Annotated in this window: 217 protein-coding genes and 3 tRNA genes (2 of these 220 running past the window's edge); 141 read left to right on the top strand and 79 right to left on the bottom strand. The window is 62.9% G+C overall.

Going from position 1 to position 224,817, the window contains the following annotated elements; translation table 11 throughout:
• The 3 genes from AC54AG_RS18235 to sugE all read right to left on the bottom strand — a co-directional run.
• A protein-coding gene (locus AC54AG_RS18235) for an iron-containing alcohol dehydrogenase (RefSeq protein ID WP_496631179.1) crosses the window boundary here: on the bottom strand, positions 1–835 show its 5' portion. Its footprint begins 323 nt before the window's first position; 835 of the gene's 1,158 nt are visible here — the first part of the coding sequence; its start codon is at positions 833–835; its stop codon lies off the left edge, out of view.
• A gap of 85 nt (positions 836–920) precedes the next feature.
• The gene (locus AC54AG_RS18230) at positions 921–1,280 is read right to left on the bottom strand and encodes an NADH-quinone oxidoreductase subunit A (RefSeq protein ID WP_456129608.1); all 360 of its coding nucleotides are present in this window, start codon (positions 1,278–1,280) and stop codon (positions 921–923) included.
• Between the two features lie 11 nt (positions 1,281–1,291).
• Positions 1,292–1,612, bottom strand: a complete 321-nt coding sequence (gene sugE, locus AC54AG_RS18225) for a quaternary ammonium compound efflux SMR transporter SugE (RefSeq protein ID WP_456129607.1) — start codon at positions 1,610–1,612, stop codon at positions 1,292–1,294.
• A gap of 328 nt (positions 1,613–1,940) precedes the next feature.
• Between sugE and mnmG the strand changes: the two genes are divergently transcribed.
• The 13 genes from mnmG to AC54AG_RS18160 all read left to right on the top strand — a co-directional run bounded on the left by mnmG (position 1,941) and on the right by AC54AG_RS18160 (position 13,770).
• On the top strand, positions 1,941–3,878 hold the full coding sequence (gene mnmG, locus AC54AG_RS18220) for a tRNA uridine-5-carboxymethylaminomethyl(34) synthesis enzyme MnmG (protein ID WP_319992001.1): 1,938 nt from the start codon (positions 1,941–1,943) through the stop codon (positions 3,876–3,878).
• Positions 3,875–4,519 (top strand): 16S rRNA (guanine(527)-N(7))-methyltransferase RsmG, encoded by a 645-nt coding sequence (gene rsmG / locus AC54AG_RS18215; protein ID WP_496631176.1) that lies wholly within the window; start codon positions 3,875–3,877, stop codon positions 4,517–4,519. Before mnmG ends, rsmG begins: the two co-directional genes overlap by 4 nt.
• A 158-nt stretch (positions 4,520–4,677) precedes the next feature.
• Positions 4,678–5,448, top strand: a complete 771-nt coding sequence (locus tag AC54AG_RS18210) for a ParA family protein (protein WP_034752687.1) — start codon at positions 4,678–4,680, stop codon at positions 5,446–5,448.
• Between the two features lie 64 nt (positions 5,449–5,512).
• Positions 5,513–6,400, top strand: a complete 888-nt coding sequence (locus tag AC54AG_RS18205; protein ID WP_034752690.1) for a ParB/RepB/Spo0J family partition protein — start codon at positions 5,513–5,515, stop codon at positions 6,398–6,400.
• 270 nt (positions 6,401–6,670) lie between these two features.
• On the top strand, positions 6,671–7,039 hold the full coding sequence (locus AC54AG_RS18200; protein WP_034752692.1) for an ATP synthase subunit I: 369 nt from the start codon (positions 6,671–6,673) through the stop codon (positions 7,037–7,039).
• Between the two features lie 51 nt (positions 7,040–7,090).
• Positions 7,091–7,900 (top strand): F0F1 ATP synthase subunit A, encoded by an 810-nt coding sequence (atpB, locus tag AC54AG_RS18195; RefSeq protein ID WP_046681851.1) that lies wholly within the window; start codon positions 7,091–7,093, stop codon positions 7,898–7,900.
• Between the two features lie 59 nt (positions 7,901–7,959).
• Complete coding sequence (gene atpE / locus AC54AG_RS18190; protein ID WP_034752695.1) at positions 7,960–8,238, top strand: F0F1 ATP synthase subunit C; 279 nt, start codon at positions 7,960–7,962, stop codon at positions 8,236–8,238.
• A 43-nt stretch (positions 8,239–8,281) separates the two neighbouring features.
• The gene (locus AC54AG_RS18185; RefSeq protein ID WP_034752697.1) at positions 8,282–8,752 is read left to right on the top strand and encodes a F0F1 ATP synthase subunit B; all 471 of its coding nucleotides are present in this window, start codon (positions 8,282–8,284) and stop codon (positions 8,750–8,752) included.
• Positions 8,753–8,754: 2 nt separating this feature from the next.
• Positions 8,755–9,300, top strand: a complete 546-nt coding sequence (locus tag AC54AG_RS18180) for a F0F1 ATP synthase subunit delta (protein WP_034752699.1) — start codon at positions 8,755–8,757, stop codon at positions 9,298–9,300.
• 78 nt (positions 9,301–9,378) lie between these two features.
• The gene (gene atpA, locus AC54AG_RS18175) at positions 9,379–10,920 is read left to right on the top strand and encodes a F0F1 ATP synthase subunit alpha (protein ID WP_034752701.1); all 1,542 of its coding nucleotides are present in this window, start codon (positions 9,379–9,381) and stop codon (positions 10,918–10,920) included.
• A 62-nt stretch (positions 10,921–10,982) separates the two neighbouring features.
• Positions 10,983–11,858 carry a F0F1 ATP synthase subunit gamma gene (gene atpG / locus AC54AG_RS18170; RefSeq protein ID WP_072456005.1) on the top strand — a complete coding sequence of 292 codons (876 nt, stop codon included), beginning with the start codon at positions 10,983–10,985 and terminating at the stop codon, positions 11,856–11,858.
• Positions 11,859–11,887: 29 nt separating this feature from the next.
• Complete coding sequence (atpD, locus tag AC54AG_RS18165) at positions 11,888–13,288, top strand: F0F1 ATP synthase subunit beta (protein ID WP_034752705.1); 1,401 nt, start codon at positions 11,888–11,890, stop codon at positions 13,286–13,288.
• A 62-nt stretch (positions 13,289–13,350) separates the two neighbouring features.
• On the top strand, positions 13,351–13,770 hold the full coding sequence (locus tag AC54AG_RS18160; RefSeq protein ID WP_034752707.1) for a F0F1 ATP synthase subunit epsilon: 420 nt from the start codon (positions 13,351–13,353) through the stop codon (positions 13,768–13,770).
• Between the two features lie 69 nt (positions 13,771–13,839).
• On the opposite strand, the gene rsgA is transcribed toward AC54AG_RS18160, so the two are convergent.
• The 7 genes from rsgA to AC54AG_RS18125 form a co-directional block, all read right to left on the bottom strand.
• Entirely contained in the window at positions 13,840–14,904 is a 1,065-nt protein-coding gene (rsgA, locus tag AC54AG_RS18155; protein ID WP_496631172.1) for a ribosome small subunit-dependent GTPase A, read from the bottom strand.
• 275 nt (positions 14,905–15,179) lie between these two features.
• Positions 15,180–15,734 (bottom strand): hypothetical protein, encoded by a 555-nt coding sequence (locus tag AC54AG_RS18150; protein ID WP_034752711.1) that lies wholly within the window; start codon positions 15,732–15,734, stop codon positions 15,180–15,182.
• Between the two features lie 63 nt (positions 15,735–15,797).
• Positions 15,798–16,169 (bottom strand): adenosylmethionine decarboxylase, encoded by a 372-nt coding sequence (speD, locus tag AC54AG_RS18145; RefSeq protein WP_496631170.1) that lies wholly within the window; start codon positions 16,167–16,169, stop codon positions 15,798–15,800.
• Between the two features lie 2 nt (positions 16,170–16,171).
• On the bottom strand, positions 16,172–16,342 hold the full coding sequence (locus tag AC54AG_RS18140) for a hypothetical protein (RefSeq protein WP_157814714.1): 171 nt from the start codon (positions 16,340–16,342) through the stop codon (positions 16,172–16,174).
• Positions 16,339–17,802, bottom strand: a complete 1,464-nt coding sequence (locus AC54AG_RS18135) for a DUF4178 domain-containing protein (protein WP_496631168.1) — start codon at positions 17,800–17,802, stop codon at positions 16,339–16,341. Before AC54AG_RS18135 ends, AC54AG_RS18140 begins: the two co-directional genes overlap by 4 nt.
• A gap of 21 nt (positions 17,803–17,823) precedes the next feature.
• The gene (locus tag AC54AG_RS18130; RefSeq protein WP_152251544.1) at positions 17,824–18,858 is read right to left on the bottom strand and encodes an SPFH domain-containing protein; all 1,035 of its coding nucleotides are present in this window, start codon (positions 18,856–18,858) and stop codon (positions 17,824–17,826) included.
• A gap of 31 nt (positions 18,859–18,889) precedes the next feature.
• Positions 18,890–19,276: a DUF350 domain-containing protein gene (locus AC54AG_RS18125; RefSeq protein WP_034752720.1), complete on the bottom strand. Its 387-nt coding sequence runs from the start codon at positions 19,274–19,276 to the stop codon at positions 18,890–18,892.
• 60 nt (positions 19,277–19,336) lie between these two features.
• On the opposite strand from AC54AG_RS18125, the gene AC54AG_RS18120 reads away from it, so the two are divergent.
• Both AC54AG_RS18120 and AC54AG_RS18115 read left to right on the top strand, forming a co-directional pair.
• A complete protein-coding gene (locus tag AC54AG_RS18120; RefSeq protein WP_413774550.1) occupies positions 19,337–20,848 on the top strand; it encodes a polyamine aminopropyltransferase in 1,512 nt (503 codons plus the stop codon).
• Positions 20,848–22,479: an NAD(P)-binding protein gene (locus AC54AG_RS18115; RefSeq protein WP_496631166.1), complete on the top strand. Its 1,632-nt coding sequence runs from the start codon at positions 20,848–20,850 to the stop codon at positions 22,477–22,479. The genes AC54AG_RS18120 and AC54AG_RS18115 overlap by 1 nt, the downstream gene beginning before the upstream one ends.
• A 68-nt stretch (positions 22,480–22,547) precedes the next feature.
• Here AC54AG_RS18115 and mmsB read toward each other — a convergent pair whose 3' ends face one another.
• From mmsB to chvE, 3 genes are all read right to left on the bottom strand, one after another.
• Complete coding sequence (mmsB, locus tag AC54AG_RS18110) at positions 22,548–23,765, bottom strand: multiple monosaccharide ABC transporter permease (RefSeq protein WP_496631165.1); 1,218 nt, start codon at positions 23,763–23,765, stop codon at positions 22,548–22,550.
• Positions 23,755–25,296, bottom strand: a complete 1,542-nt coding sequence (gene mmsA / locus AC54AG_RS18105; protein WP_319992010.1) for a multiple monosaccharide ABC transporter ATP-binding protein — start codon at positions 25,294–25,296, stop codon at positions 23,755–23,757. Before mmsA ends, mmsB begins: the two co-directional genes overlap by 11 nt.
• Before the next feature lie 113 nt (positions 25,297–25,409).
• A complete protein-coding gene (gene chvE / locus AC54AG_RS18100) occupies positions 25,410–26,432 on the bottom strand; it encodes a multiple monosaccharide ABC transporter substrate-binding protein (protein ID WP_223278970.1) in 1,023 nt (340 codons plus the stop codon).
• 429 nt (positions 26,433–26,861) lie between these two features.
• On the opposite strand from chvE, the gene AC54AG_RS18095 reads away from it, so the two are divergent.
• The 15 genes from AC54AG_RS18095 to gabD all read left to right on the top strand — a co-directional run bounded on the left by AC54AG_RS18095 (position 26,862) and on the right by gabD (position 44,152).
• Positions 26,862–28,022 carry a fumarylacetoacetate hydrolase family protein gene (locus AC54AG_RS18095; protein ID WP_496631163.1) on the top strand — a complete coding sequence of 387 codons (1,161 nt, stop codon included), beginning with the start codon at positions 26,862–26,864 and terminating at the stop codon, positions 28,020–28,022.
• A gap of 27 nt (positions 28,023–28,049) precedes the next feature.
• Positions 28,050–28,817 (top strand): D-xylose 1-dehydrogenase, encoded by a 768-nt coding sequence (gene xylB, locus AC54AG_RS18090; protein WP_496631162.1) that lies wholly within the window; start codon positions 28,050–28,052, stop codon positions 28,815–28,817.
• A complete protein-coding gene (locus AC54AG_RS18085) occupies positions 28,814–30,601 on the top strand; it encodes an IlvD/Edd family dehydratase (RefSeq protein ID WP_496631161.1) in 1,788 nt (595 codons plus the stop codon). The genes xylB and AC54AG_RS18085 overlap by 4 nt, the downstream gene beginning before the upstream one ends.
• Positions 30,602–30,741: 140 nt before the next feature.
• Positions 30,742–31,716: a D-xylose ABC transporter substrate-binding protein gene (xylF, locus tag AC54AG_RS18080; protein WP_099377905.1), complete on the top strand. Its 975-nt coding sequence runs from the start codon at positions 30,742–30,744 to the stop codon at positions 31,714–31,716.
• A 197-nt stretch (positions 31,717–31,913) separates the two neighbouring features.
• Complete coding sequence (xylG, locus tag AC54AG_RS18075) at positions 31,914–33,485, top strand: D-xylose ABC transporter ATP-binding protein (protein WP_319992014.1); 1,572 nt, start codon at positions 31,914–31,916, stop codon at positions 33,483–33,485.
• The gene (locus AC54AG_RS18070; RefSeq protein WP_034783811.1) at positions 33,482–34,624 is read left to right on the top strand and encodes a sugar ABC transporter permease; all 1,143 of its coding nucleotides are present in this window, start codon (positions 33,482–33,484) and stop codon (positions 34,622–34,624) included. Before xylG ends, AC54AG_RS18070 begins: the two co-directional genes overlap by 4 nt.
• Positions 34,625–34,781: 157 nt before the next feature.
• Entirely contained in the window at positions 34,782–35,981 is a 1,200-nt protein-coding gene (locus tag AC54AG_RS18065) for a XylR family transcriptional regulator (protein ID WP_436482191.1), read from the top strand.
• Positions 35,978–36,745 (top strand): aldose epimerase family protein, encoded by a 768-nt coding sequence (locus tag AC54AG_RS18060; RefSeq protein ID WP_456129594.1) that lies wholly within the window; start codon positions 35,978–35,980, stop codon positions 36,743–36,745. Before AC54AG_RS18065 ends, AC54AG_RS18060 begins: the two co-directional genes overlap by 4 nt.
• 84 nt (positions 36,746–36,829) lie before the next feature.
• Positions 36,830–37,843 carry a 2-dehydro-3-deoxygalactonokinase gene (locus tag AC54AG_RS18055; protein ID WP_072455984.1) on the top strand — a complete coding sequence of 338 codons (1,014 nt, stop codon included), beginning with the start codon at positions 36,830–36,832 and terminating at the stop codon, positions 37,841–37,843.
• Entirely contained in the window at positions 37,840–39,570 is a 1,731-nt protein-coding gene (gene araD, locus AC54AG_RS18050; RefSeq protein ID WP_058049351.1) for an L-arabinonate dehydratase, read from the top strand. Before AC54AG_RS18055 ends, araD begins: the two co-directional genes overlap by 4 nt.
• 142 nt (positions 39,571–39,712) lie before the next feature.
• Positions 39,713–40,609 carry an SMP-30/gluconolactonase/LRE family protein gene (locus AC54AG_RS18045; protein WP_496631160.1) on the top strand — a complete coding sequence of 299 codons (897 nt, stop codon included), beginning with the start codon at positions 39,713–39,715 and terminating at the stop codon, positions 40,607–40,609.
• Positions 40,610–40,624: 15 nt separating this feature from the next.
• Entirely contained in the window at positions 40,625–41,278 is a 654-nt protein-coding gene (locus tag AC54AG_RS18040; RefSeq protein WP_496631158.1) for a bifunctional 2-keto-4-hydroxyglutarate aldolase/2-keto-3-deoxy-6-phosphogluconate aldolase, read from the top strand.
• Positions 41,279–41,343: 65 nt separating this feature from the next.
• The gene (locus tag AC54AG_RS18035) at positions 41,344–41,766 is read left to right on the top strand and encodes a CoA-binding protein (protein ID WP_496631156.1); all 423 of its coding nucleotides are present in this window, start codon (positions 41,344–41,346) and stop codon (positions 41,764–41,766) included.
• Entirely contained in the window at positions 41,763–42,605 is an 843-nt protein-coding gene (locus AC54AG_RS18030) for a PPK2 family polyphosphate kinase (RefSeq protein ID WP_070303250.1), read from the top strand. The genes AC54AG_RS18035 and AC54AG_RS18030 overlap by 4 nt, the downstream gene beginning before the upstream one ends.
• Positions 42,606–42,697: 92 nt before the next feature.
• Entirely contained in the window at positions 42,698–44,152 is a 1,455-nt protein-coding gene (gene gabD / locus AC54AG_RS18025) for an NADP-dependent succinate-semialdehyde dehydrogenase (RefSeq protein WP_496631155.1), read from the top strand.
• 131 nt (positions 44,153–44,283) lie between these two features.
• Here gabD and AC54AG_RS18020 read toward each other — a convergent pair whose 3' ends face one another.
• Positions 44,284–45,423, bottom strand: coding sequence for an extracellular catalytic domain type 2 short-chain-length polyhydroxyalkanoate depolymerase (locus tag AC54AG_RS18020; protein ID WP_496631153.1), 1,140 nt, complete (start codon positions 45,421–45,423; stop codon positions 44,284–44,286).
• 181 nt (positions 45,424–45,604) lie between these two features.
• On the opposite strand from AC54AG_RS18020, the gene AC54AG_RS18015 reads away from it, so the two are divergent.
• Complete coding sequence (locus tag AC54AG_RS18015; protein WP_496631151.1) at positions 45,605–46,198, top strand: glutathione peroxidase; 594 nt, start codon at positions 45,605–45,607, stop codon at positions 46,196–46,198.
• Positions 46,199–46,311: 113 nt separating this feature from the next.
• Entirely contained in the window at positions 46,312–46,674 is a 363-nt protein-coding gene (locus AC54AG_RS18010; protein WP_496631150.1) for a DUF1428 domain-containing protein, read from the top strand.
• Here AC54AG_RS18010 and pabB read toward each other — a convergent pair.
• The 3 genes from pabB to AC54AG_RS17995 all read right to left on the bottom strand — a co-directional run bounded on the left by pabB (position 46,667) and on the right by AC54AG_RS17995 (position 49,939).
• Positions 46,667–48,505: an aminodeoxychorismate synthase component I gene (pabB, locus tag AC54AG_RS18005; protein ID WP_496631149.1), complete on the bottom strand. Its 1,839-nt coding sequence runs from the start codon at positions 48,503–48,505 to the stop codon at positions 46,667–46,669. The genes AC54AG_RS18010 and pabB overlap by 8 nt on opposite strands.
• Positions 48,506–48,526: 21 nt before the next feature.
• On the bottom strand, positions 48,527–49,102 hold the full coding sequence (slmA, locus tag AC54AG_RS18000) for a nucleoid occlusion factor SlmA (protein WP_496631147.1): 576 nt from the start codon (positions 49,100–49,102) through the stop codon (positions 48,527–48,529).
• A 102-nt stretch (positions 49,103–49,204) separates the two neighbouring features.
• The gene (locus AC54AG_RS17995) at positions 49,205–49,939 is read right to left on the bottom strand and encodes a pyrimidine 5'-nucleotidase (protein ID WP_082127501.1); all 735 of its coding nucleotides are present in this window, start codon (positions 49,937–49,939) and stop codon (positions 49,205–49,207) included.
• Positions 49,940–50,029: 90 nt separating this feature from the next.
• On the opposite strand from AC54AG_RS17995, the gene AC54AG_RS17990 reads away from it, so the two are divergent.
• Positions 50,030–50,899 (top strand): TraB/GumN family protein, encoded by an 870-nt coding sequence (locus tag AC54AG_RS17990; RefSeq protein ID WP_496631146.1) that lies wholly within the window; start codon positions 50,030–50,032, stop codon positions 50,897–50,899.
• Between the two features lie 143 nt (positions 50,900–51,042).
• On the opposite strand, the gene AC54AG_RS17985 is transcribed toward AC54AG_RS17990, so the two are convergent.
• Both AC54AG_RS17985 and argB read right to left on the bottom strand, forming a co-directional pair.
• A tRNA-Thr gene (locus AC54AG_RS17985) sits at positions 51,043–51,117 on the bottom strand.
• Positions 51,118–51,157: 40 nt separating this feature from the next.
• Positions 51,158–52,051: an acetylglutamate kinase gene (argB, locus tag AC54AG_RS17980; protein WP_010393729.1), complete on the bottom strand. Its 894-nt coding sequence runs from the start codon at positions 52,049–52,051 to the stop codon at positions 51,158–51,160.
• 231 nt (positions 52,052–52,282) lie between these two features.
• Here argB and AC54AG_RS17975 point away from each other — a divergent pair, with 231 nt between their 5' ends.
• From AC54AG_RS17975 to AC54AG_RS17965, 3 genes are all read left to right on the top strand, one after another.
• A complete protein-coding gene (locus tag AC54AG_RS17975) occupies positions 52,283–52,483 on the top strand; it encodes a cysteine-rich CWC family protein (RefSeq protein ID WP_496631145.1) in 201 nt (66 codons plus the stop codon).
• A 95-nt stretch (positions 52,484–52,578) separates the two neighbouring features.
• Positions 52,579–55,626, top strand: coding sequence for a response regulator (locus AC54AG_RS17970; RefSeq protein ID WP_496631144.1), 3,048 nt, complete (start codon positions 52,579–52,581; stop codon positions 55,624–55,626).
• A 31-nt stretch (positions 55,627–55,657) separates the two neighbouring features.
• On the top strand, positions 55,658–56,809 hold the full coding sequence (locus AC54AG_RS17965) for a response regulator (protein ID WP_496631142.1): 1,152 nt from the start codon (positions 55,658–55,660) through the stop codon (positions 56,807–56,809).
• On the opposite strand, the gene AC54AG_RS17960 is transcribed toward AC54AG_RS17965, so the two are convergent.
• Together AC54AG_RS17960 and AC54AG_RS17955 are read right to left on the bottom strand one after the other, a co-directional pair.
• The gene (locus AC54AG_RS17960; RefSeq protein ID WP_496631141.1) at positions 56,802–58,079 is read right to left on the bottom strand and encodes an extracellular catalytic domain type 1 short-chain-length polyhydroxyalkanoate depolymerase; all 1,278 of its coding nucleotides are present in this window, start codon (positions 58,077–58,079) and stop codon (positions 56,802–56,804) included. The genes AC54AG_RS17965 and AC54AG_RS17960 overlap by 8 nt on opposite strands.
• Positions 58,080–58,133: 54 nt before the next feature.
• Positions 58,134–58,547 (bottom strand): ribbon-helix-helix domain-containing protein, encoded by a 414-nt coding sequence (locus AC54AG_RS17955; RefSeq protein ID WP_034752801.1) that lies wholly within the window; start codon positions 58,545–58,547, stop codon positions 58,134–58,136.
• Positions 58,548–58,825: 278 nt separating this feature from the next.
• Between AC54AG_RS17955 and AC54AG_RS17950 the strand changes: the two genes are divergently transcribed.
• From AC54AG_RS17950 to AC54AG_RS17940, 3 genes are all read left to right on the top strand, one after another.
• A complete protein-coding gene (locus tag AC54AG_RS17950) occupies positions 58,826–59,059 on the top strand; it encodes a DUF1289 domain-containing protein (protein WP_223278955.1) in 234 nt (77 codons plus the stop codon).
• A gap of 7 nt (positions 59,060–59,066) precedes the next feature.
• The gene (locus tag AC54AG_RS17945; RefSeq protein ID WP_456129582.1) at positions 59,067–59,990 is read left to right on the top strand and encodes an MBL fold metallo-hydrolase; all 924 of its coding nucleotides are present in this window, start codon (positions 59,067–59,069) and stop codon (positions 59,988–59,990) included.
• A 98-nt stretch (positions 59,991–60,088) separates the two neighbouring features.
• Entirely contained in the window at positions 60,089–61,042 is a 954-nt protein-coding gene (locus AC54AG_RS17940) for an NAD(P)H-dependent flavin oxidoreductase (RefSeq protein WP_034752807.1), read from the top strand.
• Between the two features lie 144 nt (positions 61,043–61,186).
• Here the strand turns inward: AC54AG_RS17940 and AC54AG_RS17935 are convergent, their stop codons facing one another.
• The 9 genes from AC54AG_RS17935 to AC54AG_RS17895 form a co-directional block, all read right to left on the bottom strand.
• Complete coding sequence (locus AC54AG_RS17935) at positions 61,187–61,768, bottom strand: hypoxanthine-guanine phosphoribosyltransferase (protein WP_058049341.1); 582 nt, start codon at positions 61,766–61,768, stop codon at positions 61,187–61,189.
• Positions 61,769–61,844: 76 nt separating this feature from the next.
• The gene (locus AC54AG_RS17930) at positions 61,845–63,101 is read right to left on the bottom strand and encodes a phenylacetate--CoA ligase family protein (protein WP_331778222.1); all 1,257 of its coding nucleotides are present in this window, start codon (positions 63,099–63,101) and stop codon (positions 61,845–61,847) included.
• Entirely contained in the window at positions 63,098–63,457 is a 360-nt protein-coding gene (locus tag AC54AG_RS17925) for an MmcQ/YjbR family DNA-binding protein (protein ID WP_496631137.1), read from the bottom strand. The genes AC54AG_RS17930 and AC54AG_RS17925 overlap by 4 nt, the downstream gene beginning before the upstream one ends.
• A 16-nt stretch (positions 63,458–63,473) precedes the next feature.
• The gene (locus AC54AG_RS17920) at positions 63,474–64,301 is read right to left on the bottom strand and encodes an ABC transporter ATP-binding protein (protein ID WP_046681884.1); all 828 of its coding nucleotides are present in this window, start codon (positions 64,299–64,301) and stop codon (positions 63,474–63,476) included.
• Positions 64,302–64,426: 125 nt separating this feature from the next.
• Positions 64,427–65,746 carry an ABC transporter substrate-binding protein gene (locus tag AC54AG_RS17915; protein WP_496631136.1) on the bottom strand — a complete coding sequence of 440 codons (1,320 nt, stop codon included), beginning with the start codon at positions 65,744–65,746 and terminating at the stop codon, positions 64,427–64,429.
• A 58-nt stretch (positions 65,747–65,804) separates the two neighbouring features.
• A complete protein-coding gene (locus tag AC54AG_RS17910) occupies positions 65,805–66,863 on the bottom strand; it encodes a branched-chain amino acid ABC transporter permease (RefSeq protein WP_034752817.1) in 1,059 nt (352 codons plus the stop codon).
• 84 nt (positions 66,864–66,947) lie between these two features.
• On the bottom strand, positions 66,948–67,844 hold the full coding sequence (locus AC54AG_RS17905) for a branched-chain amino acid ABC transporter permease (RefSeq protein ID WP_175444594.1): 897 nt from the start codon (positions 67,842–67,844) through the stop codon (positions 66,948–66,950).
• Positions 67,845–67,863: 19 nt separating this feature from the next.
• On the bottom strand, positions 67,864–68,679 hold the full coding sequence (locus AC54AG_RS17900; protein ID WP_034753577.1) for an ABC transporter ATP-binding protein: 816 nt from the start codon (positions 68,677–68,679) through the stop codon (positions 67,864–67,866).
• Between the two features lie 14 nt (positions 68,680–68,693).
• Positions 68,694–70,625, bottom strand: coding sequence for an AMP-binding protein (locus AC54AG_RS17895; RefSeq protein ID WP_072455960.1), 1,932 nt, complete (start codon positions 70,623–70,625; stop codon positions 68,694–68,696).
• Positions 70,626–70,805: 180 nt separating this feature from the next.
• Between AC54AG_RS17895 and AC54AG_RS17890 the strand changes: the two genes are divergently transcribed.
• Genes AC54AG_RS17890 through AC54AG_RS17860 form a run of 7 tightly spaced genes read left to right on the top strand, consistent with a single transcriptional unit; the run spans position 70,806 to position 76,497 of the window.
• Positions 70,806–71,504, top strand: a complete 699-nt coding sequence (locus AC54AG_RS17890; protein WP_338680340.1) for a Crp/Fnr family transcriptional regulator — start codon at positions 70,806–70,808, stop codon at positions 71,502–71,504.
• The gene (locus AC54AG_RS17885; protein WP_338680342.1) at positions 71,491–72,210 is read left to right on the top strand and encodes a hypothetical protein; all 720 of its coding nucleotides are present in this window, start codon (positions 71,491–71,493) and stop codon (positions 72,208–72,210) included. Before AC54AG_RS17890 ends, AC54AG_RS17885 begins: the two co-directional genes overlap by 14 nt.
• A 30-nt stretch (positions 72,211–72,240) precedes the next feature.
• The gene (locus tag AC54AG_RS17880) at positions 72,241–74,052 is read left to right on the top strand and encodes an aminopeptidase P family protein (protein WP_496631134.1); all 1,812 of its coding nucleotides are present in this window, start codon (positions 72,241–72,243) and stop codon (positions 74,050–74,052) included.
• A complete protein-coding gene (locus AC54AG_RS17875; protein ID WP_034752831.1) occupies positions 74,052–74,300 on the top strand; it encodes a hypothetical protein in 249 nt (82 codons plus the stop codon). Before AC54AG_RS17880 ends, AC54AG_RS17875 begins: the two co-directional genes overlap by 1 nt.
• Positions 74,301–75,041, top strand: coding sequence for an MgtC/SapB family protein (locus tag AC54AG_RS17870; RefSeq protein ID WP_034752834.1), 741 nt, complete (start codon positions 74,301–74,303; stop codon positions 75,039–75,041). It begins immediately after the preceding gene.
• A gap of 16 nt (positions 75,042–75,057) precedes the next feature.
• Positions 75,058–75,645, top strand: coding sequence for a DUF924 family protein (locus AC54AG_RS17865; protein ID WP_080698608.1), 588 nt, complete (start codon positions 75,058–75,060; stop codon positions 75,643–75,645).
• A gap of 9 nt (positions 75,646–75,654) precedes the next feature.
• Positions 75,655–76,497, top strand: coding sequence for a Rossmann-like and DUF2520 domain-containing protein (locus tag AC54AG_RS17860; protein WP_496631133.1), 843 nt, complete (start codon positions 75,655–75,657; stop codon positions 76,495–76,497).
• A gap of 1 nt (position 76,498) precedes the next feature.
• Here AC54AG_RS17860 and AC54AG_RS17855 read toward each other — a convergent pair whose 3' ends face one another.
• Positions 76,499–77,953 (bottom strand): sensor domain-containing diguanylate cyclase, encoded by a 1,455-nt coding sequence (locus tag AC54AG_RS17855; RefSeq protein ID WP_496631132.1) that lies wholly within the window; start codon positions 77,951–77,953, stop codon positions 76,499–76,501.
• A gap of 265 nt (positions 77,954–78,218) precedes the next feature.
• Here AC54AG_RS17855 and AC54AG_RS17850 point away from each other — a divergent pair, with 265 nt between their 5' ends.
• Entirely contained in the window at positions 78,219–78,581 is a 363-nt protein-coding gene (locus AC54AG_RS17850) for a hypothetical protein (RefSeq protein WP_034752842.1), read from the top strand.
• A gap of 15 nt (positions 78,582–78,596) precedes the next feature.
• Here the strand turns inward: AC54AG_RS17850 and AC54AG_RS17845 are convergent, their stop codons facing one another.
• Positions 78,597–79,178 (bottom strand): putative pterin-binding protein, encoded by a 582-nt coding sequence (locus AC54AG_RS17845; protein ID WP_338680346.1) that lies wholly within the window; start codon positions 79,176–79,178, stop codon positions 78,597–78,599.
• Between the two features lie 235 nt (positions 79,179–79,413).
• Between AC54AG_RS17845 and AC54AG_RS17840 the strand changes: the two genes are divergently transcribed.
• Positions 79,414–79,995, top strand: coding sequence for a porin family protein (locus tag AC54AG_RS17840; RefSeq protein ID WP_034752848.1), 582 nt, complete (start codon positions 79,414–79,416; stop codon positions 79,993–79,995).
• Between the two features lie 71 nt (positions 79,996–80,066).
• On the opposite strand, the gene ettA is transcribed toward AC54AG_RS17840, so the two are convergent.
• Positions 80,067–81,734 (bottom strand): energy-dependent translational throttle protein EttA, encoded by a 1,668-nt coding sequence (gene ettA / locus AC54AG_RS17835; protein ID WP_034752850.1) that lies wholly within the window; start codon positions 81,732–81,734, stop codon positions 80,067–80,069.
• 87 nt (positions 81,735–81,821) lie between these two features.
• Positions 81,822–82,706 (bottom strand): EamA family transporter RarD, encoded by an 885-nt coding sequence (gene rarD, locus AC54AG_RS17830; protein ID WP_496631131.1) that lies wholly within the window; start codon positions 82,704–82,706, stop codon positions 81,822–81,824.
• Positions 82,707–82,944: 238 nt separating this feature from the next.
• Between rarD and AC54AG_RS17825 the strand changes: the two genes are divergently transcribed.
• Entirely contained in the window at positions 82,945–84,822 is a 1,878-nt protein-coding gene (locus AC54AG_RS17825) for a potassium transporter Kup (RefSeq protein WP_496631278.1), read from the top strand.
• A 169-nt stretch (positions 84,823–84,991) separates the two neighbouring features.
• Positions 84,992–85,453 (top strand): FKBP-type peptidyl-prolyl cis-trans isomerase, encoded by a 462-nt coding sequence (locus tag AC54AG_RS17820; RefSeq protein WP_034752853.1) that lies wholly within the window; start codon positions 84,992–84,994, stop codon positions 85,451–85,453.
• A 67-nt stretch (positions 85,454–85,520) separates the two neighbouring features.
• On the opposite strand, the gene AC54AG_RS17815 is transcribed toward AC54AG_RS17820, so the two are convergent.
• The 3 genes from AC54AG_RS17815 to AC54AG_RS17805 are packed head-to-tail and all read right to left on the bottom strand — an operon-like array spanning position 85,521 to position 87,614.
• Positions 85,521–86,198 carry a Dph6-related ATP pyrophosphatase gene (locus AC54AG_RS17815; protein ID WP_319992036.1) on the bottom strand — a complete coding sequence of 226 codons (678 nt, stop codon included), beginning with the start codon at positions 86,196–86,198 and terminating at the stop codon, positions 85,521–85,523.
• The gene (locus tag AC54AG_RS17810) at positions 86,195–86,665 is read right to left on the bottom strand and encodes a GNAT family N-acetyltransferase (protein WP_219328556.1); all 471 of its coding nucleotides are present in this window, start codon (positions 86,663–86,665) and stop codon (positions 86,195–86,197) included. Before AC54AG_RS17810 ends, AC54AG_RS17815 begins: the two co-directional genes overlap by 4 nt.
• Positions 86,666–86,705: 40 nt before the next feature.
• A complete protein-coding gene (locus tag AC54AG_RS17805; protein WP_496631130.1) occupies positions 86,706–87,614 on the bottom strand; it encodes a LysR family transcriptional regulator in 909 nt (302 codons plus the stop codon).
• Between the two features lie 120 nt (positions 87,615–87,734).
• Here AC54AG_RS17805 and AC54AG_RS17800 point away from each other — a divergent pair, with 120 nt between their 5' ends.
• On the top strand, positions 87,735–88,568 hold the full coding sequence (locus AC54AG_RS17800; RefSeq protein WP_496631129.1) for a type 1 glutamine amidotransferase domain-containing protein: 834 nt from the start codon (positions 87,735–87,737) through the stop codon (positions 88,566–88,568).
• A 62-nt stretch (positions 88,569–88,630) separates the two neighbouring features.
• Here AC54AG_RS17800 and AC54AG_RS17795 read toward each other — a convergent pair whose 3' ends face one another.
• Positions 88,631–89,056: an organic hydroperoxide resistance protein gene (locus AC54AG_RS17795; protein WP_034752862.1), complete on the bottom strand. Its 426-nt coding sequence runs from the start codon at positions 89,054–89,056 to the stop codon at positions 88,631–88,633.
• Positions 89,057–89,340: 284 nt separating this feature from the next.
• Here AC54AG_RS17795 and AC54AG_RS17790 point away from each other — a divergent pair, with 284 nt between their 5' ends.
• Entirely contained in the window at positions 89,341–90,606 is a 1,266-nt protein-coding gene (locus AC54AG_RS17790) for a histidine kinase (protein ID WP_496631128.1), read from the top strand.
• Complete coding sequence (locus AC54AG_RS17785) at positions 90,593–91,375, top strand: LytR/AlgR family response regulator transcription factor (protein ID WP_496631127.1); 783 nt, start codon at positions 90,593–90,595, stop codon at positions 91,373–91,375. The genes AC54AG_RS17790 and AC54AG_RS17785 overlap by 14 nt, the downstream gene beginning before the upstream one ends.
• A gap of 81 nt (positions 91,376–91,456) precedes the next feature.
• Here AC54AG_RS17785 and AC54AG_RS17780 read toward each other — a convergent pair whose 3' ends face one another.
• The 7 genes from AC54AG_RS17780 to AC54AG_RS17750 form a co-directional block, all read right to left on the bottom strand.
• Positions 91,457–92,500 (bottom strand): histone deacetylase family protein, encoded by a 1,044-nt coding sequence (locus AC54AG_RS17780; RefSeq protein WP_070304450.1) that lies wholly within the window; start codon positions 92,498–92,500, stop codon positions 91,457–91,459.
• A gap of 28 nt (positions 92,501–92,528) precedes the next feature.
• Entirely contained in the window at positions 92,529–94,130 is a 1,602-nt protein-coding gene (gene gshA, locus AC54AG_RS17775) for a glutamate--cysteine ligase (protein ID WP_496631126.1), read from the bottom strand.
• A 216-nt stretch (positions 94,131–94,346) separates the two neighbouring features.
• The gene (prmC, locus tag AC54AG_RS17770; protein WP_496631125.1) at positions 94,347–95,177 is read right to left on the bottom strand and encodes a peptide chain release factor N(5)-glutamine methyltransferase; all 831 of its coding nucleotides are present in this window, start codon (positions 95,175–95,177) and stop codon (positions 94,347–94,349) included.
• Positions 95,178–95,188: 11 nt separating this feature from the next.
• Positions 95,189–95,659: a disulfide bond formation protein B gene (locus AC54AG_RS17765; RefSeq protein ID WP_034753580.1), complete on the bottom strand. Its 471-nt coding sequence runs from the start codon at positions 95,657–95,659 to the stop codon at positions 95,189–95,191.
• 184 nt (positions 95,660–95,843) lie between these two features.
• The gene (gene prfA, locus AC54AG_RS17760) at positions 95,844–96,920 is read right to left on the bottom strand and encodes a peptide chain release factor 1 (protein WP_034752877.1); all 1,077 of its coding nucleotides are present in this window, start codon (positions 96,918–96,920) and stop codon (positions 95,844–95,846) included.
• A gap of 96 nt (positions 96,921–97,016) precedes the next feature.
• A complete protein-coding gene (gene hemA, locus AC54AG_RS17755; protein ID WP_338680358.1) occupies positions 97,017–98,291 on the bottom strand; it encodes a glutamyl-tRNA reductase in 1,275 nt (424 codons plus the stop codon).
• Between the two features lie 80 nt (positions 98,292–98,371).
• Positions 98,372–99,061 carry a response regulator transcription factor gene (locus AC54AG_RS17750; RefSeq protein WP_034752882.1) on the bottom strand — a complete coding sequence of 230 codons (690 nt, stop codon included), beginning with the start codon at positions 99,059–99,061 and terminating at the stop codon, positions 98,372–98,374.
• A gap of 168 nt (positions 99,062–99,229) precedes the next feature.
• Here AC54AG_RS17750 and AC54AG_RS17745 point away from each other — a divergent pair, with 168 nt between their 5' ends.
• Positions 99,230–99,733, top strand: a complete 504-nt coding sequence (locus AC54AG_RS17745; protein ID WP_070304453.1) for a hypothetical protein — start codon at positions 99,230–99,232, stop codon at positions 99,731–99,733.
• A 3-nt stretch (positions 99,734–99,736) separates the two neighbouring features.
• Here AC54AG_RS17745 and minE read toward each other — a convergent pair whose 3' ends face one another.
• The 4 genes from minE to metE form a co-directional block, all read right to left on the bottom strand.
• The gene (gene minE / locus AC54AG_RS17740) at positions 99,737–99,988 is read right to left on the bottom strand and encodes a cell division topological specificity factor MinE (RefSeq protein ID WP_034752886.1); all 252 of its coding nucleotides are present in this window, start codon (positions 99,986–99,988) and stop codon (positions 99,737–99,739) included.
• 1 nt (position 99,989) lies between these two features.
• Positions 99,990–100,805 (bottom strand): septum site-determining protein MinD, encoded by an 816-nt coding sequence (gene minD, locus AC54AG_RS17735; protein ID WP_034752889.1) that lies wholly within the window; start codon positions 100,803–100,805, stop codon positions 99,990–99,992.
• Between the two features lie 37 nt (positions 100,806–100,842).
• A complete protein-coding gene (gene minC, locus AC54AG_RS17730) occupies positions 100,843–101,592 on the bottom strand; it encodes a septum site-determining protein MinC (RefSeq protein ID WP_086137425.1) in 750 nt (249 codons plus the stop codon).
• Between the two features lie 224 nt (positions 101,593–101,816).
• Positions 101,817–104,138 carry a 5-methyltetrahydropteroyltriglutamate--homocysteine S-methyltransferase gene (gene metE, locus AC54AG_RS17725; protein WP_496631124.1) on the bottom strand — a complete coding sequence of 774 codons (2,322 nt, stop codon included), beginning with the start codon at positions 104,136–104,138 and terminating at the stop codon, positions 101,817–101,819.
• Positions 104,139–104,256: 118 nt separating this feature from the next.
• On the opposite strand from metE, the gene AC54AG_RS17720 reads away from it, so the two are divergent.
• The 5 genes from AC54AG_RS17720 (at position 104,257) to AC54AG_RS17700 (ending at position 109,666) form a co-directional block, all read left to right on the top strand.
• A complete protein-coding gene (locus AC54AG_RS17720) occupies positions 104,257–105,165 on the top strand; it encodes a LysR family transcriptional regulator (RefSeq protein WP_219328547.1) in 909 nt (302 codons plus the stop codon).
• A 129-nt stretch (positions 105,166–105,294) separates the two neighbouring features.
• Positions 105,295–105,780: a TIGR01841 family phasin gene (phaP, locus tag AC54AG_RS17715; protein ID WP_051991330.1), complete on the top strand. Its 486-nt coding sequence runs from the start codon at positions 105,295–105,297 to the stop codon at positions 105,778–105,780.
• A gap of 213 nt (positions 105,781–105,993) precedes the next feature.
• Positions 105,994–107,172, top strand: a complete 1,179-nt coding sequence (locus tag AC54AG_RS17710; RefSeq protein WP_034752893.1) for an acetyl-CoA C-acetyltransferase — start codon at positions 105,994–105,996, stop codon at positions 107,170–107,172.
• A gap of 211 nt (positions 107,173–107,383) precedes the next feature.
• The gene (gene phbB / locus AC54AG_RS17705) at positions 107,384–108,124 is read left to right on the top strand and encodes an acetoacetyl-CoA reductase (RefSeq protein WP_034752894.1); all 741 of its coding nucleotides are present in this window, start codon (positions 107,384–107,386) and stop codon (positions 108,122–108,124) included.
• 117 nt (positions 108,125–108,241) lie between these two features.
• Positions 108,242–109,666 (top strand): hypothetical protein, encoded by a 1,425-nt coding sequence (locus tag AC54AG_RS17700; protein WP_496631123.1) that lies wholly within the window; start codon positions 108,242–108,244, stop codon positions 109,664–109,666.
• On the opposite strand, the gene AC54AG_RS17695 is transcribed toward AC54AG_RS17700, so the two are convergent.
• Positions 109,603–110,223 carry a LysE family translocator gene (locus tag AC54AG_RS17695; protein WP_230516964.1) on the bottom strand — a complete coding sequence of 207 codons (621 nt, stop codon included), beginning with the start codon at positions 110,221–110,223 and terminating at the stop codon, positions 109,603–109,605. The two genes, AC54AG_RS17700 and AC54AG_RS17695, sit on opposite strands and share 64 nt — an antisense overlap.
• A 152-nt stretch (positions 110,224–110,375) precedes the next feature.
• Between AC54AG_RS17695 and AC54AG_RS17690 the strand changes: the two genes are divergently transcribed.
• The 4 genes from AC54AG_RS17690 to AC54AG_RS17675 all read left to right on the top strand — a co-directional run bounded on the left by AC54AG_RS17690 (position 110,376) and on the right by AC54AG_RS17675 (position 112,945).
• A complete protein-coding gene (locus AC54AG_RS17690; protein WP_034752896.1) occupies positions 110,376–110,858 on the top strand; it encodes an Lrp/AsnC family transcriptional regulator in 483 nt (160 codons plus the stop codon).
• A gap of 78 nt (positions 110,859–110,936) precedes the next feature.
• Positions 110,937–111,893, top strand: coding sequence for a prolyl aminopeptidase (gene pip / locus AC54AG_RS17685; protein WP_496631122.1), 957 nt, complete (start codon positions 110,937–110,939; stop codon positions 111,891–111,893).
• A gap of 112 nt (positions 111,894–112,005) precedes the next feature.
• Positions 112,006–112,446 (top strand): DUF2721 domain-containing protein, encoded by a 441-nt coding sequence (locus AC54AG_RS17680; protein WP_034752898.1) that lies wholly within the window; start codon positions 112,006–112,008, stop codon positions 112,444–112,446.
• Between the two features lie 43 nt (positions 112,447–112,489).
• Positions 112,490–112,945 carry a hypothetical protein gene (locus tag AC54AG_RS17675; RefSeq protein WP_034752899.1) on the top strand — a complete coding sequence of 152 codons (456 nt, stop codon included), beginning with the start codon at positions 112,490–112,492 and terminating at the stop codon, positions 112,943–112,945.
• 1 nt (position 112,946) lies between these two features.
• Here AC54AG_RS17675 and AC54AG_RS17670 read toward each other — a convergent pair whose 3' ends face one another.
• Entirely contained in the window at positions 112,947–113,528 is a 582-nt protein-coding gene (locus AC54AG_RS17670; RefSeq protein WP_254671738.1) for an SRPBCC family protein, read from the bottom strand.
• A gap of 160 nt (positions 113,529–113,688) precedes the next feature.
• Between AC54AG_RS17670 and AC54AG_RS17665 the strand changes: the two genes are divergently transcribed.
• The gene (locus tag AC54AG_RS17665) at positions 113,689–115,734 is read left to right on the top strand and encodes a 2,4-dienoyl-CoA reductase FMN-binding domain-containing protein (protein WP_496631121.1); all 2,046 of its coding nucleotides are present in this window, start codon (positions 113,689–113,691) and stop codon (positions 115,732–115,734) included.
• Positions 115,735–115,791: 57 nt separating this feature from the next.
• Here the strand turns inward: AC54AG_RS17665 and AC54AG_RS17660 are convergent, their stop codons facing one another.
• From AC54AG_RS17660 to AC54AG_RS17650, 3 genes are all read right to left on the bottom strand, one after another.
• The gene (locus tag AC54AG_RS17660) at positions 115,792–117,504 is read right to left on the bottom strand and encodes a cation:proton antiporter domain-containing protein (RefSeq protein WP_496631120.1); all 1,713 of its coding nucleotides are present in this window, start codon (positions 117,502–117,504) and stop codon (positions 115,792–115,794) included.
• Between the two features lie 210 nt (positions 117,505–117,714).
• Positions 117,715–118,836 (bottom strand): beta-ketoacyl-ACP synthase III, encoded by a 1,122-nt coding sequence (locus tag AC54AG_RS17655; protein ID WP_496631119.1) that lies wholly within the window; start codon positions 118,834–118,836, stop codon positions 117,715–117,717.
• A gap of 197 nt (positions 118,837–119,033) precedes the next feature.
• On the bottom strand, positions 119,034–120,476 hold the full coding sequence (locus AC54AG_RS17650) for a S41 family peptidase (RefSeq protein ID WP_070304461.1): 1,443 nt from the start codon (positions 120,474–120,476) through the stop codon (positions 119,034–119,036).
• Between the two features lie 367 nt (positions 120,477–120,843).
• Between AC54AG_RS17650 and AC54AG_RS17645 the strand changes: the two genes are divergently transcribed.
• The 3 genes from AC54AG_RS17645 to AC54AG_RS17635 all read left to right on the top strand — a co-directional run bounded on the left by AC54AG_RS17645 (position 120,844) and on the right by AC54AG_RS17635 (position 125,572).
• Positions 120,844–121,065: a hypothetical protein gene (locus tag AC54AG_RS17645; RefSeq protein ID WP_456148198.1), complete on the top strand. Its 222-nt coding sequence runs from the start codon at positions 120,844–120,846 to the stop codon at positions 121,063–121,065.
• 174 nt (positions 121,066–121,239) lie between these two features.
• Entirely contained in the window at positions 121,240–123,315 is a 2,076-nt protein-coding gene (locus AC54AG_RS17640) for a M13 family metallopeptidase (protein ID WP_496631118.1), read from the top strand.
• 181 nt (positions 123,316–123,496) lie between these two features.
• Positions 123,497–125,572 (top strand): M13 family metallopeptidase, encoded by a 2,076-nt coding sequence (locus tag AC54AG_RS17635; RefSeq protein WP_070304464.1) that lies wholly within the window; start codon positions 123,497–123,499, stop codon positions 125,570–125,572.
• Between the two features lie 182 nt (positions 125,573–125,754).
• On the opposite strand, the gene AC54AG_RS17630 is transcribed toward AC54AG_RS17635, so the two are convergent.
• Positions 125,755–126,315 carry a c-type cytochrome gene (locus AC54AG_RS17630; RefSeq protein WP_070304465.1) on the bottom strand — a complete coding sequence of 187 codons (561 nt, stop codon included), beginning with the start codon at positions 126,313–126,315 and terminating at the stop codon, positions 125,755–125,757.
• Positions 126,316–126,514: 199 nt separating this feature from the next.
• Here AC54AG_RS17630 and AC54AG_RS17625 point away from each other — a divergent pair.
• The 18 genes from AC54AG_RS17625 (at position 126,515) to AC54AG_RS17540 (ending at position 148,729) form a co-directional block, all read left to right on the top strand.
• A tRNA-Arg gene (locus tag AC54AG_RS17625) sits at positions 126,515–126,590 on the top strand.
• 61 nt (positions 126,591–126,651) lie between these two features.
• A complete protein-coding gene (locus tag AC54AG_RS17620; RefSeq protein WP_496631116.1) occupies positions 126,652–127,224 on the top strand; it encodes a helix-turn-helix domain-containing protein in 573 nt (190 codons plus the stop codon).
• Positions 127,225–127,675: 451 nt separating this feature from the next.
• The gene (locus tag AC54AG_RS17615) at positions 127,676–130,333 is read left to right on the top strand and encodes a TonB-dependent receptor (protein WP_496631115.1); all 2,658 of its coding nucleotides are present in this window, start codon (positions 127,676–127,678) and stop codon (positions 130,331–130,333) included.
• Between the two features lie 108 nt (positions 130,334–130,441).
• Complete coding sequence (locus AC54AG_RS17610; RefSeq protein WP_070304467.1) at positions 130,442–131,794, top strand: MFS transporter; 1,353 nt, start codon at positions 130,442–130,444, stop codon at positions 131,792–131,794.
• A 24-nt stretch (positions 131,795–131,818) separates the two neighbouring features.
• Positions 131,819–132,766, top strand: coding sequence for a glycoside hydrolase family 43 protein (locus tag AC54AG_RS17605; protein ID WP_319992049.1), 948 nt, complete (start codon positions 131,819–131,821; stop codon positions 132,764–132,766).
• A 17-nt stretch (positions 132,767–132,783) separates the two neighbouring features.
• Positions 132,784–133,854, top strand: coding sequence for an aldose epimerase family protein (locus AC54AG_RS17600; protein ID WP_496631112.1), 1,071 nt, complete (start codon positions 132,784–132,786; stop codon positions 133,852–133,854).
• A gap of 200 nt (positions 133,855–134,054) precedes the next feature.
• Complete coding sequence (locus AC54AG_RS17595) at positions 134,055–135,797, top strand: IlvD/Edd family dehydratase (RefSeq protein WP_034752921.1); 1,743 nt, start codon at positions 134,055–134,057, stop codon at positions 135,795–135,797.
• Positions 135,798–135,809: 12 nt separating this feature from the next.
• Complete coding sequence (gene araD1, locus AC54AG_RS17590; RefSeq protein WP_496631110.1) at positions 135,810–136,802, top strand: AraD1 family protein; 993 nt, start codon at positions 135,810–135,812, stop codon at positions 136,800–136,802.
• A complete protein-coding gene (locus AC54AG_RS17585) occupies positions 136,799–138,376 on the top strand; it encodes an aldehyde dehydrogenase (NADP(+)) (RefSeq protein ID WP_496631108.1) in 1,578 nt (525 codons plus the stop codon). The genes araD1 and AC54AG_RS17585 overlap by 4 nt, the downstream gene beginning before the upstream one ends.
• A 34-nt stretch (positions 138,377–138,410) precedes the next feature.
• Positions 138,411–139,178, top strand: coding sequence for an SDR family NAD(P)-dependent oxidoreductase (locus AC54AG_RS17580; RefSeq protein WP_034752926.1), 768 nt, complete (start codon positions 138,411–138,413; stop codon positions 139,176–139,178).
• Positions 139,179–139,336: 158 nt separating this feature from the next.
• On the top strand, positions 139,337–140,887 hold the full coding sequence (locus AC54AG_RS17575; RefSeq protein WP_319992052.1) for an alpha-N-arabinofuranosidase: 1,551 nt from the start codon (positions 139,337–139,339) through the stop codon (positions 140,885–140,887).
• A gap of 69 nt (positions 140,888–140,956) precedes the next feature.
• A complete protein-coding gene (locus tag AC54AG_RS17570) occupies positions 140,957–141,991 on the top strand; it encodes an arabinan endo-1,5-alpha-L-arabinosidase (protein ID WP_496631106.1) in 1,035 nt (344 codons plus the stop codon).
• Between the two features lie 160 nt (positions 141,992–142,151).
• Positions 142,152–143,114, top strand: a complete 963-nt coding sequence (locus AC54AG_RS17565; RefSeq protein WP_034752929.1) for an ABC transporter substrate-binding protein — start codon at positions 142,152–142,154, stop codon at positions 143,112–143,114.
• 9 nt (positions 143,115–143,123) lie between these two features.
• Entirely contained in the window at positions 143,124–144,665 is a 1,542-nt protein-coding gene (locus AC54AG_RS17560; protein WP_338680388.1) for a sugar ABC transporter ATP-binding protein, read from the top strand.
• Positions 144,662–145,744, top strand: coding sequence for an ABC transporter permease (locus AC54AG_RS17555; protein WP_496631103.1), 1,083 nt, complete (start codon positions 144,662–144,664; stop codon positions 145,742–145,744). Before AC54AG_RS17560 ends, AC54AG_RS17555 begins: the two co-directional genes overlap by 4 nt.
• A complete protein-coding gene (gene yjfF / locus AC54AG_RS17550) occupies positions 145,741–146,715 on the top strand; it encodes a galactofuranose ABC transporter, permease protein YjfF (RefSeq protein WP_035823670.1) in 975 nt (324 codons plus the stop codon). The genes AC54AG_RS17555 and yjfF overlap by 4 nt, the downstream gene beginning before the upstream one ends.
• Positions 146,716–146,719: 4 nt before the next feature.
• Positions 146,720–147,694 (top strand): glycoside hydrolase family 43 protein, encoded by a 975-nt coding sequence (locus tag AC54AG_RS17545; RefSeq protein WP_496631101.1) that lies wholly within the window; start codon positions 146,720–146,722, stop codon positions 147,692–147,694.
• A 93-nt stretch (positions 147,695–147,787) separates the two neighbouring features.
• Entirely contained in the window at positions 147,788–148,729 is a 942-nt protein-coding gene (locus AC54AG_RS17540) for a LysR family transcriptional regulator (RefSeq protein WP_034752932.1), read from the top strand.
• Positions 148,730–148,841: 112 nt separating this feature from the next.
• On the opposite strand, the gene AC54AG_RS17535 is transcribed toward AC54AG_RS17540, so the two are convergent.
• From AC54AG_RS17535 to AC54AG_RS17520, 4 genes are all read right to left on the bottom strand, one after another.
• A complete protein-coding gene (locus AC54AG_RS17535; RefSeq protein WP_496631099.1) occupies positions 148,842–150,107 on the bottom strand; it encodes a DUF6445 family protein in 1,266 nt (421 codons plus the stop codon).
• Between the two features lie 54 nt (positions 150,108–150,161).
• Positions 150,162–150,893, bottom strand: a complete 732-nt coding sequence (locus AC54AG_RS17530; protein WP_496631097.1) for a hypothetical protein — start codon at positions 150,891–150,893, stop codon at positions 150,162–150,164.
• 33 nt (positions 150,894–150,926) lie between these two features.
• On the bottom strand, positions 150,927–151,736 hold the full coding sequence (locus AC54AG_RS17525) for a hypothetical protein (protein WP_496631096.1): 810 nt from the start codon (positions 151,734–151,736) through the stop codon (positions 150,927–150,929).
• Positions 151,737–151,811: 75 nt separating this feature from the next.
• Positions 151,812–153,206 (bottom strand): caspase family protein, encoded by a 1,395-nt coding sequence (locus AC54AG_RS17520; RefSeq protein ID WP_496631095.1) that lies wholly within the window; start codon positions 153,204–153,206, stop codon positions 151,812–151,814.
• Between the two features lie 175 nt (positions 153,207–153,381).
• On the opposite strand from AC54AG_RS17520, the gene AC54AG_RS17515 reads away from it, so the two are divergent.
• From AC54AG_RS17515 to AC54AG_RS17450, 14 genes are all read left to right on the top strand, one after another.
• Positions 153,382–154,146 carry a hypothetical protein gene (locus tag AC54AG_RS17515; protein WP_496631094.1) on the top strand — a complete coding sequence of 255 codons (765 nt, stop codon included), beginning with the start codon at positions 153,382–153,384 and terminating at the stop codon, positions 154,144–154,146.
• On the top strand, positions 154,143–155,168 hold the full coding sequence (locus AC54AG_RS17510) for a hypothetical protein (protein WP_331778249.1): 1,026 nt from the start codon (positions 154,143–154,145) through the stop codon (positions 155,166–155,168). The genes AC54AG_RS17515 and AC54AG_RS17510 overlap by 4 nt, the downstream gene beginning before the upstream one ends.
• Before the next feature lie 27 nt (positions 155,169–155,195).
• A complete protein-coding gene (locus tag AC54AG_RS17505; protein ID WP_496631093.1) occupies positions 155,196–156,053 on the top strand; it encodes a hypothetical protein in 858 nt (285 codons plus the stop codon).
• A 1-nt stretch (position 156,054) separates the two neighbouring features.
• On the top strand, positions 156,055–157,695 hold the full coding sequence (locus tag AC54AG_RS17500) for a hypothetical protein (protein ID WP_496631092.1): 1,641 nt from the start codon (positions 156,055–156,057) through the stop codon (positions 157,693–157,695).
• On the top strand, positions 157,670–158,581 hold the full coding sequence (locus AC54AG_RS17495) for a glycerophosphodiester phosphodiesterase (RefSeq protein WP_338680400.1): 912 nt from the start codon (positions 157,670–157,672) through the stop codon (positions 158,579–158,581). The genes AC54AG_RS17500 and AC54AG_RS17495 overlap by 26 nt, the downstream gene beginning before the upstream one ends.
• 31 nt (positions 158,582–158,612) lie before the next feature.
• On the top strand, positions 158,613–159,191 hold the full coding sequence (locus AC54AG_RS17490; protein ID WP_496631090.1) for a hypothetical protein: 579 nt from the start codon (positions 158,613–158,615) through the stop codon (positions 159,189–159,191).
• A gap of 126 nt (positions 159,192–159,317) precedes the next feature.
• A complete protein-coding gene (locus tag AC54AG_RS17485) occupies positions 159,318–160,343 on the top strand; it encodes a LacI family DNA-binding transcriptional regulator (RefSeq protein ID WP_496631089.1) in 1,026 nt (341 codons plus the stop codon).
• Positions 160,343–161,830 (top strand): sugar ABC transporter ATP-binding protein, encoded by a 1,488-nt coding sequence (locus AC54AG_RS17480; RefSeq protein ID WP_496631087.1) that lies wholly within the window; start codon positions 160,343–160,345, stop codon positions 161,828–161,830. Before AC54AG_RS17485 ends, AC54AG_RS17480 begins: the two co-directional genes overlap by 1 nt.
• Positions 161,811–162,818 carry an ABC transporter permease gene (locus AC54AG_RS17475; RefSeq protein ID WP_058049290.1) on the top strand — a complete coding sequence of 336 codons (1,008 nt, stop codon included), beginning with the start codon at positions 161,811–161,813 and terminating at the stop codon, positions 162,816–162,818. Before AC54AG_RS17480 ends, AC54AG_RS17475 begins: the two co-directional genes overlap by 20 nt.
• 97 nt (positions 162,819–162,915) lie before the next feature.
• Complete coding sequence (locus AC54AG_RS17470) at positions 162,916–163,851, top strand: substrate-binding domain-containing protein (RefSeq protein ID WP_254798620.1); 936 nt, start codon at positions 162,916–162,918, stop codon at positions 163,849–163,851.
• 93 nt (positions 163,852–163,944) lie between these two features.
• Entirely contained in the window at positions 163,945–164,997 is a 1,053-nt protein-coding gene (locus AC54AG_RS17465) for a sugar phosphate isomerase/epimerase family protein (RefSeq protein WP_496631084.1), read from the top strand.
• Between the two features lie 9 nt (positions 164,998–165,006).
• Positions 165,007–166,158, top strand: a complete 1,152-nt coding sequence (locus AC54AG_RS17460) for a Gfo/Idh/MocA family protein (protein ID WP_496631083.1) — start codon at positions 165,007–165,009, stop codon at positions 166,156–166,158.
• A 9-nt stretch (positions 166,159–166,167) separates the two neighbouring features.
• Complete coding sequence (locus AC54AG_RS17455; RefSeq protein WP_034752954.1) at positions 166,168–166,458, top strand: 2Fe-2S iron-sulfur cluster-binding protein; 291 nt, start codon at positions 166,168–166,170, stop codon at positions 166,456–166,458.
• 116 nt (positions 166,459–166,574) lie between these two features.
• Positions 166,575–168,254: an outer membrane protein assembly factor BamB family protein gene (locus AC54AG_RS17450; protein WP_496631081.1), complete on the top strand. Its 1,680-nt coding sequence runs from the start codon at positions 166,575–166,577 to the stop codon at positions 168,252–168,254.
• An 18-nt stretch (positions 168,255–168,272) separates the two neighbouring features.
• On the opposite strand, the gene AC54AG_RS17445 is transcribed toward AC54AG_RS17450, so the two are convergent.
• Complete coding sequence (locus tag AC54AG_RS17445; RefSeq protein WP_496631080.1) at positions 168,273–168,584, bottom strand: hypothetical protein; 312 nt, start codon at positions 168,582–168,584, stop codon at positions 168,273–168,275.
• A 92-nt stretch (positions 168,585–168,676) separates the two neighbouring features.
• Here AC54AG_RS17445 and AC54AG_RS17440 point away from each other — a divergent pair, with 92 nt between their 5' ends.
• Both AC54AG_RS17440 and AC54AG_RS17435 read left to right on the top strand, forming a co-directional pair.
• Entirely contained in the window at positions 168,677–168,946 is a 270-nt protein-coding gene (locus AC54AG_RS17440) for a MoaD/ThiS family protein (RefSeq protein ID WP_496631078.1), read from the top strand.
• Positions 168,947–168,960: 14 nt separating this feature from the next.
• Complete coding sequence (locus tag AC54AG_RS17435) at positions 168,961–170,058, top strand: exo-alpha-sialidase (RefSeq protein WP_496631076.1); 1,098 nt, start codon at positions 168,961–168,963, stop codon at positions 170,056–170,058.
• Here AC54AG_RS17435 and AC54AG_RS17430 read toward each other — a convergent pair.
• Positions 170,031–170,654 carry a TetR/AcrR family transcriptional regulator gene (locus AC54AG_RS17430; protein ID WP_496631075.1) on the bottom strand — a complete coding sequence of 208 codons (624 nt, stop codon included), beginning with the start codon at positions 170,652–170,654 and terminating at the stop codon, positions 170,031–170,033. The two genes, AC54AG_RS17435 and AC54AG_RS17430, sit on opposite strands and share 28 nt — an antisense overlap.
• A gap of 169 nt (positions 170,655–170,823) precedes the next feature.
• Between AC54AG_RS17430 and AC54AG_RS17425 the strand changes: the two genes are divergently transcribed.
• Positions 170,824–171,867, top strand: coding sequence for an MBL fold metallo-hydrolase (locus AC54AG_RS17425; RefSeq protein WP_072455865.1), 1,044 nt, complete (start codon positions 170,824–170,826; stop codon positions 171,865–171,867).
• Between the two features lie 7 nt (positions 171,868–171,874).
• On the opposite strand, the gene AC54AG_RS17420 is transcribed toward AC54AG_RS17425, so the two are convergent.
• A complete protein-coding gene (locus tag AC54AG_RS17420) occupies positions 171,875–172,207 on the bottom strand; it encodes a hypothetical protein (protein WP_034753595.1) in 333 nt (110 codons plus the stop codon).
• A gap of 443 nt (positions 172,208–172,650) precedes the next feature.
• Between AC54AG_RS17420 and AC54AG_RS17415 the strand changes: the two genes are divergently transcribed.
• Positions 172,651–173,661, top strand: coding sequence for a substrate-binding domain-containing protein (locus AC54AG_RS17415; RefSeq protein WP_034752966.1), 1,011 nt, complete (start codon positions 172,651–172,653; stop codon positions 173,659–173,661).
• A gap of 32 nt (positions 173,662–173,693) precedes the next feature.
• On the opposite strand, the gene AC54AG_RS17410 is transcribed toward AC54AG_RS17415, so the two are convergent.
• Together AC54AG_RS17410 and AC54AG_RS17405 are read right to left on the bottom strand one after the other, a co-directional pair.
• Entirely contained in the window at positions 173,694–177,290 is a 3,597-nt protein-coding gene (locus AC54AG_RS17410) for an indolepyruvate ferredoxin oxidoreductase family protein (RefSeq protein ID WP_496631072.1), read from the bottom strand.
• A 194-nt stretch (positions 177,291–177,484) separates the two neighbouring features.
• Entirely contained in the window at positions 177,485–178,426 is a 942-nt protein-coding gene (locus AC54AG_RS17405; RefSeq protein ID WP_034752970.1) for a LysR substrate-binding domain-containing protein, read from the bottom strand.
• A gap of 138 nt (positions 178,427–178,564) precedes the next feature.
• Between AC54AG_RS17405 and AC54AG_RS17400 the strand changes: the two genes are divergently transcribed.
• Positions 178,565–179,791, top strand: coding sequence for an HD-GYP domain-containing protein (locus tag AC54AG_RS17400; protein ID WP_034752972.1), 1,227 nt, complete (start codon positions 178,565–178,567; stop codon positions 179,789–179,791).
• Here AC54AG_RS17400 and AC54AG_RS17395 read toward each other — a convergent pair.
• Positions 179,788–180,834: a GGDEF domain-containing protein gene (locus tag AC54AG_RS17395; RefSeq protein ID WP_496631071.1), complete on the bottom strand. Its 1,047-nt coding sequence runs from the start codon at positions 180,832–180,834 to the stop codon at positions 179,788–179,790. The two genes, AC54AG_RS17400 and AC54AG_RS17395, sit on opposite strands and share 4 nt — an antisense overlap.
• Before the next feature lie 481 nt (positions 180,835–181,315).
• Between AC54AG_RS17395 and AC54AG_RS17390 the strand changes: the two genes are divergently transcribed.
• The 14 genes from AC54AG_RS17390 (at position 181,316) to AC54AG_RS17325 (ending at position 194,328) form a co-directional block, all read left to right on the top strand.
• Positions 181,316–181,498, top strand: a complete 183-nt coding sequence (locus AC54AG_RS17390) for a Flp family type IVb pilin (RefSeq protein WP_034752975.1) — start codon at positions 181,316–181,318, stop codon at positions 181,496–181,498.
• 53 nt (positions 181,499–181,551) lie between these two features.
• Complete coding sequence (locus tag AC54AG_RS17385; RefSeq protein ID WP_496631070.1) at positions 181,552–182,085, top strand: A24 family peptidase; 534 nt, start codon at positions 181,552–181,554, stop codon at positions 182,083–182,085.
• Between the two features lie 93 nt (positions 182,086–182,178).
• The gene (locus AC54AG_RS17380; RefSeq protein WP_072455856.1) at positions 182,179–183,552 is read left to right on the top strand and encodes an ATP-binding protein; all 1,374 of its coding nucleotides are present in this window, start codon (positions 182,179–182,181) and stop codon (positions 183,550–183,552) included.
• The gene (gene cpaB / locus AC54AG_RS17375) at positions 183,549–184,409 is read left to right on the top strand and encodes a Flp pilus assembly protein CpaB (RefSeq protein ID WP_034752978.1); all 861 of its coding nucleotides are present in this window, start codon (positions 183,549–183,551) and stop codon (positions 184,407–184,409) included. Before AC54AG_RS17380 ends, cpaB begins: the two co-directional genes overlap by 4 nt.
• An 18-nt stretch (positions 184,410–184,427) precedes the next feature.
• Entirely contained in the window at positions 184,428–185,858 is a 1,431-nt protein-coding gene (locus AC54AG_RS17370; RefSeq protein WP_496631068.1) for a type II and III secretion system protein family protein, read from the top strand.
• Positions 185,859–185,874: 16 nt separating this feature from the next.
• Positions 185,875–186,177, top strand: coding sequence for a hypothetical protein (locus tag AC54AG_RS17365; RefSeq protein WP_319992076.1), 303 nt, complete (start codon positions 185,875–185,877; stop codon positions 186,175–186,177).
• Positions 186,167–187,594 carry a pilus assembly protein TadG-related protein gene (locus AC54AG_RS17360; RefSeq protein ID WP_496631067.1) on the top strand — a complete coding sequence of 476 codons (1,428 nt, stop codon included), beginning with the start codon at positions 186,167–186,169 and terminating at the stop codon, positions 187,592–187,594. Before AC54AG_RS17365 ends, AC54AG_RS17360 begins: the two co-directional genes overlap by 11 nt.
• On the top strand, positions 187,591–188,073 hold the full coding sequence (locus AC54AG_RS17355; RefSeq protein ID WP_070304501.1) for a TadE/TadG family type IV pilus assembly protein: 483 nt from the start codon (positions 187,591–187,593) through the stop codon (positions 188,071–188,073). The genes AC54AG_RS17360 and AC54AG_RS17355 overlap by 4 nt, the downstream gene beginning before the upstream one ends.
• A complete protein-coding gene (locus tag AC54AG_RS17350; protein WP_496631065.1) occupies positions 188,063–188,671 on the top strand; it encodes a TadE/TadG family type IV pilus assembly protein in 609 nt (202 codons plus the stop codon). Before AC54AG_RS17355 ends, AC54AG_RS17350 begins: the two co-directional genes overlap by 11 nt.
• A gap of 55 nt (positions 188,672–188,726) precedes the next feature.
• Positions 188,727–189,896 carry a CpaE/TadZ family protein gene (locus tag AC54AG_RS17345; protein ID WP_034752983.1) on the top strand — a complete coding sequence of 390 codons (1,170 nt, stop codon included), beginning with the start codon at positions 188,727–188,729 and terminating at the stop codon, positions 189,894–189,896.
• Positions 189,897–189,953: 57 nt separating this feature from the next.
• Complete coding sequence (locus AC54AG_RS17340; protein ID WP_080698639.1) at positions 189,954–191,300, top strand: TadA family conjugal transfer-associated ATPase; 1,347 nt, start codon at positions 189,954–189,956, stop codon at positions 191,298–191,300.
• A 10-nt stretch (positions 191,301–191,310) separates the two neighbouring features.
• Complete coding sequence (locus AC54AG_RS17335; protein ID WP_496631063.1) at positions 191,311–192,288, top strand: type II secretion system F family protein; 978 nt, start codon at positions 191,311–191,313, stop codon at positions 192,286–192,288.
• Positions 192,289–192,301: 13 nt separating this feature from the next.
• The gene (locus tag AC54AG_RS17330; RefSeq protein WP_034752990.1) at positions 192,302–193,240 is read left to right on the top strand and encodes a type II secretion system F family protein; all 939 of its coding nucleotides are present in this window, start codon (positions 192,302–192,304) and stop codon (positions 193,238–193,240) included.
• Between the two features lie 11 nt (positions 193,241–193,251).
• The gene (locus AC54AG_RS17325; RefSeq protein WP_496631061.1) at positions 193,252–194,328 is read left to right on the top strand and encodes a LytR C-terminal domain-containing protein; all 1,077 of its coding nucleotides are present in this window, start codon (positions 193,252–193,254) and stop codon (positions 194,326–194,328) included.
• A gap of 64 nt (positions 194,329–194,392) precedes the next feature.
• Here the strand turns inward: AC54AG_RS17325 and AC54AG_RS17320 are convergent, their stop codons facing one another.
• On the bottom strand, positions 194,393–195,385 hold the full coding sequence (locus AC54AG_RS17320) for an EDSAP-1 family PEP-CTERM protein (RefSeq protein WP_072455836.1): 993 nt from the start codon (positions 195,383–195,385) through the stop codon (positions 194,393–194,395).
• A 190-nt stretch (positions 195,386–195,575) separates the two neighbouring features.
• Positions 195,576–195,950 carry a hypothetical protein gene (locus tag AC54AG_RS17315; protein WP_219328501.1) on the bottom strand — a complete coding sequence of 125 codons (375 nt, stop codon included), beginning with the start codon at positions 195,948–195,950 and terminating at the stop codon, positions 195,576–195,578.
• Positions 195,951–196,110: 160 nt separating this feature from the next.
• Here AC54AG_RS17315 and AC54AG_RS17310 point away from each other — a divergent pair, with 160 nt between their 5' ends.
• Entirely contained in the window at positions 196,111–196,422 is a 312-nt protein-coding gene (locus AC54AG_RS17310) for a hypothetical protein (RefSeq protein ID WP_070304507.1), read from the top strand.
• 27 nt (positions 196,423–196,449) lie between these two features.
• Here AC54AG_RS17310 and AC54AG_RS17305 read toward each other — a convergent pair whose 3' ends face one another.
• Positions 196,450–196,656 (bottom strand): dodecin, encoded by a 207-nt coding sequence (locus AC54AG_RS17305; protein WP_034753599.1) that lies wholly within the window; start codon positions 196,654–196,656, stop codon positions 196,450–196,452.
• Positions 196,657–196,906: 250 nt separating this feature from the next.
• On the opposite strand from AC54AG_RS17305, the gene AC54AG_RS17300 reads away from it, so the two are divergent.
• Positions 196,907–197,515: a hypothetical protein gene (locus AC54AG_RS17300; protein WP_139143477.1), complete on the top strand. Its 609-nt coding sequence runs from the start codon at positions 196,907–196,909 to the stop codon at positions 197,513–197,515.
• A gap of 158 nt (positions 197,516–197,673) precedes the next feature.
• Here the strand turns inward: AC54AG_RS17300 and AC54AG_RS17295 are convergent.
• From AC54AG_RS17295 to petA, 6 genes are all read right to left on the bottom strand, one after another.
• A tRNA-Thr gene (locus tag AC54AG_RS17295) sits at positions 197,674–197,749 on the bottom strand.
• Between the two features lie 26 nt (positions 197,750–197,775).
• Positions 197,776–198,288, bottom strand: coding sequence for a ClpXP protease specificity-enhancing factor (locus tag AC54AG_RS17290; protein ID WP_128140997.1), 513 nt, complete (start codon positions 198,286–198,288; stop codon positions 197,776–197,778).
• Positions 198,289–198,393: 105 nt separating this feature from the next.
• Entirely contained in the window at positions 198,394–199,005 is a 612-nt protein-coding gene (locus AC54AG_RS17285; protein ID WP_010394154.1) for a glutathione S-transferase N-terminal domain-containing protein, read from the bottom strand.
• 120 nt (positions 199,006–199,125) lie between these two features.
• A complete protein-coding gene (locus tag AC54AG_RS17280) occupies positions 199,126–199,890 on the bottom strand; it encodes a cytochrome c1 (protein WP_034753006.1) in 765 nt (254 codons plus the stop codon).
• Positions 199,891–199,926: 36 nt separating this feature from the next.
• Complete coding sequence (locus AC54AG_RS17275) at positions 199,927–201,339, bottom strand: cytochrome b (protein WP_034753602.1); 1,413 nt, start codon at positions 201,337–201,339, stop codon at positions 199,927–199,929.
• A 2-nt stretch (positions 201,340–201,341) separates the two neighbouring features.
• On the bottom strand, positions 201,342–201,950 hold the full coding sequence (petA, locus tag AC54AG_RS17270) for a ubiquinol-cytochrome c reductase iron-sulfur subunit (RefSeq protein WP_034753009.1): 609 nt from the start codon (positions 201,948–201,950) through the stop codon (positions 201,342–201,344).
• A 412-nt stretch (positions 201,951–202,362) separates the two neighbouring features.
• On the opposite strand from petA, the gene mscL reads away from it, so the two are divergent.
• The 4 genes from mscL to AC54AG_RS17250 are packed head-to-tail and all read left to right on the top strand — an operon-like array spanning position 202,363 to position 205,088.
• A complete protein-coding gene (gene mscL / locus AC54AG_RS17265; RefSeq protein ID WP_496631059.1) occupies positions 202,363–202,812 on the top strand; it encodes a large conductance mechanosensitive channel protein MscL in 450 nt (149 codons plus the stop codon).
• Between the two features lie 41 nt (positions 202,813–202,853).
• Positions 202,854–204,014 carry a Do family serine endopeptidase gene (locus AC54AG_RS17260; protein WP_072455825.1) on the top strand — a complete coding sequence of 387 codons (1,161 nt, stop codon included), beginning with the start codon at positions 202,854–202,856 and terminating at the stop codon, positions 204,012–204,014.
• Positions 204,015–204,035: 21 nt separating this feature from the next.
• Positions 204,036–204,728 (top strand): DUF2461 domain-containing protein, encoded by a 693-nt coding sequence (locus AC54AG_RS17255; protein ID WP_070304509.1) that lies wholly within the window; start codon positions 204,036–204,038, stop codon positions 204,726–204,728.
• Positions 204,729–204,743: 15 nt separating this feature from the next.
• Positions 204,744–205,088, top strand: a complete 345-nt coding sequence (locus AC54AG_RS17250) for a cupin domain-containing protein (RefSeq protein WP_223278961.1) — start codon at positions 204,744–204,746, stop codon at positions 205,086–205,088.
• Positions 205,089–205,096: 8 nt separating this feature from the next.
• On the opposite strand, the gene AC54AG_RS17245 is transcribed toward AC54AG_RS17250, so the two are convergent.
• The 5 genes from AC54AG_RS17245 to AC54AG_RS17225 form a co-directional block, all read right to left on the bottom strand.
• Complete coding sequence (locus tag AC54AG_RS17245) at positions 205,097–206,137, bottom strand: NAD(P)H-dependent glycerol-3-phosphate dehydrogenase (protein ID WP_496631058.1); 1,041 nt, start codon at positions 206,135–206,137, stop codon at positions 205,097–205,099.
• 36 nt (positions 206,138–206,173) lie between these two features.
• Positions 206,174–206,635: an SH3 domain-containing protein gene (locus tag AC54AG_RS17240; RefSeq protein WP_051991348.1), complete on the bottom strand. Its 462-nt coding sequence runs from the start codon at positions 206,633–206,635 to the stop codon at positions 206,174–206,176.
• A gap of 84 nt (positions 206,636–206,719) precedes the next feature.
• Entirely contained in the window at positions 206,720–207,196 is a 477-nt protein-coding gene (gene secB, locus AC54AG_RS17235) for a protein-export chaperone SecB (protein WP_034753023.1), read from the bottom strand.
• A gap of 160 nt (positions 207,197–207,356) precedes the next feature.
• The gene (gene grxC, locus AC54AG_RS17230; protein ID WP_034753025.1) at positions 207,357–207,623 is read right to left on the bottom strand and encodes a glutaredoxin 3; all 267 of its coding nucleotides are present in this window, start codon (positions 207,621–207,623) and stop codon (positions 207,357–207,359) included.
• A gap of 25 nt (positions 207,624–207,648) precedes the next feature.
• A complete protein-coding gene (locus AC54AG_RS17225; RefSeq protein WP_034753027.1) occupies positions 207,649–208,065 on the bottom strand; it encodes a rhodanese-like domain-containing protein in 417 nt (138 codons plus the stop codon).
• Positions 208,066–208,171: 106 nt separating this feature from the next.
• Between AC54AG_RS17225 and gpmA the strand changes: the two genes are divergently transcribed.
• From gpmA to AC54AG_RS17140, 17 genes are all read left to right on the top strand, one after another.
• On the top strand, positions 208,172–208,918 hold the full coding sequence (gpmA, locus tag AC54AG_RS17220; RefSeq protein WP_034753030.1) for a 2,3-diphosphoglycerate-dependent phosphoglycerate mutase: 747 nt from the start codon (positions 208,172–208,174) through the stop codon (positions 208,916–208,918).
• A 76-nt stretch (positions 208,919–208,994) separates the two neighbouring features.
• Positions 208,995–210,452: a murein hydrolase activator EnvC family protein gene (locus AC54AG_RS17215; protein ID WP_496631277.1), complete on the top strand. Its 1,458-nt coding sequence runs from the start codon at positions 208,995–208,997 to the stop codon at positions 210,450–210,452.
• 47 nt (positions 210,453–210,499) lie between these two features.
• Entirely contained in the window at positions 210,500–211,993 is a 1,494-nt protein-coding gene (locus AC54AG_RS17210; protein WP_034753035.1) for a S41 family peptidase, read from the top strand.
• 84 nt (positions 211,994–212,077) lie between these two features.
• Positions 212,078–212,839 (top strand): HesA/MoeB/ThiF family protein, encoded by a 762-nt coding sequence (locus AC54AG_RS17205; protein WP_338680468.1) that lies wholly within the window; start codon positions 212,078–212,080, stop codon positions 212,837–212,839.
• Between the two features lie 93 nt (positions 212,840–212,932).
• Positions 212,933–213,385 carry a type II secretion system major pseudopilin GspG gene (gene gspG, locus AC54AG_RS17200; protein ID WP_058051125.1) on the top strand — a complete coding sequence of 151 codons (453 nt, stop codon included), beginning with the start codon at positions 212,933–212,935 and terminating at the stop codon, positions 213,383–213,385.
• A gap of 12 nt (positions 213,386–213,397) precedes the next feature.
• On the top strand, positions 213,398–213,892 hold the full coding sequence (locus AC54AG_RS17195) for a GspH/FimT family pseudopilin (protein ID WP_496631053.1): 495 nt from the start codon (positions 213,398–213,400) through the stop codon (positions 213,890–213,892).
• Positions 213,889–214,272 carry a type II secretion system minor pseudopilin GspI gene (gene gspI, locus AC54AG_RS17190; RefSeq protein ID WP_070304515.1) on the top strand — a complete coding sequence of 128 codons (384 nt, stop codon included), beginning with the start codon at positions 213,889–213,891 and terminating at the stop codon, positions 214,270–214,272. Before AC54AG_RS17195 ends, gspI begins: the two co-directional genes overlap by 4 nt.
• Entirely contained in the window at positions 214,272–214,895 is a 624-nt protein-coding gene (locus AC54AG_RS17185; protein WP_331778267.1) for a PulJ/GspJ family protein, read from the top strand. The genes gspI and AC54AG_RS17185 overlap by 1 nt, the downstream gene beginning before the upstream one ends.
• Positions 214,892–215,869, top strand: a complete 978-nt coding sequence (gene gspK, locus AC54AG_RS17180; protein WP_331778268.1) for a type II secretion system minor pseudopilin GspK — start codon at positions 214,892–214,894, stop codon at positions 215,867–215,869. Before AC54AG_RS17185 ends, gspK begins: the two co-directional genes overlap by 4 nt.
• 19 nt (positions 215,870–215,888) lie before the next feature.
• Positions 215,889–217,118, top strand: coding sequence for a type II secretion system protein GspL (gene gspL / locus AC54AG_RS17175; RefSeq protein ID WP_331778269.1), 1,230 nt, complete (start codon positions 215,889–215,891; stop codon positions 217,116–217,118).
• The gene (locus AC54AG_RS17170) at positions 217,115–217,648 is read left to right on the top strand and encodes a type II secretion system protein M (RefSeq protein ID WP_072455811.1); all 534 of its coding nucleotides are present in this window, start codon (positions 217,115–217,117) and stop codon (positions 217,646–217,648) included. The genes gspL and AC54AG_RS17170 overlap by 4 nt, the downstream gene beginning before the upstream one ends.
• On the top strand, positions 217,645–218,421 hold the full coding sequence (locus AC54AG_RS17165; protein WP_034753051.1) for a type II secretion system protein N: 777 nt from the start codon (positions 217,645–217,647) through the stop codon (positions 218,419–218,421). The genes AC54AG_RS17170 and AC54AG_RS17165 overlap by 4 nt, the downstream gene beginning before the upstream one ends.
• Positions 218,418–220,664 (top strand): type II secretion system secretin GspD, encoded by a 2,247-nt coding sequence (gspD, locus tag AC54AG_RS17160; RefSeq protein ID WP_496631051.1) that lies wholly within the window; start codon positions 218,418–218,420, stop codon positions 220,662–220,664. Before AC54AG_RS17165 ends, gspD begins: the two co-directional genes overlap by 4 nt.
• 10 nt (positions 220,665–220,674) lie before the next feature.
• Positions 220,675–222,096: a type II secretion system ATPase GspE gene (gene gspE / locus AC54AG_RS17155; protein ID WP_100428779.1), complete on the top strand. Its 1,422-nt coding sequence runs from the start codon at positions 220,675–220,677 to the stop codon at positions 222,094–222,096.
• 10 nt (positions 222,097–222,106) lie between these two features.
• A complete protein-coding gene (gene gspF / locus AC54AG_RS17150) occupies positions 222,107–223,327 on the top strand; it encodes a type II secretion system inner membrane protein GspF (RefSeq protein ID WP_034753056.1) in 1,221 nt (406 codons plus the stop codon).
• Positions 223,328–223,343: 16 nt separating this feature from the next.
• Positions 223,344–223,910, top strand: a complete 567-nt coding sequence (locus AC54AG_RS17145) for a type II secretion system protein N (protein ID WP_080698615.1) — start codon at positions 223,344–223,346, stop codon at positions 223,908–223,910.
• 68 nt (positions 223,911–223,978) lie between these two features.
• Positions 223,979–224,817: the beginning of a patatin-like phospholipase family protein gene (locus AC54AG_RS17140; RefSeq protein WP_496631049.1), read on the top strand. 1,420 nt of this gene lie beyond the right edge of the window; only the first 839 of its 2,259 coding nucleotides appear in the window; it begins with the start codon at positions 223,979–223,981; the stop codon falls past the right edge of the window.

Here is a 224,817-nt window from a genome sequence, read left to right as displayed (position 1 = left end):
GTGGCACGTGGAACAGTCCCCCGATGGGATAGGCGAGCGCATGCACGGCGGCGACGGGCGCGTTGGCAAACGCCTGGCCGGCCAGCATGGCGCCCAGCAGCATGGCTTGGCGCGCCGGCACGTTGGCGCCATCGCGGCAGGCGGTAAGCAGATTGCTGGACAGCAGCGACAGCGCCTGGGTGGCCAGCATGTCGGACAAGGGATTTTTCTGCAGGCGGCTGGTGTACGCTTCGATCGCATGCACCATGGCGTCGATGCCCGTGGCGGCCGTCACGGCGGGCGGCAAACCCAGGGTCAGGCTGGCGTCGAGGATGGCCAGGTCCGCATACAGTTGCGGCGCGACCACGCCCATCTTGCTGGTGGCGCCCGTGGTGACGATGGCGATATGCGTCACTTCCGAGCCCGTGCCGGCCGTGGTCGGCAATTGCACGAGGGGCAGGCGCGGGCCGTGAACATTGCCGATGCCATACAGTTGCGCCAATTCCTGGTGGCCTGGCGCCAGTACGGCGATCAGCTTGGCCACGTCCAGCGAGCTGCCGCCACCGAGGCCGATAATCAGTTCCACGTGAAACATCTGAGCCTGGGCCACACCGGCCAGCACGACGGCTTCGGGCGGATCGGCTTGCACGTCGGAAAAGACGTGGACTTCGATGCCGGCCGACTGCAAGCTGTGCAAGGGAGCATCGGCCAGGCCCGTGCGCAAAAAGCCCGCATCGGTGACGAGCAGGGCGCGGCGCACGCTGGGGAAGTGGTGGGCGATGTGCGTGCCCAGTTGGGCGGCGGCGCCCGGTTCAACGATCAGATGGGGCACGGTGCGAAACTGGAAGGCGGACATGCAGACTCCTGACAGTGAGGACAGAAGCCAAGCTTACTCCGCTTTCCAGCCCCGCGCCTGTTTCACGTGGAACCAGATCCGTCGCTTACTCCCAGTCCAGCGCGCCTTTCTTCCACTCGTAGACTAGTCCGATGGTCAGCACGGCGAGAAAGCCCATGACGGCCCGGAAACCGACCAGGCCCAGTTCGTTGACATTGGCCGCCCACGGCATCAGGAAGATCACCTCGATATCGAACAGGATGAACAGGATGGCGACCAGATAGAAGCGGACGTCGAATTTCATGCGGGCGTCGCCGAATGCCTCGAAGCCGCATTCGTACGGCGACAGTTTTTGTGCATCCGGTTTGTGCGGACCGAGCGCGCGCCCCAGCAGCATGGGCACGATGCCGACGAGGATACCGATCAGAATGAACAGGAGGACGGGAAAATAGTTTTCGAGGAGCATGGGAATTCCTCTCAGTGGCTCGATGACAGTTTCATCAGCACGATGCCGCACACGATGAGGACGGCGGCGCACACGCGCATGGTGTTGACTTGCTCGCCCAGAAAAACGATGCCGATGATAAAGGCGCCGACGGCGCCGATGCCCGTCCAGATCGTATAGGCCGTGCCCAGGGGCAGGGTGCGCATGGCCAGCGACAGCAAGCCGAAGCTGGCGATCATCATGACGATGGTAATGACGGAGGGAGCGAGTTTGGTGAAACCCTCGGAGAGTTTCATCGAATATGCCCACACGACTTCAAACATGCCGGCAATAAGTAACAGTATCCAGGCCATGGCGGCTCCTTATACAGAGCGGGCCGTCCCGGTGTGTTCCCATGATGGGGGAGGCCGTCCTCCTGGATGATCGTCACGATGGCCACAGGCGTGGCCACGGATGCGAACGATGCGGCAATTGTAGCAAACATTGCCGGACGCTGCAGCCCCAGCGCGGGCCCTGTCCTGGCACCGCCGCGTGTTCCACGTGAAACAAAAATCACCGTTGACTTGCCCGTGCTGAGTAAAAATTAAGCAAAAATTGGCCCGTGCAAGGTTGCGCTTGCAAAAAGACTCTATAATCGGAGCTCTCTTCCCGCATTTTTACTTGCACTGTTACCTATTTATCATGTTATTTCCTACAGAATTCGACGTCATCGTTGTCGGCGGTGGTCACGCCGGTACCGAGGCGGCCCTCGCTTCCGCCCGCATGGGGCAGAAGACGCTATTGCTCACGCATAATATTGAGACTCTGGGCCAGATGTCGTGCAACCCCTCCATCGGTGGCATCGGCAAGGGCCATCTGGTCAAGGAAGTCGATGCCATGGGCGGCGCGATGGCGATCGCCACCGACGAATCCGGCATCCAGTTCCGCATCCTGAATTCCTCGAAAGGCCCGGCAGTTCGCGCCACGCGCGCCCAGGCCGACCGTATTTTGTACAAGGCCGCCATCCGCACGCGCCTGGAAAACCAGCCGAATCTGTGGCTGTTCCAGCAAGCCGTCGATGACCTGATCGTCGAAGGCGACCGGGTCGTCGGCGCCGTGACGCAGATTGGCTTGAAGTTTCTTGCGCGCGCCGTCGTGCTGACGGCCGGTACTTTCCTCGACGGCAAGATCCACGTGGGCTTGAATAATTATTCGGCTGGCCGCGCCGGCGACCCGCCCGCCATCTCGCTGTCGGCCCGCCTGAAAGAGCTGAAACTGCCGCAGGGCCGTTTGAAAACGGGGACGCCGCCGCGCATCGATGGCCGTACGATCGACTTTTCCGTCATGCAAGAACAGGCGGGCGACCTCGATCCCGTGCCTGTGTTCTCCGTGATGGGGAACACGGCCATGCACCCGCGCCAGGTGCCGTGCTGGGTCACGCACACGAATAGCCAGACGCATGACATCATCCGCGCCGGCCTGGACCGCAGCCCCATGTACACGGGCGTGATCGAAGGCGTCGGCCCCCGTTATTGCCCCTCGATCGAAGACAAGATCCACCGTTTCTCGGGCAAGGAATCGCACCAGATCTTCCTCGAGCCGGAAGGCTTGACGACGCATGAGTTTTATCCGAACGGTATCTCCACGAGCCTGCCGTTCGACGTGCAGATCGCCCTGGTGCAATCGATGAAGGGCATGGAAAACGCCCATATCCTGCGTCCCGGCTACGCCATCGAATACGATTATTTCGACCCGCGCGGCTTGAAAGCGTCGCTGGAAACGAAGGCCGTCGCCGGCCTGTTCTTCGCAGGCCAGATCAACGGCACCACCGGCTACGAAGAAGCGGCCGCGCAAGGCATGCTGGCGGGCCTGAATGCGGCCTTGCTGACGCAGGACAAGGAAGCCTGGGTACCGGGCCGCTCCGAGGCCTATCTGGGCGTGCTGGTCGACGATCTGATCACCCAGGGCGTGCAGGAACCGTACCGCATGTTCACCAGCCGCGCCGAGTACCGTTTGAGCCTGCGCGAAGACAATGCCGACATGCGGTTGACGGAAATCGGCCGCGCTTTGGGCTGCGTCGGCGACGCCCAATGGCAAGCGTTCGAGACCAAGCGCGAAGCGGTGGCGCTGGAACTGCAGCGCCTGCGTTCCACGTGGGTCAATCCGCGCATCCTGGCGGCCGCCGAATCGGAACGCATCGTGGGCCAGGCCATCGAGCGCGAGTACTCGCTGGCGGACCTGCTGTGCCGCCCGAACGTCGCCTACGATACCCTGATGAGCATGACGGGCATGGAAGGCCAGGCCCTGGCCGGCCCCGGCGTGATGGATCCCGCCGTGCGCGAACAGGTGGAAATCCAGCTCAAATATGCGGGCTACATCGAGCGCCAGAGCAAGGAAATCGAGCGCCACGAACACTATGAAAACCTGGCCTTGCCGGAAGGTTTCAATTATCTCGATATCGGCGCACTGTCGGTCGAAGTGCGGCAAAAACTCGACAAGCAGCGCCCGGAAACCCTGGGCCAGGCATCGCGCATTTCGGGCGTGACGCCGGCGGCCATTTCGCTGCTGCTGGTGCACCTGAAAAAGCGCGGCTTTGGCGCCGCGCACACCACCACTTTAAAGGACGAGGTTGTTGAATGAAGCAGTTTGACCGGGCCGCATTGGCCCCTATTTTGAATGAAGGCATCGCCGCGCTGGGGCTGGACCTGAGCGCGGATCAGACGGAAAAACTGCTCGATTACCTGGCCTTGCTGGCCAAATGGAATAGCGTGTACAACCTGACGTCGGTGCGCGATCCTATGCAGATGCTGACCCTGCACGTGCTCGATTCGCTGGCCGCCGTGCCGGCGTTCGCGGATGCAAAGAATGTGCTCGACGTGGGCGCCGGCGGTGGCTTGCCGGGCATGGTCCTGGCCATCGCGCGGCCCGATATCAAGGTGTCGATGATCGATACCGTGCATAAAAAGACGGCTTTTTTGACGCAAGTGAAGGCCGAACTGGGCTTGAGCAACGTTAGCGTGTACACGAAACGGGTGGAACAGCTGGAAGTGCAGCAGAAATTCGACGTGATCACCTCGCGTGCCTTTGCCGACCTGTCCGACTTCGTCAACTGGTCGAACCACGTACTGGCCGAGGGCGGGCAATACATCGCCTTGAAAGGGGTGGCACCACCAGACGAGAGAGAGCGATTGCCGGCGGACTGGAAAGTGACGGAATTACGAGCAATCCAGGTGCCAGGGCTAAATGCAGAGCGTCATCTGGTCTTTATAGCAAGAATTTAAAAGTCAAAAAATAAATGAGATAAACAGTTTATACGGTATAAATAATATAAACCGTATAAACGATTTATATCGTATAAATGAAATAAACAGTATAAATCGTTTCGGCCGAATGCCGGGGCGCGTGATGAAGTTTGCATCTCTTTACAACTAGAAGATACATGGCCAAAATTTTTTGTGTAGCAAATCAAAAGGGTGGTGTTGGTAAAACCACAACAAGCGTCAACCTCTCCGCCGGTCTGGCCAAGTTGAACCAGCGTGTGCTGCTGGTCGACCTCGACCCGCAGGGCAATGCGACCATGGGTGCCGGCATCAACAAGGCCGGCCTGAAGGCGTCGACCTATGAAGTGATGCTGGGCGAGTCCGATGTCAAGACGGCACGCCAGCGTTCGGAAGCGGGGCGCTTCGATGTCTTGCCGTCGAACCGCGAGCTGGCCGGCGCGGAAGTGGAGATGGTCGAGCTCGACAACCGCGAACGCCGCCTCAAGGATGCGCTGGCCGAAGTGGACGGCGAATACGATTTCATCCTGGTAGATTGCCCACCGGCATTATCGATGCTGACCCTGAACGGCCTGTGCGCCGCGCATGGCGTGATCATCCCGATGCAGTGCGAGTACTACGCGCTGGAAGGCTTGTCCGACCTGGTCAACACCATCAAGAAGGTGCACGCCAATCTGAACCCGGACTTGAAGATCATCGGCCTGCTGCGCGTGATGTTCGATCCACGCATGACATTATCGCAACAAGTGTCGGCCCAGCTGGAACAGCACTTCGGCGACAAGGTGTTCAATACCATCATCCCGCGCAACGTGCGCCTGGCCGAAGCGCCGTCGTACGGTTTGCCCGGCGTGACCTTCGACCCGAGCTCGAAAGGTGCGCAGGCGTATATCGCCTTCGGCGCCGAGATGGTCGAACGCATCAAACATATGTAAACAAGGGGCGAGCGTCTGCACGATACGGTGTGAGCGCTTACTCTGAAAACACGATTAGGACAGTATGGCTACGAAAAAATTAAAAGGACTGGGCCGCGGACTCGACGCCCTGTTGGGCGGCGGCGGTGGCGACTTCGCCAGTCCGGACACGAATCAACCGTCGAACTTGCCCGTGTCGCAAATGCAAGCGGGCAAATACCAGCCGCGCACGCGCATGGACGAGGGGGCCTTGAACGAACTGGCCGCCTCGATCAAGGCGCAAGGGCTGATGCAGCCGATCCTGGTGCGCCCGATCGGGCAAGACACCTTGAGCGGACTTGTCAAATATGAAATCATCGCCGGCGAACGCCGTTTCCGCGCCTCGCAACTGGCCGGCCTGACGGAAGTGCCGGTGCTGGTGCGCGATGTGGACGACCTGGCCGCCGCGGCCATGGCGCTGATCGAGAATATCCAGCGCGAAGACCTCAATCCCCTGGAAGAAGCGCAGGGCATTCACCGCCTGATCGCCGACTTCAGTTTTACGCATGAGCAAGCGGCCACTGCGCTGGGACGCTCGCGCAGCGCCGTGTCGAACCTGTTGCGTTTGATGAACCTGGCCGCTCCCGTGCAAACCATGCTGATGGCCGGCGATATCGACATGGGTCATGCGCGCGCGCTGCTGGCCGTCGATGCGGCCAGCCAGATCACCCTGGCGAACCAGGTCGTGGCCAAGCGCCTGTCCGTGCGCGAGACGGAAAAGCTCGTCACGCGCACGGTCGAGGAAGCGGCCAACCCGGTCGAGCCGCGGCAAAAGGAAAAGTCCGGCGACATCGCGCGCCTGGAAGAAGAGCTGTCCGATGCACTGGCCACGCCCGTGGTGTTCAAGATGGGCAACAAGGGCCGTGGCCAATTGGTGATTGATTTTGCCGATCTTGACGTACTGGATGGTTTGTTGACCCGCTTGCGTGGTTAAATAGCAAGCTGCAAAGACAGGGGCCATGCGGGTGTGGACAATCGGGCCATGCTTTCCGGATGCACCACGTGATTCCTTGATAACACGGCTGGGAGCGGCCAGACAAGCGGCTTTGCCATATAGTGGTGCAAATGGCGGCGAATAGTCGGTAAAGCGTCAGTTTCACGCAGCAATTGCCCTGCTGCGGTGCAGCAACGTTTGACTCTATAGATCAAAGCCAACTATAATCCCGTGTCTTTGCGTGTGTAGATTTTTCTGGGAACTTGGCAATTGAGTGATTCACAACAAAGTATTGCCAAGCCAGTCTACAAAGTAGTTGCCTTGCAGCTAGCAATCGCTATCAGTTTTGCCACGGTCACCCTGTTTTTCGGTGGCAGTGTCAGAGGCTGGTCCGCCGCATACGGCGGCGCTATCGCAGTCATCGGTAGCCTGGTGTATGCCCTGTTGGTGGTTCGCGGTTCTAGCGACGCCAATAAGGCATTCCGGGCGCATTTGCGCGCAGAAGTGGTGAAAATATTTATCACAGCGGTGCTGTTTATATTGGCACTGGTGTTGTTTCAGTCGGCCGCCTGGTTATGGCTGATCTTGGGTTTCGCGGTGGCAACCTTAGCATACTGGTTTTCATTGCTCGCTGTTTAATCATTGGTTTTGGGGCCTGTTGAGCTCTGAAACGACAAATCTAAATTCATTATGACCACAGAACACGCTATTGAAGCGGGCCATGCTGCCCCGGCCAACGCCACAGAATACATCAGTCACCATCTGGCCCACCTGAGAAGTGCCGACGGCATGATCAATCTGGATACGTTCTGGATTTCGGCCATTCTGGGCTTTGTTTTCCTGGCTGTTTTCTATATGGCGTCGCGCCGCGCGACGGCTGGTGTCCCCGGCAAGTTGCAAAACTTCGTCGAAATGGTCATGGAAATCGTCAATGACACTATTAATGGGGCCTTCCACGCGAAAAGCAAGGTCATCGCGCCGCTGGCCATCACAATTTTTGTGTGGGTCTGGTTGCTGAACGCGATGGACTTCCTGCCGGTTGACCTGTTGCCGAAGATTCTGAGCTGGTTTGGCGTGCATAAACTGCGCGCCGTGCCGACCGCCGACGTCAACCACACCTTCGCCATGTCGCTGTCGGTCGTGCTGTGCGTGATCGCCTTCTCGATCAAGGCCAAGGGCCTGGGCGGCTGGATCAAGGAACTGTTCACGGCACCGTTCCACGCGAGCGGCCTGATCGGCACGATCGCCCTGGCACCTGTCAATTTCTTGCTGCAAATGGTTGAGCTGGTTGCAAAACTGATCTCCCTGTCGCTGCGACTGTTCGGCAATATGTATGCCGGCGAACTGATTTTCATCTTGATCGCGTTGTTGCCTTGGTGGGCACAGTGGGCGTTGGGTGGTCCATGGGCAATTTTCCATATCTTGATTGTAACTTTGCAAGCTTTTGTGTTTATGGCGTTGACGGTTGTGTATCTGAGCCTTGCGGTTGAGAAACATTAATCATTAACTTTATATTTTGTTTTTTTAGTATCTTTCGTTTTTAAATTTAGGAGAATTTTATGCAAGCTCTGATCGCACAAGTACAAAGCATGACCGTTCTGGCAGCAGCAATCATCATCGGCCTGGCCGCAATCGGCACCGCTCTGGGCTTCGCTATCTTGGGTGGCAAATTCCTGGAAGCTTCGGCACGTCAACCAGAACTGATGCCACAACTGCAAACCAAACTGTTCGTTATCGCTGGTCTGCTGGATGCTATTTCGATGATCGGCGTTGGTGTTGCTCTGCTGTACACGTTCGCTAACCCGTTCCTGTCCGCTCTGACGGCTGTTGCTCAGTAATTCGCTCCAACCCTAGGAGAAACTTTTAGTTAGGAGCAAAGGTATGGACATCAATATGTCGCTCATCGGCCAGATGATCACCTTCGCGGTGTTGGTCTGGTTCTCGATGAAGTTCGTATTTCCAGCGCTGAACAATGCGCTGGATGAGCGTGCCAAACGAATCGCGGATGGATTGGCTGCGGCCGATCAAGGTCAAGCTTCGATGGCAGTCGCTGAAAAGCGTGCGCAAGAGGCATTGAACAGTGCACGTGAAGAAGCGTCGCAACGCGTTGCGGACGCTGAAAAGCGCGCGCAGCTGGTTGCTGAAGAGATCAAGCAAAATGCACAAGCTGAAGCTGCGCGTATCATTGCGCAAGCCCAGTCGGACGCCGAACAGCAACTGTCGAAAGCACGCGAACAATTGCGCGCTCAGGTGGCTGACCTGGCTGTCAAGGGTGCCGAGCAGATCTTGAAGCGTGAAGTTAACGCTACGGCTCACGCCGAAATGTTGCAGCGTCTTGCTGTCGAGCTGTAATCATGGCAGAACTCGCAACCGTCGCCCGTCCCTACGCGGAAGCTTTGTTCCGCGTAGCCCAAGCTGGTAAGGAGTCAAGCAACCTCGCGGCGTGGTCCGAGCTGGTGTCCGAACTGGCACAGATCGGTAGCCACCCCGAGGTACAGGCGTACGCGCGCAATCCGAAAGTTTCGGAAAGCGACGTCGCCGCCACCATCCTGTCGTTGTTGAAATCGCCGCTCAATGAGGAAGTGAAAAACTTCGTCACGATGTTGATCGAAAATGGCCGCATCAGCCTGCTGCCGGAAATCGGCGCGCAATTCCATGCCTTGAAAAATGGCCTGGAAGGTGCGGCTGACGCCGAGATCACGAGCGCTTTCGATCTGAGCGAAGGCCAAACGGCCGAGCTGGTCGCAACGCTGGAAAAGAAATTCAGTCGTAAGCTCAACCCTGCCGTCACAGTGGATCCATCGCTGCTCGGCGGCGTGCGCGTGGTCGTTGGCGACCAGGTGCTCGATACCTCGGTGCGCGCCAAGTTGCAGCAACTGCACGCTGCACTGGTGTCGTAAGACACGCGCTTCGGCAGGCCAGCTTAGACAGACCCTTACCCCTCGCGCAAGCTGAGAGAAACACTTTTAGGAGTTAGTATGCAACTCAACCCATCTGAAATCAGCGAGTTGATCAAGAGCCGGATCCAAGGTCTTGACGGCGGCGCTGAAGTGCGTAATCAAGGCACGGTTATTTCCGTCGCCGACGGTATCTGCCGCATCCACGGTTTGTCGGACGTGATGCAAGGCGAGATGCTGGAATTCCCAGGCAACACGTTTGGCCTGGCAATGAATCTGGAACGCGACTCCGTCGGTTCCGTGATTCTGGGTGCCTACGAGCACATCTCCGAAGGCGACACGGTGAAATGCACCGGCCGCATTCTGGAAGTGCCAGTCGGTCCTGAGCTGCTCGGCCGCGTTGTCAACGCGCTGGGTCAGCCGATCGACGGCAAAGGCGCCATCGAAACCAAACTGACGGCCGCGATTGAAAAAATCGCACCGGGCGTGATCGCCCGTGAGTCCGTTTCGCAACCGATGCAAACCGGCCTGAAGTCGATCGATGCGATGGTTCCAGTTGGCCGCGGCCAGCGCGAACTGATCATCGGCGACCGTCAAACCGGCAAGTCGGCTGTGGCGATTGATGCGATCATCAATCAAAAAGGCCAGGGCATGAAGTGTATCTACGTCGCGATTGGCCAAAAAGCCTCGTCGATCAAGAACATCGTGCGCTCGCTGGAACAGCACGGCGCGATGGAATACACCATCGTTGTCGCCGCTTCCGCTTCGGAATCGGCCGCCATGCAATACATCTCGCCGTACTCCGGTTGCGCCATGGGCGAATACTTCCGTGACCGCGGTGAAGATGCACTGATCGTCTACGATGATCTGTCCAAACAAGCTGTTGCATACCGTCAAATCTCGCTGCTGCTGCGCCGTCCACCAGGTCGCGAAGCGTACCCAGGCGACGTGTTCTACCTGCACAGCCGTCTGCTGGAACGCGCAGCACGCGTGAACGCCGATTACGTCGAGAAGTTCACCGACGGCGCCGTCAAAGGCAAGACCGGTTCCCTGACGGCACTGCCGATCATTGAAACGCAAGCTGGCGACGTGTCCGCATTCGTTCCAACCAACGTGATTTCGATTACCGACGGTCAGATCTTCCTGGAAACCTCGCTGTTCAACGCCGGTATCCGTCCTGCAATTAACGCCGGTATTTCCGTATCGCGCGTCGGTGGCGCCGCCCAGACCAAGGTCATCAAAAACCTGTCCGGCGGTATCCGTACCGACTTGGCGCAGTACCGTGAACTGGCCGCGTTTGCGCAGTTCGCTTCGGACCTCGATGAATCGACCCGCAAGCAGCTGGACCGTGGTGCCCGCGTAACGGAATTGCTCAAGCAAGCCCAATACTCGCCACTGTCGATCTCGCTGATGGCCGTATCGCTGTTCTCGGTGAACAAAGGCTTCATGGACGACGTGCCAGTCAAGCAAGTGCTGTCGTTCGAAGCTGGTGTCCACGCTTACATGAAGACCAAGCAAGCTGCTCTGCTGGCCAAGATCGAAGAAACCAAGCAACTCGACAAAGACAGCGAAGCAACTCTGTCGGCGGCCATTGCTGATTTCAAGAAATCCGGCGCATATTAAGCGGCCAGGCGGCGCCCACCTCGAGTGAGGCGCCGCCCTACGCGCAGAAGGAGTAAGGACTCATGGCATCAAGCAAAGAGATACGAGGCAAGATCAAGAGCGTAGAGAATACGAAGAAGATCACCAAGGCGATGGAAATGGTCGCCGCGTCCAAAATGCGCAAGGCGCAAGACCGGATGCGGGCCGCTCGTCCCTACAGTGACAAGATTCGGAATATCGCCGCCAATCTGGCGACCGCCAATCCGGAATACACGCACCCGTTCCTGGCAGCTGCCCAGGGTACGCAAGCGAAGGCAGTGGGTTTCATCGTTGTCACGACCGACAAAGGTCTGTGCGGCGGCATGAATACCAACATCCTGCGCCAGGTGACGTCGAAGTCGCGCGAGCTGGAAGCAGCTGGCAACCGGGTTGAAGCAGTTGCCATCGGTAACAAGGGTTTGGGTTTTTTGAATCGCATCGGCGTCAAGATCGTCGCCTCTGCCATTCAGACCGGTGATACGCCCCACCTGGACAAACTGATCGGACCCGTCAAGGTCATGCTCGAAGAGTTCCAGGCAGGCAAGATCGATGCAGTGTACCTGTGCTACACCAAATTCATCAACACGATGAAACAGGAACCAGTCGTGGAGCAATTGCTGCCCCTGACGGCCGACAAGATGGTCGCCGACAAGAGCGCACACTCGTGGGATTACATCTACGAGCCGGATGCACAAAGCATCATCGACGAATTGCTGGAGCGCTATGTAGAAGCGCTGGTGTACCAGGCAGTCGCGGAGAATCTGGCGTCCGAGCAATCGGCACGGATGGTCGCGATGAAAGCTGCAAGCGACAACGCGGGTAGTGTGATCGGCGAATTGAAGCTGATCTACAACAAGACCCGCCAAGCTGCGATTACCAAAGAACTCTCCGAAATCGTCGCCGGTGCGGCTGCGGTTTAAACGAATTTAACTATATTGAAGGAACGAACATGGCTGATGGCAAAATCGTTCAGTGTATCGGCGCTGTGGTGGACGTTGAGTTTCCCCGCAACGCGATGCCTAAGGTATTTGATGCCTTGAAGATGGCAGGCTCGGAACTGACCCTGGAAGTACAACAGCAGTTGGGCGACGGCATTGTCCGTACCATTGCACTCGGCTCGTCCGATGGCCTGCGTCGCGGCATGATGATCCAGAACACCGGCAAACCTATCATGGTGCCAGTCGGTAAAGCAACCCTGGGTCGCATCATGGACGTGCTGGGCAACCCGATCGACGAATGCGGCCCCGTGTCGCACGAGCAGATCGCGTCGATCCACCGCACCGCTCCTGCATACGACGAACTGTCGCCATCGCAAGAACTGCTGGAAACCGGCATCAAGGTGATCGACCTGGTTTGCCCGTTTGCAAAAGGCGGTAAAGTTGGTCTGTTCGGCGGCGCTGGCGTAGGCAAGACCGTGAACATGATGGAACTGATTAACAACATCGCCAAGGCGCACAGCGGCGTGTCCGTGTTCGCCGGTGTTGGTGAGCGTACTCGTGAAGGTAACGACTTCTACCACGAGATGGCTGACGCGAAAGTGGTCGATCTGGAAAACCCGGAGAATTCCAAAGTCGCGATGGTCTACGGTCAGATGAATGAACCGCCAGGTAACCGTCTGCGCGTTGCGCTGACCGGCCTGACGATCGCTGAATCGTTCCGTGATGAAGGCAAAGACGTTCTGTTCTTCGTCGACAACATCTACCGCTTTACGCTGGCTGGTACCGAAGTCTCGGCACTGCTGGGCCGTATGCCGTCGGCTGTGGGTTACCAACCGACCCTGGCTGAAGAAATGGGCCGTCTGCAAGAGCGTATTACGTCGACCAAGACCGGTTCGATCACCTCGATCCAGGCCGTCTACGTTCCAGCCGATGATTACACCGATCCGTCGCCTGCTACCACGTTTGCTCACTTGGATTCGACCGTTGCGCTGTCGCGTGACATCGCTTCCCTGGGTATCTACCCAGCCGTGGACCCACTGGATTCGACCTCGCGTCAGCTGGATCCGTTGATCGTTGGTCAAGAGCACTATGACACCGCGCGTGCCGTGCAAACGACCCTGCAACGCTACAAGGAATTGCGCGACATTATCGCGATTCTGGGTATGGACGAGCTGGCACCGGAAGACAAACTGCTGGTCGCCCGCGCACGTAAGATGCAGCGTTTCCTGTCGCAGCCTTTCCACGTCGCTGAAGTCTTTACCGGCGCACCTGGTAAATACGTTTCGCTCAAAGACACGATCAAGGGCTTCAAAATGATCGCTTCGGGCGAACTCGATCACCTGCCGGAACAAGCGTTCTACATGGTCGGCACGATCGAAGAAGCAATCGAAAAAGCCAAGAAACTTAACTAAGTTAAGTCTGGGCCTAACCCCGCCCCTCAGAAGGCGGGGTTCTTCAACCCGATAGGACACACATGGCACACACAATTCACGTTGACGTGGTTTCCGCTGAAGAACTGATTTTTTCAGGCGAAGCAGAATTCGTCGCGTTGCCGGGTGAACAGGGCGAGCTGGGTATCTACCCACGCCACACGCCTTTGATTACCCGCATCCGTCCGGGCGCGGTCCGCATCAAGGTAGTCGGCCAGGCTGAAGAAGAGTTCGTCTTCGTTGCCGGCGGCCTGCTGGAAGTGCAACCGGATACCGTGACTGTCCTGGCCGATACCGCGATCCGCGGTCACGACCTCGACGAAGCGAAAGCGCTGGAAGCGAAGAAGTTGGCGGAAGAAAATATCCACAACAAGGATTCGGGCATCGACTACGCGCAAGCGCAAGCCGAGCTGGCCAGCGCAATTGCGCAACTGGCAGCGATCCAGAAGCTGCGCAAGATGTAATCACTGCGCCGCGCAAGAAAGGCAGCCTTCGGGCTGCCTTTTTTTTCAGCAAACGAATTTCAGTAAAAATTAGCGGCGTTTGTCCTTGCCCCTTTCCAGTCCCGCCTTCAATACCGTCTTCCACTTGGCGCGCGCGGCGATGCGCTCGAGCGGCGTTTCCTCGCTGCGCCGGGCGTCGCGCAGCAGCTTGTGATAATTGCGCAGGCGGTCCCCATCGACGGCGCCACGCACGGCACAACCGGGTTCGCTCGCATGCCGGCAATCGCGGAACTGGCACGCCGCCGCCAGCGCCGCGATGTCGTCAAAGGTAGCGGCCAGCGTTTCCGCATCGGCATCGGCGCGCCAGCTGCGCAGCCCCGGCGTGTCGATGATGCAGGCCCCGCTGGCACACAGGTGCAGGGAGCGCGCCGTCGTCGTGTGGCGCCCGCGCCCGTCGCCATGGCGCACGCCGTTGGTTACCTGCTCCACCGCGCACAAGGTATTGGTCAGGCTGGACTTGCCGGCACCCGATGAACCGAGCAGCACCAGGGTCTGGCCTGCACCCAACCAGGGTTCCAGGATGGCCACGTCATACGCATGGCGCGTATCGATGGCAAACAGGGGCACGTGTGGCGGCAGACGGTGCTTGAGCTGCGCCAGCTTGCCCGCCACGTCGTCGGCCACGTCGGCCTTGCTCAGCACCACCACGGGCGTTACTTGCGCTGCCAGCACGATGGACAGATAGCGCTCCAGGCGGCGCGGATTGAAATCCTCGTCCAGTCCCATCACCAGCAGGGCCGTATCGACATTGCTGGCAAGCAGTTGGCGCCGGCCGTCATTGCCGCGCCGCGCGATCTGCGTGACTGGGGATAAGTGCGCCGTTATCCACAGCGTGCCGTGACCATCGGCTTCGGCGGCGACGCAGTCGCCCACCGTGAGGATGGTGTCCTGTGCCTGCAGTTCGTGCAGCAGGCGCGGCAGGATCTGCGCCGGCTGTTCCAGGATGCCGTCGTGCACGCCGATGCTGTCGCGGTGCACGGCGCAAACGCGCATCAGCTGCGCGGCGGGGGAAGAGATGTCGAGCTGGGTGGCTGCGCTGGCGATGGCCTGCTGCAGCCCGATAAGGCGTAGTTGTGCAAAATCGAATGCGATCATGGTAGCGTTATTCCAGATTCTGTCGTCCGCGTGCGGACGTGTAGCCTGCGCGTGCAGGCACCGCCAGTCGCGATGACTGGCACGAAAGAAGGGGAACGTCGGCTACGCGATCAGCGTATGGGGAAGTGCGGGCTAAAAATCTTAGCGGGGAAAAACGGTGATCAGGCAGCCGACAGCACGGCAGTATCCGAATGGCGCATGTTGTCTACTCCTGTTGTGTGATGGAAAACACCAGTGTGCCAGCGGCCTGCGCCGCCGTCAACAGAGGGTGTGGCTTAGCTGCACATGCCGTAAGCCTGGCGCTCGGGGAAATAGCGGTACGTAAACGTGCGCACCGGATAGCGCTTGCCGCCGACGAGCATGTCGGGCATCGACAGATCGAAGCGCTGCGGCAGCTGGCGCGGCAGTTGCAATCGCAAGCGCCATTGCGTTTCCTTGCTGTTGCCGACGGCGGAAAACATGATGGGCAGCTGCTCGATGACGTCGACGATCTCCGCCTTCTGGTTCATGCCGCGCTGGTAAATGGTGAGTATCTTGGCTTGCGCGAAGGGCGGCTGTTTCGGTTCTTCCAGCAGGAAGGACAGGCGCGTAAAACTGGCTTGCGTACCGACGGGCAAAGTAAAAATCAGCGCCAGCTCCGTGCCGCCTTCCTTCAGGGTGACGGGCGGCGTGGCGTAGATGCTGATACCGCGCGGCAGCTCGAAACGCGAGCCCTCCGTCCACGTCTTGCACTCGGGCGTGGTGGCCTGGTACAGGCTGGGCGCCGTGTAGTCATCGCAGGCGGAAACCAGCAGCAGCAGGGGCAAGGCAAGGAGGGCGGAACGGCGCATGGGAGTCACGGTTGGGGAATGAGCCGACAGTGTAAGCGATCCCCACGCGATCCACCAGCGACGCTAGGAATGCCCGGGCGGCGCACGGCGTATGGATTGCAGCTGGCAATGCGCGGCCTGCAGCGCATCCTTGATGATGTCGAGCGCCAGCTGCGGCCGCGCCGCACCGCACATGAAGATGTCGACGGCGGCAAAGCCGACCTCGGGCCAGGTATGCAGCGAGATGTGCGATTCGGCCAGCAGCAGCACGCCCGTGACGCCCTGACCCGGGCCAAAGCTGTGGAAATGGCCGTGCAGCACTTGCGCGCCGGCCGCGATGGCGGCGTCGCGCAGCAGGCGCTCGAGCTCGGCGCCGTCGCGCAGAGGCTCCGGCGCGATGCCCGACAGGTCGGCCAGCAGATGGGTGCCCAGGGGCAGATGCGGTGTGGACGCCATGCTTATTTGTGGCTGCCGCCGCTGGAGCCGCCGCCATAGCTGCCGCCGCCGCTGCCCGTGCGCGAACTCCAGCTGCTGCCGCTGCTGCTGCCGGCCACCTTGAACATGCGGACCCAGTTGGCGGCCGTGACACTGAAGGTCACCATCAGGGCATAGATCACGTATTTACTCATGGGGGATTCTTTGCATTCTTGTCGAGAAAAGCGGCAGGCAGGAACAGCGCCAGGCAGCCCAGCAAACTCCACATCAAGGTACTGGAGAATGAGACGAACATCGGGATCGCATTCAGCACCAGCACGATGACGATGAAGACCTTGGCGATGCCGCGGTGGCTCAGCTGGATATTCCGCACCCGGTCGCCGCCATGGAAGGCGGCGCCGAACCAGGCGGCCATCTGGTCGTAGGCGACGGGCACGGAGCGCGACCAGGTCATCTCCTCGCCGGTGATCTCCGCCGCCAGTTTGGTCTGTCCCTGCTCGAATTCATGCACATGCGTGCTGTCGCCGACGGCCACCTTCCAGTTGAAGGCGCCCGCCGCATACACGACCTGCGAGCCGTAGTCATACAGTTTGCGATAGGTGGCGCCATCGAGCGTGCAGGTATCGGCGTCCAGCGATGCCCAGTTGGGCCAGTTCGGCAGCACGTTCGAGCGCGACCAGCCATCGTCCGTCTCCACCAGCCAGAAGAAGCCGGCGCGCGCGTTGTACAGCAGGTATTCGTTCCACTCGCTGCCTTCGTCGTCGGCGCGGCGCATCATGCCAATCACCGTGAAGTCCACATTGCTGATTTTCGCGCTGGCACCCAGTTCCAGGGAGATGTCGGCGTTGTCGTGCACTTGCTTGCCGATGGCCAGCACCTGCGCTTCCGGGCCGCTGGCGTCGAGCTGCGCGTGGCAGGCGGGGCACACCAGCTGCGCCGCCGCACCGGGCACATAGTGGATGCCGCTGCCGCAGGACGGGCAGTCGAGCGCATCGAGCTTGCCGCGGTACTTGCCGGCGCTCTTGGCAATGGCGTCGTCGTCGCGCAGCAGCTGGCACTGCAAGCCATCCAGGGTGACGGCGACGCCCTGGTAGACGACCGGTTGCGGGCCATCCGTGTAGTCGAGCGTGACAAAGCTGGCGTAGTTGCGGAAGTCCGCTACCTGGATGCGCCAGCCGGCGCCCACCTTGAACGGCAATTCGCCCTGGCCGGCGATGCATTCGGCGTTGCGGATCTCGGCCGCCGTGTACGGCTCGCCGCAGATCGTGTAGCGCTTGCCCGGCGCCAGCTCGCCAAAGACGGGTAAGGTATCTTGCGTGCTGCGCTCGCGCGTCAAGGTGTACAGGCCGGACGAATCACCCAGCCATGCCGTGCTTGTATCGTCGAACAGCAGATACCACTCGTTCCACGTGCCGGCGCTGTAGCGCTGCTGGATGCGGCCGACGACGGTGAAGTGCACGCCATCGTGCACGCCGGCCGTGCCGATCTGGATCGGCGTATAGTCTTCCAGGACGGCCGACATCTTGCCCATGTCCCTGACGGAATCGGCGTCCTTGAGGATGGTGCTGTGGCAGTACTCGCACACGGCGAGCACGGAAGCGTGCGAGCGGAAGCGGACTTCCGCGCCGCAGCTGGGACAGGAAACAGTTTGCATGCAGTCGTATTTCGCTAATATTTAGCCGATCAGTTTTTTCAGCAGTTCAGCCTTGGCGCCATCGTAGTCGGCCGGCGAAATGAGACCCTTGTCGAGCAGGCCCTTGAGTTTTTCCAGGCGCGCCTCGATCGGTTCTTCCGCGGGGGCAGGCGGCGCCGCCGGCGCCGGTGCCGGCTGCTGCAGCGCACCGCCCATGCTTTGCGCCATCACCTGGCCGATCGACAGCCCGGCGCCCAGCCCCGCACCGATGCCGGCCATGCCGCCTTCGTTCTGCGCCGCCAGCGGGATCGCGTTGGCCACCTGGAATTTCGTGTAGCCGCTCATCTTGTCGGCGCCCAGGCCGCCCTTCATGCCGGCCGAGATGCGCTCGTCGAGCGCCGCCTGCAATTCCTCGGGCAGGCTGATGCTGGCCACGTTGAATTCATCGAGGCCCACGCCATAGCGGGCAAACGCCTGCGCCAGGCCATCCTTGACTTCCTGCGCCATCAGCGCCTGGTTGGCCGCCATGTCGAGGAAGGGGACGTTCGCGCCGCCCAGCGAGCTGGCCATGCTCGACATCAGAATGCCGCGCAACTGGTCTTCCACCTCGTCGCGCGTATAGACTTCGCGCGTACCGCTGATCTCGGTGAAGAAGGTGCGGGCGTCGGCGATGCGGTACGAGTACATGCCGAAGGCGCGCACGCGGATCATGTCGAAATCCTTGTCGCGGATGGTGATCGGCTGCGGCGTGCCCCACTTGCGGCCAGTCTGCACGCGCGTGCTGAAGTAATACACGTCCGACTTGAATGGCGAGTCGAACAGCTTGTCCCAGTTTTTCAGGTTGGTCAGCAGCGGCAAGGTTTGCGTCGTCAGCTTGTGCGTGCCGGGACCGAAGACGTCGGCGATCTTGCCTTCATTGACGAAGACGGCGACCTGCGATTCGCGCACATTCAGGATGGCGCCGTTCTGGATCTCGAAATCCTGCATGGGGAAGCGCCAGGCCAGCACGCCTTCCGTCTCTTCGTTCCACTGCAGTACGTCGATAAACTGCTTCTTGATAAAGCTGCCGAGGCTCATGATGAATGTCCTTGAAAAAGATAAAGCGGTGTCAGGAAATGCAGGCGGCGTTGATGGCGCCGATCGACAGGGCAATGGCGCCCAGCAGGCCGCCGAAAGCGCTGTTGTTCGATTCGATCTGGTCTTTCGACATGCGCAGCAAACGCGTGGTCACCACATAGGCGAGCAATTGCACCACCATGGCGCCGAAGGCCCAGGCAAAGAATTGCTGGTAGTCGGCCGTGTGCATCAGGGACGAGGCGATGGTGGCGGAAAAGCCCAGCAGCGCGCCGCCCAGCGACAGGGCCGCCGCGTGGTTGCCCTGGCGGATCAGCAGCACTTCGTTATACGGCGTGACGCGCGTGTAGATGATAAAAAAGGCAATCAGCAGCGCGGCGGCCAGTATAAGATGGATCAGATAGTTTAGGATGGCGGGCACGGCTTTCCTCGCAATGAGTATTTGATAACGTCAACGCATATTAGAACAAAAAAAAGTCCAATGAACAAAAAGATTCTGATTTTGTCCGTCTTCGTGGTCGCTTCCTGCGGCCTCGCGTATGAACTGATCGCTGGCGCCATGTCCAGCTACCTGCTCGGCGACTCCATCCTGCAGTTTTCCACCATCATCGGCTGCTACCTGTTTGCCATGGGCGTAGGCGCGCACTTTTCCAAGTACGTGAAGGACGACGACGTGCTCTCGCGCTTCGTCGACATCGAACTGGCCGTGGGCCTGATCGGCGGCCTGTCGGCCGCCATCCTGTTCATGACGTTTTCGTGGATGGCGGCGCCATTTCGCACCTTATTGTATGTGATGGTGTTCCTGATCGGCGCACTGGTCGGCATGGAAGTGCCGCTGGTGATGCGCGCCCTGAACACGCGCCAGACGGAATTTTCCGAACTGGTCAGCCGCGTGCTCACCTTCGATTACCTTGGCGCGCTGGCCGTTTCCCTGCTGTTCCCGCTGGTGCTGTCGCCGTATCTGGGCCTGGTGCGCACGGGCTTTTTGTTCGGCATGCTCAACGTGGGCGTGGGCCTGTGGAGCATCTATGTCTTCCGCGCGGAACTGAAGAACCTCACGGGGCGCTTGCTGCGCGCCTGCGCCGTGATGCTGCTGCTGATCGCCGGCTTTGCCATGTCTGACCGCATGGTGGCCTGGGGAGAACATGGCCTGTTCGGCGACCAGATCGTGTATTCCACCACCACGCCCTACCAGCGCCTGGTGATCACGCGCTGGAAGGACGATACGCGGCTGTACATCAATGGCAATTTGCAGTTTTCCTCGCGCGACGAGTACCGCTACCACGAGGCGCTCGTGCATCCGGTGCTGGAAGCCTTGCCGTGGGCGCGCCGCGTGCTGGTGCTGGGCGGCGGCGATGGCCTGGCCCTGCGTGAAATCCTCCGTTATCCACAGATCGAACACGTCACCGTGGTCGACCTCGACCCCGCCATGACGGCCGCGTTTACCACGCGCCCGGAACTGGCGAAGCTGAATAACAATTCGTTCTCGGACAAGCGCGTCACCGTCGTCAATGCCGATGCCGCCGTCTGGCTGCGCAACAACGGCGACATGTTCGATGCGGCCATCGTCGATTTCCCCGACCCATCCAGCTTCGCGCTCGGCAAACTGTATTCGGTGCCATTTTACGACCTGGTGAAAAAGCACCTGGCCGCCAAGGGCTTGATGGTGGTGCAATCGACGTCGCCGTTCTTTGCGCCGCACGCCTACTGGACCATCAATTCGACCCTGCGCGAAGTGGGCATGCGCACCTGGCCCTACCACGCCTACGTGCCCTCGTTCGGCGAATGGGGTTTTATCCTCGCCTCGCCGCAACTCGACTACACACCGCCGACGAAATACCGCCTGCCCATGCGCTACCTGAATGCGGACACGACGCGCGAGATGTTCATCTTCCCGCCCGACATGCAGCCGCTGCCGATGGCGCCGAACCGCCTGAACACCCAGTCGCTCGTGCATGAATTCGAGCAGGACTGGAACCGGGTGATCCGCTGATGCAGCGCCGTTCCTTCATGCTGTGGGCCGCCGGCGGCACGGCGGCGGCCGCCGCTGGCATCGGCAGCATCGCCGCCTATCTGCGCTGGCAGGAAATCACGTCCAGGGTGCTGTACCCGGGCCGCAGCGAGGGCCACTATTTGCGTGAGCTGCTGCGCGAGCGCAAGGCGCTGCCGCCACCTTCACGCATCTTGCGCACCGACGTGGCCATCCTCGGCTCGGGCATCGCCGGCCTGACGGCCGCCTGGCGGCTGAATAAACTGGGGCACAAGGATTTCCTCATGGTCGATGGCCCGCAGCCGTATGGCAACGCGGCCGGCGGCCACTTCGGCGATCTCGCTTATCCCACGGGGGGCCATTACCTGCCGCTGCCGTCGCCCGAATCGACGCATGTGCGCGAGATATTGTTCGACCTGGGTATCATCGAGCGCGATCCGCAGGCGGAAAAGCCCACTTACGACGAGCGCTACATCCTGCATGCGCCGGAAGAGCGCTTGCTGTTCAACGGCCAGTGGCAGGATGGCTTCATTCCCACCGAAGGCATCTCTGCCGAAGAACTGGCGCAGCACGAGCGCTTCTTTGCCGACGTGCGGCGCCTGCGCCAGGCGCATGGCAACGACGGCAAGCGCGTCTTCGTTTTTCCTACCGTGGAATCGTCGCAAGACCCGGCCTGGCAGGCGCTCGATACCATCACCTTAAAACAGTGGATGGAGCGCGAGGGATACACCTCGCCCACCTTGCACTGGTATCTGAATTACTGCTGCCGCGACGACTACGGCACGCGCTACGACCAGGTCTCGGCCTGGGCCGGCCTGCATTACTATTGCAGCCGCTGGGGTCAGGCGGCCAACGCGGGCAATGGCGCCTGGCTGACCTGGCCGGGCGGCATGCAGCCGGTCGCCACGGCCATGGAGCAGGCCTCAGGTGTCCAACGCCATGCGGGTACGGTGGTTTCCCTCACGACGACGGCCAGCGGCGTGGAGGCGCTGTGCCTGGAGCTGGTCGATGGCCAGCCGCGCACCTACTTGGTCAAGGCGCGCAAGGCCATCTGCGCCATGCCGCTGTATGTCGCGGCGCGCGTGGTGGACAACATCGCCGCCTATGGCTTCGACGCGAAACGCGACACGCCCGCGTATGCGCCGTGGATGGTGGCCAATTTCCTGCTCAAGCGTTTTCCTGACGAACTGCCGCACGCACCGCTGTGCTGGGACAACGTCGTGTACCAGGAGCCTGGCCTCGGCTATGTCGTCTCCACGCACCAGGACATCCGCGTGCGCCCGCCCGAGAAAACCGTTTTCAGCGCCTACGTGGCCTTATCTGACCGCACACCGCAGCAAGCGCGCAAGTGGCTCGATACGGCTAGCCCCGAAGAATTGCTGGCGCTGGCCAGCGTCGATTTGAAGACGGCGTACGGGCGCGATTTCGCCAGCTGCGTCGAACGCGTCGACATCACCGTGCGCGGCCACGCCATGGCCGCACCGTTGCCGGGATTTCGCAGCAATGCGGGGCTCAAAGCCTTGCGCGAACACGATGGGGCGATCCTGTTCGCGCATGCCGATCTGTCGGGCTTTTCCGTATTTGAAGAGGCCGCGTGGTGGGGCGACAGGGCGGCGCAGCTGGCGATCACATAAATGAAAAAGGCCGGCGCAAGCGCCGGCCAGAGCCCCCTAAGGCTCGAACCTGTGCTTCCTTGTTCTTCTCATTTATTTTTATTAATGACGTCGATGAACACGGCCGCCAGCAGCACCAGGCCCTTGATCACCTGCTGGTAGTCGATACCGATGCCCATGATGGACATGCCGTTGTTCATCACGCCCATGATGAAGGCGCCGATGACGGCGCCCATCACCTTGCCCACGCCGCCCGAAGCCGAGGCGCCGCCGATGAAGCAGGCGGCGATCACGTCCAGTTCGAAGCCCGTGCCCGCCTTTGGCGTGGCCGTGTTCAGGCGCGCCGCGAAGATCAGGCCGGCCAGCGCGGCCAGCATGCCCATGTTGACGAAGGTGTAGAAGCTGACCCGTTCCGTCTTGATGCCGGACAGGCGCGCCGCCTTCTCGTTGCCGCCCACGGCATACACGCGGCGGCCCAGCACGGTGCGGTTGGTAATGAAGGTGTAGGCGACGATGAGCAGCGACATCACGGCCAGCACGTTGGGAAAGCCGCGGTACGACGCCAGCAGATAGCTGAAATACACCATCACGGCGGCGAAGACCGCGTTTTTCAGCAGGAAGAAGGCGCGCGGCTCGTTTTCCATGCCGTGCTTCAGTTGCCTGGCGCGGCTGCGCAGCGAGGTGAAGATCAGCGCCGCGGCGGCGATCACGCCCAGCAGCAGTGACAGGCCGCGCAGGTTTTCGCCGCCGAACGGGTCGGGCAGGAAGCCCGAGCTGAGCATCTGGAAGCCTTCAGGGAAGGGACCGACCGACTGGCCTGCCAGCAGCGCCAGGGTCAAGCCTTTGAAGACCAGCATGCCGGCCAGGGTGACGATGAAGGACGGGATCTTGAAGAAGGCGACGAAATAGCCTTGCGCGCCGCCGATGACGGCGCCGGCCAGCAGACAGAGGATGCTGGCGGCGACAAAATTCATGTTGTAGTTGACGATCAGGACGGCCGCCAGCGCGCCGACGAAGCCGACCACCGAGCCGACGGACAAATCGATATGGCCGGCCACGATGACCATCAGCATGCCCAGCGCCATGATGACGATGTAGCTGTTTTGCAGCACCAGGTTGGTCAGGTTCAGCGGCTGCATCAGGGTGCCGTCGGTCATGTACTGGAAAAAGCCCATGATGACGATCAGCGAAAGCAGCATGCCGTAGTCGCGCATATTGTTCTTCAAAAAGCCGGCATAGCTTTTCGCTTGCGGCGCGGCCGCTGGCGCTGCTGCTGCCGGCGCGCCTGCTGTCAGTTTATTGTCCATTGTTTTCTCCGTGTGTAACGATCGCGCGCATGATTCGCTCCTGCGATGCTTCTGCCGCGCTCAATTCTGCCGCAAAGCGGCCTTCGTTCATGACATAGATCCGGTCGCACATGCCCAGCAATTCCGGCATTTCCGACGAGATCATGATGATGCATTTGCCTTCGGCGGCCAGGTCGCTGATGATGCTGTAGATCTCGTATTTGGCGCCCACGTCGATGCCGCGGCTCGGTTCATCGAGGATCAGCACGTCGGGGCGCGAAAACAGCCACTTCGCCAGTACCACTTTCTGCTGGTTGCCGCCGGACAGATTGACCACCTTCTGCGCCACGCTAGAGCAACGTGTCTTGAGCTTGCGGCGGAACTCCTCGGCCACGCTGAATTCACGCTGCTCGTCGATCACCATGTGCTTGGAAATCGCATCGAGGTTGGCCAGGCTGGTGTTCTTCTGGATGTCTTCCTCGAGGATCAGGCCCAGGCCCTTGCGGTCTTCCGTGACATACGCGAGGCCATGTGCGATCGCCTTGCCGATGGTGCTGACGTCGATTTCCTGCCCATTCTTGAGCACCGTGCCGCTGATGCGCTGGCCGTAGGCGCGGCCGAAAATGCTCATCGCCAGTTCCGTGCGCCCGGAGCCCATCAGGCCGGCGATGCCGATGATCTCTCCCTTTTTCGCATGCATGTTGATGCCTTTGATGACGGGGCGGTCGGCATGCTCGGGGTGGAAGACGCGCCAGTCGCGCACTTCGAAAATGGTCTCGCCTATCGTCGGCGTGCGCGGCGGATAGCGGTCGGCCATTTCGCGTCCGACCATTTTTTCGATGATGCGGTCTTCGCTGACGGGTTCGATGCGGCAGTCGAAACTGTCGACCGTGTTCCCGTCGCGCAGCACCGTGATGGCATCGGCGACCCTTGAAATTTCATTGAGCTTGTGCGAGATCAGGATCGAGGCGATGCCCTGGGCTTTCAGGCCCAGCAGCAGGTCGAGCAGTGCCGCGCTGTCGCTTTCGTTCAGGCTGGCCGTCGGCTCGTCGAGGATCAAGAGCTTGACGTCCTTGCATAGCGCCTTGGCGATCTCGATCAGCTGCTGCTTGCCCACGCCCAGGTTGGTGATCAGGGTGTCAGGTGACTCTTTCAAGCCGACTTTGTGCAGCAGTTCGCGCGTCTTGCCTTGCGCGTATTCCCAGTCGATGACGCCCATGCTGGACGGTTCGTTGCCGAGGAAGATATTTTCGGCGATCGACAGCTGGGGCACGAGCGCCAGTTCCTGGTGGATGATGATGATACCGATTTCTTCGCTGTCCTTGATGCCGCGGAAGTGCCGCGTCTGGCCCAGGTAATCGATGTCGCCCGTATAGCTGCCATGGCCGTAGACGCCACTGAGCACTTTCATCAGGGTCGATTTGCCGGCGCCGTTTTCGCCGACGATGGCGTGGATCTCGCCGCTGCGTACCCGCAGGTTGACATTGTCGAGCGCAACGACGCCCGGGAATGTTTTGCGTATCCCGCGCATTTCCAGGATAGTGTTCGTCATATAACCTCTCTGGCACGGCCGCGCTGGTCGGCATCGGTCGTGCTGCAGTCTTGTTCTTGATAGTGCGTGAAGCGAAAGGCCCGGCAGGGCCGGGCCTTCAGTACCTTGGATGCTTATTTCACTTGCGCTTCCGTGTAGTAGCCGCTGCCGGTGACGAGCACCTGCTTCCAGTTCGCCTTGTCGACGGTGACCGGTTTCAACAGGTAGGACGGCACGACTTTCACGCCGTTGTTATAGGTCTTCGTATCATTGACGGTCGGCGTCTTGCCGCTCATCATCGCGTCGACCATGTTGGCCGTGACCTTGGCCAGTTCGCGCGTGTCCTTGAACACGGTCGATGCCTGTTCGCCGCGGATGATCGATTTCACCGACGGGATTTCCGCATCCTGGCCCGTCACGACGGGGAACGGCTGCTTCGGCGTGCCGTAGCCGACGCCCTTGAGCGAGGACAGGATGCCGATGCTCAAGCCGTCATATGGCGACAGCACGGCGTCGACGCGCGCATTGCCGTAGTAGGCGCTGAGCAGGTTGTCCATGCGGGCTTGCGCCACGGCGCCATCCCAGCGCAGGGTGGCGACCTTTTCCATGCCCATCTGCTTCGAGCGCACCACCAGCTTGCCGCTGTCGATGTAGGGTTTGAGCACCGACAGTGCTCCGTTGTAGAAGAAGTGCGCGTTGTTGTCGTCGGCCGAGCCGCCGAACAGTTCGATATTGAACGGGCCCTTGCCTTCCTTGAGTTTCAGCGCCGATTCGATGTAGCCCGCTTGCAGCACGCCGACCTGGAAGTTGTCGAAGGTGGCGTAGTAATCGATGTTTTTCGTGCCGCGGATCAAACGGTCATACGAGATGACCTTGATGCCCTTGTCGGCCGCTTTTTGCAGCACGTTCGACAGGGTGGTGCCGTCGATGGCGGCGATCACCAGCACCTTGGCGCCCTTGGTGATCATGTTTTCCACCTGCGCCAGCTGGTTCGGGATATCGTCGTCGGCAAACTGCAAGTCCGTCTTGTAGCCGCGCTCCTTGAATACCTTGACCATGTTGTCGCCGTCGGCGATCCAGCGCATGGACGATTTGGTTGGCATCGAGATGCCGATTGCGCCCTTGTCTGCGGCGCTTGCCACGGGCATTACCGCCATGCCGGAGATGGCCAGCGCCAGGCTCGCGGTCAGCATTTTCATTGTTGTTTTCATTTCAGGTCTCCACCGTCTTCGATAGTTGAATGTGCCAGGGCCGTCGTCCAGTGGGCGGGCTCCGTGCGAATGGCCGATTGCAGGCCACGGCTGATACTAGTTTGTCCATCCATCCCTCACCAATCACTTTTTTCGCATTGGTGATATCCAAAACGATATCGATGGGTCAATTGATGCAATGCGCCATGGCGCGCCTTCCCGCCTGCGCACAGGGCGGAAACCGGGGCCGCGCGGCGGCTTTTTTTGGTGCACTGCAATACCAATAATCATCATTCAATTTGGTGATTTTCGTAATTGCGGCGACACAGGGCGGCGCGCAGAATCGGTCCGAACTTGAACACCGGCCATCCCGTCACGACCTTTTGAAAGCTTGCCATGCAGCCGATTTCCCCCGCCTCTTTGTTGCCCGCCGACCTGGCGCAGGCCCTCCTTGTCGGCCGCATCTGGCGTGACGGCCCCTGCGTCGTCGCCGTGCGCGGCGGCGAAGTGGTCGACATCACGCAGACGGTGGCGACGGTGGCCGAGCTGTTCGAACGCAGCGATGCGCTCGATATCGTCCGCCATGCGCCCGGCATCGCGCTCGGACCCGTGCAGTCGCTGCTGAAGCAGGCGCTGGCCGCGCCGGCCGGCGAGCCGCTGCTGCTGGCGCCGTGCGATCTGCAGGCCGTCAAGGCATGCGGCGTGACTTTCGCCGTCAGCCTGCTCGAACGGGTCATCGAGGAACAGGCGGGCGGCGACGCGGCGCGCGCGGCGAGCCTGCGCACCGCCCTGCAAATGACATTGGGCGGCGACCTGTCGGCACTGAAGCCTGGCTCGGACGCGGCGCAGCGTTTGAAACAGCAGCTGCAACAGCGCGGCGCCTGGTCGCAATACATGGAAGTGGGCATCGGCCCCGATGCGGAAGTGTTTACCAAGGCGCAGCCGATGTCGTCGGTGGGCTGCGGCGCGCAGGTGGGCTTGCTGCCATCGTCCGCCTGGAACAACCCGGAGCCCGAGATCGTCCTGGCCGTCAACAGCCGTGGCGAGGTGCTGGGGGCGACCTTGGGCAACGACGTCAACCTGCGCGACATCGAAGGGCGCAGCGCCCTCTTGCTGGGCAAGGCCAAGGATAACAACGGCTCCTGCGCCATCGGCCCCTTCATCCGCCTGTTCGACGAGCACTTCACGCTCGACACCGTGCGCGAGGCGGAAGTGTCGCTGCTGATCGAAGGCGCGGACGACGGCTTTGTGCTCGAAGGCGCCAGCTTCATGCGCGAAATCAGCCGCGACCCGCTCGACCTGGTGCGCCAGACGGCAGGCCAGTACCACCAGTATCCGGACGGCTTCATGCTGTTCCTGGGAACCATGTTCTCGCCCGTGAAGGACCGCGGCGCGCAGGGCGGCGGCTTTACGCACCACCTGGGCGACCGGGTGACGATTGCCAGCGCTGCGCTGGGCGCGCTGGTCAACGAAGTGCAGCGCTGCGATGCGATTGCCCCCTGGACGTTCGGCGTGCGCGCGCTGTACCAGAACCTGGCCCAGCGCGGCTTGCTTTGATCCGATTATTTTAAAAAGAGAGACACCATGCAGCATGCAATTTATTCCAGCCTGGCCGGCAAGCGCGTCGTCATCACGGGCGGCGGCACCGGCATCGGCGTGGCCATCGTCGAGGCGTTCGCGCGCCAGGGCGCCCACGTCACCTTTCTCGATATCGCCCGCGAGGCGTCGCTGGCGCTGCAGGACAAGCTGGCCCACCTGCCGCAGCCGCCCGTTTTCCGCTATTGCGACCTGACGGACCTGGGTGCCCTGGCCGCCACCTTCGCCGAGATCGCACACAGCGCGGGCGCCACGGATATCCTCGTCAACAATGCGGCCAATGACGACCGCCACGAACTGCAGGACGTCACGCCCGCCTACTGGGACGAGCGCATGGCCGTCAACCTGCGCCACCAGTATTTCTGCGCCCAGGCCGTGGCGCCCGCCATGCGCGCCAAGGGCAGCGGCGTGATCCTCAACCTGGGGTCGATTTCCTGGCACCTGGCGCAAGCGCGCCTGTCGATCTACATGACGGCCAAAGCCGGCATCGAGGGCCTGACCCGCGGCCTGGCGCGCGACCTGGGCGTCGACGGCATCCGCGTCAACTGCATCATTCCTGGCGCCGTGCGCACGCCGCGCCAGGAAAAGCTGTGGCATACGCCGGAAGCGGAAGCCTTGATCCTGCAGGGCCAATGCCTGCAGCTGCGCGTGGAGCCGGAAGACGTGGCGGCGCTGGCGCTGTTTCTCGCGTCGGACAACGCGGCCAAGTGCGCGGGACGCGAATACTACGTCGACGCAGGCTGGTACGGCGCATGAGCACCGCAGGCAAACACCAGGCGCGGCGCTTCCGTTCGCAGGACTGGTTCGACAATCCCGACCACATCGACATGACGGCGCTGTACCTCGAGCGCTTCATGAACTACGGCATCACGGCCGAAGAACTGCGTTCGGGCCGGCCCATCATCGGCATTGCGCAAAGCGGCAGCGACATCAGTCCCTGCAACCGCATCCACCTGGAACTGGCCCAGCGCGTGCGCGACGGCATCCGCGACGCGGGCGGCATCCCGATGGAATTCCCGCTGCACCCGATTTTTGAAAATTGCCGCCGTCCCACGGCCGCGCTGGACCGCAACCTCGCGTATCTGGGCCTGGTGGAGATTTTGCACGGCTACCCGATCGACGCCGTGGTGCTGACGACGGGCTGCGACAAGACCACGCCGGCGCAATTGATGGCCGCCGCCACGGTGGACATTCCTGCCATCGTGCTGTCGGGCGGCCCCATGCTCGACGGCTGGATGGACGGCGAACTGGTGGGTTCCGGCGCCGCCATCTGGAAGGGCCGCCGCCAGCTGTCGGCCGGCTTGATCGACAACGACAAATTCCTGCAGATCGCCGCCGCCTCGGCGCCATCGGCCGGCCACTGCAACACCATGGGCACGGCATCGACCATGAATGCGCTGGCCGAGGCGCTGGGCATGTCGCTCACGGGCTGCTCGGCCATCCCCGCGCCGTACCGCGAGCGGGGCCAGATCGCCTATGAAACGGGGCGCCGCATCGTCGCCATGGCGCATGACGACGTGCGCCCGTCGAGCATCCTCACGCGCGAGGCGTTCCTGGACGCGATCATCGTCAACGCGGCCATCGGCGGCTCGACCAACGCCCAGCCGCACCTGATGGCCATGGCGCGCCATGCGGGCGTGGAATTGAACTCGAGCGACTGGATGGAACACGGCTACGACGTGCCGCTGCTGTTGAACATGCAGCCGGCCGGGAAGTATTTGGGCGAGCGCTTCCACCGCGCCGGCGGCGTGCCGGCCGTGATGTGGGAGCTGCAGCAGGCGGGCTTGCTGCATGCGGACCGTTTGACGGTCACGGGCCAGACGATGGCGGCGAACCTGGCTGGCCGCGAAAGCGCGGACCGCGAGATGATCCGCCCGTTTGCCGCGCCGCTGAAGGAAAAGGCCGGTTTCATGGCCTTGCAGGGCAACCTGTTCGACTTCGCCATCATGAAGACCAGCGTGATCTCGCCCGCTTTCCGCGAGCGTTACCTGTCGCGTCCCGGCAGCGAAGGCGTGTTCGAGGCGCGCGCCATCGTCTTCGATGGTTCAAGCGACTATCACGCGCGCATCAACGACCCTGCGCTCAACATCGACGACAGCTGCATGCTGGTCATGCGCGGCGCAGGTCCCGTGGGCTGGCCCGGTTCGGCCGAAGTGGTCAACATGCAACCGCCCGACGCCTTGCTCAAGGCCGGCATTCTGAACCTGCCGACCCTGGGCGATGGACGCCAGTCGGGTACGTCGGATAGTCCTTCGATCCTGAACGCGTCGCCGGAAAGCGCCGTGGGCGGTGGCCTGGCGCTGCTGCGTACGGGCGACATCATCCGCGTGGACTTGCACGGTGGCCAGTGCGACATGCTGGTCGATGCGGCTGAACTGGCGCGCCGCGCCAAAGAGCTGCCGCCGCCCGTCAACGACAGCGCCACGCCATGGCAGGAAATCTACCGCGCCAGCGTGGGCCAGCTGGAAACGGGCGCCTGCATGGAGCTGGCGCTGAAATACCGCGCCGTGGGCCAGACCCTGCCGCGCCATAACCATTGATGTAGGTCGGCTTAGCGCTCCGCGCGTAAGCCGACACCACCACAGACATAAAATTTTTCAGCAGTACCCGCAGTTAAAAAACGTTGTTAATAACATCCACTAGGAGACACACAATGAACAAGATCATCAGCGCAGCCATCATGACCGCCATGCTGGCATTGAGCAGCAGCGCCGCCCTGGCTGACGCCAAAAACCCGAAAATCGGCTTTTCCATCGACGATTTGCGCGTGGAACGCTGGACGCGCGACCGCGATTTCTTCATCGCCGCCGCCGAAAAGCAGGGCGCCAAGGTCTTCGTGCAATCGGCCGACGCCAGCGAGCAGCGCCAGATTTCGCAGATCGAAAACCTGATCTCGCGCGGCGTGGACGTGCTGGTGATCGTACCGTTCAACGCGACGGTCCTCAACAACACCGTCAAGGAAGCGAAAAAGGCCGGCATCAAGGTGCTGTCGTATGACCGCCTGATCCTGAACGCCGATATCGACGCGTACATCTCGTTCGACAATGAGAAAGTGGGCGAGATGCAGGCCGAAGGCGTGACCAAGCTGCAGCCGAAGGGCAATTACTACCTGCTGGGCGGCTCGCCGACCGACAACAACGCCAAGATGCTGCGCGAAGGCCAGATGAAGGTATTGAAACCGTTCATCGACAAGGGCGACATCAAGATCGTCGGCCAGCAGTGGGTGAAGGACTGGAGCGCCACCGAAGCGTTGTCCATCGTGGAAAACGCGCTGACGGCCAACGGCAACAAGATCGACGCCATCGTCGCCTCGAACGACGGCACGGCAGGCGGCGCCATCCAGGCCCTGGCTGCGCAAAAACTGGCCGGCAAGGTGCCGGTCTCGGGCCAGGACGCCGATCTGGCGGCCGTGAAACGCGTCATCGCCGGCACGCAGTCGATGACCGTCTACAAACCGTTGAAAACCATCGCTGCGGAAGCGGCCAAGCTGGCCGTGCAACTGGCGCGCAATGAAAAGCCGGCTTACAACTCCAGCTATGACAACGGCCTGAAAAAGGTCAGCACGGTGCTGCTGAAACCAACGCCGCTGACCAAGGCGAATGTGAACATTCTCGTTGATGACGGTTTCTATACCAAGGCGCAGCTGGGTAATTGATCACCCGCTTGATGTCGGCTTGCGCGCTGCGCGCTAAGCCGACCTACGATTGCCCGCATCGGCCGTTATCCGACAATCGCCGGCTCCGGAAACGCCGGTGGTGGTGTCGTCCGTCCGCATCGACCGTAGGTCGGATTAGCGGCGCCATGGGCGCCGCGTAATCCGACATTTCCCCCGTATCCGCAACGAGAGTGAGCATGTCCGACTATCTGCTTGAAATGAAAGGCATCGTCAAACAGTTTGGCGGTGTCCGCGCGCTTGACGGCATCGACCTGCAGGTGCGGGCCGGCGAGTGCATCGGCTTGTGCGGCGAGAATGGCGCCGGCAAGTCGACCCTGATGAAGGTGCTGTCCGGCGTCTACCCGCACGGCACCTGGGATGGCGAGATCCTGTGGGATGGCCAGCCCCTGCGCGCGCAATCGATCCGCGACACGGAAGACGCGGGCATCATCATCATCCACCAGGAGCTGATGCTGGTGCCGCAGCTGTCCGTGGCCGAGAATATCTTCATGGGCCGCGAGCTGACCCTGCCCGGCGGGCGCATGCACTACGCGGCCATGTACAAGCGCGCCGACGAGCTGCTGCGCGAACTGAAAATTCCCGAACTGAACGTGGCGCAGCCCGTGATGAATTACGGCGGCGGCCACCAGCAGCTGGTGGAAATCGCCAAGGCGCTCAACAAGAATGCGCGCTTGCTGATCCTCGACGAGCCGTCGTCGTCGCTGACGGCATCGGAAATTGCCGTGCTGCTCGATATCCTGCGCGCGCTGAAGGCCAAGGGCGTCACCTGCATCTACATTTCGCACAAGCTCGATGAAGTGGCGGCCATCTGCGACACTATCGTCGTCATCCGCGACGGCAAGCATATCGCCACCACGCCGATGGCGCAGATGAACGTCGAGAGCATCATCGCGCAAATGGTGGGCCGTGAAATGAGCCAGCTGTATCCGCAGCGTGCGCAGCCGGCACCTATCGGCGAAGTGCTGTTCGAGGCGCGCCACGTGACCTGCATCGACGCCGACAACCCGCAGCGCAAGCGGGTCGACGATGTGTCGTTCACCCTGCGCAAGGGCGAGATCCTCGGCATCGCCGGCCTGGTGGGAGCGGGGCGCACGGAGCTCGTCTCGGCCCTGTTCGGCGCCTACCAGGGGCCGTGCCAGGCCGAAGTGTGGCTCGATGGCCGCAAGATCGATACCCGTTCGCCGCAAAAGGCCATCGCCATGGGCCTGGCCATGGTGCCGGAAGACCGCAAGCACCACGGCATCGTGCCCGACCTCGACGTGGGGCAGAACATCACCCTGGCCGTGCTGGAGGAATTCACGCGCGCCACGCGCATCGACGGCGAGGCGGAGTTGACGGCCGTGCGCGGCGAGATCGCGAAGCTGGAACTGAAGGCGGCCAGCCCGTCGCTGTCCATCACGAGCCTGTCGGGCGGCAACCAGCAAAAGGCCGTGCTGGCCAAGATGCTGCTGACGCGCCCGCGCGTGCTGATTCTCGACGAGCCCACGCGCGGCGTCGACGTGGGCGCCAAATATGAAATCTACAAATTGATGCTGGCGCTGGCCGACCAGGGCGTGGCCATCATCATGGTCTCGTCGGAACTGGCCGAAGTGCTGGGCGTGTCCGACCGCGTGCTGGTGATGGGCGAAGGCCGCCTGCGCGGCGACTTTATCAACGATGGCCTGAGCCAGGAAACCGTGCTGGCGGCCGCGCTCGACCAGCGCCCGGCGCCCGCCGCCAACACCGCAAACAAGGAACCCGCAGCATGAAACCGCACAGTATCAAACAGCTGTTCACCCAATACAAAATGCTGGCCCTCCTGATCGCCGTGGCGCTGATCTGGGCCTTCTTTTCGTGGAAGACGGAGGGCAGTTTCCTCACGCCGCGCAACCTGTCTAACCTGCTGCGCCAGATGTCCGTCACCGGCATCCTCGCCTGCGGCATGGTGCTGGTGATTATCGCCGGCGAGATCGATTTGTCGATCGGCTCCCTGCTGGGGCTGCTCGGCGGCATCGCCGCCGTGCTGGACGTCACGCAGCACTGGCCGCTGGCCTTGAACCTGGCGGCCGTACTCGGCTGCGGCCTGGTGATCGGTTTGCTCAATGGCTACCTGACGGCGTACCGGGGCATCCCGTCCTTCATCGTCGGGCTGGGCGGCATGCTGGCGTACCGCGGCATCCTGCTGGGCATCACGGGCGGTATCACGATCGCGCCCGTCTCCGAGCCGATGGTCTATCTGGGGCAGGGCTACCTGCCTGCGGTGCCCGGCATCGTGCTGGGCATCGGCCTGTTCCTGCTGGCCGCCTTCCTGACGTGGCGCGCGCGCGCCAGCCGCGCGCAGCATGGCTTGCCGCAGACGGCGCCCTGGGCCGACGGCTTGCGCCTGGCCGTCATCGGCGCCGTGCTGTATGCCTTCGTGCAAACCCTGAACGGCTATGAAGGCATCCCGCTGCCCGTGCTGTTGCTGCTGGCCTTGCTGGGACTGTTCAGCTACATCACGAGCCAGACCGTGTTTGGCCGCCGCATCTACGCCGTCGGCAGCAATATGGAAGCGACGCGCCTGTCCGGCATCAACGTGAAAGCCGTCAAGCTGTGGATCTTCGGCATCATGGGCCTGATGTGCGCGCTGGCTGGCCTGATCAATACGGGCCGACTGGCGGCAGGTTCGCCATCGGCCGGCACCTTCAGCGAACTCGACGCGATCGCCGCCTGCTTCATCGGTGGCACCTCGATGCGCGGCGGCTCGGGCACCGTGTACGGCGCCCTGATCGGCGCGCTGGTGATGGCCAGCCTCGATAACGGCATGTCCATGCTGGACGTGGACACCTACTGGCAGATGATCGTGAAAGGCAGTATCCTCACCCTCGCCGTGTGGGTCGATGTTAGCACGCGCGCCGGACGTCGCTAGCGGGGAACCTCGACAAACCTACTGCGCGTCCCACTATCGCCTCTGCGTTGCTCAGCGTACCTCCGTACGCTTGCGCTACTCAAGGCGATATTGGACCGCTCGCTACGGTTTTTCGAGGCCCCGAAAGGCCTGGCTGCCACATGGAGGAGACACCAGCATGAAATTGCCGACCGCGCACCGGATCGCGCTGCTGTTTAACGGGAATAAAATCTACGACCGCGATATCATCGCGGGCATCGCCGCCTACCTGAACACGACGCGCGTGTCGTGGGACCTGTTCCTGGAAGAGGATTTTCGCTGCCGCCTGCCCGGCATCGAACGCTGGCAGGGCGACGGCATCATCGCCGATTTCGACGATCCCGCCGTCTGCGAAGCGCTGGCCCACAGCCGCCTGCCCGTGGTGGCCGTGGGCGGCTCGTATGCGCGCGCCGAGGATTACCCGGCCGGCATCCCGTACGTGGCGACCGATAATTTCAAGATCGTCAAGCTGGCCTATGAACACCTGGTGGAAGCGGGCCTGACGCGTTTTGCCTGTTTCAGCCTGCCCGAGGCCGATGTCAACCGCTGGGCGCAGGAGCGCGAAACGGCGTTTTGCGCCTTGATGGAGCGCGACCACATGCGCGCCGACGTGTACCGGGGTGTCGCCACCAGCGCACCGTCGTGGGACGAAGCGGTGGAACAGCAGATCGCCTGGCTCAACAGCCTGGAAAAACCCGTCGGCATCATCGCCGTCAGCGATGCACGCGCGCGCCAGCTGCTGCAAGCGTGCATGCACGCGGGCATCGCCGTGCCGGAGCAGGTGGCTTTGATCGGCATCGACAACGACCCGCTGGCGCGCATGCTCACGCGTATTCCATTGAGTTCCGTCATCCAGGGCACGGAGGAAATGGGCCGCACGGCCGCGCATCTGCTGCACCAGATGTTGAATGGCGCGCGCCTGTCCGGCACGCGCATCCTCGTACCGCCGGCCGGCCTGAACGTGCTCGCTTCCACGCGCCACCAGCCTTTCCAGCACCCGCAGGTGATGCAGGCACGCCATTTCATCCGCCAGTACGCTTGCCAGGGCATCAAGACGGAGCAGGTGGCCGATTACGTAGGCGTGTCGCGTTCCTCGCTCGAAGCGCACTTCCGCCACGAACTGGGGCGCAGCGTGCACGATGAAATCCTGCATTTCAAGCTCGATGCGGCCAAGACCCTGCTGGCGCGCGGACCCGGGCAGGTGGCCGAGGTGGCCGTGCGTTGCGGCTTTACCACGGTGCAGTACATGCATGCCGTCTTCAAGCGCGAACTCGGTTGCACGCCGCGCGAATTCCAGCAGCGCAGCCGGCCGCCGCCAGCCCCCGGGCAGGCGCCATGATGCATCTGCTGCGCAATGCACGCGGCATGCGCGTGGCCATCGATGCACACGATGCCAGTGTACGGGCCTGGTGGGCGCCCGACCGCTATGGCCGCCTGGCCGACGTGCTGGGCGCCACGCCCCTTGCGGCACGCTCGTCCACGGCCTGGCAGTGCGCGCCGCCGGACGACGGCCACTTGCTGCTGCACCTGGCGCATGACGGCCTGTCGGTGCGCCTGGCCTACCGGCTCGACGAGGATGGCAGCCTGCACCTCGACTGCGTCGCCACGGCCGAGACGGTTTCCCGTTTTGCGCTGGCCGCGCCCCTGTTCAATCTGCAGGGCGGCCGCGCCGCCGTGGGCGACCATGTGCTGCGCCTGGCCGCCGACCGCTACTGGCCCGGCGGGCATTCGTGCAGCGCTCCGCTCGATGTGGCGGGCAGCGCCTTCGACTTCCGCCAGCCGGCGCCGCTCGCTTCGCGCCTAGCCTGGCCCGCGCTCGTGCACTTGCCGGGATTCCGGCATGACTTTTACTGGACGGGCAGCGGCCAGCTGCGCGAGGCGGCGCGGGTTGCCGACCCCGCTTCCGGCCGGGTCCTGCGTTTTTCCAGCACCCAGGACAGTTGCCATTTGTATTCCGATGCGCGCTGTTTTTCCCTGCTGGCGCAGGGTGTGCAATTGCAGCCGGGACAGGTCAGGCGCTTCAATCTTGCCTACCGTTTGGGCGTGCAGGATATCGATGCGTTTGACATATCCGAACCGGTATCAATGATGTCAAATAAGTGATTGGTCAGATATGCGGGGCAGTTCTACCATGAGGTAGTTTTTCCCTCATTCATTTTTGTCCTGACCGACGCTGCGAACCTGCCCATGAACATACTCACCATCGATGCCGGCACCACCAATACGCGTACCTTGCTGTGGCGCGCAGGCGCCGTCGTCGCTCAGGCGCAGCTGGAAACGGGCGTGCGCAATACCGCCATCGATGGCCATAACGGTGCGCTGAAACAGGCGCTGCGCGACACCATCGCCAGCGTGCTGGCCAGCGCCGGCATCGCGCCGTCCGACGTGGACCTGGCGCTGGCCTCGGGCATGATTACCTCGCCCATGGGTGTGCGGGAAGTGCCGCATTTGCCGGCGCCCGCCGGCCTGGCCCAGCTGGCGCAAGGCATGCAGGCGGTGGACTTGCCCGACGTGCTGCCCCAGCCCCTGTGGCTGATTCCCGGCGTGCGCAACCAGCATGGCGCCGTCGGCCTGCATAACGTCGAAGCGATGGACATGATGCGCGGCGAAGAGACGGAAGTCGTCGCGCTGCTCGAGCGCCTGCAATTGCGGGGCGCGGCGACCCTGATCATGCCCGGTTCGCATACCAAGCTGATCAGTGTTGACGAGCAGCGCCGCATCCTCGGCTGCAGCACCACCATCGCGGGCGAACTGCTGCAGGCGATCACGCAGCACACCCTGATCAAGCAATCGGTCGATGGCGGTTTTGCGCAGACTCTGGTACCGAAAATGCTGCTGGCCGGCGCGGCGGCGGCGCAAAAAACGGGGCTGGCGCGCGCCTGCTTCAGCGTGCGCACCCTGGGCCAGTTCAGCGCCATCGAATGCAATGAGCGGGCCAATTTCCTGATGGGCGCCGTCCTCAGCGGCGACCTGCTGGCGCTGCGCAACAGCACTGCCATCCAGATGCGGCCCGATACGCCGCTCGTCATTACCGGCAAGCCCATGCTGCGCCAGGCGCTCGGGCTGCTGATCGAAGAACACGGATTTTTTTATGGCAAGCGCATCATCGTCGACGACCAGCAGCAAGCTAATCTGGCCGGTCACGGTGCGCTGCTGATCGCCGCCGCGCGCGGCTTGATTTCCCCGCAGGAGACAGTATGAGCAGCAACAAGAACAAGCGCCCCTTGCGTTCGCAATCGTGGTTTGGTGGCGACGACAAGGACAGTTTTATTCACCGCAGCTGGATGAAGAACCAGGGCTATCCGAGCGACGCCTTCGATGGCCGTCCCGTCATCGGCATCTGCAATACCTGGTCCGAGCTGACGCCCTGCAATGGCCACTTCCGCGACCTGGCCGAGATGGTCAAGCGCGGCGTGCTTGAGGCGGGCGGCTTCCCCGTCGAATTTCCCGTCATGTCGCTGGGCGAGACGAATCTGCGCCCGACGGCCATGCTGTTCCGTAACCTGGCCAGCATGGATGTCGAGGAATCGATCCGCGCCAACCCGATCGACGGCGTGGTGCTGCTGACGGGCTGCGACAAGACCACTCCGGCCCTGCTGATGGGCGCGGCCAGCGTGGATTTGCCCACCATCGTGCTGTCGGGCGGCCCCATGTTGAACGGCAACTACCGCGGCAAGCCGATCGGTTCGGGCACGGACGTGTGGAAGTTTTCCGAGGATGTGCGCGCCGGACGCATGACCTCGGCGGAATTCAAGCAGGCCGAATCGTGCATGTCGCGTTCCGCCGGCCACTGCATGACCATGGGCACGGCATCGACCATGGCCAGCATGGTCGAAGCGCTGGGCGTGACCCTGCCCGGCAACGCGGCCATTCCCGCCGTCGATGCGCGCCGCAAGCTGCAGGCGCAGCTGACGGGCCGGCGCATCGTCGACATGGTGCATGAAGACCTGAAACTGTCGCAGATCCTCACGCGCGAAGCGTTTGAAAACGCCATCATGGTCAACGGCGCCATCGGCGGCTCGACCAATGCCGTGATCCATTTGCTGGCCATTGCCGGGCGCATCGGCGTGGACATGCGCCTGGGCGACTGGGACCGCCTGGGCCGCGACATTCCCTGCCTGCTGAACCTGATGCCGTCGGGCCAGTACCTGATGGAAGATTTTTACTACGCGGGCGGCCTGCCCGTGATCATCCGCGACCTGCTGGGCAAATTGCATGGCGAGGCGCTCACCGTCACGGGCGCCACCATGGCCGTCAACGTGGCCGAAGCGGAAAATTTCAATCCCGAGGTGATCACGCCGCTGGCGCAGCCATTCAAGGACGAAGGCGGCATCGCCGTCCTGCATGGCAACCTGGCCCCGCGCGGCGCCGTCATCAAGCCATCCGCCGCCTCGCCCGAGCTGATGCAGCACCGTGGCCGCGCCGTCGTCTTCAACAGCATCGAGCACTACAAAAAGCGCGTCGACGATCCCGCGCTCGATATCGATGCCAGCTGCGTGATGGTGCTGCAAAATTGCGGCCCGCAGGGCTATCCGGGCATGGCCGAAGTGGGCAATATGGGACTGCCGAAAAAACTGCTGGAGCAGGGCGTGCGCGACATGGTGCGCATCTCGGACGCGCGCATGAGCGGCACGGCCTACGGCACGGTGGTGCTGCACGTGGCGCCGGAAGCGGCCGTGGGCGGGCCGCTGGCCCTGGTGCGCGATGGCGACATGATCGAACTGGACGTGGCGGGACGCCGTTTGCACCTGGACGTCGACGAAGCGGAGCTGGCGCGGCGGCGCGCCGAGTGGAGCGCGCCGCCGCCGGCCATGAAGGGCGGTTATCAGTCGATGTATATCAAGCACGTGACGCAGGCCGACGAAGGCGCGGATCTGGACTTCCTCGTCGGCTGCCGGGGTTCCGCAGTTCCGCGCGAGTCTCATTGATAACGCACGATCAAACCTGCTGCGCGTCGTCATTTGCGGCCTCGATGCTCACTGTGCTCAAGCACAGTTGCGCGTCTCGGCCACAACTGACTTCCGCTCGCGACAGTTTTATCATGCGTTATACAGAGTTAAAGGAAAAAAAATGATGGGAACACAGGCGCAATTACTGGTCGATGCGCAAAACTTCCTGGGCGAGGGCGTGCGCTGGTGCGAACGCAGCGGCCGCGTTTTCTGGACGAATATCGAAGGCTGCCAGCTGCATGCGCTGGTGCTGGCCACGGGCGAGCGCCAGAGCTGGGCCATGCCCGAGCGCCTGGCGTGCTTCGCGCTGACGGACAGCGACGAGGTGCTGTTGCTGGGACTGGCCTCCGGGCTGGCGTGGTTTGACGCGCGCAGCGGTGCCGTCACGCGCTTGCACACGGTGGAGGGCGACTTGCCCATGACGCGCCTGAACGATGGCCGCTGCGACCGTCAGGGACGCTTTGTCTTCGGCACGCTCGATGAACGCCCGTGCCGCGATGCCATCGGTAGCTTTTACCGCCTCAACCTGGACTTGACCCTGGAGCGCCTGCCGCTGCCGCAGATCGCCATCTCGAACAGCATCTGCTTCAGCGTCGATGGCACGGCCATGTATTTCTGCGACTCGATGAAGAGGGCGATCTACCGCTGGGACGATTACCTGGGCGGCGACGCGAGCCGGGTGCGCGTGTTTGCCGTGCTCGACCCGGGACCGGGCGCCGCCGATGGCGCCACCATCGATGCGGATGACTACCTGTGGAGCGCGCAGTGGGGCGCCGGCAGGGTCTTGCGCTTCGCACCGGACGGCAGCGTCGAGCGCAAGGTCAGCCTGCCCGTCTCGCAGCCCAGCTGCGTGAGCCTGGGCGGCCCGCGCTACGACGAATTGTTCGTCACGACGGCGCAGGAGAACTTGACCCCGGCCCAGCTGGCGGGCGAACCGCTGGCCGGCGGATTGTTTCATGCGCGCCAGGTGGGCGTGCGCGGTTTGCCGGAAGTGCGCTTTGGCGCCCTGCCGGCCTGACAGGAGAGAGAGCATATGCAAAAACACACGGTTTTCAATGGCATCCTCGAACGGGGCATGGTCGGCATCGTGCGCGCCGATACGCCCGATGCGGCGCTGCAGATCGCCGAGGCGTGCATCGCCGGCGGCATCACGGCGCTGGAGGTGGCGTTCACCACGCCCGATACCCTGGGCGTGCTGCGCACCTTGCGCGAACGCCATGGCCCTGACGTGCTGCTGGGCGCGGGCACCGTACTCGATACGGAGACGGCGCGCGCCGCCATCCTGGCCGGCGCCCAGTTCATCATTTCGCCCAGCGTCAACGTGGACACCATCGCGCTATGCCAGCGCTACCAGGTGCTGTCCATGCCGGGCGCGATGACGCCGACGGAAATCGTCACGGCCTTGCAGGCGGGCGCCGACATCGTCAAGGTCTTCCCCGCCGAGATGTTCGGCCCCGCCTACATCAAGGCCCTGCGCGCGCCTCTGCCGCAAGCGCCATTGATGCCGACGGGCGGCGTGACGGTGGAGAACCTGCATGAATGGTTTGCCAGCGGCGCCGTGGCCGTGGGCATCGGCAGCAGCCTCAGTGGCCCTGGCGCCACGGGCGATTACGCGGCCGTGACGGCGCGCGCGCAGGCCTTCGTGGCGAAGATGGCGTTCATACGCACGGCTAAGTCTTCTGGCTAGCTCCCGGCGGGACGGGAATCTGCTACGCTAGGCGGGCAATGTCGCACGCCCAACTATGACCAGATATGTCCAACATCGCCCGCATCCTGCAAGACAGCCGCATCATCGCCATCGTCGGCATGTCCGACAAGCCTGAACGCGCCAGCCATGAAGTGGCCGACTACCTGCTGCGCCATGGCTACCGCGTCTTGCCCGTCAATCCGGCCCTGGCCGGGCGCGACGTGCTGGGCCAGCGCGCCTACGCCAATCTGACGGAGGCGGCCGCTGCCGTCGTACCGGCGCGCATCGACATCGTCGACTGCTTCCGCAAGTCAGAAGATATCCTGCCCATCGCCGAGGAGGCCATCGCCGTCAAGGCCGGCTGTCTGTGGCTGCAGCTCGACATCGTCAACGAGCAGGCGGCGCAGCTGGCGCGGGCGGCGGGCCTGGACGTGGTGATGGATCACTGCACAAAAATCGAGCACCGCAAGCTGGCGGTGGCGGCATGAAGGCGCGCACGCAATTTCGCGCCGGCAAGGGCTTCGAGCTGAACGAGGATTTCGCCGGCAAGCGCCTGCTGGGCGCCGCCACCAAGGCGGCGAACAAGAAGCTGACGCCGGCCCAGTGCAAGGCCATGGACCGCGAGGAAACCGTGGCGCTGACGGCGCAGATCGCCGAGTGCCAGAGCATGCTGTACGCGCAGCACAAAAAGAAGGTGCTGCTGGTCCTGCAGGGCATGGATACGTCGGGCAAGGATGGCACGGTCAAGGCCATCTTCAGCAACATCAACCCGATGGGTATCCGCGCCATCGCGTTCAAGGGCCCCACCGATATCGAACTGGCGCACGATTACCTGTGGCGCGTGCACCAGCACGTGCCCGTGAAGGGCGAGATCGCCATCTTCAACCGCAGCCATTACGAAGATGTGCTGATCACGCGCGTGCAGGACATGATCGACAAGGCCGAATGCCAGCGCCGCTACGCGCAGATCCGCGATTTCGAGCGCATGCTGAGCGAAACGGGCACCGTCATCCTGAAAATCTTCCTGCACATCTCGAAGGATGAGCAACGGGGACGGCTGCAGGAGCGGCTCGATGATCCCGACCGCCAGTGGAAGTTCGACCCCAACGATATCGCCCAGCGCAAGAAGTGGGATGCCTACCAGCGCGCCTATGAAACGGCGATCCGCGAGACGGATGCCGACCACGCGCCGTGGTATGTGGTGCCATCGAACTCCAAGACGCAGCGCAATCTCGTGGTCGCGTCCCTGCTGCTGGAAACCCTGCAGGGCATGAAGCTGGAATACCCGGCGCCGGACCCGAAACTGTCGTCCTTCAAGGTCGAGTAGAGGTCAGGCCAATTCAGCGCCGCGCCTGCGAAATCGGCCGCGCTGTGGCATAGTATCCCTCGTCGATAATTCAAACCAGACCGGAGATCCATATGCTGCAGTTGAAAGATCCTACCTTGTTGCGTCACCAGGCTTACGTGAATGGAGCCTGGGTCGATGCCGATGGTGGCCAGACGATTAACGTGAACAATCCCGCCACGGGCGAGCATATCGGTACGGTGCCTCTGATGGGCGCAGCCGAGACGCGCCGCGCCATCGAGGCGGCCAATGCCGCCTGGCCTGCCTGGCGCAAGAAGACGGCCAAGGAACGCGCGGCCGTGCTGCGCCGCTGGCATGACCTGATCCTGGAAAACGCCGACGACCTGGCGCTGATCATGACCACCGAGCAGGGCAAGCCCCTGCCGGAAGCGAAGGGCGAAGTGCAGTTCGGCGCCTCGTTCATCGAGTGGTTTGCGGAAGAAGGCAAGCGCGTCGCGGGCGACACCCTGCAGTCGCCATGGCCGGACCGCCGCCTGGTCGTCACCAAGGAGCCGATCGGCGTGTGCGCCGCCATCACGCCATGGAACTTCCCCGCCGCCATGATCACGCGCAAGGTCGGTCCGGCCCTGGCCGCCGGCTGCCCGATGGTCTTGAAACCGGCGGAAGCGACGCCGTTTTCCGCGCTGGCGCTGGCCGTGCTGGCCGAGCGCGCGGGCGTGCCTGCGGGCGTGTTCAGCATCGTCACGGGTGCGCCGAAAGACATCGGCGGCGAAATGACGTCGAACCCCATCGTGCGCAAGCTGACGTTTACGGGCTCGACCCAGGTGGGCCGCTTGCTGGCCGAGCAGTGCGCGCCGACGATCAAGAAACTGTCGCTGGAACTGGGCGGCAATGCGCCGTTCATCGTCTTCGACGACGCCGACCTGGATGCGGCAGTGGAAGGCGCCATCGCTTCGAAATACCGCAACGCGGGCCAGACCTGCGTCTGCGCCAACCGCCTGTACGTGCAGGACAGCGTGTATGAAGCGTTTGCCGAAAAGCTGGTGGCGGCAGTGGCCAAGCTGAAGGTGGGCAATGGCATCGAGGCCGGTGTCACGCAAGGCCCGCTGATCGACGCCAAGGCCGTGGCCAAGGTGGAAGAACACGTGGCCGACGCGCTGGGCAAGGGCGGTCGCCTGCTGGCAGGCGGCAAGCGTCATGCGCTGGGCAATGGCTTCTTCGAGCCGACCATCATCGCCGACGTGACAAACGACATGCGCGTGGCCACCGAGGAAACCTTCGGCCCGCTGGCACCCCTGTTCCGCTTCAAGACGGATGATGAAGTGATCGCCCTGGCGAACAACACGGAATTCGGCCTGGCCGCCTACTTCTATTCGCGCGACATCGGCCGCATCTGGCGTGTGGCCGAAGGCCTGGAAACGGGCATGGTTGGCGTCAACACGGGCCTGATCTCGAACGAGATCGCGCCCTTCGGCGGCGTCAAGCAATCGGGCCTGGGGCGTGAAGGGTCGACCTACGGTATTGAAGATTACTTGGTCATCAAGTACATCTGCATGGGCGGTATCTAGAATGCTTGATTAAATCTACTGCGCGGCGCGCTTTCCGGCCTGCGATGCTCGCTGTACTAAAGTACAGCTGCGCTTCTTAGCCAGAAATCGTTGCCGCTCGCTACGATTTTCTCAAGCATCCGTGACGTCCGTTATCGATGGCTGTTGCGAGCCGATCCTAACCGGTCCAGCATGCCCTTGACCGCTTCCATCTGCGTGCCGCTCTTGCGGTAGAAATCCGGGTCGATCGGATTGATGCTGGTGTAGCCCCAGAAATCCCAGCAGCCCTTCGGGTTGTACGGATAGACGGGGCTCGGTTCGGCCTGCGGATATAGCACGATGATCTTGTTGGCGTCCGCCACCTGGTTGTAGCCGGTGCTGGTATAGAACCGGTCGCCGATCGCCTGCGTCGTTTGCAGGCAGCCATGGAACACCACGTGCACGCGGCAGCTCTCGCTGTTGCAGGCTTTCGGGATGTAGGCGTAGCCCGTATTGTTCATGCTCGAGTACGCGTTCTGGATGAAGCTGCGCTGGTTGAAGGCGATCAGCTTGCCCGTCAGGGCAGTCGCCGACGGCTGCAGGTCCGGGTACAGGTGTTGCAGGATGTCGCGCGCCTGCGCATAGTCGCAGTCGTTGATGAACGGCGACTCCGTCACGGCGCAAGGCTTGTCGGCGTTGCTGTCGGTGAGGATGGCGTGGCCCGCGCCTAGCGTGTCGACGAAGCGGATCTGCGCCGCCGGCGTACCGGCCAGTTGATAGAATTTCCCCACCTGCTCCACCACCGGCCGCGTCACGGTCTGGTCTTTCGTTCCGCTGAACAGATATACGCGCTGGCGTTTCAGGTTGGCCGTGTCGTCGATGAGACGCTCGCGCGCAAAATCGTTCGCCGCGCGCAGCAATTCGCTGGCGACAGGCGGCGCCACCTGCGCGCTGCCGGGATTCATGCAGGTGCTCAAGGCATTCGTCAGGTAGGGAATGTAGGGGAAGCGGCCCGGCTGGCCCGAGCAGAAATACGGGCCGCCCGCGATGATGCCGGCGCCCGCCACCGTGGCCGAGTAGGCGACGGCAAACTGCGCCGCCATGAAGCCGCCCGAGGACAGGCCGGACACCGTGGTCTGGCTCAGGTCGGCCTGGTAGGCGGGCAGGGCGGGGGCGTCCTTGGTCGCGGCGGGCTTGACGGCTTTGGTCGTCGTGGCAGCGTGCGCGCTGGCTGGCGCCAGGATGAGCAGGCTGGCGGCCAGCAGGGCGGCGGTTAGTGTGGTCAGGTGCGCGGTCAGGTGCGGGAAGGGCATGGCAGCTCCACAAGGCAGGGAAAGGGACAGGAAGGCCGAGCATAGGTAAAAAAACTGTGCGCTGGGCAAGTACTGCACCGTCGTTGATGTCGCTCAAGCCATCGCTGTTGTTGTCCGTCTTGTACGCGCGCGCGGCGTTTGACATAGAATGGTTTTTTTCCGTTCAACCATGGTGCCCTTCATGTCCAAGACCCTTGCCCAGCTGTTCGCACTGACCACCCTTGCCGCCGGCGTCAGCCTGGCCATGCCGGCCCATGCCGCCGACACCGCGCCAGCTGCTGCCGCGCCAGCCGCCTGCCCGGCCATTCTCAAGCAGACCTTCAACCGCCTGCAGGATGAAGCGCCGCAAAACCTGTGCCAGTATGCGGGCAAGGTCGTGCTGGTGGTCAATACGGCCAGCTATTGCGGTTTTACCAATCAATACGAAGGGCTCGAGGCGCTGTACGCCAAGTATGGCAGCAAGGGCCTGGTGGTGCTGGGTTTCCCGTCGAACGATTTCGGCAAGCAGGAGCCCGGTAACAGCAAGGAAATCGCCGATTTCTGCTACAACACCTATGGCGTGAAGTTCCCCATGTTTTCGAAGTCTGTGGTTTCCGGCCCTGCGCCGAATCCGCTGTACGTGGACCTGATCAAGCAGACGGGCAAGACCCCGGCCTGGAATTTCCACAAATACCTGATCGACCGCCACGGTAAAGTGGTGGAAAGCTTCCCCAGCAAGGTGACGCCGGACGACAAGAAACTCGTGGGCGCGGTGGAAAAAGCGCTGGCGCTGTAAGTTGCCGTTACACAAGCAGGCTTGAACGCCTGCTTTTTTAATGCCGCGCTTGTCCTCTTGGCATCATTGTCCTAAGCTGGTTGTTCGCGTTTGTCACAACAAAGGAGAACATCATGGCGTATGTCGATGGATTTGTCGTACCCGTACCGAAAGCCAAGCTCGATGACTATCTGGCCATGTCGCGCAGTTGCGGCGCCGTCTGGCGAGAGTACGGCGCGCTGGAATTTCGCGAATGCGTAGGCGACGATGTCAAGCCGGGCAAGCTGACCTCGTTCCCGCAGGCGGTGGACTTGCAGGATGGCGAAGTGGTGGTGTTTTCCTGGATCGTGTATGAGTCGCGCGCCAAGCGCGATGAAATCAACGACAAGGTCATGAAAGACCCGCGCCTGGCCGAGATGATGGACCCGGAAAAATTGCCGTTTGATGGCAAGCGGATGATCTACGGCGGTTACGAGATGCAGGTAGATATCAAGTAACCAGCTTCGCGGGCATCGCCCCGCGCAGCGCATTGCACACGATGATTGCTTCGGCCCGCGCCAGCATGGCGCGCGTGATGATGGTTTCCTGCGCGTCCCAGGCGGGATCGGCCAGCATGGCCGCGCGTTGCACGCCGGGTAGCAGACCGCAGGACAGGGGCGGCGTGTGCCAGCGGCCGTCCAGCTTAATGAAGACGTTGCTGCGCCCGCCCTCCGTCAGCTCGCCCCGCTCGTTAAAGAACAGCATGTCGAAACCGCCTTGCGCCTCGGCCGCGCGCCAGGCAGAGTCGTAGCGCGCGCGCACGCTGCTCTTGTGGCGCAGGAACAGGTCGCCGGCCGTCGTTGTGTCGGGCGCCAGCATGACGTTGACCGTCTCCGGCAAGGCGCTGAGCGCGCCGCTTCGCGTCGTCAACTGGCCATCCTGGCGCAGCGCCAGGCGCAGCCGGAAGGGGAGATCGTCGGGGCTTGCCGCGCAAGCCGCCTGCAGCGCGGCACGGGCAGCGTTGGTATCCCAGGCAAAACCGAAATAGGCGCAGGAGGCGGCCAGGCGCGCCAGGTGGCGCTCCTGCTGGCGGCAGCCATCGGCACGGCTCGCATGCAGGGTTTCGAACAGTTCGAAGTCGTTCGTGAGGCCCGTGAGGAAGCGGGCCTTGAGCTGGCACTCCGCAAATTCCTCGTGCGGGTCGCTGTCGAGCACGATGCCGGCGCCCACGCCCATCTCGCCACGCCGGATGCCATCAGGGCCCGCCGGCTGCAAGGCCAGGGTGCGGATCGGCACGGACATGCAGAAGTCGCCCACCGCGTGGACAGCACCGGCGGCTGGAGGATCGAACCAGCCGATGGCGCCCGTGTAGATGCCACGCGGCGCGGGTTCCAGTTCGGCGATGATTTCCATGGTGCGGCGTTTCGGCGCGCCCGTGATCGAACCGCACGGATACAAGGCCTGGAAGATATCGGCCAGGCTGGCATCGCCACGCAGGCGTGCCTGCACGGTAGAGGTCATTTGCAGCACGCTGCTGTAGCGCGTCACCTCGAACAGGGCAGGCACCTTGACGGAGCCCGTGACGGCGATGCGGCCGATGTCGTTGCGCAGCAGGTCGACGATCATCAGGTTTTCCGCACGGTTTTTTGGGTCGTTGGCCAGGGCGGCGGCGCGGCGCGCGTTTTCTTCCATTTGCTCAGGCGGGGCGGCCGGCGCCGTGCCCTTCATGGGACGCGCCGTCAGCTCGCCTTGTGCGTGGCGCACGAACAGCTCCGGCGACAGCGACAGCAGGGCGCTGCCATCGGGCAGCATCACCAGCGCGCCATACGGCACGGGCTGGCGCGCGCGCAGCCGTGCATACAGGGCCAGGGGCGAGCCGAAGGCGTCGAAGCGCAAGCGATAGGTATAGTTGACCTGGTAGGTGTCGCCGGCCACGATGTAGTCGTGGATGCGGTGCAGTGCGTGCGTGAATTCGGCTTGATCCACGTTCGCGCGTATACCGGCCACGCCGGCAGGCGCGGCGTCCGCGTCGACGCGCGCGTCCAGCCACTGCGCCACCTCGTCCTGCGACAGCTGCGTGCAATGCTCAAAGACGAGCACTTGCGCCAGCGGCGGCGCGTCGATGCCGGCCGCGCGCGGCGGCATGGCCAGCAAGTGCGCGCCCAGTTCGTAGCTGCACACGCTGACGGCGTATTGGCCGCGTTGCAAGGCCTCTTGCAGCCCTTCGAGCAGGGCCGGCCACTGTTCCCCATCGCTGCACCGCAAGACCGCCGCCAGGCCCGTGTACAGGCGCGAACCGGCGCCCGGGGTGCTGGCGTCGTCGAGCAGGGCGAAGCAGTCGGTATGCATGGGGACAGCCGCGGCGGTGACTTACCCCAGCAGCATGGCGATTTGCAGCGCCGCTTCCTGGGATGGATTGATCTTGAAGCCGCTCTTGGCGTAGCGGTGCCAGCGCCCGATGACGAAGCTGACGATCAGCGTGGCGCGCGCGGCTACTTCGTTTTCCTTGCCATGGCCTTCGGCGGCGGCCACGCGCAAGGCCTGCTTGAGCGCCAGTTCCACGCGGTCGTAGAACTGGTTCATGCGCACTTGCAGACGCTCGTCCTCATTGACCAGTGCATCGCCGATCAGCACGCGCGTCATGCCCGGATTGCTGATGGCGAAATTGAGCAGCATGCCGATGATGTCGCGCGTTTGCGTCATGCCGTCGCTGTGTTTTTCCGCGATCTGGTTGATCAGGCCGAAGACGCTCGACTCGATGAATTCGATCAGCCCTTCGAACATTTGCGCCTTGCTGGCGAAATGGCGGTACAGGGCCGCTTCCGATACGGTCAGTCTGGCCGCCAGTGCGGCGGTGGTGATCTTTTCGCCTTTCGGCTGCTCCAGCATTGCGGCGAGGGCCTGAAGAATTTGTAGCCTGCGTTGGCCCGGCGGTGTGCTTGCCATATTTTCTCTTGTCGTTAAAAAAAATGCTGCCTTGATGGGGAAGTCCGTCACCGCCGCTAGCGGTGCGGCTTCCAGTGTCAACCGGAAGCCCAGGAATCCCCTTCAACGCAGACGGTGAAGGCGGCGTGCCAAATGCCGGACAGATTTTACTTTGACATCGACGTAAGCGGGGCGATTTAACGCCTTGGGCAACTTCGCCACGCCGATCGGATCGGCCATTTTCAGGTATTGCGTGATCCAGGCCGTGCGCAGGCCCAGTTTTTTCGCACCCTTCAGATTGGCCAGCGTATCTTCCACCAGGATGCAGCGGCCGGGGCGGATGTGGTGCTTGCGCATCAGTTTGCGCAGCATCAGGGTCGATGGCTTGGGCCGCAGCTGGCGGTGCACATGCATTGCCTCGATGGCGACGTGGTGTGAAAAGTGCCGGCGCAAGCCCAGGTGGCGCATCACGTCGCTTGAATAGCGCAGCGGCGCGTTGGTGAGTAAAATTTTACGGCCAGGCAGGCGTTTGAGTAAAGCCCCCAGCCCACGCTCGGCGCGTATCATCGCGCGCAAATCGTCGAACGCATGCGTCTCGTGCAGAAAATGCGCGGCCTGCACCTGGTGGTGCTTGACCATGCCCAGCAAGGTGGCGCCATAGCGGCGCCAGTAGGCCGCGCGCGCCGCATTGACGATGGCGTCGTCGGCCGGCGTCACGCCATCGCCCAGTACGCGGGCAATATACGTGTTCATATTGGCCGTGATGGTGGGAAAGATGGCGTGCGAGGCATTGTGCAGCGTGTTGTCGAGGTCAAACAGCCAGACCGGCGACGAGCGGTTAAGATGGGACACAGGCACAGGAGTCTTTGCTAGCGAGAGAAGATGAAAAATTCAACAATCAGGAAAACCATGCGACGCCAGATTATAGTGATGTTTTGCGGATTATTCTTGCTGCCGTTGCAGTCGGCCTTGGCCGAAGCACCACCAGTGGCGCAAAACCGGGGCGCGCTGTTCAAGGTGCAGGATGCCAGCCACACCCTGTATCTGTTCGGTACCATCCACGTCGGCGCGCCCGATTTTTACCCACTCGAGCCGACCGTGACGCAGGCATTGAACGGCGCCGGCGCGTTGGCGCTAGAGATCGATCCCGGCGCCGATCCGCGCAAGGCCGTCAGCGCCGTGCTCAAATACGGCATGGAGGCGCCGGGCAGCAAAGTGCCTTCTGACTGCCGCCAGACCCTGGCCCCGCGTCTGGCGCCGCTGTTGCAAAAATACGGCATCGCGCCCGAAGCGGTGGCGCCGATGAAGCCCTGGATGCTGGCCAGCGTGCTGGCCATCGGCGAATTTTCCACGCTTGGCTACCGCTCCGACCTGGCCGTCGATAATTACCTGTCGCAGCAAGCCAAGGCGCGCAAGATCCCCGTGGTGGAACTCGAATCGATGGAAGGCCAGATGGCGCTGTTCGGCGCCATGTCGCCCCTCGACCAGTGCCGCTTCCTCGAAGACGGTGTGGCGTCGATCGAAGACCAGGAACAAAGCCAGGAAGCGCGCGAGATCGCCGATGCGTGGCGCAACGCCGACGCGGCCGCCTTCGACAAGCTGGCCGCCAAAGCGGCAACAGACCCCTCGTTCGCCGCGCAGTTCGTGCAAAAGGTGTTGCTGGACGGCCGCAACCCCGCCCTGGCCGACGGCATCGCCAAGTTGCTTGCGCGCGAAAAGTCCAGCCTGGCCGCCATCGGCGTGCTGCATCTGGTCGGAACGAAAAGCGTGCCGGAGTTATTGCGTCAGAAGGGCTTGAAGGTCGAGCGGGTGTATTGAAACGCGGAGGAGATGCGGGCGACAGATAGCAGAGCAGATGGAAAAGTGTTCAGGGCAAGGCGGACTGACGAAGACAGTACGAATGTACGGAGAGGAAGGACAACGCCGTCATGGACATTTTTTCAGCTGCGGGGAAAGGATACTGGTGCCCTTGACGTGGATCGAACACGTGGCCTCTCCCTTACCAAGGGAGTGCTCTACCACTGAGCTACAAGGGCATAAAAAATCGGCGCTGGGTGAATTGCGCCGAATTATTTTTTAGTGCGAACGGATCATAGTACCAAAAGCCTGCTCGGTCAACACTTCCAGCAATAATGAGTGTTCGATGCGGCCATCGATGATGTGCACCGTGTTCACGCCGGACTTGGCGGCGTCGAGCGCGGACGAGATCTTCGGCAGCATGCCGCCCGAGATCGTGCCATCGGCGAACATCTCGTCGATTTCGCGCGCGGAGAGGTCGGTCACCAGGTTGCCCTGCTTGTCCTGGACGCCGGCGATGTTGGTCATCATGATCAGCTTTTCCGCTTTCAGGATTTCCGCGATCTTGCCCGCCACGACATCGGCGTTGATGTTGTAGGCTTGGCCATCCTGACCGAAACCGATCGGCGAGATGATGGGAATGAAGGCGTCGTCCTGCAGCGCCTTGACGACGGCCGGGTTGATCGCGTCGATCTCGCCGACGAAGCCGATGTCGAGGAATTCGCCCGGATGTTCGCGGTCCGGCATCTGCATCTTGCGCGCGCGGATCAAGCCGCCATCCTTGCCCGTCAGGCCCACGGCCTGGCCGCCGTAATGGTTGATCAGCATGACGATATCCTGCTGCACTTCGCCGCCCAGCACCCACTCCACCACTTCCATGGTTTCTTCATCGGTGATGCGCATGCCTTGCACGAAAGTGCCTTGCTTGCCGATTTTTTTCAGCGCGTTGTCGATCTGCGGTCCGCCGCCGTGCACCACGACCGGGTTCATGCCGACCAGCTTGAGCAGGATGACGTCGCGCGCGAAGCCGTGCTTCAGGCGTTCGTCCGTCATGGCATTGCCACCGTATTTGATGACGATGGTCTTGCCGTGGAAATTGCGGATGTAGGGGAGGGCCTCGGCCAGAATCTGCGCCTTGATTTGCGGCGACACCGCCGTCAAGTCGTCATTCATGTCCAGGTTCAAGTTAGCTAGTTGATTCATGGCGAGTCCGGAAAATAGATTTGTGCGATTTTACAGGGAAGAAGAAAATCTTGGAGGCATTATAGGGCGATCTTGTTGTATTTTCCCTGATGATCCTATAGTCTGGCCCGATATGTCCCCCAGCCAGCCCTTTTACTGCCCGTTACATCTGCGTCCCATCCCGGCGCGGCATGACACACACTTGCCAATTCACACACAGCCATGAGCCAGTGCAGCCTGTGCGGCGCCGCCTTCCAGTGCGGCCAGCTTGACCCGGACGCCAAAGAGCCCTGCTGGTGCGTCTCCCTGCCGCCGGCCGTTCCCGTGCCCGGCAGCGCTGCGGGATGCTGGTGCCCCGCCTGCCTGCAAGCCCATATCGCCACCCTGACGCCGCCTGCAAAAGTCCCGACAGCGGCCAAATAAGCGCATCGGCATACTTTTTCCTTTGCAAAAGACCTTGCATTTTGTAGGGGAATACGCTCAGACTTCGACTTTCAAGAATTTCTTATAGGAAAGTTATGCGCTTCAGGGATATCAGTATCGGCGTGCGCATCAATGCCGGTTATGCCATGTTGATCGTGCTGATGCTGGTCGTCATCGTCCTGTCTGGCAGCCGCATCTATGCCATCCGCGCCGAGACCGACGATATCCTGCAGCGCGACTGGGTCGCCGCCAAGGCCACCAGCAAGATCCACGGGTTGGCGCGCGAAGCGGCCACGCGCATCGGCAACCTGCCGAATCAGCACGAGCTGGCGCTGCGCCAAGCCAACCAGGCGCGCCTGGAAGCGATCAAGCAAGGCATCGACGAGCAGGTGCGCATCCTTGACGGCCTTGATGCGCGGCCCGAGGAACGGCGCCTGCTGGAACAGGTGCACCTGGCGCGCGCCGACTACTATGTGTCGCTCAAGGCGATGTTCGAGCTGGTCGAGCGCGGCGAGCATGCCCGCGCCGAGCAGGCCATGCAGACGCAGACCTTGCCGGTGCTGGAAAAAGTGTTGCTGTACGTGGGCCAGCTCGACGACTTGCAGCAGCAGCTGATCCGCGACAGCGCGGCGCGGATACGCAACGACATCGACACCTCGCTGCTGCTGATGGGCGGCATCGGCCTGGCGGCCCTGCTGACGGGTCTCGCCTTTGCCTGGTCGGCGCGCTCGATCACGCGTCCGCTGGGCGAGGCGGTGGCAATCGCCACGCGCGTGGCCAATGGCGACCTCAGTTCCGTCATCGAAGTGACGTCGCGCGACGAGACGGGCGAATTGCTGCAGGCGCTCAAAGACATGAGCACCAGCCTGGCCGTCGAGCAGGACCTGCGCCACGCCGTCGAAGTGGCCGAGGATGCGACCAAGATGAAGTCGGACTTCCTCGCCAATATGTCGCACGAAATCCGCACGCCGATGAACGGCATCATCGGCATGACCCACCTGGCGCTGCAGACGGAACTGACGTCGACCCAGCGCAACTACCTGGAAAAGGTGGAGTCAGCGTCGAAGAACCTGCTGGCCATCATCGACGACATCCTCGATTTCTCGAAGATCGAGGCGGGCAAGATGGCCTTTGAAAAAGTCGATTTCTTCCTCGAGGACGTGCTGGCGCAGATCGCCGACCTGTCCGTGATGCGGGCGCAGGACAAGGGGCTCGAACTGCTGTTCGATGTCGCCCCCGACGTGCCGAACGCCTTGCAGGGCGACCCGCTGCGCCTGGGCCAGGTGCTGATCAACCTGACCAACAACGCGATCAAGTTTACGGACAAGGGCGAGATCGTCGTCACCATCCGCCTGCAGCAGCTGGAAGAACATGCGGCTGTCTTGCGCGTGGACGTGCGCGACACGGGCATCGGCCTCACGCCGCCCCAGCGCAGCAAATTGTTCCAGGCTTTTACGCAGGCCGACACCTCGACCACGCGCCACCATGGCGGCACGGGCCTGGGGCTGACCATCAGCAAGCGCCTGGTGGAAATGATGGAAGGCGAGATCGACCTGGTCAGCGAAGCGGGCGTGGGCAGCACCTTTTTCTTCACGGCCCGCTTCGGCCTGGCCGCCGTGCCGCGCGATAATTTGCTACTGCCACAGCAATTCCACGGCCTGCGCGTGCTGGTGGTTGACGACAACCCCAGCGCGCGTGAAATCTTCGTCAGCATGCTGACGGCGCTGGGCTTCGAGGCGCGTGCCGTGCTTGGCGGCGCGCTGGCCATCGGCGCCGTGGCGCAGGCGCGCGCCGAGGGGCGGCCGTACGGGCTGGTGCTGATGGACTGGAAAATGCCGGGCATGAACGGCCTCGATACCCTGGCCGGCATCCGCGCCGATGCCGCCGGCATCGATGCGACACCGGCCTGCATCATGGTCACGGCCTTCCATCGCGAAGCGCTGCTCGAGGCGGCGCGCCAGCGCGACTTGCCGCTCGACGGCGTATTGAACAAGCCGATCAGCGCCTCGACCCTGCTCGACCAGATTGCGTTCGTGTTTGGCGGCGTGACGGGGCAGAGCCGCAAGACGCAGCGCCAGAGCAGCTACCGCGACGACGAGCGCGCCCTGCGCGGCGCCTGGCTGCTGCTGGTCGAGGATAATGAAGTGAACCAGGAAGTGGCGCAGCATATCCTGAACGACGCCGGCATCCGCGTCGACATCGCCGGCAACGGCGCCATCGCGCTGGCGAAGATCGCGGAAAACGCCTATGACGGCGTGCTGATGGATTGCCAGATGCCGGTGATGGATGGCTACCAGGCGACGCGCAAGCTGCGCCAGGATCCCCGGTATTCGAACTTGCCCGTGATCGCCATGACGGCCAATGCCATGGTGGGCGACAAGGAAAAATGCCTGGACGCCGGCATGAACGATTTCATCGCCAAGCCGATCGACGTGGCGCAGCTGTTCGGCACCCTGGCGCGCTGGATCGCGCCGGCCACGCCGCAGGAAATGGCGGCGGTGGTGGCGCAGCCGGAAGCGGAGCTGCCCGTGATCGCGGGCCTGAAAATGGCGGAGGCCATGCGCCGCGTGGGCGGCAATGCCGCTTTGATGCGAAAATTGCTGGACCGCTTCGTGGAAACCCAGTTCGACGCCATGCAGCGCATCGTTGCCGCCATCGAGAACAACCAGCTGGAAACGGCCATCCGCGAAGCGCATACCCTCAAGGGCCTGGCCGGCAATATCGGCGCCGGCGGCCTGGCCGACAGCGCCGCGCGGGTCGAGCACTTGCTCAGCCTGGGCTCGCACGACGGCTTGCCGCAGGCGCTGGCTGCCTGCACCCTGGCGCTCGACGAGCTGGTGCCGAAGATCGTGCTGGCCATGCAGTCGCGCGGCCATGCGGCCGAGGCGGGCGGCGCGGCGTTGGCGCACGTGGCGCCGGTGGACCGGGCGCGCCTGGAAGCGGGCTTGCGCGAACTGTCGCAGCTGCTGCAGCAGGACGATGCGCAGGCCGTCAAGCACCTCGACGGCATCGGCCCCGTGCTGGTCGCGGCGGGGCAGGCGGAACACGCGCGCCAGTTGAAGCGCATGCTGGGACAATACGATTTCGAAGGTGCGCTGGCGCAGCTGGGCGAAGTGGCCGATGCGCTGGAGCTGACACTGTGAGAAGGATAATGATGCAGAACGAAGGACGGGCATGAGAGCGCCGGCAAGCAAGCCAACCATCCTGGTGGTCGACGACACGCCAGACAATATCGACCTGTTGCGCGCGGTGCTGGAAGACGACTACCGCACCAAGATCGCCGTCAATGGCGAGCGCGCCCTGAAGATCGCCGCCGGCAGCGACCAGCCCGACCTGATCCTGCTCGACATCATGATGCCGGGCATGAGCGGCTACGATGTGTGCCGCGCGCTGAAGGCCGATCCCGCCACGGCCGGCATCCCCGTGATTTTCGTCACGGCCATGAGCGAAGTGGCGGACGAGCAGCTGGGCCTGGCCCTGGGCGCCGTCGACTACATCACCAAGCCGATCTCGGCGCCCATCGTGCTGGCGCGCATCAGGACGCAACTGGCGATGAAGCAGATGCAGGATTTCTTGCGCGACCAGAACCAGTACCTGGAAACGGAAGTGGAGCGCCGCGTGCAGGAAGTGGCGGCGCTGCAGGATGTCACCATCCACGCCATGGCCTCGCTGGCCGAGACGCGCGACAGCGAGACGGGCAACCATATCCGCCGCACCTCGCACTACCTGAAAGCGCTGGCCGAAAAAGTGCGCGGCTTGCCGCGTTTCCGCGATTTTTTGACGGACAAGAATATTGAACTGCTGTTCAAGACGGCGCCGCTGCACGACATCGGCAAGGTGGGCATCCCCGACCATATCCTGCTCAAGCCGGGACGTTTCGAGCCGCACGAAATGGCCATCATGAAGACGCATACCACCCTAGGGCGCGACGCCATCCTGGCGGCCGAGCACGAGCTTGGCATCGAAGTCGATTTCCTCAAGTACGCGAAAGAGATCGCCTACAGCCACCACGAGAAATGGGATGGCAGCGGCTACCCGCAAGGGCTGGCTGGCGAAGACATCCCGATTTCGGCGCGCCTGATGGCGCTGGCCGACGTGTACGACGCCCTGATCAGCCGGCGTATCTACAAGCAGGGCATGGACCACGCGCAGGCCGTGCGGATCATCGTCGAAGGACGCGGTTCGCATTTCGACGCCGAGATCGTCGACGCCTTTTTGCAGATCCAGGACCAGTTCATCGCCATCTCCCACCGCTATGCCGACGGTGTATGCGAGATCGCCGACAAGCAGCGGCAGATCGCGCCCTACACCGCCAACATCAGATGACGGTCTTGAAGAAGCGCAGCATCTCGCGGCTGGCGTCCGGCCCTTTTCCATCCGTATAGCTGCCGTTATCGCTGCCGCCCGACCACGCATGGCCGGCGCCGTGGATGACCCAGTGTTCGCCCAGCGGCGAACCGTTGGCCTGGCTGTGCGTGGTGCGCGTGTAGCGGTGGCCATTCGGCACGCTGCCGTCGATGGAAGCGGCTTTGGCCGCCTTGCCGCCCGCCTGGCTGCGCACGCCCTGGGCGATCAGTTCATCGCCATTGCGCGGGTTGACGGTGGTGTCGCGGTCGCCGTGGAAGACGATGATGGGCACGCCGCCGGCAGGCGCCTTGCGCTGGGCATTGGGCATGGCGCCGCCCTTCATGGCTGCCAGCGCCGACGGCAAGTCCTGCGCCGAAGCGAAGGGCAAGCCCGAATGCACGCCGACGGCGGCAAACAAATCCGGGTACAAGGTGCCGACGATGACGGCCATGGCGCCGCCCGCCGACAGGCCGGCAACGAACACTTCACGTTCATTGACCGGGTATTCGTCGATCACTTGCTGCGCGATGCCGGCGATCAGCGACGGTTCGCCCTGGTCGCGCTGCTGGTCGATGGCGTTGAACCAGTTCCAGCAGCGCGAACTGTTGGCGCCCTGCGTCTGCGCCGGATAGACGACAAAGCATTCCTTCTCTTCGGCCAGCGCATTCATCTGCGTGCCGGCCGCGAAGTCGTCGGGATTTTGCGTGCAGCCGTGCAGCATCACGATCAGCGGCATGGCCTGGCCGTGATAGCTGCTGGGGATATACAGTTTGTACGAGCGCGTGCCCGCATGGTTGCGGTACACGCCATCGATGAACTGCGCGCCAGCGGGTATCTCCGCTGGCGTGACGGCCGGCGCGTTGAAACCGGGCGGGTGGAAATTCGGCAGTTCGAAGCTGGGCATGTCGAAGCTGTGCTGGCCCAGGCCGGCCGGCACGCCCAGGCGCGACATGAAATCCTGCGCGAAGTCCTGCGCCGCCTGTGCGGGCGTGGGAGGGGCGGCAGGCGTTTCTGGTGCGGCGGCGGCTTGCGGCTGCTCGGCTCGGGCTTGCGCAGGTGGCGGCGCAGGTGGTGGATTAATGTCGCGCATCGGCTGCGGTGGCGGCGTTTGCGTGGTGGCAGCCTGCGGCGCCAGGCCGGCGGCGGACAGCGCTTGCTGGATCGCTTCGGTGGCGGCGGCGGGACCGCTGCCCATCAGGTTGCGGGTTGCGGCGCGCATCTGCGCCAGCATGTTGAGAGGTAGTTTCATGACCATCCTTAACGGTGCAGCGCATCGGCCGGGTCATCGCCGCGAACCAATACGCTAGTGAATTCGCCCTGCGAGCGCCGTCTTGACGACGGTGCTGGCGTGCAGGGCACCTAATACGAAAATCGACTCGATGGTGGCCAGTGCCAGTTCCACGGAGACGTCGCTGGCGATGCTGGCCAGTCCCAGCACCTGTATCTGCAGGCGCTGGCCGGCTGCCTGGATCGCCTCCAGGTCGGCGCGCGAGTAATGCTGCATGCCCAATACCAGGCTTTTACGGGCGACGGTTTGTTTCACCACGTCGGCGTGCGTACCCAGCTGGTTGCGTATGGCCGTACGGATCAGATCCGTGCGGTTGGAATAAAATCCCTCCTGGACCAGCAGATCGATCTGCCCCAGGTCGATCAAGCCGAGGTTGATCGTGATTTTTTCGGATTCCCCAATTTTGGGCTTGCTGTCTTGCTTGGCCATATCTCTCCATAAACTCCACGTGGCATCCATTTGCCATCTGTATGGATGGTAGTATAGTTGTGTAATATCTCAAGTCAAGCAGGATCTGGCCTGATCGTGTTGTAGGACGGGCACCCGCAGAGTGAGAATGCAGCGCAAAATAAATTTCCCGAAGATGCGTTTTTGATCATTTTTACTCTGGAAAATATATCCACAGAAATATTGCATGCCGACGCCGCCGACTCGTCGGCGCCGTTTCGCGGCATAATGAAAGCCTTCACGTTTACCGATGCCGCTCCATGATGGTCGCCAACCCACCTCCGCCAGCCGTTCCGCTTCCCTTGCCGTCGCCGGTACCGTCGCCCTGCGTCAGCCTGTGCAAGATGAACCGCAACAGCGGCTTGTGCGAAGGCTGTTTGCGCACGCTCGACGAGATCATCGCCTGGAGCAAGGCCGACGACGACTTCAAGCGCGCCGTGTGGGCCGAATTGCCAGGACGCGAATCCTTGCTCGATTTCGAGCCCGACTACTGAGGAAGCCATGCCGCGATCGCCAGCGCTGTTCCCCGATGCCATGCAGGTGTTCGAGCGCGGCTGGCTCTCGTCGAACAACATCCTGTTCCTGGGCCGGGACGACACGGCCCTGATCGACAGCGGCTATGTCACGCATGCGCCGCAAACCCTGGCCCTGCTGCGCCATAGCCTTGCCGGCCGTCCGCTGGACCGCCTGTTCAACACCCACCTGCACTCCGACCATTGCGGCGGCAACGCGCTGCTGCAAGAGGAATACGGCTGCCATACGGCCATTCCCGTGTCGGAAGCGGACAAGGTGCGCGCCTGGGATGTCGATGCCCTGAGTTTCCAGGCAACGGGCCAGCAATGTCCGCGCTTCGGCTTTGACGCCACCGTCTCGCCCGGCGACACGTTGACCTTGGCCGGCATGCGCTGGCAAGCGCTGGGTGCGCCGGGCCATGATCCGCACTCGCTGATTTTTTACTGCGCCGACGAGGGCATCCTGATCTCCGCCGACGCGCTGTGGGAAAACGGCTTTGGCGTGATCTTCCCCGAACTCGATGGCGGCTCCGGCTTTCTGGAAGCGCGCGCCACCCTGGACCTGATCGCCGGCCTGGACGTGCGCGTGGTGATCCCCGGCCACGGGCGGCCGTTCCAGGATACGGACGGCGCCTTGCAGCGCGCGTATTCGCGCCTCGATTACCTGTCGTCCGATCCCGTGCGCAATGCGCAGAACGCCGTGAAAGTGCTGCTCAAATTCCTGCTGCTGGAACGCCAGCGCATCGCCCTCTCCGAGATACCGGCCCTGCTGCGCGGCATGCCCGTCTTCGAAGAGGCCAACCGGCGCTTCCTGCGCCAGGAGGCGGCCGCGCTGGCCGAGTGGGCTGTTTCCCAATTGATGCGGGCCACGGCGGCGCGCGTCGAGGGTGAGTACTTGCTTAACGAGGGTTGAGGTGTAGGCGTGATAAATTCAGCACGATCGTACTTTTTCTGAACTATAATCAAGCTCAGTGTGTTTCTCATCCCGATCAACTTTCCAGCGAGTCCGCCATGGCATTGCCTGTTGCGTTGCAAAACCTCTCCTTACCCGTTATCGCTTCGCCGATGTTCATCGCCAGCGGCCCGGCCCTCGTGGCGGCGCAGTGCAAGGCCGGCATCGTCGGTTCTTTCCCGGCCCTGAACGCGCGTCCCGCTGAATTGCTCGACACCTGGCTCACGGAGCTGCAGGCCGAATTGGCCGCCTTCCAGGCCGCCAATCCGGACAAGAAAGTCGGGCCGATCGCCGTCAACCAGATCGTGCACCAGTCGAACGACCGCCTCGCGCATGACGTGGAAGTGTGCGTCAAACACCAGATCCCCATCATCATTTCCTCGCTGCGCGCGCCGCCCAAGGAAATGCTCGACGCCATCCACAGCTATGGCGGCATCGTGCTGCATGACGTGATCTCGATCCGTCACGCGAAAAAGGCGCTGGAAGCCGGTGTCGATGGCTTGATCCTGGTGGCCAGTGGCGCCGGCGGCCACGCAGGCACCCTGTCGCCATTCGCGCTGGTGGGCGAAGTGCGCAAATTCTTCGACGGTCCGCTGGCCCTGTCCGGCTCCATCGCCACGGGCGACGCCGTACTGGCCGCGCAAGCGATGGGCGCCGACTTCGCCTACATCGGCTCGCGCTGGCTGGCAACCAAGGAATCGAACGTCAGCGACGGCTACCGCGACGCCATCGTCGATTCCAGCGCGGCGGACATCGTCTACACGAACCTGTTTACTGGCGTGCACGGCAATTACCTGAAAAAATCGATCGAAGCGGCCGGACTCGATCCGGAAGCCTTGCCTGAAGCGGACAAGAGCGCGATGAATTTCGGCTCGGGCAGCGCCAAGGCCTGGCGCGACATCTGGGGCGCGGGCCAGGGCGTGGGCTTGATGGATGACGTGCCGAGCGTGGAAGAGATGGTGGCGCGCCTGAAAGCCGAATACGATGCGGCGCGCGCGCGGTTGAAGCTGTAATCGTTGTTGCGATGGTGGTGGTGTCGGATTACGCGGCGTGCCGCCGCTAATCCGACCTACGACCTATGATGGCGGTGTCGGATTACGCCACCGGGCAGTGGTAGGTCGGATTAGCGCGCAGCGCGTAATCCGACAACACCTCCATCACTCCTGCTTCAAATCCTCAGGCTTGATGGCCCACAGCCCCGGCAGGTTGCGCCAGTAGCCATACGCATCCATGCCGAAGCCGACGACGAAGCGGTTCGGGATGACCAGGCCGACGATGTCGGCTTGTACGGGCTTCTTCTTGCCGATGGCCTTGTCGGCGAACACGGCCAGGATGACTTCCGAAGCACCCATGTCCAGCAAGCGCTGCTTGACGTGCGCCAGGGTTTCGCCTTCGTCGAGAATATCGTCGAGCACGATGACGGTGCGGCCCGCCACGTTCGAGCGGGGGATGACTTTCCATACCACTTCGCCACCCTTGTCGTCGTCGCCGTAGCGGCTCACGTGGATGTAATCGAATTCGAGCGGAAAGCTCAGTTGCGGCAGCAGGCTGCCCGTAAACACGACGGCGCCGCCCATCACGCCCAGCACCAGCGGGAACTCTTTCGAGTCCTCGGCGTTGAAGCGCGTGTTGAGCACATCGGCCATGCGCGTGATCGACGCCTGCACGGCGTCTTGGTCGAACAGCAGTTCCGCGTTCTTGATCAGGTCACGGGCACGATTGTGATGAAATTCTTGCATGGACTCTTGCATGGCGATGAATGGGGCTGATGATGAATGCGGGTATTATCCCGCAAACGCCATCCGTGCGCTACGCCTAGCTGTAATCGCGCACGTCGTCGATTATTTTCCCATCCTGCGCCAGACTGCCCACGGCCACCAGCACCACGTCGCCGCGCAGCTTGGTCAGTTCGCGGATCGAGCCGATGATGGCCTCGGTGCCGCTGGCGTCATGGGGATTATCGACTTCGCAATGCAAAGCCATCTCGTCGTTGGCCATGCGTCCCGATACCACCAGCCGCGCCTTCTTGATCTGCGGGTGGCGGCGCGCGATTTCATGCACCTGCGACGGATGCACGAACATGGCGCGCACCTTGGTGGTTTGATCGGCGCGTCCCATCCAGCCTTTGATGCGCGTATTCGTGCGTCCGCACGGCGACTCCGGCGTATCGACCAGCACGGCCGACAGATCGCCCGTGGCAAAGCGGATCAGCGGGTAGTCGGCATTGAAGACGGTGACGACGACTTCGCCCACTTCACCCGGCGCGACGGGAATGCCGCTGCCCGGATGGACGATTTCCAGCAGTATGTTTTCGTCAACGACCATGCCCGGATTGAGTTTGCCATTGCTGGCCGTCTCATAGGCGATGCTGCCGATATCGGCCGAGGCATAGGTCTGGAACACGTGCGGCACGCCGTTCGCGGCAAACCAGCTGCGCAGGGATTCAGGCAGGGCTTCGGCGCCCATCACGGCCTTGGTGACGCTGCTGATGTCGGCGCCCATTTCGCGCGCTTTTTCGATGATCAGTTTTAAAAATGACGGCGTGCCGATATACGTATCCGGCTTCAGGTCGACCATCGCCTGCACCTGCATTTCCGTCTGGCCGATGCCGGCCGGGATGACGGTGCAGCCGATGCGCGCGGCGCCGCCTTCGACCATGAAGGCGGCCGGCGTGAAGTGATACGAAAAGCAGTTTTGCAGCAAGCCGCCGGCGCGCACGCCGGCCGCATACATGGGCCGCGCGAAGCGCCACCAGTCGGGGCCGCGGCCTTCCGGGTCGAAGATGGGGCCGGGCGAGACGAAGACGCGCGACAGGGCGTTCTTCGGCGTCGTGTTCAAGCCGCCGAACGGTAGCGCGCCGTGCTGCAATTGCTTGAGGTCGGACTTGCGCGTGACGGGCAGCTGCGCCAGCGCGGCGCGGCTGGTGATGTCGGCCGCGTTGACGCCATCGAGGATGCGGGCCCAGCCCGGCGCCTGTTGCGCGCGCGCGATCAACTGCGGCAGGCCGGCCATCAATTCGCGTTCGCGCGCTTCGGGGGCGCGTGCTTCCAGACTGTCGAGCGTATCGGTCATGTTGCGGATTCTCCAATGTCACGTTGCATTTTTTTCGTCAGCCCCGCAAAAATCAGGCTGTATGAGCGGTGCAGCAGGGCGGCCATTTCGTCGTCGTCGAGGGCGTCGGGGCTGGCGATGAGCACCCATTTGGCCCGCGCCAGATAGGGCGCCGGGCGAAAACCGGGACGGTCCGTCAATTCCAGGAAGCGCTCCGCATCGACCTTGAAGCTCATGCCGCGCGTGCTGTGCGCTTCCGCGCCGCATAGCGCGAACAGGCGGCCACCGACAGAAAACGCCAGCACGTTGCTCCATTTGATGTCTTCTGTCGCGCCGGGAAAGCCGCGGCACACTTGCTTCGCCCGTTCCAGGTCCATGACGGCAGCTCCGATATCAGGCCAGCCAGCGCTTGCGGCGGCGGTAGAACTTCATGTCGCGGAAGCTCTTGCGCCCGGCGCTGGACACGCCCAGGTAAAACTCTTTGACGTCTTCGTTGCTGGCCAGTTCCTGCGCTTGCCCTTCCATCACGACTCTGCCGTTTTCCAGGATGTAGCCGAAGTCGGCGTAGCGCAGCGCCACGTTGGTGTTCTGTTCGGCCAGCAGGAAAGAGACGTTTTCCTTGTGGTTCAAATCCTTGACGATGCCGAAGATCTCTTCGACGATCTGCGGTGCGATGCCCATCGAGGGCTCGTCCAATAAAATCATCGACGGCTTGGCCATCAGCGCGCGGCCGATGGCGCACATCTGCTGCTCGCCACCCGAGGTGTAGCCGGCCTGGCTGCTGCGCCGCGTTTTCAGGCGCGGGAAGTAGTGGTAGACCTTGTCCAGCGCGTCTTTCAGTTCGCCGCGCGACAGGCTGCGCGTGTAGGCGCCGGTCAAGAGGTTTTCCTCGATAGTCAGGTGGCCGAAACAGTGGCGCCCTTCCATCACTTGCGACAGGCCCCGCTTGACCAGTTCATTCGGCGTCAATTGGTCCACGCGCTCGCCCTTGAACTGGACTTCGCCCTTGGTGACGTCGCCCCGTTCGCCGCGCAGCAGGGTCGAGATGGTTTTCAGGGTGGTCGACTTGCCGGCGCCGTTGGCGCCCAGCAGCGCCACGATCTTGCCCTGCGGGACTTGCAGCGACACGCCCTTCAGGACCAGGATCACGTGGTCGTAGATGACTTCGATGTTGTTCACCGACAGGTAGGGCGGCGGTGTTTCAGTGGCGGTATGGTTCATGGCTGCTTCGTTTTCATAGGTGGTGGTGCTTGTCGGATTACGCCTTCGGCTAATCCGACCTACGTGGATGCGGCGTAGGTCGGATTAGGCCGCAGGCCGTAATCCGACACCACCCCGAAAGCCGCTTACTTCATGCACGCCGGCGTGATCTTTTTCTCGTCGGCGTACTTGCCCGACGATTCCTCGACCAGCTTGCGCACCAGGGCCTTGTCGCCGACGATCCATTTCGGCGTGATGGCGGTCCACTTCTTGCCATCCCACTGCTGCACTTTCACGGCGCCCGAACCCTCATGGTCGTCGCAGCTGGTTTTCACGGTCGGGAACATGCCCAGTGCGCCGACGGCCTTCTGGCGCGCATCGTCGACGTTCAGGTTTTCCAGGCCCCAGCGCATCTGCTCGCCCGTGATTGGTTTGCCCTTGCCGAATTTTTCCTGCGCCACGCGGATCGCTTCCACCCACAGGATGCCGGCCGTCACGCCGCGCATGTGGTAGACGGAGCCGATGCGCGACTGGTCGGACAGGTTGCCCTTGCCGGACGCGTAGAGTTTCTTGCGGATGTCGTCGAGCACGGGGTAGTTGCCCGGGGTATTGAAGGTCATCGCCGTGTAGCCCTTGGCCGCGTCACCCGATGGAATCGTGTCTTCCTCGGAGCCGGCCCACCAGACGCCCAGCATTTTGTCGCGCGGGAAGCCGTTGCGCTGCGCCGTCTTGATGGCAACGGAATTCATCACGCCCCAGCCCCACAGGATCACGTGGTCCGGCTTGGCCTGGCGGATTTGCAGCCATTGCGATTGCTGTTCGCTGCCTGGCGGCGCGACGGGAATTTTCACGAGCTCGAAGCCGTACTGTTTCGACAGCGCTTCGAGCACGGGCAGCGGCTCCTTGCCGAAGGCAGAATCGTGGTACAGGTGGACGATCTTCTTGCCTTTCAGCTTGTCCATGCCGCCATCCTTGTCGCCCAGGTACTTGATCATGGCGGCGGCCTGGCTCCAGTAGCTGGAGATCAGCGGATACACATACGGGAAGACCTTGCCGTTGGCGGCGTCCGAGCGGCCGTAGCCGATCATCGTCATGGGAATCTTGTCCTGTGCCACGCGGTCGAGGATGCCGTAGGCGACGCCTGTGGACAGGGTTTCGACCAGGGTGGCGCCGCCCTGCTTGGTTTTCAGGCGTTCATAGCATTCGACGCCGCGCGACGGGTTGTATTCGGTTTCGCATTCTTCCCAGCTAATTTTCACGCCATTGACGCCGCCGGCCTGGTTGACCAGGTTGAAGTAATCGATGATGCCGCCGTAGAAACCGGAGCCGCCGGCCGCGTAAGGACCCACGCGATAGGACGGCAGGGCGATGTACTGTTCCTTGTCCTGCGCTTGCGCGCTGCCGGCCATGGTGAGTGCGGCACTGGCGATGGCGGCGGCCAGCATGAGCGATTTGATGTGTTTCATTGTGTGTCTCCTCTTGTTTTATTTGGTATTCAAGTGAACCGACATCGACTGCAAAAACTTAATGGGGGAAGGGCCAGAGTCTCAGCTTTTCCTTCGCGATCTGCCACAGCCTGGCCAGGCCGTGCGGCTCGACGATCAGGAAGAAAATGATCAGCGCGCCGAACACCATCAGTTCCAGGTTCGAAGCCACGCTGGTCGGCAATGCCAGGCCATGCGCGATGGTGTTCAGGAAGACGGGCAGCAGCACGATGAAGGCCGCGCCGAGGAAGGAACCGAGAATCGAACCGACGCCACCGATGATGATCATGAACAGGATGCGGAAGGACAGGTCCAGGTTGTACGCTTCCGGCTCCACCGTGCCCAGGTAGGCATACGCATACAGGGCGCCGGCCACGCCGCAGTAGAAGGAGCTGACGGCAAACGCCAGCAGCTTGGTGCGCATCAGTCTGAAACCGATCACTTCGGCCGCCATGTCCATGTCCCGCACGGCCATCCACGAGCGGCCCACGTTCGAGCGGATCATGTTCTTGGCCAGCAGCGCCATGCCGGCGACAATCGCCAGTACCAGTAGGTATTTGCTTTGCGGCGTGTCGAACTGGTAGCCGAGGATGGTCATCTTCTGCACCGTGATCACGCCCGAGGAGCTGTAGTTGGTCAGATACGGAATCTTGGTCAGGCACCAGACGACAAAGAACTGCGTCGCCAGGGTGGAGGCGGCCAGGTAAAAGCCGCGAATGCGCAAGGACGGCAGGCCGAAGGCGATGCCCACCATGGCTGCGCACAGACCGCCGAGGATGAAGGACACGAGCAGCGGCAAGCCAGGCAGGCGGGCCATGAAGTTATACGAGGCAAAGGCGCCCACGGCCATGAAGGCGGCCGTGCCCAGCGACAGCTGGCCCGCGTAACCGGTCAGGATGTTCAGGCCCAGCGCCGCCAGGGCAAAGATCAGGAAGGGGATCAGGATCGCCGACAGCATGTAGGGCGAGGCGAAATACGGCAGGAGGAAGACGGCGACGAGCAGCGTGGCCGTCAGCGCCAGGCGGTCTTGCCTGATCGGGAAAATCTGGTTGTCAGCCTGGTAGCTGGTCTTGAATTGTCCTGCTTCACGGTAAATCATGGGATGGTCCTTTGCTCGCTGTTTTGGCTGTTGTCGGGTTACGCGCCATGCGCTAACCCGACCTACGGTGCTGTGACGGTGGCGTTATATTCGTCGGATGATCTTCTCGCCGAACAGGCCTTCCGGGCGCACCAGCAGGAACAGCAGGGCCAGCACATACGGGAACCAGCCTTCGATGCCGCCGCCCACCATGGGACCGAGGTAGACTTCGGCCAGCTTTTCCGACGCGCCGATGATCAGGCCACCGACGATGGCGCCCGGCACCGACGTAAAGCCGCCGAGGATCAGTACCGGCAGCGCTTTCAGGGCGATGAAGGTGAGAGCGAACTGCACCCCGTTGCGCGCACCCCACAGCAAGCCGGCCACCATGGCCACCAGGCCCGCCACGCCCCACACGACGGCCCAGATGCGCTGCAGCGGAATGCCCACGGCCAGCGCCGCCTGGTGGTCGTCGGCGACGGCGCGCAGGGCGCGGCCCACCTTGGTTTTCGAGAACAGCAAGGCCAGACAGATCACCAGCAGCGCGCAGATGCCGGCCGCCACCACGTCGAACTGCGAGATGATGATGTTGAAATGGTCCATCAGGAAGGGCATCGGCACGTCTTCGATGGGCAGGTCCAGCTTGTGCACCTGCGAGCCCCACATCAGCTGCGCCAGGCCTTCGATGAAGAAGGTCAGGCCGATGGTGGCCATGAACAGCGTGATTTCGGGCTGGTTGACGAGGGGTCGCAGCACGACTTTTTCAATCGCCATGCCCAGCACGATCATGGTCACCATCGTCAGCGGGATGGCCAGCCACAGCGACAGGCCGAACTTGTCCATGATGCCGACGCAGGTGAGGGCGGCGAAAAACACCATCGCGCCCTGCGCAAAATTGAATACGCCCGACGCCTTGTAGATCAGGACGAAGCCGATCGCCACCAGCGCGTACATGACGCCCGACAGCAGGCCGCCGATCAGCACTTCAAAGAAAAAATTGATATTCATTGCTATTCCTCGTCTAGTGCGCCACGCCGAGATAGGCGTTGATGACATCCTGGTTGCTGCGCACCTCGTCGGGCGTGCCGTCGCCGATCTTCTTGCCGTAATCGAGCACCACCACGCGGTCGGAGATATCCATCACCACGCCCATGTCGTGTTCGATCAGCACGATGGTCGTGCCCAGCTGGTCGTTGACGTCGAGGATGAAGCGGCACATGTCCTGCTTTTCTTCCACGTTCATGCCGGCCATCGGTTCGTCCAGCAGCAAAATTTCCGGTTCGGCCACCAGCGCGCGGCCCAGTTCCACGCGCTTTTGCAGGCCGTAGGGCAGGCGCCCCACGGGCGTCTTGCGGATGGCCTGGATTTCCAGGAAGTCGATGATCTCTTCTGCCTTCTTGCGGTGCTCGATTTCCTCGCGCCGCGCCGGGCCCCAGTACAGGGCTTGCAGCAGGAAATTCGACTTCATCTTGAGGTTACGCCCCGTCATGATGTTGTCGAGCACCGTCATGCCCTTGAACAGGGCGATGTTCTGGAAGGTGCGCGCGATGCCGGACTTGGCGGCCGCATAGCAGTCCATGCCGCGCCGGTGCTCGCCCCGGTAGATGATTTCGCCCTGCTGCGGGCGGTACACGCCGTTGATCACGTTCAGCATCGAGCTTTTGCCCGCGCCGTTCGGGCCGATGATGGCGCGGATTTCATGCTGCTTGACGTCGAACGAGATGTCGGTCAGCGCTTTCACGCCGCCGAACGACAGCGAGATGTTCTTCAGGTCGAGGATCACGGGGCCCGCCTTGCGGGCCGTGCCGAAATGGGCGTCGGGTTCGTTCATTTGCATCGTGCTGTGCTCCATCATGCGGCCAGGCCCTGGGGCCGGTACGTTTTGCTGTCCCAGATCTGCAGGTCGGCACTGGTCGAACCGGTGCGGCCATCCTCGAATTTCACCTGGGTCTCGATGTATTGCGTTGTCTTGCCTTCATACAGGGCAGAAATGAGTACCGCGTACTTTTCGGCGATGAATTTGCGGCGGACCTTGCGCGTGCGCGTCAGCTCGTCGTCGTCCGGGTCGAGTTCCTTGTGCAGCACGAGGAAGCGGTGCACCTGCGTGCGGTCCATCAGCGGGTCGGCCGCCAGTTCCGCGTTGACTTGCTCGATGCAGTCGCGGATCAAGCCATAGGTTTCGTCGCGCGCCGCCAGATCCGTATAGCCGGAGTAGGCGATGCCGCGCCGCTCGGACCAGTTGCCCACTGCTTCGATGTCGATGTTGATGAAGGCGCACACTTGGTCGCGCGCATGGCCGAAGGCCACCACTTCCTTGATGAAGGGGAAGAACTTGAGCTTGTTTTCGATGTAGTTGGGCGCGAACATGGCGCCGCAATTCATCTTGCCCACGTCGGCCGCGCGGTCGATGATTTTCAAATGGCCTTCGCTGTCGAACACGCCCGCGTCGCCCGTATGGAAGTAGCCGTGATCGTCGATCACTTCGGCCGTGGCGTCAGGACGCTTGAAGTAGCCGCTCATGGTGGCGGGCGACTTGACCAGCACTTCGCCATTGGCCGCCAGCTTGACTTCCACGCCCGGTGCGGGCAGGCCGACGCTGTCGAACTTGATGTTGCCGTCCGGCTGCAGACACACATAGGCGCAGGTTTCGGTCGAGCCGTACAGCTGCTTGAGGTTGACGCCGATGGAGCGGTAGAAGCGGAACAGGTCGGGGCCGATGGCGGCGCCGGCCGTGTAGGCGACGCGCACGCGCGACAGTCCCAGCACGTTTTTCAAGGGGCCGTAGACGAGCAGTTCGCCCAGCTTGTAGCTGAGACGGTCCGCCAGCGGCACGGGCTTGCCGTCCAAAATCTGCGCGCCGCAGCGCTTGGCCACGTCCATGAAATGGCTGAACATGTGGCGCTTGATGCTGCTCGCGTCTTCCATGCGTATCATCACGCTGGTGAGCATGTTCTCGAACACGCGCGGCGGCGCAAAGTAGCAGGTGGGGCCGATTTCGCGCATGTCGATCATCACCGTGTCGCCCGATTCGGGGCAGTTGACGGTGAAGCCGGCCACCATGGCTTGCGCCAGCGAGAACAGGCAGTCGCCGACCCACGCCATGGGCAGGTAGGACAGGATGTCTTCATTGTCGGTCAGCTTGTCGAAGGCGACGCCGCCTTCGCCGGCTGCCAGCAGCGCCGTATGGCTCTGGCACACGCCTTTCGGCTTGCCCGTGGTACCCGAGGTGTACAGGATCACGGCCGAGTCGCTGCCTTGGCCCGCTGCCACGGCGGCGTCGAAAAAGCCCGGATGTTCGCGGTCATAGGCCCGGCCCAGCGTCTGCAGGGCGGCAAAGGACGTCAGCTCCGGCTGGCGGTAATGGCGCATGCCCCGTTCATCGTCATAGGCGATGTGGGCGACGTGCGGATACAGGGCCTTGAGTTCGAGCAGCTTGTCGACCTGTTCCTGGTCTTCGACGATGGCGTAGCGGATTTCCGCATCCTGCAGCACATAGGCCATGTCGGCGGCCGGCGCGTCCTGGTACAGTGGCACGGGCACGCCGCCCAGGCTTTGCGCGGCCAGCATGGCCCAGTACAGGCGGGGACGGTTGTCGCCGATGATGGCCAGGTTCATGCCGCGCTGGAAGCCGATGGCGGCCAGGCCGCAGGCCAGCGCGCGCACTTCCTCGTTCACCTCGGACCAGGTCCAGGTTTGCCAGATGCCCAGGTATTTTTCGCGAAAGGCGGGCTTGTCGGATCGTACTGTCCCGTGTTGCAATAAGCGCCGCGGAAAAGTCGGCATTGCTGCTGTGGTATTCGTTTGCACCAGTGTCTCCCTGTTGCTTGTCTCAGGCCCCACCTCGTTGGATGGCGCTCTGTGTTTTTTATGTGTAAGGCGTTTGTGCAATGATAGTAGCTTGCGTTAGTTTGCCAAGTTGTCTTTTCGGGGACATTTACCCACTTTTCGATGGTGCATCGCACAATGATCAATCCTGATATCAGCCTCAAGGATGCCGTGCGCGCGGCCCACTGGGCGCAGCTGCTCGACCCCGTGCAAATGGCCCGGGTCGAGGCCGATGTGTTCGAGACTTTCGTGCCGAAAGGAGGCTTTGTCTGCCGCAAGGGCGAGCCGGTGGACAACTGGATCGGCGTCATCAGCGGCATGGTCAAGATGAATAATTTTTCCGCTTCCGGCAAGGCCATGACGTTTACGGGCTTGTCACCGGGCAGCTGGTTTGGCGAAGGTTCGCTGCTCAAGCGCGAGATGCGCAAATACGACACCATCGCCGTGCGCGACACGCGCGTGGCGCGCCTGCCTGCCAGCACCTTCCACTGGCTGCTGGAAACGAGCCTGCCATTCACGCGCTTCCTGCTGATGCAGCTCAACGAGCGCCTGGGCCAGTTCATCGGCATGATGGAAAACGAGCGCCTGCTCGACCTGAACACGCGCGTGGCGCGCTGCCTGGCGTCGATGTTCCATTCGCATCTGTACCCGAGCGTGGACACCCTGGTGCAACTGTCGCAGGAAGAAATCGGCCTGCTGTCCGGTTCTTCGCGCCAGCGCGCCAACCAGGCCTTGCAGGTGCTGGAAAAAAAGGGTTTATTGCGACTCGATTACGGCGGCATCCGCGTGCTGGACCTGGAAGGCTTGCGCCGCTACGAGGCCGATGATGGCGAATGAGGTGTCGATGGATGACGTACGGCACTTGACGGAGCAGCACTACCAGTCATTCCTGCAGGCGCGTCTGGCTGGCGCCAAGGCGCTGGCGCGGCTGGATGCTGCCATGCAGGCACGCCACGCCTTGCTGCCGATGCCGCTGACCTTGCGCGAACTGGCCTTGCTGCCGCAACTGTGCGATGCCTCCTTGCTGGCGCTGGCCCGTTCGCCGCACGGCGGGCACTGGAGCCGCGACGACATCGGCGACATGGATCCCGCGATGGCGCTGGCCGGCGACGCCGCGTATGCCGACTTTTCGCGTGCCATCCTGAAAGACGCGGCTGCGCACATCGCCGCCATCCATGCCGGCCAGCTGCCGTATGTGGCTGATGCGGCCTTTGCCACGGCCGATTCCGGCGTGCTGGCGCGCGCCGCGCGGGTGGCCTCCTACCGCGATGACGCATGGTTCGCGCCCGTCATCGCCACCTTGCTGCCGCAGGTGTGCGTGGCGCCGGGCACGGCGAAAAGCGCGCCGTCGCAGTCGCTGGCCATGGCGCTCGGCCATGGCGTGGAAACCATCCCCACCCAGGCAAGCCTGGCAGCCCTGCGCACGGCGCTGGAGCAGGTGCGCCATGCGGGCGTCCGTAAAAAACTCGAACGCAACCTGAAACCGGCGGAAAAGGCGTTGCGGGCACGCAGTGCCTTACCCGGCCTAATCGGGGTATCATAGGCACTTCCCAGCACCGCTCTTTTCGTCCCCATGCAGACACCTGACCAAGCCACTCCCGCCTCCCGTTTGTCGCAACTGCGCGCCGCCATGCGCGCGCAGCATATCGATGCGCTGATCGTGCCATCGGCCGATCCGCATTTGTCCGAGTACCTGCCGGCCCGCTGGCAGGGCCGCGAGTGGCTGTCGGGCTTTACGGGTTCCGTCGGCACCCTGGTCGTGACGCAGGATGTCGCTGGCGTGTGGACCGATGGCCGCTACTGGGAGCAGGCGGAAGACGAGCTGGCCGGCAGCGGCATCGTCCTCAAGAAAATCCCGTCCGGCGCCAGCGTGCTGTATATCGACTGGCTGGGCGAGACCATGCAGCCGGGGCAAACGGTGGCCGTCGACGGCGCCGTGCTGGGCCTGGCCAATGCGCGATTGCTGCAGCAGGCGCTGGGTGAGCAAGTGACCCTGCGCACGGACACCGACGTGCTGCAAGCCGTCTGGCCCGATCGTCCGGCCATGCCCGCCGCGCCCGTCGTTGAGCATGCGGCCGCCTATCCGTCGCTGTCGCGTACGCAAAAACTGGCGGCCCTGCGCGCCAGCATGACCGTCCACGGCGCCAGCCACCATGTGATTTCCACCCTCGACGATATCGCCTACCTGTTCAACCTGCGCGGCGCCGACGTCAGTTACAACCCCGTCTTCCTCGCGCATGCGCTGGTGGGACCGGAGCGCGCCACCCTGTTTGTCGCCGAAGGCAAGCTGCCCGCCGCGCTGCGCGCCACCCTGGAGAGCGAGGGCGTGGACGTGGCCGCGTATGACCGCACGGCGGCCGCACTGGCCGCCTTGCCGGCCGGCGCCACCTTGCTGCTGGACCCGCGCCGCATCACGTTCGGCACGCGCCAGGCCGTGGCCGAGGGCGTGCGGGTGGTGGAAGCCATCAACCCGACCACCCTGGCCAAGTCGCGCAAGACGGACGGCGAAGCGGCGCACGTGCGCGCCGCCATGGAGCAGGACGGCGCCGCCCTGTGCGAGTTTTTCAGCTGGCTGGACGCCACCCTGGCCGACCCGCAGCGCGCGCCGTTGACGGAAATCGGCGTCGACGAGCACCTGACGGCCGCCCGCGCCCGCCGCGCCGGTTTTGTCAGCCCCAGCTTCGGCACCATCGCCGGCTTCAATGCGCATGGCGCCATCATGCATTACCACGCGCATGCGGATACGGCAGCGACCATCGAAGGCGACGGCTTGCTGCTGATAGACTCGGGCGGCCAGTATTGGGGCGGCACGACGGACATCACGCGCGTGGTCCCCGTCGGTACGATCACGGCCGAGCACAAGCGCGATTTCACCCTGGTCTTGCGCAGCATGATCGCCCTGTCGCGCGCGCAGTTCCCGCGCGGCGTGAAGTCGCCCATGCTTGACTCGATTGCGCGCGCACCGCTGTGGGCCGAAGGCATCGACTTTGGCCATGGCACGGGCCACGGCGTGGGATTTTTTCTCAACGTGCATGAAGGACCGCAATCGATTTCGCAGTCCGCCATGCCGGAGCCGCAGACGGCCATGGAAGCGGGCATGATCACGTCCATCGAACCGGGCATCTACCGCCCTGGCCAGTGGGGCATCCGCATCGAGAACCTGGTCCTCAACGTCGCGGCGGAAACGACGCAGTTCGGCGAATTCCTGCGTTTTGAGACCTTGACCCTGTGCCCGATCGACACGCGCTGCGTGGAACGCTCGCTGTTGCGCGATGACGAGGCGGCCTGGCTCAACGACTATCACGCCACCGTGCGTGCGCGCCTGGCGCCGCACTTGGCCGGCGGTGCGCTGGCGTGGCTGGAACAGCGCACGGGAGCCATCTGATGCGCTCGACCCGCGCCACCTCCGCCATCGAACGGCTCAAGGAACGCACCGGCAACCGCCTCTACACGATGGCGCGCACGGGCGATGAACTGTTTTTCCTCACCGAAGGCCCCGGCTTGCCGCCTTTGTGCCCGCCGCTGGAACTCGATGCCTTTGTCGCCTTCGTCAATGGCCTGGGACCGCAAAAGGCGCGCCGCGTCAGCAAGCTCGATGTGGCGTTTGAAAAGCAGCTGACGAAAAAGCCCTAAATGCCGACCATCGACTTCCTGCGCGCCTACTGGTCGCCGGCCGAGCTGGCGACGAATGGCGTGATCCTGCTGAACCTGCTGGGTGCGCTGCTGCTGGGCTTGCTGGTGGGTTACGAGCGTTCGTATCACGGGCGCGCGGCGGGCATGCGCACCTACAGCCTTGTCTGCATGGCCTCGGCCGCGCTGACGGTGCTGGGCGGCTATCCCGAGTTCTGGTACGGCGGCCATGGCGCCATCGTCGGCAGCGATCCCACGCGTGTGATCCAGGGCATCGTCACGGGCGTGGGTTTTCTTGGCGCTGGCGTCATCATGCGCGAGGGGTTCAATATCAGCGGCCTGACGACGGCCGCCTCGATCTGGGCTTCGTCCGTGATCGGCATCATGGTCGGCATCGGCTTTTATCTGTCGGCCATGGGCCTGGCCTTTTTGTGCGCGATGGCGATGATTTTTCTGTCAAAATTGGAGAACTGGCTGCCGTCGCGCCACGCCGTGGCCATCACCATGCGCTTCAAGCAAGGATTCATTCCCCGTGAAGATGCGCTGCGGCGCATGGCCGCCAAGCGCGGCTACGACATTGCCGGCGGCTCGCTGACCATCGGCAGCAACGAAGGCATGCAGGAATGGCGCTTTGTCGCCATCGCGCATGGCAAGAACACGGGCGCCAGCCTGTCAGCCATGTCGGCTGAACTGGCCGCCTTCGAAGGCATCGCCGGCTTCCAGCTGTCGCATGCCCGCAATTGACATGGATGCTGAGAGGATGGACATGGATGCACAGGCCCAAGAGGTACTCGATTTCTGGTTCCTGCCGCCGGATAACCCAGACTATGGCCAATCGCGCGCGGAATGGTTCCGCAAGGATGATGCTTTCGACGCGCAGATACGCGCGCGTTTCGGCGCGCTGATCGATGCCGCCATCGACGGCGGCTTGCGCGAATGGGATGCGACGCCGCACGGCGCGCTGGCGCGCCTCATCGTGCTCGACCAGTTTACGCGCAATGTGTATCGCGGCACGCCGCGCGCCTTTGCCGGCGACGCTCAGGCGCTGGCGCTGGCCATCGCCTTGACGCAAGCGGGGCAGGATGGACAACTGCCGCCGATGCTGCGCGCTTTTGCCTACCTGCCGTTCGAACACGCGGAAGACCTGGCCATGCAGGCGCGCGCCGTCGAGCTGTTCCAGCTGCTGTCGCAGGCGCAGCCCGGTTTTGACGGCATGCTCGACTACGCCGAGCGCCACCAGGAAGTGATCGCCCGCTTTGGCCGCTTCCCGCACCGCAATGCCATCCTCGGCCGCGCGTCCACGCCGCAAGAGCTGGAATTTTTGCGCCAGCCGGGATCGAGCTTTTAGAAAATCATCATGAACGTCACACTCAATATCATCGGCGCCGGCCACGTGGGCCGCGTGCTGGGCAGGCTGTTTGCGCAAACCGAGGGGACGCATGGTGGAAAAATCCTGGTGCAGGATGTGCTGACGCGGTCGATGGCCTCGGCGCAAGCGGCCGTCGCTTTCATCGGCGCCGGCACGCCCGTCGACAGCTATGCTGCCTTGCGCCACGCCGACGTCACCATGCTGGCCGTCTCCGACGACCAGATCGGCCCGGCCTGCGCGGCGCTGGTGGCCGAAGGACGGCAGGCGGGCGCCATCGTGTTTCACTGTAGCGGCGCGCTGGCCTCGAACGTGCTGCTGGCGGCCACGCAGGCCGGCGCGTTTGTCGCCAGCGCCCACCCGATCCGCAGCTTTGCCGATCCGGCACAGGTGGCCGCCACCTTTGACGGTACGTTTTGCGGCGTGGAAGGCGACCCGCTGGCGCTGGCCTTCCTCACGCCCGCCTTGAATGCCATCGGCGCGCGCCCCGTGCCCATCGATCCGGCCGCCAAGACCCTGTATCACGCCGCTGCCGTCTTCGCCAGCAATTACCTGGTGACGGTGCTCGACGCGGCCTTGCGCGCGTATCAGGCGGCCGGCATTCCCGAGCCGGTGGCGCGCGAACTGGCGCAGCCGCTGGTGACGGAAGCGGTGGCCAATGTATTCCGCCTGGGCGCCGCGCCGGCGCTGTCCGGCCCCATCGCACGCGGCGATTCGGCCACCGTACAACGCCAGCAGCTGGCCGTGCAAAGCTGGGATGCCGCCACGGGCGAGCTGTACCGGGCGCTGGTGGCGCCCACGCAGCACCTGGCCAGACGCAAGCGCGGTGGATGACTCAGGCCGCGTGCACGCCGTTGCGGCCGTGATGCTTGGCCTGGTACAAGGCGCTGTCGGCACGTGAAAAGAAGGCCGATTCGCTTTCCTCCGGCCGGTACTCGGCCACGCCCAGGCTGATCGTTACGGGTAGCTGCGGCGCGGGCAGGCCGAAATCGTGGCCTTCGATGGCGGCGCGCAGGTTTTCCGCCACTTCCGCCGCTTGCGCCAGGCTGCAGTTATTCAGCAGTACCAAATACTCCTCGCCGCCCCAGCGCGTGATGACGTCGCTTTCGCGCACGGTGGCGCGCGCCACGTCGGCTACGCCACGGATGACCTTGTCGCCCCACAGGTGGCCGTGGGTATCGTTGACGCGCTTGAAGAAATCGATGTCGAACAGGATGGCGGACATCGGCTGCTCGTTGCGTCTGGACAGAAGCATGGCGCGCTGGAACAGCAATTCCAGCGATTGGCGGTTCAAGAGCCCGGTCAGCGCATCCGTCGAGGCGATGCGCTCGATGCGGCGCTGGTAGCGGTTCACCGTCAGCAAGGTCAGCCCCAGTACCAGCAGGGTGACGCCAAAGCTGATGGCCAGGTTGAAGATGAACACGCGCTGCAGCGACTGGACTTCGTCGCTGACATTCTGCTCGACCACCAGGTACCAGCCCAGTTCGGGAATGAAACGCGAATTGACGAGGATTTCCGCGCGGCCCAGCTGGTACGACAGATGCGTCGGTTCGCTGCGGTGGTTGATGATCTGCCCGGCAATGGCGCTCACGCCGGGCAGGCTGCGGATGTTGCCGCGCCCATTGCGCATGGTCTTGCCCGCCAATACCAGCGTGCCGGCGGCATCGACAAAATAGATGTTGCGGTGGAAGCGCGCCTGGTAGCGGTCGATGATGTGGCTCATGGTGTCCAGGGTCAGGCCGATGCCGGTGGCGCCGATGAACTGGCCGTCGTAGTCAACCACGCGGTGGTTGATGAAGATGGTCATGCTGTCGCGGTTGGCCATGTCGATATCGACATTCGTTTCATAATCGGTCTTGTCCATGGCGCGCACGCGGTAGTACCAGATGTCGCGCGTCTCTTGCGGGCTGACGGATTTCAAGGTGCCTTCCGCATAGTAATATTTGCTGCTCTTGTCCGAGACGAGAAAGCTGGTGATGGCACCGTATTTCTTCTTGACCTCGGCCAGGTAGCGCACGATCTGCTCCGGCTTGTTTTCGCCGGCCAGTATCCAGTCGCGCACGAAGGTGTCGTGCGCCATCAGCGACGAGATGAAGACGGGGCGCAGCATGTCCTTCTGGATTTCCGAATAAATATTGTCGCCCGTCAGCGGCAGGGTCTGGTCGGCGATGCCGTGTTCGATGGCCTGGCGCGAGGCCAGGTAGCTGGCCAGGCTGGTCGCCATGAAGCCCGCCCCCAGGATCAGGGTCAGGAGGATGAGCAGGCGGTATTTGATCGACAGAAGACGCATGGAGACGGGGAGTGGCCGGCGGGAAGGCTATCGTGACGCAAGCCAAAAGTATGCAGCAGGGCGGGTATTGGCGCAATGATAACTGGTTTTATTGATAATTTACCCTGGCGAACGCGACAAGATAACCACGACTTACCAAATAAAAGTGCCGATTTGTCGACAAAGATGCCAATTAGCAATAAGATTTGATGAGGGGAATCATTGCGCACCGCCCCTGTCTTGCCGCCCGTTTCAGGCGCAGGATATTACGCGCAGGGAGTGTTGCATGTTATTTTTAAAGAGTACGTCCGTCAGCAAGGCCCCCGGCATCTACGAGGTCGACATCGCCGCCAAGCCGCCTGGCAAGACCTTCGGCATTTTTCTCGCCACCGATCCCGACCATCCACCATCAGCCTTGCTGGGGCAATTGAAGGCGTTGGGCTTCGAGAACACCTATAGCTCGCCTTATCTGCACAAGGATGGGGGCAAAGTGCTGGACCTGCATTTCCAGAAGGATGGCACGGATATCTTCAAGGGCTGGAAAACCGAGGAGTGCACGCAGAACGTGGCGGCCATCACGGCGCTGTTCGAAGAGCATGGCATCACGATCTCCCCACGGGTGATGTCGATGGCGGAAGCCTACGCCTAATCTGCCTCAACCGCGTCAACCCGCCTCCACGCCGATGTGATACAGCGCCCATGGGCAGCTGGCAAAACGTTCGGCCAGGGGCAGGGCCGCCACGGCCGCGATGCGGTCCGCATCGTGGATCGCCCATAGCGGCCCCAGCCCGCCCAGCGCCATCGCCTGCCCGTCCAGGTGGGTGGCGACAATAAAACGCTGCGCGCGCGCCTGCGCCATGGTCAGCGCCGCCGCATAGCCATCGACGGCGCGCAGCAGCAAGCGAATCTCACCTTCCTCGGGCGCGCCCGCCGCCTTCAATACATCGACCAGCAATGGTCCGCGCAAGGCATGCGCCTTGCCGTCGTATTCCAGGGTGGGGTGGATCGTGCGCGCCGGCAAGTTCGCCAGCGCCGCAAAGTCGAATGCCCGCGCCCGCTCAAAACTGATCTTTTGCTTGTGCATCATCTGGTCGCGCACGGCGTCGAACGGACCCCGGTTCGGCTTGTCGATGCTGCCCGTGATGGTCAGCAAGGCCGGGCCGCGCAGGCCGGCGGGCGCCGCCCGGGCGATGGCGGGCAGGGCCGCGCCCGCCATGGCGGCGGCGAGAAATTGGCGTTTATGCATGCACTTCTCCTTTGGCTGAAAATCGATAATGTTCTTAAGTCTATCTTAAGTTCGCTCAACGGTGCGCATTTTACGGTTATTGTCAGTTTGGAATCTCGGCTTACATCTTGTCACAGTTCTTACGGAATGGTGAAAGACGTAGCTTTTTTCGGCTGTTATTGTGTCCTCATCGCACTTCGCTGAACTGCGAATCCAGGCATGAATCTAGGAACATCCACCAATTAAGAGAGAGAACATGATGAAGAAGAAAATCCTGTTTGCAATGATCGCTTCCGTTACCGCACTGACCGGCATGAGCGCCGCACACGCCGAGGGCGCCTATGTGGGTGCCGGCGTCACGGGCAACCGCTATAACTTCGATATTCCTGGCGCCACCAGCGCCGATAATCACAGCGGCTACAAGGCTGGCGCCAAGATCTTCGCCGGTTACGATTTCGATAAGACCTGGGCGGTCGAGGGCGGCTATGCCGATTTCGGCAGCAAGGATTACAGCTATGTCACGGGCGCCGGCAACGGTTCCGTGAAAAGCGATTCGCACGGCTACTACCTGGCCGGCAAGGCCACCATGCCCGTGACCGACAAGGTCGGCGTGTTCGGCAAGCTGGGCGTGGCCAAGGTCAAGAATAGCTTGAGCGGCACGGGCCTGTCGACCGGCATCAGCGGCAACGACAAGACGGGCGTGTACGCTTCCGTCGGCGCCCAGTACGCGATCAACGAGAAAGTCTCGCTGACGGCGGAAGTGGAACACTTCGGCAAGAGCGCCGACCAGGGCCGCAAGGCTACGGGCCTCGCTTTAGGCGCACGCTACAACTTCTAATCACCTGGAAGTTTGCTGAAAAAAAAGGCAGTTACCGCGAGGTAACTGCCTTTTTGCATGGCAGACCGAAATTACGTGGTCAAAGGCTTGTAGCGGATACGTTTCGGCTTCGCGCCTTCTTCACCCAGGCGTTTCTTCTTGTCGGCTTCGTATTCTTGATAGTTGCCGTCGAAGAAGGTGACTTGCGAATTGCCTTCGAACGCCAGGATGTGCGTGGCGATACGGTCGAGGAACCAGCGGTCATGGGAAATGACCATGACGCTGCCGGCAAATTCCAGCAGGGCGTCTTCCAGCGCGCGCAAGGTTTCCACGTCCAGATCGTTCGACGGCTCATCGAGCAGCAGGACGTTGCCGCCCATTAAGAGGGTTTTCGCCAGGTGCAGACGGCCGCGTTCACCGCCGGACAGGTTGCCCACTTGCTTTTGCTGGTCCGAGCCCTTGAAGTTGAAGCGGCCCAGGTAGGCGCGCGACGGCATTTCGAAGCGGCCCACGGTCAGCATGTCGGCGCCGCCGGACACGTCCTCGAACACGGATTTGTTGTCAGCGAGACTATCGCGGTTCTGGTCGACGATGGACACGCGCGCCGTCTGGCCGATGGCCACTTCGCCGCTGTCCGGCGTTTCCTTGCCGGTGATCATCTTGAACAGGGTCGATTTACCGGCGCCGTTGGGGCCGATGATGCCGACGATGGCGCCTGGCGGCACGGTGAAGCTCAGGTTATCGATCAGCAAGCGGTCGCCGAACGCTTTCGACACGTTCTTGAACTCGATGACTTCATTGCCCAGGCGTTCGGCCACGGGAATGAAGATTTCCTGCGTTTCGTTGCGCTTCTGGTATTCGTGCTCGGACAGCTCGTTGAAGCGGGCCAGGCGGGCTTTCGACTTGGCCTGGCGCGCTTTCGGGTTCTGGCGCGACCATTCCAATTCCTTCTGCAGCGCTTTCTGGCGCGCCGATTCCGTCGCCTCTTCCTGCTTCAGGCGGGCTTGCTTCTGGTCCAGCCAGGTCGAGTAGTTACCCTTCCATGGAATGCCGTGGCCGCGGTCCAGCTCCAGAATCCACTCTGCCGCGTTGTCGAGGAAGTAGCGGTCATGGGTGATGGCCACCACGGTGCCGGGGAAGCGCAGCAGGAATTGTTCCAGCCAGTCGACCGATTCCGCATCCAGATGGTTGGTCGGCTCGTCGAGCAGCAGCATGTCGGGTTTCGACAGCAGCAGCTTGCACAGCGCCACGCGGCGCTTTTCACCGCCGGACAGCACGCCGATGGTGGCGTCCCATGGCGGCAGGCGCAGCGCGTCGGCGGCCATTTCCAGCTGCAGATTCAGATTGCCGCCGTCGGAAGTCGAGATGATCGCTTCCAGGCGTGCCTGTTCCGTGGCCAGGGCGTCGAAATCGGCGTCTTCCTCGGCATACGCGGCGTACACGGCTTCCAGCTTGGCTTGCGCTTCAAACACTTCGCCCAGGCCAGATTCCACTTCCTGGCGCACGGTTTTTGCCGGGTCCAGCTGCGGTTCCTGCGGCAGGTAGCCGATGTTCAAGCCCGGCATCGGCACGGCTTCGCCCTGGATGTCGGTGTCGATGCCTGCCATGATTTTCAGCAGGGTCGATTTGCCGGAGCCGTTCAGGCCCAGCACGCCGATCTTCGCGCCTGGGAAGAAGGAGAGGGAAATATCTTTCAGAATCTGGCGCTTGGGCGGGACGATTTTGCCCACGCGATTCATGGTGTAGACGTAATTTGCCATTAGAAATCTCGGGTGATATACAAAGACGGACAGGATACGGTAAACGCCCGCTTCCGGCCAGCGCTGTGCGCTGCCGGAACGGGCCGCTCAGGCGGTCACACGCGCGCGGCGGCTGCTCCACAACCCTTCGGCCGCATACAGGCCCAGCGCCGTCCAGATGACGAGGAAGCCCAGCATGCGCTCGGGCGTGAACGATTCATGGAAGACCCATACGCCGATCAAGAGCTGGCCCGTGGGGGCGATGTATTGCAATAGCCCCAGCACGGCCAGCGGCAGGCGGCGCGCGCCGGCGGCAAACAGCAGCAGGGGAATGGCCGTGATGGGGCCGGACGCCAGCAGCAGCGCGCGCGTGGCGGTGGAATCTGTATTGACGAAGCCGCTCTGGCCATGCCAGGCCAGCCACAGCATGTAGGCCAGCGCCAGGGGGAACAGAATCAATGTTTCGAACGACAGGCCTTCCAGCGCGCCCAGCGCGGCCGTTTTGCGCAGCAAGCCATAGCCGCCGAACGAGGCCGCCAGCAGCAGGGCGATCCAGGGCACTTGCCCCGCCTGCCAGGTGAGCCAGGCCACGCCGCAGGCGGCCAGGCCGATGGCCAGCCACTGCAGGCGGCGCAGGCGTTCGTGCAGCAGCAGAAAGCCCAGCATGACATTGATCAGGGGCGTAATGAAGTAGCCGAGGCTGGCGTCGACCACGTGGCCGTTGTTGACGGCCCAGATATAGATGAACCAGTTGGCCGAGAGCAAAAACGCACTGGCGACGAAACTGGCCACGACCCTGGGTTGCGCTTTCAGGCTGCCCAGCCAGCTCCACTGCCGGCGCACGGTCAGTACGATACCGAGGAACAAGAGCGACCAGACCATGCGGTGCGCGAGGATTTCCTGCGGCGCGATCTCGCCGATGGCATGAAAGTACAGGGGGAACAGGCCCCAGCAAAGGAAGGCGAGGGAGGCGTACAACATGCCTGGATTCATGATGGGCTTCGCAGGAGAGTAGACAGTCTGTCATTATGGCTGAAAACATCGGGGGCTGCCCGGCGCCGCTGGCGAGGCGTAGAATGGCAACAAATCAATGGCCGCAAGCCCGCGCAGCAAGGCGGAGCGGCACAAAACCACGACTTTGGGGCAGCTGCGGAACCATGCAAAAATACTCTTGCTATTTGCTAATACCTATCATATTGTGCGATGCAACAAAACAAAAATGGGTGCAATCTTGACGTCGGAACATAAAAAAAGCGGCCTGGCTGGCCTGACCCTGGCGGCCGTCGGCATCGTTTACGGCGATATCGGTACCAGTCCGCTGTACACCTTGAAGACCGTCTTCGACCCGGCCCACGGCCTGATGCTGTCGCCCGAGAACTTGCTGGGCATCGTCTCGCTGATCTTCTGGGGCCTGACCCTGATCGTCTCGCTCAAGTACGTGACCCTGGTGTTGCGCGCCGATAACCGCGGCGAGGGCGGCATCATGGCCCTGATGGCGCTGGTGCTGTCGTCCGTCAGCCGCCTGTCGCGCTGGCATTTCCCGCTGATGGTGATCGGCGTCTTCGGCGCCACCCTGTTCTATGGCGACAGCGTGATCACGCCGGCCATTTCCGTGCTGTCGGCCATCGAAGGCCTGCAAGTGGCCACGCCCGCCTTCAGTCCGTACGTGGTACCGCTGACCATCGTCGTGCTGGTGGCGCTGTACTCGGTGCAATCGCACGGCACGGCCGGCATCGGCCGCTATTTTGCCCCCATCATGGTGCTGTGGTTTGCCGCGCTGGCCGGCATGGGCGTGGTCAACATCATCAAGTCGCCAGCCATCCTGGCCGCGCTCAATCCCCTGCACGCGGCGACCTTCCTGATGAATAACGGCTTCGTTGCCTTCGTTGCCCTGGGCGCCGTGGTGCTGGCGCTGACGGGCGCCGAGGCGCTGTACGCCGACATGGGCCATTTCGGCAAGAAGCCGATCCGCCTGGCCTGGTTCCTGATCGCCTTTCCCGCGCTGGCGCTGAACTACCTGGGCCAGGGCGGCTTGCTGCTCGCGCATCCGGAAGCCGTCACGAATCCGTTTTACCAGCAGCTGGGCGCATGGAGCGTCTACCCGCTGGTGATCCTGTCGACCATGGCCACCGTGATCGCCTCGCAGGCAACCATTTCCGGCACCTTCTCGATGACCAAGCAGGCGATCGCGCTGGGCTTCTTGCCGCGCATGCGCGTGCGCCACACGTCGGAAAGCGAAATCGGGCAGATCTACATCCCCGCCGTGAACTGGCTGCAACTGGCCGTGGTGCTGCTGGCCGTCATCGGCTTCGGTTCTTCGGAAAACCTGGCCGCCGCCTACGGTATCGCCGTCACGGCCACCATGCTGTCGACCACGATCCTGACGTTCTTCGTCATCCGCTACCGCTGGAAGATGAACCTGGCCCTGTGCTGGGCCGCCACGGGCTTTTTCCTGATTATCGACGTCAACCTGGTGTCGGCAACTGCGCTGAAACTGTTCCATGGCGGCTGGTTCCCGCTGCTGCTGGGCTCGATTTTGTTCATCGTCATGCTGACCTGGAAGCGCGGCCGCCAGCTGGTGTTTCAGAACCTGGAAAAGCATGCGATCCCGCTCGACGATTTCCTTTCGTCGCTGTTCATCGCGCCGCCGCTGCGCGTGCCGGGCACGGCCATTTTCCTGCGCGGCGAAACGGATGGCGTGCCGCATGCGCTGCTGCATAACTTGCTGCACAACAAGGTGTTGCATGAGCGCGTCATTTTCCTCACCGTCTTCATGCATGAAGAGCCGTGGGTGGCGCCATCGGAGCGCGTGCGCGTGGTGGACCTGGGCCACCAGTGCTACCAGGTCAATGTGCATTACGGCTTCAAGGATGAACCGGACATTCCGTCCGCGCTGGCCCAGTGCGCGCAGCAGGGGCTGGATTTCGAGATGATGGAAACGTCGTTCTTCATCGCGCGCCAGACCATCATTTCGACGCCGGGCGCCGGCATGATGCCATGGCGCGAGCACCTGTTCGTCACCATGTCGCGCAATGCGCGCACGGCGGCCGACTACTATCAGATCCCGAGCAACCGGGTGATCGAACTGGGCACGCAGGTGGAAATCTAGATGTGACAATGGGGTGGAATGGTTATTTTGGCAATGTTGTATTGTTGCGTAATCTTCCGCCGCGCTTACGTCTGCTTACAAATTGGCTGCGCGACTCCTGTTAAACTGCTGCTCGCACCGGTCCGCACCGTACGGGCCTCAGCCACACACCAATATTTAAAGGGAAACCATGAAATCGGTATTTCAAATGATCGCCACCCTCGCTTGTGCCGTGGCCCTGACCGCTTGCGGTGCTGCTGCCAACACCGAGAAGCCGGTCGTGCTCGACCCGAATACGCAAGTGAAAGAACTGACCATTACCGATCCGGTGGTCGGCACCGGTACGGCAGCGGCGGCGGGCGACACCCTGCTGGTGACTTACACGGGCTGGCTGTATGACGCAAGCAAGCCGGGCAACAAGGGCGTGCAGTTCGATGCGAACCAGACTGGCGCCGGTTTTAGTTTCCCTCTCGGTATCGGCCAGGTCATCCTGGGCTGGGACCGCGGCCTGGTCGGCATGAAGGTCGGCGGCACGCGCGTGCTGGCCATTCCGTATGACCTCGGTTATGGCAAGGCGGGCAGCGCGCCGAAGATTCCTGGCTATGCCGGCTTGCTGTTCGAGATCAAGCTGGTGAGCGTGACGAAAAAGTAGGCACGCGCAGGGCAGCAAAGCAAAAGGGCGATTCCACGGAATCGCCCTTTTTGCTTTGGCGGGCCCTTTACGCCTCGGGCGGGGCCAGCTCCTGGAAGTAATACGTGGCGCCGCCCAGGTTGGCCGGCGCGTCATATTGCAGCACTTGCGTGCGGCGCAGCGCCACCGGTGCGCTGAAGGCGGGACCGTCGTAGACGAAGGTGTGGAATTCGCCGTTTTCGCCGCAGGCGTCGACGCCGGGCGGCAGGTCGGCGAGGAAGGAAGCGTCGAACTCGCGTCCGCAAAATGCGCGCGGCAGGTGCTGGCCATTGATGCACACGACGATGGCCTTGAAGCCGGCGGCGAGAAATTCGTCGACCAGCGCGCGGCGATCCCCGCCCCACAGGGGCAGGTGCGCCGTCAGGCCGGCGACCGCGCAGACTTTTTCTTCCCAGTCGCGGTGCGGCTGCAGGTCGATGTCGCCAAACAGCGCGTGATCGATGCCCTCGGCCTTGGCCGCGCGCAGCATGGCGATGAATTGCTCTTCGTAGCTGGCCCAGCTGGCGTGATAGCGCTGCAGGCGCGCGCCCAGGCTGGCCGCCTGCGCGGCGAGCAGCTCGGGCGGCACGCCGTGCGAGCGCGATTTGCGGCCATCTTCATCCATGGCCGTGATCAACAGCGGCACGTCCATGCCGGCGTTGCGCGCGCGCCACAGGGCCAGGCAGGAATCCTTGCCGCCGCTCCAGGAAATGAGGGCCGTCGTCATGCCGCTTGCTCCACCGCGCGCAGCATGTCGACGTGCTGTATGCCGTCTTCGTCGTACGGTGCGCTGACGGTGACAAAGCCGAACGACTGGTAGAAGCGCTCCAGGTACTGCTGTGCGCCGATGCGGATGGCGTGGCCAGGATGCTGGCGTACGGCGCGGGCGATGCCTTCCGTTAATAGCTGTTTGCCGGCGCCCGTGGTGCGCGCCTCGGGCGCCGTCAGCACGCGGCCCAGCGACATTTCCACATACTTGGCGCCCGGTGCCAGCACGCGCAGGTAGGCGGCCAGACGGCGCTGGCCATCGACCGTTTGCCAGCCCAGCAAATGCATGGCTTGCTGGTCATGGCCGTCCAGATCCGGATAAATGCACTGCTGTTCGATGACGAACACGCGCTGGCGCAAGGCCAGCACTTGGTACAAATCGTGGGGGCCGAGTTCGTCGAACGTGTTCCATTGCCAGCTGATCATGGGGTCATCCTTGATTGAGAGTGGCGTGATTTTACCGGCTTCACGCGGCCGGCGTGGGATAGCGCTGCGCATACCACTGCTTCAGGTGCTCGATGCAGCGCGTCACGCGGGGCGCGACCAGCTGGCGCGACGGATAGATGGCGAACAGCGCCAGACTGGGCCGCTCGATGTCCGGAAACAGCTCGACCAGGGCGCCGCTGGCCAGTTCCTCGCGGCAGACAAAGGTGGGCAGGATGCCGATGCCCAGGCCGCGCAGGATCAGGCTGCGCATGAACAGCGTGTTGTTCGTGCGGACCCAGTTCGGCACTTCGATGTCGCTGTGCGGTCCCGCATGGCGCAGCGGCCAGCGGCTGCCGAACAGCGCGTGGCTGTAGATGAAGCAGCGCTGGCGCGTCAGGTCCGTGGCTTCCCGCACGGGGCCGTGGCGTTCCAGGTAGGCGGGCGCGCAGCAGATGTGCAGGCGGTAGTCGTGGATGGGGCGCGCCACGTAGCTCGAATCGTTGAGCGCGGTGGTGACGCGAAAGCCCAGGTCGTAGTTGGCGGCCGCCAGGTCGACATATTCATCCTTCAGGTCGACGTCCAGGCGCAGCGCGGGCCAGTCGGCCATGAAATCGGCCAGGCCCTCGGCCAGCTCGCCCACGCCCAAGGTCAGCGGCGCGTTGATGCGCAGGCGGCCCGTCACGTGCGCCGTCGAGTGGGCCACCATGTCTTCCGCTTGCGCCAGCTCGTCGAGCAGCTTGCGGCAGTGCTCGAGGTAGGCGGCGCCCGTTTCCGTCAGGGCCAGCTGGCGCGTGGTGCGCGTCATCAGGCGCCCGCCCAGTTCCTGCTCCAGCTGGCCGATGCGCCGGCTCACATATGACGCTGACAGGTCCAGTTCATCGGCGGCGCGGCGAAAGCTGCCCAGCTCGGCCACGCGGCGAAACAGCTGCATCGCCTGCAATTTGTCCATTTCATTCCTATTCGGCGCTTCTATTCGGTCTTATTCTGCATTAGTGCTGTGCATTATTCATCATTTTTTCCTATTTTGATTCGGAATATGCTGGTGACCTCTCTACAGAAAGGCCACACCATGAAAAAATTACTGATCAGCAGCCTGTTGCTCGCCGCCTTTTCCACGGCCCAGGCGGCCGAGGTCCTCGTCGTGCTGTCGGACGCCAATCACCTCGAGCTGCGCGACGGCAAGGTCTTTTCGACGGGTTTTTATCTGAATGAACTGATGCAGCCCGTGAAAAAGCTGCTCGACGCGGGCCACACGGTGACGTTCGCCACGCCGCAGGGCCAGGCGCCCACCCTGGACGCCAGCTCGGATACGGTCGATTACTTTGGCGGCGACGCGGCCGCGCACGCGGCGCACAAGGCGTTGCTGGACCAGCTGGCGCTGACGGTGCCGGGCCGCTCGCCCGTGATCAGCCTGAAGCGTGTGGAACAGATCGGTTACGGCCACTACGCGGCCGTGCTGGTGCCGGGCGGCCACGCGCCGATGCAGGATCTGTTGAAGGATGCCAGCCTGGGCGCCTTGCTGCGCCAGTTCCACGCGGATGGCAAGCCGACGGCGCTGCTGTGCCACGGCCCCATCGCCCTGCTGTCGGCCTTGCCGCAGGCGGACGCGTTTGCGGCCGCGCTGGAAGCGGGCCGCACGCCTGCCAAGCCGGCGGACTGGATCTACAGCGGCTACCGCATGACGGTGATCAGCAATCAGGAAGAACTGGCTGCGCAAGGCGCGCTGAAGGGCGGGACGATGAAGTTCTACCCGCAGTCGGGCTTGCAGGCGGCCGGCGCGCAGTATGTGCAGAACCAGACTCCGTGGACCAGCAACGTCGTGGTCGACCGCGAACTGATCTCGGGGCAGAATCCCGCCTCGGCGCCGGCCCTGGCGGACAAGCTGCTGCAGGCGCTGCGCTAAAGCAAAAATCCCCGGCCGCGCCAAGTGGCGCGTCCGGGGAGGTAGAGTGCATGCAGCGGAGATTACACGATCGTCAGGGTGACGTCGATGTTGCCGCGCGTGGCGTTCGAGTATGGGCAGACGATGTGGGCGGCGGCGACCAGCGCTTCGGCGGCGGCGCGTTCCATGCCTGGCAGCGAGATTTTCAGTTCCACTTCGATGCCGAAGCCCGTTTCGATGGCGCCGATGCCGACGTTGCCTTCGATGGACAGGTCCGCTGGTACGGCGATCTTGTCGCGGCCGCCGACGAATTTCATGGCGCCGATGAAGCAGGCCGAGTAGCCGGCGGCGAACAGTTGTTCCGGATTGGTACCGACGGCGCCATTGCCACCCAGTTCTTTTGGCGTGGTCAGCTTGACGTCCAGCACATTGTCGGACGACACGGCACGGCCTTCGCGGCCTCCGGTGGCGGTGGCTTGAGCGCGGTACAGGACTTGTTTGATCGACATGATGGTTTCCTTTAGGTAGATAAATAGGTGGCTACTAAATAGTGTGCTACTTGTTTCGTGGGCTCTCGCCCCAGGATCTCCGTCTGCAGAAGCACTTGCCGGCGTCCATGTACACAATATATATCGTGCGCTATTTAATTGCAAGCGATTTTATTTTGGGGTGGCGCGGATTGATGCTTTATTTTGCAGCCTTTGTCGCCACTACCTGGCTTCCATCGCATAATGGCCACCGCCGCCGGGGCCGATGGTTATGCTTGGCCCACTTCAAACCCCAAGGAAAAATCATGACTAGCCTCTTCTTTATCCTGCGCATCACCGTGGCCACGATGCTCACTTACATCATCGCCACGGCGATCCTGGTGGAGAATTTCCTGCGCTATATCTTCGGGAATACGGAAGGCTTCTTTGTCATCGTCGGCGCGCTGCTGGCCAGCGTCGTTATCACAAATGCGTTTTCGCACGTGCGGCGCGTGCGCCTGATCGCCGGCGCCGTCAACGCCGGCACGCTGTCGAGCCGCCAGCGGCGCCAGATCGAGATTCCTTTCGAGGCGGGCGAGGCGTTCGACATGATCGACGCGGCCATCCGCGAATTGCCGGGCAGCGAAGTGGTCGAAAGCGCACGCGACAGCCTGCAGGTGCAGGCTAGAGTGCGCCGTGCCGCGCCGTACACACACACGGGCTTGCCCCGCATGCGCGTGCTCGGTTTCCTCGAGCCGCGGCCGAACCAGATCCTCGCCACCGTCACGCCGAATGGCGAGGCGGGCAGCGTGACCCTGATCTGCGAGCCGGCGCGCAATGCCTGGACCGACTGGTTCCTCGTCGACCATGGCAGCAACCTGGAAAACGCGGAAGCGGTGACGCGGGCGTTGACGCGCCGCGTGGCGCAGCGCCGGCGCGGCGAGCAGGCCGAGGCGCGCCAGACGGTGACGGAAAAGGAACTCACGGTGGCCAAGCTGAGCCTGCTGCATGCGCAGGTCGAGCCGCACTTCCTGTACAACACCCTGGCCAGCGCGCAGCTGCTCACGCGCAGCGACCCCGTGCGCGCCGATGAAATGCTGGGCAACCTGATTTTGTACCTGCGCCACTCGCTGCCACGCACGGAGCAAGCGATGTCGACCCTGGGCACGGAGCTGGAACGGGCGCGCGCCTATCTCGATATTTTGAAAATCCGCATGGGCGGGCGTTTGAACCTGCAGATCGAAGTGCCGCAATACCTGCGCCAGGTGGAGCTGCCGCCGATGATGCTGCAAACCCTGGTGGAAAACGCCATCAAGCATGGCCTGGAGCCGAAAAGCGGCGGCGGCACCATCTGGATCATGGCGCGCAGCGGCGATGGCACGGTGATCGTCACGGTGGCCGACGACGGCAAGGGTTTCAGCGACGATGGCGCCGGCACGGGCATCGGCCTGCGCAATGTGCGCGAACGCCTGCGCCTGACCTACGGCAATGCCGCCGCGTTTGCCATTGTCGCCAATTTTCCCGATGGTGTGACAGCCACCATCACGGTGCCGGACAGCACGGCGCAAGGAGTGTCGTATGCATCAGCCTGAGATGACTTGCGTGATCGCCGAAGACGAAACCCTGCTGCGCGACGCGCTCGTGGCTCTGCTGGCCGAAGAGTGGCCCTACTTGCGCATCGTCGCCGCCTGCGACGACGGCGGCACGGCGCTCGAGGCCATCGCCACGCACAAGCCCGACGTCGCCTTCCTCGACATCCGCATGCCGGGCCTGACGGGGCTGGAAGTGGCGGCCGGCGCGCTCGAAGCGAGTCCCGCCACGCAGGTGGTGTTCGTCACGGCCTACGACCAGTACGCGATCGATGCCTTCGACAAGGGCGCCGTCGATTATCTGTTGAAACCGATCGGACGCGAGCGCCTGCAAGCGACCCTGCAGCGCGTGCGGGCACGGGCCGGCAAGGCCCGGGCGGGCGACGGCGCGCTGGCCGGCCTGCTGCAGCAATTGAGCAGCGCCTTGCCGGCGGCAGCCAAGTCGCCGCCGCTGGTGTGGCTGACGGCCAGCAGCGGCAAGGATACGCGGCTGATCATGGTGGAAGACATCGCCTATTTTCAATCCGACACCAAGTACACGGCCGTCATGACGGCGGACGGCGAGGCGCTGCTGCGCAAGCCGATCCGCGAACTGCTCGACGTGCTCGATCCTGCCATCTTCAAGCAGATCCACCGCTCCACCATCGTCAACATGAAGATGGTGGCGTCAGTGACGCGCGACGAGGTGGGACGCGGCGCCTTGCGCCTCAAGACGCGGCCGGAAACGCTGGCCGTGAGCCAGCCGTTCATGGCCTTGTTCCGGAATATGTAGAGCTGCTAAAGCCGGGGTCAGACCCTCAACACCGCTAACGCCAGGCTCACCGTCAACGTGGACGGGGGTCTGACCCCAGAATTACTCCGCCGTTTCAAAGCCTTCCAGCACATTGACGACATTGATGCCGATTTCCTTCACCGCATAGCCGCCTTCGAGGATGAAGGCGGTGGGCAGGTTCAGGTGGGCGAGGCGCTCGCCCACGCGCAGGTAGTCGCCGCTTTGCAGGGCGAAGTGCGATAGCGGGTCGCCGGCAAAGGTGTCGACACCGAGCGACACCACCAGCGCGTCGGGCGCGTACATATTGATGCGCAGGCAGGCCGTTTCCAGCGCGGCGAACCAGCTGGCCGTGGTGCTGCCGGCCGGCAGCGGCAGGTTGACGTTGTAGCCGAGCCCCGCGCCGCTGCCCGTCTCGTCGGCGTGGCCCAGATAAAACGGATACTCATTGCGCGGGTCGGCGTGGATGGAGGCGAACAGCACGTCGTCGCGCTGGTAAAAGATGCTTTGGGTGCCGTTGCCGTGGTGGTAGTCGATATCGAGGATGGCGACCTTGCGGGCGCCATCGTCGAGCAAATGCTGTGCGGCCAGGGCCGCGTTGTTCAGAAAACAGTAGCCGCCAAAAAAGTCGCTGCCCGCGTGGTGGCCCGGCGGGCGCGTGAGGGCGAACGTGGCCCGTTCGCCCAGGCGCAGCGCGTGGGCCGCGTTGACGGCGCAGTCGGCACCCGTCTTGGCCGCCGTCCATGTGCCGGCCGTCAGCGGCGTGCCGTTGTCCATCGAGTACAGGCCCAGCTTGGCCGTGAAGTCGTCCGGTTCGATGTCGCTGCGCAGGGTGCGCACGGGCCACACGGATGGCAGCGCATCCTTGCCCGCGTTGTCGGGGTCGAGCGCCAGCCAGTCGTGCCAGGCGTGGCGCAGGAAATGCAGGTAGCGGGGCGTGTGGATGCGCTCGAGCGATGTCAGCGGCACGCCATGCGGCGTGACGATGCGGCCCAGGTTGCGCCGCCCCAGCTCGGCCACCACCATGTCGGCCCGCTCGGGCGTCTCGAAGCAGGGCACCATGGCGCCGCGAAACATCTCGAAGCGGCCCCGGTGCTGGCCGTGCAATTCATTGTAGAAGGTCAGCATGGGGCGCCAGGCGGAAAGTCGGGCAGGATCAGGTGTGCGAACACAGGGTGCTGGCGCGGTAGGCGGCGACGAAATCGTCGAAGCTGCCGGCCGGTGCCGCTTCCATGGCGCGCTGCTCGGCCAGCGAGCTGGCGGCCATCGCGTCGAAATACGCACTTTGCTCGGGTGTGGGCGGATGCGCGCGGAAAAACGCCGCGTGGCGTTCGCTTTGCTGCAGGCCGAAGGCGGCAAACGAGCCGCCGTTGGCGCGCAGCTCGGCCAATACCTTCGCCGATGGCGTCGCATCGGGGTTGGCCAGTTTGACGGCTTGCGCCGCCAGACTGTCCGCGTGCTGCGTGCCGCCATGGCGAGAGTCGAGCAAGGCTGCCACCGGTGCGATGCGCGCCAGCAATTCCTCGCCCCACGCCTGCAAGCCGATGTCCTCGCCATCGCGGCGCAGGGTCAAGCCCGGCTTGCGGCCTTCCTTGACGGTACGCGCGAAATTGTTCGTGTAGCAGGCGCTTTGCTCGGCCGAGATGGGACCGCTGTCGTCGAGCGCGCAGAACAGCAGGAACGCGTCGAGGAAACGGCCCGTTTCCAGGCTGATGCCGACCGGTTCGAACGGATCGACGTCCATGCAGCGCACTTCGATGTATTGCACGCCGCGCAGGCACAGAGCCTGGATCGGGCGCTCGCCCGTGCGGATCACGCGCTTCGGGCGGATGGTCGAATAGTATTCATTTTCGATCTGCAGCACGTTGGTGGACAATTGAATCCACTCGCCATCTTTTTTTGTTCCCAACGCTTCGTACGGCGGATACGGGTCGTTGACGGCGTGCGTGAGCGCGTTGACGTAGTCTTCCAGGCTGTTTTCGTGCGGGCGCAGGCCGGACTGGGCGTCGTTCTGGTAGCCGAGGTCGCTCATGCGCAGGCTGGTGGCGTACGGCAGGAACAGGGTGTCGTCGGACAAGGTGTCGAGCTTGTGCGCGCGGCCGCGCAGGAAACCGGCGGACAGGGCCGGCGAAGCGCCGAACAGGTACATCAGGAGCCAGCTGTAGCGGCGGAAATTGCGGATCGTTGCCAGATAGCTTTCCGACTGCACGTCTTTCGGCGTGGCTGCCGCTTGCGTGGCGCTGGCGCTGGTGTCCGGATTGCTGGCCAGCACTTGCCACAGCTGCTCGTCGAGCGAGTAGTTGTAATGGATGCCGGCGATGCATTGCATGGCTTTGCCGTAACGCAAGGCCAGGCCGCGCCGGTAGACGTGCTTGAGCATGCCCATGTTCGAGGTGCCGTAGTTGGCGATCTCGATGTCCGCTTCGGGCGGCAGCTGGCATGGCATCGACTGGCTCCACAGCAACTCGTCGCCGAGGCGGCTGTAGGCGTGGCGGTGCACGGTATCGAGCTTGTCGAGCGTGACGCCGATGTCGGCTTCGGCCGGCGTGATGAATTCAAGCAGCGTCTCGGCGTAGTCGGTGGTGATTTCAGGGTGCGTCAGCGCCGAGCCCAGAGCGGCGGGATGGGGCGTGGAAGCCAGATGGCCGGCGTGGTCGACGCGCAGGGTTTCACGTTCGATGCCGCGCAAGCCGCCCAGCAGCGCGCGGTTGGCATCTTCGGTCAGCAATGCCAGGCGGCGAGTCAACAGGTTGGGCAATTTGAGCTTCCTTTCTTGTGCAGCATATAAATAATTTGTGCTGAGATTAACCGAATTTTGGCAAATGCGTCGGCGCCGGCCCAAAAAACACCGCGTCGCCAGCGTCCGTCCCGGGCAACGGGGACGGCGCTTCGGTCAGGAATTCGCTTGATAGTTTAACAAACTGCGGGGGGATCTGGCGCGCTGCCGGGTCAAGCTTTGCGCACGTGGCGGCCGTCAGCCCAGGCGGGCGCCGCTGACCCGTTCGATGCCGGCCAGGTCGCGCCAGCTTTGCACTTTGTTGTAGCCGGCGTCGGCCAGCAAGCCGCGCACGGACGCCGCCTGGTCGTAGCCGTGCTCCATCAGCAGCCAGGCGCCTGAAGCCAGGTGGCGCGCGGCGCCGGAAACGATGGTGCGCAGGGCCGACAAGCCGTCCGCGTGATCGGTCAGCGCGCCCGTCGGTTCGAAGCGCAGATCGCCTTCGGCCAGGTGGCGGTCGCCGCTGGCGATGTAGGGGGGATTCGAGACGATCAGGTCGAATTTTTCCGTGCCCAGCGCTTCGAACCAGTCGCTGGCCATGAAGGTGATGTTGACGCCGTTGGCGCTGGCGTTGCGGCGCGCCACGGCCAGCGCCGCGCTGCTCACGTCCAGGGCCGTGACGACGGCGTCGGGCCGCGTGTGCGCGAGCGCAACGGCGATGGCGCCGCTGCCCGTGCCCATGTCGAGCACCCGTCCGCCCGGTGGCAGGCGCTCTAGCGCCAGTTCCACCAGCACTTCCGTGTCGGGGCGGGGGATCAGTACGGCGTCGTTGACTTCGAACGGCAGGCCGAAAAATTCACGCTGGCCGACGATGTAGGCGATCGGCTCGCCCTGCAGGCGGCGCGCCAGCAAGCTCGACAGCCGTTCCGTTTCGTTGGGAGTGAGTACACGCTCCGATTGCGTGATCAGGCTCACGCGCGACAGGCCCAGCGCGTGGCCGAGCAAAATGCGGTTATCGAGCGGATCGAGCAGCGGACGGATTTGCAGGGCGCCGACAGTGCTGCCGGCGGGAATCAAGATTTCTGGCATGGTGCTTTCAATTATTTCTGACGGCGCAGCAAGGTCCACAGCATGGCGATGGCGAAGATGGCGAACCAGGCGAATGCCCATTGCGGGATCGACAGGCCGAAAAACGGCTCGCCAGCGCTTTCGCAGGCGCCGTACGATTCAAACATGAAGGGCATGAGTTCGGCCGTGAAGACCTTGTTCAGCGCCGTTTCCACCGGATCGATGCCGCACGAGAAGCCGGGGTTGGCCAGCACGTACAAATGCTTGGCGCCCACGCCCAGGCCGCCCAGGGCTGCCAGCAAGCCGACGCTGGCGCCAATTTTCGGCCGGTTGGCCACCGCGCCGGCCAGGCAGGCGATGCCGATGGCGAGGAACAGGTAGCGCTGGATCACGCACAGCGGGCACGGCGCCATGTTCATGGCATGCTGCAAATACATGGCCACGCCCAGCATCAGGAAACATAGGGCGGCGGTCAACAGGAGGACGGTGCGTGAATTTTTCATGGGCGACACGGTGAGGTGGATGGAATCGAGCTGGTCATTTTCGCACAAGGGCCGATTTTTATTGCTTAGCCGCTACTTAAAGCTGTCGGCTTACGCGCTGCGCGCCAAGCCGACCTACAAATCGCGGCGTAGGTTGGCGTAGGTCGGCTTAGCGCAGCGTAAGCCGACACAGCGGCGTCAGCGTTTAGTCACCGAGTGCCGCCAGCAATTCCGCCTGATGCTCAGCCGCCAGCGCATTCGTCAACTCCGTCAGATCTCCATCCATGATGAAGTCGAGCTTGTACAAGGTCAAATTGATGCGGTGGTCCGTCAGGCGGCCTTGCGGGAAATTGTAAGTGCGGATGCGCTCGCTGCGGTCGCCCGAGCCGATCAGGCTCTTGCGCGTGGCCGCTTCCTTCGACTGCTGTTCGCGCAGCTGCACGTCCTTGATGCGCGCGGCCAGCACTTTCATCGCTTGCGCCTTGTTCTTGTGCTGGCTGCGGTCATCCTGGCATTCGACCACGATGCCGGTCGGCAAGTGGGTGATGCGCACGGCGGAATCCGTCTTGTTGATGTGCTGCCCGCCCGCGCCCGAGGCGCGGTAGGTGTCGATGCGCAGGTCGGCCGGGTTGATGTTGACGTCTTCGACTTCATCGGCTTCCGGCATCACGGCCACCGTGCAGGCGGACGTGTGGATGCGGCCCTGCGTTTCCGTGGCCGGCACGCGCTGCACGCGGTGGCCGCCCGATTCGAATTTCAGTTTCGAATATGCGCCATTGCCCACCACGCGCACGATCACTTCGCGGTAGCCGCCCAGGTCGGAATCGGACGAGGACACGAGTTCCACCTGCCAGCGGTTGCGCTCGGCAAAGCGCGTGTACATGCGTAATAAATCGCCGGCGAACAGGGCCGATTCGTCGCCGCCCGTGCCGGCGCGAATTTCCAGGAAGATGTTGCGCTCGTCATTGACGTCCTTCGGCAGCAGCATGGTCTGCAGTTCGCGCTCGAGCCGCGCCATGGTGGTTTTCGCCGCCTCGATTTCTTCCTGGGCGAATTCCTTCATGTCCGGATCGCCGAGCATCTCTTGCGCCGTCGTAATATCGTTGCCTGCTTCCTGGTAGGAGCGGTACAGGGCCACCAGCGGGCCCAGTTCGGCGTGCTCGCGTGTCATCTTGCGGTAGCTGTCCATGTTCGACGTGGCGTCCGGATGCATCAGCAATTCGTCGAGTTCGACCAGGCGGTTCGCCAGTTGATCGAGTTTGGCCAGCATGGATGGTTTCATAGCGATTCGCGGTAAAAGAGTGTAGGGATGGTGCAGGTTCTGCAACTACGGCAGGCGGGCAGGGGTGGCCGCGCGCGGGCGGCCAGCGGGGCTGCGCTAACGGCGGGGGCGGAACAGTTTTGGCAACAGGGTGACCAGCTGCTTGCGCTCGTCGCCTTGCGCGTGGTGCAGCGCCTGCTGCGGGCCGTGCAGGAACTTGGCCGTCAAGCCTTTCGACAGCGCTTCGAGGACGGCATCGATGTCGGCGCCCTTGGCCAGCATCTTGCGCGCCCGTTCCACTTCCATCAGGCGCAACGATTCGCTGTTTTCATGCAGATGCTGGATGACGGGCACCATGGCGCGGTCGTCGACCCAGCTCATGAACGACTGCACGCGCGTCTCGATGATGGCTTCGGCTTGCGCCACGGCCGCTTGCCGGCTTTCCAGGCCCGTCTGCACGACCTTGCCCAGGTCGTCGACCGTGTACAGGAAAATGTCGTTCAAACGGCCCACTTCCGCTTCGATGTCGCGCGGCACGGCCAGGTCGACCATGAACATGGGCTTGTGGCGGCGTGCCTTGATGGCACGCTCGACCAGGCCCAGGCCCAGCAGCGGCAACGATGAGGCCGTGCACGAGATGACGATGTCGAACTGGTGCAGCTGCTCGGGCAAGTCCGCCAGGCGGATGGCCTTGCCGTTGAAGCGGTGCGCCAGTTCCTCGCCCCGCTCCATGGTGCGGTTGGCAATGGTGATGCTTTTCGGGTTTTGCGCCGCAAAGTGCGTGGCGCACAGTTCGATCATTTCGCCGGCGCCGATGAACAGCACGTTCTGCTCGGCGATCTTGTCGAAGATGCGCTGCGACAGGCGCACGGCGGCGGCCGCCATGGATACGCTGTGGGCGCCGATTTCCGTGCTGCTGCGCACTTCCTTGGCGACGGAAAAGCTGCGCTGGAACAACTGGTGCAGATACGTGCCCAGGCCGCCCGCCTCGTCGGCCGTGCGGATGGCGTCCTTGATCTGCCCGAGGATCTGCGTTTCGCCCAGCACCATCGAATCGAGCCCGGAGGCGACGCGGAAGGTGTGGCGCACGGCATCGTGCTGCGGCAGCATATACAAGTGGGGGCGCAGCTCGCTGTAGTTGAGCTGGTGGTAGTCGGCCAGGAAATGCGCGCCCGCGTCGAGCGGATTGGGCACGTGGCTGGCCGCATACAGCTCGGTACGGTTGCACGTCGACAGGATGGCCGCTTCGTCGTTGTCGCGCAAGTCGATGCGCTGGAACCAGGTACGCGCCGCCATCACCGCCGAACCCAAGTGCTCAGGCGCAAACGCCAGCTGTTCGCGAAGCGACACTGGGGCGGTGGTATGGTTGAGGCCGACGGCGAGCAGTTGCATTTCAGGGCTGTTGGGGTGACTTATGCCGACATTATAGCGCTTTGTGCCCGCGCTTTGAGCAGGTCAGCCGTTGCCGCCATTCAGCCGCCCAGTTTTTCCAGGCGATAACCGTAGCTGTAGACGGGCACGAGCCGGTAGCCGTGTTCCGGTTTCAGCTGCAGCTTGTTGCGCACGCGCGAGACGTGGGTATCCATGGTGCGCGAAGGCAGGGCCGTGTCGCGCTGCCACACGGCTTCGTGGATATAGGCGCGCGACAGGGGACGGCCCAGGTTGCGGAAAAACAGCAGCGCCAGGGCGAATTCCTTGTGCGTCACGTCGAGCACTTCGCCATCGCGCAGCAGGCGGCCGGGGCGGGTTTCAAACGTGTAGGACCCGAATTGCAAGTATTCGGCGCCATTCTGGGCCGGGTAGGCCACGCGCAGCAGCGCCTGGGTGCGCAAGGTCAGTTCGCTGCGCCGCAGGGGCTTGATCATGTAGTCGTCGGCGCCGGCCGTCATGCCCGCCACCACATCGTCTTCGCCGGAACTGTTGGTCATAAACAACACGGGCGCCTTCGGCGCCAGTTTTTCGCGGGCACGGCGCAAGACTTCCGCACCGTCCAGATCGCTCACATGCCAGTCGAGGATGAGCATGTCGCAACTATCCTTGCGCAGTTGCCCCAGCATTTCCTTACCACTCTGAAACTCGTGGCAAGCGTGGCCGGCGGCGGTGAGCACCTGGCAGATCAGCTCTGCCTGGCTATGGTCGCTATCGAGTACGGCAATTCGCATAATTGGCTGGAGTGTGTAGCAACAAACAGACGGTCTGCTCTGCTTATCGTAATGTTAAGGAATGCTCAAGTGAAATATAACAGAGATTGCAACTGTGTCCAGTGAAATCGGAGGGCAGAGCCTTTACGTTACACTTGTTCATCTACCCCCTACTGTGGAGAAGCGGCCATGCCAGACAAGAGCACTACCGATTGGACACTGATACCGGCCAGTCGTGCGGAAATCGAGCAAGTGCGCGAGCGTTGCCGGCGCCTGGTGCAGCGGCGCGCGATGATGTCGGCGGGCGCCTCGGCCATTCCCATTCCCGGCGTCGACCTGATGTCCGACGTAGGCCTGTTTTCCATGCTGATCAACGATATCAACCACGAATTCGGCCTGACGCCCGAGCAGATCGAGCGCCTGAACCCGCAGTTCAAGATGATGGCCTACCGCGCGGCGGTGGGCATGGGTGGCATGCTGGTGGGAAAGCTGGTGTCGCGCGAACTGATCCTCCACCTGCTCAAGCGCAGTGGCGTCAAGATAGCCACCAAGCAGGTGGCGCGCTTCGTGCCGTTTGCCGGCCAGGCGGTGGCGGCAGCCATCGGCTACGCCGTGTTCCGCCAGATCGGCAACCAGCACGTGAACGCCTGCGCCGCGGTGGCGCAGGAATTGCTCACGGTCAGGCCGGATTAACTATTACGCGTCCGGCAGCACCACGTTGACGTCGAGCACTTCCAAGTTGCCCTGGCGGTCCAGCGAAATCTTGATGTCGTCGGCGTTGACCTTGGTGTACTTGGAAATGACGGCGATCAATTCCTTGTGCAGGGCGGGCAGGAAGTCGGGACCATCGCGTCCGCTGCGTTCGCGGGCGATGATGATCTGCAGGCGTTCCTTGGCCGCGGTGGCCGTCTTCGGCTTGGGGGGGAAGAGGAAAGAAAGCAAGGCCATATCACTTCGCCCCAAAAATGCGCTGGAGTAATCCAGGCTTTTCATAGTTGGTAAAGCGCAACTCGACTTCTTCGCCGAGGAAACGCGAGACCACGTCTTCATAGGCTTGCGCCACGTCCGTGCCCGTGAAATGGATGGCCGGGTTGCCCTGGTTCGAGGCGGCCAGCACTTGCTCCGATTCCGGAATGATGCCCACCAGCGGGATGCGCAGGATTTCCTGCACGTCCTGGTAAGACAGCATTTCATCCGATTCCACGCGTTTCGGCGAGTAGCGGGTGATCAGCAAATGTTCCTTGACCGGCTCGCCGCCCGTCTGCGCGCGGCGCGACTTGGCTTGCAGGATGCCGAGGATGCGGTCCGAATCGCGCACCGACGACACTTCCGGGTTGGTGACGATGATGGCTTCGTCGGCGAACGTCAGCGCCATCAGCGCGCCGTGCTCGATACCGGCCGGCGAATCGCAGATGATGAACTCGAAACCCATGTTGATCAGGTCGTTCAACACGCGTTCCACGCCTTCTTCCGACAAGGCATCCTTGTCGCGCGTCTGCGACGCGGGCAGGATGAACAGGTTGTCGCAGTGCTTGTCCTTGATCAGGGCCTGGTTCAGCGTGGCCTCTTTGTTGATCACATTGATCAGGTCGTAGACGACGCGGCGCTCGCAACCCATGATCAGGTCGAGGTTACGCAGGCCCACGTCGAAGTCGAGCACGGCTGTCTTGTGGCCGCGCATGGCCAGGCCAGTGGAAAAACTGGCGCTAGAGGTCGTCTTGCCGACACCGCCCTTGCCGGACGTCACAACAATAATTCTTGCCACAAATAATCCTTTTCAGATATCTCTTGAATTGTGCAGCTTAAGAGCGGTTCACGGGAGTGACCGGATTGACAGAGTGTATATCGATTCTGTCTCCAGCCAAACGAATTTGCGCGGGTCCGCGCGCCATTTCTGCGGGGAAACCATCCTCGAACGTGCGGTACACGCCGGCGATCGAGACCAGTTCCGGTTCCATCGCCAGCGCGAAGATGCGCGCCTGGGGATTGCCCGAGGCGCCGGCCAGCGCGCGGCCGTACAGCGAGGAGTACACGTGGATGCTGCCGTCGGCGATGATTTCGGCGCCATTGTTGACGACGGCAGTGATGATCAGGTCGCAGCCGCGCGCATAAATGCGCTGGCCGGCCCGCACGGGCGTGTCGATCACCATCACCTGGGCGTCGGCGCCCGACTGGGCCGCCGCCGTGGGCGTATCCTTGGGGCCATCCTTGGGCGGCGCATCGTCGCGCGTCTTGCCGCTGTCGAGGCTCAAGCCTTGCGCGAGGATGGCGTCATGCATGTCGGCCGGCGCATTGCGCACGGCCACGGCATTCAAACGGTATTTTTTCAGCAGGGCCACGAGGGCGGCCCAGTCGATGGGCACGCTGCCGGGCGGCAAGGCCGCCACGTCCAGCACGGCCAGGTCGTCCTCGAAAAAGTCGGCCACGCCTCCCGTCATGTCGCGCAAGGCGGCATCGAGGGCCTGTGTATCGGCGCTATGCATGATGGCGGAGACAGCAACGACGGTGGAAATCTTGATTTCGATAGGCTTCTGCGACGGGCTTTTGGACATAAACATTTATCAAAGTGAAACTGCGGCAGGCCAGATGTTCCGTACGGCAACAATGGAAGCAGTAAATTTCTTGCATTCTACTGCAAAAAAATCGGCGTCAGGGGCCTGGCGCATGCTATTCCGCAGGGCAACACCTACTTCATGTCAAAAAAAACGGACGGCGCCCCGGAAAACCGGTGCGCCGCCCTGAAAGCAGCCCTGCATGCGGCCTGGGTCGGCTTATGTCATGCCGCCGCGCGCATCTGCCGCGCCGCCGCGACCATATTCTTTAAAGCCGCTTCCGTTTCCACCCAGCCCCGCGTTTTGAGGCCGCAGTCCGGGTTGACCCATAAATGGGCCGGTGGAATCACGGCGCTGGCTTTTTGCAGCAATGCCACCATGTCGGGTGTCGAGGGGATACGCGGCGAGTGGATGTCGTACACGCCGGGGCCGATTTCGTTCGGATACTGGAACTGGCCAAAGCCCGTCAGCAACTCCATGTCCGAGCGGCTTGTCTCGATCGTGATCACGTCGGCATCCATGGCGGCGATCTGCGGCAGGATGTCGTTGAACTCGGCATAGCACATGTGGGTGTGGATCTGCGTCGCGTCGCTGACGACGGACGCGGCGATGCGGAAGGCGCGCGTGGCCCAGGCCAGGTAAGTATCCCACTGGCCGCGGCGCAGCGGCAAGCCTTCGCGGATGGCCGGCTCGTCGATCTGGATGATGCCGATGCCGGCCGTTTCCAGGTCGGCCACTTCGTCGCGGATGGCCAGGGCGATCTGCAGCGCCGTGGTGGCGCGCGGCTGGTCGTCGCGCACGAACGACCATTGCAGGATCGTCACCGGACCCGTCAGCATGCCCTTTACCGGTTTATGCGTCAGGCTTTGCGCGTGCACCGTCCAGGCCACCGTCATGGCGGCCGGGCGCTGCACGTCGCCGTAGATGACGGGCGGCTTGACGCAGCGCGAGCCGTACGATTGCACCCAGCCGTAGCGTGTGAAGACAAAACCGTCCAGCTGCTCGCCGAAATATTCGACCATGTCGTTGCGTTCCGCTTCGCCATGCACGAGCACGTCCAGGCCCAGCGCTTCCTGGCGGCCCACGGCGTGGGCGATTTCGGCGCGCATCTGCTGTTCGTAATCGGCGATGGCCAGTTCGCCGCGCTTGAAACTCGCGCGGGCGGCGCGGATGGCCGTTGTCTGCGGGAAGGAACCGATGGTTGTCGTGGGGAAGTCGGGCAGTTGGAAACGCGCGCGCTGCACGGCCTGGCGCAGCGGGAAGCTGGAATCGCGGCGGTCCACGGTGGGCGTGAGCGCTTGCAGGCGCTGCGCCACTTGCGGGCGATGCACGCGGGCGCTGGTACGGCGGCCGGCAATGGCCTGACGGGAAGCGGCCAGTGCGCTGTCATTAGGATGGCCTGTGAGCGCGCCCTTGAGGATGGCGATCTCCGCCAATTTTTCCGTGGCGAACGCCAGCCAGGTCCGGATCTCACCGTCGAGCTTCGTTTCCGCTTCCAGACTGAACGGCACGTGCAGCAAGGAGCACGACGGCGCCAGCCACAGCTGGCCGTTGCGCTTGGCCGCCAGCGGCTGCAGCACGGCCAGGGCCGCGTCAAGGTCGGTGCGCCAGATGTTGCGGCCATCGACGATACCGATCGACAAGACTTTATGCGCGGGCAGCCAGTCCGTCACGCTGACCAGTTCATGCGGCGCGCGGATGCCGTCCACGTGCAGGCCGGCCACGGGCAGGCGGCAGGCCAGGCTGAGGTTTTCTTCCAGCGGCGAGAAATACGTGGCCAGCAGGATATTGATACCTACCTGGTTCAGCTGCCAGTAGGCGCTCTCGAAGGCGCTGCGCCACGCGGTGGGCAAGTCCAGGCCCAGGATCGGTTCGTCGACCTGCACCCACGCCACGCCTTGCTGTTTCAGGCGGTCGAGCAGGGCGCCGTAGACGGGCAGCAATTGTTCCAGCAGGGAGAGGCGGTCGAAGCCGTGTGTCTTTTCCTTGCCCAGCCACAGGAAGGTGAGGGGGCCGATCAGGGCCGCCTTGACCTGGTGGCCCAGCGCCTGCGCTTCGGCCACTTCCGCCAGCAGGCGCTCGCAAGCGAGAGAAAACTGGGTCTGCGGCGACAATTCGGGCACCAGGTAATGGTAATTGGTGTCAAACCACTTGGTCATTTCCAGCGCGGCAGTGCCTGCGGCGTGTGCAGGGTGCGCATGGCCGCAGTCCGCGTGCTCCGCATGCGTGCCGGTCTCTGCACCGCGCGCCATCGTGAAATAGCGCGCCAGCGGCGACTGCTCCGGCGTGAAGCTGAAACGGGCCGGTTCGCAGCCCAGCAGCTGGATATGGTTGGCCACCTGGTCGTAGAAGGCGAAGTCGCCCACGGTAACGTAGTCGAGCCCTGCATCGCGTTGCAGCGCCCAGTGGCGCGCGCGCAATTGCTGGCCCGTCGCTTCCAGCGCCGCCTCGGTCAGCTCGCCGCGCCAGTGGCTTTCCAGTGCCAGTTTCAGTTCGCGCGCGGCGCCGATACGGGGAAAGCCAAGAATGTGGGTACGAATGGTCATGATGTCATCGAGATTTAATGTGAATGCGCTAGAGTGTGCGGCAACTTGGTCTATAATCAAAACGAAACATTTTGACGAATAACATGAAAATAATTCACGTACAGCCACCAATTTCCCGATGCTAGAAATCCGCCACCTGCGCACCCTGAGTGCCCTGCGTTCGTCCGGCAGCCTGGTGCGCGCCGCGCAGCTGCTCAACCTGACCCAGTCGGCCCTGTCGCACCAGATCCGTTTGCTCGAAGAGCGCTATAAGGCGCCCTTGTTCGAGCGCAAGTCGATGCCGATCGCCTTTACGGCCACCGGCAGCCGGCTGCTGGAGCTGGCCGACAAGCTGCTGCCCGAGATCGAACTGGCCGAGCGCGACGTGGCGCGCCTGTCGCAGGGCGACCAGGGACAGCTGCGCGTGGCGCTCGAATGCCATACCTGCTTCGACTGGCTGATGCCCGTGATGGATGCGTTCCGCCAGCGCTGGCCGGAAGTGGAAATCGATCTTGTTTCCGGCTTTCACAGCGAACCGGCCGACTTGCTGCGTTCGGGCGAGGCGGACCTGGTCATCGGTTCGCCGTATGGCCCCGATTTCACCGTGTTTCCCCTGTTCCGCTTTGAAATGCTGGTGGTGATGGCGCAGAAGCACCGGCTGCAGGCGCAGCGCCGGCTGGCGGCGGCCGACTTTACGGGCGAGACCTTGATTACCTATCCCGTACCGGAAGAGCGCATCGACCTGATCCGCGAAGTGCTGCGGCCGGCCGGCATCCAGTTCGAGCGCCGCACGGCCGAATTGACGGTCGCCGTGCTGCAACTGGTGGCGAGCCGGCGCGGCATCGCCGCCTTGCCGAACTGGGCCATCAAGAATTACGTCGATTACGATTATGTGGTGGCGCGCCCGGTGGGCGAGCATGGCCTGTGGAGCGACCTGTATGTCTCCGTGCCCGACCATCTGCAGGACAAGGCGTATGTGCGCGATTTCGTCAGCGTGATACGCGAGCAGTGCGCGGCCTCGCTCGATGGTATCAAGTTGTTGTCTTGATCAACGTTGAGTTGGAAACAAACCAACAGCAAAGCTTGATAAATATCAAGGTTCAGCAATGAACCACCGCTTACAGTTGAGCACTGTGCGGCGCAACATGGCGCTGCCTACTCTTTGGGGAGGAACGACATGTTTTCATTTTCCGAACAATGGGCACTGGCCGGCAAGGCCGTGGTGGAAGCGCAGTTGATCAGCGCGCAAGCGTATGCCCAGGCCGCCGTCGACAGCGGCGCCAGCGTGCTGGACTTGCAGCTCGATGCGGCCCGCGCAGCGCTGGCCGCCGCTACGGTGGCGGGCAATCAGCTGCTGTCCGTGAAGGACCCGCAAGCGCTGCTGCAACTGTCGCGCACGCAGTCGCAACTGGCCATCGAACGCATCGGTGCATATGGCCGCCAGGCAAAGGATGTTGCCCAAGAAACCCAGGAGAAATTCGAGACTGTGACAAAGGGTGAGTTTGCTGCATCGCGTCAAAAATTTGGCGAGCTGTTGCAGGTGGTAAAGCAAACCCCCGTACCCCTGATTATTCCCTTCAATAATTTTCTAAAAACCACTTTCGGCAGCGCAGATGAAGGGTATGATAAAAATAAAAACACGCGTCCTGCGCGCCAGGCGTAAGCGTTTTGCGGCCCGGCAGCGGCTATCCGCCGCGCCTGGCCGCCCGCCGCCACCGCAAGCAGGCTGTCATCGCCGCCGCCTGCGGTGCGGCGCTGGAACTGCGGCGCATGCCGCGCTAGAATGAAACGCAGCTTGCTGTGTCTTCCCGGATTCTCATTGGATTCTATTAACACCTTGACCTTGGCCCTCGTGGCCTGCATATCGGAGAAATAAATGGATGATGTCGTAATCGTGGCCGCTGGCCGTACCGCAGTCGGCAAATTCGGTGGCAGCCTGGCCAAGATTCCTGCGTCCGAACTGGGCGCGCATGTAATCAAGGGCTTGATGGCACAAACCGGCATCGACCCGAACCTGATCGGCGAAGCGATCCTGGGCCAGGTGCTGACGGCCGCCGTCGGCCAGAACGCCGCGCGCCAGGCCGTCATCAAGGCTGGCCTGCCCAGCGCCATCCCGGCATTTACCATCAACAAGGTTTGCGGCAGCGGCCTGAAGGCCACGCACCTGGCGGCGCAAGCGATCAAGTGCGGCGACGCCAACATCATCATCGCCGGCGGCCAGGAAAACATGAGCGCGTCGCCGCACGCGATGAACGGCTCGCGCGACGGTTTCCGCATGGGCGACTTCAAGATGATCGACACCATGATCGTCGACGGCCTGTGGGACGTGTACAACCAGTACCACATGGGCATCACGGCGGAAAACGTCGCCAAGAAATACGAAGTAACGCGCGCCGAGCAGGATGAATTCGCGCTGCAGTCGCAACTGAAGGCCGAAGCGGCGCAAAAAGCGGGCAAGTTCAAGGATGAAATCCTGCCGCTGGAAATCGCCAACAAAAAAGGCACCGTCGTCTTCGACAGCGATGAATACATCAAGCCCGGTTCGACCCTGGAATCGCTGTCCGGCCTGCGCCCCGCGTTTGCCAAGGACGGTACTGTCACGGCTGGAAACGCCTCGGGCCTGAATGACGGCGCCGCCGCCGTCATCATGATGTCCGCTTCGCAAGCGAAAGAACTGGGCTTGAAGCCGCTGGCACGCATCAAGGCTTATGCATCGTCGGGCCTGGACCCTGCCGTCATGGGCATGGGCCCCGTCTCCGCATCGCGTCTGTGCCTGAAAAAAGCCGGCTGGACGCATGAAGAGCTGGACCTGATGGAAATCAACGAAGCGTTTGCCGCGCAAGCGATTGCCGTCAACAAGGAAATGGGCTGGGATACGAGCAAGATCAACGTGAACGGCGGCGCGATCGCCATCGGCCACCCGATCGGCGCGTCCGGCGCGCGCATCCTGGTCACCCTGATCCACGAAATGATACGCCGCGACGCCAAGAAAGGCCTGGCAGCACTGTGCATCGGCGGCGGCATGGGCGTTGCTTTAGCGATCGAGCGGGATTAAGTAGCTGGCACCGCACCCAAGCTACTGCGCGGCGCGCTTTGCGGCCTGCGATGCTCACCGTGCTAGAGCACGGTTGCGCTTCTTAGCCACAAATCATCGCCGCTCGCTACGCTTGGATACGGTGCGGTACGGCGCTGTGGTTCAACGGTTGTGGACTACTTTCACTAAATAATTAACTTTTTAGCAACAGAACGACACTGAGGGGATGAAAATGGCAAGAGTTGCATTGGTAACTGGTGGCATGGGCGGTCTGGGCGAAGCGGTGTGTTTCAAGCTGGCGGCCCTCGGCTATCGCGTGGTGACCACATATTCCCCAGGCAATCCGAAGGTCGCGGAATGGCTGGCGACGACGAAGGACATGGGCTATGACTTCAAGGCGTATCCGTGCGACGTGGCCGACTACGATTCGGCGGCTGCCTGCGTGGCGGCCGTGGAAGCGGAAATCGGTCCTGTCGACGTGCTGGTGAATAACGCCGGCATCACGCGCGACATGACGTTCAAGAAGATGGACAAGCCGAACTGGGATGCCGTGATGAGCACCAACCTCGATTCCGTCTTCAACATGACCAAGCCTGTCTGCGACGGTATGGTGGAACGCGGCTGGGGCCGTATCATCAATATCTCGTCCGTCAACGGCCAGAAGGGCGCCTTCGGCCAGACCAACTATTCGGCCGCGAAAGCCGGCATGCATGGTTTCACCAAGTCGCTGGCGCTGGAAGTGGCGCGCAAGAACGTCACCGTCAACACCATCTCGCCAGGCTACATCGGCACCAAGATGGTCATGGCGATTCCACAGGAAGTGCTCGACAGCAAAATCATCCCGCAAATTCCGATGGCGCGCCTGGGCAAGCCGGAAGAAGTGGCCGGCCTGGTCGCTTACCTGGCTTCCGATGAAGCCGCGTTCGTCACGGGCGCCAACATCTCGATCAACGGCGGCCAGCACATGTCGTAATCGTTGTTGAGGTAAAACAGAAAGACAGCTTCGGCTGTCTTTTTTTATGCTTGCCAGCAAAACAAGGGGATGGCCGGATTTGCCTTAGAATCAGCATTTCTCCACTGCATCATTTCCATGACCCTTGTTTCCGCCTTGCGCCGCGCCAGCGTGGCCGCCATCCTTTTCCTGGGCGCCAGCGCGGCCCAGGCCAGCGTCGCGTTCCACGTCACGGTGACTACCGAGCGCGTCAACAAGCCCGGCGTGAAAACCAGCCTGCCCGCACGCACTACGCAGGAAAGCGATGTCGTGCTGGGCGAACATTACCTGAGCGTGCGCGATGGCAAGGCCTTGTCCGTGTTGGACTTTGCCACTCGGCGCCGCCACGTCATCGATATGGCGGCGTCCACCTACGACACGTATTCGCTGTTCGACGTGGCGGGTTTTCGCGTCGTCGAGCTGCGCCACCGGCAGGGGATCGCCGGCATGTTGAAGGCGGGCGGCCTTGAGCAGCACGCAACACCGCCTGTGTATGAGGAACAAGCCTTGTCGGTGCTGGACAACAAGCGGCGCGGCGCGCTGCTACCCCAGGTGCTCGACGGCGCCGTGCTGTGGTCGCTCGACGGACACCCCCTGCTGCGCCTGGGCATTGCCGGCAGCCCCGTCAGCGGCGACGACGCGACGGCGTTTGCCCAGTACTTGCGCTACAGCTGGGGCGGCCATCCGCTGGTGCTGAAGCTGCTGGCCGACGGCCAGCGCCTTCCTGCCGACTTCACCTTGCATTACGAGGAAGTGGGCGGCAAGGTCGCGCGCCATTTCCGCATCAACGCCATGACGGCGGGGGCGCCCGCCACCTATTCGCTGGCCGCCTACCGGCCCCGCCCGCTGGCGGCCGATGCACCGCCGCTCGAACGGGTGCTGGCGCAGGCGGCGCTGTTGCCGCCGTTGAGCCCCCAGGCGCATCCCGCGCTGCGGGCCGAGGCGGAAAAGCTCTTTGCCGCGGAAAAGCCCTTCGAAGCTTTCTTGACCATGCTGGAAGACCATTTTTCCACGGGCGCGCTGGTCGAAAAACTGTCGCTTCAGCAACAACGGGCCATGCAGGAATGCCAGCCCATCCACGATTTGACGCGGGGATTGCAGGTCAAGGACAAGGAGGGCATCGCGGACGCGCTGGCCACCGTGCAGGAATTGAGGAAGCAAACGGGGCTGGAGCAGCCCGTCCTGGCCTTGTTCGAGGGGAATTTGCGCGCCAAGCTGGGACAATGGCCGGAAGCGACGGCCTTGTATCTGCAAGTGCTGCAGGCAAAGCCGCAGATGGCGGCCGTGTATCAGGATCTGGGCGACGCCCTGCTGGCGCAGTTCGATGCGCCGAATGCCTGGCGCAGCTGGGATGCGGGCCGGGCCATGGCGCCGTCGCTGCGGCAATTTCGCAAGGTCAACGACCTCGAGCGCAGCCTGCTGAACGATTATCCTGCCTTCTTTGCCGACGCTAAAGCAGTTCAGCCCAGCACCAGCCGTCCGGCCAGCAGCACGAAGACGGACGGCAGCACGAACTTGCCATAGGGCGAAGGCTTGCCGCGCAGGCGGCGCGCCAGGCGTGCGGCCAGCACGGCGTAGATGGCGTCGAACAACAGGCCCATCAGCACCAGGACGGCGCCCAGGCGCAGGTATTGCATGCCGACCTGCTCGCTGCCGGCGACGAATTGCGGCAGGAACATGCTGCAAAACAGCAGTGCCTTCGGATTGAGCAGATTCGTCAGGAAGCCGCGCACCAGGCTGGCACGGGCGCTGTGCGCCGTGGCGGGGGCCGCTTCTTCCGGCGCCGTTTTGCTCGACAGGGCCGACTGCAGCAAGCGCAGCGCCAGGTACAGCAGGTAGGCGGCACCCGCCCATTTGACCCACTGCAAGGCTTGCGGATGCGTCACCATCAATGCCGCCAGGCCCGCGCCCGACAGCGCCACGTGGACGGCGCGCGCGCCGGCGATGCCCACGGCCGTCACCAGCGCCGTGGCCACGCCGCGCGCGGCGCCCGTCGCCAGCACCAGCGCCATGTCGGGACCCGGTAATAAAAAGGCGCCGGCCAGTGCCAGCAAGTACATCAGGAAGGTAGAATCGGACATGGGCCAGTCGAAAAGAAAGCGGGAGCATGCGCACGGTGCAGCCTGCTCGCCGGGCCCCATTATGTTCTTGCGGCGATGAAATGTGCTTGCTTTTCCTGCCCTGCATGCCCTAGTATTCGGGTAGATTCCACTCGTATAAAAACAAAAATTAGATGAAAATTTCAGAAGTTAGCCTCGACGCCACCGATTTGCAGATACTCAGGCTGTTGCAGGATGAAGGAAGGCTGTCGAATGCGCGCCTGGCCGAGCGCTTGAAACTGAGCGAAACCCCCGTCTGGCGCCGTCTGCGCCGCCTGGAAGAGGAAGGTTTTATTACCGGCTACCAGGCTTTGCTCAACCGCAAGAAGCTGGGCATCGGCCTGGTCGCGTTCGTACGGGTCGTGTTTGCCAACCATGGCGGCGAGCAGCCGTCGCAGTTCGAACAAGCCATCGCGACGATTCCCGAAATTCTATCCTGCCACAATGTGGCGGGCGAAGCTGATTATTTCCTGCAAGTGGTGGCGCGCGACCTGGAAGCGTATGGCGAATTCGTCTCGACCGTGCTGCGCCGCCTGCCTGGCGTGGCGGAAATCCAGTCCAGCCTGTCGATGCGCGAAATCAAGTCGTCGAACCGCCTGCCTTTGCTGCTGGCCTGAGGCGCCGGGCGCGCACTATAATTGGAACAGTTGCCAGGACTCGTGCCTGGTGCCCTGACCGCCACTCCAAGGACCGCCATGCCCGATTCCCTGTCTCCTTTGTTCCCCGCCCTGTCGCCGAACCGGCACGGCATGCTGGCGGTCGATGACATCCACACCATTTATTGGGAAGAGTGCGGCAATCCCGACGGCATTCCCGTGCTGTTCCTGCATGGCGGCCCGGGCGCGGGCCTGTCGCCGCAGCACCGCCGCTTTTTTGACCCGCAGCGCTACCGCGTGATCCTGTTCGACCAGCGTGGCGCCGGCAAGTCCACGCCGCTGGGCGAATGGCGCAACAACACGACGCAGTTGCTGATCGAGGACATCGAACGCTTGCGCGCCCAGTTCGGCATCGCCCAATGGCTGGTGTTTGGCGGCTCCTGGGGCTCGACCCTGGCGCTGGCGTATGGCCAGGCGCATCCTGATGCCTGCCTCGGTTTCGTGCTGCGCGGCATTTTCCTGTGCACGCAGGCGGAAATCGACTGGTTCATCGAGGGCGTGCGCTGGTTCTATCCGGAACTGTACGCGGAATTTGCCGCGCCGATACCGCCGGAAGAGCGGGGCGACCTGCTGGCGGCCTATGTGCAACGCATCCTCAGCAGCGATCCAAACGTGTACTGGCCGGCCGCGCGCGCCTGGAGCCGCTTCGAAGGCCGCCGCGTCTACCTGATGCCACAATCGGAAGATGCGCCGAACGATGCGCTGGACCTGGGCGTGGGCCGGCTTGAATCGCATTACATGGCCAATCTCGGTTTCTTCGAGGAAGACCAGCTGATCCGCAACATGGGACGCATCGCGCATTTGCCGGCCGTTATTGTGCAAGGACGCTACGACGCCATCTGTCCGCCGCTGTCGGCCTACCGCCTGCAGCAAGCATGGCCGGGCGCGCAGCTGGAAATGATACCGGACGCGGGCCATGGCGCGCTCGAGCACGGCATCGCTTCGGCGCTGGTACGCGCCACCGAGCGCTTCGTACCGGGACGCGGCTTCGCATGATCTTGCAACATGCCGGTTGGCAAAGCGGCCAGCCGGCGTGCGCCACCTGCTACACTATGGCCTGTGCTGGCGCCACGGTCGGGCGCCGGTGTGAACCCACGACTTTTTATCCATGAACATACAGATCGGCGACATCGGCCATATCATCCAGCTGGCGATTGCGCCGGTTTTCCTGTTGACCGGTATCGGCACCATGCTGGTGGTGCTGACCAACCGCCTGGGCCGCATCATCGACCGCACGCGCGTGCTGGAAGACCGGCTCGACATCGGCTACAACGATTTCTATATGGATGAGCTAGATACCCTGTATCGGCGTACCCATCTGATCAATTATTCGATTTCGCTGAGCACGGCGTGCGGTTTCTTCGTCTGCGTCATCATCGCCATGCTGTTTTTGGGCGATATTCTGAACCTGACCCTGGACAGATACATCGCGGCCTTCTTTGTGCTGGCCGTGATTTGCCTGATCGGCTGTTTTATTTATTTACTGCGCGAGATTTATCTGGCCGCGACGGCCCAGCGCATCCGGCGCCATATCCGCCCGCCACGTTAAGCGGCGCGCCGGTTTTACCCTACTATTGAAGAACGAGTCCAGCATGCACGATTACAAACGTCCCCCCACCCTGCACCGCTACGGCCAGCGCAGCGAACTCGAGCTGGCGTTGAGCCTGGGCCAGTTTCGCCTGGCGCCTGCGGGCAATTGTTTGACCCTGAGCTTTTCGCAAGTGTGGGACAAGCAACTGTTCGACCTGTTCGCTCCGGCCGACGCTTGCCTGATCATCCACAATACGGAAGAATTCGGCGAACGCCTGCACCGCGCCGTGCAGCGCACCTTGCCCAGCTGGGCCGGCATCGATGGCCTGGTCGAATACGGCCAGCGCGCCGCCCTGGGCGCCGCCTTTACCAAGACGCGCGCCGAAGCGCCCGAGCAGGAATGGCTGTTCGCCTGGCGCTCGATGCAGCCGCAGGCGAGCCTGAATCCCGTCACGGTGAAGCTGGGCAGCCTGGAAAACTTCGCGGAAATCCGCGACCGCGATACCTACTTGGCGTAATTCAGCTGGATTTGTCAGCGTACTGGCTGTCGATGCGGGCCAGCACGGCGGCCATCATGCGCTCGATATCGCCGCGTATCATGGTCGTGCCCAGCATGCCGGGCACATAGAAGCCCGGCATCAGCCGGCTGGAAAAGACGATGCGCGTGCCGCCCGTCTCGGGCACGGGATACAGATTCCAGCGCGATTCGTAATGCCGCATGTCGCCGGAGATCAGGGCGATGTCGATGGACGTCAACGGCGTTTCCGTGGCCCGCACCACCAGATGGATGGGGTGGTTCATGAACAGGAAGCGCGCCATGCCCTGCTGCTCGATGATGACTTCATTGCCGTTGCGCGACAGCACGCGGCAGGAGCTGAGGTCGGGCACGAATTCACTCATGCGCTCGTAGGTGGTCAGGGTCTTCCACACGGACGCCGGCGGCGCCTGCACGCTGGCGCTGGCATCGACTTCATACATGCGCTGCCCGTCGACCTCGATGCGCTTGACCTCGACCTTGAGCTTGTCCAGGCGTATCGCCTGTGCCAGCGCGGTAGCGGGGACGGCGCACAGCATCAGCAGGCAGAGGAAGAGTCGCTTCATGCCAGCTAGCCTACGGGAAAGTACCGCCCGGCACAAGCTGTACCCATCGCCGGCCGCTGCGCCGGGCGATTTAGAACTCCCGGTCTAGAGAAAGTCGCTGCGGCGATCGGCAATGCTTGCTACCGTACGGCCTGCAACCACTTCTACCGGACCGATCACCATGACTGCCTATCCCCATCTGCTGGCCCCGCTCGACCTGGGTTTTACCACCTTGCGCAACCGAGTCATCATGGGGTCCATGCACACGGGCCTGGAAGACCGCTTTTATCATTATGGCAAGCTGGCCGCGTTTTACCGCGAACGGGCGCGCGGCGGCGTGGGGCTGATCGTCACGGGCGGCATCTCGCCGAACCGCCAAGGCTGGCTGCTGCCGTTTGGCGGCACCCTCAATTTCCTCGGCGACGTGCCCAACCACCGCAAGGTGACGCGCGCCGTGCACGAGGAGGGCGGCAAGATCGTCATGCAGATCCTGCATGCGGGCCGCTATGGCTATCAGCCGTTCGTCGTCTCGGCGTCGGCCAAGAAATCGCCGATCTCGCCATTCCGTCCCCGTCCCTTGAGCGAGCGTGGCATCGAACGCACGATCTGCGACTATGTGCGCTGCGCGCGCCTGGCGCAAAAGGCGGGCTACGACGGCATCGAAGTGATGGGCAGCGAAGGATATTTATTGAACCAGTTCCTGTGCGCGCGCACGAATCTGCGCCAGGACCGCTGGGGCGGCAGCATCGAGAACCGCATGCGCCTGCCCGTCGAGATCGTGCGCCGCATCCGTGCCGCCGTCGGCCCCAGCTTCATCATCATGTACCGTCATTCCTTGCTCGACCTGGTCGAAGGTGGCAATACCTGGGATGACGTGGTGACGGTGGCCAAGGCGCTGGAGCACGCGGGCGTGACGATTTTGAATACGGGCTTCGGCTGGCATGAAGCACGCGTTCCCACCATCGTCACCTCGGTGCCGCGCGCCGCGTTCGCTGCCGTGGCGGGCCGGCTGCGCCGCGAAGTGACGATTCCCGTGGTGGCGTCGAACCGCATCAACATGCCGCACGAAGCCAACGCCATCCTCGAGCGGGGCGACTGCGACCTCGTGTCGATGGCGCGCCCGTTCCTGGCCGACCCTGATTTTGTCGCCAAGGCGGCGTCGGGACGCGCCGACGAAATCAATACCTGCATCGGCTGCAACCAGGCCTGCCTCGACCACACGTTCGCCAACAAGCGCGCCAGCTGCCTCGTCAATCCGCGCGCCTGCCATGAAACGGAACTCGTGTACGCGAAAAAGGCCGTGCCGCGCAAGGTGGCTGTCGTCGGCGCGGGCCCGGCCGGCCTGTCGGCCGCCTGCGTGGCGGCCGAATGCGGGCATACGGTGACCCTGTTCGACAGCAGCGACAGCGTGGGCGGCCAGTTCAAGGTGGCCATGCAAATTCCTGGCAAGGAAGAATTTACGGAAACCATACGCTATTTTGCGCGAAGGCTGGCGCTGCTGGACGTCAAGCTGCACCTGGGCGAGCGCGTGACGCGCGAGCAATTGCTGGCCGGCGGCTACGACGACGTCATCGTCGCCACCGGCATCAAGGTGCGCTTGCCGGCCATTCCCGGCATCGACCATCCGAAGGTGCTGTCGTACCTCGATGTGCTGCAAGCCAAGAAACCGGTGGGCGCGCGCGTGGCCATCATCGGCGCGGGCGGTATCGGCTTCGACGTGGGCGAATACCTGTTGCACGACCCGGCGCATCCGCTGCCGCAAGCCGTGGCCACCTGGGCGGGCGAGTGGGGCGTAGACCTGAACGCGGCGACCGGCGGCGGCCTGGTGCCGCCCGTGGCGCCCCATCCCGTACGGCAAATCTTCCTGTTGCAGCGCAAGACGTCGAAAGTGGGCGCGGGGCTGGGCAAGACGTCGGGCTGGGTGCACCGCGCGGCGCTGGCGAGAAACGGCGTGGCCATGCTGGCCGGCGTAACGTACGACAAGATCGACGAGCAGGGCTTGCACATCACCGTGGGCGGCGAGCAGCGCCTGCTGGCGGTGGACAACGTGATCATCTGCGCGGGCCAGGACAGCCTCACGGAACTCATGCCGCCCGTCGGCAAGGATGGCAAGCCGCTGGCGTCGGGCGGTCCGCGCTTCCATAAAATCGGCGGCGCCGCGCTGGCGGCGGAACTCGATGCCAAGCGGGCGATACGCGAAGGGGCGGAGCTGGCCGCCAGCCTGTAAAAAGAAAGCCTGCCGGCTGGGTAGCGGGCAGGCTTGCTGGACGGAAAGGGCGCTTGCTTAATGCCCGCCATGCCCCTTCTTCGCCGTCTCAAAACTCTGCAGCACGTGCTCGGCCATGCCATTGGCCAGTTCGTGTTCGCCTATGAAGACCTTGCCCGCGTTTTCCGCGCGCAGCAATTCCGCCTCTTCCTCGCTATGCGTGCGCACCACCGTCAGGATGGCGGGGTTCAGCGCGCGCGCCGTCTCGATCATGGCGCGCACGTGGAAGGTGTCGGGCGTGGCGATGACGAGCATGGTGGCGTGCGTGATGTGCGCCTGGATCAGCACGGCTGGTTCACCCGCATTGCCGGCCACGGCCGGGATGCCCTGCTTGCGCAACTGGTCGACGATTTCGCGGTTTTCCTCGGCTACGACAAAGTGGATGCCCCGTTCCATCAGGGCGGCGGCGATGCGCCGGCCCACGCGGCCATAGCCGACGAGCACGATCTGGCCCGACAGTTTTTCCTGCGGCACCGTCATCGGCAGCTCGGCCAGCGGGTCTGTCGTGCGTTCGAACTTGCGGGCGAAATCGCTGTTGTTCATCACGCGCAGCAGCGGCTTGGCCATGCTGAAGACGAGCGGGTTGAGGGCGATCGACAGGATGGCGCCGGCCAGGATCAGGCTTTGGCCTTCCTGCGGCATCAGGCCCAGGGACAGGCCCAGCGCGGCCAGGATGAACGAGAACTCGCCGATCTGCGCCAGGCTGGCCGAGACGATGATGGCCGTTTTCGGCGGATAGCGCAGCGCCATCACGAGCAGGAAGGCGGCAATCGACTTGCCGAAGATAATGATGGCGCACACGGCCAGCACTTGCAGGGGCTTGTCGATGAGGATATTCGGCTCGAACAGCATGCCGACGGAAACGAAGAACAGCACGGCGAACGCGTCGCGCAGGGGCAGGGATTCTTCGGCGGCGCGGTGACTCAGTTCGGACTCGCGCAGCACCATGCCGGCGAAGAAGGCGCCCAGCGCGAACGACACGCCGAACAGCTTGGTCGAAGCGTAGGCGATGCCGACGGCGGCGGCGATCACGCACAGGGTAAACAGCTCACGCGAACCGGTGCGCGCCACTTGCCACAAAATCCACGGAAACAGCTTGCGGCCGACGACCAGCATGAAGACGATGAAGCCGGCCACTTGTCCCAGGGTCACGGCCAGGGTTTGCCACAGGCTGACGGCCTCGGCATCCGGCGCGACCTTGCCGCCCAGCACGCCGGCAAACGCCGGCAGCAGCACGAGCACCAGTACGGTGACGAGGTCTTCCACCACCAGCCAGCCGACGGCGATGCGGCCATTCAGGGAATCGAGGATGCCCCGTTCTTCCAGCGCGCGCAGCAGCACCACGGTACTGGCCACGGACAGGGCCAGGCCAAAGATCAGTCCGCCACCGAGCGTCCAGCCCCACCAGTGGGCCAGGCCCATGCCCATCGCCGTGGCGACGCCGATCTGCAGGACCGCGCCAGGCAGCGCGATCTTGCGCACGTCCCACAAATCTTCGATGGAAAAGTGCAGGCCAACACCGAACATCATCAGCATCACCCCGATTTCCGCCAATTGTCCCGCTATTTCCGCATCCGCCACGAAACCGGGTGTGGCCGGTCCGATGATGATGCCGGCGGCCAGATAGCCGACCAGTGCCGGCAGTTTCAGGCGCGCGGCGATGAAGCCGAAGATAAGGCCGAACCCGAGGGCGGCGGCGATGGTGGTGATCAGGCTGATGTCATGGGGCATGCGTGTGGGGTTCCTTATGGGGACGTGCGGGTAGAAAAAGATGTTGCTCAGCGACCAAGTATAAACGCATCAAAGCCCCTGCCGGAAAATTTCCTGCGGCTTTATTGCAAAAAACCTGTGCTATATCTTCGTCCAGGTGGCCACGAACGCATGCCTATCCACCTTGAACATCGCCTAATTCAGGAGTCAGGCGATGTTACACCCATGCGCTCAGAGCTTGCGCACGACCACGCAGCCGATGGAATAGCCGGCGCCGAACGAGCAGATGACGCCGGTGTTGCCTGCCGCCATGTCATCCTGATATTTATGGAAGGCGATGATGGAACCGGCCGACGAGGTGTTGGCGTAGGTGTCGAGGATCACGGGCGCCTCATTGGCTTCCGCGTCGCGGCCCAGGATCAGGCGCGCGATCAGCAAGTTCATGTTCAGGTTGGCCTGGTGCAGCCAGTAGCGAGAGACTTGCGCCACTTCCACGCCGGCCTTGGCCAAGGTCGCCTTGATCATTTCGGCGGCCATCGGGCACACTTCCTTGAAGACCTTGCGGCCTTGCTGGCGGAACAATTTATCGGCCTGGCCCACGCCGGACTCGTCAAAACGGTTGAGGAAGCCGAAATTGTTGCGGATGGCGTTAGAGAAGCGCGTTTTGAGTTCCGTGCCGATGATCTCGAACTGGTGCTGCGACACGGCCGTCTCTTTCGCTTCGACGATGATGGCGGTGCAGGCGTCGCCGAAAATGAAATGGCTGTCGCGGTCGCGCCAGTTCAGGTGGCCGCTGGTGATTTCGGGATTCAGGACCAGCACGGCGCGCGCCTGGCCGCTTTGCACGGCGGCCACGGCTTGCTGGATGCCGAAGGTGGCCGACGAACATGCCACGTTCATGTCAAAACCATAGCCATCGATGCCCAGCGCATCCTGCACTTCCACGGCCATGGCCGGGTAGGCGCGCTGCATGTTGCTGCAGGCCACCAGCACCATGTCGATATCGGCCGGCGTGCGGCCGGCGCGGGTCAGCGCGTCGCGCGCGGCGGCGACCGCCATTTCCGCCTGCAGGGACAGTTCGTCATCGCCCCGTTCCGGGATGCGCGAGACCATGCGCGCCGGATCGAGGATGCCTTCCTTTTCCATCACGAAGCGCGACTTGATGCCGGACGCCTTTTCGATGAAGGCCACGCTCGACAGGTCCAGCGCCGTCACTGTGCCCGCGGTGATCGCGTCGGCGTTGTCGGCATTGAAATTTTCCGCGTAGGCATTGAAGCAGGTGACCAGCTCTTCGTTGGAGATCGAAAATGGCGGCGTGTACAGTCCGGTACCGCTGATGACGACTTGTTTCATGGTTAAACTTTCAAATTTGGCAATCGACGTGGCGCCGATAAGTGAAGCAAATTTTACACAAACGGGCTCGACTGTAGAGAGTTTCGTGTTGCGGGGCAGGGCGATGTGTGGCGGAAGATTGATTTTTGTCGCGTGGAGCGGTGCTGGGGGTATTGCGTGTGATGGGGTCAGACCCGCCGGGTCTGACCCCAAACTGCTTACTTCTTCTGTTCTTTCTTGACGTCGGCCTGCACCACCACCGGTTCGGCCTTGGCCAGCTGCACCGGCAAGCCCTTCAGGTGATTGAGCGCCTGGTGCAACTGGAAATCGTCCTTGCTGCCAAATTCCAGCGGCTTGCGGGTCTTTTCCAGCGCGATGATGCGCAATTGCTCTTCCATCTCGTCGTTGACGGGTGCCGCCTTGGTACTTTCCTTGTCGCGGTCGTTGCTCAGGTGCTTGGTCAGGTCCGCTTCGCGGATGCGCAAGCCGTTCAAGCCGTCGCCATCCGCATTTTCATCGACCAGCAGGTCGGGCACGATACCTTTGGCCTGGATCGAGCGGCCGTTCGGCGTGTAGTAGCGGGCCGTCGTCAGCTTGACGGCCGTGTCGGCTGTCAGCTGGCGGATGGTTTGCACGGAACCCTTGCCGAAGGTTTGCGTGCCGATGATGGTGGCGCGCTTGTAATCCTGCAGGGCGCCGGCGACGATTTCCGAGGCCGAGGCCGACCCCGTGTTGACGAGCACCACCAGCGGTACTTTCTTGATGGCGGCCGGTAATTTCGCCAGCGCGTCGCCTTCCGAGCGGAAAGTATAGTATTCGGCGCGGCCGTAGAACACCTGTTTCGAGTCCGGCAGCTGGCCGTTGGTCGAGACGATGGCCGCGTCCTTCGGCAGGAAGGCGGCCGAGACGCCGATGGCGCCCTGCAGCACGCCGCCCGGATCGTTGCGCAGGTCGAGCACCATGCCCTTGATGTTCGGATCTTGTTGATATAGCGCCGTGATCTGCGCGGCCATGTCGTCGACGGTTGGTTCCTGGAATTGCGACACGCGCAGCCAGGCGTAGCCCGGCTCGACCATCTTCGCCTTCACGCTTTTTTGATGGATTTCCTCGCGCGTGATGGTGAAGGCCAGCGGCTGCGCTTCATCCTTGCGGGCAATGGTCAGCGACACCTTGGTGCCCGGTTCGCCGCGCATGCGCTTGACGTTGTCGTCGAGGCTGACGCCTTTCACGGGCTGGCCATCGAGGCGGGTGATCAGGTCGCCGGCCTTGATGCCGGCGCGGTAGGCGGGCGAATCCTCGATGGGCGAGACGATCTTGATGTAGCCGTCTTCGCTGAGGCCAATTTCAATGCCCAGGCCGACGAACTTGCCTTCGGAGCCTTCGCGCAGCTCGGCGTAGGCTTTCTTGTCCAGGTAGGCGGAATGGGGGTCGAGCGAGGCAACCATGCCGGAAATGGCGTCTTCCAGCAGTTTCTTGTCTTCGACGGGCTCGACGTAATCGGACTTGATCAGGCCAAACACGTCGGCCAGCTGTCGCAGCTCTTCCAGCGGCAGGGGCGGCTCGACGGTCTTTTGCGCCATGGCGGAAAATTGCAGCGACACGGCGACGCCGGCCACCACGCCCAGGCCGATCAAGCCGGTATTTTTGAGTTTGCCCATCATTGCACCTTTGCAGCTAGCGTGTCTTGCACAAGCGCCAGTCCCCGTGGAGCGGCGCTTTGTTGAAAGTATAGACCTGAATCTCTGCCGGCGTGGGCCGGCCGTGGAAAAAGCGTGCCTGGACCCAGTCTACGCGCGAAAACGGGGCTGCCAGCTTGCCATATGTTGCGGTTTTGTATGCGATGTATAGGGAGTCTTGAGGGGAGTAAGCATTTGTAAGAGTCGAAAAAAAGCGTGTGCGGCGGCCCTATAGTGGACTCGCATTCTCGACCCGAAGTGGTTTTGCCTGCGTCCGCGGACGCAGGCTTTTTTTTATCCGCAGGCTCCGGCTCATTTAGACTGGAGCTTCTTTCTTCCCGGCAGATAAAAAATGTTAACTGATTTGCAGGCACGTGTCTCGCTCGAAGCGCTGATTGAAAAGTATCTGAGGGGGCGGGATCCTGATGCCGGCCTGCTGATCGACATCGTTCAGGATCCGTCACGGCAAGTGCCGATTAGAGGCGTGCTCGAAGCTATCGGGCAGTTCAACAACACGCAGTTCACGCAACAGGAACTGGCGCTGATCGACGACCTGCTCTATCTGTATGGATAAACGCTGCATGCGCTGTTCCAGCTCATGCCATGCTCGCCGGACTGGACAATGAAAGCCCCTTGAGTCTGGCCGAACTGAGCGGCGCGTGCTACATTCCTGCAGCGCCTGGCGCGGCGGGCTATCCGCCCGCAGCTATCTGCCCGGTCTTTTTGACATGCCCCATAAGGACAATTCGTGAATCGCTATCTCTTGAGCAGTCTGACCCTGACCCTGTTGGCTGCGTTTGCCCATGCCGCCGAACCCGTATCCGCCGCTGCCGCCCCGACCGTGGCCCCAAGCGCCGCGCCTGCCGCCGCTGGCGTCGTTTCCGGCATCGATGTGCAGTACATCGACCCCGCCGTGCGCGTGCAGGACGATTTCTTTACCCATTTGAACGGCAAGTGGCTGGCGACGGCCGAGATCCCTGCCGACAAGTCGAGCTGGGGTTCGTTCGCCAAGCTGCGCGATGACACGACGCCGCAATTGCGCGGCATCATCGAAGCGACGCAACAGGACAAAAACAAGAAGGCCGGTTCCGAAGCGCAGAAAATCAGCGACCTGTACGCCAGCTACATGGATGAAGCCAAGCTCGATGCGCTGGGCACGAAGCCGCTGGCCGGCGAACTGAACCGCATCCGCTCGCTGCGCGACAAGAAGGGCGTGCCGGCCCTGATCGCTCACCTGAGCCAGACGGGCGTGTCGACCCCCTATGCCGTCTACGTGGGCCAGGATGCGCGTGCCTCGACGAAATATGCGGCATATGTCAGCCAAAGCGGCCTGGGCATGCCAGACCGCGATTACTACCTGGAAGCCAAGCAGGCTGGCGTCAAGGAAAAATACCAGGCGCACGTGGAAAAAATGCTGGCCATGGCCGGCGACAAGAACGCCGCCGCGCGCGCCAAGGCGGTTGTTGCGCTGGAAACGGCCCTGGCCGAAGTGCAATGGACCAAGGTCGAGAACCGCGACCCCGTCAAACGCTACAACAAGACCGACATCAATAAAGTGAACGACCTGACCCCGGGCTACGACCTGAAGTCGGGCCTGGCCGCGCTCGGTATCGCCAACAAGGTCGATTACGTCATCGTCAACCAGCCAAGCTACCTGGCCGGCTACAACAAGGTGCTGGCATCAAGCGACCTGGACACCGTGAAAGCGTATTTCGAATGGCAGTTGCTGCGCAGCTATGCCAGCTACCTGTCGAAAAACTTCGTCGATGAAAGCTTTGCCTTCTACGGCACGGTACTCAGTGGCGTGACGGAAAACCAGCCGCGCTGGAAGCGTGGCGTGGGCGCCGTCGAAGGCGTGCTGGGCGAAGCCGTCGGCAAGCTGTATGTCGCGCAATATTTTCCGGCAGAGCGCAAGGCGCACATGCAGGAACTGGTGAAAAACGTGCTGGCCGCCTACAAGGACAGCATCGATACCCTGGACTGGATGAGCCCGGAGACCAAGAAGGAAGCGCAAGCCAAGCTGGCCAAGTTCACGCCGAAAATCGCGTATCCGAACAAATGGCGCGATTACACGAAGCTGCAAATCGTCCAGGGCGACCTGGTGGGCAACATGATGCGCGCCGCCAACTTCGGCTCCGCGCGCCAGGTGGCCAAGCTGGGCAAGCCGATCGACCGCGAAGAGTGGGGCATGACGCCGCAAACGGTGAACGCCTATTACAGCTCGACGATGAATGAAATCGTCTTCCCCGCCTCGATCCTGCAGCCACCGTTCTTTGACGCCAACGCGGACGACGCCGTCAACTATGGCGCCATCGGCGCCGTCATCGGCCATGAAATCAGCCATGGCTTCGACGACAAGGGCAGCCAGTCCGATGGCGACGGCAACCTGCGCGACTGGTGGACCCCGGCCGACCGCAAGAATTTTGCGGCCAAGGCCGACGCGCTGACCAAGCAGTACGACGGCTACAGCCCATTGCCTGGCTACCACGTCAACGGTGCGCTGACACTGGGCGAAAACATCGCCGACAACTCGGGCGTGGCGATCGCCTATAAAGCCTATAAAATCTCGCTGGGCGGCAAGCCGGCGCCCGTGCTGGACGGTTTGACGGGCGACCAGCGCTTCTACATGGGCTTTGGCCAAGTGTGGCGCAGCAAGATGCGCGAAGCGCAGCAGATCGTGCAGATCAAGACCGATCCCCATTCGCCGGGCCAGTACCGCGCCAATGGCACCATGGTCAACCAGCCAGGTTTTTATGAAGCGTTTGGCGTGAAACCGGGCGACAAGATGTATGTTGCGCCGGAAAACCGCGTGATCATCTGGTAAACGTCGTATCCATGTAAACGTTATCTTGTCACAACAAAAAAGACCACTTGCGTGGTCTTTTTTGCATTCTGGCCAAAGTTCTTTCTGTCATTTCGGCCGGTATGCTACAGTCAAAAACCGGGCCAGAAGCCTTGGGCCTTCTGACCCTTATATTCCACACAATACAATATAGAGGACAACCGTGAATCGTTATTTGTTAAGTGCATTGACCCTGAGTTTGCTGGCCGGCGTGTCCGGCATGGCTGGCGCCGCTGATAGTGCCAAGAAAGCCGCCGCCGCTCCCGCCACGGCCGTCTCCGCTGCGGCGCTGACGTCGGGCATCGCCGTCGAATACGTCGACCCTGCCGTGCGCGCGCAGGACGACCTGTTCCAGCACCTGAACGGCAAATGGCTGGCGGAAACTGTCATTCCTGCCGACAAGTCGAGCTGGGGCAGCTTTGCCAAGCTGGCCGACGATACGCAAACGCAGCTGCGCGGCATCGTCGAAGGCGCTGCCGCCGACAAGGCACGCGCGGCCGGTTCGAATGCCCAGAAAATCGGTGATTTCTATAACAGCTTCATGGATGAAGCCAAGCTGGAAAGCCTGGGCCTGACCCCCTTGAACGCGGAGCTGGCGAAGATCGCCGCGCTGCAGGACAAAGCGGAATTGCCGGCCGTGATCGCCCATTTCAGCAAACTGGGCGTGACCTCGCCTTACGACTTCGGTATCCACCAGGACGCCAAGGATTCCACCAAATATGTGGCCGACATCGTGCAAAGCGGCCTGGGCTTGCCTGACCGCGATTACTACCTGGAAGAAGGCAAGGCCGATACGCGCGCCAAATACCTGGCCCACGTGGAAAAAATGCTGAGTTTGGCTGGCGACGCGAACGCGGCCGCCAATGCCAAGGCTATCCTGGCGCTGGAAACGGAACTGGCCAAGGCGCAATGGAGCAATGTGCAGAACCGCGACCCCGTCAAAACCTACAACAAGGTGGAACTGGCGAAACTGGCCAGCGTGGCGCCAGGCTATGACTGGGCCCGCTACCTGAAGGACACGGGCATCGCCGGCAAGGTCAATTATGTGATCGTCAGCCAGCCCAGCTACCTGAAAGGCTTTGCCGAGATCGCCAACAAGACGCCGCTGGAAACGTGGAAAGCATACTTCCAGTGGCATTTGCTGCACGCGAACGCTGGCTACCTGCCGAAAGCGTATGTCGACGAAAACTTCGCGTTTTATGGCACTACCCTGACGGGCGTGACGGAAATGCGTCCGCGCTGGAAACGCGGCGTGGGCGCCGTCGAAGGCGCGCTGGGTGAAGCCGTGGGCCAGCTGTACGTGGAGCAGTATTTCCCGGCCGAGCGCAAGGTGCGCATGGAAGCGCTGGTGAAAAACCTGATGACGGCCTACAAGCAAAGCATCGACAAGCTCGACTGGATGAGCCCCGTCACCAAGAAACAGGCGCAAATCAAGCTGGCCAAGTTCACCACCAAGATCGGCTATCCGAACAAATGGCGCGATTACTCGGGCCTGACGGTGGCGCCCGACGACTTGATCGGCAACATCCAGCGTTCGCACCTGCTCAACTACAACCGCGAGCTGAACAAGCTGGGCCAGCCGATCGACCGCGACGAGTGGGGCATGACGCCGCAGACCGTGAACGCTTATTACAATCCTGAGCTGAACGAAATCGTCTTCCCGGCCGCCATCCTGCAAGCACCGTTCTTCGATGCCAACGCGGACGATGCCGTCAATTATGGCGCCATCGGCGGCGTGATCGGCCATGAAATCAGCCACGGCTTCGACGACCAGGGCGCCCAGTACGACGGCGACGGCAATTTGCGCGACTGGTGGACCAAGGCCGACCATAAAAACTTTGCCAAGAAAACCAAGCAGCTGGTGGCGCAGTACAACGGCTTCAGCCCGGTGAAAGGCCACTTCGTCAACGGCGAACTGACCCTGGGCGAGAACATCGCCGACAATTCCGGCGTGGCGATCGCGTATAAAGCGTATAAATTGTCGCTCAATGGCAAGAAAGCCCCTGTCATCGACGGTTTCACGGGCGAGCAGCGCTTCTACGCGGGCTTTGCCCAGGTATGGCGCATGAAAATGCGTGAAGCGCAGCAACTGGTCTTGCTGAAAACGGACCCGCACTCGCCAGGCCAGTTCCGTGCCAACGGCACCATGCGCAACCAGCCCGGCTTCTATCAAGCCTTCGACGTGAAACCGGGCGACAAGATGTATCTGCCACCGAAAGACCGCGTCATCATGTGGTAACAGCAGTGCTGACGCACTAGCACCGAGCCGCCCCGTGCAAAGCCGGGCGGCTTTTTCATGTCCGTCGCGAACGTCGCGTAGGTCGGATTAGCGAAACGCGTAATCCGACAAATCGCTTGCTTATGCGCAGGCGAAAAAAAACCGCCCATCCGGGCGGTTCCTGGTTCAGCGCGCTGGCTGAATTATTTGGCAGGCTCGGCTGCAGGAGCAGCGCCATCAGCGGCCGCGGCCGGTGCCGGCACTTCCGGTTCCTTGAACTTGCCGCCCGACGCGTTGGCGATGTAGACGACGGCGCGCGCCACTTCCACATCGTCGAGGTCCGGATTGCCGCCCTTGGCCGGCATCGCGCGCAAGCCTTCGATGGCATGCTTCAGGACCGTATCGTAGCCCTGGGCCAGGCGGGCCGACCAGCTGCCCGCGTCGCCAAACTTCGGTGCACCGGCCACGCCGGCGCCATGGCAAGCCACGCAGGTCGCCGTGTAGACGGCTTCGCCGCTTTGCAGCACTTTCGGACCGCTGGCATCCTTGAAGGTAAAGCCAGCATTGGCAACCGGACTCAAGCGCTCGGCAATGGCTTCCGGCGACTGGCTGTCCGTACCGGCGCCCGTCAGTTTTTGCGCCGTGACGAACTGTACCAGCAGGATGATGCCGATGACGGTGACGAGGAAGAAGCCAGCTACGGCGGCAAGCAATTGTTTAGGCGTTTTGATCGCTGATTGTTGTTCGTTATGTGCGTCGCTCATGATGTCCTTAGTCCAGATTTGAAACTGATGGCCGTGTAAGGTAGCATTTTTACATGCTTGGATGTAAACCTTTATGAAACCCACAATTATAGGCACAAAAATTGAGCAGTGACATGCAATTGCCAGCGATACGACAGTTTCCGTAGACGTAGGTAAAGAAAAACGGTATCCTTCGCATCACTTCAGAAATTCCCCCTACGCGGCTGTAGCTCAGTGGATAGAGTATTGGCCTCCGAAGCCAAGGGTCGTGGGTTCGATCCCCGCCAGCCGCACCAAGATGTCCCCCGTCGTTTCCCTCAATTATTCCCCCTCTGTTCGCAGTTGATGGGTAGCCCTGTGCTTGTCCCTGCACAAATTGTTATACTATTTTGGTTGCGTTTATTGCGTTTATTGCGTTTATTGCGTTTGGTTCGTAAGCTTGAATGGAAAGCAGGGAGGAATGCCATGTCGAATGTAATCGATCGTCTGGAAAATAAAGAAGACCTGGAACTGGCGAAAGCGGCGCAGCGCTGCCTGGTCAGTGCGCTGGATCATTCGCGTGCCGTGCAGATTGCCGTTCTGGAAGAGGGCGCGCAAGACTTGGGCGACGCCCCCTTGCTGCGCTTGCCGCCGAATGTATTGCGTCTGTTTGCCGATGTCCTGGGCACCCTGGCGCAAGGTAAGGCCGTGACGGTCATGCCGAAGGAACATGATGTGACGACGCAGGAAGCGGCGATGTATTTGAATATGTCGCGGCCCTATCTGGTGCGCCTGCTCGAGGCTGGGAAGATTCCCCATCATAAGGTGGGTACGCACCGCCGGCTGCGCTTTGAGGATGTGGTGCAGTACAAGGATGAGCGCAAACGGCGTTCGCAACAGGCTTTGCAGGCCTTGGCAGATCAGGCGCAGGAGCTTGAACTGGGGTACTGATGGCCGGATACTACCGTTACACCGCCGTCCTCGATGCCTGTGTGCTGTATCCGGCACCCTTGCGTGATCTAGAAAACCGCCCAGATCCGCCGCCGAACTGATTGCCACCTACGAAGCGCAAGGTTTGCCGCAACTGGGCAAGTTGCTGCGTTCCGCGATTGCCTTGCTCTAGCCTCCGCTCCACCGCTCCGCCACCCTTGAAATACCTTCCTGCGTTTTTCTGAGGCTTGAACTGCTTTTTTCAGGCACCGCCCTGACTGAAACGTCCCTGACGCCCCTGCCGTTGTCTGTTTACAACCTCCAAAGTCCTCCAGCCGCTGATATCAATATTGATATCGAAACAGTGGAAAAATTGATTGGAGAGATTATCGCCCAGCCCCTAAGATAAACGCCGAGCATGCGAACGACATGCAAGCGATACAAAAAATATCAATACAATATCTGGAGATTCATGATGCGCAACGCCACCGGTCCGCTCGCGGCCACTTCCCCTCGTCCATTCACCTTGAAGGCAGCCGTTGCGGCACTGGCCGGTATTGGCTTGCTGAGCACGGCTTCGGTGTGGGCGCAGGATGCGGTGGCGGCCGATGCCAGTGCCGAGCCGGCGGCGGAAGTGTCGGTCGTGACCGTTAGCGGCGTGCGCCGCTCGGCGCAAAATTCGCAACAGATCAAGATGCGTTCGGACCAGGTCATCGATTCCATCGTGGCCGACGACATCGGCAAATTCCCCGATAACAACGTGGCCGAGACCCTGGCGCGCATTTCCGGCATCCAGATCCGCCGCGATTCTGGCGAGGCGAGCGCCGTCATGATCCGCGGCTTGCGCGATGTCACGACCCTGCTCAACGGCCGCGAACTGTTCACCACCACGGGCCGCTACGTCAACCTGGCCGACATTCCCGCCACCATGCTGCAGCGCGTCGACGTCTATAAATCGCAGGGTGCGGACCAGGTCGAAGGCGGCGTGGCCGGCATCATCGACGTGCGCACCAACCGTCCGTTCGATTTCAAGGATTTCACGGCCAGCGTGAATACGCGCGCCGTCTACAGCGACAAATCCAAGGCCACCGACCCGAACATCAGCGGCATGCTGTCGAACCGCTGGAAGACGGGCATCGGCGAAGTGGGCGCGCTGCTGGGCTTGTCGCAGCAGCAGCATCGTTACCATGAGGAACGCGCGTTCAATACGGCGCCCGTGGATAAAAGTTTCCTGTCGCCGGGTTTGACGGGGCCGGACCAGGTGGGCTTGCTGCCGATCAAGGGTGACCGCCGTCGGACGACCGCCAATGCCGTGCTGCAATGGCGCCCGAACGCCGACGTCGAGCTGTACGCCGAAGGCATGGCCACGCGCTTCCTGCTCGATGCCGAGTCCGATTACTTTGTCGGCTTGCCATGGTGGGGCACGCCCGTGTCGGCTACAAAAATTCCTGGCACCAACCAGCTGCAAACGCTCACGTCCACCAACGTCAACACCATCATGTCGACGCAGGCGAACAAGAACGAGACGAAGACGCATCAATTTGCCGTCGGCGGCTTGTGGGATATCAACCCGGAATGGCGTTTCACGTCGGAAGTGGCCAGCACCAAAAGCACCTATGCCTGGCGCAACCCGATTCTCGATGCGATTACCGTCGTGCCGAATGCCCGCATCAATACCAACCAGAACGGCACCTTGCACGTGGACTACACGGGCAGCGATTTGCAAGACCCGTCGAACTACTATCTGAAGGGTTTCTTCGACCGCTACGGCCGTGACCAGGGCAGCTCGAACGACGTGCGCGCCGACCTGGCGTACACGCCCAGCGCGGGCGGCATCTTCAAGGAAATCAGCGTCGGCCTGCGCGGCGTGAAGCGCGAAGCCGAATCGATCAAGAGTTTCGAGGGCAATGCGGAAGCACCGGACGTGTCCGGCGCCGCGTTTCCGTTCGGCCGCCAGAGTGTGACGTCGATTCCGGGCCTCAATTGCCTGTCGGAACCGATGTCCAGCGGCGGCCCCGACTATGGCTTGAAGCAGTGGTACACGCCGTGCGCCAGCTTCCTGCTCAATAACACGGGCACCATCCGCGAAGCCGTCACGGGCAGCAGCGCGGCGCGCGCGATGGACCCGGGCTCGTTCTTCAAGGATACGGAAAAGACGTACTCGATCTATACCAAGGCCAAGGTCGCCTTCAAGCTGGGCGCCTACCCCGTCGACGGCACTCTGGGCGTGCGCGTCGTGCGCACCGAACAAAGCCTGCAAGGCAACAGTTCGCAAGATGGCGTCTACACGCCTGTCATCAGCGATACGGCCAGCACCGACGTGCTGCCGAGCGTGGCCCTGAAAATCAAGCTGCGCTCGGACCTGGTCGGCCGCTTCGCTGCCGGCCGCACCATCAGCCGTCCCGGTTTTTCCCAGTTGAACCCGGGCGTGGCCCTCGTCAACTCGACGGAAACGGTGAAGGCGACGGGCGCGGGCGGCAATCCGAATCTGAAACCAGTCACGGGCGACAATGTTGACGCGGCACTGGAATGGTATTTCGCGCCCGCCGGTTCCGTCACGGCTACCGTGTTCCACCACAAGTTCGACGGTTATATCCAGCAACGCATTTCCAGCGAAACCATCGCCGGCAAGACCTATGACGTGGATCGTCCTTACAACACGGCCGCCGGCAAGCTGCAAGGCCTGGAAATTGGCTACCAGCAGTTTTATGACGGCTTGCCAGGCCTGTTGAGCGGCCTGGGCTTGCAAGCGAACGGTACCTACATGAGCGGCACCACGGACGACGAGACGGGCAGCCATGCCATCACCGGCGTGTCGCGCTATGCCTACAACCTGGTCGTGCTGTACGAAAAAGACGCGTGGTCGGGCCGCCTAGCCTACAACTGGCGCTCGAAATTCATCGACAGCTACAACCAGGGTGGCCCCGGCCTGGACTTGAAAGTGGCGCCGACGGCCCAGCTTGACGGTTCGCTGTCGTACAAGATCAACGACCAGTTCACCGTGACCCTCGATGGGAATAACTTGCTCGACACCAAGTTCAAGGATTACTGGAACACTGCGGGCGTGTATCCGCGCGACACGCGCCGCTATGACCGCACAGTAGGGTTATCACTGCGCTGGAAAATGTAACTTGGTCGCACAGTAAAAATCAAGGGCGTTGCCATGGTTTCGGCCGGCAACGCCCCTTTCAGTTGGGCAGTCACGCACGATTCATCATAAAAAGAATGGACGGAAAGCATGGAGACGCAAAAATTATCTACCGTTGAAAAGGTCGGCTTCGGCGCCGGCGACATGGCGCTCAATGTCGTCATCTCGTCGATGATGTTGATCATCACCTTTTTCTATACCGATATCTATGGCTTGAAAACCACCGACCTGGCCCTGCTGTTCGTGGCCGTGAAAGTCATCGGCGCCATTGCCGATCTGGTCATGGGCCAGATCACCGACCGCTACAGCTTTGCCTCGGGCCGCTACCGTCCATACCTGCTGTGGCTGGCCGTGCCGTATGGCGTCAGCGTCTTCTTTGTGTTCAGCACGCCCGAGTGGCACTATGACGCCAAGCTGATCTGGGCATACTCGACGTATATCCTGATGACCATCATGACGGCCGGCGTGGGCATTCCGTATATCTCCCTGATCAGCGGACTGACGAGCGACCCGCAGGACCGCCTGTCGGCCAACGGCTACCGCCTGTTCTTCGCCAAGATCGGCGCCTTCATGGTGACCATCGTCGTGCCAATCCTGTCGCAGCGCTGGGGCGGCGGCAACCCGGCCGTCGGCTACCAGGCGGCCATGGCCGTGATGGCCGTCATGGGTGTGGCCCTTTTCCTGTTCTGCTATTTCTCCACCACCGAGCGCGTCGTGCACGTGGTGGAAAAGCAATCGCTGCTTGCGCAATTGAAAGTGCTGCTGCAAAACGACCAGTGGCTGGTGCTGTGCGGCGTGTGCGTCACGGGCACCATCGGTTACGTCGTGCGCGGCTCGGTCGCCATTTATTACGCGAAATACTATCTGGGCGGCAGCACGGAAACCGTGGCCGCCTTCCTCACGACGGGCGTGGTGGCCGCCATCCTGGCCATGATCGCATCGACCTGGATCACCAAGTTTTACTGCAAGGTAAAACTGTTCCGCTACACGCAGATCGGCGTCGCGCTGATCAGCCTGGCGATCTATTTCTTCGTGAAACCGAGCGACACCGTGCTGGCTTTCGCGCTGTATTTCCTCCTGTCCTTCGTGGTGGACTTGCATGCGCCCGTGTTCTGGTCGGCCATCGCGGAAACCATCGATTACGGTCAAGTCAAGACGGGCAAGCGCGTCTCCGGCTTCGCCTTTGGCGGCATCTCCGTCTGCCAGAAGGCGGGCATGGCGGTGGCGGGCGGCCTGGTCGGCGTGCTGCTCGCGTATTTCGACTACCAGCCCAACCATGAGCAAACGCAATTCGCCCTGAACGGTATCGCCCTGATGCTGTCGATCATCCCCGGTTTCTTCCACTTGCTGATGGGCTTGCTGATGTTCAAGTACCGCATCAGCGATACGTACTACAGCGGCGTGAAGTCGGAAATGCACAAGCGCGGTTTTGTCTCCGCGTAAGAATAATTGAATGGAGCAAGCAACATGGCAGACATCTTGACACCGCTGATCGAACAGCGTGCCGACCCGCATATATACCGTCACAGCGACGGCTATTATTACTTTACGGCGTCCGTGCCCCAGTACGATCGCATTGAACTGCGCCGCGCCGACAGCATCGCCGGCCTGGCCGACGCGCAAACGGTCGACGTGTGGCACAAGCCGGAAACGGGGCCGTACAGCGAGCTGGTGTGGGCGCCGGAATTGCACTTCAACCAGGGCGCCTGGTATGTGTATTTCGCCGCCGCGCCAAGCCGCGAGATCAAACATAAGTTGTTCCAGCACCGCATGTATGCGATCCGCAATACGAACGCCAATCCTTTGATTGGCGAATGGGAATTCATGGGCCAGATCGACACGGGCATCGACACCTTCTGCCTGGACGCCACCACGTTCGAGCACGATGGCGTGCTGTATTACCTGTGGGCGCAGAAAGATGTCGCCATCGAGGGCAATTCGAACCTGTACATCGCGCCGATGGCCACGCCGTGGCAGCTGGCCGGTCCGCCCGTGATGCTGAGCAAGCCGGAATTCGACTGGGAAATTCGCGGCTTCTGGGTCAACGAAGGGCCGTCCGTGCTGAAGCGTAACGGCAAGATCTTCATCAGCTATTCGGCCAGCGCCACCGATGAAAACTACGCGATGGGCTTGCTGTGGGCCGATGACACGTCCGACCTGCTCGATCCGTTCTCGTGGACCAAGTCGCCCGAGCCCGTGTTTGCCACCTGCTACGAGCACGGCATCTACGGTCCCGGCCACAACAGCTTCACGACGGCCGGCGATGGCGACGGCGTATTGCTGGTGTACCATGCCCGCACCTACACGGAAATCGTTGGCGATCCCCTGTGGAACCCGGACCGCCACACGTTTGTCAAACCGTTGCGCTGGGATGCGCAAGGCATGCCCGTGTTTGGCCGCTCATCGACCCTGTAAAACCTGGACCCGACGCCATGACCCCAGTTGATTCTGTTTCAGTGACGCAATTGCCGTTCGGCATCCTGCCCGATGGCCGGCACGTCAGCGTATTTACCCTGACGAACCGCCAGGGCATGCAAGTCAAGGTGCTCGACTTTGGCGCCATCATCAGCGAAATCCACGTGCCGGATCGCGACGGCAACTTTGCCGACGTGGTGCTGGGTTTCGATCGCATCGAACCGTATCTGCACAACAGCGCTTTCCTGGGCGCCGTCATCGGGCGCTTCGGCAACCGCATCGCCGAGGGACGTTTCAGTCTGGACGGCAAGGATTACCAACTGGCCGTCAACAACCCACCCAATCACCTGCATGGCGGAAACCAGGGCTTTCACCAGGTCATGTGGCAAGCCGTGCCGTTCGCCAGCGACGACGCCGTCGGTATCACGTTCACGCGCAGCAGCCCGCATGGCGAAGACGGCTATCCGGGCAAGCTGGACGTCACCGTCGTGTACGAACTGGACAACGACAATGCGCTGCACCTGCGCTACCACGCCCTGACGGACCAGGCCACGCCGATCAACTTGACCAACCACAGCTATTTCAATTTGGCGGGGCAGGGCGATATCCTCGGTCACGAGTTGTCCATCAACGCGGACCGCTACCTGCCCGTGGACGCGGGGTCGATCCCCTCGGGCGAATTGGCAGATGTGTCCGGCACGCCGTTCGACTTGCGCCAGAGCACCGTCATCGGCAGCAGCATAGCTCTGCCGCATGAGCAGCTGCGCATCGGCCGCGGCTACGACCATAACTTTGTGCTGAATCAACAGCCGGGGCACAGACTGAACCTGGCCGCCACCGTGCGCGATCCCGTTTCCGGGAGGGTGATGCAGGTGTACACGCAGGAGCCGGGCATCCAGTTTTATTCCGGCAATTTCCTCGACGGCAGCCAGCAGGGCAAGCAGGGCGCCATCCGCTATCGCGGCGCGCTATGCCTGGAAACCCAGCATTTTCCGGATTCGCCGAACCAGTCGCATTTCCCGAATACCATTTTGCGCCCGGGCGAGGTGTATCAGACGGAAACGGTCTATCGGTTTTCCGCAGAATAATCGTCGCAGACCCCAAAAACCTTCCACGCCCTGCCGCCACGCGCGCGCAGGGCGTTTTCATTGGTGCTGATGGATATCGTTTTCGATATCGGAACGCATTAAAAATTGATTGGAAAGGCATGGCAGGATTCTTTAGTATTCCAACATCGCTGCCCGGGCCGACGACATTAGATCCGGCATGGCACAACCAGGAGAATGGCATGTCTGAGACAAAAAAGAAGGTTGCCCTGCGCTCTGCCGAGTGGTTCGGCTCGCAGGACAAGAACGGCTTCATGTACCGCAGCTGGATGAAAAACCAGGGCATACCTGACCACGAGTTTCATGGCAAGCCCATCATCGGCATCTGCAATACCTGGTCCGAACTGACCCCCTGCAACGCGCATTTCCGCCAGCTGGCCGAACACGTCAAGCGCGGCATCCTGGAAGCGGGCGGTTTCCCAGTGGAATTCCCCGTGTTTTCGAATGGCGAATCGAATTTGCGCCCGACAGCCATGCTGACGCGCAACTTGGCCTCGATGGACGTGGAAGAATCGATCCGCGGCAATCCGATGGACGCCGTCGTGCTGCTGGTCGGCTGCGACAAGACGACGCCGGCGCTGCTGATGGGTGCGGCCAGCGTCGACATTCCGACCATCGTCGTCAGCGGCGGCCCCATGCTGAACGGCAAACTCAATGGCAAGGACATCGGTTCCGGCACGGCCGTATGGCAGTTGCACGAGCAGATGAAGGCGGGATCGATCACCTTGCACCAGTTCATGTCGGCCGAATCGGGCATGTCGCGCTCGGCCGGTACCTGCAACACCATGGGCACGGCTTCGACGATGGCCAGCATGGCCGAAGCGCTGGGCACGTCCCTGCCGCACAACGCGGCCATCCCCGCCGTCGATTCGCGCCGCTACGTGCTTGCCCATATGTCGGGCATTCGCATCGTCGAGATGGTGCACGAAGACCTGCGCCTGTCGAAAGTGCTGACGCGTGAAGCGTTTGAAAACGCCATCAAGGTCAACGCCGCCATCGGCGGCTCGACCAATGCCGTGATCCACCTGAAAGCGATTGCCGGCCGCATCGGCGTGCCTTTGGAGCTGGAAGACTGGACCAAGGTAGGCCGCGGCACGCCGACCATCGTCGACTTGCTGCCATCGGGCCGTTTCCTGATGGAAGAGTTTTACTACGCGGGCGGCTTGCCGGCCGTGATACGCCGCCTGGGCGAGGGCGATCTGCTGCCGCACAAGAATGCGCTGACCGTCAACGGCAAGTCGCTGTGGGACAACTGCGTCGAAGCGCCGATCTACAACGATGAAGTGGTGCGCACCTTGGACAACCCATTGCTGGCCGATGGCGGCATTTGCGTGTTGCGCGGCAACCTGGCGCCACGCGGCGCCGTCTTGAAACCGTCGGCCGCTTCGCCACACCTGATGCAGCATCGCGGCAAGGCCGTCGTGTTTGAGGATTTTGAACATTACAAGGCGCGCATCGTTGATCCGGATCTGGATGTCGACGCGAACTCCGTGCTGGTCATGAAGAACTGCGGCCCGAAAGGCTATCCTGGCATGGCGGAAGTGGGCAACATGGGCTTGCCGCCGAAACTGCTGGCGCAAGGCATCACCGACATGGTGCGCATTTCGGATGCGCGCATGAGCGGCACGGCCTACGGCACGGTCGTGCTGCACGTGGCGCCGGAAGCGATGGCCGGCGGCCCGCTGGGCATCGTCAGGGATGGCGACATGATCGCCCTCGATTGCCACAACGGCAGCCTGAACATCGACATCAGCGACGCGGAAATTGCCGAGCGCCTGGCGGCCCGCGAACTGGGCAGCGCGCCTGGGCCGAAGAGCGGTTACCAGCAGCTGTACATCGAACACGTGTTGCAGGCCGATGAAGGCTGCGATTTCGACTTCCTGGTCGGCAATCGCGGTTCCGCCGTGCCGCGCCACTCACACTAAGCGGAGAATCCCATGCTGTTGCTGCAATTTACGAATGAACATGGCGGGCGCCTCGTCGGCCTGCTGCAAGACGACGTCATCCGCGTCATCGAAGGCTACAACACGACGTATGCGCTGGCGCAAGACGCCATCCGCAAAAAGGTGAGCCTGGCGGACCTGGTGAACGCTACCGTCGGCAACACCACGCATTCCTATGCGGACGTGGCCGCTGCCGGACGTGTGCTGCCGCCGCTCGACCATGCCGACGAAGCGCACTGCTACGTGACGGGCACGGGCCTGACCCACCTGGGCAGCGCCGGCGCGCGCGACGCCATGCACAAGAAGATCGGCGGCGACGCGGAATCCCTGAGCGACTCGATGAAAATGTTCCGCCTGGGCGTGGAAGGCGGCAAGCCCGCTGACGGCACGGCCGGCGCCCAGCCCGAATGGTTCTATAAAGGCGACGGCTCCATCGTGCGCGCCGGCGGCCAGCCGCTGCGCATGCCGGACTTTGCCCTCGATGGCGGCGAAGAGCCGGAAATCGCCGGCCTGTACGTGATCGGTGACGACGGCCAGCCCTACCGGGTCGGCTACGCGATCGGCAATGAGTTCTCGGACCACGTGACGGAACGCCAGAACTATCTGTACCTGGCCCACTCGAAACTGCGCGCCTGCAGCGTGGGCCCGGCCCTGCTGGTGGGCGAGTTACCCGCGCATATCGCCGGCGCCTCGCGCGTGCTCGATGCGGCTGGCAATGTACGCTGGGAAAAAGCGTTCGTCAGCGGCGAAGAGAATATGTCGCACACGATCGCCAACCTGGAACACCATCACTTCAAGTATCCGCTGTTCAAGCGCCCTGGCGACGTGCACGTACACTTCTTTGGCACGGCAACGTTAAGCTTTGCCGATGGCGTGAGCGTGGCGCCGGGTGAAACCTTTGAAATCGAAGCGCCGGCCTTTGGCCCTGCCTTGCGCAACCGCCTCGATGTCTTCCCAACCGAATTTGCGAAAGTGAGCACATTATGAGTCTCAATATCACCGGTGATGCATTGATCGGCGGCGTCGCCGTCAAGGGTAACGGCGGCTCCTTCGAAGCGTGGGACCCGGCCGCGCGCGCGCACATCGCGCCCGCTTTCCACATGGTCGACGCCGCGCAAATCGACGCGGCGTGCCGCCTGGCCCAAGCCGCGTTCGATCCGTTCCGCGCCACCAGCGACGCGGAACGCGCCGATTTCCTCGACACCATCGCCGCGCAAATCCTTGAGCTGGGCGACGACCTGATCGTGCGCGCCATGACGGAAAGCGGCTTGCCGCGCGCGCGCCTGGAAGGCGAACGTGGTCGCACGGTCGGTCAGCTGAAATTGTTCGCCGGCTTGCTGCGCGAGGGTTCATGGACCGATGCACGCATCGACAGCCCGCTGCCTGACCGCGTGCCGCCGCGTCCTGACTTGCGTTTGCGCATGATCGGCCTGGGCCCCGTCGCCGTGTTCGCGGCCAGTAACTTTCCGCTGGCCTTCTCGGTAGCTGGCGGCGATACGGCCTCGGCCCTGGCTGCTGGCTGCCCCGTCGTCCTGAAAGCCCACTCGGCCCATCCGGGCACGTCGGAGCTGGTGGCGCGCGCGATCGTGAACGCGATTGCCATCTGCAAGCTGCCAGCCGGCGTGTTCGCCTTGTTGACAGGCACGGGCAATGGCATCGGCCAGACCCTGGTGGCGCATCCCGCCATCCAGGCTGTCGGCTTTACGGGTTCGCGTTCGGGCGGCATCGCCCTGATGAAGGTGGCGGCGGAACGTGCGCAACCGATACCCGTATATGCTGAAATGAGCAGCATCAATCCCGTCTTCGTGTTGCCGCAAGCGCTGGCTGCCCGTGGCGCGGCGATTGCCAGCGGTTTTGCCGCCTCGCTGACCATGGGCGTGGGCCAGTTCTGCACCAATCCCGGCCTCGTGCTGGGCCTGGAAGGCCCTGACTTTACGGCCTTTGCCGCCGCTGCCGCCGAAGCGCTGGCGCCGGCGCCTGCCGCCACCATGTTGACGGCTGGCATCGCCAGCAGCTATGCCAAGGGCGTCGCCGCCCTGGCGCAGCATGCCGACGTGACGCCGCTGGTGCAAAACACGGGCGACGAAGGCAAGGGTGCCGCCGCCCTGTTCGTTACTTCGGGCGAAGCGTTTTTGGCCAAGCACGATCTGCGCGACGAAGTCTTCGGTCCCGCTTCCCTGCTGGTCGCTTGCCGCGACATCGAGCAATTGCTGGCGATTACGGAAAGCCTGGAAGGCCAGCTGACGGCCACCCTGCAAATCGATGCCGGCGACGTGGCAGACGCGCGCCGCCTGCTGCCCGTGCTGGAACGCCGCGTGGGCCGCATCCTGGCCAACGGTTTCCCGACGGGCGTGGAAGTGTCGACGGCCATGGTGCACGGCGGCCCGTTCCCGGCCACGTCGGACGGCCGCAGCACATCGGTCGGCACGGCAGCCATCAACCGCTTCCTGCGTCCCGTGTCCTACCAGAACCTGCCGCAAGACTTGCTGCCGGAGTCGCTGCGCGACGATAATCCGCTGGGGATCTGGCGTCGTCACGATGGCGTGCTGGGCAAACTTTAATCACAAAAAATAAAAATACACAGGCGGAGACAAGATGAAGCAATTGGCGAAATATGGCAGCTTGCAGGGCAAGCGCGTGTTCATCACGGGTGGCGGCAGCGGCATCGGCGAATCTTTGGTGGCGGAATTTGCTGCCCAGGGCGCGCTGGTGGCGTTTGTCGATATCGCCGTGGAAGCGAGCGAGGCCCTGTGCCGCCGCCTGGCCGAAGCGGGCCTGACGGCGCCCATTTTCCGCCATTGCGACATCACGGATATCCCATCATTGCAAGCCGTCATGGCCGAACTGGCCGACAAGCTGGGCGACTTCGATATCCTCGTCAACAATGCCGCCAACGACCAGCGCCACCAGGCGCAGGACGTCACCCTGGAATACTGGAACGAGCGCATTGCGATCAATCAGCGTCCCATGTTCTTCACGTGCCAGGCCGTCTTCGAGGGCATGAAGCGCAAGGGCGGCGGTTCCATCATCAACGTCAGCTCGATTTCCTGGCACATGAAGTCGGGCGGCTACCCTGTGTATGCCACCACCAAGGCCGCCGTCGTGGGCCTCACGCGGGGCCTGGCGCGCGACTTTGGCGCCCACAATATCCGCGTCAACACCGTCACACCGGGCTGGGTCATGACGCAGCGCCAGATCGACCTGTGGGTCGACGACGCGGCCGAAGTGGAAATCAAGAAAAGCCAATGCTTGCCAAGCAAGCTGATGCCACAGGACATCGCCGCCATGGTGCTGTTCCTTGCCTCCGATGACGGCGCGATGTGCTCCAGTCAGGAATTCATTGTGGATGCTGGCTGGGTCTAAGCCTTAGCGCATCGTTTAATCCGCGCCGGTACTGACCGGCCCTCCAATCTTGAAACACCGCTCTTGCCGCTCCAACCCCGCGGCAGGAGAGGCATCGCCATATCCATATTGCCGGGTTGATCCCGGCCCTTGCTTTTCACTAAAAAACAGGAGACAGCATGAAACTCATCCATACCAGCATCGTGGCCCTCAGCCTGGCCATGGCCGCCGGCAGCACCTTTGCCGCGCCCGTCAAGGTCACCATCGACGTGGCCAAGCCCGGTGCCGTGATCAACAAGAACGTGTACGGCCAGTTCGCCGAGCATCTGGGTACCGGTATCTATGAAGGCATGTGGGTGGGACCGGAGTCTTCCATTCCGAATACCAAGGGCTGGCGCAACGACGTGCTGGGCGCGCTGAAACAGTTGCACGTGCCCCTGGTCCGCTGGCCGGGCGGCTGTTTTGCGGATGAATACCACTGGAAGGACGGCATCGGCGCGCGTGACAAGCGCCCGACCAAGGTCAACACCAACTGGGGCGGCGTGGAAGAATCGAACGCCGTCGGCACGCACGAATTCTTCGACCTGGCCGAGCTTTTGGGCGCGCAGACCTACATCAACGGCAACCTCGGTTCCGGCACGCCGCAGGAAATGTCCGAATGGCTCGAATACATGACCTCGGACAGCAAGTCGACCTTGGCCGAGCTGCGCCGCAAGAATGGCCGCGCCCAGCCTTACAAGGTCGATTACTTTGGCATCGGCAATGAAGCCTGGGGTTGCGGCGGCAATATGCGCCCGCAGTACTATGCCGACCTGTACAAGCACTATCACACCTTCATGAAGACGCCGGAAAGCGCGCGCCCGAAATTCATCGCCAGCGGCGGCAATGACGACGACATCAGCTGGTCCAGCACCTTGAGCCGCGAAATCAAGCCGAACATGATGGACGCCATCAGTTTCCACTACTACACGGTGCCGACCGGCGTCTGGGAAAAGAAGGGCGCGGCCACGGGCTTTGGCGAAAATGAGTGGATTTCCACCCTGAGCCGCACCCTGCGCATCGATAGCTTGATCAAGAACAATATCGCCGCCATCGACAAGAATGATCCCTCGAAAAAGACGGGCTTGTACGTCGATGAATGGGGCACCTGGTACGACGTGGAACCGGGCACCAACACGGGTTTCCTGTTCCAGCAAAACAGCTTGCGCGACGCGCTGGTCGCGGCCTTGAACTTCAATATTTTCCATGCCCACGCGGACCGTGTGCGCATGACGAATATCGCGCAAATGGTCAACGTGCTGCAGGCGATGATCATCACGGACAAGGACAAATATTTCCTCACGCCTACGTATCACGCGTTTGAAATGTACGTGCCGTTCCAGGATGCCACCTCCCTGCCGGTCGCCATCCAGGGTAATGGCAAGTACAGCCTGGGCAAGGTCAGCATTCCGGAAGTGAGCGCCTCGGCCGCGCGCGGCAAGGATGGCAAGGTGTATCTGTCGCTGGTCAACACGAACCCGCACAAGGCGGTCGACGTGAGCGTGGCATTGGCCGGCAAGCAAGTGGCCAGCGTGACGGGCCGCATGCTGACCGCGGGCAAGATGGATGCCGTCAACAGCTTTGCGCAACCGCAAGCCGTGCAGCCGGTGGCGTTTAATGCCCAGGCGCAAGGCGGCAAGCTGACCGTGTCGGTGCCTGCCAAGGCCGTGGTGGTGGTGGCCGTCGACTAAGCTGTCGCTCACCTGTCACTCATCAGGCCGGCCCGCATGACGGGCCGGCTGACCATTTTGGAGAAGACGATGCACACATTGACACGCGGCATGGCCGCCATCCTGAGCACCCTGGCGATCATGGCTGCCGCGCATGCGGCCCAGGTCAGCGTGCACGACCCCGTGATGGCCAAGGAAGGCGACACGTATTATTTGTACAGCACGGGCCCCGGCATCACCTTCTACAGTTCGAAAAACATGGTTGACTGGCAACCGGAAGGGCGTGTCTTCGCCGGCCAGCCTACCTGGGCAAAAACAGCTGCTCCCAGCTTTGACGACCATATCTGGGCGCCCGACGTGCAATTTCACGACGGAAAATATTACCTGTACTACTCGGTGTCCGGCTTCGGCAAGAACACGTCCGGCATCGGCGTGACCGTCAACACCACCTTGAATCCACGCTCGCCCGACTACCGCTGGGTCGACCAGGGCATGTTGCTGCAATCGGTGCCCGAGCGCGACGAGTGGAACGCCATCGATTCGAACATCATTACCGATGCCAAGGGCACGCCGTGGATGTCGTTCGGCTCATTCTGGAATGGCATCAAGCTGGTGAAACTGACGCCGGACTGGACCCACATTGCGGAACCGCAAGAGTGGCACTCGCTGGCCCGACGCGTGCCGCTGCCGCCACGCGCAGGCGAATTCAAGCCGGCGCCCGAGGAAATCGAGGCACCGTTCATCTTCCAGCGCGGCAACGATTACTTCCTCTTCGTTTCCTGGGGCTTGTGCTGCCAGAAGGAAAAAAGCACCTATCACCTGGCCGTGGGACGCTCAAAAAGCGTAACGGGTCCCTACCTGGACAAGGATGGCCGCGACATGGCGCAGGGCGGCGGCACGGTAGTGCTGAAAGGCGACAAGGACTGGCAAGGCCTCGGTCACAACAGCGCCTATACGTTTGACGGCAAGGATTACCTGGTGCTGCACGCCTATGAAACGGCGGACAATTATTTGCAGAAGCTCAAGATCCTGCCCATGACGTGGGACAAGGATGGCTGGCCGCAACTCGACGCGCGCGACTTGAACCGCTATCAAAGCCGGCAATTGCCGGCCGCCAAACGGTAAGCAGGCCAGGGGATGAGCGGCAGGTGATACGCAAATCGATATCACAAGCGAAAAAGAATTGATTGGATGGCTATGTTGCTTTCTCCTACCATGGGTTCATAAAAAACCGCCCATCCGGCATCCGGCTGTGATGGTATTCCAAAAAAAACTGGAGACAAGAATGAAATTGACACGCCGCACACTCCTCGCCAGCGCCATGTTGTTGGCACTGTCCGCTACTTCTTCCGCCTTTGCCGCCAAGCCCCTCGTCATGGGCTTTTCGCAGGTGGGCGCCGAAAGCGAATGGCGCACCGCCAATACCGTCTCCATCAAGGATGCGGCCAAGAAAGATGGCGTCACGCTGAAATTTGCTGATGCGCAGCAAAAACAGGAAAACCAGGTCAAGGCCCTGCGCTCGTTCATCGCGCAAAAAGTCGACGTGATCGCCTTCTCGCCCGTCGTTGAGTCCGGCTGGGATACGGTCTTGCGCGAAGCCAAGGCTGCCAAGATTCCCGTCATCCTGACGGACCGCGCCGTCAACGTCACCGATAAATCGCTGTACGTGACCTTCATCGGTTCCGATTTCGTGGAAGAGGGCCGCCGCGCCGGTCAATGGCTGCTCGAACACGCCAAGAAAACCCCGGACGCGCAACTGAACATCGTCGAGCTGCAAGGCACGGTTGGTTCCGCGCCAGCCATCGACCGCAAGGAAGGCTTCCAGGAAGTCATCGGCAAGAATCCGAAATTGAAGATCATCCGTTCGCAAACGGGCGACTTTACGCGCGCCAAGGGCAAGGAAGTGATGGAAGCGTTCCTGAAGGCCGAAGGCAAGAAGATCAACGTGCTGTACGCGCACAATGACGACATGGCCATCGGCGCCATCCAGGCCATCGAAGAAGCGGGCATGAAGCCGGGCAAGGACATCATCATCATCTCGATCGATGGCGTCAAAGGCGCGTTCGAAGCCATGATCGCCGGCAAGCTGAACGTCACCGTCGAATGCAGCCCGCTGCTGGGCCCGCAATTGATGTCGATCGCCCGCGACGTGGTGGCCGGCAAGCCCGTGCCAGCGCGCATCACGACGGTGGAAGGCGTGTTCCCTGCCGAGGTGGCCGCCAAGGAATTCCCGAACCGTAAGTACTAAGCTTGCCGCATGATGAATACGCAAGCGCAACACAACGCCGCGCCAGCTCCCTTGCTGGAGTTGCGCGGCATCAGCAAGTCCTTTCCTGGCGTCAAAGCCCTCAGCGATGTTGCCCTGCGCCTGTATCCGGGCGAAGTGCACACCTTGATGGGGCAGAACGGCGCCGGGAAATCGACGCTGATCAAGGTGCTGACGGGCGTCTACACGCCCGACAGCGGCCAGATTCTGTTTGACGGCAAGCCCATCGCGCCCGCGTCCACCTCGGATGCGCAGTTGCTCGGCATCAGCACCGTGTACCAGGAAGTCAATCTGTGCCCGAACCTGTCGGTGGCGGAAAATATTTTTATCGGCCGCTACCCGCGCCGCTTTGGCGCCATCGACTGGCGTTCCATGCAGCAGCAGGCGCGTGCCTTGCTGCAGCAATTGCAGATCGATATCGATGTCACGGCGCAATTGTCCAGCTTTCCGCTGGCCATCCAGCAAATGGTGGCCATTTCGCGCGCACTGAACATTTCGGCTCGCGTGCTGATCCTCGATGAACCCACGTCCAGCCTGGACGAGGCGGAAGTCAATCTGCTGTTTTCCGTGCTGCGCCGCCTGCGCGAGCAAGGCATGGCGATTCTGTTTGTGACCCACTTCCTCGACCAGACCTACGCCATTTCCGACCGCATCACCGTCATGCGCAATGGCGAGCGCGAGGGCGAATACGCGTGCAGCGAACTGTCGCGCCTGGCGCTGGTCAATAAAATGATCGGCGTGGCGGCCGACACGCAGGAGCAAACGCCGGACCTGGCGCAAGAAGCGGGCGCCGCCAGCTTTGGTCCGACTGTGCTCGAAGCGCAGGGACTGGGCCGCAAGGGCGCCCTGCTGCCCATGGATTTCCACATCCGCCAGGGCGAATTGCTGGGCCTGGCCGGCTTGCTCGGTTCGGGCCGCACGGAACTGGCGCGTTTGCTGTTCGGCGCCGACAAGGCCGATTCCGGCAGCATCGTCATGCAGGGCAAGATACGCCAGTTCAACGTGCCGCGCGACGCGATCGCCCAGGACATCGGCTTTTGCTCGGAAGACCGCAAGCACGAGGGCGCGATCCTGTCGCTGTCCGTGCGCGAAAACATTATTTTGGCCTTGCAGGCCCGCACGGGCTTGCTGCGCGCCATCCCGTTCAAACGCCAGCAGGCGCTGGCCGATGAGTATGTGAAGGCGCTCGGCATCAAGACGGCCAGCATCGAAACGCCGATCGGCAGCCTGTCGGGCGGCAATCAGCAGAAAGCCTTGCTGGCGCGCTGGCTGGTGACCTCGCCGGCCATGTTGATTCTCGATGAGCCGACGCGCGGCATCGACGTGCGCGCCAAGCAGGAAATCATGAGTTATGTGAGCAAGCTGTGCCGCAAGGGCATGGCCATCCTGTTCATCTCGTCGGAGCTGCCGGAAGTGCTGCGCTGCAGCGACCGTATTCTCGTCATGCGCGACCGCAAGGCTTGCGGCGACTATGCGCGCGGCGAGCTCGACGACAGCTCCGTGCTGCAAGTGATCGCCGGAGACGCCACATGAGTTTATCCACGCCATCGAACGCGCCCCTGGCGCGTCCGGCTTCCACTACGGGTACGTCCGCCTTGCATATCGTTCTGCACCACCCTTTGAGCCGGCCCCTGGCCGCGCTGTTGCTGCTGTTGCTGGTGGCCTTCTTTGCCATCCCCGGCTTTTTCCACCTGGAAGTGCGCGACGGCCACCTGTACGGCAGCGTGATTGACATCGTCAACCGTGCCGCCCCGCTGATGCTGGCGGCCCTGGGCATGACCCTGGTCATCGCCACGCGCGGCATCGATATTTCCGTGGGCGCCGTCGTGGCCCTGTCCGGCACCGTGGCCGCCATGCTGATCGGCGGCACCATGGTGATGGACAACGGCGTGCCGACCTACGTGAGCAATATCCCGATGGGCTGGGCCCTGGCCGCCGCCCTGGGCGCGGCCCTGCTGTGCGGCGCCTGGAATGGCGTGCTGGTGGCGGGACTCGGCTTGCAGCCCATCGTCGCGACATTGATACTGATGGTGGCGGGGCGTGGCCTGGCGCAATTGCTGACGGATGGGCAGATCGTCACCGTCTATTATCAACCGTTCTTTTTCATCGGCAGCGGTTACCTGCTCGGCTTGCCGTTTTCCCTGTTTCTCGTCGCTGCCGTGTTCATCATCACGGCCGTGCTGATGCGCAAGACGGCCCTGGGCCTGTTCATCCAGGCCGTCGGCATCAACCCCGTCGCCGCGCGCCTGGCCGGCATCAAGACGGCGACGCTGATCTTTTTCGTCTACGTGTTTTGCGCGGCCTGCGCGGGCCTGTCGGGCCTGATGATCAGCTCGAACATCAAGAGCGCCGACGCGAACAATGCGGGCCTGATGCTGGAACTGGACGCCATCCTGGCCGTGACCCTGGGCGGTACGTCCTTGGCTGGCGGCAAGTTCAGTCTCGTGGGCAGCATGATAGGCGCGCTCATCATCCAGACCCTGACCTACACGATCTATTCGCTGGGCGTGCCGCCGGAAGTGAACATGGTGGTCAAATCGGTCGTCGTCTTCCTCGTCTGCCTGTCGCAATCGTCGGAATTCAAGCAATTGCTGCATCGGAGAAAAGCATGAAGGGCTTGCTGCACACCCCGTATTTCACCTCGCTCGTCACGGTCTTGCTGCTGGTGGTGATGCTGGGCCTGGGCGGCGCCGCCTATCCGGGCCTGCTGTCGACACAAGTGATCTTTAACCTGTTGATCGATAACGCCTTTTTGCTGGTGATCGCCGTCGGCATGACCTTCGTCATCGTTTCCGGCGGCATCGATCTGTCCGTCGGGTCCGTTCTGGCCCTGTCGACCATGATCGCCGCCTGGCTGCTGAACGTGGCGCACTGGCCGCCGCTCCTGGTGATCGTCACCGTGCTGGCGCTGGGCACGGTATTTGGCGCCAGCATGGGCGCGCTGATTCATTATTTCAAATTGCAGCCCTTCATCGTTACCCTGGCCGGCATGTTTCTGGCGCGCGGGCTGTGCTATTTGATCAGCATCAACTCCATCACGATCGATGATCCGCTGTTCGTGGCCATGTCGCAGACGCAATTGCAGTTTCTCGGCGGCTTCGTTTCGCCGGGCGTCGTGATCGCCGTGATCACGTTGCTGCTGGCCATCTGGCTGGCGCATGCCACGCCATTCGGCCGCGCCGTGTATGCGATCGGCGGCAATGAACAGTCGGCCCTGATGATGGGGCTGCCCGTGGGCCGCACCAAGGTGTTCATTTACGCTTTCAGCGGCTTTTGCGCCGCGCTGGGCGGCGTGCTGTTTTCGTTCTACATGCTGTCCGGCTATGGCTTGCATGCGCAAGGCACGGAACTGGACGCGATTGCCGCCGTCGTCATCGGCGGCACCCTGCTCAGCGGCGGCTACGGCTACGTGGCGGGCGCGCTGTCCGGCGTGCTGGTGCTGGGCACCATCCAGACCCTGATCGCCTTCGACGGCACGCTCAGCTCGTGGTGGACCAAGATCGTCATCGGCGGCTTGCTGTTCGTCTTTTGCGTCGTGCAAAGACTGATGGCCATGGGCCAGAAAAATACCAATCGGAGTTAATACCATGTTTCACAAGAATAAACTTGCCGCAGCCATCGGCATGGCGGCGGCGCTCGCCTGCGCCCCATTCGGCGCGCAGGCAGCCAACCCCATCGTCAAGGATATCTACACGGGCGACCCGGCCGCGCTGGTCGACAATGGCAGGGTCTACCTGTACGTGGGCCACGATGAAGCGAGCGCGACGGATACGGATTACCGCATGCACGAGTGGCGCGTGTATTCCTCGTGCGACATGGCGAACTGGACGGATCACGGCTCGCCCGTGCGCTTTTCCACCTTCGCCTGGGCTGGCAAGGATGCGTGGGCAGGTGACATCGTCAAGCGCGGCAATAAATACTATTTCTATTCGACCGTCGACCATAAAACCATTCCCGGCAAAGCCATCGGCGTGGCCGTCTCCGACAGCCCGACCGGGCCGTTCGTCGATGCGCGCGGCAGCGCTCTGATCACCAACGACATGACGAAGCAGACGGCCATTCCCTGGGACGATATCGACCCGGCCGTCTTTATCGACACGGATGGGCAGGCCTACATTTACTGGGGTAACACGGTCTTGAAATACGCCAAGCTGAAAGCCAACATGACGGAGCTGGACGGCCCGATTCTGACCTTCGGCATGGATGCGTTCACGGAAGCGGCCTATATGCACAAGCATGCCGGTACGTATTATTTGTCGTACTCGCGCAATTTCCCCGAGGAGACGGCGTATTCGACGGGGCCGACACCGACGGGGCCCTGGCATTTCCGCGGTACCATCATGGACAAGAATGCCGTCGTGAAAACCATTCACCAGGCCATCATCGAATTCAACGGCAAGTCCTACATCTTCTATCACAACGACAAGTTGCCCGGCGGCGGGGAATACCGGCGCTCCGTGGCCGTGGAAGAACTGAAATACAAGCCGGACGGCACCATCGAATTCATCCAGCAAACGGCTGGCCCGGCCGCCAACCCGAGCGCCGCCTGCAAGGCATTGTGAACGCTTGTTGGCCAAGTATAAAAAGGAGACATACCGATATCTATAACATCGATATTGAATTAAAACTGATATCGATCATGATATGATTTATTCATGGATACCCTCAACCCCAACTGGTTCTTGCGAGCCCGCCTGAAGACGCGGCAATTGCTGCTGTTGATCGCCCTTGATGAGCAGCGCAACATCCACCGCGCGGCGGAAGAATTGCACATGACGCAGCCGGCCGCGTCCAAGCAAATCAAGGACCTGGAAGAGATGCTGGACGTGCGCCTGTTTGACAGGTTGCCACGCGGCATGGAGCCGACCATCTACGGCGAGACGATGATACGCCACGCGCGCATGGCCCTGACGAGCCTGTCGCTGGCGCATGACGACATCGTTGCCCTGAAGTCGGGCCTGACGGGCCAGGTGGAAGTGGGCGTCATCATGACGCCGGCCATGGCCTTGCTGCCGCGCGCGATTGCCCGCATCAAGCAGCAGGCGCCGTTGATGCGCATCGGCGTGCATCTGGAGCACAGCAATACGCTGATGGACATGCTGCAGCACGGCACCCTCGATTTCATGATCGGGCGCATCCTGGAAAAGGAAAGCAGCGCGGGACTCATCTACGAGGAATTGACGGAAGAGCCGGCCAGCGCCGTGGCGCGCAATGGCCATCCGCTGCTGTCGCGCAAGAATCTGCAATTGAAGGATTTGGCGGGCCAGCCGTGGATTCTACCGCCGCAAGGCAGCATCTTGCGCCACCGCTTCGACATGATGTTTCGCCGCGCGGGCCAGGAACCGCCCGTGGACGTGGTCGACACCACCGCCTTGCTCCTGATCACGTCGCTACTGCAGCAGACGGACTCGCTGCACGTGATGCCGACGGAAGTGGCCCATTACTACGAATCGTTGAACGTGCTGAGCATCTTACCCATCGAACTGCCGTGCAAGATGGATGCGTTCGGCATCATCCGCCAGCAGGATCATTTGCTGTCGCCGGGGGCGGATATGCTGTTGAAAGCTGTGCGGGCGACGGCGGCGGATATGTATTGAGTGCTGGGCTGGTGTTGTCGGATTACGCGCTTGCGCGCTAATCCGACCTACCGTTCACATGCATGCGTAGGTCGGATTAGCGGCACGCGTAATCCGACAATTGCCCTTACACTCAATCCGGTGCTTCAAAGAAAAACAACTGCACCAGCCGCCCATTCTCCGGCGTGTCGCCAAACACATTGCTGATCGAGTGGAAATAGTGTCCCTTGTAGACGATCAGGCGGTTGTGGCGCATCGGCACTTCCAACAGCGCTTGCCAACTGTCGCGCTGTTCCTGCAAGTCGTTGAATTTCTGCACTTTACTGTTCGGCAGCCAGCGTTTCTGGAAATCCTTGAAGCTGGCGTAGCCGCCCGCTTTCACGTCCGCCTCGGGTAATCGCCGGTACCAGCCGCTGGGCTGGTGGCGCCAGAAGGTGGTGCCGCCCTGGCATTGCTCGGGCGGGTTCAGATACAGCACGCCCGCATAGAAATTGAAATTATTGCCCGTCTCGTTGTCCACGTGGATATCGGTGCGCGCCATGGCGTCCGCATAGCTGAGGCGATAGGAACCGTTGTCGGGTGAAATGAAACGGATGGGGCGGCCCAGGGCCGTGGCGATGCGCTCCATGATGGCCTGGCTGGGCTGGCCCGCCGTCTGGCTGCCCGGATAATTCTGCCCCGCATAGCGCTGCTGCTCGAACGGCAACGCCAGCGCTTGCGCGCGCCAGGCGGCGGGATCGGGCAGGAAATCGTCGAGGATGTGCAAATCCGTTTCGCGCAGGAAATCGTGCAAGCTTGCCGGCACGTCGGGCGTCGTCAGCTGCTCCCTGTTTTCCGTGCCGGGGCTGGCAAAGCCGATGCGGCACGTTTGCGCCAGCGCCGGATGCAGCGCCAGGCCTTGCGCATAGCGTTCCAACGCCAGTTCCTGCTGTCCCGTGCGGTAGTACAGCTCGGCCAGTCCCTGCAGTGTTTGCCAACGCTGCGGACGCAGGGCGTGGGCCCGTTCCAGTTCGGCGATGGTCTCCAGCAGCCTCTGTTTTCCCATCAGCAATTCCGCATGGCTGATGGCGAAATCATGTTCGTGCGGCGCCAGCCGCGCCGCCGTGGCGTAGCTGGCCAGCGCCGCGTCGCTGTCCGAGCCGCGCAGCACGTTGCCGAGGTTGTAGTGGAACAGGGCGTTGTCCGGCTGCTGTTTGAGCGATAGTTTCAACAAACCCAGGCCGATGGCGCCCTGGCCCAGCTCCAGCATCGCCAGGCCCTGGAAATGCTGTGCTTCGGCCAGGGCCGGGTTCAGTTTATACGCGGCCTGGTAGGCGTTGATCGCTTCGATCAGCTTGCCCGCCTGCTGCAGCCCTTGCCCGTTTGCCAGATGTTGTTCCGCCAGTGTCTGTTCGCCCATATGTCCCGATCCCGATCCCGATGCAATGTGGCGAACAGTGTAACCGAGCCCGTTCTACCGTGCCTGGCTGACGGGAATTTCTTCCCCATTCAGCTTGATCGCCACCTTGACGATCTGCGCCTTGACCTGGTTGCTGGCCATGTCCGCTTCCTGGGCGTAGGCATACACGACGATGGCGAAATCCTTGTAGCCGCTGCGCGCCGCTTCGATCTTGCGCGCCGCCTCCTGGTCCACTTTCAGCAGCGAATAACCGTCGCCATTCGTGAACGCCAGCTTGTAGTCGCCGTTGTCGTACATGTAGTAATAGGTGCCCGCGTCGGCGAACTTGGCGGGGAAGGCTGCCTTGTCCATCGCGTACGGCGACAGCGCGCCCTGGCCATTGATCTGGTAGCGCAGGTAGCGTTTGGTTTTCGCTTCGCTGACCTTGGCGTCGATCTGCGGTTTCAGCGCGTCGAGCACTTCCTGCTTGCGGAAGGCGTCGTTGCTGCCCGCATATTCGCGCGAGATGCGCTGGGCCACGGCCGCGTAGTCGGGCGGCACGCCGGACAAGGCGAGGTAGCTGTACATCAGCTGGTGGCCGCTCGTGATGTCGACATAGCTGGACGTTGGCGTGGCAGCGTCCGCTTGCGGCAGGCTGGCTGCTGCCGCCTTCACTTGCGCCTTGGCGGCCATGTCGGCCACATTCGCGGCGACGGGAGCGGAGGCGGCCGGTGTGGCGGTCTCTGTTTTACCGCAGGCGGACAGCAGGACGGCGATGGCGAGCAGGGCTGGGAGGGTACGTTGCATGATATTTCCTTCAATGAATGTGTAAGAGGTGGCTTAGCCGATGGTTTTACGTTTGTATTCGCCGACGCCGTAAGCGGCCAGGACGATGGAAGACGCCAGCACCAGGTAAAAGCCGATGCCGAACGAGAGGCCTTGCCACACTTGCCCCAGCATTTCGCTGGCCATCTGCTCGGCCATGCGGGCCGCGCGGGTGCCCATGATGCCGCCCATGGCGCTGCCCGCGTCGCTGACGGCGCCCTTGATCTTGATGAACAGCACGCTGCTGTGGATGACGATGAACAGCAGCGGTGCGCACTTGCCCAGCGCCGCTTTCGGGTGGCGGCTAACCATGGTGGCGCAGCATCCGGCAATGGCCAGCAGGAAGAAAAATTGTGCCGACGTAAAACCGCCGCCGCCATCGCGGGCAAAGCTTTCCAGGCTGTCGGCGGACAAGCCCAGCAACTGCCAGTAGGTGCGCGAGACGGAGGCGAACAAACGGATGCCGATGGTGTTGAAGATAAAGGCGCCGGCGATCAGGACGCCCAGGCTGGCCAGCACCTTGATGCCCAGGGCGGACACGGCCTGGCCCCACAGCTGCTGGCTTTTGTCGCGCGCCAGTTTCGCCGCGCCGGCCATTTCTTCCTGCGCCAGTTGCTGCGTTGCCACGGCGCTGACGGTGGCGAGGCTGCCGGCCTCATCGAAGCGCACGTCGACGACGGCGTTGATGGCGGGCGCCACGTCCGAGCGCCAGTGCGTGGCCACGTCGAACGCATGTTGAATGCCGGCCACGCTGACGGAACCTTGTCCGCTCGGTTGGTAGGCGAGGATGCGGCCACGCTGGCCGGTGGTGGTGAATGGTTGCATGAGATTTCCCTGGTCACTGTCATGCTCTATTGCATGTACCCACGGATAACGGGGGCAGTTCAGGGAAATCTAAAATTATTTTGAATTATTTTTTGGCGGCTGCATCATGTCCTTGGCGGCGCCCTGGTAATCCTTCATCAAGCCCATGAAAGCATCTTGCAAATGCCGGGCCGCATCCTGCGGCGGTGCGCCCGTGCGCCGCGCCAGGTCGAATTTATACGCATGGGCGGGGCTGTAGCCGGCTTGCGATGCCGCGTCCAGCAGCACGCCCGCGCGCTTCAGCGAAGCGGGGTCGCCCTTGACCATCAGCAATTCCGCCAGATAGGTCTGGGCAATCGGAAAGTCTTTCGCAGCCGCCTTTTCCAGCCACTGCATGCCCGCCTTCGGCTGTTTTATTCCAGCGTCGCCGCCGCCGATACCATAGCCGAGGGCAGTCAGCGCCACCAGGTCGCCGCCCCGTGCGCGCTTTTCCAGTTGCTGGCGGGGAAATGGACGGGCCGCGATCTGCATGCGGATTTCATAGTTGATGTCTTGCAGTACATTGCCTGGCCACACTTTGACGCCCGGTGCGGCCGGCTTTTCCACCGTTGGGGCAGGTGCGCGCACGCCGCCCTGGCCTTGCGCCCCGGCCATCACGCCCGGCGCGGCCTGGCTGACGCCCTTGCCGCTACCCATGTTCAGCACCAGGCGCGCCGACGTTTCGCCGAACGATACGCGGGGTTTTTGCACGTCGTGCGTCATGGCGGCAACCCTGGCCGCCACTTGCGAAAACACGTCGCTCATCGGCAAACCGGGTGCGTTGAGCGCGTCGAGCAGGGCGCTCGTGTACGGGCTGTTGCGCGAATCGGGCGACCAGAAATCGCGCGCCAGGGCGCCCGGGCCCGCCGAATAGGCGATCACCACGCCGCGTGGCGCGGCCGTATCGGCAAAGCCGTGGCTGGCCGCATTGCCGACGCCGGGAATCGCCACGGCGCCGCCGCGCGTATATTCCTGGCGGCAAGCGTCGAGGATCAGCACGGCGCCGCGCGCGCCCGTGCGCTGCAAATCACCGGCCAGGCTGGAAACGGACACGCCCTGCGCGGCGATGGCGGCCGCGCTCAATGCATTCATGTTGGCGCCCAGCGGCAACACATAATTGGCTTCGCCCGCCTGCGCGCCGTGGCCCGCGTAAAACACGAGGGCGATATCGGCGCCGCGCGCCTGCGTGGAAAACTCGGCCGAGGCCTTTTGCAGCTGTTGCGCATTGATGTCCGTGCGCAACAGCACGTCAAAGCCCAGGCGGCGCAGGCGCTCGGCCATGGCGCGCGCATCGTTCACGGGATTCAATAGAGGCTGTGGATAGGCCGCATTGCCGATCACCAGGGCGATGCGCTTGCCGGGGCCGCTGGCGGCATTGCCCACGGCCGCCTGCACGACGTTACCGCAGAGTAAAAAGATGAGGCTCAAAAACAGGGGAATCAGGCGATGCATCGGCGTCTCGGGAATTGTCGTGAAAGTAACAAAAGTTAGCGATTTTTACTGTGATATGAGAAAATTGCTTAAATGCATTTTACCTTACTGACAAGTTTCTCTTGTCTGGCCAGCGCACGGTGCGCATCGTCGCCGGCCAGTGGCGCGTGCCGCCCAACACACGATCGGACCGGCTTTGCAATCGGAACAATTTGAACGGATTCATGCTTTCTGGACCCGCCGCCAGCAGCTGACACAAGGCGAACTCGGCGAGTTTTACCAGCGCGTCATCGCCGCGCTGACGCCGTGCCGTCCGCGCGAGGCGGCGTCGCTGGGCGACTCGCTGGCCGATCTGCGCCACCAGTTCTTCATTGAAAAAGTCCTGCACGGCGACAGCGACGCGGTCCCCCACCACATTGGCGCCCTGTTTTTGTACTTCAAGCGCTTCATCATCGACCAGTTGCGCAAGCAGCGCGATGACGAAGATGCCGATGCGCAAGAAGGCTGCGAGCTGCGCGCGCCCGATGCGTATGCCGAACCGCTGCGCGATTACCAGCTCACGCCGCAGCAAGTGCGCGACGCGGCCGACGTGTTCATCACCACCTTGCCCGACGATTTGATCTTGCTGCTGCGCCATTGCGGCTGCGGTGGCATGCCCGTCAAGGAACTGGCCGAACAGATCGCTTCCGCGCACTACCACGGCGGAAAATTAGGCCTGGTGCACAGGCAGAAGGGCGAGGCCAATAGCGCGGGGCGCCAGATCGTCGAGCCGGCCCACCGCGCCACCTTGCTGGGCAGCTGGGTCTTGAACCTGCTCAAGCTGCGCGTGGGGGACGCCCTGGCCGCGCGCGATCTGCAGGCGGCGCAAATAGTTTTGGATATTTTGTGCGTGGCCGCGTTATCCCTGCACATGGACCCCGTGTCCACCCACCCGAACCCTGATGAAAGGCCATCGGCATGACTGCATTGACGCCCTCGCTGGCCATCGTTGCCGCGCGCCTGCCGTCGCCTCCATCTTCCGCCGAACTGCTGGACGCGGACGTGGCCGGCACTACCCCCGATTGGCGCGGCATTGCCGTGCCGGAACACCTGCTGCAACGTTTTGCGCGCCGCAGCGACGCGGCGCCGCTGGCCGCGCGGCCCATCGCCGGCGGGCAGATTCATCTGCTGGCGCGCCTTCCCGGCTTTGGCGCCGTGCTGCTCGACGCCTGGGACAGCACGCGGCAGCGCTGGCGCGGCTGGCTCGTCACGCCGGACACGGCGTATGCCGATGCCTGCGGCCTCGTGGTCGAGGAGCGCGACGCGCCCGCCGACCCGCGCGCAGGCCTGGTGCTGTGCGACATGCCTGTGACGTTGGCCGTGACGGACCTGGGCGCCTGCCTGGGCGTGTTCAGCCAGGAGCGCTTGCAGGCGGCGCGCTGGCTGGAGCTGCATGGCCGCGCGAATGGCGTCACCGCGGCGCCCGGCGTGATCGCCCGCGTGGCCTTGCCCGGCGATGATTACGCCTTGACCGGCACACCGCTGTCGAGCGAGCTGGGCAAGGATGGCCGCGTGGCCTACCGGCAACTGCTGCGCCAGGGCTTGCAGCAATTGCAGATCGCTTTGGCCGATGCCGCCGCGCCACAGATGAAGACGCCGGTGCGGGCGGCCAATGCCAACCGCTGGCTGAAGATCGTCACGGCCGTGGCCGCCAGCGTAATGGTGGTGCAATCGGCGTGGCTGTTCCTGCCGAAAGAGGGCGCCGTCGTCGGCAATGCGGAATTCCGCAGCGGCGGCAGCGGCGTCGAGACGGGCGTGCGCACGCGCGTGCTGTTCCGCGCCGAGGCAACAGAGGCGGAAATCCGCACCTGGCTGCAGCGCGAGCAGCTGGAAATCGTCGCGGGACCGGACACCCTGGGCGCCTTCACCGTGCTGTCGCGCAACCGTCAGAAAGTCTTGCCGCCGCCAGGCCCGGGCAATCCGCTGGCCGTCATCAATCCCTGATTCAGAAATAAGAGAAAGTTATCAAGCATGACAACGTATAAGAACTTTGCATCCGCGCACTGGCGCAAATTGATCGCCGGCGTGGCTGCCGGCGTCCTGTTGACGGGCTGCGCCATGACGCCGAACGGCCGTGGCGGCGTGTTGATGGGCCTCGATACGGCCGAGCTGTTCGGCACGCCGATTTCCACCTTCCGCCTGCGCGACGGCACGGAAGGGACCTTGCGCAAGGACCCGCAGGGCAAGTATTCGATCAAGCTGTCGCAGGCGTTTCGTGTCGTGCCGCTGGCCAACGCCATCACGGCCCGCGTGGCGCGCGTGGAAAACGTGGGCGAGCGCACTGTGGTGATCGTGGAAACGCAGGAACGCGGCTGTGCCTACCGCTATGAAGTGCTGGCTTTCCAGGGCACGGACGTGCTGCAGTGGACGGTCGGCAATTGCAAGGACCGCCCCCGCGTGGACGTGGCGGCCGATGGCAAATCGCTGAATATCGACTTCCCCAACTACAACCGCCTGTCGCGCATGATCTACACGGACAACCGCCTGCTCAACGCCAGCGTGGCCGTGCCGCCCGGCGTCGATACGCGCGCCCAGCCGTTTGCCGACGACGCCTTGCGCGGCACGGGCCCGGCCATCGCCACCACGCCCGGCAGCGACAGCGGGCGCGTGATCCCGGCGCCGCCGACGGCCGCTCCGGCTCCCGTTGCCACGCCGAAAACGGGCAGCCGCGCCAGCGCCAAGCCGCGCCGCCAGGAAACCGCAGCCAAGGTGGCAACGCCCGCCGTCCTCAGCCAGTCCGCGCCGCGTGCCGCAGCGGCTGCTCCGGCGGCGCCGATGATCTTCCAGGCCGAAGAGATCAAGCCCGTCGTCATCGATCTGAGGAAATAAGATGGCCGCGAGCTTGCGCAGTCTGCAGATCCGGCAGACCCTGATCCTGATCGTCCTGACGATCATGTATTTGTGCTTCGAGCTGGGCTTCAATGCCCGTTTGCTCGACGTGGTGGGCGGCGACGTCAAGCCGCAGGACGTGGAAGGCGTGGAATTCTACGGCCGCAGCCTGTCGGGCATCGCCGCCGCGCTGGTGGTGTTGCAACTGATGTGGCGCCGCCGCCTGAAGAACAATGGTAGCGGCCCCAGCTGGAAAAAGATCCTCTTCTGCTGTGTTGCCACGGCGGCGGTCGTGTTCGGCATTCTGAAAACCACGGTCACCGTGCTGGTCGAAACGCGCGATGCGCAATTTCGCCGCCTGGCCTTCAACACCACCCTGATGCAGCGCTCGCTGGTGGGCGGCAGCTTGCAATTGCAGGGTCTGGTCGACGACGCCACCCTGTTTGCCAAGCCCGAAGGCAAGGCCTTCCTCGCGCTGTTCCCCTTCCTGGCCGTCTCGGTGGGCCACCTCGATGAGCGCATGGAGCCGGCCAAGGAACAGTTGATCAATTTTAATGTCCGCAAGATCGCCGGCGGCGCGGCCGGTTACTATGACAAGTATCAGAAGGCGATTGGCGAAGTGCGCGACAAGTGGAAACTGTATTCGGGCATGATTCCCGACGACGATGCGGGCTTGCGCCAGCAGCAGGAAACGGCGTGGAACGATTACCGGCAAAGCCTGTCGCGCCACGGCTGGCAGCCGCATTCCGTGCCGGCGCGGCGCAAGGCGGCCGTTGTCAACAATGTGCGCAAAAAGGTGCCCGTGTCGGCCAACTGGCACCCTGCCGACCAATTGAGCTTCCGCGCCGCCGTCAAGCGCCGCTATGCGTCGGAAGCGGCCAGCAAGGGCTTGCATATCAAGGGCGACCGCATTCCGCCGGGCTTGTCCTTCGCCGCCTTCGTCGCGCGCCCCGGCATCCAGGCCGTGCTGCGCGACGGGCCGGACGGCGGCGATGGCAGCGAAGCGAGCAAGGGCTTGCGTTTGCCTAAGGGCGCCGTGGTGCAGGACGCGTATGCGAGCCCGGCCGAGTTCAGCCGTCTGTTCGACCAGTTCGCCGCGCGCCAGACGGCGGAAAAACTCGTGGAATACCGCGCCAGCCGCAACGACTTCGAAGTGGGCGGCAAGTACTTTGAAGAGGGCAAGGAAGCGGCGCGCGCGGCCATCGTGCCGCCCGTCGCCCTGTTCTTCTCCTTGCTGGGCGCCATCGGCCACTTCTCGAAATTGCTGTACCTGATCGCCACGGTGGGCTTGCTGGTGCTGGCGGCGCGCCGCAGCGAGCAGGCGGGCGCCGATGGCCAGCTGAGCCGCCGTTCCGCCTGGATCGCCACGGGTGTGCTGGCTGGCGCCTTCCTGGGAACCTGGGGTATCTTTACCCTCTCGGACAATAATGTCACGAAGAGCGAGCTGTTCCGCCAGATGCTGGACTGGAACCGCCAGGCCGCCGACGACAGCACGCGCTGGCAAATCGCCGGCAAGGGCTTGCTGGCTAATATCACGCACGTCGTGGCGGTGGGGCAGGGCTACAGCTACCCCGTCAACGAAGCGATCCGCATCCACGTTTTGCAGGGAATTCACTATGGCTATCATCCGGGACAAAAATAAGGCAGCCGCGCTGGCCTTGCTGCTTTCCATGGCCAGCACGACTGTCCAGGCCGACTGCCTGGGCATGAAGGTGCACGCCCACCGTGGCGCCGGCAATGCGCCGGAAAACTCGCTGAGCGCGCTGCGCAACACGTATTTCGGTACCTGGGACGGCGTCGAGACGGATTTGCAGCTGCTCGGCGACGGTAACTGGGTGGTGCACCACGACCTGTTGACGGGCAGAGTCGTCGACACGGGTTCGCCCCGTACCGTGAAACAATTGACGGCCGACGACTGGCGCGCCGCCAGCATGAAGAACCGTGGCGTGGCCACGCCGGAAACGCCGCCGTTCGTCAGCGATGTCGCCGACCTGGCCACGGCGTTCCCAAGTAAAACCCTGAACGCGGAAATCAAGGATGTCGTGTCGTCGTGCGCACCGATCGCCACCCTGGTGGGGCAGTTGCGTGCGAACATCAAGCATGGCAACTGGTTCTTGACGTCGGGCGTGCCGAACAACCTCGCGTGCGCGCGCCGCGCCGATCCGCAAGGCTACCTGGGCTTGCTCGTGTTTGACGCGCGCAATGCGCAGGCGGCCGGTACGAACCGGGTCAGCCGCTATATCGCGAAAAATGCCCGCCCGCCCAAGCTCGACAAGCCGTGGCTGCAGCGCGTGCAGCAGCAGATCGGCATGCCCACGGGTGTGCACGTGGATGCGCGCAGCCTGGACGCCAATCCGAATCTGCTCAGCGATGCGGCCAGCCTGAACATGCCCGTCTTCGTCTACGCCGTCGATGGCGACTCGGCCCTGGCCGCCTCGCTGTTGCGCGCGCAGCAGCGCAGCCACCGCTGGCCCAGCGGCGTCATCCTTGACGGCAATCCCGAGACGTTTTGCGCGATGATGCAGTAAGTTTTTTCACTCACCCAGTGCTGCCATGACCATGCCACCATCAACCCCCGCCAACCTTGCCGGCAGCGCCATCGGCGCCATGTTCTTTTCCCTGTTCGGCGGCCTGTGGGTGGCCGCCTGGTGCGTGCAGACGTATGGCGCGCATCCCTTAAGGCTGCTGCCGGTTGCCGCAATCACCGTCTTGCTGCTCATGCTGGCGTGGCGCCAGTTCCGGCGCCACCGGGCCGCGCATGCGGCGGCGGAACAATCGCCGCAGGCCAAGCGCGTGGGCCGGCTGTTCAATGTCGTCAACGCCGGGCAGTGGATCGCCATCTTCATCGTCGGCAACGTCCTGAAAAACATGGGCTTGCAGGCGTGGTTCATCCCTGCCGTCATTTTGATCGTGGGCCTGCATTTCTTTCCGCTGGCCTGGCTGTTCAAGGCGCGCCGCCACCTGGCCATCGGCATGGCCCTGTGCGTGTGGGCCGTCGGTTATCCGCTGAGCCTGCGCCATGGCCCCCTCGATCCCGCCGGCTGCCTCGGTGCCGGGCTGATCTTGTGGGTGGCGGCCCTCTCCGCCGTGCGCGCCGGTTTTGCCGTGCAGCAGAATGCCTTGCAGCCCCAGAAATAGCTTTTCCAACGGCCCGTACAGGGCCGCTTTTTGCTCATTTTTTGCGCACCGCAGCATCGATAATGTTTGCATCGCGCGCGCGACTGGCTTATAAATGTAATCGATTACATTTTGTTGAAAAGCGCCATGCCTGCAGCCGTCCCATCCCCTTTGCCGACAGAAACCGTCTCCATCAGCGCCGTCGCCGCGCATGCGGGCGTGTCGGTGGCCACCGTCTCGCGCGTGATGAATGAGCAGGCGGGAGTGCGGGCGCCCACGCGCGACAAGGTGCTCGCTTCCGTCGCCGCGCTCGGCTACCGCATGAACCACCTGGCGCGCAGCCTGCGCACGGCCGAGAGCCGCATGCTGCTCACCATGGTGCCTGACGTGGGTAATCCGTTCTATGCGCAGATCGTGCGCGGCATCGATACGGTGGCGCGCGAACACGGCTACTTCGTGCTGCTGTGCGACACGGGCGCCGACGCGGGCCGCGAGCGCTCGTATTTCGACTTGCTGCGCATGCATCGTGCCGACGGCGCCATCTGCCTCGATCCGGACACGGTGCAGCATGCCCTGTCGCATGAATCCGTCACCCTGCCCTGGGTGGCGTGCTGCGAGTTCGACCCCGCCGTGGCCGTGCCCTATGTCGGCATCGACAACCACCGCGCCGCGTCCGACGCCGTCGCGCATCTGCTGTCACGCGGCCATACGCGCATCGGCCTGATCAATTCGGATGAGCGCTATCTGTACGCGCGGCAACGCCAGCAAGGCTATCTGGACGCTCTGGCGGCGGCCTGCTTGCCCGTGCAGCCGCAGTGGGTGCACACGGTGCAAAGCCTCGATTACGAAGCGGGCACGGCTGCCACTTTGCGGATGATGGCGCAGCCCGACGCGCCGACGGCCATCTTTGCCGTCTCCGACACCCTGGCCATTGGCGTGCTGAGCGCGCTGCGCCAGCTGAACAAACGCGTGCCAGAAGACGTGGCCGTCATCGGCTTCGACGATATCGCCATCGCCGCGCAGATCGATCCGGGCTTGACCACGATTGCCCAGCCGATGCGCGAGCTGGGCGAGACGGCGGCGCGATTATTGCTGCAGCGTTTGGCGGACCCGGCGGCCAGTGTGCCTGGTGTGCTGCTGCAACACCAATTAATTCTGCGAGGGAGTGCATAGTGAGCGTTGCCGTCGGTTTCGAGGGGGTCTGCAAGGATTTCGGCCCCGTGCGTGTCTTGCATGGCGTCAGTTTCAGCCTGTCGCCGGGGCGCGTGTATGGCTTGCTCGGCGAAAATGGCGCCGGCAAGTCGACCCTGATGAAAATCCTCGCCGGCTACGAGGCTGTCAGCGAAGGCCAGCTGCTGATCGATGGCCAGCCCCAGCGCTTTGGCAGTTCGCGCGCGGCGGAGAGCGCCGGCATCGTGCTGATCCACCAGGAATTCAACCTGGCCGAACACCTGACGGTGGCGCAAAACATGTTTCTGGGCCACGAAAAAACGCGCGGCTGGCTGCTCGACGAGAGCGCCATGAAGGAAGAAGCGTCGCGCTACCTGAAACAGGTGGGCCTGGACGTGTCGCCCGACACGAAAATCCGCGACCTCATCGTGGCTGAAAAACAGTTGGTGGAAATCGCCAAGGCCCTGTCGCGCCGCGCCCGCTTCCTGATCATGGACGAGCCCACGGCCACCCTGACGTCGTCGGAGACGCAGCGCTTGTTTACCGTGATGGCGCAGCTGAAAGCGGATGGCGTGACCATCCTCTACATTTCCCACAAGCTCGATGAAGTCGAGCGCAACACGGACGAGGTCATCGTCATGCGCGACGGGCGTTTCGTCACGCGCGAACCGACGGCCAGCCTCACGCGCCAGCAGATGGCGAACCTGATGGTGGGGCGCGAATTGTCGGACATGTTTCCGGTCAAGGTGGCGCTGGCGCCGGACGCGCCCGTGCTCCTGAAAGTGGAGGGCTTGTGCGTGCCCGGCTGGTCGAAGGACCTGTCGTTCGAGGTGCGCGCCGGTGAAGTACTGGGCTTTGCGGGCCTGGTGGGCGCGGGGCGCACGGAATCGTTCGAGGCGCTGCTGGGCTTGCGTCCGCGCAGCGCGGGCACGATCGAACTCAATGGCCGGCCCGTGGACATCCGCACCCCCAAGCAAGCCATGCAGAACGGCATGACCTACCTGAGCGAAGACCGCAAGGGAAAAGGTCTGCATGTGAACCTGGGCTTGCGCGAAAACCTCACGATGATGACGATGGAGCGCTATGCACGGCCGTGGCTCGATGTGGCCGGTGAAAAAGCGGCGCTGGCCAAGGCCGTCGGGGATTTCAATATCCGCACGGGCGACCTCGACAGCCGCGCGCGCATGCTGTCCGGCGGTAACCAGCAAAAGCTGGCGCTGGCGAAATACCTGCATTCGGACCCGCGTGTCGTCGTGCTCGATGAACCGAGCCGCGGCGTGGACGTGGGCGCCAAGCGCGACATTTACTTTTTGATCCACCGCCTGGCCGCCGAAGGGCGCGCCGTGATCGTGATTTCATCCGAACTGATCGAATTGATTGGCCTGTGCCACCGGGTCGCCGTGATGCGCGCCGGCACCTTGCAAGCCACCCTGTCTGCTGACCACCTGACTGAAGAGGAGTTGATTGCCCATGCAACCGGCACGCACTGATACGAGCGTATCCCCCCTGGCCCAATTCGGCGCGCGCATCAAGGGTTTTGGCCCCGTGCTGGGCCTGCTGGCCCTATGCATCGCGGGCACCTTGCTCAATGGCGACTTCGCCACCCTGGACAACCTGATGAACGTGCTCACGCGCACGGCCTTCATCGGCATCATCGCCGTCGGCATGACCTTCGTGATTATCTCGGGCGGCATCGATTTATCGGTCGGCTCCATGGCGGCCCTGATCGCCGGCTGCATGATCTATTTCATGAATGCGCTGGCGCAAGGGGCAGGCGGCGACTTGGCGCCGATCACCATGCTGGTGCTGGGCATCGCCATGGCCTTGGTCCTGGGCGCCGGCTTTGGCCTGATGCATGGCTTGTTGATCAGCAAGGGCAATATCGAACCGTTCATCGTCACTCTGGGGACGCTTGGCATCTTCCGCGCCGTGCTCACCTACCTGGCCGATGGCGGCGCCCTGACCCTGGACGCTACCTTGTCCGAGCTGTACAGCCCCGTCTACTACACGAGCGTGCTGGGCGCGCCGATACCGATCTGGATCTTTTTATTTGTCGCGGCGGCCGGCGCCATCATCCTCAACCGCACGACCTTTGGCCGCCACGTGCAGGCAATTGGTTCCAACGAGCAAGTGGCGCGCTATGCGGCCATCAATGTCGATAGAGTCAAGATCGCCACCTACATGCTGCTGGGCGTCTGCGTGGGCATCGCCACGGTGCTGTACGTGCCGCGGCTGGGTTCGGCCACGCCGACGACGGGCTTGCTGTGGGAACTCGAAGCGATCGCCGCCGTCGTCGTCGGCGGCACGGCGCTGAAGGGGGGAGAGGGACGCATCGTCGGCACCGTGATCGGCGCCATCCTCTTGTCCGTGATCAGCAACATCCTGAATTTGACCAGCATCATCAGTGTCTACCTGAATGCCGCAGTGCAAGGCGTGGTGATTATCGCCGTCGCCTTCCTGCAGCGAGGCCGCAAATAAAAACACAGCGGCGTTCTGAAAGGGCAGCCAACGGGCGCCCACAACCTTGGAGGAGAGCAGCATGAAGAGCTTTAGACGGGTAGCAGGGGTAGCAGGGATGGCAGTGCTGGTGATGCAGGCGTGGGCGCTGCCGAGTGCGCAGGCGGCGGAAAAGCTGGTAGTCGGCGTGGCCATCCCCACGGCCACGCACAGCTTTACGTCGGGCATCGTCTGGTGGGCGAACCAGGCCAAGGCGGAACTGGAAAAAGCCCATCCGGGGCTGAAAATCATCGTCAAGACGGCCGCCACGGCGCCGGAGCAGGCGAACCAGTTGCAGGACATGTTGACGGTGAACAAGATCAACACCCTGGTGATCTTCCCCATCGAATCGGCCTCGCTGACGCAGCCCGTCGCCCAAGTCAAGAACAAGGGCGTCTACGTCACCGTGGTCGACCGTGGCTTGACGAACACGCAGTCGCAGGATGCCTACATCGCGGGCGACAACACGGCGTTCGGCAAGCTGCCGGCCGAGTACCTGGCGAAAAGCCTGAATGGCAAGGGTAATATCGTCGTGCTGCGCGGCATGCCGACCACTCTCGACAACGAGCGCTATGATGCCTTCAGCGCCGTGATGAAAGGCCATCCCGACATCAAGGTCCTGGACGCCAAGTATGGCAACTGGAACCGCGACGATGCCTTCAAGGTCATGCAGGATTACTTGACGCGCTTCAAGCAGATCGACGCCGTCTGGGCCGCCGACGACGACATGGCCATCGGCGTGCAGAAAGCCATCGCGCAAGCGAAGCGCACGGACATCAAGCAAGTGTTCGGCGGCGCGGGCGCGAAGGGCGCCGTGAAAAAGATCATGGACGGTTCCGACCCGCTGATCGTGGCCGACGTGTCGTACTCGCCCAAGTTCATGTACGACGCCATCAAGCTGACGACGGAAGCGCGCCTGAAAGGTGATAAATTGCCGGCCAATACGATCATCCCATCGGTGCTGATCACGCGCGAGAACGCCAAGCAGTTCTACTTTCCGAACTCGCCTTTTTAAATTCTGGGGTCAGACCCCCTCGCTCGCTAGCAATGACCTGTGCGTTAGCGGCATTGAGGGTCTGACCCCGGCTTTATCTAACAGGACATTGACATGAAAACCATCCAGGGCCCGGCCATTTTCCTGGCCCAGTTTCTCGGCGATGAAGCGCCGTTCGACTCGCTCGAGCACCTGGCGCAATGGGCGGCCGGCCTCGGTTACAAGGGCTTGCAGCTGCCGACGGCGCCGCGCCTGTTCGACCTGGAGCAGGCGGCGGCCAGCCAGCAGTACTGCGACGACGTGGTCGCCCTGCTGGCGCGCCACGGTTTGCAGGTGACGGAACTGTCGACGCATCTGCAGGGCCAGTTGATCGCCGTGCATCCCGCTTACGACGCGCTGTTCGACGGCTTTGCGCCCGAGCATGTGCGTGGCGACTCGGCTGCGCGCACGGCCTGGGCCACGCAGCAACTGCTGTGGGCGGCCACCGCTTCGCAGCGCCTTGGCCTCAAGGCGCACGTGACGTTTTCCGGCGCGCTGGCCTGGCCGTATCTGTACCCGTGGCCGCAGCGCCCGGCCGGACTGGTGGAAACGGCTTTCGCGGAACTGGCGAAACGCTGGCTGCCCATCCTCGATGCGTTCGACGCCGCCGGCGTCGACCTTTGCTATGAGCTGCATCCGGGCGAGGACTTGCATGACGGCGTGACCTTCGAGCGCTTTCTGGCCGCCGTCAACGACCACCCGCGCGCGTCGATTCTGTACGACCCCAGCCACTTCGTGCTGCAGCAGCTCGATTACCTGGCATTCATCGACATCTATCACGCGCGCATCAAGGCCTTCCATGTAAAAGATGCGGAATTCAGGCCGAACGGGCGCCAGGGCGTGTATGGCGGCTATGGCGACTGGCAAGACCGCGCCGGGCGCTTCCGCTCGCTGGGCGACGGGCAGATCGACTTCAAGGCGATCTTTTCCAAGATGGCGCAGTACGATTTCCCGGGCTGGGCCGTGCTGGAGTGGGAATGCTGCCTGAAACACCCGGAGGATGGCGCGGCCGAAGGGGCGCGTTTCATCCGCGAGCACATCATCCACGTGGCTGAACGCGCGTTCGACGATTTCGCGGGCAGCGCTGTTGACCAGGATCAAATTCATCACTTGCTTGGCTTGAAATAAGGAAACGACATGCAGCGACGCTTACGGCTGGGCATGGTAGGGGGCGGGCAGGGCGCTTTCATTGGCGCCGTGCACCGTATCGCGGCGCGCATCGACGACCAATACGAACTGGTGGCGGGCGCCTTGTCGTCCGATCCGGACCGCGCGCGCGACAGCGGCGCCGCGCTGCATTTGGCGCCCGACCGCTGCTACAGCGATTACCGCGCCATGGCGCAGGCGGAGGCCGCCAGGGTGGACGGCATCGAAGCCGTGGCCATCGTCACGCCCAACCATTTGCATGCACCGGTCGCCACGGCCTTCATGGAAGCGGGCATCCACGTGATCTGCGACAAGCCGCTGGGCATTTCTCTGGCGGAAGGGCAAAAGCTGGCGGCGCTGGCCGAACAGAAAAATCTGCTGTTTGCGCTCACGCATACCTACAGCGGCTACCCGCTGCTGCGTCATGCGAAAGCCATGGTCGAGGCGGGCGATATCGGCGAACTGCGCCTCGTGCAAGTCGAGTATTCGCAGGATTGGCTGGCCGATGCGATTGCGGCGGGCGGCATGAACGAGGGCAACTGGCATAACGACCCGCAGAAAGCCGGGCCTGGCGGCACCCTGCTCGACGTGGGGCTGCACGCCTACCACCTGGCGCAGTTCGTCAGCGGATTGACGCCGCAGGTCGTGCTGGCGGAACTGTCGACGTTTGTACCGAATCGTACCCTGGACGACCACGTGCAGGTGATGTTGCGCTATGCGAATGGGGCCAAGGGTACGTTGTGGGCCAGCCAGGTAGCGACCGGTTGCGAAAACACGGTGCGTCTGCGCCTGTTCGGCAGCAAGGCCCAGCTGGACTTCGACCAGGAGAAACCGAACGAATTGTGGTGTACGCCGCAGGGCGGCAACCGCCAGCTGCTGCGTCCGGGGCGGGTCGACAGCGCGGCCGCGCGCCATGCCACGCGCGTGCCGGCCGGCCATCCGGAGGGGTATCTGGAAGCGTTCGCCCAACTGTACCTGGATGCGGCCCTGGCCATCCGCGCGCTGCAAGCGGGCTTGCCCGTGCCCAAGGAAGCGAGCTGGCTGCCGACGGTGGCCGATGGCGTGGCGGGCCTGGCCTTTGCCGAGGCCGTGCTGCGCAGCCATGTGGCGGGCGCCAGCTGGACGGCGCTGGCGGACTGTTAAACTGGGCGCATGAGCGCGCCTCCCTTTACCATCACCATCGTCCCGCAAGGCTGGCAATTCGCGGCAGAGGCCGGCACCACCATCCTGGCCGCCGCCGAGCTGGCCGGCATCCGCCTGCTCAGTTCCTGCCGCAACGGCACTTGCCGCACCTGCCTCTGCCACATGCCGGCGGGCCAGGTGCGGTACACGGTGGACTGGCCCGGCATCAGCCCCGATGAACGGCTCGACGGCTATATCCTGCCCTGCGTGGCCGTGGCGGAAAGCGATCTCACGGTGCAGGCGCGGGCCGTGCGCAAGTAAGGCGTCGCCGTGAGTATCTGTTAGATTTTAACAATGTTTCTCATGCTATAACATTCAGTCCAGGTTTCCAGCACACCTCCATTGGGGAGGAAATGAAACCTCAACATGGATATTGCATGCGTACATTACTCCCTTCGTTGTGGCAGGCCGCCGCATTGCCGCTGGCTATCATGACTACCTTGTCCGCCTGTGGCGGCGGTTCCGGCAGTACCGTTGGCGTGCCGCCCGGCTTGCAGGAAAAACCCGGCATGACCCTGTCGGCAGTGAGCGGCAGCTGCATCGCCCAGCCTGGCGCCACCTGCGATGACATCCGCGTGACAGTGCGTCTGGCCGATGGCGTGACCGATGCGCGTCCCCAGCCGCATGAACAACCGGCCAGCGGCACGGCTAGTGTGCTGCAGATGGCCGACCGCCAGAAGCAGGCCGATGGCAGCTGGCTGCTGACGTTCAAGACGCTGCCGAGCCTGGCACCGGGCGTGTACACGGGCAGGATCGAGCTGTCCCTGCCTGCCACAGTGGGCCTCTACAAGACGGAAAGCATCGATTACAAGGTCACTGTCGCGCCGCTCGCCGGCAGCATGGGCGCGCTGCAGGCCTTGCCCGGCGTAGGCGACTGGGAAGGCGTGAATGGCAATGCCGCGCATACGGGCCTGGTGCCGGTCACCCTCGACAGCAGCCGCTTCACGCGGCGCTGGACCTGGCTGGGCCCCACTTCCCCGCGCGGCTTCGTCGGCAGTCCCGTGGTGGCTGCCAACGGCCTCGTGTATGTCAGCCAGCAGTCCGCCGCGCCGGTGGACGGCAGCAGCACCAGATACGTGACCACCTCGACCGTGACGGCGCTCAGCGAGAGCGACAGCCAGGCGCGCTGGACCCAGTCGCTCACGTCGGATGGCTATCTGGGCGCGCCGGCCGTTGCGGGCGGCAAGCTGGCCATGGCCGGCAGCGATACCGTGTATGTCTTCGATGCGCTCGCTGGCGGTGCGCCGCTCGGCGTGCGTCCGCCGAATACGAATGGCGCGCTGCTGGGTGTTTCCCTGGCGACGGCGCCCACCTTTTCTGGCGGCAATGTCTATGTGGGCGGTAATAACGATATCAGCGGCATCGATGCGGCGGCGGGCCAGACCCGCTGGTCTGCCAGCCTCGGCTTGCCCAAGCTGGGCAACGTCAACGACTGGACGCCTGCCGTCATTGGGGGCACGGTGTACAGCCATGCGGCAGGGACATTGACGGCGTTCAATATCACCGATGGCACGGCCCGCTTCAGCGTGGCGGTGCCGGGTCAGGTGCTGGGGGGCTTGAACAAGAGCAGCTTGCGCCAGGCGCCCGTGCTGGCCGATGCCGGCAGTGTGCTGGTGCTCAATCAGCGGCCGCCGGCCGGCGAGACGGCGGATAACAGCCTGAGCCTGGTTGACGTGGATAGCCGCGCCGTGCGCTGGACGGTGCAGGGACAGTTCAGCACGCAGCCGGTGGTGGCGCAGGGCGTCGTGTACGTGGGCAACCAGGCCAGCCGGTCGCTCGAAGCGCGCCAGCTCGGCGATGGTGCGCTCCTGTGGCGCTGGCCCCTCGATACGGCCCTCGATGAGTACTTTGGCGGCGATCTGATCGTCACCGGCAATTTGCTGTTTGTTGGCGGGCGCAACAATACCTATGCGATCGACCTGGCCAGCCGCAAGGCCGTCTGGACCTACCGCATGGGCGGCAGCCTGGCACTGTCGCGCCATGGCGTGCTGTACATCCGCCAGGGCACGGATTTGCCCGGCAGCAGCATGGTCTTGACCGCCATCAACCTGCAGTAGCGGCTTGCCGCGCGGCGACTAGGGCTTGCCCGGGGTTTTCAGCCGCTGCAGCAGCGCATCCACGCTGTCGCTGACGGGCAAGCCGTGGCGGCGCAGCAGCTGCACGTGCAAGACGAGGTTTTCCAGCACCAGCTTGGCCGCCACGGCCAGCAAGGCCAGGTTGCGGTCTTCGGGGCTGAAACTTTCCATGGCGTCGGCCATCTCGCACAGGTGGTTGGCGATCAGTCCGCGCAATTCCTGCTCGTTGAAGGGCAGGTCGGCAAAATCGATGGGATCTGCCACCTCCACTTCCTGCATCAGCACCGCTAGTTCTTCCGGGGTAATCGTCATGCCTGGCCTCCTTGTGTGCTTGCCGCTATTTTAATTGTATTGGCCGCAAAGCGGACTAGAATGAGTCGAGGCCGACGACGTCGAAGGGCAGCATGGCGCATCTGCATTTTACGCAACAACTGGCACGCTATCTCGACGTCCCCACGGTGGATGTCGATGCACCACGCCTGCGCGCCGCCCTCGATGCCGCGTTTGCGCAGCAGCCGCGCCTGCGCGGTTATGTGCTCGACGAGCAGGGCGCCTTGCGCCCGAACGTGGTGATCTTCATCGACGGCGCCCGTTGCCGCGAGCGCCACGTGCTCGACGATGCCTTGCGGCCCGACAGCCAGGTCTATATCTTGCAAGCACTTTCCGGAGGTTAAGTATGGGACAAGGCATGGTTCAACGCGCGTATCTCGGCACCCGCAAGGGGCTGTTCCAGTTCGATGTCGATGCGGCTGGTGCCTGGCAGCTGGCGCTGGTGCAGTTTGCCGGCGATCCCGTCTCCATGCTGCTGCACGATGGCCGCGACGGCGCCGTGTACGCGGCCCTGAACCTGGGCCACTTCGGCGCCAAGCTGCACCGCCTCGACGCGGGCGCCAGCGCGTGGCAGGAAGTCGCCGTGCCCGCCTACCCCGCCAAGCCCGAGGACAGCACGGATACCGTGGACTGGACTTTGCGGCAAATCTGGTCGCTGGCGGCCGGCGGCCCGGACCAGCCCGGCGTGCTGTGGGCCGGGACTTTGCCTGGCGGCCTGTTCCGTTCCAACGACCGCGGCGAGAGCTGGCAGCTGGTGGAGTCCTTGTGGAACGTGCCGCAGCGGGCGCAGTGGTTTGGCGGCGGCTATGACGTGCCCGGCATCCACAGCATCTGCGTTGACCCGCGCGACAGCAACACAGTGCTCGTCGGCGTGTCCTGCGGCGGCGTGTGGCAAACGCTCAATGGCGGCGCCAGCTGGGCCTTGAGCGCGACGGGCATGCGCGCCGACTACATGCCGCCCGAGCTCGATGAAAACGAAGCCGTGCAAGACCCGCACCGCATCGTGCGCAGTGCCGGCACGCCGGACGCGCTGTGGTGCCAGCACCATAACGGCATCTGGCGTTCGGACGATGCCGGCTGGCACTGGCAGGAAGTGACGACGGCGCCGCTGTCGCATTTCGGCTTTACCGTGGCCGTGCATCCGCGCGATGGCGGCACGGCCTGGTTCGTGCCGGCGCAGGCGGACGTGCTGCGCATTCCCATCGACGGCGCGCTGGCCGTCACGCGCACGCGCGATGGCGGAAAAACTTTCGAAGTGTTGCGCGATGGACTGCCGCAGCAGCATTGCTACGACCTCATCTACCGCCACGGGCTGGCGCTGGCCGACGACGGGCGCAGTTTATTGATGGCGTCGACGACGGGCGGCGCCTGGTATTCCGGCGATGAGGGCGAACACTGGCAGACGCTGTCTGCCCACTTGCCGCCCGTTTATGCCGTCTGTTTCGCCACGCCGTAATAGCAAAGGAAGATATCGACGGCCAGTTCCGTTATTTCGCGCCGGCGTGCCGGGCCCAGCAGGGACTCACCCATGGTGATCTGCGGCCAAAAGGCAAAGGTTTTTAAAGGCGACATCAGCAGGTGCGCCACTTCCAAGGTCTCGCCCGCCTTGATGCGCCCGTCTTGCTGCGCCGCGCGGATCCAGATATTCAGTCCCGTTTCCTTCTCATTCAGGCGCGCCACCATGGCTTGCGCCCGCTCGGGCGAGTGGATGGTTTCGCCAAAGATCACACGCGCCAGGTCGATGAAGGCGGGATCGCACAGCAATTCCATTTTCTGCTCGACCAGGGCCAGCACCTGCGGCCGTAGCGGCTGGTCGGCCACATAGGGCACGGCTGGCTGGGACACGCTGCTTTCCCACATGCGCTGCAGGATTTCCGCGAACAACTCGTCCTTGCTGGGGAAATGGTTGTACACGGTGCGCTTGGAAACGGCGGCCGTGGCGGCGATCCTGTCCATGCTGGTCGCATCAAAACCGTGATCGCGGAACTCGGCGATGGCGGCATCGACGATGGCGACGCGCTTGCGGTCGGTGAGGCGTTGCGGTGCGGCCATGGCTGAAAATCTCCTTTGAAAACAATATTTTACACCTCTTGGTTTACTTTGCCAGAAATAGGAACTACACTGTGTAGTGTAATTTAATCCTTGTTAATTCCTTGCCGGGCCATATATGCACTTGAACCGAGCCGCACGTCGTCTCTTCTTTCTGGGAGTCCTGATCATCATGAGTTCTTGCACCTTGCGCGCCGCGCCTGCCGCGCCCGCTGAATCACCGCAACGCCACGAAGGCAAGTTCCGCAATCCCGTGGAAATGTACAAGCTGGGCACGACAGCGACGCTCAAGCTGCTGTGGACATTTGTCTTTGATAAACCGGATAGCACGGTGCCGGCCGCGGCCGTTCCCGTGCAAGCCTTGACCCGGGCGCAGCTGCTGGCCGCGCCCGACAACAGCCTGTTTCGCCTCGGCCATTCGACCCTGCTGCTGAAACTTAACGGCGAATTCTTCCTCACCGACCCCGTGTTTTCCGAGCGCGCCTCGCCGGTGCAGTGGGCGGGACCGAAACGTTTCCACCAGCCGCCCATCAGCATCGCCGACTTGCCGCCGATCAAGGCCATCATCCTGTCGCACAACCATTACGACCACCTCGACTATGCCGCCGTGCTGCAACTGGCCGCCAAGACCGAACATTTCGTTGCGCCGCTGGGCGTGGGCGATACCCTCGTCGAATGGGGCGTACCGAAGGAAAAGGTACAGCAGTTCGACTGGTGGCAAGGCACGACGATTGCCGGCGTGAAACTCGTCGCCACGCCGTCGCAGCATTTCTCGGGGCGCGGCCTGTTTGACAGCAATCAAACCCTGTGGGCCTCGTGGGTCATCGACGCTCCGGACGTGCGCGTGTTTTTCAGCGGCGACTCCGGCTATTTCGACGGTTTCAAACAGATCGGCGACAAGTACGGCCCGTTCGACATGACCATGATCGAGACGGGCGCCTACGACAAACTGTGGCCGGACGTGCACATGCAGCCGGAACAGACCTTGCAAGCGCACCAGGACTTGCGCGGCAAGTGGCTCATGCCCGTACACAACGGCACGTTTGACCTGGGGCTGCATGCCTGGCACGAACCGTTCGACCGCATCACGGGGCTGGCGGCCAAGCAGGGCGTGAACCTGGCCACGCCGCAGATGGGCGAGGCGGTCGACCTGGCGCAGCCGAAAAAAGGCGAAAAATGGTGGCTGGCAATGCTGGAAGAAGAGATGGCGCGGTAACGCTGGCTCAGGCCGTCACGTCGATCAGGCGTCCCAGGGTCTGGCCATAGCCGTTCAGCTGGGGCGTGCTTTTCGGTGCGGCCGGGGCCGCTTGTTGCGGCACGGCCACCTTGATCGCCTGGTCCAGCTGCGGTGCCTTGACGGCGGCCGGAGCATCGGCCTGCGCTTGCTGGCTGCTGCGTTGCGTTTGGCTCAGCGATTCCTGTTCCCGCGCCAGCAACTGGCGGCTTTGCGCCAGCTGTTCGCTGTCGCGCTGCACCTGGTTCTGGCCTTGTTCGACCCTGCGCTGCGCCGTGGCCAGCGAGGCTTGCAAGTTGTTGACGGACGTTAGCGATACCACATTGTTCACCTTTGAAAGTATGTCCAGGCGTACAGGGAAGGGAGGGGGCCCGGGCCATGTGCTGCATCAGACGCAACATGCCTGACAGTAACCTTTACCTGAATCAAGAGTAGGACAAATTCTCGCACAGTTCCAGTAAATATGTTTTCTTGATAATGCTATCGCGCGCGCCCTGTGTTGCCGAAGCGGCATGCCAAAGGTGAGGCAATGATTGTCGAAGTGAGCACATGCTGTCGCCTGCGAGCATTGTTTATCAGCCATCGGTGACGCCGTGCCGTAGAGAGGCACAAGTGCTCACATTTAAAACGTTGCTTTTTAGATAGTCAATGTATTGTTGTTTTTTGTACCATGTCTGCGCCCGCTAATGCGCGGCCTGTTTGGCGCTCTGGGCTATAATGGACGGTCAGAGTTGGTTTCTTTTGCCATACAGACAGGTAGTTAACATGAATCTCAAGAGCCTCGCAATTGCCCTCGGCATGTCGAAAACGACAGTCAGCAGGGCGTTGAACGGCTATCCGGAAGTCAATTCCCGCACCCGTGAAATCGTCCTGGCCGCCGCCAAGAAAGTCGGCTACCGGCCCAATCCGCTTGCGCGCAGCCTGGCCGTCGGCCGCACGAATGTGCTCGGCATGATCTACCCGTTGCTGCCCAGCGACCTGGGCGACAGCGTCTTTCTTTCCGTGGTCAATGGCATGTCCGACGCCGTCGAAGCGTCGAAGATGAGTTTGATCATCGCGCCCGTGTCGCCGCAGAACGAACAGCCCTCGTATGAAAACATGGTGCGCGGGCGCCAGGTCGATGGCCTGGTGGTGGGCCGCACCAAGGTGGTCGACGAGCGCATCGCCTACCTGACGAAAGTCGGCTTTCCCTTTGTCGCGAATGGCCGCACGCGCATCGATGCGCCGTACGCCTATTTTGACTACGACAACGACACGGGCATCGACCTGGCCGTGTCTTTCCTGGCGGCGCATGGCCACCAGCGCATCGCCCTGCTGAGCGCCCCGCTGGATCTGCATTTTGCGTATGAGCGTAAGGAAAGCTTTATCCGCTGCATGGCCCAAGCGGGCTTGCCGGTCGATCCCGCCTATCTGCTCGACAATACTTTTGATCGCCGCAGCGGCTACCAGGCCATGCAGCAATTGCTGGCCTGCTCGCCCCGACCCACGGCCGTCATCGTCGACAACCATTTGTCCGGCGTGGGCGTGGTGCGCGCGCTGATGGATGCGGGCATCGAGATCGGCAAGGAAATCTCCGTCATCGTCTGGGGCAATGTGGAAGACACCTTGATCGGCATCAACGTCACCACCATCGACCAGCCCGACCTGCGTCGCGCCGGCGCGAAAATGGTCGAAATGCTGGAATCGCTGCTGGCCGGCACGCCGCCGGAACGGCTGCAGGAAATCTGGCAGCCGGTGCTGTTGCCGGGAGCGACGGTGGGGCGCTGCCCCGAATAAAAAAACGCAGAGCCGAGGCTCTGCGTTGTCTTTTATGCCGCGTGCTTGCTTCCATCCGCCAGCACGGCCAATAGTCTCGCCTTATCCTTGCGGTAAGTATCGACTGCCGCTTCCTTGACGTGGCCGAAGCCGCGGATTTTCTCGGGCAGGGAAGCCAGTTCCACGCAGGTGGCCAGGTTGTCCGCCGTCAGGTTGACCAGCAGGCCGGCCAGCAGTTCGCGGTATTCGACGATCAGCGCGCGTTCCATCTTGCGCTCGGCCGTGTAGCCGAAGAGGTCGAAGGTGCCGCCGCGCAAGCCCTTGGCTTTGGCCAGCAGCTTGAAGGCGCGCCCCATCCACGAACCGAACTCCGCTTTCACCAGATGCCCTTTCGCATCTTTTTTCGCGAACAGCGGCGGCGCCAGGTTGAATTTGACGGAGAAATTCCCTTCGAACTGCTGCTGCAATTGCTCCACGAAACGGCCATCCGTGTACAGGCGCGCCACTTCGTATTCATCCTTGTAGGCCAGCAATTTGAAATAGCTCTTGGCGACAGCCGTCGACAGTTTCTGGCCCAGTCCCAGGGTGTTTTCGCGGTCGCGCACCTGTTTCACCAAGGTCGCATAACCATCCGCATACGCGGCGTTTTGGTAGGCCGTGAGGAATTCCACGCGCTTCTTGATGACGCTGTCGAGGCTTTGCGGCATTTGCACGATGATCGCTTGCGCTGGCGTGGCGATTTGCGTCACCTTGCGCACGTCGACGGCGGCGCGGCGGCCCCACAGGAAACTCTTCTTGTTCGATTCGATGCCCACGCCATTCAATTCGATGGCGCGCAGCAAGGCCGCTTCCGTCAACGGGATACGGCCCTTTTGCCAGGCGTAGCCGAGCATGAACAAGTTGGCGGCAATCGAGTCGCCCATCAGCGCGGTGGCCAGTTTGGTGGCGTCGATGAAGTCGGCCGCATCGGCGCCGCCGACGGATTCCTCGATCAGCTGGCGCACTTCCGCCGTCGGATATTGCCAGTCCGCATTCTGCGCAAACGTGCCCGGCGGCTGCTCGTGCAGATTGACGACGGCCAAGCTGCGGCCCGGACGCATTTTCGACACGGCATCCTGCGCCCCGGCCGTCAGCATGTCGCAGCCCAGGATCAGATCCGCTTCGCCCGTGGCGATGCGCTGGGCGCGGATGTGCGCGGGGGATTTGGCGATTTTCACGTGAGAGGTGACGGAACCGTTCTTTTGCGACATGCCCGTCATGTCCAGCACGGACGCGCCCTTGCCTTCCAGGTGCGCCGCCATGCCCATCAGGGCGCCGACGGTGATGACACCGGTGCCGCCGATGCCGTTGATGAGGATGTTGTACGGTGCGTCGCAAGCGGGCAGGACGGGTTCCGGCAGCGGGCCGAAGTTGTCCGTCTCGCCCGCTTTGCTCGCGCCCGTCTTGGTCTTCTTCAGGCTGCCGCCTTCGACAGTGACGAAGCTGGGGCAGAAACCCTTGGCGCACGAGTAATCCTTGTTGCACGAGGATTGGTCGATGGTGCGCTTGCGGCCAAATTCCGTCTCTTTCGGCAAGATGGACACGCAGTTCGACTGCACGCCGCAGTCGCCGCAGCCTTCGCAGACGGCGTCGTTGATGACCATGCGCTTGGCTATGTCTGGATACTCGCCTTTTTTGCGGCGCCGGCGTTTCTCTGCCGCGCACGTCTGGTCGTAGATCAGTACGGATACGCCTTGCACTTCGCGCAATTCGCGCTGCACGGCATCCATGTCCTTGCGGTCGTGCAAGGTCAGGTGGGCGGGCAGGTTGCTGCGGTCGCTGTAGCGGCTCAGGTCTTCCGTCACCAGCGCAATGCGGGCGATGCCTTCGGCCGCCACCTGCTGCGCCATCATCGGGACGGTGATGAGGCCGTCCACGGGCTGGCCTCCCGTCATGGCGACGGCGTCGTTGTAGAGGATTTTGTAAGTGATATTCACCTTGGCCGCCTGCGCGGCACGGATGGCCAGATAACCGGAATGGAAATATGTGCCGTCGCCCAGGTTCTGGAACACGTGCGGCAGTTCCGAGAACGCGGCTTGCCCGATCCATGGCGCGCCTTCGCCGCCCATGTGCGTGGTCAGCTTGTTCATTTCCGGGTAGATCGAGGTGGCCATCACGTGGCAGCCGATGCCGGCCAGCGCCAGGCTGCCGTCGGGTACCTTGGTCGAGGTGTTGTGCGGGCAGCCGGAGCAGTAAAACGCGGGGCGGAACGGCGTGTTCACGGCTTTCTTTAATACCGCATCCTTGGCGTCGAGGAAGCTCAGGCGCGCCTTGATCAGGTCGCACGTGACGGGGTCGGAAATCAGGCGCGCGATGCGGCTGGCGATGACACGCGCCACTTGCGAGACGGAAAAATCCGCCTTCGAGGTCAGCAGCCATTCGCCGCGCGGCGCCACCCATTCGCCTTTTTCGTCGAACTTGCCGATCACGCGTGGGCGCACGTCGTCGCGCCAGTTGTACAGCTGCTCTTTTAATTGGTATTCGACGATTTGCCGTTTTTCTTCGACAACGAGGATTTCATCGAGGCCTTGCGCGAATTCGCGCACGCTGTCCGGTTCCAGCGGCCACGGCATGGCGACCTTGAACAGGCGCATGCCGACGTCGGCCGCCATTTGCTCGTCGATGCCCAGCTCTTCCAGCGCCTCGAGCACGTCCAGGTAGGATTTGCCGGACGCGATGATGCCCAGCTTGGCGTTCGGGCTGTCGATGGTGGTGTGGTTGAGCCTGTTTTCTCGCGCGTAGGCCAGGGCCGCATAGATCTTGTAATCCTGCATCAGCGCTTCCTGGTTGCGCGCCTGCTGGCCCAGCGGGATGCTCGACAGGCGCGCGTTCAGGCCGCCTTCAGGCATCTGGAAATCCTGCGGAATTTTTACTTCCACGCGGAACGGGTCGGCATCGATGGAGGCCGACGATTCGACCGTGTCGGCCAGGGCCTTGAAAGCGACCGTGCAGCCGGAAAAGCGCGACATGGCCCAGCCGTGGATGCCGAGGTCCAGGTATTCCTGCACATTGCATGGATACAGGACGGGGATCATCGAGGCGGAGAACAAATGGTCGGACTGGTGCGGCAGGGTCGACGAATAGGCGCCATGGTCGTCGCCGGCCACCAGCAGCACGCCGCCCAGTTTCGCTGTGCCCGCATGGTTCATGTGCTTGAAGACATCGCCGCAGCGGTCCACGCCAGGACCCTTGCCGTACCACATGGCGAACACGCCGTCGTACTTGGCCGGGCCGATCAGGTCGACCTGCTGCGAACCCCAGACGGCGGTCGCGGCCAGGTCTTCATTGACGCCGGGCACGAACTGCACGTGGTGCGCTTCCAGCTGTTTCTTGGCTTTCCACAGGTTCTCGTCGAGGCCGCCCAAGGGCGAACCGCGGTAGCCGGAGATGAAACCGGCCGTGTTCAGGCCAGCAGCCTGGTCGCGCAGGCGCTGCATCATCGGCAGACGTACGAGGGCCTGGATGCCGGACAGGAAGATGGCGCCGGAAGTGGCCGTGTATTTGTCGTCGAGGCTGACGGTGGTCAAACGGGAAGTGTCGGGGGGTGTAGATGGCGCGGCACCGGCGTTTCTAGCGAACGCTGCGGAGCCGTTTTCCGTGGTCACGGACATGGCTGTCTCCAAAAGGGTGTTTCAGATGACGGCTGTACAAGGGACGCGCCCGGTAAGGCGCGCGCTGTGCAGACGGGATGGCCGCGTGTGGGCGGCACATAACTATTTTAAATTTAAAATAGTTAATGTGGTCAGTGTAGAACGAGTGGGGGAGAGGGGCAAATATGGTTTGCCGATGGGGGTATAAGAAATACTTATGCCATGGGCGAGAGCACATGCGCCCCCACCCAGCGCCCGCTACCGCACAGCTCGGCGGCCACTTGCAGCACGAGGTTTTTCACGGCGTTGCCCGCATTCGTCAGGGGAATGTTTTTCGAGGCGCACAGGGCGACCGTGCGCGACAGGACGGGGCTGTGGATGGCGTAGCTGCGCATGGCGCCGCTGTCGAGTTCGGCCAGCAGGGGCGCGGCTGGCAGGATGGTGGCGCCCATGCCGGCCAGGATGGCTGATTTCAGGATGGCGATCGAGTTGATCTCGATCACGTTCGCCGTCTCGAGGCCCAGTTCGCGGGCGCGGCTGTCGATGCGCGGGCGCACGCCATGCTGCAGGCCCGGCAGGATCAGGGTGGCGCTCAACGCCTGCGGGAACGACAGCGCCGAGCCCGCGGGCGCGAACGGTGAATCGCTGCGGCAGATGAAACGCATCTCTTCTTCCACCAGGGGACTGCAGGCAAACGGGGTCAGCTGGCCATCGTCGAACAGCACGGCCAGGTTGATGCGTCCCGATTTGAGCTGTTCATTGAGGTTGCCCGTGATTTCTTCCGTCAGTTGCAGGGTGATTTCAGGGTAGCGTTCGCGCGCGGCCAGCAGCAGAGGCAGGGCCAGCGCGCCCGATATGCTGTGCGGCAAGCCCAGGGTGACGTTGCCGGACGGTCGCGTGGCGCTTTGCGTGACGGCCGAGCGGGCGTCGGCCACCTGTTTCAAAATCGCTTGCGCATGTTCGTAAAACACCTTGCCCGCGTCCGTACTGAGTACGCCCTGCGCCGAGCGGTGCAGCAGCTGCACGCCCAGTTCCTCTTCCAGCTGGCGCAGCTGCTGCGTCAGGGCCGGCTGCGCCACGTGCAGGATCAGGGCCGCGCGCGACAGCGAGCCGTGGTCGACGATGGCAACAAAGTAGCGTAATTGGCGCAGTTCCATGGGTCCCAAAAAGCGGTGCGTTGAGCGGAAAAGCAGCATATTGCGCCGCAGCGCCGAACGCGGCCAGCAGAATAACAATTTTGTTATACTCATTCTAACGCCTTCGGTGTTCCAGCCGCGTATTTGTGGGATGACAGCATGCTCAAGAAAGTTGATTCGTCTCAATTAAAAGTGGGCATGTACATTCATGACCTCAGCTGCGACTGGATGACGCATCCATTCGTGCGCAACCGTTTCCTGTTGCGCAGCGACGATGAAATCCGCAAGATCGTGCAGGCCGGCATCCACGACGTGGTGATCGACAGCGGCAAGGGCCTCGACGTGCAGGACGCGCCCACGGTGGCGCAGGCGCAGGCTGACACGGAACGCGAACTGGTGCAGATCGCCACGCCGCCGCAAGTGGTCACGCGCGTGTCGCTGGGCATGGAACTGGCGCGCGCCACGCAGGTGCGGCGGCAGGCGGCCAGCCTGGTGCGCACGGTGATGGCTGATGTGCGCCTGGGCAAGGCGGTCGAGCTCGACCGCGTGCAGCACACGGTGCAGGATATTACCGAATCGATCCTGCGCAATCCCGGCGCCCTCGTCGGCTTGTTGCGCATCAAGAGCAAGGATGACTACACCTTCCTGCATTCCGTCAGCGTGTGCGCGCTGCTGGTGGCGTTTTGCCGCTCGCGCGGCATCGATGCGGCCACCACGCACCAGGCCGGTCTCGGCGGCTTGCTGCACGACACGGGCAAGGCGCTGGTGCCCGATAGCGTGCTGAACAAGCCGGGCCCCCTGAGCTCGGAAGAGTTTATCCAGATCAAGCGCCATCCGCGCGACGGCTATGACATCCTGCGCCAGTCGCCCGAGGTGGGCGCCATTCCCCTCGACATTACCTTGCACCATCACGAACGGCGCGACGGCAGCGGCTACCCGGACCAGCTGGCTGGCGACGCCATCAGCGAGCTGGCGCAGATGGCCGCCATCGTCGACGTGTATGACGCGCTGACGTCGGACCGCAGCTATCACAAGGGTATTCCCGCCGCCGAAGCCTTGCGCAAGATCTATGAGTGGAGCAAATTCCACTTCAATCCCGTGTTCGCGCAGGATTTCATGCGCTGCGTGGGAATTTATCCGGTGGGCACCATGGTGATGCTGGAATCGGGCCGCCTGGCCGTCGTCATCGAGGCGCACGAAAGCAATCTGCTGGCGCCAAAGGTCAATGTGTTTTTCAGTACGAAGAGCAAGACCTACATCAAGCCGGAAACGGTCGATCTGTCGCGCGGCTTCGGCTTCGGCGGCGCCGACAAGATCGTCGGCCATGAGTCGGCCGCCAAGTGGCAAGTCGATCCCATGCGTTTTCTTTCCCTTGCAGACGCTTAGAAAAACTCTGCCGTATCGTTCGAGGTAATGGTTGTCAGCAAGCCTTTTGCCACCAGTTCGTCGTAGTGGCACGCCAGATTGCGGCCATGGCTCTTGGCGTAATACAAGGCCTGGTCGGCGCGGCCGAGGATGATGACGGGCGCTTCGTAGGCGTTGATGCTGACGAAGCCCACGCTGACGGTCACTCTGCCCACTTGCGGGAAGTCGTGCGCTTCGACATTGGTGCGGAAGCGGTCGATGATTTTCTGTGCATTTTCCAGGGTGATCGAGCGCAGCAGCACGACGAATTCCTCGCCGCCGAAGCGGAAGATGCGGTCTTGCGAGCGGAACGACGATTGCAGCTGGTTGGCGATCAGGATCAGCACTTCATCGCCATACAGGTGGCCAAATTTATCGTTGACCAGCTTGAAATGATCGACGTCGATCACGGCCAGCCATTGCCGTTCGGTGTCCGTATGGTGGCGCCGCTCTTCATCGACGGGACGCGGCTTTTCCGCTTCCGGTTCGCCGCGGCTGTGCAGGATTTTCGCCAGCTGGTCGTCGAAGGTCTTGCGGTTCAACAAGCCGGTGAGCGAATCGCGTTCGCTGTAGTCGAGCAGGTTCTGGAAATTGCGGTACACGCTGACGATGCCGCCGATCACCTGGATGGTGGCGCCCGTATACGGCGTGGGATTGGTGATTTCCAGGCAGGTGGTGACCTGGTCGCTGATCCAGATGGGCAGCCACAGCAGGTGGCGGCCGTCCGCGCACAGAGTGTCGGCGCTCGCTTCATGGCGCTTGATGCAGGCGGCCAGAGCCGGGTAGTCGGACAGCGGTTCGCCTGGCAGGGTCGGGTCGTTATGCTCTTCCATGCGGGCTACGCTGCCCGCCACGATGATGGCCCGCGACCGCACGAACACCTGGCCACGCACGGTGGTCAGCGCCAACACACGGGTCTGCGACGCGGCAGCGAGTTCCTGGACCGCCGAGATCACGGAGATGTCGAGCATCGTGTGGTCGCGGTGCCCGGTCATGTCCACCATGTGTTTCAGTAGGGAATCCATTGTCGATCTCTGGAAAGTGGTCACACAAGTGTCGTCATACCAGCATTGCATCAAGCAAGAGCATGTTCGCGTCCGTCTACAAGAAGCCAAGATTTATTTGGTGGCATGACGCTCTGTACCGCCGGGCGAGAGGCCTTTCCAAAGAAGAGCTAAGCAGGATAATGTCTTTTTGCCTAATAGGCAATTAACGTATGCAATATTTCATGTAAATACATGAGATTCATGCACTGCATTGCAAAAAACTTGCCCTGACGCAGGCTTTCAATCCGGATCGCAACATTTGTTTGCGCCAGCCGCCATTTCACCAGAGTTTGATAATTTCCATGTGGAAACTTGTGGCGCGTCAATTTGCCAAAACGTGGACGCTTTATAGTCAATGTAATGGCGCAGAAATTTACGGCAGGAAACATATTAGCAGGAAAGGACAATGTTTCCCACCCGATTGCGCCAGGGACTTGTGATTCACTTTTGGGAGCTTGTCATGCATACCTTCCTGTCGGCAGTACAGCAGTTTGTCAAGGATGAGGATGGCATTACGGCAATCGAATACGGCCTGATCGCGGCGTTGATGGCTACCGCCATCACGGCCGGTTTCTTGCTGATCAAGACCAACTTGCTGGCCGTCCTCACCGATATTTCGTCGAATCTGGTGTTGACGCCCTAAGCGGGTGCCCGCCGCTGGCCGGCCAGTGGCGGTTTTTTTTCGGGAGGTGTGCCATGCCTGCAACTGCCTTGTGCGACCTGCTGCTGCTGTGCTTTGTGACGGGGGCCGCCGTCAGTGATTTGATCCAACGCAAGATTCCGAATTGGCTGGTGCTGGCGGGCATGCTCGCCGCGCTGGCGCTGCATTTGTGGCTGTGGCCGCACCGCGTGCCGCAACTGGTGCTGGGCGGCATGGCAACGGGGTTCTTCCTCTTTTTACCCTTGTATGTGCTGCGCGGCATGGCCGCCGGCGACGTCAAGCTGATCGCCATGGTGGGCGCCTTTGCCGGTCCCTGGCCCGTGCTGCAGATCTGTTTTGCCACATTTGTCCTGGGCGGCGTGATGGCCGTGCTGATGATCACCTGGCAGGGCAAGTGGCGCGTTTGCCTCGGCAATCTGCGTCAGCTGATGTGGCCGATGATCGCGCGCATGGCCGGCATTCCGCCGGCGCCAAGCGCGCTGGGCAGCGGCGCCAGCGTGGGCAACATGCCGTACGGACTGGCCGTTGCCCTGGGCTGCCTGGTGGTGCAAGGGCGGAATTATTTCTGATTGGTATTCATTGCTCTGAATCAATGGACGCCAGTTCTCGCTCGCTAGAATGAATTCTGTTCAATGCAGTCCTAACCGGCTTGGAGACGCAGCATGACCGAGGTCGACTATTCCATGAGCACCGACAGCGTGCCGCGCCCTGCCGACGCGAACCTGATGCCGCCCTTGCCGCCGCAGCCGAAGAGCTTGCGTGAAACGGGACTCGAGCGGCCGCTCGTCGTCGAACTGATCGCCAAGCTGATGTTTGTGGGCGGCAAGACGCACCTGTCCGCGCTGACGACGCGCTTGCGCCTGTCGATCAATATCTTGCGCGAAGTGCTCGATTTCATGGTGACGGAGCAGATGGCCGAAGTGGCCTGGCGCGGCGAATCCGATATCGACGTGCAGTACCAGCTGACGAGCGCCGGCAAGCAGCGCGCCAGCACCTTCCTCGAACGCTGCGCGTATATCGGCGCCGCGCCCGTCACCCTGGAAGCGTACCGCGCCATGGTGGCGCGCCAGTCGTGGCTGGCACAGGAACAGCGCGTCGGCAGCGATGACCTGGCCGCCGTGCTCGGTGGTGCCCATGCGGGGCCGGGCATGCTTGACGTGGTCGGCGCGGCCCTGCATTCGGGGCGCTCGCTGTTGCTGTACGGTCCGCCCGGCAGCGGCAAGTCCACCCTGGCATTGCAGCTGGGACAATTGCTGCACGGCCTCGTCGCCGTGCCCTACGCCATCGTCGTCGGCCACGACATCATCCAGTTGTACGATCCGGCCCAGCACCTGCCGCCCGCGCCGCAGCACGTCAGCCATGCGCGCCAGGCGCTGGAACGCCGCAGCACGGATATTCGCTGGGTGCTGTGCCAGCGTCCCGTGATCCACGTGGGCGCCGAGCTCGACGCCGGCATGCTGGAACTGCGCCATGACGCCAGCGGCGGCTGCTACCAGGCGCCGCCCCATGTGCGGGCGAATAACGGCATGCTGATCATCGACGACCTGGGCCGCCAGCGCCTGGGCGCGCAAGAATTGCTGACACGGCTGATGCAGCCGCTGGCGCGCGGCAGCGATCAGCTGGGCCTGCCCGGCGGCGTGCAGATCAGCGTGCCGTTCGACAATGCCCTCGTGCTGGCCACGAACGTGCCGCCGGGCGAGCTGTTTGACGCCGCCTTGCTGCGCCGCATCGGCTACAAGGTGCAGGTGGGGCCGCTGGCCGAGAACGCCTATCGCGCCCTGTTCCGCCAGCAATGCCGGCTGGCCGGTATGGCCATCGACGAGCTGGTCCTGAACCATCTGCTGCAGCTGCATGGCGCGCAGGGACGGCCCTTGCTGGCCAGCTATCCGCAGGAATTGCTGGCGCGCATGGGCGACTTCGCCGGCTTTGCCGGCTGTGAAGCGCGCCTGACGGTGGCCGCCCTGGAGCAGGCCTGGAGCAGCCTGTTTGCCAGCTGCGACATGCCGGCCGCCAGCCTGTGCGAGCGTATCGCATGAAAAACCGGCGCGCCCTCCTGATGATGGCCCTGGCCGTGGTGCTGGGTCTGCTGGCCGTACTGCTGGCCTCGCACTGGCTGCTGCGCCAGACGCCGGCCGGCAAGGGCAAGATCGTCGTCGCCTCCACCGATGTCAATCTGGGCCAGCGCCTGACACCCGAGATGCTGCGCCTGGCCGAGTGGCCGGCGGAAAGCTTGCCGCAAGGCGCGCTGCAAGATCCGGCAAAACTGGCGGGACGCGTGCTGAAAACCAGCGTGCTGCGCGGCGAACCGCTGAGCGAGGCCAAGCTGGCGCCCGTCGGCACTTTGGGCGGCCTGTCGGCCCTGATCACGGAAGGGCGGCGCGCTATCACCGTGCGCGTCAACGACGTGATCGGCGTGGCCGGCTTCGCCTTGCCGGGCAACTATGTCGACATCATCGTCAGTACCCAGCAAGATGCCGGCGACCGCGCGTTTCCGCAAAGCCGCAACATTTCCAAGATCGTGCTCGAACGCATCCTCGTGCTGGCTGTGGCGCAGGAAGTGGGGCGCGACGAGACCAAGCCGCGCGTGGTCAATGCCGTGACCCTGGAAGTGACGCCGGAACAGGCGGAAAACCTGGACCTGGCGCGCAGCGTGGGCAGCCTGTCGCTGGTGCTGCGCAACCAGGTCGATCCGCAGCCGGGCGTGACGGCGGGCGCCACCAAGCTGACCTTGCTGGGCGGACCGCACGACGCCGAGCCTGCTCCCGTGCCTGCCGCCGCCCCCGTGCTGGCCGTGGCGCCGCGTCCGGTGCGCGTGGCGAAGGCGCCGCCGGAACCACAGCGCCAGTGCAGCACCGTCATCGATGGGACGCGCCAGTCGCGCGAATGTTTTTAGCCAACCATGGACACGCTCATGAACCGCGCCCTGCTGACACTGTGCTGCCTGCTGTTGCCGCTTGCCGGCGCGGCAGCCGATCCTGGCCCCCGCTGCGGCGGCGAAGCGGCGACGCCGGGCAACTTGCAGCTGCAGGTGGGCAAGTCGAGCATGCTGCGCCTGCCCGAGGCGGTGCTGGCCCGCAGCGTCGGCAATCCGGCCATGCTGCAAGCCATGCTGGTCGCGCCCGACACTTTATATGTGGTCGGTGTCGACGTGGGCAGCACGAATATGATCATCCAGGGTAGGAGCGGTGTGTGCAGCGTGGTGAACGTCAGCGTCAGCATGGACCCGTCCGGCCTGCAAACGACCTTGGCAGCCCTGATGCCGGAAGAAAAAGCCATCCGCGTGACAGCCGTGGCCGACACCCTGGTGCTGTCGGGCACGGTGCAGGATGCGGGGGCCGTGCTGCGCGCCACCGAGCTGGCGCACGCGTATGTGCGCCGCGCTACCGCACCGCTGGCGCTGCCCAAGCCCGCCGACGGCGCCGCCATGCCGGCGGCCGCCACGGCGTCCGCTGGCAGCGCAAACAGCCGCATCATCAATATGCTCGACGTCAGCGCGCCGCAGCAGGTGATGCTGGCCGTGCAGATCGCTGAAGTGTCGAAGTCGCTGCTGGAACGCCTGGAAGTGGGCGCCACCTTGCGCTTCGCGTCCGGCAGCTGGGCCACCACCTTGCTGTCGAATTTCTTGAGCGGCACGGCCAATGGCTTGCTCGACGTGCGCAAGTCGAATGGCCAGCAGCTGACCATCGAGGCGCAGAAACAGGATGGCCTGGTGCGCATCCTGGCCGAGCCGACCGTGATGGCGATCAGCGGGCAGGAGGGCAGTTTTCTGGCCGGCGGCAAGATCTTCATTCCTGTCGGCCAGGACAACAACAAGATCACCCTGGAAGAGCGCGAGTATGGCGTCGGCCTGCGTTTTACGCCCACCGTGCTGTCCGGCGGGCGCATCAATCTGAAGGTGGCGCCGGAAGTGTCGGAACTGTCGCGCGAGGGGGTGGGCATTTCCGCCGCCGGCGTCAGTGGACGCTCGATTTTGCCCGTAATTACCACGCGGCGCGCCTCGACCACGGTGCAGCTGTACGACGGCCAGAGCTATGCCATCGGCGGCTTGATCAAGAACAACCAGGTGAGCAACATCACGGGCGTGCCGTGGCTCAGCGAGCTGCCGATCCTCGGCGCGCTGTTTCGCAGCACGGACTTCCAGCATGACCGCACGGAATTGCTGTTCGTCATTACCGCGCATCTCGTGAAACCTTTGCCGGCGGACACCGTGCTGCCGACGGCGCAGCTGGCGCCGCCTTCGCGCACGGACTTGATGTTGCGCGGCAAGATGGAAGGCACCTTGCCGCTGGCGCCGCCGTCCGTGCCGCCACCGCGCGCGGCCAACGGCTTCGAGTTGAAATGAGACGGGGAGACACGCCATGCCGAACTCGCTCCTGATATTGCTGCGGCGCCTGGCCGCGCTGGCCCTGGCCATGCTGCTGGCCGCCTGCGCACACAGCAGCACGCCACAGCTGGATCCGCGCTTCGGCGACGCCGTGCGCCTGGCCATGACGCAGCAGGTGCGCGATCCGGCCAGCGCGGGCAATCGCCAGCCTGCCGACGGCCTGGACGGGCCCAGCGCGCACGCCGTCATGCAGCGCTACCGCGCCTCGTTCGTCGAACCGAACGGCCAGGCGCCGCAGCCGGTGCAGTTCATGCTGGGAGGCGGCAATGGCAAATAGACGCCAGGGCCAGCGCGGGGCGATGCTGATCGCCTTTTCCATCCTGCTCATCCTGGTGCTGGGTTTTATCGGCCTGGCGCTCGACGTGGGCCAGGTCATCGGCCGCAAGACGGAATTGCAGAACCTGGCCGACAACGCGGCGCTGGCGGCGGCTGCGGAACTGGTGGGCACGCCCGAAGGCTTGCTTGCTGCCGTGACGAAGGCCAAGAGCAGCGCGGCCGACAAGAGCGCATGGCGGCGCCGCATGCAGGGCGCCATCCTGTCGGACGCCAGCATCCGCTTCGCCAGCGTGCCCGACGCGCCCGCCAGCGAATGGCATGCGGCGGGCGCTGTGCCCGATGCGGCCACGGCGCTGTTCGTGCGCATCGATACGCAGGCCAATGAGCCGTCGCTGGGGCTGGTGGCGACGGCGTTCCTGGGCGCCTGGTCGCCGGCGCTGCGCACCCTCGACACGGGCGCGCGCGCCGTGGCGGGACGTACCAGTCTGAACCTGACGCCGCTGGCCGTTTGCGCACTGTCGGCCAGCGCGGCCAGTGCGCGCACGAATGCGGCGCTGCTGCCGGCCGTCGAGCTGCTGGAATATGGCTTTCGCCGCGGCGTGGCGTATAACCTGTTGAAACTCAATCCGAACGGCCCGGCGGCCGAACATTTCGTGCTCAATCCCCTGGGCCAGCCGGGTGTGGTGGGACCGTCGCTGCAGGTCGGCGAGACCAGCATGTTGCCGTTTGTGTGCAGCGGCACGGTGCTGTACCCGCGCATCGGCAGCGCGCAAGTGCACGTGCACCGGCCGTTTCCCGCCACCTTGTGGCCGGCCTTCAACGCACGCTTCAACCTGCACGCGGGCAGCGGCTGCCATCCCGTCACGTCGCCGCCCGACACGAATATCCGCGCCTATCCGAATGCGGCCGCGAACTGGTGGATGACGAACACGCCTGACGCGCCAAGCGCCCTGAGCACCGGCAATCCGCTGCTGTCTGTGGCCGATCCGGAATCGAACGCGACGCCGCCCGCCGTCGGCAGTTACGGGCCGCTGTGGTCGTTTGGCAGGGCGGTCAAGTACAGCAGCGTGAAGTCGACCGGCGGCTATCTGCCGTTTGCCACCAGCGACTGGAGCAAGCTGTATCCGGCCCTGCCCGCCGCGCCGGCCGCCAAGTCCGGCTATCCTGCCACGCCGCCATACCAGACGCTGGGATTCCAGACGGCGCCGACCGGCAACACGGGCGTGGCACAGCGGCGTCTGCTGCATGTTCCCTTGCTGGCCTGCCCGCTGCCGGCCGGCAGCGACGTGCTGGCGCAAGTGCGCGGCATCGGCCGCTTCTTCATGACGGCGCCGGCCACCAATGGCGTGCTGAGCGCCGAATTTGACGGCCTGGCGGCCGAGGGCACGCTGATGGGCCCCGTGGAGTTGCTGCAATGAGGCCGCCCTGCCGCGCGCCACGCCGCCAGCATGGTGTCGCCGCCATCGAGCTGGCGCTGATCATGCTGTTTTTCATGGGCCTGTTGCCCTTCGTGCTGCTGTTCGGCCGCGCGCTGCTGGTGTACACGGCCCTGCAGAAAAGTACGCACGATGCGGCGCGCTACCTGGCGACCATGCCGCTGTCGCAGATGGCCAGTATCGGCACGGCGACCCAGGGCGTCGCATTTTCGCGGCAGATGGTGGTCGAGGCGATGGCGGAAAGCTGGCCCACGATGGAGTCCGTCCGGGTCAGCGTGGACTGTACCTATGCCGACGATTCCTACAACTGCGGCAATTACGCGACGCCGCCGCAGCAGGTGCATATCAAGGTGTCGGTGGACATGCCCATCGTCTTTCTGCCCGACCTGACGCGCGCGTGGCTGCCGCAGCTGGCGCCTATCCCCTTGCGTTCCAACGCGACATTGCGCTATGTCAATTAACCTGCGCCTGCACCGCCAGCGCCAGGGCGGCGTTTTTGCCGTCGAATTCGCCATGCTGGCGCTGTTGTTCTTTCTCTTCCTGTTCGCCATGCTGGAATTGGCGCGCGCCGTGTACCTATGGAATATGGTGCACGAGATTACCCGGCGTGCCGCGCGCGGCGCGGCCGTCACCGATTTTAGCAATGCAAGCGCGCTGCAGGCCGTACGCGCGCATGCCGTGCTGCGCGCCGCGCCGGGCGTGCTGCCGCTGGGCGGCGGCATCAGCGACGCGTATGTGCGCATCGATTATCTGTCGCAGTCGAGCAGCGGCGCCGCGCTGGCGGCCGTGCCGGTAACGGTGATGCCGGGTTGCCCGCAGCGTAACCGCATCAATTGCCTGGACGACCCGCATGGCGCCAGCTGCATCCGTTTCGTGCGCGCACGCCTGTGCGTGCCTGGCGACGGCGGGCGTTGCGAGAGCGTGCCATACCGGCCCATCCTGCCGCTGCTGAACGTGATGTTTCCCTCCGGAGCAGGCGCCGTGCGCCTGCCCAACGGCGCCACCATGGCGGTGGCCGAGTCGTTGGGCTATCCGGACAATCCCGGTTTTTGTCCCTGAGCGCCACTTGACGGCGCAGCCGAATGTGTAGACCTGAAAGAAGCGAGGAAGTGCGATGAAAGCCTTGATGATTAGCCGCGACGCCAGCTTGCACGATGAAATTGCCGCGCAGGGGGCGGCCCGCATGCCCGTGCTGCGCCTGCTGGAACGGCGCAGCGGCCTGCGCGACGCCGTCGAGCGCATGCTGCCGGAAGCGCCGGAACTGGTGATCGTCGACGCCAGCGGCATCGACGCCGATGAAGCCGACCTGCTCGAGCGCCTGGCGCGCCAGTATCCGCTGGCCGTGCTGATGCTGCTCACGCGCGGCCAGCAGCAGGATGTGCTCATACGCGCCATGCGCGCCGGCATGCGCGAAGTGCTGCAGCTGCCGCTGGTGCACAAGGCCTTTCACGAGGCGATGGACAGGGTCGATATCCAGGCCGGCGTGACGCAGATGCGCGACGGTAAAGTCCTCGCCTTCATCTCGTGCAAGGGCGGCAGCGGCGCCACCTTCCTGTCGACGAATTTTTCCTACGCGCTGGCCAGCCTGGCCGGCTGCAAGGTGCTGCTGATCGACCTGCACGGCCAGTTCGGCGACGCCACCTTGTACGTGTCGGACCAGAAGCCGGCCATGACCCTGTCCGACATCTGCGCGCAGATCGCGCGCATGGACGGCGCCTTTCTCGCCTCGTGCCTGGTGCACGTGACGCCGAACTTCGGCGTGCTGGCGGCGGCCGACGACCCGTCGCACAAGGTCGACATGCAGCCCGAGCACATGGACCGCATCCTGGCCGTGGCGCGCCAGCACTACGACTACATCGTGCTCGACGTGGGGCGCCAGATCGATGCGCTGTCGCTGCGCGCGCTCGACAACGCCGACGCCATCTATCCAGTGCTGCAGCTGGCCTTGCCCGATATCCGCGACGGGCGCCGCCTGCTTGACATTTTCCGTTCGCTCGGCTATCCGGGCGAGCGCCTGCGCCTGATCGTCAACCGCTATGAGAAGGGCGGGCGCCTGCGCCTGGCGGACCTGGAGCAGGCGCTGGGCGCGGAGGTGGTGCACACGGTGCCCAACGATTACATCGCCGCCACCGATTCCGTCAACCAGGGTATTCCGCTGCTGCAGCTGTCGCGCACCAGCGCCGTGGCGCGCAGCCTGGCCGAACTGGTGGAACTGGTGACGGCGCGCCGCGTGACGGAAAGCCGCGGCCTGTTCGACCGCTTGTTCAGCCGTAGCGAGGCTTGACGCGGTCGCCGATGAACGATGTCAAGGCTCCCGCCGGGAGCCATCATGGGAGCCGAGATGACTTTACGCGAACGCCTGGCGGCGAATGAAACGGTGCGCCCCGCCACGAATGGACAAGGCGCGCTGGCGCTGCACGCCTACCAGGAACTAAAAAAAACCATGCACCAGACGATACTCGACCGTATCGACCTGGAACGGTTAAAACGCCTGACGGCGGAGCAGTTCAAGCACGAGCTGGCGCTGCTGGTGCAGCGCGTGATCGAGGAAGAACGCATCGTGCTGAACCAGCATGAGCGCCATAGCCTGGTGCTCGACATCCAGCACGAGATGCTGGGCTTTGGCCCGCTCGAGCCCTTGCTGGCCGATGCCAGCGTGTCCGACATCCTCGTCAATACCTGCGACAAGGTGTATGTGGAACGGGGCGGGCGGCTGCAGCTGACGGACGTGACCTTCCACGACAATGCGCACCTGATGAAGATCATTGAAAAGATCGTCTCGCGCGTGGGACGGCGGGTCGACGAATCGAGCCCGATGGTCGACGCGCGCCTGCCCGACGGTTCGCGCGTGAACGCCATCATTCCGCCGCTGGCCGTCGACGGACCGATTCTGTCGATCCGGCGCTTTGCCGTGCAGCCTTTAACGATCGCCAACCTGCTCGATTACAAAAGCCTGACGCCGCCCATGGTGCAGGTGCTGCAGGCGCTGGGGCAGGCCAAGGTCAACATCCTGATCTCGGGCGGCACGGGCAGCGGCAAGACGACCCTGCTCAACGTGCTGTCCGGCTTCATCCCCGGCAGCGAGCGCATCGTCACCATCGAGGATGCGGCCGAACTGGCGCTGCGCCAGCCGCACGTGGTGCGCCTGGAAACGCGCCCGCCGAATATCGAGGGCAAGGGCGAAGTGAGCCAGCGCGCGCTGGTGCGCAATGCGCTGCGCATGCGGCCCGACCGCATCATCCTGGGCGAGGTGCGCGGCGCCGAGGCGCTCGACATGCTGCAGGCGATGAACACGGGCCATGAAGGCTCGCTGGCGACCATCCACTCGAACACGGCGCGCGACGCGCTGGCGCGGCTGGAAAACATGGTCGGCATGGCCAACGTGAACCTGACGCCGCGCGCCACGCGCCAGCAGATCTGTTCGGCCGTGACGGTGGTGATGCAAGTGTCGCGCCTGACGGACGGCGCGCGCAAGCTGGTCAGCCTGCAGGAAGTGACGGGCATGGAAGGCGACATCATCGCCATGCATGAAATCTTCCGCTTCGAGCAGACGGGCGTCGATGCCGACGGCAAGGTGCAGGGCCACTTCTGCGCCACGGGCGTGCGGCCGCGCTTTACGGAACGGCTGCGCATGTTCGGCGCGCCCGTGCCAGACAGCGTGTTCGACCCCGATCGCATCTACGAGTAAGGAGGGAACCATGGACCTGGTCTTCTACGGCTTTGCCGTGCTGCTGTTCGCCGCCTGCATCCTGATGGTGGAGGGAGTCTGGCTGTGGTGGTCGGGCACGCATGGCAGCGCGGCGCGGCGCATCAACCGGCGCTTGCGGCTGATGGCGGCGCGCGGCGAGGGGGGCGGCGAGCGGGTCTCCATCCTCAAGCAGCGCCGCTATGCGCGTTCGCCCGGCCTGGAGCGCTTGCTGCGGCGCGCGCCGCAGGCGGCGCGGCTCGATCGTTTGCTGCTGCAATCGGGCTTGTCCTGGTCGGTGGCGCAATTCCTGGGCGGCACCGGCGCCTTGCTGCTGGCGGCCTTGCTGCTGCTGATGGCCTGGTCCATGCCTTTGCCCGGCGCCTTGCTGCTGCTGTCTTGCGCCGTGAGCGCACCGTGTTTGTGCGTGCTGCGCGCGCGCGCGGCGCGGCTGAAAAAGATCGAGGCGCAACTGCCGGAAGCGGCCGATTTCCTGGCCCGCGCGCTGCGCGCCGGGCACTCGTTTTCGAACGTGCTGCAGATGGTCGGCGATGAACTCAATGAGCCGATCAGCGGCGAATTCAAGATGGCGCACGAAGAGATCAATTACGGCGTGCCGATGAACGAGGCGCTGCAAAACCTGGCCGCGCGCATTCCGCTGACGGACTTGCGCTACCTCGTCATCGCCGTGCTGGTGCAGCGCGAATCGGGGGGGAATTTGGCCGAGGTGCTGGTCAGCATCGCGCGCATCATCCGCGCCCGCTTGAAGCTGCTGGGGCAGGTGCGCGTGCTGTCGGCCGAGGGGCGCATGTCGGCCTGGGTGCTGGGGCTGATGCCGGTGGTGATGATCGGCGTCATGGCCCTGGTCAACCCGCAATACATCCGCCTGCTGTGGACCGATCCCAGCGGCATCAAACTGCTATGGTACGCGGCCGGAATGGTGGCGCTGGGCGTGGTCTGGATGCGCAATGTGATCCGTATCCGCATCTAAAACAGGAGGTGCTATGAGCGGTGCACAACTGCTGTTTCTCGTGATCGTCTTTGCCGTGGTGGTGGCGCTGGCCCTGCTGGCGTGGGTGATCTTCTTTCCTGGCACTTTGCGCCAGCGCCTGTTTGGCGCCACGGCGCCGGCCGCCAGCGAAGCGGTGGTGGAAAATGGCTGGGTGGAGCGCGTGGCGCGCGTGGCGCAGCCGTTCAGCAAGCTGTCGCTGCCGGAAGAGGGCTGGGAACGTTCGCCGCTGCGTACGCGCTTCATGAACGCGGGCTGGCGCCAGGCAAGCGCACCGGCCCTGTATTTTGCGGCGAAGACCGTGCTGGCCCTGCTGTTTCCCACCGTGCTGGGGCTGTATGCGGCCAGCGCCATGGCGGCGCAGCTGCGCAGCGTGCTGCTGTTGCTGCTGTGCGTCAGCGCCACCGTCGGCTATTACCTGCCCAACCTGGTGCTGGCCAGCACGGCCAAACGGCGCCAGCGCGACATCTTTGAAAACATCCCCGACGCGCTCGACTTGCTGACCGTGTGCGTGGAAGCGGGCCTGAGCCTGGAGCGCGCGCTGGTGAAGGTGTCGGGCGAAATCCATATCAAGAGCGTGGTGCTGGCGCAGGAATTGCAGCTGGTGCTGATGGAAATGCGCGCCGGCTTTTCCAAGGAAAAGGCGCTGCGTAACCTGGCCCTGCGCAGCGGCGTGGAAGACGTCGACACCCTCGTCGCCATGCTGATCCAATCGGAGCGCTTCGGCACCAGCATGGGCGATTCGCTGCGCGTGCATTCGGAAAACCTGCGCGGCAAGCGCAGCCTGCTGGCCGAAGAGGCGGCAGCGAAGATCGCCCTGAAACTGCTGTTCCCGCTGATCTTTTGCGTCTTTCCCACCCTGATGCTGGTGCTCATGGGGCCGGCCGTGATCGAAGTCTATCGCGTGCTCGTGCCGGCCATGGCCAGCCGCTGAAAGGAACTACCATGCGCTTGACGATTTCCCGCCTGGCCGCCACCTGCGCCTGCCTGGGCCTGGCCGCCTGTACCACGCAGCTGGCCCACCTGCCGGTGGCGGCGTGGTCCGACGCCGATGCCGCCTATGCGGCGGGGCGCCAGCATTTCGTGCGGGGCGACTTGCCTGCGGCGCAAACGGCCTATGAGCAAGCCCTGCGCCATGCGCCGCGCCACGTGAACGCGCGCAACGGCCTGGCCGTGCTGCATGCGCAGCGCGGTGAACACGACGCGGCGATCGCCCATTGGCTGGCCTTGACGCAGGAGGCGGGCATGCCGCAGCCGCGGCAGGCCTATCTGTTCAGCAATCTCGGTCATGCCTATTATTTAAGCGGACGCGATGCGCAAGCGTTGACTGCGCTGGAACAGGCCTGCCTGCTCGACCCGCTCAATGCGCTGGCCTGGCGGCATCTGGCGCAAGTGCTCGAACGGCTGGGGCAGCATGAGCGCGCGGCCGTCATGCGGCGCCAGGCGGCCAGCTTGCAGGAACACGATGTGCGGCGCGACATGGCCTTGTTGCGCGGCGAGGCGCCGCCGAAGCTTGTGCCCGAGCCTGTGCCGGATGCGCCCGCCATGGCGCGCGTGGAGATTACGCAGAGCGATGGCATGGCCCGCCTGCGGCGCGTGCCGGCGGCGGAGCGCAGCCTGCCCGTTAGCGCGTCGTTGCCGGCGGCGTCGGTGCCTGTGGCCGGTGCGCCGCATCCGCGCCTGGAAATTGTGAATGGCAACGGCGTGCCCGGCCTGGCAGCCGCGCTGGCGCGCAGCCTGGCCGGTGCTCCCGTGCAGGTGGTGCGCTTGGCCAATGAAACCAGCTTCCAGGTGGCGCGCACGCGCGTCGAATACCGGCCCGCGCAGGAGCAGGCGGCGCGTCAGCTGGCCCGCCAGCTTGGCGCACAGGTACGTACCCAGGTGCAGATCCAGGCAGCCGACTGCCCCGCCAGCGAGCTGCGCCTGGTGCTGGGGCGTGACCTGAGCGATCCCGCCATGCTGCACCGCTATTATCTGCAGCAATTGCAACTGGCGCGCCGGGCGCTGGCGCGGCTCGGTTAACACATCTCTGCCGGCATAAAAAAGCGGCGCCTTTGCGGGCGCCGCGTGCTTTTCATGCTGCGGATTATTTCGGCTGCCGGCGGCGCGTAAAAGCCAGGGCTGCCAGTCCCGTGCCCAGCAGGAACAAAGTGCCTGGCTCCGGTACTTGCAAGGGTTCGATGACGACGATGTCCGTGCGCGTGGATTTGGAAAAGTTCAAGGTGTAGCTGCCGGCGGGCAGGGCGAAATTCGACGTCAGCGAAAACATCGCAAAGCCATTCGTGAAGGCGCGCCCGGTGGCCGGGTCGTTGGTGCCGGCCGTCATGTTCAGGCTGAAGGGATCGAGGCTGCCGACCGTATGGTTGCCATTGACGTCGCTGCCATTGTTGGCGTCGCCATCGGGCGCGAACTGGAAGATCACGCCATCGGCATTCGCGTTCGACAGGCAGCCCACGGGACTGGAAGTATTGCACGAGATATTGAAGATATCCATGATCGACACGCTCGACTTGTCACCCATCGTCGTCACGCTGGTGCGCAGGTCGCGCCGTCCCATGAAGTTGAAGGTGATGAAGCCAGCGCTCGACAGGGTCAGGTTGACGGAGCCGGTGAGCGTATCGCCTGCCGTGGCCGTGGCGGCGCCGACCGTGTCGCGCTGTGCTTCCGCAACGGCGCGCACGGTGGAGCCGGCGGCCGTGAGCATATTGCCAAAGGCATGCGCGTCGCCACGTGCGAACTCCAGGGTGGAACTGGGGCTGGGTGCGTAGTTATTTTGCGGCAAGCCGCTGCAGCCGCCGCCCGAACATACTTGCAGCACGTCGGCGTTGGCGGCCGGGCCCGTATTGACGGCGCGCGGATTGACGGCCACGCCGCCCTCGAAGAAGGCGCTGTCGCTGGCATTGCGGTTGGCGCCGGCCAGCGACAGCGCGCCAGCGCTGGTGGTGATGCGGAAAGAGTTCAATTCGTTGACGGCCAGGCCGTACGCGCCGGCCTGCGCCTGGCCGCTGGCCAGCAGACTTGCCGCCGCCAGTGCGCCCAGCCAACCCAGGGTCTTGCTTCGTGTGTGATCGACGTTCATCGCAGCCTCTTATCGTAGTCAGTCTCGGAAAATCCGGGGGAGAAAGAATCCAGAATGACCTGCCTGGATTCATCTCGTAGACAGTGATAAGCAGCTTGCGTGCCACACAAAAAAAGCATATTGAATCAAGGGCTTGCGCAAAGCGGACTGAGCCGGTGGAAGCAAAGTGTAAGAAAGGCCGACGCCGCTTTCAGGTGCCCCGGTGATAGCCGAGGTGGCCGCCGGAATTGCGCGCGCAGCCGCAACCGATGCGCGCCACCTCCTCGCCTTCCGTCAGTTTCCAGTTGGTAATCGTCGTGTGCTGCCAGTCGATGTCGCTTTTCTTGACAGGCTTTACCGTCAAGGTGCGGGTTTCCGCATTCGTGTACTCCATCAGCTCCTCGTCGTCGGCGATGTCGAAATGGCGGTGGATCAGGGAAATGCCGAAGCGGTCGAGCGCGCCATAACGTTGCAGCACGTCGCGCAGTTCGCGAAAGCAGGCGAGGTCGTCGGGCAGCAGCGGATTGACGGCGGAAATATCGGCGACGGGCTGCCATTGCATGGCGTGGATGTTCAGGCTGTGCATGATAGGCTCCTGTGCCCCGTGATGGTAGGACCAAGCTGCCAGAGGGGCACTGGCAACCTGTCGAAACGTCTATCGTGGCCGCAAAGCCGATGCGGCGTTTGCGCCAGATCAAAGGTGCGGCACATCGCCTCGCGCCGATAATTGCCCGGTAAAATAGGCCATGGCAAACAAAACCCCCACCTTCCCCGGCGCACGCACGGGCCGCGGCCAGGTCCTGGCCGTGCTGCTGTCGAACCGCGATCAGTCCGGCGCCGAACCGCTGCAAGGCCGCGTCTCGCTGGCCGCCATCGTGAAAGCGCTGAAACGCAAATACCATTGGCCCATCGAGACGCACAGCTTTCCCGCCAACACGCAGGACGGCCGCGCCAGCTGGGCGACCGTCTACAGCTTGCCGGAAAAGGTCATCGAGACCGCGCTGGACAGCGGCGGCCGGGAGTGGCTGGAGAGCCGGGGAGTACCTGGGCGGCGCTGAGCGCGCCGCCTGCCTTGCTCGGTCCCTTTATTCCAGCCGGAAGCCAACCTTGAGCGTGACCTGGAAATGCGCCACCTTGCCATCGACAATATGGCCGCGCGACTCCGTCACTTCATACCAGTCCATATGCTTGACCGTCAGCGCCGCCTTGGCAATGGCATCGCGTATCGCCTGATCGCTGCTTTCGGTAGACGTTCCCACCAGTTCGATCAGCTTGTAAGTGTGTGCGGACATGATATTCCCCCAGGTAGGCAAGCCAGACATCGGGAGCCTGCATTGCGCAAGCACATGCTCATCTTGCGCCTAAATGTGCTGATAGTCATTGCGCGGTGCAGCAATGCGAGCGTGAAGTGGGGAAAGGCCAAAGTCATGCTGACAGTATTGCTGTCAATGCAAGTGGTGGCTTGAGTTACTTGACGCAATGATGATCTCTCTGGCAGAAGTCGGTTTACAATCGAACGCAATGCTACTGGGAGAATGTTCAATGAAAATCAAGAGACTGCTTCAGTACATTTTATTTTTGGCAGGTTCACTAAGTTTGGCATGTGCTGACGCTCAAGTGGTGGTGCAAGCAAGTGCAGTTAAATTGCAGCCGTACATTGATAGGGATCAGTCCGGCTTTTTCTCATGCGGCGTACGCGCCATCATCACTGACTCCAGACCGGGATTTGTCGATGCTCATGACTTTACCTTGGCAATCCGTGCCGATATGGCAGGAGGACTAATTAAAGCCGGCAAGTCTAGTACTTCAAATAGTAGTCTCGTTAAGGGAAAACCTAATACGAATGCTGTCCTGCCTGCACCAATCAAGTTCTGGATTGCCAAAGAGGCCGAAGGAAAGGCAATATCTCCACTGCACATCATTGCTGCTGAGACACCTGGATACATTCTTGAGGCTACCGACCTTAGCCTAACAGTCAGCGCAATTTTGGCAATTACAAGTGGCGAACGTATGCAGTTTGCGAATCGCTACAAGAATGAAACTGTCGATACAGTTATCGCATTCGCCGCAACGATGCCAGAGAATGAGCGGCAATCGCTACTGATATGTCTTTCTGATGTTGCTGATCGATTAGGAGAGCTCAGCAATTGACACTGCCTTATTTGTCGAAAGGACGATCCGTACATAAACCGCTGCACACGGATTAGACAAAGCAAGCTATTCAAGGGTTAGATGGAAACGACACCTAAGCCGGAAACAAAAAGGGCTACCAGCCGAAGCGGGTAACCCTTTGATTTCCTACTGAATTCTGGTGCCGACTGCCGGTTTCGAACTGGCCACCTGATGATTACAAATCAACTGCTCTACCAAATGAGCTAAGTCGGCAAAAACTGCGCGTTGCGAATTATACGCTATTTAATGCGTGTCAGGGTCGGGCGGCCGCCTTTTTTTGGTGGCTCGTCGTCGCCTGGTGTGGCGCTGTCGCGTTGTTCGGGGGAGCTGGTCGGCACGGATGACAGGGTCGGGGCGCTGGCGGTGGGGGCGAGCACTGGCGGCGGGACGTCGGCGGAGGCCGGGCTGTCCGTCGGTTGTGCATCGGGGTCGTCGTTGCCCAGCACGGGCTCGAAAGCCATGCCCTGGCCGTTTTCGTTGGCGTAGATGGCCATCACGTTGTCGACCGGCACGTAGATTTCGCGCGAGACGCCGCCAAAGCGGGCGTGGAAGCGGATGGCGTCGTTGTCCATCTTCAGGCCGCTGGTGGCGCCGAAGCTGATGTTGAGCACGATTTCGCCCTTTTTCACGTATTCCATCGGTACCGTGGTGCGCGAATCGACTTTGACCGCGAGATAAGGCGTGTAGCCGCTGTCGGTGCACCACTCGTAGATGGCGCGCAGCATATAAGGTTTGGTTGAGATTTCAGACATGGTAGGCACTGTGAGGCGGGAGCGCCGCCGTCAAACTTGAGGCGGGCGCACCGGTAATTCAAAAGACGCAGATATCCCGGCAGGCGTAGCCTGCCGGGCCTATCTTTAGCGGCGCATGACCTTTTCGGAAGGGGTCAGTGCTTCGATATAGGCTGGACGCGAGAAGATGCGTTCGGCGTATTTCATCAGCGGTGCAGCCGTCTTCGACAGTTCGATGCCGTAGTGGTCCAGGCGCCACAGCAGCGGCGCGACAGCCACGTCGAGCATCGAGAATTCGTCGCCCAGCATGTACTTGTTTTTCAGGAACAGTGGCGCCAGGGTCGTCAGGCGGTCGCGGATTTCCGCGCGTGCCTTGTCGTGGGCCTTGTCGTTGCTCTTGGCGCGTTCGCTTTCCAGCACGTGCACGTGCACGAACAGTTCTTTTTCGAAATTGAACAGCATCAGGCGCGCGCGGGCACGCATCAGCGGATCGGCCGGCATCAGTTGCGGATGCGGGAAGCGCTCATCGATGTACTCGTTGATGATGTTCGATTCATACAGGATCAGTTCGCGCTCGACCAGGATAGGCACCTGGCCATACGGGTTCATGGTCGAAATGTCTTCCGGTTTGTTGAACAGGTCGACGTCGCGCACTTCGAAATCCATGCCTTTTTCAAACAGAACCAGGCGGCAGCGTTGCGAAAATGGGCAGGTTGTACCCGAATAGAGAACCATCATTTTTTATAGTTCCTTAGAAACAAAGGGGGTGAAGCCGCGAACGGCTCACCCCAGGTCGCTTGTCCACTCATGCGGACAACGCAGAAACAGGCATAAACCGGCCTATGGCCGGCGCCTCACTTATTTGACTTCCTTCCAGAACGACGCGTTAAGGCGCCATGCCAGCAGAGCAAAGACCGACAGGAACAGCAGCACCCACACGCCCAGGCGCTTGCGTGTCTGCTGTGCCGGTTCGGCCATCCACTCCATGTAGCCGACCAGGTCGGCTACCGCATTGTCATACTCGATCTTGTTCAACGTACCTGGCTTGACCTGCTCGAAGCCGGTAAATTTGTGGATCTTCTTGCCAGCTTCGTGCGGATCATTCTCTTCCACGAACTTGGCAGTCTGGACACCTTGCAATTCCCATAATACATGCGGCATGGCAACATTCGGCACGACCATGTTGTTCCAGCCGGTCGGACGAGTGTCGTCTTTATAGAACGTACGCAGGTAAGTATACAGGTAGTCGCCGCCTGTGCCAGCGGAAGATGATTTCGCGCGCGAAATTACCGACAAATCGGGTGGTACGACGCCAAAGAAGGCCTTGGCGTCCTGCGCTGCCAGGCTTGTCGTCATCAGGTCGCCCACTTTATCACTGGTAAACAACAAGTTCTGCTTGATCTGGTCTTCCGTCAAGCCCAGGTCGCGCAGGCGGTTGTAGCGCATCGACACGGCAGAGTGGCAATTCAAGCAATAGTTGACGAACAATTTGGCGCCATGCTGCAGCGCTGCCATGTTGGTCTGGCGGTCAGGTGCCTTGTCCAGCGGAAAGCCGCCTTCGCTGGCGAGAGCCATGGCGGGCACGAGTGCCAGGATGGCGAGCAGTTTTTTTGCAATCTTCATATGATGTATGTCCTTTGAGCGTGGCGTGAGAGCGGCTTAGTGCGGGTGGAACGTCACACGCGACGGCACGGTCTTGAACTTGCCCATGGCACTCCACCATGGCATCAGCAGGAAGAAGCTGAAGTAAATCAGGGTGCACACTTGCGACACGATGGTTTTCGCATCCGTTGGCGCCTGGGTCCCGAGGTAGCCGAGGATCAGGAACGACAGGCCGAAGATGGCATAGATGTATTTGTGCCAGGTCGGACGGTAGCGGATCGATTTCACCGGCGAATGATCTAACCATGGCAGGAAGGCCAGGATCACGACGGAGCCGCCGAAGAACACCACGCCCCAGAATTTCGCGTCCAGCACCTGCGGCAGCATGCCGATGATGGCGACGATGGCGATGCCGGCGATGACCGACTTGACGATCGTCGACAGGCGCGACTTGAGCCAGATGAACACCACGTAGGCAGCCACGACACCCATCAGCACGTACATGAAGTCGGCCGTGGTGGCACGCAGCACCGAGTAGAACGGCGTGAAATACCAGGTTGGCGCGATGTGCAGCGGGGTCTTCAGCGAGTCGCCTGGCAGGAAGTTGTTGTATTCCAGGAAGTAACCGCCCATTTCCGGCGCGAAAAAGACGACGGCGCTGAAAATGACGAGGAAGATCGATACGCCGAACAGATCATGCACGGTGTAGTAAGGATGCGAAGGAATCGAATCGACCGGGTGGCCATCGGCGCCCAGGTTTTCTTTCACTTCGATGCCGTCCGGATTGCTTGAGCCCACTTCATGCAGGGCGATCAAGTGCGCTGCAACCAGGCCCAGCAGTACCAGCGGGATGGCGATCACGTGGAAGGCGAAGAAGCGGTTCAGGGTCGCGTCGGAAACAACATAGTCGCCGCGGATCCACAACGACAGGTCAGGGCCGATCAGCGGGATGGCGCCAAACAGGTTGACGATCACTTGGGCGCCCCAGTACGACATCTGGCCCCATGGCAACAGGTAGCCGAAGAACGCTTCGGCCATCAGGCACAGGAAGATGGCGAAACCGAACAGCCAGATCAGTTCACGTGGCTTGCGGTACGAGCCGTACAGCAGGCCGCGCGTCATGTGCAGGTAGACGATGATGAAGAAGGCCGAGGCGCCCGTCGAGTGCATGTAGCGCACCAGCCAGCCCCATGGTACTTCGCGCATGATGTACTCGACGGAATTGAAGGCCAGGGCCGCATCCGGTTTGTAGTGCATGGTCAGGAAGATGCCGGTGACGATCTGCAAGACCAGCACCAGCATGGCCAGCGAGCCGAAGATGTACCAGAAATTGAAGTTTTTCGGGGCGTAGTACTTGCCCCATTGGTCGTTCCACAGCTTGGTCAGGGGAAAGCGGTCATCGACCCAGCCCAGCGCTTTTTCGGCGACGGGAGCGTCTGCCGGGAATTTCGTCTCTTTGAAAGCAGCCATGATCAAGCCTCGCCTTTCTCGTCTTTACCTATCAGCAATTTGGTGTCGCTCAGATACATATGACGCGGCACTTGCAGGTTGTCCGGCGCCGGCTTGTTCTTGAACACGCGGCCAGCCATGTCGAAGGTGGAGCCGTGGCAAGGGCACAGGAAGCCGCCTTCCCAGTCATCGGGCAGCGACGGTTGCGGGCCGGGGGCAAATTTCGAGGAAGGGGAGCAGCCCAGGTGGGTGCAGATGCCGACGGCGACGAGAATTTCAGGCTTGATCGAGCGTGCCTCGTTCATGCAGTATTCAGGCGTGAATTCGGCGGGATTGCGTTGGGAATTGGCATCAGCGACTTTGCCGTCGGTCTTTTTCAGGGACGCGATCATTTCCGGTGTGCGCTTCAGGATCCAGACCGGCTTGCCGCGCCATTCGACGGTGCGCATTTCGCCGGGTTGCAAGGTGGTGATGTCTACTTCGACCGGCGCGCCAGCCGCTTTCGCGCGCTCCGACGGCTGGAAGGTGCTTACCAAGGCTCCCGCGGTTGCCAATCCAACTACACTGCCCGCCGCGCACGTGGCGACGAGCAAGCCGCGACGGCCTGAATCGACCTGCTTTTCGTTACTCATGCAAACCCCAATCAGTCAAAATGCGAATCTTTATTATGAGTGGCAGCCGCGAAAAACCCGTCGCCGAAGCTCTATCCCACTGATTGCCGCGATCCGCATCTTTGTACGGTAACGTGGCAACATCCCTGCGGAACTTCGGCCAATGGCGCAGCCCGTGCCAGTTTCTTGTTGATTATCCGGAAGTGAAAAACCCACTTCTGGCAACCGCAAATTATAAGTGAAGCAAACAACGAATAAAACAAAAACGTTGCTTGTACCATAATTTATATACTTTTGCAGGAGGTGGCTAGTTCTTTCGAACTAGATGCGCATGGCTGTGCCGGAATTGGTCCTGCCGGCAACCACAAGTTGGTGTCCCCAGGAATCAATAGTATGATCGGCATGTTTTTATATCTATCCGAAGGAGAAATTCATGGCAATGATGCAAGAATTTAAAGAATTTGCAATGAAGGGTAACGTCGTCGATCTGGCGGTCGGTGTCATTATCGGTGGTGCCTTCGGCAAGATTGTCGATTCGCTGGTGCAAGACGTGATCATGCCACCTATCGGCCGCATTTTCGGCGGCCTCGATTTCGCCAATTACTACCTGCCCCTGAATGGCCAAGCCACCACCCTGACCCTGGTGGAAGCGAAAAAGGCGGGCGCTGTGCTGGCCTACGGTAACTTCCTGACCATTCTGCTCAATTTCGTCATTCTCGCCTTCATCATCTTCCAGATGGTACGCCTGATGAACAAGGCCCGCCGCAGCGAACCGGTCGCGCCGGCAGCGGCACCGGCCACGCCGGAAGACATCATGCTGCTGCGTGAAATCCGCGACTCGCTGCAGAAGAACGGACAGAATAGCAACGATCTGGCAAAATAAGTCGTTCCGGCACGGGCCGGCTGACCTGGGCAGAGAACTGTATGCGACGATTCTGGTTATTGTTTGCGCAAACCGTGACGATCGCGTTGGCGCTGTACTTTGTGTACGGCGCGCTGCGCCCGGCCAGCCGGGTACAGCAACTGGGCTCTCCCGCGAAACCGGTGCCCGTGGTGGAAACGGCGTCGAGCAGCCTGGCGCCCGGCTCCTACCGCGACGCGGCGGCGCGCGCCATGCCCGCCGTCGTCAACATCCTCACCCTGCAAGTCCCCAAGCGCGGCGCCCATCCGCTGGCGCGCGATCCCTTCTTCAAACGTTTCTTCGGCGACCGCGACCCGGACGACGGGGATGACGACGACTTGAAAAACAGCCTCGGCTCCGGCGTCATCGTCAGCCATGAAGGCTATGTGCTGACCAACAACCACGTGGTCGAAGGCGCCGATGAAATCGAAGTGGTGCTCACCGATGGCCGCAAGGCGCCGGCCAAGGTGGTGGGCCTGGACCCGGAAACGGACCTGGCCGTCATCAAGATCGACCTCGACAAGCTGCCCGTCATCGTGCTGGGCCAGTCGGAGCTGGCGCGTGTGGGCGACGTGGTGCTGGCCATCGGCAACCCGTTCGGCGTGGGCCAGACGGTGACCATGGGCATCATCTCCGCCCTGGGCCGCAACAACCTGCACATCAACAGTTTTGAAAACTTCATCCAGACGGATGCGGCGATCAACTTCGGCAACTCGGGCGGCGCCCTGGTCGATACGCGCGGCAATCTGATCGGCATCAATACGGCGATTTATTCGCAAAGCGGCGGCTCCGTCGGCATCGGCTTCGCCATTCCCGTGTCGACGGCCAAGACGGTGATGGAAGCCATCATCAAGGATGGCCACGTGGTGCGCGGCTGGATCGGCGTGGAAACGCAGGACATTACGCCCGAGCTGGCGCAAAGCTTCAACTTGCAGCGCACCAGCGGCGCCATCATCGCCGGCGTGGTGCGCAACGGCCCGGCCGACAAGGCGGGCATCGTGCCCGGCGACATCCTGCTGACGGTGCAAGGCAAGCCCGTCGGCGACACGACGGAAATGCTCAACCTGATCGCCCAACTGCCGCCCGGCGAAAAAGCTAAAATGACGGTGCTGCGCAAGAATCGCGAAGCGGCACTCGACGTGATGGTGGGCAAACGCCCCATCCCGAAAGAGCTTTCCAAATAGTTGCTGATCGGAATTTGACACATGCATGTGCGTGATTTGACCCAATTTTTACGTGAACTGAGCGACAACAACAACCGTCCCTGGTTTGTGATGAACAAGCCCCGCTACGACATCCTGCGCGAGGAATTCCTGGCGCTGGTCACCAGCCTGATCGGCGAGCTGGGCAAGTTCGACCCTGCCGTGAAATACTGCAATCCGAAGAAGGCCATGTTCCGCATCAACCGCGACGTGCGCTTTGCCCATGATAAAAGCCCGTATAAAACGCGTTTTTCGGCCGCCATCGCGCCGAACGACATGCGCCGCCCCAGCAAGGCGGGTGGCCCCACGTATTATCTGCAGATCGACGGCCAGGGGAACCTGCTGTTTGGCGCCGGCGAGTACATGCCGCCACCAGGCCGCCTGAAGGCGCTGCGCGAGCACATGGTCAACGATGCGCCAGGCTTTTCCAAAGTGCTGAAAAATAAGCGTTTGAAGGCCCGCTTCGGCACCATCCAGAACGAGGGCAAGCTGCAGCGCCCGCCCAAGGGGTTTGACGCGGACGCCGAACATATCGAATTCATCAAGCTGAAGAGCTTTTTCGTCTGGACCGAAGTGCCGCTGCCCGTCAACGCCCCCGAGCAACTGCTGCCGACCCTGGCGGAAGGCTTGAAGGATGCGTGGCCGCTGGTCGAGTGGATGCGTGGCGCGAAAGAGCCGGAGGAAGTCGCCGAATAATTGCTGAAGGAGCACATGATGGCATTGGAGCACGCAAGTTCAGGACAGGTGATCGACGTGCTGCGCAGGGACGGCGACGACCTGTCGCAGTTTTCCGCCATTGCGCTGGCTAAGACGGATGAGCTGGAATTGATCCGCATGTGCATGCCCAAAGGCAAGACCATGCCCGAGCATCATGTGCTCGGTGAAATCACCTTGCTGTGCCTGCAAGGGCAGGTGGCGGTGGAAGCGCATGGCGGCGTGCAAGTGCTGGGACCGGGGCAGATGCTGTATCTGCTTGGCGGCCAGGCGCACGCCCTGGAAGCGCGCGAAGACAGTTTGCTACTGCTGACGATCTTGATGGCCAAGGCGGGGCGCTAGGTTTCGCCTTAGGCCGCCTCGGCGCGCGGATCGCGCGACAGCAACTGCTGCACCATCACGTGCGGCAAATCCCCATCGAACAGTACGCCGGCCACCGCATTGGTGATCGGCATGTCGACGCCCATGCGGCGCGCCAGTTCGCGCACGGCCTTGGCGCAGGGCACGCCTTCGGCCACATGACCGAGTTCAGCCACGATGGTATCCAGCGCCTTGCCTTGCGCCAGGCCCAGGCCGACTCTGCGGTTGCGCGACAGGTCGCCCGTGCAAGTGAGTATCAAATCACCCATGCCGGTCAAGCCCATGAACGTTTCCGTCTGGCCACCGAGGGCCGTGCCCAGGCGCGTGATTTCCGCCAGGCCACGCGTGATCAGCGCGGCGCGCGCATTCAAACCCAGGCCCAGGCCGTCGGCCACGCCCGTGGCAATGGCCAGCACGTTCTTGACGGCGCCACCCACTTCCACGCCCACCAAGTCGTCGCTTGCATACACGCGGATGGTGCCGCCATGCAGGGCCGAGACGACGGCGCCACGCAAGGCCGCGCTGTGCGAAGCGATGGTCAGCGCGCACGGCAAGCCGCGCGCCACTTCCTGCGCGAACGAAGGGCCGGACAGGGCGCCGCCGGGGATGGTGTCACCCAGCACTTCCTGCACGATCTGGTGCGGCAGCATGCCCGTGCCGCCTTCAAACCCTTTGCACAGCCACACGAGGTTGCCGATGGCCTTGTCTTTCAGCTGATGCAGCATGGGCCGCAAGCCCGCCACGGGGCAGGCGGCGATCAAGAGGCCCTGTTCACCGCTGGCATGCGCGACGGCGGCGTCGAAATCGGCGCTGATGCGCAGTTGCGGCGGCAAAGGGAAGCCGGGCAAATAACTGTTTTCGCCGCTGGCGGCCATGGCGGCCATGGCGTCGCCATTGCGGCCCCACAGCAGCACGTCGTGGCGACCGGCCAGCGCCATGGCCACGGCCGTGCCCCAGGCGCCGGCGCCCAGGAGGGTGATCTTGCGGGCGGCGGGAATACTATCGGGAATGACTTCAGGAGAAACTTGCATGCAACCTCAACGGGGCAGGGGGAACGGACGCGGTGCTTACAGGCCCCACACTTCGCTGGTCTTGACGTAGCCGCTCTGGCCATCCTTGTGGCGCACCTTGACCCAGCCGGAGCTCGCTTGCTCGCTCATTTCCAGCAGCACGCCCTTGTCGACGAGGAGGATGGCGGAGGCGGTATCGTCGGGGCTGGCGCGAACCTTGAGGTTCGCGGCGCGCGCCACGACGTTGCGCTTGGCCGACAGGCCCTTGGCTTCCGTCCAGGCCATTTCGCCGCTGGCGTCGCGTACCTTGACCCATTCGCCGTAGCTGAGCACGACTTCCAGCGGCATGCCGCGTGGCGCCACGTAAAGCTTGCCGCCCTTGGAGGATGGCGCGTCGTACAGGATCACGGGGGCTGCGCCCACCGTTTTGAAATCGACGGCGTGACTGGCGGCGGTCGCCAGCAGCAGCACGGCGCCGGCCATCCAGCGGAACTTGCTCAAGAGCGCACTTTTCAACATGATATTTTTGAACCTTAACGAAACACGGCGGCCAGGCCGCCGTGTCAGGCCAGCCTTGACGGCTGGCGGGGTCTTGCCTGAAGCTTAGTGCGTCGTCGCGTCGGCTGCCGGGGCAGCTGCAGCGGCGTCAGCAATAGCTTGCAGACGTTGTTGGTAGAACACTTCGAAGTTGATCTCGGCCAGGTGCACTGGCGGGAAGCCGGCACGGGTGATCACGTCGGCGATGTTGGCGCGCAGGTAAGGGTAGATGATGTTCGGGCAGCCGATTCCCAGCAGCGGATCGAGTTGATCGGCAGGAATGTTGCGTGCTTCGAAGATACCGGCTTGCTTGCCTTCAACCAGGAAAGCGACTTTATCGCCGACTTTGGCGGTGACGGTGATGGTCACGGTGGCTTCGAAGATGCCGTCGGCCAGAGGCGCAGCGCCCACGTCCAGTGCGACTTCGATCGCTGGTGCTTCTTGTTCCAGGAAAATAGCTGGGGAATTTGGTTGTTCCAGCGACATGTCTTTCAGGTAGACGCGTTGGATTTGGAAGACTGGTTGCAGGTTTTCGTCAGACATGGAACGCTTTCGTTGTAAAGGACAAGAACGGCACACCGTTCAAATATGGTGCTTGCGGTATGTAAACCGCGCCGGATAGGCGCGGCCAGATCAGGTGCGAGGGCAATTGTATCAAAACAATACGACAAAAAACCAAGCAATTTCTCGAACCCGCTTTATATCAGGCTGCCGTGCCATTTAACAAGGGGTCCAGCTTGCCAGCTTGATCGAGCGCATACAAATCGTCGAATCCGCCCACGTGGGTGTCGCCCACATAGATTTGCGGCACCGTGCGGCGGCCCGTGCGTTCCATCATCTTGATGCGCTCTTCCGGGTCGAGGTCGACGCGGATCTTTTGCACGGCGACGCCCTTCGATTCCAGCAGGCGCTCGGCGCGCACGCAATACGGGCACACGGCGGTGCTATACACAATTACGGGTACGGTCATGATCATTCCTTCAGTTAAGGCTGGCTTATTTGGCCAGCGACAAGGTTTTCAATGGCAAACCTTGCTTTTTCCATTCGTCGAGGCCGCCTTCCAGACTCGTTGCCTCAGCGAAACCAGCTTTGCCCAGCAGGCCGACGGCGGTTGCCGAACGCGAACCTTTCTGGCAAACCACTACAATGGGGCGCGTTTTGAATTTTTCCAGCTCGCCCAGGCGTTTTGACAGTTCCGGCAGCGGAATATTTTTTGCTTCAGGCAAGTGGCCCGTGGCGAATTCTTCCGCACTGCGCACGTCGACGATGACGCTCTTGCCACGGTTGATCAGTTGCGTGACTTCCAGCACGGTCGCGCGCTTGCCGCGCATCGACAGCAGTGGCCAGAGGAGGGCGCCGCCGGAAATAATGACGATGGCAAACAGAAAAATGTGGTCGATAATGAATTTCACGTAGGGTCCAATGGTTTAAGTCAATCCGCGCATTATAAAATAGAAGCTGGACGAGGTCTTTTTACGTTTTGCTTTTTTGATTTGAACCCCTTGAGAAGATAGAACTATGTACAAAATCGTTTTCATGCGTCACGGCGAGTCCACCTGGAACCTCGATAACCGCTTCACCGGCTGGACCGACGTCGATCTGACGGAAAAGGGCGTCAACGAAGCCAAGGCCGCCGGCCAGATCCTCAAGCAGGAAGGTTTTACGTTCGACGTGGCCTACACTTCCGTCCTGAAGCGCGCCATCCGCACCCTGTGGCTGGCTCTCGACGAGATGGACATGATGTATTTGCCGATCAAGAACGACTGGCGTCTGAACGAGCGCCACTATGGCGCCCTGCAAGGCCTGGACAAGGGCGAGACGGCCGCCAAGTATGGCGACGAGCAAGTCCTCGTGTGGCGCCGCAGCTACGACACGCCGCCGCCGCCGCTGGCGGAAGACGATGACCGCGCTTCGTTCAACGATCCGCGCTACGCCGGCTTGCCGAAAGCATCGATTCCGCTGACCGAATGCCTGAAAGACACCGTGGCGCGCGTGATGCCGGCCTGGGATGAGGAAATCGCCCCGGCCATCCGCGCTGGCAAAAAGATCATCATTTCGGCCCATGGCAACAGCCTGCGCGCGCTGATCAAGATGCTCGACGGCATCAGCGACAGCGATATCGTCGGCCTGAACATCCCGAACGGCCAGCCGCTCGTGTACGAACTGGACGCCGACCTGAAACCGATCCGTCACTACTACCTGGGCGACCCGGCAGCGATCGCGGCAGCGCAAGCAGCCGTGGCGAACCAAGGGAAGGCCAAGTAACTTGTCGTCTTTCTTCCGCGGCACAGCCATCGCCCCCTCTGCTGAACGACCCCTGCCGGCGTGGCGCGCCGGTGCCATGCTGTGCCTGGCGCTGCTGCTTTCCAGCGGCGCCGCGCAGGGCGCCAAGCCCACCGAACGCAGCAAGCAGAAGGCGGCCGCGGAAGCACAACGTGCTGGATTGCAACAAAAGCTGACGGCGCTCAAGCGCGACATCAGCCGCACGGAAAGCGCCAAGGATGACGCGGCCGATACCCTGGCCGAGTCGGAAGAAGCCATTTCCAATGCCAACCGCGCCTTGCGCGACCTGGCGCAGGAGCAAAGCGAGACGGGCGTGAAACTCAATGCGCTGGGGCAAGAGCACCAGCAATTGACGGCCACCGTCGAGAAACAAAAGACGCAGCTGTCAAAGTTGCTGCGTGAGCAATATGTCGCCGGCAACGAAGACCGCATCAAGTTGCTCTTGTCGGGCGACAACCCCAACCGCATCAACCGCGACTTGCAATTGATGGCGTATGTCTCGCAGGCGCAGGCGCGCCTGCTGGAAGCCTTGCGCGCCAACTTGCTGGCCGTGGAGAAAAACCAGGCGGACGTGCAGAACGCCAAGGATGAACTGGAAGAAATCGCGCAGGAAGAGCGCGACCAGAAGGCCCTGCTGGTGCAGGAGAAGGCGCGCCGCGCCGCCTTGCTGACGACCCTGTCGCAGCGCCTGATGGCGCAGCGCAAGGAAGTGGGCAATGTCGAGCGCGACGAACAGCGCATGGGCAACCTGGTCGACAAGCTGGCCAAACTGATCGAAGAGCAGGCCGCGGCCGCCGCGGCTGAAAAGAAACGCCAGCAATTGCTGGCCGAGCAACGCGCCGCCGCCAAAGCGGCCGCCGACGCGAAGATCGCGGCGGAAAAACGCGAACGCCTGCTGGCCGCGCGCGCCAAGGCGGCCCAGGCGCAGGCCGAACGCGAACGCATTGCCAAAGAGCAACAAAACAAATCGGGCAAGATCAAGCCGCAGACGCCGCCTCCGCCACCCGTGAAACTGGAACCGATCGACGACGACGAGCCGCCGCAAGTGGCCAAGGTGACACCGGAACCGAAGCCGGAACCGGAGCCGGAACGCCCGAGCCTGGGCCCGGCTGCGCCGGCCGGTGCCTTTGCCAGCCTGAAAGGGCAGCTGCGCGCGCCTGTGGCGGGCAAGATCGCGGCCCGCTTCGGCAGCAAGCGTGGTGACGGTCCCAGCTGGAAGGGCGTGTTCATCCGTACGGGCGAAGGCAGCGAAGTCCACGCCATCGCCGGTGGCCGGGTCGTGTTTTCCGACTGGCTGCGCGGTTTCGGCAATTTGATCATCGTCGACCATGGCGGCCAGTACATGAGTATTTATGGCAATAACCAATCCTTGCTGAAACGGGTGGGCGACGCCGTCAAGGGTGGCGATGCCATTGCCAGCGCGGGCAACAGCGGCGGCAACGAGGAATCAGGGCTATACTTTGAATTGCGTCATCAGGGCCGCGCCTTCGATCCCGCCACCTGGGTGAAGTTTTAAGTTCCCACCATTGCTGCGGCAGCGAATTTGTAGATTGCGAAGAATACATGGGTATCAAAGTCAAAAGTATCGGCCTGATCGGTCTGGGCGTACTGGCCGGCATCGGCATGTCGCTGCAGTTCCCGGCCGTGGCGCAGAAGATCACGAATGCCCCGCTGCCGCTCGACGAGCTGCGCCAGTTGTCCGACGTCTTCGGCCTGATCAAGTCCGATTACGTCGAGAAGGTGGAAGACAAGAAACTCTTGACGGAAGCCATTTCCGGCATGGTCTCGTCGCTGGACCCGCACTCCGTCTATCTCGATAAAAATGCCTTCAAGGAAATGCGCGAAAGCGTGCAGGGCAAGTTTGTCGGCATCGGCATCGAAGTGAGCATGGAAGACGGCTACGTGAAAGTCGTCTCGCCCATCGAGGACAGCCCCGCCGCCAAGGCAGGCATCCAGGCGGGCGACCTGATCACCCGTCTCGACAACATTCCGCTGAAAGGCTTGCAGCTGGAAGAAGTCATCAAGAAGATGCGCGGCCAGCCCGGCAGCAAGCTGGTGCTGACGATGTCGCGCAAGGGCGAAAGCAAGCCGCTGGTCTTCCCCATCGTGCGCGAGGAAATCCGCGTGCAAAGCGTGAAGGCCAAGATGGTCGCGCCCGGCTATGCCTGGCTGCGCATCGCCCAGTTCCAGGAACCGACCGTCGACGACATGGTCAAAAAGATCAACGCGCTGTATGCACAAGACCCCAAGCTCAAGGGCCTGGTGCTGGACTTGCGCAACGATCCAGGCGGTGTCGTGCCGGGCGCCATTGGCGTGGCCACGGCATTTTTGCCCGGCAACTCTGTGATCGTCTCGACCAAGGGCCAGTTGCCCGAGTCGAAACAGGTGTTTTACGGCCGCCGCGAATTCTATGCGCCGCCCGGCGCCAAGGCCGATCCGCTGGCCAAGCTGCCGGCCGCGCTGAAAACCGTGCCGCTGGTGGTGCTGGTCAATGCCGGTTCCGCGTCCGCCTCGGAAATCGTCGCCGGCGCCCTGCAGGATTACCAGCGCGCCACTGTTATCGGCACGCAGACGTTCGGCAAGGGTTCCGTGCAAACCTTGCGCCAGATCACGGCCGACACGGCCGTCAAGCTGACGACGGCCCGCTACTACACGCCGAAAGGCCGGGCCATCCAGGCGCGCGGCATCGTGCCTGACTTGCTGGTCGATGAAACGGCCGAAGGCGACGGCTGGAACAGCCTGCGCGTGCGCGAGGCGGACCTGGAAAAACACTTGAGCAGCAACGATGGCAAGCCGGAAGCGGCCAAGCCGACGATGGAAGGCATGCAGGATCAATTGGAAGAAGAGCAGCGCCTGATCGCCACGGCGAAAAAGCGCAAGCCGCTCGAATACGGCGCCAAGGACGATTTCCAGCTGCAACAAGCCTTGAACCACTTCCAGGGCTTGCCGGTGCAGCTGGCCAAGGTGGACGCCAAGGTTGAAAAGATCGGCGCCAAGCCGGAAATCGCTTCCGACATCAAGGCCGATGACAAGAAGATTCCTGTGCGGAAGCCTTGATGCTTAACCCAATGCAAGTGCCGGGGGCGGACCCTGAGGGTCCGACCCCAGGGTGTGATCTGGGTTTGCAGTAGACGTAAAACCATGAACGACAATCAACTGCTGCGCTACTCGCGCCACATCCTGCTTGATCAGATCGGCATCGAAGGCCAGCAAGCCTTGCTCGATGCGCATGTGCTGGTGATCGGCGCGGGCGGGCTCGGCTCGCCTGCGGCCATGTATCTGGCCGCCAGCGGCGTCGGCAAGCTGACCCTGGTCGATGACGACACGGTCGACCTGACCAATCTGCAGCGCCAGATCGCCCACACGACGGCCCGCGTGGGCCAGCCGAAAGTGCTGTCGGCGCGTGAAACCCTGACCGGCATCAATCCCGAGATTGACATCATCGCCTTGCAGGAGCGACTCGACGGCGCGCGCCTGGCCGAACTGGTCTTGTCATCCACGGTGGTGCTCGACTGCACCGACAACTTCGCCACGCGCCACGCCGTCAACCGCGCCTGCGTGGCGGCCAGGGTGCCGCTGGTGTCGGGCGCCGTGATCCGTTTCGACGGGCAAGTGAGCGTGTTCGACCCGCGCACGGGCACCCAGCCTTGCTATTCCTGCCTGTTTCCGCAGGAGCAGCAGTTCACGGACGAGGCGTGCTCGACCATGGGCGTGTTCGCGCCGCTGGTCGGCGTGGTGGGCGCCATGCAGGCTGCCGAGGCGCTGAAACTGATCATGGGTGCGGGCGAATCGCTGGCCGGACGGCTGCTGCTGCTCGACGGTTTGCACATGGAATGGAGCAGCATGCGCGTCGCGCGCGACCCCGGCTGCGCCGTTTGCGGCAAAGTGGTCTTGCCGGCCTGACAGCCCCCGCAGAAATTTTTCCCTATATGACAGGCTTTGTCATATTTCCGCTTTATACTCTGCTCTCATTACTCACCTTCTTCTCTCTTTCTTATGCAAAACGCAGCAAACCATCCGATACGCCAGCGCCGCGCGCGCGGCTTCACTTTGATCGAAATCATGGTCGTGGTGGTGATCATGGGCATCCTCGCGTCGCTGGTGGTGCCCAAGCTGATCGCCCGCACGGGCGAGTCGAAAGTGGCGGCGGCGAAAGTCGACATCGCCACCGTGATGCAAGCGTTGAAACTGTATCGCCTCGATAACCAGCGCTACCCGACCACCGAGCAGGGCTTGCAGGCGCTGATCGAAAAACCGACCACGGGACCGGCCGCGAACGGCTGGAAAGCGGGCGGCTACCTGGAAAAGATGCCGAAGGATCCATGGGGCAACCCGTACCAGTTCCTGTCGCCAGGCGTGAAAGGCGAAGTCGATCTGATCTCGCTGGGCGCCGACGGCCAGCCCGGCGGTAGCGGCGACGACGCCGATATCGGTTCCTGGGAACTGTAAGTTTTCCATTGCATGCCTGCCATGACCACCGGCCGCGCACTGCCCCGGCCACGCGCCAGCGGCTTCACGCTGATCGAGCTGCTGGTGGTGATGGTCATCATCGGCGTCACCCTGGGCCTGGTCTCGCTGAACGCCATGCCGAATGGCCAGCAGGCGCTGCAAAAGGAAGCCGAGCGCATCGCCCTGCTGCTGCAGCTGGCGCGCGATGAAGCCATCGTGCGCAGCCGGCAGGTGGCGTTCGAAGCGGACGAAAATCAATACCGTTTCCTGGTCCTCAATGAAAAGCTGTGGCAACCGGTGACGCAGGACGACTTGCTGCGCGAGCGTGTGTTTGCCAACACGCCCATGCTGCTCAGCGTGCAGCCATCGAACAGCGTGGCCCAGCCGCTGCGCATCATCTTCGGCCGCGAACCGGTCGACAAGCCTTTCGTGCTGACCCTGGCCAGCGGCGAGCGCAGCGTGGCCATCCGCGCCGACGGCATCGGCCACTTCACGGTCGAGCAATGATGCGGTTCCCATTCCGTCGCCGCCAGCGCGGTTTCACTTTGCTGGAAGTCCTGGTCGCCCTCGTCATCGTCGGCACGGCCCTGGGCGCCTCCTTGCGCGCCGTCGGCAGCCTGACGCAGAACAGCGATGGCTTGCGCAGCGCCATGATGGCTACCTGGTCGGCGGAAAACCATCTGGTGCGCCTGCGCCTGGCGAAGACCTTCCCGCAGACGGGCAAGCGCACGGTCGACTGTCCACAGGGCGATCTGAAACTGATCTGTGAAGAGGAAGTGGTGGCCACGCCGAATCCCCGCATCCGGCAAGTGCGCGTCAACGTGTACGACGTGCAATATCCGGCCCGGCGCATCGTGCGCCTGGTGTTGTTGGCGTTCAACGACTGATGGCGCGCCGCACTGTCCCTGCCGGCGGTTTTACCCTGATCGAGCTGCTCGTGGCGATCGGCATCCTGGCCATGGTCGCCGTGCTGGGCTGGCGCGGGCTGGACAGCATCATGCGTTCGCGCGAAGTGCTGACCAGCCAACTCGAGCAGGCACGCGGCATGCAGCTGGCGTTTGCCCAGATGCAGAGCGATTGCGACCACCTGGCCGGCGCCGGCCAGAATGCCAGCCTGCTCAATGGCCGTACCAATCTGACAGCCGAGACCGACCGCCTGACCCTGGTGCGCCTGGCCGCGTCGGAACAGGAGCCGCAGCAGTTGCAAGTGGTCACTTACCGCCTGCGCGGCGGCGTGCTGACGCGGCGCGAGTCGAACGGCACGCGCGATCTGGCCGTGCTCGACACCCTGTGGCAGGCGGCGCGCGACGATACCGATACCTCGAGCGCCGACGTGGCCCTGATGCGCGGCGTCGATAGCATGGTCATGCGCGGCTGGAGCAATGGCGCCTGGAACGTGCTGACGGCGGGCGCCGCCATTTCCACGCAAGTGCCGGGCCTGGAAGTGACCTTGCAGATGCCGGGCCAGGAGGCGGGCCTGTCCAAAGTCTTTTTATTGGGGCCGGGATGAGGACTTTTACACGTCCCTCGCGCCAGCGCGGCGTGGCCGTCATCACGGCCTTGCTGCTGACGGCGCTGGCGATTACCGTCGTTGCCAGCCTGTTCTGGCAGCAGCAGGTGCAGGTGCGTTCGATGGAAAACCAGCGTTTGCGCCTGCAGACGCAGTGGGCCATGCGCGGCATGGTCGACTTTGCCCGTTTCTGGCTGCGCCAGGATAATGTCACGCTGACGGCGCTTGACGGCGTCTGGGCCACGCCCATCGAGGAAGCGCGGCTTGACGATTATGTGGACCGCGAAAAGGTCGATACGGAAAAATTCGACGCCACCGTCTCGGGCCGCGCGCTCGATGCGCAGGCGCGTTTCAATATCACCAACCTGGCCGCCGCCACGGGGATTGTCAGCCAGCCCAACGTGCAGGCCTACCAGCGGCTGCTGTCCAACTTGCAGCTCGATAGTTCCCTGGCGCAGGCGACGGCCGATGCCGTGCTGCGCGCACGGCCGAAACCGCGCACTGCCGACAGCGGCGCCGACGGCAAGACGCCCTCCGCCACGCCCGCATCGGGCGGCAGCAGCGAACCGGTGGCGTTCACGCAGGTCGAGGATTTGCTGGCCGTGCCCGGCTATACGCCGCAGATGATCGAGAAACTGCGCGACTTCATCATCGTGCTGCCGAAACCGACCGCGGTGAACGTGAATACGGCCCTGGCCGAGGTGCTGTCGGCCGTCACCGACATGTCCGTGTCCGAGGCCAGCGCCCTGACCTTGAGCAACCCGCGTAAAAAGTTTGTCGATAGATCAAATTTCCAGAATAATATCAACGGCAAGAAACCGATCGACGGCGTGGAGATCGATGTGAAAAGTCAGTACTTCCTCACCGTGATCCGCGTGCGCCTGGACCGCGCCGCCCTTGATGCGCAGGCACTGGTGTGGCGCGAGCCGAATCCGCAGCGCACCACCAGCCTGGTCTGGTTGCGGGAAAATTAACAGCTGAAAGCGAGTCACTTTGACAATATTGTATATCCGTCACCCGGCCAAGGCGTCCACCGACAGCGCGCCTGCCTGCTCCTTCGTGCTGGCCGGCGACGGCGGCGCCCTGCTGCAGCAGGGCAGCGCGCCGCTGGGCAGCCTGGGCCAGCTGATCGCCGGTGCGCAGCGGGTGCTGCTGCTGCTGGCGGCGGCCGACGTGACCTTGCTGCGCCTGAAAACCCCGCCGCTGGCCGGCGCCCGCCTGCGCGCGGCCCTGCCGGGCCTGGTGGAAGAACACATCCTTGGCGACGCCCAGGATTGCCTGCTGGCTGCCGGCGCACCTGATGCGTCCGGCATGCGCACGGTGGCCGTGGCGCAGCGCGCCTGGGCCGAGGTCCTCGTGAAAGCCTTGCTGGCGCAGGGCGCGCGCAAGGTGGCGCTGCTGCCATCGCAGCTGTGCCTGCCCTTGCAGCCGGGCAGCGTGACGGCCGCCCTGCAGGCCAGCGGCGATGGCCTGGAACTGGCCTTGCGCCAGGCGCCGCAAGAGGGCCTGGGCCTCGTATTGCCGGCCCAGCCGCAGCAGGCACTGCTGACGACGCGCGCGTTTGCCGGCGACGTGCCGCTGACGGTCTATGTGGCGCAGGCCGAGCTGGCGCAGTATCAACAGCTGGCCGCCGGCATGGATGGCGTGACGGTGGAGCTGGATCACTGGGCGCACTGGATCGCCGGCGCCAAAAATGCGGGGCTGGACCTGGCGAGTTCCCTGGGCACGGCGACGGGATCGGCCACCGAATGGCGCCGCTGGCGCTGGCCGCTGCGCCTGGCGCTGCTGGCCGTGGTCGTCAACCTGGCCGGCATGAATATCGAATGGATGCGCTTGAAGCGCGAAGCCGCCACCGTGCGCACCTCGATGCAGCAAACCTTCAAGGCCGCGTATCCGAACGAAGTGCCCGTGTATGGGCTGGAAGCGGAACAGATGCGGCGCAATATCGCCGCCGCCCGCCTGCAAAGCGGGCAAGCCAGCATGGATGATTTCACGAGCATGAGCGCGGCCCTGGGCGAGGCGTTGGGTGGCCTGGCCGGGCGCGGCGTGGTGGCGTCGCTGGAATACCGCGAGCGCAGCCTGATCGTCAAGCTGAAACCGGACATGGTCGACGCCAGCGCCCAGGCGCAGGTGCGCGATGGCCTGGCCGCGCGCAAGCTGGCCTTGAATGAAACGGCGCCGGGCGTGTGGAAGATCACGCCGGCCACGGGAGCAAAAGCATGAGTGCAGCATTGAACAAGGTCCGCGCCGCGCTGACTGGCCAGGAACAGAACCTGCAGGCGTTCTGGACGGAGCGTACGCAGCAGGAGCGCAAGCTGCTGGCCATCGGCGGCGTGGTGGCGGGGCTGGCCCTCGTCTACGCCGTATTCTTCGAGCCTGCCTGGACGGGCCGCATCGCCTTGCAAAAGAGTTTGCCCGAGCTGCGCCAGAACGCGGCCCAATTGCAGGCGCTGGCCCGTGAAGCGGGCGAACTGGCGCGCCAGGCGCCCGTGCAGGTCGCGCCCATGGCCCGTGAAAGCCTCGATGCGTCGCTGAAAGCGCGCGGCCTGGCGCCGCAATCGCTGTCGCTGACGGGAGAGTACGCGCGCGTGCAATTGACCGGTGTGCCGTTCGCCAGCGTCATGCTGTGGCTCGATGGCTTGCGCCGCGAAGGCCGCGTGGCCGTGCAGGAAGCGAAGATCACGGCGCAGACCAAGGCGGGGCTGGTCGACGCCAGCCTGACCCTGCACCAGAGCCCGGGCGCGGCACGATGATGCGCCTGCTTGGCTGGCTGCTGGCCATCATCGTCAGCGTCTGCGTCACCCTGCTGGTGTTTTTCCCGGCCAGCTGGGTCGCTGGCATCGTGGAAAAGCAGACGGGCGGACGTTTGACCTTGGGCGACGCGCAAGGTACCCTGTGGCGCGGCTCGGCCTTTATCGGCGGGGCGGCCAGCGCGAATGGCGCCGTGACGCCGCTGCTGCCGGGGCGCTTCAGCTGGCGCATTTCGCCCTCGGTGCTGTGGGGATCGGCGGACGTGGAACTGCAGAACCCGCAGGCGCTGTCGCAGCCGGTGAACCTGCGCGGCTCGTGGTCGCACTGGCAAGTGAGCCCGGCGGCCCTGCTGCTGCCCGCCGATGGCCTCGGCGGCCTCGGTGCGCCGTTGAATACCGTGGCGCCGACGGGCAGCATGCGCCTGTCGTGGAGTACCTTGCAGCTGGCCCTGGAGCAGCGGCAGTTTTCCGCCGTCGGCCGCACCACCTTGCAGATGACGGACATGGCGTCGCGGCTGTCGTCCTTGCGTCCGCTGGGCAGCTACGAGCTCGATTTCGATTGGCAGGGGCAGCAGGCGACGTTGACACTGCGCTCCATCAAGGGACCGCTGCTGCTTGACGGCAGCGGCAGCCTGCAACAGGGGCGCATGCAGTTTTCCGGCCAGGCCCAGGCCGCAGCAGGATATGAAGAGACCTTGGCGAGTTTGTTGAATTTGCTGGGACAGCGCCGTAGCAATAGCGAAAAAAACATCATCGCCTTAGAGTTCAGACAATGAAAAAACCATCCGTGAGCCCCATTACCTCCTCCTTCTCGCTGCGCCGCCTGTCGGCCGCCGCCTTGCTGTGCTGTTCCGTGGCCGGCATGCCGGCGCCCGTCTGGGCCGCGCCCGGCGATGAAGCGGCGCTCAATTTCGTCGGCGCCGACATCGAATCGGTGATCAAGGCGGTGGGCCATTACACCAACATCAATTTCGTCATCGACCCGCGCGTCAAGGGTACGATCACCCTGGTGTCGGAAAAATCGATCAGCAAGACCCAGGCGTTCGGGCTGCTGGCCTCCGCGCTGCGCCTGCAAGGCTATGCCGTGGTCTCCGGCGACGGCTATGCGAAAGTGGTGCCGGAAGCGGACGCCAAGCTGCAATCCGTGCCGACCCAGGTGGGCAATGGCGCCAGCCAGGTGAAGGGCGACCAGATCGCCACCCAGGTGTTTTACCTGAACTACGAATCGTCGGCCAACCTGCTGGCCGTGCTGCGCCCCTTGATCTCGCCGAACAACACGATCAACGCCAACCCGGGCAACAACTCGCTGGTGATCACCGATTACGCGGATAACCTCAAGCGCCTGGCGAAGATCATCGCCGCGCTTGACGTGCCAGCGTCGACGGACCTGGACGTGATCCCAGTGCGCTATGCGATCGCGTCCGACCTGGCCTCGATGGTGAACAAGTTGATGGAAGGCGGCAATGCGGGCGGCGCGGCCGGGGCCGACGCGGGCAAGGTGTCCGTGCTGGCCGACCCGCGCACCAATTCGCTGGTGCTGCGCGCGCCATCGGCCGCGCGCGCCAACCTGGCCAAGTCGCTGATCTCGAAGCTGGACCAGCCCACCACGCAGCTGGGCAATGTGCATGTGGTGTACCTGAAAAACGCGGACGCCACCAAGCTGGCGCAGACCCTGCGCTCGGTGGTGACATCGGACGGCACGGCCGCGTCGGCGCAGCAGGGCAATACCAGCAACGCCGCCACGAATAATCAGATCAGCCAGAACAACAGCGGCATGAACAGCACTGGCCTGGGCGGCAATACGCAAAGCGGCACCACGGGCGGCGCATCGCTGAACAACGGGCCGCAGCAGCTGTCGTCGGGCGGCGCGGCCGGTTTCATCCAGGCCGACGCATCGACGAACACCCTGATTCTGACCTGCAACGAAGCCGTCTACCGCAACCTGCGCGCCGTGATCGACCAGCTCGACGTGCGCCGCGCCCAGGTCTACATCGAGGCGCTGATCGTCGAAGTGACGTCGTCCAAGGCCTCCGAATTCGGCGTGCAGTGGCTGGGCCTGTCCGGCGACAGCGGCAGCAATTACCGCGTGGGCGCGCTGCAATCGTTCGCTTCGGGCACCAGCAACAACATCGCCGCCATCGCCACGGGCGGCGGCAAAGTCTTGCCGACGGGCGGCCTGACGGTCGGCATCTTCAAGCAGATCAACGGCGCGCTGGGCCTGGGCGCCGTGGCGCATGCGCTGGAATCGGACGGCAACGCGAATATCCTGTCGACGCCGAACCTGATCACGCTGGACAATGAACTGGCGACCATCAAGGTGGGCCAAAACGTACCTATCCTGACGGGCCAGTACACGAGCACGGCCGGCACCAACACGAATCCGTTCCAGACCATCGACCGCAAGGAAGTGGGCCTGACCCTGAAGGTGCGTCCGCAGATTTCCGAGGGCGGCACGATCAAGCTGGGCATCTATCACGAGACGTCGAGCGTGGACAAATCCACGGCGGCCGCCGTCAGCGGCATCACCATCAACAACCGCGTGATCGAAAACAATGTGCTGGCCGACGATGGCCAGATCATCGTGCTCGGGGGCCTGATCGAGGACAGCACGGGCGACAACGCGGAAAAAGTACGCGGCCTGGGCGACATCCCCCTGATCGGCAACCTGTTCAAGTACCAGACGCGCGAGCGCAAGAAAACCAATCTGATGATCTTCCTGCGCCCCGTCATCGTGCGCAACAAGGAGCAGAGCGGCAGCCTGGCGGCCGACCGCTATGACTACATGCGTTCGGCCGAGACGGCCGCCGTGCCGGCCACGGGCAACCTGATGCTGAAAGACCTGGGCACGCCGGTACTGCCTGCCTTGCAGGATGGCCAGCCCGTGGGCGGCAGCATGGTGACGCGTCCCGTGCCGCCGGCACCGACGCCGCCGCCAGGCGCGCCGGCCAACGCGGCCACGCCGCCGCAGCCGCTGCTGCAGCAATACCAGCAGCAGCAATTGCCACAGCAGCAGAAGTGATGGGGCAGTCATGAGCAATCTGCTTCCCTACGCCTACGCGCGCGATTTCGGCTTGCTGGCCCGGCCCGGCGCCATCGACGGCGCCCCCGTCGAAGTGCTGGTGGCCGCATCGACGGCGCCGGCGGCCATTGCCGAAGTGTCGCGCCGTTTCGGCCAGATCCAGCTGACGGTCTTGCCGCGCGGCGAACTCGATGCGGCCATTGCCGGTGCCTACGCGGGCGGCGGCGGCGACGCGTCGCAGATGGCCGACGAATTCGACGCCGACCTCGATCTGACCAAGCTGCTGCAGGACGTGCCTGCCATCGAGGACTTGCTCGAATCGTCCGACGACGCGCCCGTCATCCGCATGATCAATGCGCTGCTCACGCAGGCGCTGCGCGAAGGCGCGTCCGACATTCACATCGAGCCGTTCGAGCAGACGTCCGTCGTGCGTTTCCGCATCGACGGCAGCCTGCGCGACGTCGTGCGTCCCCGTAAAGCCATCCATGGCTCGCTGATTTCGCGCATCAAGATCATGGCGCAGCTCGACATCGCGGAAAAACGCTTGCCGCAGGACGGCCGCATCACCCTGCGCGTGGGCGGCAAACCCGTCGACGTGCGCGTCTCGACCCTGCCCACGGGGCATGGCGAACGGGCCGTATTGCGTTTGCTGGACAAGGAAGCGGGTCGCCTCGACTTGCAGCACCTGGGCATGAGCGCGCCCATGCTGGCGCAGTTCGATGGCCTGATCACGCAGCCGCACGGCATCGTGCTCGTCACCGGCCCCACCGGTTCGGGCAAGACGACGACCTTATATGCAGCGCTGTCGATGCTCAATGCCACCACCACGAATATCCTGACGGTGGAAGACCCGATCGAATACGACCTGGCCGGTGTCGGCCAGACGCAAGTGAACCCGCGCATCGACATGACCTTTGCCAAGGCGCTGCGGGCGATCTTGCGGCAAGACCCGGACGTGATCATGATCGGCGAGATCCGCGACCTGGAAACGGCGCAGATCGCCGTGCAGGCATCGCTGACGGGCCACTTGGTGCTGGCGACCCTGCACACGAACGACGCCTCGGCGGCCGTTACGCGCTTGCTCGACATGGGCATCGAACCGTTCCTGCTGTCGTCGTCGCTGCTGGGCGTGCTGGCGCAGCGCCTGGTGCGCAAATTGTGCGGTTCGTGCAAGACCTTCGATGGCCAGTACTGGCAGGCGGTCGGCTGCGAGCATTGCGGCCAGACGGGCTACCAGGGCCGCGTGGGCGTGTACGAATTGCTGCGCACGACGGAGCAGATCCGCGCGCAGATCCACAACCGCGCGTCGGAAGCGGAAGTGCGCACGGTTGCCCTGCAGGACGGCATGCTGAGCATGCGCGACGATGGCGAACGCTGGCTGCGCGACGGCACCACCACGCAGGCTGAATTGCTGCGCGTGACCAAAGACTAGGCCCGCCACCATGCCCGCATTCCGCTATGAAGCCGTCGACGCCCAGGGCGCCACCCGCAAGGGCGTGCTCAATGCCGACAGTCCTCGTTCCGCGCGCGCCGAGCTGCGCGTGCAAGGCCTGGTGCCGCTGGCCGTCGAGCCGATCGCCGCGCAGGTCGACGCCGCCGGCGTGACCAAGCGGCGCGGCTTCGGCGAGCGCCTGTCCAGCACCGAGCTGGCCCTGTTTACGCGCCAGCTGGCCAGTTTGCTCGAAGCGGGCCTGCCGCTGGAGCAGGCGTTTTCCGCACTGCTGGAACAGGCCGAGCGGCCGTATCTGCGCGACCTGATCGCCTCGATCCGTTCGGAAGTGATCGGCGGCGCCGCGTTTTCCGACGTGCTGGCGCGCCATCCGCGCGATTTCGCCGAGATCTATCGGGCGCTGGTGGCGTCGGGCGAGCAGATCGGCCATTTGTCGCGCGTGCTCTCGCGCCTGGCCGACTATATCGAGCGGCGCAATGCGCTGGTGCAGAAGGTCAAGCTGGCGTTTACGTATCCGGCCATCGTCACGGTGGTGGCGTTTTCCATCGTGATCTTCCTGCTCACCTACGTGGTGCCGCAGATCGTTTCCGTGTTCGCCAATACCAAGCAAAAGCTGCCCATGCTCACCGTGATCATGCTGGCGCTGTCGGACTTCGTGCGCAACTATGGCCTTATCGTGGCCGTGATCCTGGCCGGCGCCTGGTTCGCCTGGCGCCGCGCGCTGCAGCAGCCGGCCCTGAAGCGGCGCTGGCATACCTGGCTGCTGACGGCGCCCTTGTACGGCAAGTTCGAACGCAGCCTGAACACGGCGCGTTTTGCCAGCACCCTGGCCATCACCACGGGGTCCGGCGTGCCGATTTTGCGCGCGCTCGACACGAGCCGCGACACGCTCACCAACGTGGCGATGCAGGAACTGGTGCAGGAGGCCAGCGGCGCCGTGCGCGAGGGCGTCAGCCTGGCGCGCGCGCTGTCGGCGCAAAAGCATTTTCCACCGATGCTGATCCACATGATACGCGCGGGTGAAATCACGGGCGAGCTGCCGGCCATGCTGGAACGCGCCGCCAGCGCGCAGGAGCAGGACCTGGAACGCCGCACGCTCACCATCGCCGGCCTGCTGGAGCCGGCCCTGATCCTGGCCATGGGCGTGGTGGTGCTGCTGATCGTGCTGGCCGTGCTGATGCCGATTATCGAAATCAATCAGCTCGTCAGATAAGAAACCCAAGGAAGCCATGAAGCGTTTGCCTCAATTTACAAGTTTGCTCGCCGTCGTGGCGCTGTCCGTCTCGCTGGCCTATTGGGCCATGCAGCTGTTCAAGGCGCCGCAGCGCCCCATCAATCCGCCGGCTGTGCCGGTGGTGCAGGATGCCAGCGTGGAGGCGGGCGCCTCGCTGTTCGGCGGCCAGGTCAGCGTGGCCACGGCCAGCAATTACCAGCTCAAGGGCGTGGTGGCCGCCGGCAATGGCCGCGGCAGCGTGGCCATCATCTCGACCGATGGCAAGCCGTCCGTGGCCTTGCCGGAAGGCGCCGAGGTGGTGCCCGGCGTGACGGTGCTGGAAGTGCATGCGCGCCACGTGCTGCTGCGCGATGGCGGCGTGAGCAAGCGCATCGACCTGGTGGCTGACGACAAGGCGCTGGCCTTGCCGGGGCCCGTGTCCGCCACCCCAACACCTGCACCGGCCCCGGCGCCGGCATCGAATCTGGTGCCGCCGCCGCTGCCGATGGAACAGCAGCGTCCGGCCACCGTCATGCCGGCCGCGCCGCAGGTGACCACCACCAGCACGCCGCCGTCGAATTAACGCTCATTAACGCCGTTCTTATCGTATTTTGCCGATGGCGCCGTGCCGCCATCGCGACTGGAGTCTTCATGTTCTCGATCCGTGCCGTCCTGGCGGGCTGCGTGGCGGCGCTGTGCACCTTGCCGCAAGCCGGCGCCGCAGCCGACGTTCCCGCCGTCACGCCTTCCCCTGGTTCCACCGTGGCCATTCCTGCCCCCGCGCCGGCCCGCCCGCGCATCGCTCTCGTGCTGTCGGGCGGCGGCGCGCGCGGCCTCGCGCATATCGGCGTCTTGAAAGTGCTGCAGGAGTTGCACGTGCCGATCGACATGGTGGTGGGCACCAGCATGGGCGGCGTGGTCGGCGGCGCGTATGCGGCCGGCGCTTCCGTGGCGGACCTGGAAAAGATGGCGCGCGACACGAACTGGGCGCGCGTGGTGGCCGACCGGCCGCCGCGCGACGAACTGGCGTTCCGCCGCCGCGAGGAAGATTTGCTGCTGCCGTCGCGCATCGAGTTTGGCACCAGCCGCAACGGCATTTCCACGCCGCCGGCGGCGGCCAGCAATGCGGCGCTGGAAATGGCCCTGAACCGGCTGCTGCCGGCCGGCATGCGCGACCGGCCCGCCAGCCAGCTGCCCTTGCCCTTCCGCTCGGTGGCGTCGGACCTGGTCAATGGCGAGCTGGTGGAACTGGTCGACACCCCTTTGTTCCTGTCGATGCGCGCCTCGCTGGCCGTGCCGGGTGTCTTCGCCCCCGTGCGCGTGAATAACCGGCTGGTGGTCGATGGGGGCCTGGTGCGCAACCTGCCCGTCGACATGGCGCGCGCCATGGGCGCCGACGTCATCATCGCCGTCAACGTGGGCACGCCGCTGGCGCCGGAAAAAGAGCTGGGCAGCGCCATCGGCGTGGCGCAGCAGATGCTGCAGATCCT

The sequence above is a fragment of the Janthinobacterium sp. BCJ23 genome, assembly GCF_059617945.1.
The sequence above is the reverse complement of the archived record's forward strand: the minus strand, read 5'-3'. Positions and strand labels throughout refer to the sequence as shown.

Excerpts from the sequence above, each read along its gene's own strand:
- AC54AG_RS18210 (WP_034752687.1), top strand. The coding sequence starts at position 4,678 with ATGGCCAAAATTTTTTGTGTAGCAAATCAAAAGGGTGGTGTTGGTAAA.
- AC54AG_RS18070 (WP_034783811.1), top strand. The coding sequence starts at position 33,482 with ATGAAACCGCACAGTATCAAACAGCTGTTCACCCAATACAAAATGCTG.
- xylG (WP_319992014.1), top strand. The coding sequence starts at position 31,914 with ATGTCCGACTATCTGCTTGAAATGAAAGGCATCGTCAAACAGTTTGGC.
- yjfF (WP_035823670.1), top strand. The coding sequence starts at position 145,741 with ATGAAGGGCTTGCTGCACACCCCGTATTTCACCTCGCTCGTCACGGTC.
- AC54AG_RS17525 (WP_496631096.1), bottom strand. The coding sequence starts at position 151,736 with ATGCAACCATTCACCACCACCGGCCAGCGTGGCCGCATCCTCGCCTAC.
- AC54AG_RS17385 (WP_496631070.1), top strand. The coding sequence starts at position 181,552 with ATGCCTGCAACTGCCTTGTGCGACCTGCTGCTGCTGTGCTTTGTGACG.
- AC54AG_RS17240 (WP_051991348.1), bottom strand. The coding sequence starts at position 206,635 with ATGTTGAAAAGTGCGCTCTTGAGCAAGTTCCGCTGGATGGCCGGCGCC.
- AC54AG_RS17955 (WP_034752801.1), bottom strand. The coding sequence starts at position 58,547 with ATGGCCAAGCAAGACAGCAAGCCCAAAATTGGGGAATCCGAAAAAATC.
- AC54AG_RS17370 (WP_496631068.1), top strand. The coding sequence starts at position 184,428 with ATGAACCGCGCCCTGCTGACACTGTGCTGCCTGCTGTTGCCGCTTGCC.
- AC54AG_RS17600 (WP_496631112.1), top strand. The coding sequence starts at position 132,784 with ATGACCCCAGTTGATTCTGTTTCAGTGACGCAATTGCCGTTCGGCATC.
- argB (WP_010393729.1), bottom strand. The coding sequence starts at position 52,051 with ATGAATGACGACTTGACGGCGGTGTCGCCGCAAATCAAGGCGCAGATT.
- AC54AG_RS18160 (WP_034752707.1), top strand. The coding sequence starts at position 13,351 with ATGGCACACACAATTCACGTTGACGTGGTTTCCGCTGAAGAACTGATT.
- AC54AG_RS17710 (WP_034752893.1), top strand. The coding sequence starts at position 105,994 with ATGGATGATGTCGTAATCGTGGCCGCTGGCCGTACCGCAGTCGGCAAA.
- atpE (WP_034752695.1), top strand. The coding sequence starts at position 7,960 with ATGCAAGCTCTGATCGCACAAGTACAAAGCATGACCGTTCTGGCAGCA.
- AC54AG_RS17565 (WP_034752929.1), top strand. The coding sequence starts at position 142,152 with ATGAAATTGACACGCCGCACACTCCTCGCCAGCGCCATGTTGTTGGCA.
- rarD (WP_496631131.1), bottom strand. The coding sequence starts at position 82,706 with ATGAATCCAGGCATGTTGTACGCCTCCCTCGCCTTCCTTTGCTGGGGC.
- AC54AG_RS17285 (WP_010394154.1), bottom strand. The coding sequence starts at position 199,005 with ATGATGGTTCTCTATTCGGGTACAACCTGCCCATTTTCGCAACGCTGC.
- AC54AG_RS17890 (WP_338680340.1), top strand. The coding sequence starts at position 70,806 with ATGATCAATCCTGATATCAGCCTCAAGGATGCCGTGCGCGCGGCCCAC.
- AC54AG_RS17630 (WP_070304465.1), bottom strand. The coding sequence starts at position 126,315 with ATGAGCGACGCACATAACGAACAACAATCAGCGATCAAAACGCCTAAA.
- AC54AG_RS18065 (WP_436482191.1), top strand. The coding sequence starts at position 34,782 with ATGAAATTGCCGACCGCGCACCGGATCGCGCTGCTGTTTAACGGGAAT.
- AC54AG_RS17810 (WP_219328556.1), bottom strand. The coding sequence starts at position 86,665 with ATGATCAGCTGGCAATGGAACACGTTCGACGAACTCGGCCCCCACGAT.
- AC54AG_RS17325 (WP_496631061.1), top strand. The coding sequence starts at position 193,252 with ATGCGCTTGACGATTTCCCGCCTGGCCGCCACCTGCGCCTGCCTGGGC.
- AC54AG_RS17500 (WP_496631092.1), top strand. The coding sequence starts at position 156,055 with ATGGCCGCGAGCTTGCGCAGTCTGCAGATCCGGCAGACCCTGATCCTG.
- gpmA (WP_034753030.1), top strand. The coding sequence starts at position 208,172 with ATGTACAAAATCGTTTTCATGCGTCACGGCGAGTCCACCTGGAACCTC.
- AC54AG_RS17750 (WP_034752882.1), bottom strand. The coding sequence starts at position 99,061 with ATGCGAATTGCCGTACTCGATAGCGACCATAGCCAGGCAGAGCTGATC.
- AC54AG_RS17655 (WP_496631119.1), bottom strand. The coding sequence starts at position 118,836 with ATGAAACAAGTCGTCATCAGCGGTACCGGACTGTACACGCCGCCATTT.
- speD (WP_496631170.1), bottom strand. The coding sequence starts at position 16,169 with ATGGCGTCCACACCGCATCTGCCCCTGGGCACCCATCTGCTGGCCGAC.
- AC54AG_RS17145 (WP_080698615.1), top strand. The coding sequence starts at position 223,344 with ATGAAGCGTTTGCCTCAATTTACAAGTTTGCTCGCCGTCGTGGCGCTG.
- AC54AG_RS17875 (WP_034752831.1), top strand. The coding sequence starts at position 74,052 with ATGCGCTCGACCCGCGCCACCTCCGCCATCGAACGGCTCAAGGAACGC.
- AC54AG_RS17795 (WP_034752862.1), bottom strand. The coding sequence starts at position 89,056 with ATGTCGATCAAACAAGTCCTGTACCGCGCTCAAGCCACCGCCACCGGA.
- AC54AG_RS17695 (WP_230516964.1), bottom strand. The coding sequence starts at position 110,223 with ATGTCCGATTCTACCTTCCTGATGTACTTGCTGGCACTGGCCGGCGCC.
- metE (WP_496631124.1), bottom strand. The coding sequence starts at position 104,138 with ATGACCATTCGTACCCACATTCTTGGCTTTCCCCGTATCGGCGCCGCG.
- AC54AG_RS17345 (WP_034752983.1), top strand. The coding sequence starts at position 188,727 with ATGAAAGCCTTGATGATTAGCCGCGACGCCAGCTTGCACGATGAAATT.
- AC54AG_RS17765 (WP_034753580.1), bottom strand. The coding sequence starts at position 95,659 with ATGAAAAATTCACGCACCGTCCTCCTGTTGACCGCCGCCCTATGTTTC.
- AC54AG_RS17165 (WP_034753051.1), top strand. The coding sequence starts at position 217,645 with ATGATGCGCCTGCTTGGCTGGCTGCTGGCCATCATCGTCAGCGTCTGC.
- AC54AG_RS17935 (WP_058049341.1), bottom strand. The coding sequence starts at position 61,768 with ATGCAAGAATTTCATCACAATCGTGCCCGTGACCTGATCAAGAACGCG.
- AC54AG_RS17300 (WP_139143477.1), top strand. The coding sequence starts at position 196,907 with ATGAAAATCAAGAGACTGCTTCAGTACATTTTATTTTTGGCAGGTTCA.
- AC54AG_RS17360 (WP_496631067.1), top strand. The coding sequence starts at position 186,167 with ATGGCAAATAGACGCCAGGGCCAGCGCGGGGCGATGCTGATCGCCTTT.
- AC54AG_RS17815 (WP_319992036.1), bottom strand. The coding sequence starts at position 86,198 with ATGACGACGGCCCTCATTTCCTGGAGCGGCGGCAAGGATTCCTGCCTG.
- grxC (WP_034753025.1), bottom strand. The coding sequence starts at position 207,623 with ATGACCGTACCCGTAATTGTGTATAGCACCGCCGTGTGCCCGTATTGC.
- AC54AG_RS17520 (WP_496631095.1), bottom strand. The coding sequence starts at position 153,206 with ATGCATCGCCTGATTCCCCTGTTTTTGAGCCTCATCTTTTTACTCTGC.
- mmsA (WP_319992010.1), bottom strand. The coding sequence starts at position 25,296 with ATGACGAACACTATCCTGGAAATGCGCGGGATACGCAAAACATTCCCG.
- AC54AG_RS17690 (WP_034752896.1), top strand. The coding sequence starts at position 110,376 with ATGAAAATTTCAGAAGTTAGCCTCGACGCCACCGATTTGCAGATACTC.
- AC54AG_RS17410 (WP_496631072.1), bottom strand. The coding sequence starts at position 177,290 with ATGTCCGTGACCACGGAAAACGGCTCCGCAGCGTTCGCTAGAAACGCC.
- gspI (WP_070304515.1), top strand. The coding sequence starts at position 213,889 with ATGATGCGGTTCCCATTCCGTCGCCGCCAGCGCGGTTTCACTTTGCTG.
- pabB (WP_496631149.1), bottom strand. The coding sequence starts at position 48,505 with ATGCATACCGACTGCTTCGCCCTGCTCGACGACGCCAGCACCCCGGGC.
- AC54AG_RS17745 (WP_070304453.1), top strand. The coding sequence starts at position 99,230 with ATGCCAGACAAGAGCACTACCGATTGGACACTGATACCGGCCAGTCGT.
- AC54AG_RS17610 (WP_070304467.1), top strand. The coding sequence starts at position 130,442 with ATGGAGACGCAAAAATTATCTACCGTTGAAAAGGTCGGCTTCGGCGCC.
- AC54AG_RS17490 (WP_496631090.1), top strand. The coding sequence starts at position 158,613 with ATGCCACCATCAACCCCCGCCAACCTTGCCGGCAGCGCCATCGGCGCC.
- AC54AG_RS17210 (WP_034753035.1), top strand. The coding sequence starts at position 210,500 with ATGGGTATCAAAGTCAAAAGTATCGGCCTGATCGGTCTGGGCGTACTG.
- AC54AG_RS17950 (WP_223278955.1), top strand. The coding sequence starts at position 58,826 with ATGATGGTCGCCAACCCACCTCCGCCAGCCGTTCCGCTTCCCTTGCCG.
- AC54AG_RS17465 (WP_496631084.1), top strand. The coding sequence starts at position 163,945 with ATGAAAACCATCCAGGGCCCGGCCATTTTCCTGGCCCAGTTTCTCGGC.
- AC54AG_RS17400 (WP_034752972.1), top strand. The coding sequence starts at position 178,565 with ATGCTCAAGAAAGTTGATTCGTCTCAATTAAAAGTGGGCATGTACATT.
- AC54AG_RS18130 (WP_152251544.1), bottom strand. The coding sequence starts at position 18,858 with ATGAGCCTCGGCAGCTTTATCAAGAAGCAGTTTATCGACGTACTGCAG.
- rsgA (WP_496631172.1), bottom strand. The coding sequence starts at position 14,904 with ATGATCGCATTCGATTTTGCACAACTACGCCTTATCGGGCTGCAGCAG.
- phbB (WP_034752894.1), top strand. The coding sequence starts at position 107,384 with ATGGCAAGAGTTGCATTGGTAACTGGTGGCATGGGCGGTCTGGGCGAA.
- AC54AG_RS17805 (WP_496631130.1), bottom strand. The coding sequence starts at position 87,614 with ATGGACAAATTGCAGGCGATGCAGCTGTTTCGCCGCGTGGCCGAGCTG.
- AC54AG_RS17330 (WP_034752990.1), top strand. The coding sequence starts at position 192,302 with ATGAGCGGTGCACAACTGCTGTTTCTCGTGATCGTCTTTGCCGTGGTG.
- AC54AG_RS17880 (WP_496631134.1), top strand. The coding sequence starts at position 72,241 with ATGCAGACACCTGACCAAGCCACTCCCGCCTCCCGTTTGTCGCAACTG.
- AC54AG_RS17335 (WP_496631063.1), top strand. The coding sequence starts at position 191,311 with ATGGACCTGGTCTTCTACGGCTTTGCCGTGCTGCTGTTCGCCGCCTGC.
- AC54AG_RS17305 (WP_034753599.1), bottom strand. The coding sequence starts at position 196,656 with ATGTCCGCACACACTTACAAGCTGATCGAACTGGTGGGAACGTCTACC.
- AC54AG_RS17460 (WP_496631083.1), top strand. The coding sequence starts at position 165,007 with ATGCAGCGACGCTTACGGCTGGGCATGGTAGGGGGCGGGCAGGGCGCT.
- gspG (WP_058051125.1), top strand. The coding sequence starts at position 212,933 with ATGCAAAACGCAGCAAACCATCCGATACGCCAGCGCCGCGCGCGCGGC.
- AC54AG_RS18055 (WP_072455984.1), top strand. The coding sequence starts at position 36,830 with ATGAACATACTCACCATCGATGCCGGCACCACCAATACGCGTACCTTG.
- atpA (WP_034752701.1), top strand. The coding sequence starts at position 9,379 with ATGCAACTCAACCCATCTGAAATCAGCGAGTTGATCAAGAGCCGGATC.
- ettA (WP_034752850.1), bottom strand. The coding sequence starts at position 81,734 with ATGGCAAATTACGTCTACACCATGAATCGCGTGGGCAAAATCGTCCCG.
- AC54AG_RS17925 (WP_496631137.1), bottom strand. The coding sequence starts at position 63,457 with ATGGACCTGGAACGGGCGAAGCAAGTGTGCCGCGGCTTTCCCGGCGCG.
- AC54AG_RS18045 (WP_496631160.1), top strand. The coding sequence starts at position 39,713 with ATGATGGGAACACAGGCGCAATTACTGGTCGATGCGCAAAACTTCCTG.
- gspK (WP_331778268.1), top strand. The coding sequence starts at position 214,892 with ATGAGGACTTTTACACGTCCCTCGCGCCAGCGCGGCGTGGCCGTCATC.
- araD1 (WP_496631110.1), top strand. The coding sequence starts at position 135,810 with ATGCTGTTGCTGCAATTTACGAATGAACATGGCGGGCGCCTCGTCGGC.
- AC54AG_RS18230 (WP_456129608.1), bottom strand. The coding sequence starts at position 1,280 with ATGCTCCTCGAAAACTATTTTCCCGTCCTCCTGTTCATTCTGATCGGT.
- AC54AG_RS17895 (WP_072455960.1), bottom strand. The coding sequence starts at position 70,625 with ATGCCGACTTTTCCGCGGCGCTTATTGCAACACGGGACAGTACGATCC.
- AC54AG_RS17675 (WP_034752899.1), top strand. The coding sequence starts at position 112,490 with ATGCACGATTACAAACGTCCCCCCACCCTGCACCGCTACGGCCAGCGC.
- AC54AG_RS17860 (WP_496631133.1), top strand. The coding sequence starts at position 75,655 with ATGAACGTCACACTCAATATCATCGGCGCCGGCCACGTGGGCCGCGTG.
- AC54AG_RS17665 (WP_496631121.1), top strand. The coding sequence starts at position 113,689 with ATGACTGCCTATCCCCATCTGCTGGCCCCGCTCGACCTGGGTTTTACC.
- AC54AG_RS18185 (WP_034752697.1), top strand. The coding sequence starts at position 8,282 with ATGGACATCAATATGTCGCTCATCGGCCAGATGATCACCTTCGCGGTG.
- AC54AG_RS18030 (WP_070303250.1), top strand. The coding sequence starts at position 41,763 with ATGAAGGCGCGCACGCAATTTCGCGCCGGCAAGGGCTTCGAGCTGAAC.
- AC54AG_RS17555 (WP_496631103.1), top strand. The coding sequence starts at position 144,662 with ATGAGTTTATCCACGCCATCGAACGCGCCCCTGGCGCGTCCGGCTTCC.
- AC54AG_RS17485 (WP_496631089.1), top strand. The coding sequence starts at position 159,318 with ATGCCTGCAGCCGTCCCATCCCCTTTGCCGACAGAAACCGTCTCCATC.
- AC54AG_RS17290 (WP_128140997.1), bottom strand. The coding sequence starts at position 198,288 with ATGTCTGAAATCTCAACCAAACCTTATATGCTGCGCGCCATCTACGAG.
- AC54AG_RS18180 (WP_034752699.1), top strand. The coding sequence starts at position 8,755 with ATGGCAGAACTCGCAACCGTCGCCCGTCCCTACGCGGAAGCTTTGTTC.
- prfA (WP_034752877.1), bottom strand. The coding sequence starts at position 96,920 with ATGAAACCATCCATGCTGGCCAAACTCGATCAACTGGCGAACCGCCTG.
- AC54AG_RS17280 (WP_034753006.1), bottom strand. The coding sequence starts at position 199,890 with ATGAAGATTGCAAAAAAACTGCTCGCCATCCTGGCACTCGTGCCCGCC.
- AC54AG_RS17450 (WP_496631081.1), top strand. The coding sequence starts at position 166,575 with ATGCGTACATTACTCCCTTCGTTGTGGCAGGCCGCCGCATTGCCGCTG.
- AC54AG_RS17505 (WP_496631093.1), top strand. The coding sequence starts at position 155,196 with ATGACAACGTATAAGAACTTTGCATCCGCGCACTGGCGCAAATTGATC.
- secB (WP_034753023.1), bottom strand. The coding sequence starts at position 207,196 with ATGTCTGACGAAAACCTGCAACCAGTCTTCCAAATCCAACGCGTCTAC.
- AC54AG_RS17495 (WP_338680400.1), top strand. The coding sequence starts at position 157,670 with ATGGCTATCATCCGGGACAAAAATAAGGCAGCCGCGCTGGCCTTGCTG.
- AC54AG_RS17440 (WP_496631078.1), top strand. The coding sequence starts at position 168,677 with ATGGCGCATCTGCATTTTACGCAACAACTGGCACGCTATCTCGACGTC.
- pip (WP_496631122.1), top strand. The coding sequence starts at position 110,937 with ATGCCCGATTCCCTGTCTCCTTTGTTCCCCGCCCTGTCGCCGAACCGG.
- AC54AG_RS18085 (WP_496631161.1), top strand. The coding sequence starts at position 28,814 with ATGAGCACCGCAGGCAAACACCAGGCGCGGCGCTTCCGTTCGCAGGAC.
- AC54AG_RS17850 (WP_034752842.1), top strand. The coding sequence starts at position 78,219 with ATGTTATTTTTAAAGAGTACGTCCGTCAGCAAGGCCCCCGGCATCTAC.
- AC54AG_RS17185 (WP_331778267.1), top strand. The coding sequence starts at position 214,272 with ATGGCGCGCCGCACTGTCCCTGCCGGCGGTTTTACCCTGATCGAGCTG.
- AC54AG_RS17790 (WP_496631128.1), top strand. The coding sequence starts at position 89,341 with ATGACTAGCCTCTTCTTTATCCTGCGCATCACCGTGGCCACGATGCTC.
- AC54AG_RS17205 (WP_338680468.1), top strand. The coding sequence starts at position 212,078 with ATGAACGACAATCAACTGCTGCGCTACTCGCGCCACATCCTGCTTGAT.
- AC54AG_RS17310 (WP_070304507.1), top strand. The coding sequence starts at position 196,111 with ATGGCAAACAAAACCCCCACCTTCCCCGGCGCACGCACGGGCCGCGGC.
- AC54AG_RS17445 (WP_496631080.1), bottom strand. The coding sequence starts at position 168,584 with ATGACGATTACCCCGGAAGAACTAGCGGTGCTGATGCAGGAAGTGGAG.
- AC54AG_RS17255 (WP_070304509.1), top strand. The coding sequence starts at position 204,036 with ATGCATGTGCGTGATTTGACCCAATTTTTACGTGAACTGAGCGACAAC.
- AC54AG_RS17585 (WP_496631108.1), top strand. The coding sequence starts at position 136,799 with ATGAGTCTCAATATCACCGGTGATGCATTGATCGGCGGCGTCGCCGTC.
- AC54AG_RS17415 (WP_034752966.1), top strand. The coding sequence starts at position 172,651 with ATGAATCTCAAGAGCCTCGCAATTGCCCTCGGCATGTCGAAAACGACA.
- AC54AG_RS17425 (WP_072455865.1), top strand. The coding sequence starts at position 170,824 with ATGAGTTCTTGCACCTTGCGCGCCGCGCCTGCCGCGCCCGCTGAATCA.
- AC54AG_RS17380 (WP_072455856.1), top strand. The coding sequence starts at position 182,179 with ATGACCGAGGTCGACTATTCCATGAGCACCGACAGCGTGCCGCGCCCT.
- AC54AG_RS18060 (WP_456129594.1), top strand. The coding sequence starts at position 35,978 with ATGATGCATCTGCTGCGCAATGCACGCGGCATGCGCGTGGCCATCGAT.
- AC54AG_RS17405 (WP_034752970.1), bottom strand. The coding sequence starts at position 178,426 with ATGGAACTGCGCCAATTACGCTACTTTGTTGCCATCGTCGACCACGGC.
- sugE (WP_456129607.1), bottom strand. The coding sequence starts at position 1,612 with ATGGCCTGGATACTGTTACTTATTGCCGGCATGTTTGAAGTCGTGTGG.
- AC54AG_RS17840 (WP_034752848.1), top strand. The coding sequence starts at position 79,414 with ATGATGAAGAAGAAAATCCTGTTTGCAATGATCGCTTCCGTTACCGCA.
- phaP (WP_051991330.1), top strand. The coding sequence starts at position 105,295 with ATGTTTTCATTTTCCGAACAATGGGCACTGGCCGGCAAGGCCGTGGTG.
- gspD (WP_496631051.1), top strand. The coding sequence starts at position 218,418 with ATGAAAAAACCATCCGTGAGCCCCATTACCTCCTCCTTCTCGCTGCGC.
- petA (WP_034753009.1), bottom strand. The coding sequence starts at position 201,950 with ATGAGTAACGAAAAGCAGGTCGATTCAGGCCGTCGCGGCTTGCTCGTC.
- AC54AG_RS18035 (WP_496631156.1), top strand. The coding sequence starts at position 41,344 with ATGTCCAACATCGCCCGCATCCTGCAAGACAGCCGCATCATCGCCATC.
- atpD (WP_034752705.1), top strand. The coding sequence starts at position 11,888 with ATGGCTGATGGCAAAATCGTTCAGTGTATCGGCGCTGTGGTGGACGTT.
- cpaB (WP_034752978.1), top strand. The coding sequence starts at position 183,549 with ATGAAAAACCGGCGCGCCCTCCTGATGATGGCCCTGGCCGTGGTGCTG.
- AC54AG_RS17960 (WP_496631141.1), bottom strand. The coding sequence starts at position 58,079 with ATGAAACTACCTCTCAACATGCTGGCGCAGATGCGCGCCGCAACCCGC.
- AC54AG_RS17470 (WP_254798620.1), top strand. The coding sequence starts at position 162,916 with ATGGCAGTGCTGGTGATGCAGGCGTGGGCGCTGCCGAGTGCGCAGGCG.
- AC54AG_RS17475 (WP_058049290.1), top strand. The coding sequence starts at position 161,811 with ATGCAACCGGCACGCACTGATACGAGCGTATCCCCCCTGGCCCAATTC.
- AC54AG_RS17560 (WP_338680388.1), top strand. The coding sequence starts at position 143,124 with ATGATGAATACGCAAGCGCAACACAACGCCGCGCCAGCTCCCTTGCTG.
- AC54AG_RS17845 (WP_338680346.1), bottom strand. The coding sequence starts at position 79,178 with ATGCATAAACGCCAATTTCTCGCCGCCGCCATGGCGGGCGCGGCCCTG.
- AC54AG_RS18205 (WP_034752690.1), top strand. The coding sequence starts at position 5,513 with ATGGCTACGAAAAAATTAAAAGGACTGGGCCGCGGACTCGACGCCCTG.
- AC54AG_RS17900 (WP_034753577.1), bottom strand. The coding sequence starts at position 68,679 with ATGCAAATGAACGAACCCGACGCCCATTTCGGCACGGCCCGCAAGGCG.
- AC54AG_RS17975 (WP_496631145.1), top strand. The coding sequence starts at position 52,283 with ATGAGCCAGTGCAGCCTGTGCGGCGCCGCCTTCCAGTGCGGCCAGCTT.
- AC54AG_RS17250 (WP_223278961.1), top strand. The coding sequence starts at position 204,744 with ATGATGGCATTGGAGCACGCAAGTTCAGGACAGGTGATCGACGTGCTG.
- gspE (WP_100428779.1), top strand. The coding sequence starts at position 220,675 with ATGAGCAATCTGCTTCCCTACGCCTACGCGCGCGATTTCGGCTTGCTG.
- AC54AG_RS17365 (WP_319992076.1), top strand. The coding sequence starts at position 185,875 with ATGCCGAACTCGCTCCTGATATTGCTGCGGCGCCTGGCCGCGCTGGCC.
- AC54AG_RS17885 (WP_338680342.1), top strand. The coding sequence starts at position 71,491 with ATGATGGCGAATGAGGTGTCGATGGATGACGTACGGCACTTGACGGAG.
- minE (WP_034752886.1), bottom strand. The coding sequence starts at position 99,988 with ATGGCCTTGCTTTCTTTCCTCTTCCCCCCCAAGCCGAAGACGGCCACC.
- prmC (WP_496631125.1), bottom strand. The coding sequence starts at position 95,177 with ATGCCAGAAATCTTGATTCCCGCCGGCAGCACTGTCGGCGCCCTGCAA.
- AC54AG_RS17430 (WP_496631075.1), bottom strand. The coding sequence starts at position 170,654 with ATGGCCGCACCGCAACGCCTCACCGACCGCAAGCGCGTCGCCATCGTC.
- AC54AG_RS17915 (WP_496631136.1), bottom strand. The coding sequence starts at position 65,746 with ATGAAACACATCAAATCGCTCATGCTGGCCGCCGCCATCGCCAGTGCC.
- AC54AG_RS17615 (WP_496631115.1), top strand. The coding sequence starts at position 127,676 with ATGATGCGCAACGCCACCGGTCCGCTCGCGGCCACTTCCCCTCGTCCA.
- AC54AG_RS17605 (WP_319992049.1), top strand. The coding sequence starts at position 131,819 with ATGGCAGACATCTTGACACCGCTGATCGAACAGCGTGCCGACCCGCAT.
- rsmG (WP_496631176.1), top strand. The coding sequence starts at position 3,875 with ATGAAGCAGTTTGACCGGGCCGCATTGGCCCCTATTTTGAATGAAGGC.
- chvE (WP_223278970.1), bottom strand. The coding sequence starts at position 26,432 with ATGGCGGTAATGCCCGTGGCAAGCGCCGCAGACAAGGGCGCAATCGGC.
- AC54AG_RS18140 (WP_157814714.1), bottom strand. The coding sequence starts at position 16,342 with ATGAGTAAATACGTGATCTATGCCCTGATGGTGACCTTCAGTGTCACG.
- AC54AG_RS17920 (WP_046681884.1), bottom strand. The coding sequence starts at position 64,301 with ATGAACCATACCGCCACTGAAACACCGCCGCCCTACCTGTCGGTGAAC.
- AC54AG_RS18015 (WP_496631151.1), top strand. The coding sequence starts at position 45,605 with ATGTCCAAGACCCTTGCCCAGCTGTTCGCACTGACCACCCTTGCCGCC.
- AC54AG_RS18020 (WP_496631153.1), bottom strand. The coding sequence starts at position 45,423 with ATGCCCTTCCCGCACCTGACCGCGCACCTGACCACACTAACCGCCGCC.
- AC54AG_RS17580 (WP_034752926.1), top strand. The coding sequence starts at position 138,411 with ATGAAGCAATTGGCGAAATATGGCAGCTTGCAGGGCAAGCGCGTGTTC.
- AC54AG_RS17780 (WP_070304450.1), bottom strand. The coding sequence starts at position 92,500 with ATGCTGACCTTCTACAATGAATTGCACGGCCAGCACCGGGGCCGCTTC.
- AC54AG_RS17340 (WP_080698639.1), top strand. The coding sequence starts at position 189,954 with ATGACTTTACGCGAACGCCTGGCGGCGAATGAAACGGTGCGCCCCGCC.
- AC54AG_RS17390 (WP_034752975.1), top strand. The coding sequence starts at position 181,316 with ATGCATACCTTCCTGTCGGCAGTACAGCAGTTTGTCAAGGATGAGGAT.
- AC54AG_RS17645 (WP_456148198.1), top strand. The coding sequence starts at position 120,844 with ATGTTAACTGATTTGCAGGCACGTGTCTCGCTCGAAGCGCTGATTGAA.
- AC54AG_RS18040 (WP_496631158.1), top strand. The coding sequence starts at position 40,625 with ATGCAAAAACACACGGTTTTCAATGGCATCCTCGAACGGGGCATGGTC.
- gspF (WP_034753056.1), top strand. The coding sequence starts at position 222,107 with ATGCCCGCATTCCGCTATGAAGCCGTCGACGCCCAGGGCGCCACCCGC.
- gabD (WP_496631155.1), top strand. The coding sequence starts at position 42,698 with ATGCTGCAGTTGAAAGATCCTACCTTGTTGCGTCACCAGGCTTACGTG.
- AC54AG_RS17455 (WP_034752954.1), top strand. The coding sequence starts at position 166,168 with ATGAGCGCGCCTCCCTTTACCATCACCATCGTCCCGCAAGGCTGGCAA.
- AC54AG_RS17910 (WP_034752817.1), bottom strand. The coding sequence starts at position 66,863 with ATGATTTACCGTGAAGCAGGACAATTCAAGACCAGCTACCAGGCTGAC.
- mscL (WP_496631059.1), top strand. The coding sequence starts at position 202,363 with ATGGCAATGATGCAAGAATTTAAAGAATTTGCAATGAAGGGTAACGTC.
- AC54AG_RS18120 (WP_413774550.1), top strand. The coding sequence starts at position 19,337 with ATGAACAAAAAGATTCTGATTTTGTCCGTCTTCGTGGTCGCTTCCTGC.
- mnmG (WP_319992001.1), top strand. The coding sequence starts at position 1,941 with ATGTTATTTCCTACAGAATTCGACGTCATCGTTGTCGGCGGTGGTCAC.
- xylB (WP_496631162.1), top strand. The coding sequence starts at position 28,050 with ATGCAGCATGCAATTTATTCCAGCCTGGCCGGCAAGCGCGTCGTCATC.
- xylF (WP_099377905.1), top strand. The coding sequence starts at position 30,742 with ATGACCGCCATGCTGGCATTGAGCAGCAGCGCCGCCCTGGCTGACGCC.
- AC54AG_RS17660 (WP_496631120.1), bottom strand. The coding sequence starts at position 117,504 with ATGCCCCATGACATCAGCCTGATCACCACCATCGCCGCCGCCCTCGGG.
- atpG (WP_072456005.1), top strand. The coding sequence starts at position 10,983 with ATGGCATCAAGCAAAGAGATACGAGGCAAGATCAAGAGCGTAGAGAAT.
- AC54AG_RS17680 (WP_034752898.1), top strand. The coding sequence starts at position 112,006 with ATGAACATACAGATCGGCGACATCGGCCATATCATCCAGCTGGCGATT.
- AC54AG_RS18095 (WP_496631163.1), top strand. The coding sequence starts at position 26,862 with ATGCAGCCGATTTCCCCCGCCTCTTTGTTGCCCGCCGACCTGGCGCAG.
- minC (WP_086137425.1), bottom strand. The coding sequence starts at position 101,592 with ATGTCCAAAAGCCCGTCGCAGAAGCCTATCGAAATCAAGATTTCCACC.
- AC54AG_RS17260 (WP_072455825.1), top strand. The coding sequence starts at position 202,854 with ATGCGACGATTCTGGTTATTGTTTGCGCAAACCGTGACGATCGCGTTG.
- AC54AG_RS17545 (WP_496631101.1), top strand. The coding sequence starts at position 146,720 with ATGTTTCACAAGAATAAACTTGCCGCAGCCATCGGCATGGCGGCGGCG.
- AC54AG_RS17870 (WP_034752834.1), top strand. The coding sequence starts at position 74,301 with ATGCCGACCATCGACTTCCTGCGCGCCTACTGGTCGCCGGCCGAGCTG.
- AC54AG_RS17275 (WP_034753602.1), bottom strand. The coding sequence starts at position 201,339 with ATGGCTGCTTTCAAAGAGACGAAATTCCCGGCAGACGCTCCCGTCGCC.
- atpB (WP_046681851.1), top strand. The coding sequence starts at position 7,091 with ATGACCACAGAACACGCTATTGAAGCGGGCCATGCTGCCCCGGCCAAC.
- AC54AG_RS17215 (WP_496631277.1), top strand. The coding sequence starts at position 208,995 with ATGCTGTGCCTGGCGCTGCTGCTTTCCAGCGGCGCCGCGCAGGGCGCC.
- AC54AG_RS17820 (WP_034752853.1), top strand. The coding sequence starts at position 84,992 with ATGAAATCGGTATTTCAAATGATCGCCACCCTCGCTTGTGCCGTGGCC.
- AC54AG_RS17350 (WP_496631065.1), top strand. The coding sequence starts at position 188,063 with ATGTCAATTAACCTGCGCCTGCACCGCCAGCGCCAGGGCGGCGTTTTT.
- AC54AG_RS17650 (WP_070304461.1), bottom strand. The coding sequence starts at position 120,476 with ATGATGGGCAAACTCAAAAATACCGGCTTGATCGGCCTGGGCGTGGTG.
- AC54AG_RS17315 (WP_219328501.1), bottom strand. The coding sequence starts at position 195,950 with ATGCACAGCCTGAACATCCACGCCATGCAATGGCAGCCCGTCGCCGAT.
- AC54AG_RS18010 (WP_496631150.1), top strand. The coding sequence starts at position 46,312 with ATGGCGTATGTCGATGGATTTGTCGTACCCGTACCGAAAGCCAAGCTC.
- AC54AG_RS17170 (WP_072455811.1), top strand. The coding sequence starts at position 217,115 with ATGAGTGCAGCATTGAACAAGGTCCGCGCCGCGCTGACTGGCCAGGAA.
- AC54AG_RS17670 (WP_254671738.1), bottom strand. The coding sequence starts at position 113,528 with ATGAAGCGACTCTTCCTCTGCCTGCTGATGCTGTGCGCCGTCCCCGCT.
- AC54AG_RS17865 (WP_080698608.1), top strand. The coding sequence starts at position 75,058 with ATGGACATGGATGCACAGGCCCAAGAGGTACTCGATTTCTGGTTCCTG.
- slmA (WP_496631147.1), bottom strand. The coding sequence starts at position 49,102 with ATGGCAAGCACACCGCCGGGCCAACGCAGGCTACAAATTCTTCAGGCC.
- araD (WP_058049351.1), top strand. The coding sequence starts at position 37,840 with ATGAGCAGCAACAAGAACAAGCGCCCCTTGCGTTCGCAATCGTGGTTT.
- AC54AG_RS18115 (WP_496631166.1), top strand. The coding sequence starts at position 20,848 with ATGCAGCGCCGTTCCTTCATGCTGTGGGCCGCCGGCGGCACGGCGGCG.
- AC54AG_RS17785 (WP_496631127.1), top strand. The coding sequence starts at position 90,593 with ATGCATCAGCCTGAGATGACTTGCGTGATCGCCGAAGACGAAACCCTG.
- AC54AG_RS17245 (WP_496631058.1), bottom strand. The coding sequence starts at position 206,137 with ATGCAAGTTTCTCCTGAAGTCATTCCCGATAGTATTCCCGCCGCCCGC.
- AC54AG_RS17540 (WP_034752932.1), top strand. The coding sequence starts at position 147,788 with ATGGATACCCTCAACCCCAACTGGTTCTTGCGAGCCCGCCTGAAGACG.
- AC54AG_RS17535 (WP_496631099.1), bottom strand. The coding sequence starts at position 150,107 with ATGGGCGAACAGACACTGGCGGAACAACATCTGGCAAACGGGCAAGGG.
- AC54AG_RS17575 (WP_319992052.1), top strand. The coding sequence starts at position 139,337 with ATGAAACTCATCCATACCAGCATCGTGGCCCTCAGCCTGGCCATGGCC.
- AC54AG_RS17355 (WP_070304501.1), top strand. The coding sequence starts at position 187,591 with ATGAGGCCGCCCTGCCGCGCGCCACGCCGCCAGCATGGTGTCGCCGCC.
- AC54AG_RS17510 (WP_331778249.1), top strand. The coding sequence starts at position 154,143 with ATGACTGCATTGACGCCCTCGCTGGCCATCGTTGCCGCGCGCCTGCCG.
- AC54AG_RS17720 (WP_219328547.1), top strand. The coding sequence starts at position 104,257 with ATGCTAGAAATCCGCCACCTGCGCACCCTGAGTGCCCTGCGTTCGTCC.
- AC54AG_RS17595 (WP_034752921.1), top strand. The coding sequence starts at position 134,055 with ATGTCTGAGACAAAAAAGAAGGTTGCCCTGCGCTCTGCCGAGTGGTTC.
- hemA (WP_338680358.1), bottom strand. The coding sequence starts at position 98,291 with ATGCAACTGCTCGCCGTCGGCCTCAACCATACCACCGCCCCAGTGTCG.
- AC54AG_RS17800 (WP_496631129.1), top strand. The coding sequence starts at position 87,735 with ATGAAAAAATTACTGATCAGCAGCCTGTTGCTCGCCGCCTTTTCCACG.
- AC54AG_RS17570 (WP_496631106.1), top strand. The coding sequence starts at position 140,957 with ATGCACACATTGACACGCGGCATGGCCGCCATCCTGAGCACCCTGGCG.
- AC54AG_RS17320 (WP_072455836.1), bottom strand. The coding sequence starts at position 195,385 with ATGAACGTCGATCACACACGAAGCAAGACCCTGGGTTGGCTGGGCGCA.
- AC54AG_RS17435 (WP_496631076.1), top strand. The coding sequence starts at position 168,961 with ATGGTTCAACGCGCGTATCTCGGCACCCGCAAGGGGCTGTTCCAGTTC.
- AC54AG_RS17965 (WP_496631142.1), top strand. The coding sequence starts at position 55,658 with ATGAGAGCGCCGGCAAGCAAGCCAACCATCCTGGTGGTCGACGACACG.
- AC54AG_RS17530 (WP_496631097.1), bottom strand. The coding sequence starts at position 150,893 with ATGCAACGTACCCTCCCAGCCCTGCTCGCCATCGCCGTCCTGCTGTCC.
- AC54AG_RS17930 (WP_331778222.1), bottom strand. The coding sequence starts at position 63,101 with ATGACCGATACGCTCGACAGTCTGGAAGCACGCGCCCCCGAAGCGCGC.
- AC54AG_RS17700 (WP_496631123.1), top strand. The coding sequence starts at position 108,242 with ATGACCCTTGTTTCCGCCTTGCGCCGCGCCAGCGTGGCCGCCATCCTT.
- AC54AG_RS17945 (WP_456129582.1), top strand. The coding sequence starts at position 59,067 with ATGCCGCGATCGCCAGCGCTGTTCCCCGATGCCATGCAGGTGTTCGAG.
- AC54AG_RS17970 (WP_496631144.1), top strand. The coding sequence starts at position 52,579 with ATGCGCTTCAGGGATATCAGTATCGGCGTGCGCATCAATGCCGGTTAT.
- mmsB (WP_496631165.1), bottom strand. The coding sequence starts at position 23,765 with ATGGACAATAAACTGACAGCAGGCGCGCCGGCAGCAGCAGCGCCAGCG.
- AC54AG_RS17855 (WP_496631132.1), bottom strand. The coding sequence starts at position 77,953 with ATGCGTCTTCTGTCGATCAAATACCGCCTGCTCATCCTCCTGACCCTG.
- AC54AG_RS17195 (WP_496631053.1), top strand. The coding sequence starts at position 213,398 with ATGCCTGCCATGACCACCGGCCGCGCACTGCCCCGGCCACGCGCCAGC.
- AC54AG_RS17940 (WP_034752807.1), top strand. The coding sequence starts at position 60,089 with ATGGCATTGCCTGTTGCGTTGCAAAACCTCTCCTTACCCGTTATCGCT.
- AC54AG_RS18135 (WP_496631168.1), bottom strand. The coding sequence starts at position 17,802 with ATGCAAACTGTTTCCTGTCCCAGCTGCGGCGCGGAAGTCCGCTTCCGC.
- AC54AG_RS17395 (WP_496631071.1), bottom strand. The coding sequence starts at position 180,834 with ATGGATTCCCTACTGAAACACATGGTGGACATGACCGGGCACCGCGAC.
- AC54AG_RS18150 (WP_034752711.1), bottom strand. The coding sequence starts at position 15,734 with ATGCGCCGTTCCGCCCTCCTTGCCTTGCCCCTGCTGCTGCTGGTTTCC.